Below are 230,686 nucleotides of genomic sequence, written 5' to 3'. Positions count from 1 at the left end.
CTATCCCATTTTACTATAAAGCTACTTTGGTTTGATATAATAGTCCGAGGGCTTAAATTCCCATACAACGCATGGTACATATTAGTAGTATCTTTTAAGTGATTAGCCTACTAATTCATATCTTGATAGATTGATACTTGCATTATAATCTCTATCTATAACACAACCACATTTCTCACATATATATGTCCTTTCAGATAGTAAAAGCTTTGATTTTATATGTCCACACTCACTGCAAGTCTTTGATGAAGGATACCATTTGTCTGCTTCTATAAATTCAATACCATTGAACTCACATTTATATTGCATTTGTCTTTTAAACTCATACAAACATTGTTTTGCTATTGCTTTTGCTAAATATCGGTTCTTCATCATTCCTTTAATATTAAGTGTTTCCATAACAACTCTCGATGGCTTGGTTTTCACTATCTTATTCGTTGCTTGGTGAATATGATTACTTCTTATATTTGCTAATTTTCTATGAAGTAATTTAATCTGCTTTTCGATTTTTATAATATTACCTGTTTTGACAAACTTACTCCCTTCTTTATTTTTTAGGTATTTGCGAGATACCCTACGTTGTAATCTACGTAGCCTTTTTTCAAGTTGCTTTACAACTTTTGTCTTATTGATATTTTTAAAAGTCATTCCGTTAGAACATATAGCTAAATCCTTTACCCCAACATCAATACCAATACTTTCATTTGTTAATTCTACTATTGGATTTTCTTTTTCTATACCTACTGATATGAACCAATACTTTCCGTCAAAACTTATTCTCGGATTAGTATATTTACAGTTCATAGGTATTGTATTTTTCTTTATATCTATCCAACCAACCTTTTCAATTAACACCGAATTTTCTTTAACTTTAAGCTTTGATGTATCATTATAAAAAGATGGCTTAGACTTTTTTCTACTTTTAAACCTTGGATTATCAGCTAACTTTTTGAAAAGCTTCTTATAAGCATCGCAACCATCTTTAACAGCTTGTTTAGCCACATTGTTAGATACTTCATTTAGCCAACTTAGACTATCTTGTTTGAGTATTGTTATTTCTTTTCTCAAATCATTATCTGATATAAATTTCCCACCATTTTTATAATTATCTTCTTGCCTTGCAAGTGTCCAATTATAAATAAATCTTGCAGTACCAACAGATTGCCATAATTTTTGTTCTTGCTCTTTAGTTGGAAATATTCTAACTTTCTTCCCTAGAATCATTCTCTAACAACTCCTTAATCATCTTACTTTTTTAGTTTTAGTTTCAATACCTTTTATACCTAAAAAATGATTAAGTTGTTCTTGTGAATAATATCTATACCCTGTTGGAGCAACATAATATGGTTTTAATATATCTTTTTTATCCCATTCTCTTAATGTTTGTGGGTTTTTACCTATTAATTTTGAAAACTTACCAATAGAATAATATTTCATATAATCACCTCTTGAATTTACTATAGTACAAACATTGTATAAATCCAAGAATATTATATAAACTTATATAAAGTTTTATTAACTGTTACATTCCTCCCCTTACGTAATTAAAAATTAATAATTAATAGTGAAGAGTGAATGATAATTTTTCTCCACTATGTTACGAAAAATCTTAAATTAGAGCTTATTGAAGCAAAGCTTCAATTGCGTTATGTTATGATCTAGATTTTCTGTAGTGTTAACGGAAGAAAATTATCCATAACTATTAATTCTTAATTATTAATTCTTAACTAAAATATAATTTCTACTTAAAGTATAGCTTTTCCTTAGCTGGCGAAACTATCCTATAGAGTTTACTGTTAGAGTCATCTACAAAGAATAATTTCACATACATATTTTTTCTTATATTTTCAGTAGGCAAATCAAAGTCTATGATTTCATCATTTTTTAAAGTTTCATAATCTACATTAAACAAAGTTTCTCCGTCAGATTTTTGAATAGGCATATTCCCTATCTTACTGACTAAAACAAGCTGTGGCAATTCTATTTCAGCCTTTGGAAAAGATTTAGGAGATGGAGCAGACAAGCTTATCTTAGCAGATTTTAATTTACCCAAGAGACTTCTTTTTAAGTCTATTTCATAAAATATTTCCTGAGGTACTTTATTTACTACAAGCCTTCTCTGACCTTCAGAATATAATGTCTTATTTTCATATTCCACCACAGCATAAATACAGAAATAATAATTTCCTTCTTCTATTTTACTTATGGTGTAATCTCCTGTTTCAAAATCTTCCTCTCTCTCTCTGATTACATGAGAAGCACTGGAATCTGAAGGTGACTCGGGAAATCTATCCATCCTGCAGCATAAAAGTACTTTGTCTATACCTTCTGGCCATCCCCATTCCAGAGACAGTTGTCCATATTTTATTTCTGCTTTTACAAAGGGTACATCTGGAATGTTTCCATCATCAAAAATGGATTTAACTTTATTATTCTCTGATTTCTCAGGTAACTCATCTATATGTAATTGTAAATCATCATTTACATTTTCAATTTTATCTTCATCCAGTTCTTCTGGAAAATCTTCAGCCTTTACTTCACTGCGGCTTTCAGAATCTATATTCTCTGTGGAGCTCTCATCTTTTTGACCTGAAGACGAATTTTCTATATAGGAATTATCTCCAGTAATTTCTGATATCTTTTTTCGTATATCATCTTCCGATAACTCAGTAAATTTATTTAGGAAGTTATTTATTTCACCCTGAGAAATATTATCTTTAACTGAAAATATTATGTCAATTTCCTCAGCTAATTCTTCCATTTCTCTCTCTTTTTTTTCGTCCATTTTACTCATACTCCCTTCAATATTAGTATATACCATTGTATTAGGAGTTCAAAATTAAAATTTTGTAAATATAAAAAACAAGTGAAGGTTAGTCCTGCACTTGTCCATCTTTTATCTGTATTATCCTATCAGTTTTATTAGCTATATTTACATCGTGAGTTACAATAATAAAGGTAGTACCAAACTTATCATTTATTTGTCGAAAAAGTTTATATATACTCTCTGCATTTGTAGAATCAAGATTTCCAGTAGGCTCATCTGCAAGAACTATGCTGGGATCATTCATAAGTGCCCTAGCTATAGCAATTCTTTGCTGCTGTCCCCCGGATAAATCATATACCTTCTTTTTCTCGCATCCAGAAAGTCCAACTAGTTCAAGAAGTTCTTGTGCCTTTCTCTTAGCATTTCTACCACAAAAAAAATGCTTTATTCTGTAAGGCATAAGTACATTTTGTATTGCATTAAACTCGGGGAGAAGATAATGAAATTGAAAAACAAAACCTATACTTTTATTTCTCACTGCAGCTCTTGAATTTCTCCCTATACTTTTTATACTTTTACCCTGTATGTACACTTCTCCTGTTGTTGGCTTATCCAGCATACCCATTATATTTAAAAGAGTGGTCTTCCCACTTCCCGATGCCCCTATAATGGAATTAAAAGATCCCTTTTCTACAGATATATTTACTTCTGACAAAACCTTATTTTTAACTCTTCTTCCATATATCTTATTTACATTTTCAAGTTGAATGATGTTATCCATTTTTTATTACCTCCACAGGATTAAGTCTAAATGACTTAAATGCCGGAAAGAGTGCCGCAAAAGTTGACGCAGCTATATCAATAATAGATGATGCCAAAATAAATTTATGGTTAACAACTATATTAACTAGAGGCAATCCTTCAGAATTAACTATGTACCTGTTAAACCCTTTTATATACAACCATGTAAAAAGTAGTCCCAAAGCTGTTCCTAATACTCCAAGTATAAAAGCTTGTACGAAAAATATAAAAGCTGCACTCCCATCTTTTATACCCATGGCCTTTAATATGCCTATCTGTTTATATTTTTGAACTACACTTATACCCAGTATACTTATAATACTGAGAACTGCTGCAAGAAGTACAAAGAATTGAATTATTATTGTACAAATTTTTTCTCCAACCATCCCGCTGGCTAAAAATTTATTCTGATCTTTCCAATTCTGCACATTAACGCTGTTATCAGAAAGTATTTTAATTATTTTCTTTCCTTCCAAGTCTGCATTATATATATCCTTAACTGCAATTTCTATAGAAGTAGCCTTATTTCCAAAATCAATTAAATTTTGAACATCACTTAAATCTGTAATAATCCAGGCTCCATTTATTTTAGCAGCTCCAAGATCAAAGAAACCAACTATGTTCAAAGTCAACTTTTTTCCACCCATGGTAAATAAATCTATATTATCTCCAAGCTTTAAGTCAAGCTTCTTCTTCAAGTCTTTTCCTATAATAACTTGTCCACTATTTTCATACATTTTTCCTTCATATATACTGCCTTTTATATTATAAAGTGAATTAACATCTTCAGGCATAAATCCTCTAATCTGAACAGGTTGGTTAGTATCTTTTAATTTAATAAAAACCTGGGAATCAACTACAGGTGCCGCAGCCTTCACATTTTTATCTTCTTTTACAATCTTATTTTTTATATCACTCCAATTTTCTATGCTTCCGTTATTAGAATAAACCGTAACTTGAGCTGAATTTCCTGCAATTTTATTTAGAATAGTATCTTCAAGTCCACTGCTTAAAAGCCCTATAAATATTTGCACAGAAACTCCTACTGCAATTCCCAGTATTATGACAAAGGTCTGCAATTTACTGTGTTTTAAAAACTGAAGAGCTACTTTTGATGATATAAACAATAAATATCTCCTCCTTAGAACATATTATCCACAAATTTTATATTATTACTAATTTTTATTAAAGACAAGATAATTATTGCTTCCTATACATAATTAATAAACATTAGTACAGATAGGTGCCTTTTTCAAATATTTATAAAGTCCATCCTCCATATTTAAATCCAGCATACCTTTTTCATTAAGATATCTCACATAGGATGCTAAAATTGTTTCTGTTAATCCATATTTTACTCTGTTATCCAGGCTAATATTAAAATCTTTAGTTACTGATCTAAAAATTTCTTCCATTGTCATGCTTCTATTTCTATCTATTACGTCATATATGCTATTTGCCGTATCTTTATAAAATTTTATATTATCCTTTATGAGCTTTGTAATATCATCATATATGTCTTTATGTGCCACAACATATTTACTACATTTTAAGTCATAAAGTTTCTCTTTGCTTTTCAAATCATCCGTCAGAGAATAGGAATAAGGCATTTTAGCTTGCTCCATTAATTCATATCCAACAAGGGCATCTCCTAAATATGCCACATCATCAGGAGTAATGACACATATATGGGCAGCACTATGTCCTGGTGTATGAATAATTCTAAATTTGACACCACAAACATATATATTTTCTTGATCAGGTGTAATCATAATATCTGTTTTACAAACCATCTGTCCAAAATTTTCTGCAATTTCAACCCTATTATAATTATTATGATAAAACTTCAAGTTAATAATTGAACTGCAAGTAACAGCTTCACATTCCGGCATAGCAATAATACAATTATACTTTTCTTTCAAATATTCAGCATTGCCTATATGATCCATATGAGCATGAGTACATATTATAGCAGCTACTTTTAAATTATTCGTTTTTAAAACTTCAGCTATACCTTCTCTTTCTCCTCCTTTTGGCCATCCAGAATCCATCATAATTATTTCTCTATAATTGATCTTATAAAAAGGTATGCATGCCATTTTAGTATCAATACAAAATGTATTTCCCTTTATATTTTTTATTTCCATATGCTATTTTAGCAGCAAAATTATTTAACATGAGACTGCTAAATGTTCGCTTCCCTTCTTTATGATATTTTTCACTCAAAATTTTATCCGATCGCTACCATTGCTAGCACCCCCTATATTCTGGCAAAGTGGGGGGATAAGCACTGCTACGCGCCTGGATAAGTTCTTCCCCTAAAGGATAACGTATTCTAAGTGCTAAAGACACTAAGAATACTGTTAATAAGGTTCAGCTGGAGAAAGTCATCCTTATAAGCAAACTCCATCTGAACCTAAGAATCACTTGATATAAAGAACCTTCCTAACATATAAAACCAATTTCATACATTAAGAAGGTTCTATTTGCAAATTAATAATTGCACATAGCCTTATTCTTCTTTTATCCGATGACTACCTGCTCTAATACTCCAACTTTTCCAAGTTGGAGTAAAGAGCAGCTACGTCCCTGGATAACGATTTCTAAGTATCAGGTGGAGTCAAAACTCCATCTGATGCCAAGAACTCTGTTTATGGTCTAAACTGCTGATCCATTTTCATTACTTTACCATCTTTAATGAATAAATTAAATACAGGCTTATCTTCATATTGACCATTGACCATATCAGTGAAATTAGGTTGGTTATAGGATATATTGCCATCACTATCAAAATGAATTAGTTTTATACTCACATCACTATCTACCTCTAATTTTACCTTATCACTTATGGTCATGTCAAAGCCGTCATCTAATATAAACCACTGTCCATTATCTTCTTCAACTACACTGCTATCTCCTGTTCTCTTTACATAATCTAAAGCTTCATTTATATCTGTAACGTATTTTAAATAATTACCTTCTATATAATACTTTCCATCTTCGCCTACATATTCATTGGTTACTTCAAACAGCTTCTTTTCTATTCCTTTTAATTCATTTTCCGCATCTTCGCTTACAGCACCACTTCCCCCAAGTATAATTTCATCTGTATACTTTGTGGTATCTATATACTCTTTTTGAGTTGATATATTCTTTCCATCAGTAAGTAAAATAGGTGCCTGAAGTTTTGCTGCTAAAGCACTTCCAGACAAAGCATCCGGGAAATTTTCTCCATTTGCAATAACTACAGTACTGGTGTCCAAATTAAAATATTTACATATGTTTAATGAAGTTTCATATCTATTCTTTCCCCATATTCTTATAATATTTCCATCCTCTATAGTTGTATCCAATTTCTTTATCTCAGAAATAATATTATCACTTAATGCACCTTGTCCTCCTATTATATAAACAGAAGAAGGACTTATCCCACTTATCTTTTCTTTTACTTCATCCGGCAGTGTATCTGTATTACTTAAAATTATTGGATAACCTTTCATACCTGCTATACTTGATATACTCAGTGCATCAGGAAAATTGCTGCCATTAACTACAACTAGAGGCGTTCCCTTACTTACATTCATATTTTCTACTATTACTTTATTAGTGTCAAATCTATTTTTTCCACCAAGCCTTTTAATATTATTAAATCCTAAAGATTTAATGTAATTTATATATTCATCACTTACAGAAGCATATCCACCTAGAACGTATACAGTTCCACTTGAATCCAAATGATCCTTTATATAATTAATAGAGTCCTGACTTTCACTTAAAGACTTGTCTACCAAAAGAATAGGGGCATTTAATTGTTTTGAAAGCACACTACCAGCTAAGGCGTCGGGAAAATTGTTTCCACTGGTTACAATAACATTTTGTACTTTCCCACTGCTAAAGTTGTTACAAATATTTATTGAGGTTTGGTATCTACTTGATCCGTAAATTCTGCTCACATTATAGCTAGCAGCAGCAGATACAGTTCCAGGAAAAGCAAGTCCTAAAATTATTGCTTGCCCTAAAGCTAATTTAAATATTTTTTTCATATGTTTTCCTCCAGTATTATAGTTTGTTAATTAAAAAAACAAATTATATCTCTTCTTGTCCCTAAAAAAATTTTATTCTATGTTTACGTCTCTTACGTAAGGAATCCTCAGAAGACTTACCATCATATCCTTCATTTCATTTTGATTTCTGCTATAAATTTTAAAGGTAATCCTTACTTCTAAATCCTTATTGGTTTTATTATGATGCCTATTAACCTGAATATTAGATATTTTCATTTTTGAATTTTTTAATATATCGAGTGTAGAATTAATACCTTCTTCTGATAAATTTGCTTTTCCTATAGAATATACCTCGTTTTTTTGAAATTTGTTGAATATTTCAAGTCCTATAACTATAAGCACTGTAGCTCCCACGCCAGGTATATACATACCTGCTCCGATTGCTATACCAATACCTGCTGTAGCCCACAGTCCAGCTGCAGTAGTTAGTCCTCTTACAAACTGGTGCTCCACAATAATAGTTCCTGCTCCCAAGAAACCAACACCGCTTACAACCTGAGCAGCTACCCTACTTGGATCTAATGACACCGAATTCATACCAACTAAATCCCAAAATCCATATTTAGACACAAGCATAATAAGGGCACTTCCAACTGCTACGACAAAATGAGTTCTAAGTCCTGCTTGCTTAGAGTGGCTTCTTCTTTCAAATCCTATTAAAGCCCCAAGTACTCCCGAGAGTACTAGCCTGAGTATCATTTCCCATTCTCCCATAGTATCCCTCCGATTTTAACATTATAGATCTAATTATAATATATATGGCAAATAAAATACATATCTTTATAAAACTTTTATAGAGCTTCTAAATAGAAAGTTAACTTATACCAATCATATACTAACAAATTTCATCACACTAAAAACTTTTTATAAGTTTAAAACTCGGTATTTTGAAAATCTAAAGAAGCTTATATAAACTCGTACCTCAGACATATATAAGCTTCTAAGATTTTCTAAAATACCTCACTAAGACTTATAGAAAAAGTTTTTAAGTGTGATTTCCATTTTGTTAGTATATTTTATGTATAAGTTAAAATTTCAATTAGAGCTTTCTAACTTAAAAATCAACTTATATGCAGGCATATTTTTACAATAATGAAGCTCTTTTAAATATTTTGTATATAAGTCTTCTACCTTTGTGGAATCTATTGTATAAGACGTATACTTGTTATAAATACCAATTTACAATATTTTGCCCACAAAATACTGTAATAATAGATGCCAGTACAATAAATGGTCCAAAAGGTATGTAATCTTTTCTTGATTTCTTTCCCGACAGAATAAGTATTAATCCTACAATTGCCCCTATAATAAAAGATAAAAACAGCATTACAAAAGTAAACTTAAGTCCAAGAAACAAGCCACATACAAGACAAATTTCTGCATCTCCCCAGCCCATGCCACCTTTTGTTATGAGAATAATAAGGACTAAAAGTCCACCGCCTGCTATACCTCCGTAAATATATGTCTTTACAGGCAGTCCATTATAATAATATATTCCTAAAAATACAAATGCTGAAATCACACCTATTATTGTAATCTTAAAATAAATGTCTGTTGTATTAAAATCTATTACCCCTATGACAATCAAAATACTTATAAATACAACATACTTCACAGTATCTATACTAATTCCAAACCTCATATAAAGCATAAGATACAATAAACCCGTAATAGATTCCACAATAGGATATTTTTTAGATATCTTTTCTCTACAATTCCTACATTTTCCCCTTAGAATAGCATAACTCACTATAGGAATTAAATCATACCATTTAATCCTATTACCACAATTTGTACAATGGGAAGGTGGATACACAATAGATTCCTGCATTGGGATTCTATATATGCATACATTTAAAAAACTTCCTATTATAGTTCCAAAAATAAAAATAATAATGTCATAATAAATATACATATAAACTCCATTTTTAGGGTAAAATTAAACCACTTCATTTTTAAGGTAAAGTTATTACTCTGCTTGTTTCAAACTTTGCTGTTTTCATAAAATTTATAAGTTCATTTGGATTAAGTGGCTTTCCAAAGAAGAATCCCTGTACATTGCTGCAATTAGCTTTCTCTAAGTATTTCAACTGTTCTACTGTTTCCATTCCTTCTGCCACTACCTCCAAATTTAAGTCATTATTTGTATTCCAATATATAATTGCATAAACCTAAATTAGATATATTAAGAAGACATATTAAAAAGCTATCTTTTTCCTGTACATATTTATGCATAAATTCATCAAAATTGTAGATAGAATAATTCAAGTCATAATTGTAAGGTAAGAAATCTTTTTTCATGGACAATATATCACCGCCCTTATATTTTGATAAATGCTACAAAATATAATTATTCCCATATTCTAATAATTCATTATATTATAAATTTAACTTAAATTCAAATTAATAGGATAAGTGCCTATAATTAGCTTGCAGTTTCAAACTGATTATTTATACTAATTTTCTAAATAAAACTAAAACCACCAATTAGCTATCATATAACTAACTGGTGGTTAAGCAAATCCTAACTCTTTTGAGTACTCTGATCTTACCTGAATATTCATCACCCTTTTTCAATTACCATTACAATGTATTAATACACTATAAAAATTTAATTTATTATTTTTCTTCAAACACACTTCTAAAAAACTTCAATTAACTTTCTAACAAAATACTTACCTTTAAAACTATACTTTTTTATTACATAACACTTTAATCTAAACTTACCAAATTTCATACATTCTTGTTGAACATTCTTACAAATTAAATATTCACAAGTATTTTTCAGATATTCCTTATAACTTACTCCAGTGAATATTTAATCATATTTACTTTCGTTCTAAATAAGTGTATTAATATCTGATTCTTTAAACTTCTTACTTCTTTAAAACAATTTCCTTAATACTCTTTTGGAGTTAGGATTGCTAGAAGAAGTTATATCTTTCTTCTTGATTTCATTATATAGTAAACGTTTAAATAAGTCAATATTTTTTTATTATATTGTTCAAGCAATTTTTATGATAAATTAAAACCACCAACTAGCTTTTACACTAATTGGTGGTTCATCTAAATACTCTGCATTAATTTACTTTTTTATATAGGAATTAGTCCCCGTTTATCAATGAATCTTACTTAGTGAGAAAAGCAGATATCCCAAATCTTTGATTTGGTGATAGTCGCTTTCGCTGTGTGCGTGGGAGTGTTACAGTAGGTAGCCATCAGATAAATTCTTATACTACTTCAAATATTTATATATATCTTCAAGTTTTTTTAAATCAAGTATTTCATCCACTATTATCTCAAGTACAGTAATGTCGGAATTTTCTATTTTAGCTTTCACGTTATCAGGTAAAATACCAAATTTTTTGGTTAACAACTTAATAGATGTTCTTATAAGTTCTTCTCTTTTGCCTTCTCTTTTACCTTCCTCTTTACCTTCTTCTTTACCTTCTTCTCTTAATAGTCTACCAAGTTCAGTCATTCCAAACACCTCCTTGATTTTATCTATATTTTCACTATCCACAAATTTTTCAGCAAAAGCATACAATAGAGCTAAAGAATTCATTTGACTCTTTTTGTTTTTTATTTCTTTAGCTAACTCTATAGATTTCATTATACTTTCATCTTTATCTTTAATGCTGTGCATTAAAGGCAGAAATACAAGGGATAATAAATCACTATTATTTAAAGTATCATTACTTTGTATTTTATTCTTCAAGTATTCATATTTTTTATCGCCATTTATACTATTCATGTAAAAAGCTTTAACTGAATATTTAATAGAGCCAATATTTAAATTCGTTTCAGCCTTTTTAATATTAGAAGAATACACTACAATTGTATTTACCTGTTTGTTTTCTTTGTAATGTAAAACCGCGTCATAAGCAAGGAATCTTGAAAGATCACTTTTTTTATTTGTAGTCTGGAATTCAAAATGTAATATAGAATTATCTTCTAATAAAAAAGTATAGTCCATAAAAGAAGTATCTATTTGTAAACTTTTTAGTTCGGTTCTGGCAGTAGTAACTATTTTAGATTTTATACCAAAGAATTGAAGTGCATCTTCTTTGAAAACATCCATTACACTTTTCATTATAGCATCTTCAATATTTTTAATTTTTTCAGCCATAGCCTAGACTCCTCTACAGTTTAATGAACATTTCTATAATTAATTATATTTTATCATATATTCCTTTAGTGTAGGCCATAATTTATCCTTTTCAGAAAAGATAATATTATCTATACCTTTAAGAGGCCACTTTATGTTTATGTCAGGATCATTCCATATAATACCACACTCATCTTCTGGATGATAAAATTCAGTGCATTTATAGCAAAATTCTGCTTCATCTGAAAGTACCAAAAATCCATGGGCAAATCCCTTTGGAATGTAAAATTGTTTCTTATTTTCCTCAGACAGCGTAACTCCTACCCACTTTCCATAGGTACTAGATCCATCTCTTAAATCCACAGCAGCATCAAATACCTTGCCTTTTATGACTCTCACCAATTTGCCCTGGGAATAATTCTTCTGGAAATGGAGACCTCTTAAGACTCCCCTTTTAGATTTAGACTGATTATCCTGGACAAAGACCATATCAAGGCCTGCTGACTCAAATTCATTATAATTATAAGTTTCCATAAAATAGCCTCTGTTATCTCCAAAAATACCTGTTTCTATTATGTATACTCCCTCTACTTCTGTTTTTACAAAATTAAATTTACCTATTTTAATCATGTCCCTTCTTATTCAATTCACAATTTTTGTATAAAGGATTTAAGTGCATCTTCCCACTGTCTCATGTTATCATCAATAGTACATCGGAGCATCATATTATCAAGGGAAGAAAATTTCGGTCTTTTAGCTGCTCTATTGAGCTTCTCTGAAGTCATAGGAGATACAGTGCAGTCTATGCCAGCATAATCCACAATTTTGCAAGCGAAGTCATACCAACTGCATTCACCCTTACCGCTGCAGTGATATATACCATATTCACAAGTAAGAGCAAGCTTTAAAATGTGGTAGGCTAAATCCTCTGCGTTAGTAGGATTACCCCTCTGGTCATTTACCACATCTAAATGACCTTTTTCTTTTGCAGCTTTCAGTATAGTGTATACAAAATTTTTACCATATAAACCATAAAGCCAGGATGTCCTTACTATGAAATACCTACTGCAATTTTCTCTAATATACTGCTCCCCCAAAAGTTTAGTTTTTCCGTAAACGCTAATGGGATCAGGTAAGTCGTATTCCCTAAAAGGTATCGTACCCCTGCCGTTAAAAACATAGTCAGTAGAAATATGTGCAAGTTTTATTTTTGTATCTTGTGAAGCTAATGCCAAATTTCTAGCTCCTAAGGAATTTACCTTAAAAGCATTTTCAAAATCAGTTTCACACTTATCCACATTGGTATAGGCAGCACAATTTATAATTATATCTGGAGCATAATCAGTTACAAAGTCTCTGACATCATTTAATCTTGTTATGTCAAGTTCCTCTCTACTTGGGAATCTCACTTCAGCATCAGAGTAAATTTTATCAATTACTCCTATTTCAGATTTTCCTCTGATTAAGATTTCTCGGAGCTGCCCAGCAAGCTGACCTTTTCCTCCTGTAATCAATACTTTCAATCATATTCACTCCTAAAATATCAGTAATATTTTTTATTCAGCAAACTTAAAATATATTTTCCATAAGCAACTTTTTTCAAGGGCTCTGCTAACTTTATCAGTTGGTTATCATCTATGTATCCTTGCCTATAGGCAATTTCCTCTATACAAGCTATGTAAAGTCCCTGCCTCGTCTGAACAGCTTCCACAAAATTAGCAGCATTTAAAAGCCCCTGTGGAGTTCCAGTATCAAGCCAGGCCATTCCCCTTCCGAAAAGTTCTACTTTAAGTTTGCCCATTCTCAAATACTCATTATTTACATCTGTAATTTCAAGCTCTCCTCTTGGAGAAGGCTTGATATGTTTTGCTATATTCACCACATCATTAGTGTAAAAATAAAGCCCTGGCACTGCATAATCGGATTTTAGCTTTGAAGGCTTTTCCTCTATGGAAATAACATTAAAGTCTTTATCAAATTCCACTACACCAAAATCTTTAGGATTGCTCACATGATATCCAAAAATTGTTGAACAATCATGTCTCTCTGAAGCAGCCTTTAATCTTTCGGTAAAACCATATCCATGAAATACATTATCCCCTAAAACAAGGACTACATCGTCATTTCCAATAAATCTTTCTCCAACTATAAATGCTTCCGCAAGCCCCTTTGGTTCATACTGTACTTCATAATGAAAAGAAAGCCCCAGCTGACTTCCATCACCAAAAAGTTCTTTAAAAGCACCTATATCCCTTGGTGTTGATATAATGAGAATATCGCGTATTCCAGCTAACATAAGTACAGAAAGTGGATAATAAATCATAGGTTTATCATATATTGGAACAATCTGTTTTGATATTGCCTTAGTCATAGGATAAAGCCTGGTTCCAGATCCTCCAGCCAGTATTATGCCCTTTCTCAAAATTTAACACCCCCTTTTTTAATTGAGAATTAATAATTAAGAATTAATAGTTATGCATGAGTTTCAAGTGACAATTGAAAGTTCAAAGTTCAGATAACAAATATCAAATTAGGAATATTTTCTTCCTGCGTCAGAAAATAATTATATTTATTTTATCTATGGCAAAATTTCATTATTTATTCTTTGCTATTTGAGCTTTGTTATTTACTTTTATACATTTTCTCATAGTATTTCTTATAATCCCCAGAAGTTACATTATTCATCCAATCTTTATTATCTAAGTACCACTTTATAGTTTTTATTATGCCATCTTCAAATTTCGTTTCAGGATACCAGCCAAGTTCATCTTTAATTTTTGAAGGATCAATTCCATATCTCCTGTCATGCCCTTTTCTATCTTCCACATATTTTATAAGACTTTCATCTACAGAAAAATCTACATTGTCATGTATATATGAAATTATTGTTTTAACTATATGAATGTTTGTCCTTTCATTGTGTCCACCTATATTGTAAACTTCACCACACTGGCCCCTATGTATAACTATATCTATAGCCTTACCGTGATCTTCTACATAAAGCCAATCTCTTACGTTAAGTCCATCACCGTATACGGGAATATCCCTTTTATTTAGACAATTGTTTATAACAAGTGGAATGAGCTTTTCAGGAAATTGATAGAGACCATAGTTATTGGAACACCTGGTTATATTTACAGGCATTTTATAGGTATCAAAATAAGCCTTTACCATCAAATCAGCAGAAGCTTTGCTTGAGGAGTAAGGGCTGTGAGAATCAAGGGGAGTTTTTTCCGTAAAATATCCTTCGCTTCCAAGAGAACCATAAACTTCATCTGTGGAAACTTGAAGATATTTTTTACCCTGTTTAAAGCCATCTTCTACAATCCACGCATTTTTAGCAGCATCTAAAAGTGCGACAGTTCCCAGAATATTCGTCTTTACAAATATTTCAGGATCTCTTATGCTCCTGTCTACATGAGATTCTGCTGCAAAATTTATTACATAGTCTATATCATATTTTTGAAACAACTGCTGAAGTTTTTCTCTGTCACATATGTCTCCTTGAATAAAGATGTAGTTAGGGTTTTTAGATATAGACCTTAAGTTTTCAAGGTTACCTGCATAGGTTAGCTTGTCATAGTTTATTATTTTTACATTTAAGTATTTTTTTAACATGTAGTGAATAAAGTTAGAGCCAATAAATCCTGCTCCACCTGTTACCAAATAAGTCTTCATAATAAAACTCCTTCCTGCATTGTGCTTATCTATAAGAAAATGCCCATTATATATCTTATTTCAAATTACAAAATCTAGCACAATGTGTTAAACTAAGAATTTGTTATTTTTTTAATATATTACAAATTTCTTTAGGATAAAAAATCATGTTAATAATAATACATTCAATCAAACATATAATTCCTACCTTCAAAGCCATAACAATCCATAACAGATAGTTTGTTTGTGCCATAATAATCCAATTGGTTGATACCATCATTACAATCATAGATACTAAATCTAATATTAAATTTTTAAAAAAATATTCTAATGGACGCATTAGAATATTATGTGACAAATACCAACTTAAATAAACTGTACGATATAGCATTGCAACTAATGTACCACATGCTACTCCTACAATTCCAAATTTAGATACTACTATAATAGAAACAACAATATTAATTACTGCTTCTATAATTGAACTTGCCTGAGTTTGTTTAAAATGTCCTGCAGCCATAATTAAAGACTGATAAGGTGTTCTTAAACAATTTACTGCATACGCCATGCATAATAAAACAGCAAATACAGGAACATAATAATTAGCATCGTTAACCCCTAATGTATATACTTTTATAAAAGGACAAATTAGTATGGCAGTAATTGTAAACAATAATGTTGTAATAGTATGAAATATCCATTCAATACTATTAAATTTTTTAGCAAGAAGATAAATTTCATTCTTTGCAAGCATATCACCCATTAATGAACGAATACCAATAGAAGCAGCCGAAATTACTTCCTTTATTCCATTTATCACAAGAAAATAAACTGAATAAATTGATACATTTTGCAATGTTGAAAACAATGTCAAAACCACAATATCCGTATTCGCAAGAATAAGTGCAGAAATATGCTGTGCTAGTCCATTCCATTTTTGTTTAATTGGTTCTTTACTATATTCTGTATGCCAATTAATGTTATATTTTCTTTTAACATACCATATCAATAAAATAGGTCTTAGAGTAAATACAAGAGAAGATGCCAGTTTTACAACTTGAATTGAACATCCAAATTTTATTAAAACTACAGCAACAATCGTGTTTAGTATTGTAGTTCCTATATACGAAAAATTATTAATATATGATCTTTGATCAGCAGAAAGTAACACAGATCGTGTGACTCCAAAACAATATTGTCCAAATGAACTAATTGAAATTGCTATAATCAATGTAAGTGTATAAACATATTCAAAACTATTAAGCACTTTAAATGGGTACAACACTGCTAAACCAACTACATATACAAATAAAATTTGAACAAAGTGATTATATAATTTTTGAGCTGAAGTTAGTATTTTATCTCTTTCTAATGTATCTGATTTAGCAAGCGGCTTGAACAAGGATGCTTCAATAACCACCCCTAATCCAGCATCGAATATAGCTGCAAGACTAAGAAATTGAGTAATAGATGATACTAGTCCATTTACGGTGGAACCATAATTTGTTAAAAAAAGTCTTGGTAATATAAAACCGCATATTAAAACTACAAACTGTTTAGTTAGCGAAGATATTGTATTGTATGTTAATTTCTTTTCTCTGTTCATTATTTTCTCCTAAGTTTTAAGCAAAACCCATTCATTTGAAATAAGAGGATGTGAATAATTTTTTATTTTCAACCAACAATTTGGTGACACAACAATTTTACTATCGTTCTTACATAAATATTGAGCCCACCAACAAAAAGTACTATTAGCTAATATAAAATGCTTACAAGAATACATTAATCGCAATTTTTCAGCCACATTATCTTGACCAGACTCAGATATAATAGTTTCATTTCCAGCTGCTTTTTTCACAATATTTTTTCCCCATTCAACATCATCAGAAAAAACAACAAATACCGGATTATCTACCTTAGACTTCATATAATTAATTGCTTGAGAATAATAATTTTCATCACAAATTTTCCTAGCCTTTAATCCTGTATTATTCTGCACATCCAGGTCCCATCTACGCAAAGAAATACAAATTGAATTAGAAGAAATAATTTTATTATATAGCTCAATATTTGTATCTAAAACAGGTGCTTTGGGGGTAAACTCTATCAACAACTTTTCTCTTATATCATCAAACCATCGAATATCTTCATATGTTCCATAAATAAATTTGTTTTTGGCTCCAGAAATCTGAAATTTTGAATAACCATTATTCAAATAATAGATGCCAAATTTAGATAAATAATAGTACAGTCTTTCTTGAAATTTTATTGATTTAGCGGACAAATTATTTTTCACAAATTTATTTGCAAATTTCCAAACTAAAAATGAAATGTTCTGTTTAAATGATCCATACTTAGAAATTATATTATCACCATATGTAATCGTCTCATACGGTATAGTATTAAAATACTTAAGAGAATCTTCCCAATATTGTCCACATGATTTTTCTGTAGATTTTAAAACCACATCACTAAAATCAAATACAACTTTTTCATTTGGATAATAGTTCTGCAATCTCCTCATAAAAGCATAATTAAACAACTGATTTCCACATCTTCCTCCTTGTGAAATAAAAATCACCAAACATCACCTTATTCTCTAATTTTTTTATACCTTCAATAAATACTATTGTTCTATATGTCCAAGCCATCCACTCGTAGGTATTACATGCCATTTAGGATTGAACTTAAATTCTGAAAACTTAAAAATTTTATTCTTATAATTAATTTTTATTTCTTCTTCAGTTAAATTTTGTTTATTTAATAGATAAGAAATATATGGAACTTTTTCACTGGAAAAACCAAATATCTCACATATAAATCGATCCACTACAGCACATTCATCACCCATAACAATAGCCCCTAATTTCATTGGAGACGGCTCCATTGGGCCTTCTTTTTCTCCAACAACAATCATGTCACATATATTAAATATTTTTCTTTGTTCAGTATTTTGAATAACTCCATTTTTATCTGCATATTTTACAATATAATTCAAATCCACAATCGTTCTCCAAATTGTGTCATTTCCCCACCAACTTCCTTCTGAGTATTTTTCATTACACAACTTATGCCCTAACATATTTAAAATAAAGGATTTATAGTGGTAATAAGATACCGATTTCTTTTGTGCATAAGCAGCATTATTATAATTATCCAATGCTTTTGAAGCTAACTTTAAAAATATATTTTTATTTAGATATTCATCTCCTCCTGAAGCTTTTTCACCTATCGTATGATGCGGCAAATATTCTTTATTTGTACAAATGCCCACAAAATTTTTGGCACAAGCTGTCATACCTGCTTTTCTATGAGACTTTGGTTTGGGCAAATTAATAATTGTATCGGCACTTAATACTTCCCCTGCTATCATATATTCATGTTTTCCAGCATTATGGTGACTTTGCAAAGCATCTGTAGGATAACAAGTAATTCTCATTTTTGAAATTTTATCATTATCAACATTTTCAAACTCCGATAACTCATTTAATTTAACAAGCATTCCTGGATTTTTATGATTTTCCAAAGAAACTGTACCATTCTTACTAAATGCAGCTACAATATCACGTAAATCTATAACTGAAATATCAATACCTTTTTCATGATAATATTCCCACAACTCGGCATAATGCATTTGCTGCTGCAATTCTTCAAAATGACATTTTTGAATAGGAGCATCAGCTACAATAATCTTGCCTGTACCTTTCAAGGCAATAAGTACATAATCAATTACACAACGTATAACCGATGGATGTGTTACCATACATTCCATATCATGAAATACAGGTTCATTGTTTACATGAAGTACCCAATTAGGCTTAATCAATACCGTATCTCCCTTTTTAATATAACTGCCTAATGGATTCCACTCTTTTGTTCCAATATTCTCCTTATCCAACCTCAATAAAATAAAACCTTTTCGTATCATTTTATATACATTATTAGATTCCTTTGAAATATCCATATATCTATATTCAGGATACTTTTCAGAAGGAGAACAATAGGACTTATAATCTGGATAGTTCACATTTTCTTCTATAACAAATGATACTTCATCTCTTAACACAACTACTAACCTTCTTTCTATGGTAGTGTTATCCAATTACCTAATTTATGGTCCCATTCTTCTGGTGTAAATTCTTCAAAACCACAACCAGGATAAAATGTTAATTCTCCAAAGTATATCTTTCCGTTAATATTATAAAAATCAACACGTACAAATGGAATATTATCTGCTAACTTCTCAGCCAAGCAAATCATTTCACCGTAACCAATTGGCTTTTGAATGTTTTTAGAGTCTACTGGGTAATGTCTTTCAAATGGCATTTTTTGCCACTGCCTATCAAAAAAAGTTACCCTTAAATCATTTAAATCACGATTAGTGCACACAAATGAACACTTAACTTTCCCTCCAAAACACATTAATTTGTAATCTTTTAAGTCTTTAGAGCTATCATCAACCATATATTTCTCAGCAATTATTCTTGGCTTTACATTTTTATATGGCCATTCCCTACCAGAATAATAATAATTTCGCTGCAAACTCTTGTTTAATCTTAATCTTGCTGCCCCCTTATTAAAATTCCGTTTATCTTTGCAAATAATTACTCCTCCACTATCATGCGTACATTTAAGTACAAATTGATCAGGCAAAGCATCAAAATCAATCTCATCAAAATTGTTCCAAGGTCCGCCCAATAAAGTAATTAAATACTGTTCACCAATATTATCTTTTACATATTGGCGTACTTCATGCTTATCCACCATAGTTGTATATTCCAACTTACGATTATTAATTTTTAACCATTGTAATTTTTCATTAAATGTTCTCGGATTTGACAAGTTCAATTTTTTACCCATGCGTGCCCAAAATAACATTTTTAAATAATTAGTGTCAGATATCCAATTTAAGTATCCTTTTGCCGCTAAACATGCTGTTGCTCGCTGTAATACATTTCTTTTTATCATCTTTTTGCATCACACTTTCTTTAAATTCTTATACTGTCTGAAATTCCATTGTTTCTGTGATAACCAAATAATACTAATTAAAAATTGAAAATATAAACTCTTATAAGAACACGCACCATAATCGCAAACAATTATGGATATAGTTATTCCAAAAAGCATAATCAAAGATGAATTAATTACTTTAAAGTTTTTAACAAATCGAATAATAATTATTAAAAATATAAAATAGTATAACACTACACCTGTCAGCCCTAAATCAACTAACAATTCAATATAATTATTATCAGCTATTGCCATTGATCCACCGACAGCTAAATGAAGTTGTGCAAAATTCTCTAGTCCATAGCCAAAAACTGGTTTATAATGAAACCAATCCAGTCCCCACTGGATTATTCTCATTCTCATTGCCGTGCTGCTATCTGTCTGCCCAATATTTAATATGCCTATTAACATAGATTCTAAACCTTGACCTACCATGGTATATAAAAACTCATTATGCCATACTATATATAACAAAATAAGTAGAAATATTATCCCAATTATAATGTTTCTTAATATACGAAATGGATTTTTTCTCTTTAGTACAAAATATACTACCAGGGATACTAAAATATATATAATTGCTTTGCGTGATCCTGACAAAACAATTATACACAAGTTTAAAGTAATAATTATCCAATAAATTCCTCTTAAAGTTCTTGATTTTTTCATACAAATAACTGCAAAACAAACTCCAAAAGCACAGTAAATACCCATTATATTATGCATAGATGATGCTGCCTCTGTAATATTTCGAGCTCCACTAAAAAAATTCAATGCTCCATATTGAAACATTATTTTGATAGAATAAATTATTGGAAATACAGATAATACAGGGAATATCAAATTTTCCCATTCTTTATCCCGATAAATTAATTGCAAAATTGAATATATGCAAAGGCTATTTATTGCTAAAGTAATGGCCCCTGAAATTGCTGCACTGCGAGAATAGGACCATAAAATAGAACATATAGAATAAGCACAAAAAATAGTCAACCATTTTATATGACCATTAATATAAATTTTTTTAGATACTGCTAGATAAAAAAAGACAAATATCACAAATACAAGCTTAATGGATTTCATCAACACAGTTCCACTATCTAAAACAATCATTCCAAATAAAAAAAGCAATACCATAATTTTATTTAATGATATATGCAAAGTATTAGGCATCTCCATTTTTTTAATGTCCTCCACGTTATATTAATTCCGTCCATTTTTTTACTATATTTTGCAAAGATAATTTTTTAGAAATTAAAACAGATTCTTTAGCAAGATCACATGCAAACCTATTATTTTCAATCACTTTATTTATAGCCTCTGCTAATTTTTCAACATTACCTACTGGTATCAACAGGCCATTTTTGCCATTATTAATTACCATTCTTGCTCCACCAATAGGACAATCTGTACAAATAACAGGCATACCAATAGCCATAGCTTCTAACATCGAATTAGAGAGACCTTCAAAATCCGAAGAAGAAACAAACATTGCACATTTTGCAGCTATTTCATGTATATTGGGACAAAATGGTAATAATTTTACACAATGCTCTAACCTTTTTTGTCTTACTATTTCTTTAATATATTCTTCTTCTCTGCCACTGCCATATATCTCTAATGTATAATCTGGATGTTTCTTATAAACAATCTCGAAAGCCGCTATTAACATAGGAATATTTTTCTGCTTTTCCAAACGACAAAAATTAATAATGGTACGATTAGCATTTTCATAATTCCATCTAGGAACATTATCTTTAATAGGATTTAATATTACAACTGACTTTTTTTGCACTCGCAGTGGAAAGGCTGCTTTAGCATCTTTGGTTTGACAAACAAGCGTATCTGCAAAACCGTATAAGTAATTTCTCAAAACATATTTTAACGGTTGACTGCGAAGTATATATGGATTATTTCGTTCTGATATGATTACTTTGACTCCCATTCCTACGGCTGCTAATATAGTTTTCATATTAACAAAATATTCAAAAGCAATAACGGCATCTGGTTTTTGAGCTCTTATAATTTTTCGAAGGCCTAAAATCTGACTTATATCATTCTTAAAAGAATAATATATCTCCGGGCAAGAATTTTCGTATTTTTCAGAACATTTGTGAAATACAACTATTGAAACATCATAACCCATAGTTTCCATTTCATTTGCAACCAATGTCAAAACACGTTCTGCACCTCCGCCGCCTAATTTATTTGCAACAAACAAAACTTTTTTCATCAATATAACCTCGTTTCCACTAATTTAAAATAAATTTGCTTCAAAAGTTTTGCATTATTTTCAATATCATAGCCTGCCTTTAAAAATATAGATTTTATATAATTTTGTTCTCCATTACGTTTTCGTATTGAAGTAGACAATATTTTATCAGTCCAAAATTTTTCTCCCTTATCCAAAGGTAAATACTCAGCATAATCCATTACTTTACATTCCCGAGTTATACAGTCAGATAAAAGGCTTGGAAGTCCCGACAATTGCCACTCTAAAACTACATTAGGTAATCCCTCATATATTGACGGGAACACCATAATATCCATTGCACATAAATATTTTTCAATATCTCTTTTAAATCCTATAAATTTCACTTTATCATTTAAATTATAATCATTAACTTTCTTTTTAATATCTGACTGCAGTCCACCATCTTCCCCAATTAAAACCAAAACATACCGATTGCTTCGAGTGCAAATCTCCCTAAAAATTTCTATTAAAAATGCATGATTTTTTTGTATATTAAACACCCCTACATGCCCAAGAACTATCTTATCATCTATCCCAAGTTCTCGCCGCATTGTATTTCTGATATCTGCATTAAATAAAAATCTATTAATATTTTTTCCATTCGGAATTACTGTAAATGGCCGATTTTTAAATAGCCATTTTCCAGCTTTCTCACCACAAGCAAAACCATCTGTATAGTTTGCATAAAATAATGGGCGTAATACTTTATCAATAATAGGATGAGTACAGGAAGTATTCCTACTATGTGCAATTCTAATATTACATCCGCCTCTTTTAGCTGCTAACATATCTAAAGCTAAAGTTGCACTATTTCCATGAACATGAACAATATCAAAATGTTGTGTACGCACAAATTCTTTTAATGCCTTAAAGTACAGAATAGGTTTGCTATTTCTTCCTGGCAAAATACTCAAATTAATTCCTATTGCTTGAGCTCTCTTTAAAGCACTCTTCTTTGCTGGCCCCGCCACTCCCAAATATATATCAATGTCTTTTTTATCCATTGTCTCCAGATATGTAAGGACAGAATTGCTAATTCCTTCGCCTCCTAGTCCACCCAAAATAATTAAAACTTTTACCATGCCATTTCTCCTTATAATCTCAAAGCCCCTGTGGGCTTAAACTCTTCTCCTAATTTTTCATGTTCAAAAATTTTTGCATCCACTAAAAAACGATACCAATATGCTGTAAGAAAAACAAATATCTTTCCTTCCTTTCCATCTAAAAAACCTAAGCGAAAATAATACCTATATATATAATATATCCAAGAACGAAAACCTATAGGAAGTTTATAATAAATATTCATTTTTACCCAAGTTTTTTTATCCATGTTAGTACCTTTCTTACTATCGAAAAAATCCATTGCCTCTCTAGTACTGTACCAATTTGACTTTGAAGTAAAAAATGTAAGACCTTTAAAAGGTAAATGTTTTGAATCCTCAGCAGCTTCTATAACCTTTCCATATTGTAAAATTATATGTTCATCCATATTTCGATTTTCAATATTTCCAACACCAGTTTTGTAAACACTAAGTTTTTTCCATGGATACATTCCACCATGTCTTATTTCTCTACCTAAAAAGTTTATACAAAATCTTAACATTATACCATTAACATCAGTCTCTAAGTTTTCTCTACACAGTTTCTCTAACTCTTGTGCAGACTCTAACGTTAATCTTTCATCTGCATCTATACGCAAAATCCACTTTGTACAAACATTTGCTATATCTACAGCATACATGTACTGCTTTGCATAATTATAAAATTCGTGTTGATAAACTTCAGCTCCTAATTTTTGAGCAATATCTACTGTATTATCCTCACTATAACTATCAACAACTACTATTCGTTTTACAATATGTCGAATAGAATCTATACACAATTTGATATTACTTTCTTCATTTCTGGTCAAAATAATTGCCGTTATATCACCCATAAAATCTCCTTAATTATAATGACTTTACCCATTTCTTTTTTTGGTAGTCATAATATTTTATAATTTTTCCTGGAGCTCCTACAATTACACTATGATCAGAGAATTTTCCTCTTACTACCGAATTAGTGCCAACAATACATTGTTCTCCCAATATAGTACCTGCTTGTATAGATGCACCATAACCTATAAAACTATTGTTGCCAATTTCTGTATAAGATAATATATGCTCTTGTTCCATAATGCTCTTATTTAGATTTCTATATTCATGATCCAAATTGGTAATAAAAACATTTCCAGAAATAGTTGTATTATTGCCAATTTTCAACTCTGATCCCATAGAAGTAATATGAACATTTTGCTCAATTGCTACATTATCTCCTATAATAATTTTTCCATCACCAATAGCTTCCATCCTAACTCCCGGAAAAATTCGCACTCGATTACCTATTTGAATATTTTTGCAGCCTTCGATAAATGTTGGTTTTCCTATATAAGATAAATTACCTACATGACCTAAAAAAGCCTTATAAATTAACGCTCTTACAGCCCATACATATTTTATTAGATGCATTTTTTCTCCTTTATACCAATATCATGACAAAATTATTTTCAACCAATTTTTTAATGAATATTTTTCATAGATTTCTTTTGCAATAGACTTGTAATCTTGTGAAAAAAACACAGAATTATAATCAAACTTTCCATCATAGACATATATGTTCTCTTCTTGATAAAAATCATAATTTTTTATATCTTCATTTGTGGTAATTAATTTTTTCTTTGCCCCCAATGCTTCTAATACACGAATTGTCAGTCCAACCTGACCAGCTTGTGCCGAATCAAGAATACAACGTGATTGAGAGATTAATTTATCCATCTCCTCACCATTCAATGGAGTATAATGGAACTCATTATACTGTGCTTTTCTTAATTCCATATTTCTCAGTTTGCGGAAAAGAAATACAAGCCTAGAAGGAAAGAAAAAATAGATAAATTGATTATTATATACTGTCATTAGCTGCTCTGACATCATATTAATATATTTATACTTTTTAGGATGTGCTGTCCCTACAAAACAAAAATCATATTTAATTTCTATATCTGCTTTTTGTGCAATCTCTTCATATCTTTTACTATAAAATAAAGGTAAAAATTTTAAATTAGAATTGTCATTAACATCTTCTTTATCAAAGGAATAACATTTATCAAAATATTCATGAACATTCTGAATTGAAGGAAAATTTCTTAATGAATCCCACTGATATAACACAAATTTTGCATTTGGCTGTGATTTCCTTACCTCTTTTATCATATCTGCACTAAAGGATAATGATTGACCAGAAATCAAAAGTACAATATCATACCTATTCTTCCTGACTGTTTCCATCATCTTATTAAAATATACTTTTATATAATGATTAATTAAATCTTTTTTTACTCGAATAATCGCTTTAATAAAGCCATTCGTACTTGGTCTATCATCAAAACAATCAACCTCATATCCTAAATTATTCAATTCTTCACTTATCACTTGAGGGTAATCAAAAAAGTTTGGCATAATTAAAAGCAGCTTCATATGTTTCACCTTCTACTGAATCTTAATTTTTTCTGATAAGCATTCCAGTTGCTTCCATCTCAACAAGTGACTTTTCATATCCACTAGTATCGGTATTTTGCTTTAAAACCCAATTGCAAAAATCATTTAACCCTTTATCTAAATTAACTGTTTGTTTGTAATCCAATATTGATACAGCTTTTTGAATATCCGCAAAGTTATGTGCTATATCTCCTATACGAAAATCACCAGTAATATTTATTTTACTATTGCTCTTGTAAAATTTTTTCAACTTGTTTGCAATATCAAGTACACTAATTGCCTTTCCACTGCCAATATTAATAATTTCATTGTTACTTTTTAAGTTATCTAATGATGAAATTACTGCACTAGCAACATCTATAACATTCACAAAATCTCTGCTCTCTTGTCCATCTTCAAAAATATTTATATTTTTATTTTCCAACAGCAAAGAAGAAAAAATAGATAAAATTCCAGTGTATGGATTCTTTAAGGATTGACCAACTCCATATACATTTTGGAATCTAAAAATAGTGTATTCTAGTCCCGCTGCCGGACACATGGTTTCAATCATTTTTTCCTGGGCATATTTAGTAAAGGCATATAGGGAATGAGGAATAACCTCACTATCCTCCGTTGTAGAAACAACTTTCAATTTTGAACCGCACTTAGGACAGTACATATTAAAGTCACCATTTTCCATTTTATCTTTTTTGCGACTTCTAGGATATACTATACCGCAGTTACAACATTCATATTTTCCCTCACCATATATTGACCTTGAGGAAGAAAGTACTATCTTCTTAACACTGCTTTTATTTCCTAAAGATAAAATTGCCTGAAGTAAGTTAGATGTTCCCATAACATTTACATCATTATATTGATTAACCATATACATTGACTGACCTGTTCCTGTTTCTGACGCCAAATGAATAATATATTCATTGTCTGCAATTGCATATTTTACAGAACTTAAATCTCTTATATCTGCCTTTATAAATCTGCACTTATTCTTAATCATTTTAAAGAGATATGATTCTTCAGCATATTCTCCATGAATTTGAGATGTTAATGCATCTAAAACAGTAATCTCGTATTCTCCGATTTTATCTAATTGTTTTACAATCTCTGTGCCAATAAAGCCAGCTCCACCTGTTACTAAAACTTTTTTCATTTAAATAAACACCTCGAAATTTAATGTTTTAATCAACTTGCCTTATATTTATTAGCGAATAAAATTCCCGATACCACTTAGCATACTGCCTCAAGCCTTTTTCCAAACTTGTACCAGGTTTAAAGCCAAAATCTCTAACCAATTCATCTACATCGGCATAAGTCTGATACACATCACCAGGCTGCATAGGCAAGAATTCTTTCTCTGCCTGTTTCTCAATAATGCCTTCTGATATCAAACACTTTTCCAAAGTCTCTACAAAATACATCAAACTCTCTGGCTTATTATTTCCAATGTTATATACATGATAAGGTACACCATCCTCAGTTAGTTCTGGTGTCTTCTGCATTACTTTAACTACACCTGTGATAATGTCATCAATATAAGTAAAGTCCCGATACATATCACCTTGATTGAAGATTTGGATCTTCTCCCCTTTGACCATCTTATTTGTAAAGCTAAAATATGCCATATCTGGTCTTCCTGCAGGCCCATAAACTGTAAAAAATCGAAGTCCTGTGGACGGAATACCATACAAATTACTGTAAGCATGTGCTATCAATTCATTGGACTTCTTAGTAGCTGCATAAAGAGATACTGGATTATCAACCTTATCCTCTGTAGAATACGGTACCTTCTTATTAGAACCATATACAGAAGAACTAGAAGCATAAACAAAATGCTGGACACCTTTCTTGCCTTCATCATAGGAATGGCGGCAGCATTCCAGAATGTTGAAGAATCCTACCAGATTGCTTTCCACATAAGCCTCCGGATTTTTGATAGAATAGCGGACACCTGCTTGTGCTGCTAAGTTTACTACAATATCTGGCTCATAATTATCAAAAATTGCTTTAACTTCCTCTTTGTCTGCAATGTTTCCTTTTATAAATCTAAAATTAGAATATGCATTAAGTTCCTTCAAACGGTATTCTTTTAAAGAAACATCATAATAGTCATTCATGTTATCGATCCCAACAACTTTAATATCATCTACAGTTATCAACAACTGCTTTGCAAGGTTAGAACCTATAAAACCAGCCGCACCTGTAATTAATATAGTTTTGCCTGTTAAATCTATATAACCTTTCATTGTCATAACTCCTACCCCAATAATTTTAATTTATCTTCTATTTTCATAGAATTTCATCAATCTCTTTTATATAAGTCTCTCGTATAAACTTTTTCTTCTACATCATCCAAACAACTATCATAGCGATTAGCAATAATTACATCTGAAATGCGCTTAAATTTATTTAAGTCATTCACAACCTTACTGCCAAAAAATGTAGTGCCATTCCTTAATGTTGGCTCAAATATAACAATTGCAGCCCCTTTAGCCTTAATGCGTTTTATAACACCTTGTATTGATGACTGACGAAAGTTATCCGAATTTGTTTTCATAGTCAAACGATAAACCCCAACAATAACTTCTTTTTCTTTACTACTTTCATAGCAGCTATTAGAGCTATAATAACCAACTTTTTTTAATACACGATCTGCAATAAAATCTTTTCTTGTTCTATTAGCTTTAACAATTGCTTCCATAATATTCTGAGGTACATCATTGTAATTTGCCAGTAATTGCTTAGTATCCTTTGGAAGACAATAACCGCCATACCCAAAGCTTGGATTATTATAATGGCTGCCAATTCGCGGATCCAATCCTATACCTTCTATAATCTGCTGTGTATCCAATTCTCTCATCTCAGCATAAGTATCAAGTTCATTAAAATAAGACACTCTTAATGCTAAATATGTATTTGCAAATAGTTTCACAGCTTCTGCCTCTGTCAAATCCGTGAACAAAATTGGTATCTCTTCTTTAATTGCTCCTTCTGTCAAAAGACTTGCAAAAATTTTTGCAGCCTCCACCAGTCTTTCATCATTTTGAGGTACCCCCACAATAATACGTGAAGGATAAAGATTGTCATATAATGCCCTACCTTCACGCAAAAACTCTGGACTAAATATGATATTTTTGCACTGATATTTTTCTCTTACATATTTTGTATACCCTACAGGAACTGTAGATTTGATAACCATTATTGCATTTGGATTTACTTTTTTCACCAAATCAATAACAGCTTCAACTGAACTTGTATCAAAATAATTTTTAACTGGGTCATAATTAGTTGGTGTTGAAATAATAACAAAATCGGCATCTTTATAAGCAGATACTCCATCTGTAGTAGCAGATAATTTCAGTTCTTTGTTTGCTAAGTATTCCTCAATCTCTTTGTCTACAATTGAGGACTTTTTCTCAGAAATCAATCTAACCTTTTCTTCAATAATATCCACAGCTATTACCTCATTGTGCTGGGCCAAAAGAATTGCATTTGATAATCCTACGTAACCAGTACCGGCTACTGCAATTTTGTACATCTCCATTTCCCCCTAAAATCATCAAATTTCACTTTGTACCTTCCTTACAATCTCTACACCAACACTAACTTCCATAGTTCTTCCAAAAAACTCCACTTGTATTATTGCTTTTCTCTTATGCCTATCAATCTTTTTTATAGTTCCTTCATAACCCTTCATCGGGCCATCTGTTATTACAATTTTGTCATTTTCTATATATCCATATGATATTTTAACAAGATGATCTTCTTTGCCAAATCTCATTAAAAATTCTATTTCCCTATCATATAGAGGTATTATCTCATTTTCATCCCCAAGAATTTTAATTAAATCAGGGATCTTTTTTACATCCAATATCAAATCATTTATACGATTACTAACCATAAAGATATATCCGGGAAATAATATTTCAGTTGTTATATGCCATTTTGTCATATATTTTATCTTCTTCTCATAATAAGGTATAAAACATTCTTGTAGAACATCATTGGATATCAACTTATTACAAATAAGCTTTATCTTTTCTTCATCTCCTGTTCTAACTTGAACTGCATACCACATAATTTTCCTCCTTTTGGACAGGCTTCGCCATTTCACAAGTAAAATACAATTTTTTAACTGTGAATTCTATATCTTTATGGCATTTAGATAGTCAAAACGCGGCAATGCGACGATTTTAATTCTCTAAAATTTGTATTGATTTATAACAAACTTACCTCTATTTTGCATTTTCATCTCCAAAGAATACACCTAAAGTTTTAAATATTAATTTTATATCTAGCAGCATGCTTCTGTCCTTTATGTACTTTAAATCAAGCCTCATCCATTCTTCAAAATCAACATTGCTTCTGCCCATAACCTGCCAGTAGCATGTAAGTCCTGGTTTTGCCAAAAGCTTAATTTTTTGCTGACAAGTAAATTTTTCAACTTCTCTTGGAAGATTAGGTCTCGGACCTACCAGTGACATTTCACCTTTAATCACGTTAAACAATTGAGGAAGTTCATCAAGACTAGTTTTTCTTATAAACCTTCCCACCCTTGTAATCCTTGGGTCTTCCCTTATCTTAAACATTGGCCCTGTCATTTCATTCTTATGTTGAAGGTTGTCCAAAAGCTGTTCTGCATCATGGGTCATAGACCTAAGCTTGTACATTTTGAAAATTTTACCGTTTTTTCCCACCCTAACCTGTGAAAATATAATAGGCCCTTTAGAATCAAGCTTAATTGCAACTGCCACTACAAACATAATAGGAAAAAAGGCAATAATTCCTATAAAAGAAAAAATCACATCTATAATTCTCTTAAGGAAATGATAACCAGAACTTTTTTCATATTTTTCCATACCTTTCACCACTATTTCAATAGATTCGATTTGCAGCCTATTCAATGGAAAATCCCCACCTTTTTTTCAATTAGGTCTACATAACCCCCTCATATCTAATAATAATGTGGTATTTGAGTATAAACAAGTTTAAAATATAAGCAGTTTTGTCAAGTTTAATGAAAAAATGCTAAACTATGATTTTTTGTCAAATTGGGGTAGATATATACTGCAATTTGTCTAGAAAAGTATGTAATTTTAGGCAAAAAAATAACCATCAACTTAGTAGTAGTTCTAAACGAAAAATCAACTTATATCAGCCATATACTAACAAATTTCATCACCTTAAAAACTTTAATAAGTCTAAAGCTCGGTATTTTGAAAATCTAAGAAGCTCAGCTAAACTCGTACCTCAAACATATCTAAGCTCCTAAGATTTTCTAAAATACCTCGCTAAGACTTATAGAAAAGTTTTTAAAAGTGTTTTCAATTTTGTTAGTATATTTTATATATAAGTTGATTTTTAAGTTAGAAAATGCACACTAACTGGTGGATATAACAAAAATTAAAACAGGGTAACTCTACCCTGCTATCCTTATCAAATACCTCTTTTTGTATTTCATTTAACTCTTTATCTAGATTCTCTATTATTTTACTGCTTTTAATTTTGATATATCATTCCAATTTTTTGATGTTATCATTTCTACTGTTGTGAGGTCTTCTCTAATTCCTTTAACTTCCCCTTCAATTTTTGCAGCAGTATAATTAACTTTATCTATTTCTGCTTTATGAATCTCACTCGCATGCTCTAAAGATCTTAATATTTGTGTATGTTCATCAAGTTTATTGTTGATAGTTTTTAATAGATCTAAAATTTCATTATCCATTTTTTCACCACCTATATTTTAGATTTTAACATCAGTTTAATTATATTTCAATATAAATGAATTTACTAATTCTTTTTATCCGATCGCTACCATGCTTACTACTATACACCAATTGCTACATTTCAATTGCCTTATCATATTCATAACTTTTAATATACAAAGTATCCCTGCTCAAATCAGCTCCACATTCCCAACATACTGTTCCAAACTCAATATTATCAATTCTACCTTCTAATATATTCCCTGTTGTTATTAAAATGGACGCTTCTTTTCCAGTGAAACAGAATTCATATATGCTGAATCTTTGCATATATCAATCCTATTATTCCATACGATATTGGAATCAATGTTTTTGTCTATATCCCAAGCAATGTTTCCAGATTCATCTATAAATACTTCTTTAAACTTATCTATATCCTTTAGCACTTCAAATACTCCGAATAAATTATTTGACATATCATATAATCTTATTTCTTCATTATCAAATACTATTGTTAATGTATAATCATCATTTGGAATAATCTTTTTAATTTTTCTAGGTCCTTTAGCAAAATATTCTGTAACTTTATCAGGAACCGAATTTGTTTTCAAGATGCTCACCTCCAAACTCCTATTTCAAAGGTTCTATTGAAAATAACTCTTTCTGTAACTTAGCAAGATACCAATCTTCTTTTAATTCTTCTTGGTGCAAAGCAGCCCATCCATATAACATTTTAAGTTGCTTATTTGGCATACATCCATTTAGTAATTCTATATCATCAATAGTAATACAACAACTATACTCACCATATTCAGCATGAAAATGTGGGGGAAGATGATCTCTATAATTAATGTAAACCTTTATTCCTCTAAACATACATATTGTAGGCATAACAAAAACCCTTTCTTGATATATCTATTTACTAAAACTGTATTCTCTATTAAATAAACTTTCTTTATACTATTATATCATATACACTTTTTTAATAAAATGCATAACATAACTAGTGGATGTATCAAAAATCAAAAACAGGGTAAATCACTCTACCCTGCTTACTACTTTCTTCACATATTCAATGTCAATGTCATTTATATCTGCTATATATTCTACTTTAAGTCCTTTTTTATATTGTCTTAATATTAGTTGCCTTATTCCTTCTTCTTTTCCTTCTTCTTTTCCTTTTTCTATCCCTTTTTCTATTCCTCTTTCTATTCCTTCTTCTATTCCCTCTTGCTTAAGTTTTTTATCTAATTCAAGCTTTTTCATCATATCAAGTAGAAATTCTCTATTATCTTCGCTTAATTTAACTCTTCCCATATTTTTATATCCCTCCAATATTTCATTTGGATACCAAAAGTTGTGTTTCTATGTCTGTATTCTTTATGTAATATATACCATTATTCACAGCTTTCACTATGGCTCCCTGTTCACTTTTCAAGTACTCTACCAATTTTCTGGGATATTTATTTGATGTTAATGTTATCGTCATTTCTTTTATATTTATCTTATTGGTTCCTTCCGATAATGCTTTGTACAGATATGCATAGGCCTTTACTTTGTAGTAGTCATCTATTGATATATAATCTGTGGGTGACTTATATTCAAATATATTGTATTTTCTAAATATTTTCCCCAGCAATTTAGTTATCCTTATATCTTTCAGTTTCTTTATCACTAACACATCTATTCTCAAAGGTTCATCTGTCAGCTGGTACTCTGTTACAAATTCCAAGTCTTCCTTATATTCTTTTAGTTCGAGCTGTATTGCTGCTGCAAAGGCTGGATGCCATTTTATTTTTTCATTTGCCAATCTTATCACTCTACCTTAGTTTCATTTATATCATTATATCATACTGTATTTATTTATAAAATGCTCATTTATTATAAATTAATTACATTTTCTATTTATATGTCATACAGTAACTGTCATCCATATAAAAAGCAGGGTAAATCACTCTACCCTGCTTACTACTTTCTTCACATATTTAATATCAATTGCTTTATCATATTCATAACTTTTGATATACAGAGTGTCCCTGCTCAAATCAGCTCCACATTTCCAACATACTGTTTCAAACTCAATATATACATTTTTAAATTCAGCTTATTGACTTTAAAAATACATACTGTATAATTAAGTTAAGAAATTGACATAATAAAAACAGGGTGTTGGGACACCCTGTAGTATACAATTCTAGTTGTTTAGGCAACTAGTTTAGCTAATTAATTATTTAAAAAAGCAGCCATACCAATTGCGTCGGTGGGCTACTTTTTTATTTTATCTATAAGTACGATAACTAAATTTATCAACGCTACCAAAAATGATAGAGCAGCAAAAACTACTATAAACATTTCGTACATATGTATCACCTCCCTCCTAAAAGGGATAGCAATACCAGTTGCCCACACGCAACTCTATTGAATTGTATGTAGATAGTTTATCATACCTCAATATTTACAGCAACCATAGAATATAATTTCTTACTTATACTCTTTCAATGTAGGCCATAACTTATCCTTTTCAGAGAAAATAATATTATTAATACCTTCAAGAGGCCATTTTATGTTTATATCAGGATCATTCCATATGATGCCACCCTCATCTTCAGGATGATAAAACTCAGTACATTTATAGCAAAACTCCGCTTCATCTGAAAGTACCAAAAATCCATGGGCAAATCCCTTTGGAATGTAAAATTGTTTCTTATTTTCCTCAGATAGTGTAACTCCTACCCACTTTCCATAGGTACTAGATCCATCTCTTAAATCAGCAGCAACATCAAACACTCTGCCTTTTACTACTCTCACCAGTTTTCCCTGAGAATAATTTTTTTGAAAGTGAAGTCCTCTGAGCACTCCCCTTTTAGATTTGGACTGATTGTCCTGGACAAAGACCATATCAAGGCCTGCTGACTTAAATTCATTATAATTATAAGTTTCCATAAAATAACCACGGTTATCTCCAAAAATACCTGTTTCTATTATGTATACTCCATCTATTTCTGTTTTTATAAAATTAAATTTACCTATTTTAATCATGTCCCTTCTTAGTCAATTCACAATTCACAATTCACAGCTCACAATTTTTGTATGAATGATTTAAGTGCATCTTCCCAGTTCCTCATGTTATCACCAACAGTACATCGGAGCATCATATTATCAAGAGAAGAAAATTCCGGTCTTTTAGCTGCTCTATTGAGCTTCTCTGAAGTCATAGGAGATACAGTGCACTCTATGCCAGCATAATCCACAATTTTGCAAGCAAAATCATACCAACTGCACTCACCCTTACCAGTACAATGGTATATACCATATTCACAAGTAAGAGCAAGCTTTAAAATGTGGTAAGCTAAATCTTCAGCATTAGTAGGATTACCTCTCTGGTCATTTACCACATCCAAATGTCCTTTTTCCTTTGCAGCTTTTAATATAGTGTATACAAAATTTTTACCATATAAGCCATAAAGCCAGGATGTCCTTACTATGAAATATCTGCTGCAATTTTCTCTAATATACTGCTCCCCTAAAAGTTTAGTTTTTCCGTAAACACTTACAGGATCAGGTAAATCGTATTCCCTAAAAGGAACAGTACCTCTGCCGTTAAAAACATAGTCAGTAGAAATATGTACAAGTTTTATTTTTATATCTTGCGAAGCTAATGCTAAATTTCTAGCTCCTAAAGAATTCACCTTAAAAGCACTTTCAAAATCAGTTTCACACTTATCCACATTAGTATAAGCAGCACAATTTATAATTACATCTGGAGCATAACCAGTTATAAAATTTCTAACATCATTTAATTTGGTTATATCAAGTTCCTCTCTACTTGGAAATCGCACTTCAGCATCAGAGTAAATTTTATCAAGTGCTCCTATTTCAGATTTTCCCATAAGCAAAATTTCTTCAAGCTGCCCAGCAAGCTGACCTTTTCCTCCTGTAATCAATACTTTCAATCATATTCACTCCTAAAATATTAATAATGTTTTCTATCAAGTAAACTTAAAATATATTTTCCATAAGCAACTTTTTTAAGGGGCTCTGCCAGCTTTATCAGTTGATTATCATCTATGTATCCTTGTCTATAGGCAATTTCCTCTATGCAAGCTATGTAAAGTCCCTGTCTTGTTTGCACAGCTTCCACAAAATTAGCGGCATTTAAAAGACCCTGGGGAGTTCCAGTATCAAGCCAGGCCATTCCTCTTCCAAAGAGCTCTACCTTAAGCTTGCCCGTTTTTAAATACTCATTATTTACATCTGTAATTTCAAGCTCTCCCCTTGAAGAAGGTTCTATATTCTTTGCTATATTCACCACATCATTAGTGTAAAAGTAAAGTCCTGGCACTGCATAATCGGATTTTGGCTTTGAGGGTTTTTCCTCTATGGAAATAACATTAAAATCATTATCAAATTCTACTACACCAAAATCTTTAGGATTGCTTACATGATATCCAAAAATAGTTGAAAAATTATGCCTCTCTGAGACAGCTTTCAACCTTTCAGTAAAACTATATCCATGAAATATATTATCCCCTAAAACAAGGACTACATCGTCATTTCCAATAAATTTTTCTCCAACTATAAATGCTTCCGCAAGCCCCTTTGGTTCATACTGTACTTCATACTTAAAATTAAGTCCAAGCTGACTTCCATCACCAAAAAGTTCCTTAAAAACACTTATATCTCTTGGTGTTGATATAATAAGAATATCGCGTATTCCAGCTAACATAAGCACAGAAAGTGGATAATAAATCATAGGTTTATCATATATGGGAACAATCTGCTTTGATATTGCCTTAGTCATTGGATAAAGCCTGGTTCCAGAACCTCCAGCTAGTATTATGCCCTTTCTCATAATTAACACTCCTTGCTATTTATCTTTGTACATTTTCTCATAGTACTTTTTATAATCCCCAGAAGTCACATTATTCATCCAATCTTTATTACCCAAATACCACTTTATAGTTTTCACTATACCATCTTCAAATTTAGTTTCAGGATACCATCCAAGTTTATCCTTAATCTTTGTAGGATCAATGCCGTATCTCCTGTCATGTCCTTTTCTATCTTCTACATACTTTATAAGTCTTTCACCTACAGAAGAATCTACATTGTCATGTATATATGAAATTATTGTTTTAACTATTTGAATGTTTGTCCTCTCATTGTGCCCACCTATATTATACACTTCGCCGCACGGGCCACTATGTATAACCATGTCTATAGCCTTACAGTGATCCTCTACATAAAGCCAATCTCTTATGTTAAGTCCATCACCGTATACGGGAATATGCATTTTATTTAAGCAGTTGTTTATAACAAGTGGAATGAGCTTTTCTAGAAATTGATAGGGCCCATAGTTATTGGAACATCTTGTTATATTTACAGGCATTTTATAGGTGTCGAAATATGCCTTTACCATCAAGTCAGCAGAAGCTTTGCTAGAAGAGTAAGGACTGTGAGAATCAAGAGGGGTTTTTTCCGTAAAGTATCCTTCACTTCCAAGAGAACCATAGACTTCATCTGTAGAAACCTGAAGATATTTTTTGCCCTGCTTAAATCCATTTTGTACAATCCATGCATTTTTTGCAGTGTCTAAAAGTGCCACAGTTCCCAATACATTTGTCTTTACAAATACCTCAGGATCTCTTATGCTCCTGTCTACGTGGGATTCTGCTGCAAAGTTTATCACATAGTCTATATCATACTTTTGAAACAGCTGTTGAAGTTTTTTCCTGTTGCATATGTCTCCCTGAATGAAGATATAGTTAGGATTTTTAGATATAGACTTTAAGTTTTCAAGGTTACCTGCATAGGTTAGCTTATCATAGTTTATTATTTTTATATCTGAATATTTTTTAAGCATATAGTGAATAAAATTAGAGCCAATAAAGCCTGCTCCTCCCGTTACTAAATATGTTTTCATATTGTCATTCCCCTTTTTTTTCATATAAGTTATATAATTAATTTATTCTTATTTTCTTCCATAATTATTTTCCTCTAAATAGTTGCCTATCTGAACTTCAATAATCTCAAGAGGTATCTTTCGTGGATTCTCTTGATTTTAAAGGAATTCTTCTCTTCCTCCAGAACCTTATAACTGCCTTAAGGTCTATAATCTTGAACCTGATATTCTACTCTACTATCATTTCTCTTTTTTAAGGTTTGTATAATTTTCTTTAACTTTTGTGACTGGTCTTTTTTGAAAATGAGCAGAGCGTCCCTATTTTCATAATGCTAAGCCTCCTATATAATTATTTGATAAATTTTGTTCACGACCCCCGGGAGGCGTTGCGAAGAAAAGCTTTGATTGACTGAGATTGCTAATTCCCCCAAAGCCTGTAATCTTGAACATGATGATCTTGCTACTTCAACGCTACTATTCTTTTAACTTAACTAAATGCACATTTATCAGCAAAAAAAGGAAAACAGAATATCCATCTACTCTGTTTTTCCTTTTATTTTACTTTCACTTTTTTACAAGGGTCTGACCCCTTACAGAGATTGGAAACTTTGTTGACAAGCTCTATTGCTAACCATTCCCATCACATGTCCCATCTTCGCAGCCTTTTAGGCTTCCGTTCACATTCTGTTCACATGCCCCAGAAGTTTTTGCGAAGTCCGAAGGACGAGCTTGCTAAAATCTCATTATTTCCATTTTGCAATTATCCTATGCCTTTACAATATAACAACCAGCTCTATCAGAACTATTTGTGGCTTTATCTAATAGTTTTTCGTCAAGATACACTTCTTTTAATAGGCGTTCTGGTTCTTCTTTCTTTATACGGTTATACTCATACAAATCTTTATAATTAAATATGAAATTAATTTTGACAGGTTGTGGAGTACATACCGGTGAAAGATCGGGCATTTCGCCACAAGCCACTTGTATTACTGCCCGTACGAAATCTACTCCTGTAGAGTAACGAACTAAATCGCTACCTATGCAATCTCCACCCATTCGGCCTCCAATTTCTATTATACGGATTGATCCATCATCTGCAATTTTTAATTCTGAGTGAGATGCACTATTTTTTATACCTAACGTATTTAATGCATGAACAACAACAGCTTTAACCTTCTCTAAAACATCATTGCTTACAGGCGCTGGTTCTAAATGACCCGTTTCAATAAAATGAGGTGCACCTGTTGTATACTTTTCTGTCATAGCTAAAAAATGATGTTCACCTTTAAATGAAATGTACTCAACACTGTATTCTTTTCCTTCAGCAAACTCTTCAATCAATGCCTTTTTTTCAAAACTATCAGTTATCGACTCGAATACTGCTTTTTTTAGTGAAGCAAAATCGGGCTGTTCCAGCTTGAAAATACCACGACTTCCGCTTCGATCTGTTGGTTTAATAATAATTGGATACGCAAGTGATACAGTAGATAAATCTGTTTTTTCATCTACCATCACACTCTTGGGACTAGGATCACCATTCTGTTTGAATGCAGTTCTCATCATATTCTTATTTGTACTAATTTTAGCAGCTTCCATAGTATTGCCTGTTAATCCCAATGATTCAGCCACATAGTTTACTGTGATTGCCGCCAAATCTGACGCTATACTACAAATACCACAAATCCCTATTTCTTTGCATTTATCAAGTATTTGTTCCTTTTCCACTATGCTAATAGGATAAAAGAAGTCTGCGACACTTTCGCCTACATCGTTAGCCGCCCATGCAAATACATGTGTAATATATCCCATTTTTTTTGCTTTTTCTATCAATGGTAATTGAAAGTAGCTAGCACCTATAATTGCAATATTTTTTCTTTGTTTATTCATCATATATCACTTCCTCTCTTCCTATTTATACATAGTTTTAATTGACGTAAGTGATTTGTAGCATTATGGGCATCACTATTCAGAACATTCAACAAGGATTGAGAGCAAACCACTCCAACACTAAATCCTATTTTTAAACTATTGAAAATCATTTCTGACAAAGGTATTAGCTATTCTATGGCACTTGCCCTTTTAGATAATTTGTATAAGTACTTATCTATTAACTCATTAAAGTTCAATATCCATACTATCTTTAAATAATTTAACGGATCTTTGCGGTACATATACACTATGTGGCTGTGTACTCTTGCTAATATACGCACCCGCTCCAATCAATGTATAGTCAGCAATTGAAATTTTATCTTTAATCGTTGCATTATTACCTATAAAACAATTATTACCTATTTGTACAAAACCACTAATAGATGACATTCCTGTTAAAGTATTAAAACTTCCAATCAAACAGTCGTGTGCTATAGCAGTTTTATACCATATTAAATTTCCAAATCCCAGTGATACAAATGGTTGAATAAGGCTATCTTCTAAGATAATGTTTCCTTCTCCCATCTGAACATTACTGGCAATATTAGCAGAACTATGAATATACTGTGCGATTTCAAAGCCTAATTTTTTGCATTGCCAAAATATGCTCTGACGTACTTCATTCATCTGATTGTATCCAATACATATCAATATTTCATAATCTTTACTTAAATAATGTCCTTCTCGAAAGTTCTCAAAAGGTATTACCTCAAGCCCTTCGAAGTCTTTCGATTTTATGAATTTACTTTCTACTGTAACGGCTGCGATTTCTCGTTTTAAGTCATTTTCAATATACCATTTCATTAAATGAGCGAAATCTCCATTTCCGTATAGTAGCAGTTTTTTTTCATTCATTTTTATATCCATTCCTTTCGCTTTGCTCAAGGCACAAAACGTGATGAAATATGTCACTTTGATCGAATTTTATTTTATAATCAATGCATAGAGATATCAATAAACTACAAATCACGGGAAGGTGAGTGGGCTGTCTGACTTGTCAGATAACCGTACTTTTATATGTGCATACATCCTTTTCAATCACAAATAAGTGTACCTTTGAGTACACAACCTTACCCTTATTTAAACTATCTTGTTTAAATGCTAGGCTGTCAGTCAATGCTGTTTCTCCCTATGATCTTTAAGAACTTCTATTCAATTTTTTGAAGTCATCAAAAGGTGGCTTGTTTGCTACGGCCGTTTATTCTAGTATCAGTTCATACTTTAAATTTCAACCTACACCTCAAAAAATTTATAAACCGATGATATAACCTTCCTACAATCGTCTTCTGTAAGTCCATAGTACATAGGAAGACGAACAAGCCTTTCACTTTCACTAGTAGTATACAAATCATCACCTGAAAAAATTCCATACTTCATCCCCGCTGGTGAAGAATGCAGTGGAATATAATGGAATACGCAACAAATCTGCTGTTCCATCATATATGAAATAAAGTCAGTTCTCTCCTTAATATTCTTGCATTTTATATAAAACATATGTGCATTATGTGTACAGCCATCAGGTATAATTGGAAGTAATAATTTTCCTTCATTTTCAAGTTTCTGTAAAGCATCATAATAATGATTCCAAGTATTCATTCTATTATCATTAATTTCTTCTGCTCTCAACAACTGTGCCCAGAGATAGGCGGCATTTAATTCACTCGGCAAATAGCTGTCCCCAAAATCTACCCATGTATACTTATCAACTTGTCCTCGAAAAAACTTAGATCGATTTGTACCTTTTTCTCTTAAAATCTCAGCACGATCGTTGTATTTAGAATCATTGATAACAAGTGCACCACCTTCACCCATTGAATAGTTTTTAGTTTCATGGAATGAATAGCATCCAAAATCTCCAATTGTTCCTAGATACCGCCCCTTATACATACTCATTACGCCTTGAGCTGCATCTTCTACAACTTTTAGATTATGTTTCTTTGATATACTCATTATAGCATCCATCTCACAAGCAACACCCGCATAATGCACAACAATAATAGCTTTGGTTTTATCAGTTATAGCCTCTTCAATTTTAGTTTCATCAATATTCATTGTATCAGGTCGAATATCTACAAAAACAAGTTTTGCGCCAACTAATACAGCAGCTGTTGCTGTACTAGAAAAAGTATAACTAGGTAGAATAACTTCATCTCCTGGTCTAATATCACAAAGAATCAATGCCATATCTAGTGCCGTTGTACCACTAGTAGTCAGAAGTACTTTTTGGGCATTAAATTTTTCCTCCATCCAAACATGACATTTCTTTGTAAAATTACCATCACCACAAATTTTATGTGATTCAATTGCGTTCCTCACATATGTCATCTCATCACCTGTATAAGGTGGCACATTAAAATTAATCATCTTTTATTTTCCTCTCTGTAAATTTAATTTTTAACTTAGATACAAACTTTTTCAAAAAAAACTTTGGAAAAGATATTATAAGCGATCGATTAATTGATTTTGCAATTGCATGTTCAAATCCATATTTGCAGTCATAACGCCGCCTATACTCGTCTCTAAAATCTGCAGTATCTACTTCTTGAATATGATAACAATATTCTGTTCTTTTTTCTTTAATTAATAAACCTATGTTTCTGACAAAACATTCTTCTGTCATAATAGCACCATTCAGTTTCTTTTCTCTTGTATTCAAATATTCTTTATCGTTTAATAAATGATCTAAATCTTTTACCAGTGTATCAAAATCATCATACTGTATTTCACGGTCATTCTGATCAAATAATAAACCATCTGCATCATTATTATGCCTCAAGGTAATTGGAATTTTTCCAGCATTTGCCGCATATCTCATCATCAACCCACCAAACATAGGATAGGTATTAAGATATATTATACATCTCTCCATGATTTGATAAAAATCAGTTCTTTCTGGAAGATGATAAACTCTTCCTTTAAACTTGTATTGTAAATTCTTTAGCTGGCTATCATCACCGAATCCAGCATACACGTAAAATATATCTGGATTGTTTACCAACACGTGCTCTACAATTGCATAAAATTTATTATCTGGGTCTCCTAATGTTTTATATAACGACCCTCCACTGAATATAAATTTATTTTTATCAACATCAAATGGCATCGGTCCTAATTTCATATTACAATTAACATATAGATTAACATCTAACATAGCCAATTTGTCTTTTTCTATGTTTCTGTGAAAAAATGATATGCTCGCTGCCAAATCTCGGCTACCGATAAATAAGTCTGCAGCATATTTACCCAACCAGAACGCATGATCTGTAAGGTCAATCAAATATCTATAAACATAATTCTCTAGTCTATCGAACACAACCGTACCCGCAACATCAAATGGAGTTGTATAAAAAAAAGCATTTTGTGGTTTATTTTTTTCGAAAATATAGAACAAACTAGTAATCCATTCTAAGTAACTTTTATTCATATTTATATAAATCCAGTCAACATCATATCCTTCAAGTTCTCGTTTAAGATTAGGCTGATTATCTCTGGCCTTTTCATTTGTGACATACACCAAATGATATCCATTTTTAACTATTGCTTTAGTGTAGACAATAACATGACCTCTTAAATCCATTCCAAATGAATCATAAAATAAAACTGTATTACTGTTTTTTAATTGATTATAGATTTGTGAATCACATTTTATAATCTGTTTTCCAATTTGCAACAGCATTTGCTCCAGTTCATCATCTTCGTATACCTGATTATACTCGTATAGAATATTGGCACATGCAGAAATAGCAGCAAGTGCTTTTTCATAATTATTTTTTTTAATTGCGGTAATACTAGTATTCTTTAATTTAGAAATTATGTCACCAACTTTTTTATCTTTCTCTTTTCTATACATCTATGTTTTATTTCCTTTCAATCTTACTTTAATAAGAATGTCTATTTATATTTTTATTAAAGCTTTTCAATCATGATCAGCATTAACAATCGTTAATTAGTATATTAAAGTGTAGATTTTCTTCTCCTTGTTTTACTCAATCGCTGAATAATTGGAATAAGCATACTCATTGCAAATTCATTTTTCATTCCTATAAGCACTGCTACATAAAAAGTGATGCTACATGCTACCACCACAAATATTTTAATCCAAAAATTGCTAATAAGACTTTTTGAAATAATAGCAATAACTATAATGCCTAAACTTCCCATAAGTGGAGCTTTAAACATTTCCATAATATTCCCAAATTTAATATCTTTCTCAATTCCAGATGTCACAATTATCGTAATAACCATGCTGGAAAGTACAGTCATAGCCGATGCTGCATTGATTCCAAAGTACGGAATAAAGATATAGTTTGTAACCATATTCACACCTGCACTCACTAAGCAAGCTATCATAAATCGTTTTTCTCGTTTAGAAGGAAGCAATATCATATTACCGTAAATACCATTCAAAAAACCTATTGCCATAGAAATCGTTAAAATATGAAGGCAAGGAACTGCACTAAGATATTCTTGTCCTCCAATAATCTCAATAATTTCAGGTGCAGAAACGTTTATTCCAACAATACATGGTAACCCCAATGCGACAGTAAATGCACTTGCATCATGTAGCAATTTATTAATTTTATTATAATTTTTTTGAGCAAATTGGTAACTCAATTGCGGCATGACAACCCATGCTATCGATGCCACGACTTGACTGACAATATTAATTATTTTCACCGCAGTAGTATATAACCCAACTTGATAATCACCTTTCATTATACCCAGCATCGTTGTATCAAGATTATTTAATAAATTTTGTGAAAGTAACATAGCAAACAACAATATGATTGGCGGAAAATGTCGCTTCCAATTCATATTCATAGTAAACCGAACTTTACAATACCTACGTCTATAAAAAATATTCGTAATATTTGCTCCACTTGATGAGAGTACACTAATAATAGCATATATTAAATAATGATCTGGTTTATGGACAAATAAAAACATTGAAATAAGTGCTAAAAATTGAAATATAAATGTTCTTAAAGTAATATATTTAAAATCTTCCATGGCTGTATTAAGCCAATCTGCTCCTAACGTAGTAAAAATAATTGAAACACTTTGAATCAGGATTAATAATTCATAATCTTTTATTACAGGTATAAACATCAAGCACAATATTAAAATGAAATAAGAAAAAGCCATCGTACATATATTAATAGAAATAATCTGACTGGCTATCTTGCCTAGGAGATTTTTATCATTTTTTACACGGCTGCATTCACGAACAGCATATGTTGTAACACCTAGTGTTGCAATAAGAGAAAAATAACTCACAATTGAATTTCCAAAATTTATTTTACCTACATTCTCAGCTCGCAACACACGGGATATGTAGGGGAAAGTAATTATAGGAAAAATGATAGAAGATATTGTCTTAATAACGTTAAATAATGTATTTTTCTTTATACTTGGACTATTTTCCCCCTGGTTGTTTTTCATATATAATCTCCTCTGTTAAATCCTATTGTATTATAATGTATCTTTTACTACTCGCTTTGAACACGATAAATTTAATTATTACCTATCCATGCTTTTTATACATAATTTCTAGCTGCTTTTTAATTGTTCTTTTTCAACATCCAAGTCAACTGTTCAGATTTTTTCAATGGTTCATATAAGTCCTCTATGTGCAATCTCAAATACTCCTTGTCCAATTTAGAATAATCAACTTTCAACAATTCTTTAATGATATCATCTGCAAAACGGTATTTTATTATTTTTGCCGGCACACCACCCACCACTGCATAAGGTGGAATACTATTTGTTACAACTGCACCGGCAGCTATAACTGCTCCTTGTCCGATTGTCACACCCGATAAAATAACTGCATTTTCGCCAAACCAAACATCATCACTTACAATTATCTTTCCTTTACATAATGTATCTCCTTTTTTTCCAAATAATTTTTCTTTAAATGGATAAGTAGACATAGTATTCAGATTATGCTCTCCTCCTAAAATAAATTTCACATTTTGTGCAATTGAACATAACCGACCAATAGTTAAATGAGCATTTTCACAACCATACGTCTGAACATTTATACATCCATATGTATAATCACCTATATCAATCTCATTAATATTACAATTGTGTCCTGGATAAGTAAAGTTATTTTTATTTCTTTTTCTCCAATGATATTTTAATATTAAAAAGCGAAAGAATTTCTTCACTCTAACTATTAACTTATTTATCATATATCTACCTACCTCACTTTCTTACACTCATCACGTTTTATTGTCACTTAGGCTTTTTCCGATAAGCAAATATTCACATAACTAATAAGAAGCCCAACTAAAACCCAAAATAACTTATCGACTCCCGTTACCGACAACATACTGATAAAATATGCCAAAAAGCAAAATTTGAACATCTCAGCTATACCATCATTATTCTTATACTTTTTCCCAATACAAAGCTTTAAAATCATTGAGTAAAGTACTAAAAAGCCAATACTACCCAAAATTCCATATTCGCAAAAAATCTTGACATAGCCTATATCATATGTGTTGGTAACTTGCCAATTGCCTAGCCAATAATAGCTTAATACCCCTCTCTTCATGGCGTCTGGTCCAAGGCCGACAATTGGACTCTGTTTAAAAGTCCAAGTAATACCTGACAGCTGTGCCATTCTAGATGTCAAACCATCAGCATTTGTTCCATAATTATCAATTGTTCCTGTTGATGGGGAAATGATATATACTAAAGATTTAAAAACATCAGAAATATAGTTCGATAATTCCGGTACAAATATTACAGCAATAGCAAATACCATAGCGGCAGAAATAATAAAAATCTGATATTTTTTCAACTGATTTCTTTTCTTTTGAAACAACATTATGCACACAACTAAAATAAACGCCACAAGTGTTCCTCGGGAGTTAGACAATACCAACGCAATTATGTTCAGTATTATACAAACCATGTATCTGAATCTATTTCGCCCACTATTTTCATAAAAATACATAGCAATTGGTATCATCACAGTGCAATATAAACCATAATATACTGCATGTCCAAATCCAGCTTCCAATCGCATCAATCCCATTCTGCTGAAATTGGCCATCAGCATTTCTCTGCTAACGGTATTCAAATAATAAAAAGGATTTTCGCCTACTAATAATCCTGTGATTGAAACGATAGCAACTACACCTGAAGCGTACACCATAACTTCCAAGCATCTAATCAATTTCTCCTTGGTAGTTACTGTACAAGATATAATCCAAATCACTAATACTTCTTCAATAAAAATACTCATCAGCTGATCTAACGCTGCGTTAAAAATTGTTGTCAAAAAGTATATACTGATTCCAATAACAATTGCAAAGTAAATAATCAGCTTTCTATTAATACCTGCATTCTTATTAGCAATAGACAGTTTTATTCTACCACGGCATTTATATATATAACTTAAACACAGTATCACTAAAAGAACTCTACTCATAGTAATTAACGGAAAACTAGCAGAAATTTCTATTGCAAAATAACTAGGCAAAACAATATAGCACACAAAAAACAAAAACAAAAATATTCCAATTTTCTTATTCTTTATCATAATTTCCTACTATGACTCACACGTTTATTTCGTGTATAACCATATGCTCCTTCCACAATAATCACATCTAGCATACAGCTTTAATTTGTAGCTTATAATATTCCCATATGCAAAATCAATTAAATATTGAAATGTGTCCTTCAAACCCTGACTTACGGACAGTTATTTGGGTAAATGATGGATATAAATGAAGTTTATATCCATTAGTATAAGTATACTTGTCCCGTATTTTTAAGTAAGTTTTTTACTTTTTTACCATGTTAAATATCGTAAAGTATAAAACTAAATTTTAATCTGCATTTTTTTCTATCAGAATCGTAACATCTATTAAACCATGCTAATCCACTTCTAAATAAACTGTATATTCTAACTGCCTTATTTTTTATTTTCTTAGTTACTCCTATTATTTTGCTCTTCTTATTTTTATAACAATCACCACCTCATACTATCATCCACGTATATGCTATACATAAGCATAGATACAGATTTTCAAAATATACAAAATTGTTTGTCCAGGTACCTTCCATATTAAATCCACTGGACTTTAGATCTCTAGACATTTCTTCTATATCAAACCTCTTTTTAATAACAAAGTTCCCCCATATCTATCAAAGTGGGTAAGGTCCAATACAGCTTGTTAGATCCTATCCTATTCCTTGTTGCTATAAATTTCATTTAATTACATGCCGTGGGTACGAATCACGGGAACAATTAAACATTCCCGCGAAAACGAATTTTGATTTCTGCCTTCCTCATAGAGAAAAAGTCGGCTATTCCACATATTTGGTTCAATATCGGGACTTAATTTTTCCTTTCACTTTATTCTGACCTACAATTTTCCTGTCTATGCTTCACAGCTTATATTACTATAAACAACACAAGACTCGGTACAACACTGTTGGCTAAGCTTTATGTTGACTGCTATTTCAAGCAGTAAGAATTTTATCGTCTTTCCAATGTGCAACCTTCATAGAACTGTACATCCTCAATTAAGGCAGAAGCTCTTTATATTATCATTTATAGAATATAGCTAATTGATGGTTTTAGTTCAAATATACTTACATATAATTTTGGTTTAGGAAGTCTATAAAAGTTTATCATTATTCTAAATGTATGACAGTGATAACTTTTCCTCTGATTCTTTAAGGGCCTAAATAATAAAATTTTATAATAACTGTTTCACATATTTGTGGTTACTGCTCAAAAATCACGTTGAGTATAACTACTTAACTATAACATCCAAATCATAACTGCTCTTTTAATCCAAATGCCAACAAAATATCTCCGACCAATTGCCTCTTTCTACGAAAAATCATAGAATACCTTGTAGCCAACGGCAAAATTGAAGATACTTTTTTCTTTTCCAAAAGCCCTAGTCTGTAACGATAAGCATTTATCACATTCTCAACTGTACCTTTTTTTACTGAATAATTCGGTACAGAATATGTCTGCATATAATTTATCATTTGGTTACCAGTGTCAATTTCATTTCGACAATTCTGTATTGATTTTTTAAGTGTCCTTCCCCTTTTCCTAGATTCATTATTGCCATGAATGCGATGAAGAATTGTAGACTCATGTAAAAAATAACATTTTCCATCTAAAGATCCAATTTTCCAGAATATGTCATCATGAGCACATCGATCGATATAGTATGGTAAAACTCTATTAATATATTCTCTACGAATTGCCATTGTACAACCAGAACATTGTATCATATAATTTTCAGCATTACATCCAAGTTCTATCTTTTCCAAAGTCGCATGGTCTGACAGCTTGGTAACTTCTGGTTTGTTTCCTCCATACCATACTGTTTCCTCTGATGCAAGTACCATTATTTCAGGATGTTGCTCCAAAATTTTCATTTGGCATTCTATTTTATCAGTAAGCCATATATCATCCTGATCACAAAAGAAAAGAACAGATCCTGTTATTAACGATATACCTTCATGGAAATTCTTTTTCCATCCCTTATTTTTTTCATTTTCATAAATAACCCAAGAATCATTCTTTTTGTGTTTATCAATAAAATCTCGAATAATACAAACCGTTGCATCTGTTGAATAGTCATCTACAATTACAAGTTCATCAATTTCACGGCTTTGTACTAATAATGAGTTAAGTTGTTCTTCGATATATTTTTCACCATTATATGTTGCCATTAAAACAGAAATTTTAGCTTTTCCCATTTGAAATTATCCTTTCTTATTTTGAAATTATCCTTTCTTATATAGATAACAAAAGAGAATGACACTTATTTATGCAGGACATATTTATTAAAGCGTCTGTTCCACTTTTTCCAATAATACAATCCCAGTGCATGCATCTCTTTTGAAAAATTATAGCTGTTATATCTTTGCATATCATTTAAAGTCACAGTCCCAGCGATTTTAGGATAAAGTCCTGTATTAGTAATAAAAAATATATTCGCATTTTTATCAATAAAAAGCCTTGGGGTTCTTCCTGAAAAATGAATATAAATGTATTCTTCTGTTTCTATATGAGAATCAACTGCATATGCACGATATATTTTATTATTTTCATAATAATAGATTTGGCCCTGAAATTTTTCTTGGTCTTTACTTTTCGGCAGATAAGCACATAACCGAAATTGATGATATTTTCTTGATATATCTGCACAATGGAAATCCTTATATGTTGATATATTGTTTGCATCAAATATTTTTTGGATGCCTTCACCTTCATCAAAGACACAATTTACTCTTGTTGTAAAAATGCGGTGATAATCTGGTCCGCCTTGCAAACAATATGCCCGATTTATTCGATCAACATTACGATATAAAGTCAAGTGTCCATTTTGATAGATTTTGTCATTCGTGTTGAGAATATTATAGTCAATATAGCCACGAATATCCCCAAAGATTTCATCAATGTCACAATGCCCCCAAAAATCGTATCTTTGAAGTAAATCACTAAAAATTACACCAAAAGCTGGCCTATAATCACATATTTTATATGCCTTATCCAGTGTAATTTCAAAATCAAAGCATTTTTGGACATTTTCTTTAAATTTTAAAAAAGGCATTGTGATAAAGTAAACATTCTTTACGTCCTTGACAAATTGATCGGTAATAATATAGAAATCAACTGTCGGGTTTGCATTGCAAGACAATATAAATAATGGAAAATGTTCAGGGAATTGACCAAAGTAGCATACGATAATTGCAATATTATATGTCATAACCATATTATTCCTTTACTCCTTTACTCCTTTATTCCTTATGATGATATTGTGCCAATATTGGCATACCTTATTGATTAGTCTGTGGCAACTACATTCACTACAATTGCTTCACCAGGTCGTGCCTTACCGTCACGGTGATCGTGCACAATCTTACTTTCGTACATACTATACTTTTTCTTGATCTGAAACTTCAACTTGTGATGAATGACCCACCATGTCAGTACCTAGATATACTTATACATAACCGGAGAAACCGAACCGATCTCCAATACTGACGGTTACAATGGCAGACCTTGTTGCAAATTTCTTCTTCCTACTGGCTGTTCTACAGATCGTCCAGATTGCCCATAACTTCTTTGAGTTCTTGGATTTCAGAAGCTCATTCCTGTGTTAACCTCATATACTTCCATTGCTTCTTCTCTTGTTAATTCTCTAATACAAGGAATATCACCATAAAAATAATCAGCATGAGTGGTACCCAGTGCAGAAATAGACATTCCTGCTTGTGCAAATGCCACAGCATTTACTGAATGAGCATGAACAACTCCACCAATAGTCGGATACTTCTTATATAATTCAATATGTGTAACCGTATCAGAGGAAAGCCTCCATTTACCTTCTACTACATTTCCATTTAAATCAACTACAACCATATTTTCAGGTGTCATACTATCATAATCTACTCCTGATGGCTTAATAACTAATAGACCACTTTCATAATTAATACCACTAACATTACTCCAAATACAAATCACTACACCTTTAGCAACTAAATCCATATTAGCCTTATAAACTTCTTCTTTTAGCTTTTCAAACATGATTGTCTTTCCTCTTTTTAAAGTACTTTTAAAATTCTGATTGTCTGTTCTAAACCATCACGTAAAGTATATCTTGGGACATAACCAAGTAATTTCAATTTACTTTCATCTAAAATTGCATCCATTGGCTTAGAAAATCCCTTCTTTTCAATTTCATTTGGTAAATCAAAAACTATTTTTGCTGATGCAATTTCGGCTACTACTCTTGCCATCTCTGCTATAGTTGTTGTAGATTCTGTGTTCGCCACGTTATACGCTTCACCATTTTTTCCGTGTAACAAAGTTATAAAGATTCCAGCTACAGTATCAGCCACATAGCAATAGGATCTACTTTGTTCACCGTTACTTTTTAATACGATATCTTGACCATTTAAACAATTTCTTATAAACTGTGCCACTACTTTATTATCTGTGTTTGTCATTGTTGGGCCATAAATATACCCTAATCGGGCAATTATTGCATATATGCCATACTCATCACAATAACTTCTGCATAATAATTCAGCAGTTCTTTTACTCTCAGGATAAGAAGAACGAACCTCATTAAAATCCACAATTCCTAAATTAGATTCAGCTAATGGACTTTCAGTGGTTTTGCCATAAACTTCCATAGTAGATGTTAATAAGACTTTTGTATGCTTATGTTTTTTTGCATAGTCCAATATATTTTTTGTACCTATGATATTGGTTACTATCGTTTCAGCAGGAAATTTTGCATAGGTACCTGGATCTGCACTGCTTGCTGCATTTATAATGTAATCAATATCATCATGCACAGCTAATGGTTCACAAACATCCTGCACCCATAAGGCAATACTCATAGACTTATAATATGGAAAACGCTTCTGCATTTTTTCAAGTGATCGACTTAGTGCTATAATTTTAAAACTTTTATTTAAATATTTATTTGCGTACACAAGAGTATCTATTATGAAAGAACCAATTAATCCTGTTGCTCCAGTGATTAAAATAGTTCCTCTATCTATAGACAATACGCCTGCCGCATACTTTAAATCTTTCTGATAATTATGATTTTCAAAAATATTCATCTTACTCATCACCAATTAATGCATCCATGAATCTTTTTTTGACTGTAATAATGCTTTAAAAATTTCTATATCTTCAGTTGTTGTCAGTTTCAAATTTTTTTCAGACCCAGCTGACATATACAACTTTCTGCCCAATTCAATATACATTGTGCAAGAAGCTACAGAATTAGTAATACCTTTATTCAAAGCTTCTTTATGTGCTGCAACAATATCATTAATAAAAAAGGACTGTGGTGTCTGTGTAATCTTCAAGTTATCTCTCGGTATTTGACTTTCCGATTCTATACCGTCCATTGTCTTAAGCATAGCAGCTGTACATGGAACCACTGTAATAGCGTTTCCATGCATACGACACACACGAATATTGTCAGAAATAATATCTGTTGAAACCATAGGTCGAATGGCATCGTGAATAAGAACAATATCATCTGCCTCACTATGCCTTTTCACTATATCATAGAGACCATTGCGAATAGAATCTTGTCCCTTCACACCTCCAGGTACTATGTTTTCAAGTTTAGTAATACCAAATTGTTTACTATAAGCTCTCAAAATATCATTCCATCCATCAAGACAAACTACTTCAATTGCATCAATATTAGGATGCTTCTGAAAAGCTTCTAAAGTATAAACAATTACTGGTTTATCATAAACGTTAATAAACTGCTTAGGGATATCCTGATTCATACGTGCACCGACTCCACCGGCAATAATTAAAGCAATGTTCATAATTTTGATTCCCCCAAAATAATTATTTTTTATTGTGTATAGAGTAATTTCCAAGATCTATAAATGAAATTCCGTGACGGCTTACTTGTTGTTCAACTGGCGGTAATTTCATATAGTCGCCATAAATTTCTCTCAATACCTGATCATAATTTTTAGGAATACACACATCTAAATTTTCGAATTTATGATATTTCATTTCTTGTAAAAATTTTCTATCTTTTAATTCTTTTTTATATGAATATGCCCCACACATATCTACGACGCATTTTGTTACTACATCATTATAAGCGGTCATAATTTTCATACAGCTATCTTTCCATGCATTGACTGTTCTAATTTTTGATATTAGAAGCAATATTCTATATAGCAATTTCTTTATTCTGCCAACATCACCAATTGAAAATCCGCAGCGTAATAATAAGATTTTTCTTATAACATAAATTCTAATTTCCTGTATTTTTCGTAAAATATTACTGTCTGGTGCATTATCAAAAGGGAAAACGTCAATAAATATGCTATCGTCCATCAATATATCTTTTGACAGTTCTTCTCTATAATGTGTTCCCTTGATTTTCAATTTTAGAAATGGAAGCGGTGATGCAGGATCTATTTTCCAATCATATATTTTATACTCTGAATCTAATTCAATATAACAAGCCTTTATAAACCGCTGATAATCTTTTCTAAACATTCCAACATCAATATCATCATCCCATGGAATAAAACCATTATGTCGAACAGCACCTATTAATGTACCACCAACAAGAAAATAGCTAATATTATACTTTTCACATATTCTCTTTAACTCACTCAGTAAATCAAGTTGTGCATATCGGACTTTCTCTATATCTGCCATATTATACTATCCATTTCTATATTTATTTCTTCATCTGTGCATCGATATCTGCATCAACTATTTCTTTACCAGTTTTTTCTTTAAGCATTTTTTTAGAAGCTACTGATAAACCATCATTAATAGTTGCGTACATATCACATGTTGAACAAGCATCTAATTCTTCATTTGTCACCTTACCGTTACGGTAATCGCAAACAACCTTATTTTCATACATACTGTACTTCTTAGAAGTCCAAAATTTTAATTTATGACATACTACCCACCATGCTGGTTTCCAAATATACTTATGCATTGCAGGAGATACCGAACCAATCATCCAACATTGACGGTCACAACAACGTACTTTCCTACGTACTTCATCAGCCTGTTTGCTCTTCCAAAGTTCTTCCCATGTAGTACATTCATTTAAATTTCCCATGACTTCTTTATCTTTAGTACCATTACATGGCATTACATCTCCATAAGGATCAATAAAGAAAGTATCAAATGCCATATCACAAGGAAGTAACCGTTTCTGTCCATATATATAATTTATAAGTCCATGATTAAAATACGCTCTAAACCACTTTTTCGGGCTATTTGATTTCAATAATTCATTAATGAGATTTTCAAATTCTTTAGCAACAATAGGTCGATCGTGAATAATATTTTTCGCTTCAACAAAATAGAAACTATTATGTAATGATGCCGTAGCAAATTCCATATTCATCTTATCAGAAAGCTTATACAACTCAACAAGGTCTTTTGCATTAGCATCCTGAACTGTCATACCAAATCCAACATCTTTCATTCCCATTTCAACTAACTTTTTGAGAGTTGTATAACCACGGTTAAATCCATCATCTAAACCACGGATTTTATTATTAGTTTCCTCTAATCCTTCTATAGAAATACGAATACCAATATTGGGAAATTCTTTGCATAGATCTACAATACGCTCTGTAAAAAAGCCATTAGTTGATATTACTATTCTATCAGATTTCTTATATAACTCTCTTACTATATCTTTCAAATCAGTTCGAATAAATGGTTCCCCACCTGTAATATTTGTAAAGTACATTTGTGGAAGTTTTCTTATTGTCTCTAATTTAATTTCTTCTTCCGGCTTAGACGGTTTTTTATATCGATTGCACATATTACACCGTGCATTACAACGATATGTAACTATGACTGTACCATTTAACTTTTTCATACAATTCTTCAGTCCTTTATCTTTGATAAATGTCTATTATTTTCTTGTAATATTTTTCAATTATATCAAATTTTATATTCTTACAATTGTTACTATACGTATTCATTAATTCATTATTGGACCAAAGCTTACTTACTTTTGTTTTTAACTCTATAATATTACCACTCTTAAATAACTCACCGGTTTGTCCAACTTGAATTAATTCTGGTATACCACCAATATTAGCCCCTAATACAGGAGTTCCATACATTTGACTTTCCATAACTGAAAACGGACAATTTTCATACCATTCAGATGGATAAATAGAAAACCTTGCTTCACGTATCAGTGTTTCTAATTCTTTTCCTTTTTTAAATCCTACATTTTCGATATTTTCAACTTTTTCAATTTCTTCTTTCAAAGGCCCCATTCCCGCAAATATGAAATGAATATCTGGCAACATCTTACATACTTGAATTAACGTTTTAATGCCTTTTTCCTCTGAAAAACGACCAAAATACAAAACGTAATCTTTCTTAGTAACATCTTTCCATTCAACTTTGTCTATAAAATTATGTAATGCTACAGTTTTTGGAACAAATAATGGATTTGTATCCATCTTTGATTTCATAAATTCACTACAACAAATAATTGTATCTATATATCGATATATTTTTCTATTATTCCAATATACGGCTTCCATCGTACCAATAGCACTCTTAGCAGTAGACCCATGAATGCATTTTCCTTTGGTACAATTCATAAATTTTCCTCCAATACACTTCTCACAATTTTCATGTGTATTTGGATTATTCATCATATGATTTGGACATAATAACTGGTAATCATGTGCGGTAAATACAATTTTTACTTTTCTATTTGATTCTTTCTCATATTTCTTTATTTCTAGTATAATGGAAGGGGTTAATTGATAATTGAAATTATTCAAATGTACTACATCTGGCTGAAAATCTTCTAATACCAATCTAATCTTCTTTCTTGACTCGGACGAATAAATTGTTTTAATTGGATAAAACAATTTAGAAAGTTTACTTCCTCCGTGAAAATCCATATTTGACGTATATGATTCAACATGATTACCGACGCAACGGCCCTCATGTTCCATACCGAAATATTGTACTTCATGACCTTGTGAAACAAGACATTCCCCTAATTTAAATATATATGTTTCTGACCCACCATTTCGATGCAGAAACTTATTTACCATTAATATCTTCATCAATTTTACCTCTATGATTTATATAAAAGCACAGTCTGGTTAACTACATCATCCCAACTATACTTATCACAAATATATGCACTTGCATTTTTTTTATAATACTGAACTAATTCCGGGTTATCACATAATTTTTGCAATTTATCTTTTAAATCTCCTACATTACTCTTTTGAAAACTTACTGCTTTATCTTGTATTACCTCAGTACATTCTGAAATATCAGAAACTAAACAGCAATTTCCATAGCTCATAGCTTCTAATAAACTGATTGGCATTCCTTCAAGGTCTGAAGGAAGTATGTACATATATGCATTTGAATATAATTCCTTCAACACTTGCCCTTGGACAAATCCAGTAAATAAAATTTGTTTGTCTTTTTTAGCAATCTCTTTTATATTGCTGATGAACTCATCTGTATCAGATGAACCACCTGCAATCACCAACTTTTTATCTGTCTTTACTTTCAGAAATGCCTCAACTAAATACTGTAATCCTTTCTCTGGTACAATTCTGCCAAGAAACAATAAATAACTATTTTTTTCCAAATTCCATTTTTGTCTTATTAATTCATCCGTATGAATTTCTGGCTTATTGATACCATTTGGAATATATACCGTTTCGCGGTTATATGTATCTTTAAAATATTGTTGAACATTTTTGCTTAAAACTATAATTTCATCAGCATATTTAGCAGCTATTTTCTCACCTAATTTTAAGTACCAAGTTGCAAATCTACCCCATTTATTTCTTGCCCAATCCAATCCATGAATTGTAGCAACTGTTCGAATTCTAAAAAGATGTGGTATAAATAACATAACACATGGGCCTTCCGCGTGGTAATGTATGCAATCGTAATGACCAAATATTGCTTTCATAGTCGCAAAAAATGATGAAGTAACAGCTGCTAATCCTTTACGTTCTATAGTAGGAACTGTAACAATGTGTATTCCCTCATATTCTTTGAAATCTACATTATTACTAACACCATCAAATTTTTTACCACTTACATGATGTCCTTTTCTACTATAAGCAGTTACAGAATATCCTTTTTTAACCATTCTTTTGGATAACTCTTCAACTACTATTTCTATACCACCTTCACGCGATGGTATTCGTTTATGCCCAATCATAGCTATGTTTAATTTTTTTTTAGATATTTTTTTCTTTTTCATAAACTTCTATTACTATACACTTTCTAAAAATTATCAGCTTTACTGCCCTTTGAAGAACATAAAACTTCATAGTATATCTATATCTTCCTTACAATTTCTACACCAACACTAACATCCATAACCCTTCCAAAAAACTCTATTTCTATTACTGCTTTTCTTTTATGCCTATCAATTCTTTTTATAGTTCCTTCATAATCCTTCATTGGGCCATCTGTTATTATAGTCTTGTCATTTTCTATATATCCATAGGACATTTTAATAAAATGCTCCTTTTTTCCAAACCTCGTTAAAAATTCTATTTCTCTATCGTATAGAGGTATTATCTCATTTCCATCTCCAAGAATTTTAATTAATTTAGGAATCCTTTTCACACTTAATAGCAAATCATCTATGTAGTCACTAATCATAAATATATATCCAGGGAACAATATTTCATTTGTTATATGCCATTTACCCATATATTTAATCTTCTTCTCATAATAAGGGATAAAACATTCCTCTAGAACACTCTTAGATATCAGCTTATTACAAATAAATTTTATCTTTTCTTCCTCTCCTGTTCTAACTTGAACTGCATACCACATAATTGTCCTCCTTTGGGGCAGGCTTCGCCCCTCCACAGCTAAAATACAATTTTTTAACTGTGAATTTCATATATTTATGGCATTTAGATAATCAAAACGCGGCAGCGAGACGATTTTAAGTATCTAAAATTTGTATTATAATGCAGGCTTCTTAGCTCGCATTTTTATCTCCAAAGAATACACCTAAAGTCCTAAATATAAGTTTTATATCTAGCATCGTACTTCTGTCCTTTATGTATTCTAAATCCAATCTCATCCAATCATCAAAATCAATACTGCTTCTACCCATTACCTGCCAGTAGCACGTAAGTCCAGGCTTTACAAGAAGCTTCTTCTTTTGATACTCGGTAAACTTTTCTACCTCATGTGGAAGATTAGGTCTTGGGCCAACCAGTGACATATCACCTTTAATTACATTAAACAATTGGGGAAGTTCATCAATGCTAGTTTTTCTTATAAATTTACCTACCCTTGTAATTCTCGGATCTTTTTTTATCTTAAACATAGGTCCTGTCATTTCATTTTTACTTTGAAGCTTGTCCAAAAGTTCTTCTGCATCATCCACCATAGAGCGAAATTTATACATTTTAAATAGTTTTCCGTTTTTTCCAACTCTCATTTGAAAAAATATAGCAGGTCCCTTAGAATCCAGCTTGATTGCAATAGACACCATCAGCATCATAGGAGAAAAGACAATAATGCCCATAAAAGACAAAATTAAATCTATACATCTTTTAATAAAATAATAAGCAGCACTTTTTTCATACTTCTCCACATTTTCTACTGTTACTTCTATAGATCTGCTTTGCAGTTCTGTCATATAATCCCCCCAATACATATGCTCTTTTAGACAAAATCTTTATATGCTGCTTCCTTCAAATCTAAAAATAGCTTTATTTATTATATTCAACCTATGAATTTTAGCCATCACATTAACATAACCAAAAGTAGGCCTGCCAATAAAAACCTTTACGAGAAATTTAATTCAATCCTTTTCCCCAGTTAAACTTCTCATAAAATTCTTCATCTCATCTGAGACCTATTGACTTTACACTGACATTTTCTTTTGCAATTTATTAAATTTAATTTCAAAAATCATATATCTTAACTAACTTATCCATGCTTTTCACTAATTACATTAATATAGCACCTTACTATTTAATTATAATACCCTGCTTAAATATAGACAACCTTTAAATATAACTTATTTGTAAATTTTAATAAAAAAATGAGGAAAATATCCATCTTTAATCTTAACTTTATTGCAATTAAAAATAGATAATTTTTAATACATTATTACCTTTTTTAATACAATTTTCATTTTAAAAAATAGCGTCTGGATTTGCCAGACGCTTCAACTTTTCATTTAGGCTTTCTAATTGAAATTTGAACTTATACATAAATATACTAACAAAATTAGAATCACACTTAAAAACTTTTTGTATAAGTCTTAGTGAGGTATTTTAGAAACTTCACGTAAAGCTTTCTAAACCTAAAAATAAGCTTATGCGCAGAAATATTTTACAATAAGCAAGTGCATTTAAATATTTTTGACATAAATCTAAGTAGAACATTTATTTAAAACTTAGGGCTTTTGAATTGTTTGAGGTACGAGTTTTCAAAAGCCCTTAGATTTTTATAAATTTTTTCATACTTACATATAAGCTTTCTAATTGAAATTTGAGCTTATACATAAATATACTAACAAAATTAAAATCACACTTAAAAACTTTTTGTATAAGTCTTAGTGAGGTATTTTGGAAAACCTTAGAAGCTTATATATGTCTGAGGTACGAGTTTATATAAGCTTCTTTAGATTTTCAAAATACCGAACTTTAGACTTATTAAAAGTTTTTAGTGTGATGAAATTTGTTAGTATATGGCTGGTATAAGTCAACTTTCAAACTAGAAAGCTCTTTAAACTCTCCAGGGCTTTCCTCTTTCTGTATACCGCCGTTCTATAAGAGATTCCCTCTTTTTCAGCATACTCATTTAAGCTTTTATTTTCAATATAGTACCAATATATTAAATTTCTTTTATCCTCAGGAAGCTTGTCCATAGAGTTCTTTAATTTAATCATTAGCTTTCTTTTTATCAAGTCCTCTTCAATATTTTCACTTGAAGCTATCATATTTATGAACTCGCACCCTTCATCATTTTTGCTGTAGAGGCTGCAGCAGCTTACTTTCCTTATATTGGTTCTTATCATGTTATAGAAGTTCTTTTTAACAGAACTTTTTACATAGGCAGCAAATGGATATTTGGAATTTATATCATACATTCCAATTGCCTTTATAACAGAATACCGCCCTTCCTGTATCAAATCATCCATATCATATCCCTTTATGTAGGTACACTTTGCCATATTAATTACCATACCATTGAATTTACTGCATATATTCTCTACTGCATTTTTGTCTCCACTTTGGGCTCTTTCAAGTAAAATTTCAAGCTGTAGATTTTCCATACTTTTCTCCCCCTATTTTCAGATTTCATCAAGTCCGATTTTTAAGTAATAGTTTCTTCTAAGCTTGTTCAACTTTTTCCTGAGCCTATACACTCTCTGCTTAAGTGCATTATAATTGCAATTGTTTTTTCTAGAATATTCCTTTAAATTGTCATAGTGAATAATTAAATGCATAGTTTTTCTTTCTTTTTCATTTAATTGTCCATTAAGATACTCAAGCATTTCCTTTAAAATAATTCTATTTAATATTTCATCTTCCATAGTCATACTGTTTTTATGCTTAATATAAATATAATCCATTGCATTTTCTTCATTGAAATCGTTTTCTAAATTTAGTGTAATATTTTTCACCTTACAATTACTATTTATAGCATTTACTATTACACTTCTTATTATCTTTATGTTGTAGCTTGTAAATTCACTCCAGGTACTTCCCCTGAATTTTTCACAGTATACAATCATTTTGTGAAGACATTTATTTGTTACATCTGATTCATAAATACTTCCATAATGTTTAAACATCTTTTCATCATAAAGTTCTTTTATAATTTTTATAAAGTGTGTTTCTAGTCTAGCTATCCAGTAAGGTTCTTCATTTTTAACTCCCTTTATAAGCTCCTTCAGGTGGATGTCATTTTCCATAGCCATTCCCCCAATACAGTATTTTTAAAGTAATCTTTACAACGTAACCTCTATACCATTTATAATTGAAATGCGTACTATGTAAATTAAGCTAAATATGATAATATATGCCTTATACTATATAAGACCATATTTTTCCTATAAAAGTAACACCTTTTATCTAATTTTTTCAAATAAAGTTTTAAGAATGCAATTAAGTAAGGGCTTTCAATATATGATTTTTTGCTTATAAAAACTAGCGGATTTAGACAATACTAGTCTAAATCCGCTGCTTTTTACTTACTTATGCCTATTTTACCTGAAGTTCCGTAGTTGAACTATCTAGAATATGTGCTGCATCTATGGATTTCAAATCTCCACTTTTTGAAGTAAATACGTTTTTTGCAATAATTGCAGTCATAGCATTTTTTACTTCCAGGTCTGTGATACCCTCTTTTACATTTTCAACTTTTATGGAAGTTTTTTTACCTCCTTCATTTAAGAAACTCATAACTAATGACTTACTCATATTTTTCCCACCCTTCTTTTCAATTCACAATTCACAGTTTACAATTTTAAGTTTAAGCAGTTACTGTTATGGAATTCTGATCTTGTTTTACAAGTTCATTTAATGTTTTTCCAAGAAGCTTTTCTATTTCCTTTGCGACATCGTAGATATCCTGGTCTGCAGCAGTTGTCTTGATGTTTGAAAACCTCTGTTGTTTAATTACCTCTTTGCCCTTGGCATCTAACCCATCCTTATACTTTAGTATTAATGAAGTTTGTAATATTGTTGACTTTACAGCCATGTTTATCAACCCCTTTCAAGTAATATATATGCACCTTTTAAAAAAGAGGCAAAATTTTTTCAAAAAAATAAAATGGTTAGAATATCTAACTTACAATTCCAACCACTTTTTAAATATATGTTATTTTTTTGTCTTCTTCTTTTTCCTTTTAATTTTAGTTCCATCACTGCCGTAATAGTAATGATAATAATAGCCGTAGTAACCTTTTTCCTTTATCTCCAGCTTATTTAAAACTACTCCTATTATATTGGCATTCACCTTTGTTAAAAGTTCCTTAGCCTTTACTGCTGCTTCCTTTTCTACCTGGGAAGATGCTATAACGAGCAGACACCCATCTGCATAACGGGACAAAAGCTGGGCATCTGTTACTGCAACTACAGGAGGCGTATCTATTATTATGTATTCATATTTTTCCTTTAAGTCCTGTAAAAAGTTCTCCATCTTCTTTGATCCCAAAAGTTCTGATGGGTTAGGCGGTCTGGTACCGGAAGTTAACAGGTTAAGGTTTTCTATACCTGTTTCCTTTACAGCCTCTTCAAATTTAACTTTACCAACCAAAACATCCGACAATCCAACTTCATTTGAAGTCAAGAATATCTTGTGAAGCCTTGGCTTCCTCTGGTTACAATCTATTATGATTGTCTTTGATCCTGACTCTGCCATGACAACTGCCAAATTTGAGCAGGTAGTTGACTTTCCTTCTCCAGGCCCAGAGCTTGTGAGCATTATAGTCTGTATCTTCTTATCAAAAGAAGAAAACTGAATATTGGTTCTAAGTGTCCTATAAGCTTCGGCAATAGGATCTTTAGGATTTTTTACAGTGATTATATCTGGTTTTTCCATTGTCTTCACTCCATTTATCTCTCAGATGATACTTTTATCTATCTTCTCAAAAAACTGAAAATACCCTTTCTCTCTTTTATTCTTTCCTGTGGGAGCTGTATTATTTCATTTTTCAGCATTTTTTTGCAATTGTCTAGTACTTGTTCTTCTATATCCTTGTTAAATCGTGAAGCTTCTTCTAGAGCTTTACTAATCCCTGGGCATCTTCCTCCTGTGGAATGGGCATCTGAAGCTATAAAGCTGCATGTCCCACTTTCTATGAGAAGTTCTGCAGTTTTTTTTACCTTTTTTCCAAACAAGCCCAAAACACTTCCCGTATTTACTTGAAGTAAACATTTTTCATTCATAAATTCATTTATTTTAGAAGGTGTGTCTATAATGTACTTATACCTTTCAGGATGAGCCAAAATTGGATGCACACCTCTTATTTCAAGTTCATATATAATATCCAGGGCATTTTTGGGTACATTCATCATTGGGAGCTCTACCAGCATGTAGTTAGTTCCTTCAATACATCCTATTTCCCCTGACTTAAAATTTTCAACGGTATGCCTGTCCAAAAACACTTCCTGAGCTGAAACAATATTTACACATATATTTTCCTGCTTAGCTTCATTCCTCACCTTGTCTACCAATTCAAGCACATCTTTATAGCTTTTCTCATAATAACCTTTATAAAAATGTGGGGTTGCGGCTATAGTTTCCACTCCATCTTCTTCTGTGAGCCTCAGCATATTCATTGTATCTTCCATGGATTTTGATCCATCATCTATACCAGGAAGTATATGACTGTGTATATCTATCATGCTATACCTCTTTTCAACTCTCAACTAACTATTAACTATTAATTCTTAACTATTAATTATTTACATGTTTCCTTTTGGTATTATTCCTATTACAGGTATTCCTAGAGCCTTGTTTACATCTTCTTCTGTCTTTATAGTATTGTCCATGTACTCCAGCATAAAGGAAAATCCAATAGATCCCATAAGTCCAACAAAGAATGCAATTGCCATATTAAGCATTTTTTTAGGCTTTACCGGTTTATCGGGAAATTGAGGCTTATCCATAATTTGTATATCTCCACCCGTTGGAAATACTCTTTTAGATTCAGTTATAAAAGAATTTGATACTGCATTTACCATGTTTACAGCCTGTGATGGATCTTTGCTCTGTCCTTTTATTTCTAAAATTTGTGTACCTTGCTGTGGTGTAACTGTAATAATCTTTTGAAGTTGTCCTGCACTTACAGAGCCATTCATCTTATTAGAAGCACTTTCCATAACAGCATTTGATCCTGCAATTTGTGCATAGGTCTTTACCAAATTCTGATACATCATAACATCATTATATTGAGTATTGGATTTTTGGCTGTTTTGAGGTTTCCCAACTATTATAGTAGTACCTGCCTCGTAAGTTGGCTTTATTACAAAAAAGCTTAAAATACCAGCTAGTAAAGTACAAGCTACTGTTACTATTACTATAAGTCTGAATCTCTTTTTCAATATATAATAAAAGTCTCTAAGATCTAGTGTTGTTTCTTCTTCCATTAAGATATTCCTCCTTGAATTTGGCGTAAATTAATTTCCTATCATACTGCTTAATATACTTACAGCAGATGAGTCTACATTGGAACCTACAGCAGCTTTTAGTTCAGCTTTTTCCTGAGGAGACAATTTACTATAGGCAGCCCTAACACTACTTTCTTCAGAATAGGGATTGTATGAAGAATCCTTCATATTATTTACGATAGATGCCATCTGTGATATAACCGCTTTTTGGCCTCCAGTACTTACAGCACCTGAAGCTGCATTAAGACCGCTCGATAACCTATTTAAGGCCTGTTGTCTTTCTTGTGATACGGCACTTTTACTGCCTGTATTACTACCGTTCGATTGATCACTGCTATCCTTTGTTTTCGTACCTGTACTTCCATTATTAGTTTTCGTAGAGGAATCTAAATTCTTTACATTAGAAAAATCTTTTATAAAGTTTTGTAATGAGCTACTTATTTTCCCTTTAAGCATATCTTCTATATTAAGCTGCTTTTTTTCAAGAGTAACTAAAAGCTTCTGATCCTTTACATTTATATTCTTAATGCTTATTGGAAGTCCACTAGTACTAATAGTTATAGAATCCCCTTCAAGAGCCATTCCACTTTTCAACTTAGGTTGCAATTTCTTTAATACATAAGACTTTGGTAAAGTAATCTTACCCAGCTTAAAGTATTCAGGATTATATATTATCTTCCCATTTTCAAAAGAAACATCACCCTGAGATGACAAAAACAGATTAAAGTTTTTATAGGTAACAGGTACTAAAAATACCATTTTATCATCTTTAAAATCTGCTTCCACTGACTTTATTACAAGGTCACTAGTTTTATACTGCTTAAAATATAGGGATATAACTCCATTCACCTCATCTTTTGAAAGTTCTGCAGTTCCACCACTTTCCTGAGCTTTTAACATTTTGTCCAAAAGTCCTGCTTGGAACTTGTATTTAGGTGAACTGTAGGATGAATTCCAAAAAACAAGTTTAGCAAAGACTGCTACTGACACAACCAATAAGGCAATTATAATTAAAATAACTGGTTTTTTTCTACTTTTCAATTTACCCATACTATTTTCTCCTAAAATTTAAAAATGATTTAATAAGTTATCCTTAAATACATCACTTATTATAACATATTTAAAGATAACTTATTTACAAAAAAATTTTATTTAATTGATGTAAATTAAAACTTTATAATCCAAATTTACTTCTAATATAATCCAAACTTACTGGCAAGTGTAATTCCTTCTGAAATACTAACTCCAGCATTTACCACAGTAGTCTTCAAGCTGCTCTTTTCATCATGTGTAAGGTTATTATAAAGCTGTTTTACATTCTGAGCATCTGCATTCAAATTATAATTTGAATCTGCCTCATATTTGTCTAAAGCAGTTATAATATCTGAAACTATGGTTTTTTGATTATTATCCAATTTAGAAGTATCCATAGATTTAAGTTTACTTAATACCGAACTCAAATTCGCATCATCTGAAGAAGATGACCCACCTGAAGATGATCCTCCCCCAGGTGTTGAAGGATTTTGTATGATGATTCCTGATACAGTCTGCTCCACAATACTTACCAAACTGTCAGGAACTGCCCCAGCTCCACCTATAGCCGTAATACTTGCAGTTTTAGGTACATTTGACTTTATAAAATCTTCCATTCCAGAATAAAGTGTATTGTAAGTCAAAATTATAGGTGAAGATTTTTTTGCCGCAGCTGCAGATCCAGAAAGGGCATCCGCAAATTCATTTCCAGTAGGACCATCTCCTTCTACTACATATAAATTATCAAAGTCAATACTCCCTTTAAAATAAGACAATACCTTTACATTTGTATCAAATCTATTTTGACCACTTATTCTAACAGCTGCAGGCAGTCCTGAAATAGCACTGTCACCTATAACTCCTTGTCCGCCTATCACATAGGAGTTCTTTATAGAGTCTTTATTCTGATTTATATAATTTTGTACAGCATCAGACAGTGAGTCCTTTCCCGTCAAAAGTATAGGCATACCTTGATTTGAAGCTATAGGAGCAATGGAGAGAGCATCTGCAAATCCATATCCTGAAGTTACAACTACTTTAGTAACATTTTCCAGAGAATTTGCCACAACTACAGAAGTTTCAAATCTATTTTGTCCTCCTAAACGCTGTACATTAAGTTTCATGGACTTCAACTCATTTTCTATATCACTTGAAATGGAGGCTTCTCCACCTATTTCTATTACATGAGTTGCCTTAAGCCTTGTTATTTCACTTTTAACACCTTCATTTAACTCTTTGCTTCCAGTCAAGAGTATAGGTGCATTGTATTTTTTTGCAACAGGTGCTGCACAGAGGGCATCTGCATAACCTTCACCGCTGGCAAGTACTACGTAGTCAGAAGATGCCCAACTATTTTCAGATACAGCAGTAGAAGTTGCATATCTATCCTGTCCCCATAATCTACCAGATGCTGCAAACACATTTTGCCCTGCAGCAAATACTGTAGAGGAGGCAATAAAAACGCTAAGTATTAGTTTTGAAATTATTTTATTTCTTCGTAACATAAGTATCCCCCTTATTCAATTTACAATTCAATAGTAAGTCTTAAACTCTATTTTGTCTACCACTATCGTCTTACATATTGTGGTAATTTTAAGAATTTCTATTATATTTATACTTATTAATAAAACTCAGGTTTTAGGCCTGAGTTTTATTGAACTTTTCAGTTTTAGTTAATATTAGATACGTCTATTATAAAATGTCCAGCACTATTAGCAAAATTAATAGTATATGTTCCACCAACTCTACTACTTGGGAAAATTATATCCACTAATTTATTTGCATTAGCTTCATGTGACCATCCAGAATCAAACATTTCCGTACTATCCTTATATATATTACCTATGGTATACCCGTGATATTTAATAATTGTATCTGTAGAAGAATCATTCTTAAAATAGCTACTTATTTTTGTAGTTAAATCATTTTTAAATGCTTCATATCCACTAATAGTACCATTAGTACCACTATATTTAGGTATCTTGTCCTCTATATTAGTCGCAATTAAATGTCCCGAACCATCAATATAGTTTGATCCTAGACTTGATAAAACTGTTTTTAAGTCCTTATTACTATTTCCTATAGTCAAACTTCCTAATAATTGTTTATTGTATATCAAATCTAATTTAGCATTAACTTTAGCTACATCATCTTCTATTGCCTGCTTGTCACTATCAGTAAGTTGTCCATTACTATCTAAATATTTCTTTTGTGCATCTGTAAATATATCTTCCACACTTCTATCATTTTTCTTTAATTGTACATTTATAGATGTATCGTTAGAACTTCCATTTGGTTTTATTTCAAAAAAATCATTACAATACTTACCTGTATTTATATCTTTTACAAATTGTTGATAATTTACATCATTAACTATTGCACCATTTAACAATTCACCACTAAGAGGTACACTTGATCCACCTCCACCTGGTGTTGGTGGTGTTGATGGGTTTCCAATACTACCTTTAATATCACTGGCAACTGAATCAGGTATACTAGCTGTTCCTCCTAATACCGTAAGAGTACTAGTTGTAAGTCCCTTTTCCTTAAGGAAACTTGAAGTAGCAGAACTTATTGTTTTTCCTGTTATTACAAGAGGATTCCCAAGTTTAGCAGCAAGTGCTCCACCTGTAAGTGCATCTGCAAATTCATTACCTAAAGGTCCATCTCCAAGAGCTGCATAGATACCGGTGAATTTAAAACTTGAAGCAAATTCTCTGAGTACAGCTACATTTGTGTCATATCTAGTTTGTCCACCCAATCTTTTTGCTGATGGAAGTGAATTTAAAATAGAATCAGCTATAGAAGCTGTACCACCTATTACATAAGTTTGAGTTATTTGTGAATGTGCTTTAAGATAGTTTGATATTACATCTGGTAAACTACCTGCTCTACTTAAAAGTATAGGCATTCCATTTATAGCTGCAGCAGGACCTGCTGAAAGGGCATCTGCATAGCCTTCACCGCTGGCAATAACTGCTTTCGTAGGTGTTCCAAGCTTTTCTGCTATCTTTTCAGAAGTTTCAAATCTGTCTTGTCCACCTATTCTTTCTACATCAGTTACCTGTGCTTTTATGCTATTTAAAACGCTGTCAGGTACTACTCCTGTTCCTCCAATTACAATTACATGTTTTACGTTTAATTTTTTAAGTTCATTTAATTCATTTTGCTCTAAACTGTTACTGCTGTCACCTGTAGTTAAAAGTATAGGTGCATTGTTGGCTTTTGCAAGAGGTGTAGCACAAAGTGCATCTGCATAACCTTCTCCATTTGCCACTATAGCATAATCTGATGAAGTCCAACCTGAATCAGCAACTTTTGCAGCTGTTTCATATCTGTTAGCCCCACCTACTCTGTTCACACCAGAATCTGCAGCCTTTACCCCTGTGGAAACTGCCGTAGTAGTCACAAGTAAAGATGCTATACTGCAGGCTGATAGAACTTTTTTGCTCTTTTTCTGCATAAATAATCCCTCCAATTATTATATAATTCTTCATAAATTATTTAACACAACATTGAGTAAATCATTACTTTACAATTTGTTACATATACATTATAGTTCAAATATATATTTTTTTAAATGTTATGCAAAAATTATACACATATTTATATTCGTACAATTTACAATTTTCTATAGGAAATTGTAAAAATTATTTTCTTTCTAAATTGACCTTACCGTTTATCTTAACTAGCTTATATGCCACAGACCATCCATCTAGAGCTTGATTTTGTTCTGGATGTACATCTGTAGGAAATGCAAAATTACATATCTTTGCTCTATAAGGACTTACTGTAAAATCTTTCAATTCAAAACTTTCAGATTTAACAGCTCTCTTTTTAGCATCCAATATAGTTATAGGAATTTTATCTATAGTAATAAACTGTTTTGCAGCATTTCTCATAACAGCAGTTACTAAAATATTACCACTTGTTTGAATTCCAATACTAAAAGTGGATATGCTAAATTGTCCTTCTTCCATTTCAGGAAGTTCAGCTAAAAATTTATTGAAAACCATCTTGTCTTCATCACTTATTCCTTCAGGAAGTCCTTCATATATAGGCCTTATAGTAGATGTAACATTAAATTGTCCACTTAAAGCAACTTGCCAATCATCCTGCGGTATCTTGTCCACATTAACATTCTTCTTATCAAAATAAAGCTTTATAGGTCTTGCAGAATGAGGTGGCATTTCTCCAAGACAGGATAAATTGAATTGCTGTGATGCCAAAATATCTCCCTTAGAATTCTTGATTGTAAAAGGTATCATCTTTAAATTCAATTTATCTGAAAGACCATTTCTTACATATATTTTAACTTCAAGCTTGTCTCCTACATCATAAGCATATATACCTGATACATTAAGTTGTCCCTCTTTTATAGGTGGCAATTCTTTTATTTCATCTTCAAAAATCTCTTTTTGCACATCTGAAACTACATTTTCTTCTTCATCTAAAAGCGAAAGAACTGTGGAAACATATTTTTCACCGTCCTGTGCCTTGTCTTTATGTGCTTTTTTAACCATATTATACCTCCAAATCCATATAATAAATCCTACATTAAATAGTTTTTACTCATTTTAATAATATCTTAGTTAAATATATCATTACCGTTTTCCATTGTCAATTTTCAATTACTAATAAAACTATGGATATGATTGATTTGTGATAATGTCTTAGTATAACGTGAGTTCGAAGAGCAAAATCGAAATATTTAAGGTATAAAAAAACCCATCAAAATGTTTTATTATTATAAGTGATGAAACAAACAAAATAAAACAAAAGGATGGGATTTTATGCAAGATTTATTAATAGAAATATTTTATGATGTAGATAATTATTGTATACATTTTGAAGAATATTGCAAAAATTATTTTTTAAGTAATGATGAAAGTAAGCCTTCATTTTTATCAAGTAGAACTCTTTGCTTAAGTGAGGTAATGTCAATAACTATATATTTTCATTTATCAGGTTATAGAACATTTAAAACTTATTACAAAGAACATGTGTCTAAAGTTCTAAAGCCTTATTTTCCTAAGCTTGTAAGCTATAATAGGTTTGTAGAATTGATGCAAGAAGCATTACTTCCATTACTATTATACATGAAAAGATTTAGGACTGGCAAGTGCACAGGAATTTCCTTTATTGATTCTACAAAATTAGTTGTATGTCATAACAAAAGAATATATTCACATAAAGTATTTAAGGAAATTGCTAAACGAGGCAAAAGTTCAAAAGGATGGTTCTATGGCTTTAAACTTCACCTTGTTGTTAGTGACATTGGCGAGGTGCTTTCATTCTATTTAACGCCAGGAAATGTAGATGATAGGAATGAAACTGTTCTTGAAAATTTAACAAAAGAATTATTTGGAAAACTGTTTGGAGATAGGGGTTATATCTCACAGAAACTTTATGATATTCTCTATTTTAAAGGTGTACAGCTAATAACTAAACTAAAGAAAAATATGAAAAACAAAATTATGGTAATGGAAGATAAAATTCTTCTTAGGAAGAGAGCAATAATTGAAACTATAAATGACCACTTAAAGAATGTATGTCAAATAGAGCACAGCAGGCATAGAAGCTTTACCAACTTTATGGTAAATATAGTTGCTGGATTAGTTGCTTATAGTTTTCTTCCTAAAAAGCCATCTTTAAAGCTGGATAAGTGTACTGCTGTAATATAATACTATTGGATAAAATGGAATACTATACTACAAACCTATAGGATCACTTTTTTGCACTTTTATATGGAAATCTTATCCTTAATTAGACAAACTAAAAATTTCGAACTCACGTTAGTATACCATTTGCGATTATGTCCCAAATAAATAAAAAATAATGTTAAAATAACCTCATGACAATAAGAAATGAGGTGGACATAATTAGAAGGGTAGAATTAAGTATGAAAGAAGATTTTAAATATCAAGTTATTAAAAAATTAGTAGAAACCAATGGCAATAAGAAAGCTGCTGCTATTCGTCTTGGTTGTTCTGTTAGACATGTGAATAGAATGGTAAATGGATATCGTGCTAAGGGCAAGGATTTCTTTGTTCATGGGAATAAAGGCCGCAAGCCTATCAATTGCTTTTCAGAAGAGACTAGACGTAAAATTGTTGACTTATATCAAACTAAATATCATGGAGCAAACTTTACACACTACTCTGAGCTTTTAGCTGCTTATGAGGGCATTTCTATTGCTCCCAGCACTATTAACACAATCCTTATGGCTGAACATATCCTATCTCCCAAAGCCTGTCGTGTTACGAAAATGAGAGTAAAAATGGAATTACTAGAGAAACAAAAAAGTCCCAATTTATCCACAGACGATAAGTTAGAAATTGATAGATCCATTATTGCTATTGAAGACGCTCATCCGCGCCGGCCACGTTGTGCTTACTTTGGTGAAATGATTCAGATGGATGCATCTTTACATCTTTGGTTTGGAAACACCAAATCCCAGCTCCACATAGCTATTGATGATTCAACTGGTTCTATTGTTGGCGGGTACTTTGATGAACAGGAAACTCTGAAAGGATATTACAATGTATTGAATCAGATTCTTGTACAATACGGTATCCCATATATGTTATTCACTGATCGAAGAACTGTATTTGAATACAAACAAAAGAAAGCTCCAACTACAGAGGATGATACCTTTACACAATTTGGATATGCCTGCAAACAATTAGGTATTGAAATTAAAACTAGTAGTGTCCCTCAAGCAAAGGGTCGTGTAGAGCGTCTATTCCAAACGTTACAGTCACGATTACCCTTAGAACTTGAGCTAGCAGGCGTAACAAGCCTGGAACAGGCAAATGAATTCTTAAACCACTACATAAAAGAATTCAATACCAAATTTGCTCTTGAAATCAATCATACCAAATCTGTGTTTGAAAAACAACCATCTGTTGATAAAATTAATTTAACACTTGCTGTTTTAGCAGATCGTAAGATTGATTGCGGTCATTGTGTAAAATTCAATAATAAGTATTATAAACTTGTTGATGCTAATAACAACCCTATTTACTTTAGGAAAGGCACTGATGCCTTAGTTATCAAAGCCTTTAATGATGCTTTATACGTCAGTGTAGGCAATAAAATATATGGTTTAGAAGAATTACAGGTTCATGAAACTAAGTCAAAGAATTTTGATTTTGTAGAAGATACACCTAAAAAACATAAGCGCTACCTGCCACCAATGAGCCACCCTTGGAAGCAAGCATCATTCCAAGCATATCTAGAAAAGCAAGCGCATAGGGCAAGTAAGACTTGCTAACGTTAATTTAAAATAAATAGATTCAAAAACGACCTCTGCATTTTCTTAAAAAAAGATATCAAGCAGTAGGTATGTTTAGTGTACCTAAAATTAGGACTTAAAATAAGTAGAGCACCAATTGATTATTGGTGCTAATGTTTCACTTATTTTGGGACATTTTCGAAAATGGTTGACAGCCCTACCATTAAATGAATATTTTCTTTCCAATTCCCTCCATTACAAATTTAGTCAAATTTTTCTTATAGGTTTTTTTGTAACTTTATGTTAGAATTAATGTATATATACTTTAAAGGGAGATGGAAGGATAGTGAAGAAAATACTAGGACTAGCTGCAGCAGCGGCTATAGTATTGGGTATGTCAAATACTACCTATGCTAAAACTACGTATAATGTAACACGACTTGCAGGGAACAACAGATATGAAACTTCTGAAAAAATTGCAAATAGTTTTGAAAACGAAACAGTTCAAAATGTAATAGTAGCCAGTGGAAAGGACTTTCCTGATGCTCTAGGTGGAAGCGTACTGTCAAAAATATACAACGCGCCAATACTTTTATTAAATGATGACTTTAAAAATTCTTCAAATGCAGTGGATTACATACAAAACCATTTAAATAAGCTCGGAAATATTTACATACTAGGAGGTACCTCTTCTGTAAGTGATGATTTTGTAAGCTATATAAAAGGACTTGGCTATGGAAATGTAACACGATTCGGCGGTGGCAACAGGTTTGAGACCAACAAATCAATAATCAATTCTATGAATGTTCAAAAGGTACTCCTATGGTAATTACAAATGGATGGGGGTTTGCGGATGCTCTCAGCGTGTCAAGTGCAGCTGCCTGCCGTAAATATCCTATATTTATGACAGACAATGGAAAGCTTTCTGAAAGCAATAAAGATATTATTTCCAGTATACAACCATCCAAAATATTTGTAATAGGTGGTGAAAATTCTGTAAGTGACAGTGTAGTAAATGAAGTAAAAAGTCTTCAGCCATCCTTAACGGATAGTAACATAGTAAGAATAGGTGGAGAAACTAGATACGATACATCATTAAATATATGCAAGTACTTTAATTTAAATTCAAATTCAACCGTATTAGCAAATGGTGCAAATTTCCCAGATGCACTGTCAGGAAGTGCACTAGCTTCTAAATTAGGCGCACCTATAATGCTGACAGATGGCAAAGATATATCAAATCAAAAAAGTTATATAGATGAAAAAGGATATAAGGGAATATTCCTTTTAGGTGGACTTAACTCTATAGATTTATCTGTAGAATATTTGTTAAAACCTACTTCATTAATACCTAAAACTGAAATAGACTATATAACTGCTTTAAAAGGCTACTGTGATTCCTATGAAGATAAGACAAGCACTGTTTCAACACAGATGGAAGATATATATAACAAGACAACTGATATAAGAACAGCTATTACTTCTGCATCAACAGCACAGGAGTTATCATCAGATATAGAACAATTAATTACTTTGTTCAACCAGGGTAATTCCTATTTATCCTCTTACAAAAGCGATCTTACAACACTCAAAAGTGAAGTTTCAAGCCTTTCAGTACCTAGCGGATTAGAAACTTACAATAACCAGTACCTAAGTAGTATAAATACACAAATTAATTATGTAGATACAACTATGAAATATACCACTAGTTGTCTAAATATATTTACTGAAATGAAGGATGCACTGGACAATATGGATATAGCCAAATTAGAAGAATCTACTAACGCACTTCAAAATATGGGTACTGATGGAAATAGTATCTCCAATATTGAAAATGGAAATAAGGGAATAGACGATTTAGATACAAGGCTTGGAAATGCTTTAACAAATTATCAACAGCAATAATAAAAAGAGGGGTTTCCCCTCTTTTTGTTATTTTACTGCAATTACATTATTTGGTGTCAGGCACCGAATGGGAGCAAAAATATCCCACTATGGTGACAGGCACCTAAGTATTTTTTCGCCTTCAAACATATCTAGAGTTTTGGCAAACTTGATAAAGTCACAGTTACCTGCCCTTTCTCCTATGCCTGAAATTGTACAGTTTGCAAACTTAGCTCCTGCTTCTACAGCTGCAAGGGAATTTGCTAGTGCCATTCCGAAATCATTATGAGCGTGAATTTCTATTTCTATAGGTACTTCCTGAAGTAATTTTTTTATACTATAAAAAATTTTTCTTGGATAAGATATTCCTACAGTATCAGAATATCTTATCCTTTTGATCCCAATTTCAGAAACAGCTGTGCAAAATTCAATTAAAAAACTTATATCAGACCTTGCCGCATCCTCCATACCTACGGTTACTTCATACCCTTTTTGTAAAGCATAGGTTGTACATTTTTTTATACGCTCTAAAACCCAGACTTTATCTTTTCCAAGTTTATATTTAATCTGTAAATCAGATGTGGGAATAGATATATGAACTATATCTACACCACAGTCTATAGAAGCGTCTATATCTTTAATATTTGCCCTGTTCCAGGATGATATTTTACTTTTCAAACCCAACGCTGCAATTTTTTCAATACTTGCTTTTTCCTCTCCACCCATAGCTGCCGAACCCACTTCTATCTGATAAATACCTATATCATTTAAAATTTGGGCAATTTTAACTTTTTCATTTATTCCAAGGGCTATGCCTGCTTTCTGTTCACCATCTCTTAAAGTAGTATCTACAATATTAACATCCATATGAAGCACCTCCTTTTTTAGTTAAGAATTAATAATTAATAGTGAATAGTTGCTAAAAACTTTTTCTCAGCTATCAATTTTTAATATTTTTAAAATCATTAAACATTGCAATCAGTTCCTTATCAAAAATATTTCTCTTAAGTTTAATGCTGTTTTTTCTTATTTTTTTCAAAAATTCTCCAATATCTACATCCTGATAGTTTATATTAAGTTCCTTCAGTTTTATCATCACTGATTTTTTCCCGGAATGTTTTCCTATATACATGATTCTCCTCTTTCCAATATCATAAGGATTATAAGGTTCATAAGTATCTGGATTTTTTTCTATACCATCTACATGAATACCGGATTCATATTTAAAAATATCTTCTCCTATTACAGCTTTCATAGGATGCACTTTTTCGCAAGTAAGTTTTGTATACACTTCTGCTAGCTGTCCCATAAATTCTAAATTTCCACATACTTTCCCATTCTTTATGACCTTTAAGCCTAAAATAACTTCTTCTAAAGATGCAAATCCATAAACCTGTCCATTAAAAGCTGCAGTTACAACATCGGCACCATCAACACAGGATTCAATGCTTACGGAAGTTGCCATATAAAATTTATCATCTGCACAAAAATCCACATATACTGAAAACCTATTTTTTATATTTTCTATAAGTCCGTTCCATCTAGCTATGTTATACTTTACAATGCCCTTTATTCTGATGCTTACTATATTTAGTTTGCTAAAAATTTTACAGTTATCTTCTACATTAAGCTGCTCTAAAACTTTAATATCTACTTCTAGTATTATCTTTTTATTTTTTAGATTATTCAAAAATTCCTCTGGTAATATTTCAGCTTTTTTGTAATCTATAATTAAATGTTCAAATTCATACGCATCTAATGGATACTCCATCCTGTATATGTAGTCTACATTTTCAGGAAGCTTTTTAATTTTTTGAAGTACTTCACCATTAATTTCTACAAAATCTACACCTATATTTTTAACGAGTGTTATAAATTCACCCACTAAATCCTGGTCAACTATCTCAGTCCTTTTTACAACTTCAGGTAAAGTTCTGTCTACAATAAATTTTTTTTCTTTCCCTAATATAATGGACATACATACACCCTCTCTTTCAATTGACAATGTGCAGTTCACAATTCACAATTTTTAATTATGCTATACTTTAGGTTTTTAAAAGTCCAAATATCAAAGTTCAAATAATGATGACTTCCTTCGTATCTCAGGAAATCTATAATTTTAATATTTTCTGATGCTAGGTAAAAAATTATCATTATCTGCTATTTGTTTTTTAACAAACTATATATTACGAATTACATTCATTTCCGAATGAATTTTATCCTCTTCCAATATTTTTGCAGCTTTTACTATACCTTTGTTTATAGAATCATACATTTCAATAACTTTAATTCCTCTTTTTTCTAACTTTTCTGTTGGATCAACACCTGCCCTAAGTGCAAGGACCGCATTACAGTCACCTATGGCTTTCATGGTTTTTTCCATTTTGTCTTCATGTTCATCACATTCATACACTCCTGTGCAGTATTTATCCACATTCCTCTTTTCCAAAAACTTTGTAGCTCCATCCTCATAGGTATAAATATAAAATTCAGTAGCGTGTCCAAAATGCTGATCTATATTAATACCGGATTTAGAGGATACTGCAAACTTATATTTTTCATTTTTAGCTGCATTTTCAAAGAACTTCTCTTCTATTTTTTTATCATCACAATATTTGCCCAAACAGCTTCCGCAGCCTACATTTCTAAAATCTATAGAACGATCTTCTGAGAGCGTTCCTATGGCATCTGCCCTGCACTGTCTGCAGTGGTACATTTGTTTCATATTCACTTCACATTCTTTTCTCATTTCATTTAATTCTATATTGGAAACAAGAGGCAGATCTTCAAATACACTTCCCGAAACTGGTATCATCTGCATTATATTTGTCATATATGCTCCGCATTCCTTAACTTTCTTCACTACTTCTTTTATATGATTATCATTTATACCCTTGAGCATAACTATATTCACCTTGCATATTATACCTTTGGAGCACAGGTATTTTAGTCCTGTAAGTTGGTTGTCTAAAAGTATTTTTGCTCCTTCTTCTCCAGTATATTTGTGTCCTAAATAATTTACCTCTTTATATATTCTTGATCCTATTTCGCTGTCTACTGTATTTATTGTAACTGTGACATGTGATACACCAAGCTGTACCAGTTCGTTTGCATAGAATGGGAGCATAAGTCCATTAGTAGATAAGCAAAAAGTAGTTTCAGGAGAATACTCTCTTATAAGCTTCAGCGACTCTCTAACCTGATCAAAATTTGCAAGGGCATCTCCAGGACCTGCTATACCTACTACAGTCAAATTTTTCATTTTACTCTTAACAATTTTGAACTTTTCAAGAGCTTCTTTTGGACTTAAAACCTCACTTGTTACTCCCGGCCTACTTTCATTTGCACAATCATATTTTCTGCTGCAGTAATTACAACTTACATTACATTTTGGAGCTATTGGTATATGCATTCTAGCGAATTTATGTGCATTATCCCCAAAACAAGGATGTGTACAGCTTTTATCGCCAGGAGATTGTATGATTTCTTTTTCTGTTATTTTTGCAAAAGGTGCATAAAAATCATTATAAGCTTTTTCCCTATAGGTATTTTGGGTATGAGAAAGCATAACATTTGCCACAGAATCTATTAAAAAGGCAGATCCACTATATGCTGTTATTACCTGCCTCTGTCCTCCAACTCTATCATGGATAGGAAACCCTATTCTTATTATTTCAAGCTTCAATTTTTGTGCCATTCTTCTACCATCTGAATTTCCTATAATCAAATTTATTTTAAGCTTTTCAGCATAATCTTCCATAGTTTTAAAATCAGTATCATCTAAAACGATGCTGTCCTCTTTTTGAACCTTTAATTCTTCCTTCAACTTTTCTCTAAGCATTTCATTTTTAGATCCCATACCTATCATTTTTATTAATATTCCATTTTCTTCGCAAAGCCTTGACACTGCATATACAAGTTCCGGCTCTCCGTATAAAAGTATCCTTGCCTCACCTGTATACTTATGGTTGTCAACCATGGCATCAAGATATCTTCCCCTTTGAACCAGATATTTATCAGGTATGGAAGTGCCCGTTATTTTAGATATGAGTTCAATAAATTTATTTGTATTTCTAAAACCTATTGGTATGGGACATTTGTAAAGAGGCACTTTGAATTTATCTTTTAAATATTTGCCAGGAGATTTATCATCTGAAATGGTCATGCCCATTTCAATAGTGCCTACTGCTCCAGACATCTTTTTAATATCTTCTATTTTAGTTCCTCCAGATGGAATTCTCTTATATTTTTCATTATGAGCAGAATCAAGAGTATTAGATACATCTGGTAAAATCGTATATTCTACTTTAAAATCATCTAGTATTTGTTTTATATTTCTCACATCACCCGGATTTAAATTAGCACATATTATATTTAATTTTCCTGTACTCTCAGATTTTTCACATGCTTGTTCAACAATACTTCTTAGAACTTGAAAGTAACCTTCTGCCTGGGCAGCACCATATCCCGGCGTGGATGCTGTTATTATTTTTATATTTTTAATTTTCTCATTATCCTTTTCTTCATTATAGAATTCTTCTACTATCCTCTTTGTATCCTCTCCTATGGTCTCTGCAAGACAGGTTGTCATTACACCAATAGTAGTAGGTTCATACATTTTAATCATATTTCTAAGGCCTTTTTTTAAATTTTCAGTTCCACCATATACAGTGCCCTGTTCTGTAAGAGCAGATGATGCTATATCCACAGGCTCATTATAGTGGGTGGCCATATGTCTTCTGATATAAGTGCTGCAGCCTTGAGAGCCATGTAAAATTACCATATTATTTTCTATTCCCTTAAAGGCCATTACTCCTCCCATAGGCATGCACATTTTACATGGATTTATATCTACATTTACCAATTTTTTATTGCTCATCTCCATCATCCCTCCATAAAATTCATATATATTGCCAAACAGGACTATTTACAGTCAAATCTATTTCCTTGGCAAAATTTATAGCTCCCTGAAATCCTCCAAGTATGTGTTTTCTCTCATGATTGTGATCACAAAAAGCAACTCCAAGTTTATATGCAAGAGGTCTTTCCTTAACTCCTCCCACAAGGACATCTGCTCCCTTTTCAACCATGAATCTTTCAAGTTCATAAGGATTTGCATCATCAAGTATTACAGTACCCTCATTTGTAATTTGCCTTATTATTTCATAATCTTCTGGTTTTCCAGTTTGAGTTCCAACCATTACAGTTTCAATTCCAAGGTCCCTAAATTGTTTTATAAGTGATATGGCTTTATAGCCGCCTCCTACATATATTGCAGCCTTTTTACCTTTAAGCCTTCCTCTATAATATTCAAGTTCAGATTGTATCTTTTCTTCCTCTTCTTTTATGAGCTTTTCTGCCTTTTTTACAGTTTCTTCATTTCCTACAAGATGTGCCACCTGCAAAAGTGAATTTTCAGTATCCTCAAGGCCTACAAAACTTGTCTTTATAAATGGAATATCATATAGTTCTTCCATTTTTTTAGCTAAATATCCCATAGAACCGGCACACTGAACTATGTTAAGTTTTGCCCCAGGTGCTTTTACTATTTCATCAACTTTTCCATCACCTGTAAGTTTTGAAACAATGTCAATTCCTACCCTCTTCAAGTAGTTTTCTACTACCCATACTTCTCCTGCCAGATTAAAGTCACCAAGATAGTTGATTCCACTTAGCTTTTTTTCACTTTTTTTATTTCCTATGAGTTTCAATATGGCATTACAAGCAGCTCTATAACCAGTAGATTTATTTCCTGAAAATCCAGGAGATTTTACAGGTATTACTCTTATTTTGTATTTTTCTTCGGCCATCTTGCAAACTGCATCTACATCATCTCCGATAACTCCTACAATACAAGTTGCATATATGAATATAACTTTTGAGTGAAATTTATTTACTATTTCATCTACAGCTGCTCTTAACTTTTTTTCGCCTCCAAATATAACGTCAGTTTCACTTAAATCCGTAGAAAAACTATTTCTAAATAATTCAGAACCACTTGACAAACTTCCACGAAGATCCCATGTATAAGCAGCACAACCTATTGGCCCATGTATTAAATGAAAAGCATCTGTTATAGGATTTAAAACTACCCTAGCTCCACAATACACGCATGCTCTCTGGCTCACAGCTCCAGAAACACTGTTTTCCTCACATCTGATTTTTGTATCTTTGTCCTTGGAGTTATAACAGACAAATTCTTTTCTATCTTCTAGGATTTCTGACTTTCTAGCTTCCAATTTTAAAAATCTATCTCTATTTTTTTCGTGAAGGTCATGATAAAAATCTTCTTTTATTTTTTCCATAAACAACCCACCTTTTTTTAATTGACAATTGACAGAGGACAGAGGACAATGAAGGTAAGTTTTCCTCCTTACGTCAGAAAACTAATTTATTTTTTAGCTTGTTTTGCTAATGCAAAACATCGCTTAAGCGGACCCTAAAATCTGTGATTTTCAGATAATTACTTGCTCAGAAAGTACTTCTTAGAAACAAAAAACGTGAGTTCCTTTTAAATTAAAGATTTTTCGTAGTGCAGCGGAGAAAAATCCTCCTTCACTGTCCTCTGTGAATTGTCCTCTGTCCTCTCAAAAATATTGTCTCGCAAAGTTTTTATATTAAATCAAAATTTTATATGTGCGAAAGTTGAGTTAAATAGTGGTGAAATTTGTCAGCATATCCTGCAGTATATTTCAACTCTTCACTTAGAAGCTTTATCTTACTGTTTCAAAATCTTCTTCCGCACATTCTCTCTCTTCTTTATCAAGCATGGCATTTAACATTGACTCAACTAATTTTATTGCGCCGTAATATCCAACCTTTGGAGTATATTGATGCCCATATCTGTCCATTACAGGGAATCCAAATCTAACAAACGGGATATCTTCTGCCCTAGCAATAAACTTACCATACGTATTTGAAATAAGAAGATCTACTCCTTCATTTTTTATAAGCTGGTGCATTTCAAAGAAATCGCTGTTGGCTTTCACAATTCCTTCTAAACCTGCTTCATCCATCATAGCTTTAATTTCCTTCTCAAATAATGATCCTGGAGTACCGGTTATTACATATCTAGGAATCATGCCCAAAGTTATGACAAATTGGGTAAAGGAAATGACAACATCTGGATCACCAACTATAGCTACTTTTTTACCATTAAAGTACTGGGCACTGTCAATCATCATGTCAAGAAGCTGTCCTCTTTCCTCCTCAAGTTCTGTTGATACTTCCTTACCTGTCATTCTAACTAAATTCATAAGTAAATCATCCATGGCATCTATTCCAATAGGCGTCCTTAAAGTTTTATATGGAACTTTACACTTATTTTCAAGAGACTTTGCAGCAAGTTCTGAAGCATAATTTCCAAAGGCTACAGTAAAATCTGAATTTCCAGCATCAACTATGTCTTCAATTTTTGTTCCACCTTTAGGATACATTTTATAATCTCCTGTATTTGGAGTATCAAACACTCCATTTGTATCTGGGAAAATTATATATGGAATGTCCATAAGTTTAAAAATCCTCTTCATCTCTTTCATATCTGCGGGACCTACAAATCCCGGTATTATATTAAATTTTCCATTTTTCTCTCCACTGCTTTTAGAAAGATATTGAACCATACCATTTACCATATTGGAAAATCCAGTAACATGGGAACCAACATAACTTGGTGTATTGGCATGAATAACAAGTTTACCTTCAGGTATCTCCATGTCTCTTATATAAGTAGGTAAATCATCTCCTATAGTTTCTGATAAACAGGTCGTATGAATAGCTATAATATCTGGATTATACATGGCAAATACATTTTTAACGGCTTTTTTTACATTAGCCCCTCCCCCAAATACACTGGCTCCTTCAGTGAATGAGCTTGTAGAAGCCGCAGCAGGTTCTTTGAAATGTCTTGAAAGTACAGTTCTGTGATAAGAACAACATCCTTGTGAACCATGGCTGTGTGGAAGACAATTATGAATTCCAAGAGCCGCATACATGGCGCCAACAGGCTGACAGGTTTTAGCCGGATTTATTCGCAGTTGTTTTCTTTCTACTAATTCTTTTGGTGTTGCATCTAACATTACTGTTCACCTCCTACAACTTTTCCCTCCAATAAAGATTCCTTTTTCCAAGGTGGAGTTAAATACTTCCATGCCGGAGTATATATACCCCCTGCAAGTTCCCTTGCAAATATTATTGCACCTTTAAATCCTGCATAAGGACCCGTATAATCATAAGAATGAAGCTGTCTTGACAAAACTCCCATTTTTTCAATAGCATATTTCTCTTTTATTCCTGTAAGGAACATATCAGGGTGCAGTTCCTTTATGAATTTTTCCATTTCATGTGCGTTCATGTCATCTATTATTACCGTATTTTCATCCATTTCTTTTTCCATTCCACCGTAGTAAGCAAGAGGTACACCTTCTGCCTTGAGAGCTTCCACCCTTTCTTTAGGCAAGACCACACGATATTTTTCTTTATCGGGATGCATAGTAAGCTCAGGAATATTTTTGCTATCGGCGTCAATCTTTATTGTTGGAATAACCTCCCTGCCTTCATAATCATCACGGTGGGCAAATTCATACCCTGCAAGAATGGTTTTTACACCAAAGTCTCTTAAAAGCATTTGATAAGTATGTGACCTTGATCCACCAACAAATAAGCAAGCAAGTCTGCCTTCAAGTTTTTCCCTATAATACTGCATATCTACCTGAATATCTGCAAGTTCTTCTTCAATGACTTCTTCAGTTTTTTTATACAAGTATGGATCATCAAAAACTTTAGCCAGATCTCTTAAAGTGTCAATAGTAGCCTGGAGTCCTATAAAGTTACACTTAACCCAGGGTATCCCATACTTGGTTTCCATCATCTCTGCTATATAGTTTATGGATCTATAACACTGCACTAAATTTACATCGGCAGTGTGGGCATTTTGAATACGTTCGTAACTCCCATCACCAGTAAGAGTTGCCACTACGTTATAACCTATTTTATTTAAAATTCTTTCAATCTCCCAGGCATCTCCGCCAATGTTGTATTCGCCTAATATATTTATGGAATACTTTTTATGCTCACCCTTTCCAGTGCCAATGATCTCACTCATAACGGTATTGTTTGCTATATGATGTCCTGCAGATTGGGTTACTCCCTTATATCCTTCACAGCTAAAGGCAAGAACATTGATTCCATAAAGTTTTTTAGCTTCCTGTGCCACTGCATTTATATCATCACCTATAAGTCCAACGGGACATGTAGCATATATACCTATAGCTTTAGGATGAAAAATTTCAACTGCTTCCTTTATTGCCTGCCTAAGTTTTCCAACTCCGCCAAAAACTATATCTTTTTCTTCCATATCTGTTCCAAAAACATATTCCATAAAATTTTGGCTACCTTCTTCATTCTTAGCTTTGTTTCTTCTTCCGCCCCAACTATAAAAAGAACATCCTACTGGTCCATGGGTTATATGAACCATATCTTTGATAGGTCCCATGACAACACCCTTGCAGCCTGCATAACAGCATCCTCTAGATGTAATTACTCCAGGCACTGTCCTTATATTTGCTTCAATGACGGGGCTTGGATCTTCCTTTGTCTTTACAACTATATGTTTTTTTCGATTCTTATAGGTTTTAGCTGGATACGGCTCCAAAACTTCATCTACTATTTTATTTAGTTCTTTTCTCATAAAAATCACATCCTTCCATAAAGATTAAACAGCTTCATCTCCAGTTTCTTCTGTCCTTATTCTCACAACATCAGTTACATTTATTACAAATATTTTCCCATCTCCAGGGTTTCCTGTCCTATTTGTCTCTATTAAAGTATCAACAACCTTTTTTACTTCTTCATCCTTAGCCAATACAATGATTAACCTCTTTGAAATTAACCTGTGTACTTCAGATATCTGCTCTGCAACTTTTTTATCTGAAAAATCCACTATATCGCTTCCAGATATATAATCTTCAATTATAGAAAAATCCACCTTTTTCTTACCACGCCCAACAACCTTTTTGCATGTAATAGATGGAAATCCAGCTGCAGCAAGGGCATCTTTTGTCTTGCCCACCATATCCATTCTAATAATAGCCATAACTTCTTTCATCTTACATGCCTCCTTATAATTCATTTGTGCCTGAACTTATTGTATATACTTCCTCCACAGGAGTTACAAATATTTTTCCGTCTCCAAAAGCTCCTTTATTACCGGTTTTTGCACTTTTAGTAATGATTTTTATAATGTCATCCTTATCTTCATCTTTTACTACTATGAGCAGCATTTGTTTTGGTATTTCATCATAAAATATTTCTCCTACTTTCACGCCTCTTTGTTTACCTCTACCTACTACATCAAATTTAGTAACTGCCGGAAACCCAGCATCGCATAATTCTGATAGAACTTCTGATGCTTTTTCAGGTCTAATAATAGCTTTTATCAATAACATATTGAATACCCTCCCCTTTTGTGTTACACTATAAAAAGTTAGAATTTGACCGATTCTGACTTATTTTTTGGGTATATCTCTTGGCGTTTCCATTCACAAACTAAGAGGTATACTCTAGTGTTTTTTGTTTTATTTTTGATATTCATTTTAATCCATCAACCCATGTTCCATAAGTATAGCTTCCAAATCGTCTTGTGCCATTGGCTTTGGTATTACAAACATATCATTTCCATCTATAGCTTTTGCAAGTGCCCTATATTCATCTGCTTGTTCAACTTCAGGACTAAACTCTATAACAGTCTTCTTATTTATTTCTGCTTTTTGAACATCGTGGCTTCTTGGTACAAAATAGATAAGTTGAGTTCCAAGTTTTTTTGCAAAAGCTTCAAGTAATTCCCTCTCATTTTCAACTTTTCTACTGTTGCATATAATGCCTCCTAATCTCACTCCACCGCTGTTTGCAAATTTACTTATACCTTTTGATATGTTATTTGCCGCATACATGGCCATCATTTCACCACTAGCTACTATATATATTTCCTGTGCCTTGCCTTCACGTATTGGCATTGCAAAACCACCACATACAACATCACCTAGTACATCATAAAAAACATAATCCAAATCATCATCATAAGCACCGAGTTGTTCAAGCATGTTAATTGAAGTTATAATACCTCTTCCAGCACATCCAACTCCAGGTTCAGGTCCACCTGATTCAACACATTTTATTCCACCATATCCTTTTTTTAATATTTCATCTAAGTCTACGTCTTCTCCTTCTTCTCTCAAAGTATCAAGAACTGTCTTTTGTGCAAGCCCTCCTAGAAGTAATCTGGTTGAATCTGCTTTAGGGTCACATCCTACTACCATTATTTTTTTCCCCATTTCTGCTAATCCTGCAGTTAAGTTTTGTGTAGTAGTAGATTTTCCAATACCACCTTTTCCATAAATAGCTACCTGTCTCATTTTACACTCACTCCTCACCTATAATTTTTTTATGACAATTATTGTTTAATAATTTATAAAAAATATATCATACCTTTTTAGAAAAATCAATACGTAAATTATTGATTTATTAATATACGTATGCTGAAATCGATAACATTTTTAAAATTCAAGTGTAAAAATTATCATTTTAATAATTATTCACTGACTATTGTTAATAACTTATCATTTATGCTATATTTGTTTATACTATCTTATATAACTCTTACCAATTAATTTTACTTCTTTAATATGTAGTTATATTATATAATGTTTGTATAAGGTGACAGGCACCGAATGGGTATAAAAGTATCCCAATATGGTGACAGGCACCATTGAAAGGAAGGATAATTTATGTTAGAAAATACAACATTAACCCCACAGGAAGTTGCCGATATGCTAAAAATAGCTAAAAATACAGTATATGAATTGATTAAAAGAGGAGAATTGAACGGCTATAAAGTTGGCAAAAAATTAGAGTTGATTTAAATGATGTAGAAAATTATAAAAATAAGACAAAGCACACTACACAAAATGAATCCAGTGATGTTAAAGAAAATGATCTATCTTCTCCTGATATTTTTTATCCTACAAGAGATAATACACATGGAGGCTTTATAATATGCGGACAGGATGTACTTCTCGATATTTTATCCAGATACATAGAAGTTCGCTGCCCTGGTACTAGAACTTTCCGCTCCTACGTGGGAAGTTACAGTGGACTTTTATCACTTTACATGGGGAAAATACAGGTAGCTACCGCTCATCTCTGGGATGGTGATTCAGATCAATATAATATACCATTTGTAAGAAGATTAATTCCCGGAATTCCAACTGTAATAATTCATCTTGCCTGTAGGATGCAAGGCTTTTATGTAGCCAAAGGTAATCCTAAAAAAATTAAAGGTTTTGAGGATTTAAAAAGACCTGATATTACCATGGTAAATAGGGAAAAAGGCTGTGGTACAAGAATCCTCTTAGATGAACATCTTAGATTATTAAACATAAATGGTAGTGATATCAAAGGTTATACAAAAGAACATTTTTCTCACCTAGAAATAGCTAGTACTGTGGCTAGAGGTGAGGCTGATGTAGGACTTGGAAATGAAAAAACAAGTCTTCAAGTTAATAATGTGGATTTTATACCTGTTCAAAAAGAAAGATATGAATTGGTAATGAAGAAGGAGGACATAAATAAAGCTCCCTTTAACTCAATACTTGAAATACTCCGTTCAAATCAATTTAAATCAGAACTCCTAGGAATAGGCGGATATGATCTTACTGAAATGGGAAATATAATAGCAGAACTTTAAGGTTTACCGGCTGCAAATTATGCTTGTTCCCCTTAATTTTAAAACGGCACTGCTTCATTTATTCATTATAATTGTGAACAAATTATAAATAATTTATCCGATGACTACCCGCTCTAATACCCCTACTTTGAGAAAAGCGACTATCACCAAATCAAAGATTTGGGATATCTGCTTTTCTCAAAGTGGTAGTAAAGAGCGGTTACGTCCCTGGATAACAATTTCTAAGCATCAGATTTCATCTGATGCCAAGAACTCTGTTTATAAAATTAATAAATTTTCTTTAAAAAAATATATAATAGCATTAACACTATAGGAAATAACTGGTTAAAAGTCTATAGTGTAGACATAAAAATATAATAATGGGGGGACATATATAATGAAAATATCTTTGAAAAAAGCAACGACTGTTATTGTAGCATTTTTCATGCTGTTTTCTTCTTGTAATATGGCATTTTCTAGTGAAACTGCCTATGCAGCAGATACAAATGTTACAAGCTGTAATGAGATTGGAAAGACCTATTATGGATTTCAACTTACTTCAGTGAAGGATATACCAAAAGTTAATTCTACTGTTATGCAGTTTACTCATGTAAAAACAGGTGCAAAACTAATGTATCTTAAAAACGATGATACCCAGAGAGTTTTTGATATCAGTTTTCGCACCCCTACTTCAGACAACAGTGGTGTAAATCATATTATTGAACACTCAGTTCTTGATGGCTCCAAAAATTATCCTGTAAAATCTCCATTTCAGCAAATGCTTAAGAGCTCCTTGGGTTCTTTCATCAATGCCATGACAGGTGCTGATTATACTACATTTCCTGCAGCAAGTACAAATGAGCAGGATCTTAAAAACCTTATGGGAGTATATTTGGATGCAGTATTTTTTCCAAATGTTACTACTGATCCTAATATATTTAAGCAGGAAGGTTGGAGATATGAACTTCCATCTAAGGATTCTGCTCTTTCAATTAATGGCGTTGTGTACAGTGAAATGAAGGGTGACTATTCGAATCCTCAGTGGCTTTTACGTAATGAAGTAAATCAATCACTGTTTCCTGATACTTCTTATAAGTGGGATTCAGGTGGAAATCCAGAGAATATTCCTTCTCTTACAAGAGATCAGTTAATTTCAACTTACAAGAAAAACTATACACCATCAAACAGCTACATATATTTATATGGTAAATTAGATATAGGACAATATCTTCAATATATTGATCAAAATTACTTAAGCAAATTTGACAAAGTTAATGTAGATACTTCCGTTAAGGCCGAAAAATCACTGTCTAATATACCTGATAAAATAGCTTCTTATCCTATTCCTAAAGATGGAGACACAAAAAAGAAGACTTATCTCTCTTTAAATTTTGTTACAGGCAATATAGGCGATAAGGAAACAAATACAGCATTAACATTTTTGAATTATTTACTTATGGGAACAGACAATGCTCCTCTTAAAAAAGCACTTACAGAAAAGGGTATTGCAGAAAATGTAAGTTCTTCATTTAGTATGAATGGTATTCAGCCAGTATTTTCAATTAATGCAACTAATTCTGATGAATCTTCAAAAGAAGTTTTTGAAAAAACTATTTTTGATACTCTAAAGAATATTTCGAAAAACGGATTTGATAAAGATTTTCTTAAATCTGCCCTGGAATCCTATGACATAAGCGATCGATCTGAAAAACTTGTAACACCTATGCTTGGTGGAAACGGCCTTGTATTATCCCAGACTGCATTGTCCACATGGGTATATGATAAAGATCCTACCATGTATTTTGATACAAGTGACATAATGGAAAAGATAAAGAAATCGGATTCCAATAAATATTTTACAAGTTTAATTGACAAATACCTGATTTCAAACAACTATCACTCAATGGTTGTATTAAAGCCTGAAGCCGGTCTTGAAAGTAAGAATACTGAAGCTACAGCTAAAAAACTTGCAGATTATAAAAATCAAATAGGAGAAGCAGGTGTTAATTCACTTTTAAAAGATACTGAGGATTTTAATGCATGGCAAAAAAGTGGAGATTCAAAGGAATCACTGGAAACTTTACCAAAGCTTTCACTTAAGGATATTAAACCTGAATTGCCAAATTTAAACTATAAGGTTGAAAGTCAATCAGGTATGAAAGTTCTTACCCATAATGCAGATTTAAATGGGCTTTCAAACATAAGTCTTTACTTTGATACGTCAAAGGTTCCACAGGATAAATTACATTATTTGAGCCTACTTTCATCTTTGCTTGGAAATGTAGATACTAAGGAACATAGTTATGATCAGCTTTCAAATGAAATGCTGCAGTATGTAGGAAGTACTATTGGTTTTACACCTTCAGCAGTATCAAGCAATAAAAATCCTAATAACTATAGTCCTAAACTAACAGTATCTCTATTAGCACCTGACGAGAATATTTCAAAGTCTCTTGATATAACTGAAGAAATTATAAATGACAGCCAGTTTACAAATAAGCAGAGAATAAAACAAATTATTGAGCAAAATAAGTCAGCCCTACAGGCAACTTTAACTTCAGGATCAGGCGCGGCTGCAATTATGCGAATGAGTTCCTACATGAGTGAAAGCGGGAGATACAGTGAAGAGCTTACTGGACTTTCCTATTATAAATTCTTACAGGACCTGGACAGCAACTTTGATTCAAAATGGGATGAGATTTCTAAAAACTTAAATGATATACGCAAACTTGCATTTAACAGAAATGACCTTATAGCAACTTACAGCGGAAATGAAAATACTTCTAAAACATTTAAAAATGAGTTAAACCGTATAAGTCCTAAAATTAACTCTCAGGTACTTCCAAAGCAAAAATATACTTTTGCACAACCTGATAAAAATACAGCTTTTTCTTCCACTGCAAAAGTTCAAACAATAATACAGGTTGGAGATTTTAAAAAAGCTGGCTATACCTATAGTGGAAAGATGATGGTACTGCAGAACGTATTAGACAACGGATATCTTTGGAATAAGGTAAGGACAACCGGCGGTGCCTATGGAGTCCAATCTGCATTATCACCTAATGGTGAAGTTATACTTGCATCAATGAGAGATCCAAACCTTAAAGAAACTTTAGATGCCTTTCAAGGTACGGTAAACTACCTTAAAAACTTTCAGGCAACAGACAGCGAAATGACAAATTACATCATAGGAGCCATTAAAAGTTTTGCAAATTTAAAATCTAGTGGACCTCTCGAGGAAAGTTCTCTTTGTGATTCAATGTATCTTACAAACTCTTCTGTAAATGATCTTTTGAACTATGAGAAAGAGGCACTTTCAACTACACCAGATGATATAAGAAGTTATGGAAATATGCTGGATCAAATTCTAAAACAAAATATATACTTTGCAGAAGGTTCCGCAGATAAGATTGAACAAAACAAACAATTATTTAATGAGATTATAGATATGCAGAAATAAACAAAGGTGCCTGGCACCGAATGGGGTTGTAAATGTCCCGCCCGGTGCCAGGCACCAATTTTATTCTATTCCAGTTTTTATATTTTCTATGCAGGCTTTGTGTATGCCTCTTTCCTCCATGGCCTTTACTGTTTTTTCATAGTCATAAGTAAATTCTACAATAGTACTTTTTACATCCTCGTCCGGTTCCATTATGAGATAAGTTCCATTAGGTCTGCCTATTTTAGGTTTTCCAATGCTTCCATCATTTAAGAGAATTTTATCACCATATTTCTTTCTATAAGGAATATGAGTGTGAGCACATATTAGAACATCTTCTTTTAGCACTCCCATTGCCTCTTCCGCTTCTTTGGAATTTTCCTTTAAATATTCATTTATGGATCTATTGCTTCCATGTACAAAATGGAATTTCTTATTTTTAAAATTAAGTACTATTTCTCCAGGAAGGGACTTTAAGTAATCCCTGTTTTCCTCTAATAGCTCTTCTGCTGCCCAGGGCATACAGAATTTATTGACTTCATTGTCTCTTATGTAATTAAATTTTTTTTCAAGCACTGCTGCATCGTAGTTGCCAAGTATATTCAATATATGCTTTTCTCTTACAAGCTGAATTACTTCATTAGGATAAGGTCCATATCCTACTAAGTCTCCAAGGCATATTATAGTATCAATATTTTTCTTTTCTATATCACAAAGTGCTGATTTAAGTGCTTCCAGGTTTCCGTGTATATCGGAAATAACTGCTATCTTCATAGTTTATCGTTCCTTTCTCTTTGGTGCCTGGCACCGAATGGGGTGATAAATGTCCCGCCCGGTGACAGGCACCTGGTGGGATAAATTTTTATATCTATCACAAAATATACTGAGGTGATTTCATTGAAAAAGAGTTTTTTATCAAGTTTAATATTATGTTTTGTGCTGTCTACAGGTGTGGTTCACGCACAATCGTCAACTTATACCGTAGTATCCGGAGATACCATGTGGAAAATTGCAGTAAAAAACCAAGTGGGAATAAGTGAACTCATATCTGCCAATCCACAGATTGCAAATCCTGCTATGATAATACCAGGACAGAAGATATCTATTCCAAATATAGATGTAAAAACAATGGAAAATCAAGTTGTACAGCTGGTAAACCAAGCAAGAGTAAATTCAGGATTGCAACCATTCACAGCAAATTGGGAATTATCAAGAGTGGCCAGATACAAATCTCAAGATATGGCTAACAAAGGATATTTTGATCATACATCTCCTACCTATGGTTCACCTTTTACTATGATGCAAAACTTCGGTATAAAATTTACTGCTGCTGGTGAAAATATTGCCATGGGGCAAAGAACCGCTCAGGATGTAATGAATTCCTGGATGAACTCTCCAGGACATAGAGCCAATATTCTAAATCCAAGTTTCAATCAAATAGGAGTTGGTCTCGCTAAAAGTTCTAACGGAACGTGCTATTGGACCCAGCAATTTATAAAGTCCTATTAAGCAACAAGGTGACTGTCACCGCATTGGAACATTTATATTCCACTCGGTGACAGGCACCAAAGCAAAAAAGGAGGTTACACCCTCCTAAATTCACATAATTATTTAATTGATCTTCTATTTTGGATTAGTTCTCCAACTCCATTAACTGTCCCTTCTATGTGTGCTACTTTATGAGTCAAATTATCTATCTCAGCTTTTCTTACATTATTGCTGTGTTCTATTGCTTTTACTACATTATATATCTCATCTTGTCTTTTTTCCATGTTGTCAAGTCTTTTTTCCACGTTGTCAAATCTTTTTTCAATGTTATCTAATTTTTGCAAAGCAAGTTGAAATATCTGATTTGTTTCCTTATCCAAATTTTTCACCACCAATAAAGATACTGTTTTTATATTATATCATCTATAATTTTATATTTCAATCTCTAAAATATGGCAGTCTATGCAGCTATCTGACTGGTGCCTGTCACCCTAACGGGATATTTATAGTCCACCGAAGTGCCTGTCACCTTATTGCACTTTCCACGTACATTCTATATAGTTCTCTCTTTCTGCTCTGAATGAAATAAGAAAGTATTCTATCCGAATTAATTAGTTTTTCTTTTCTTTTACCTATTAACATAGGATAACTGCTCCATTCATAATCTTCTGGTTTTTTAACTATGTTAGCCCTCACTGGATTTAAACTTATGTATCTACTTGCTTCTAAAATATAGCTGTCACTGTCTATTATCTGAGAACCATACCGTCCCTGAAAAAGGTGTCCATGATAATCATATTTATTATTAAAATACTTAGCGTAAAAAGTATTTATTTTGCCCATTAATTTTTTTATATGAACCTTTTTTGTTTCAATTTGAAGATGAATGTGATTAGTCATCAGACAGTAACTTAATATTTCAAATTCGTTGTTATAAAATTTTATAGAATGCTGTAAATTCCTAAGATAGACACAATAATCTTCTTGGCTTTTAAATATATCTTCCTTTCTGTTTCCTCTAACTGTAATATGCAAAATTGAACCTTCACGCCATAATCTATTTTTTCTTGGCATTTCTATACCTCACAGATAAATTATTTTTCTGTGATTATAACCAAATTATTGTGTTTTAAACATAGGTGCCTGTCACCAAGTGGGATATAAATATCCCACTTGGTGACAGGCACCGTATTGGAACATTTGTGTCCCGCTCAGTGACAGGCACCTATTATGCTATTCTTCCAGTAAATTTTTAAGGTTTTCCGAACTTACTGTACAATTATCTATAGCTCTTTTAAGTTTAGTTTTTTCTTGATTCAGTGCAATGCTAGAATCTACTTCAGTAGGCTTATCAATGACCCCTACACTATATTTAGCTTGAGCTGCTTTAAAATCATCTTCAGCATTTTGAAGATTTACTTGTTCCTGACTAACTAAATCATTGGCATTCTTTAAATCATAATAAGCTTGAACCAACTTTATTTGAGTTGCTAATTTTAATTGGTCTAACGCAGAAGACTGTTCTTCTATATTTATCTGAAATCCTCTAATTTGGTTTGCATATTTTCCACCATATGACATATATGTACCAGTTTTAGATTTTAACAAATCTAGACTGCTTTGCTGCTTTATTACATCTGGATTTTTATCTATTGCATTTTCAATTCTCGTATCTATACCAGTATCGTCAAACTTTACATACTTTTCTTCAATTGGTGTAAGTATAATTTCTTGAGACATATCCAAATTTAAATATTGTTTTATATTTAAAAGCTCAGACTGCAGTTGAACTTGTAAATTATTTAATGAGGTCTGCAAACTTGACTTTTGAGTTTTTAGAGTTTCAAGACTACTATCAGTTGCTTGTCCTAATTGTATTTTTAAATTCTGATTTTTTATTTTATCATCCAAATTTTCAATTAGCTTTTTTGTATTTTCAATATCTTCTTGATCACATAATGCATTGAGGTATTGCTTTTTTAAATCATTTTTTATGGATTTTAACTTTTCATCTCTATCCATTTTAGTATTGTTCAAGTTACTTAGACTTTCTTTATAGTTATAATCTTTTTGTAAATGATAGTCAACATCATCCATACTATCATCTGGTGCAATTGACTTTGATTTATCATTTTCATATTGCTTATTAAGTACTTCTATTTTTTTATCTAACAATTGTAAATCAGGATTTACCTGATCTATGTTATTTAATGCATCCTCCAAATTAATATTTCTTGAAACAGATATTGGATTTGGATCAGAAACTTCACTTTGTTGATTAGTTGTAGTGCCCGCATTTTCTGCAAATGTAACACTCGATGCAGATAGTATAACTGCTATACCTATTACAAATGAAACTAGTTTTTTCATAAACAAACTCTCCTTTATAAATTTTCTATTGTTGTGCATTAAACTAATAGGATGATAAACCTGTAGAAGTTGAAAATCCCTTATTTACTTCACAATTCATCTTAAACTGCTCAAGCCAATAATCTCTCTTAAGAGATGAAACATTATCTACTGCTTTCCTATAAGTTAATTCACTATCTTCAAAATCAATTCTACTAATAACACCAACTTCATATTTTTTACTTGCTATATCATAATTTTTCTTCGCCATATTATAATTTTGCATAGCACTATCTATCTTGCTTTTTTTGTTTATTAAAGTATTATATTCATTAGTTACATCTTTTTGTATAGTAATCTTTTCAATTTCAAGATTATTTTCAGCTGCATCCAAATCATATTTTGCTTGTTTATTGTTTATATTACTTTCATCTGGATATCTCTCACTTGCTATGTCATAAGATTTTTGTTTTAGTTTTACATATTCGCTGCAATTCAAGATTTCTGATCTATTCTTCAAAGCTAAATCCAAATAATCACTTACTGATCTATTATCAGTAGTATAATCAGGTAATTTAGTTGAAAAGCTTACATATTCTGCTTTTATATCTTGTCCCATAGTCTTATTTATATTCATCTCATCTATATTCATGGATCTCTGAATTTTTGAAAGTGTTAAATTTTCGTTGTTATATGATGCAGCATTTTTCTTACATTCTAATTGTGTTATCGTACCAAGATTCAATTTAAGTTTTGAAGTAGTATATACATCGTATAGTTTTTTAATATTTTTTTGCTCCGTATCTATGCTATCTTGATCGGATAACAGTTTTATATACTGTGTATACAAATTTAGTTTAACAGAATTTTCAATAGACTCCTTGTTATTTTGTGCTGTAGTTAGCTCATACTGAGCCTCTAAAGGTTGTACATCTCTTATCTTTATAAGTTGATATATCTGGTCATCTGTCAATGGCACAAAATTTGCAAGCATTGCTTCTTCTTCGGGGGTTTTATTTGGTTTTGATCTAAGGTCCAACATATTTTGATTCATTACTAATTTAGTATTAGCATCGTTTGCAGCATCCTTTGCTTGATCACATACATTTTGATCAGATTGTACTGAATAATCCTCCATTTTCAAATCATAAGAATTCTTAATAGTAGAATCTAATGCAGCATCAATGTCTAGAGAATTGTTTTTAGCAAATACTGCACCACTATTAAATACTACTGCTAAAAACAATATTATAATGGTACTACTTACCTTTTTCACTCCACCACATCCTTAAATATTTTATATTACCAATGAAAATATTATACCATTAGTATGGATAATTTTCTATATCAATCCATTTTTGCTATACGCATATTATACTTATTTTTTGTTAACAAAAAGGAGCCGTGCACTAATTTCTAGTGCAACAGCCCCTTTCTAAAATTAAATTAATTTATTAGTTTACTTTAACATCAACAGTAGTAAATGGAGTATCATCATGTGCTCTTTGTATACCAACTGTTACATATTTATCTCCGCTTCCACTAGTAGTTTTAGTTATAGTACCAGTAGATCCATTAGATATAGAATAAGTTGAAGCTGTTGTTCCATTCTTATTTACAATTACTATTTTACCTAAAGTAATATCATTAACAGCATCATAAGCTATATCATTATCATCTATATCCTTAATACTTCCGCCATTGTTAGCATTAGCATCGCTCTTAACAAATATAATACCATTTTGAGCTATTCTAATTTTTCCATCACCCTCTGATACATTAGCACTTATATCAGAAGCTTTGATCATATCTTTTATTGCTAAGCTACTTCCACTATCAATTTCTACTCCACTATTTAAAGCAGCACTTGAAATAGAAGGAGTTGAATCTTTGACAGTTAACGTTGTAGAAGCTGCATTGTCTCCATCTACTGCACTAACTGTTATTGTTCCTATATCAGGATCGGTATCATTACCAAGCAATGTAGCAACATTAGCTGATGCCAAAGCACTACCATAATCAGATGTTGTTGCTGAAGGAATTGCTACTACAAAATCGCCATCAGAATCTGGTGTAACAGTAGTAGTATATGCATTAGTACCAGGAACTAATATGTTTTTATTGCTAGATGTTGTAATAGTTATTGTAGCTGTTGTATCTTTTCCCAAATAAGTTCCATTTGAAGAATATTTATTTACGTTAAGTTTAACATATTTATCATTATTATTATCTGCTGATTTTGGATCTAAATCTAAAGTTAAATCCTTAGAATTTGAATCAGTAGCAGCTGCCTCAACTTTAATATTGTTAATGGATGTATCTCCTGTAGTTGTCAAAGAGAAAGTTGTTATTATACCATTTTTATTATAAATTTTAAGGCTTCCACTTCCTGCATTTGAAGCTCCTGTAATTGTTACATAAGCTTTTCCATCAGACTTATCGTCAGTTGTAGATGGTGCTGCAGTAGTTACATTAGCTATAATAGTATCTCCATCTTTAACTACATCTTTAGTTGATCCACTGTCATATGTTCCAACTTGAAGCTCATTATCATTTGAAGGAGTAGTAGCACCATTCATAGGAGTAATATCTATAGGATCACCCAATTGATCTTTTGTAGTTAAGTAAAAAGAAGTTGTTGCAGCTTTTCCCACTTTAATAGATGTGTTATCTGCACTAACAGTTGTAACTGTTCTCTTAGTATCACTAGTTACAGTATAACTATAATCCTTTGATGTACTTCCTGATTTAACTGTCAATGTAAATGTTCCTGCGTTATGTGTAGTAATTTCACCTTTAGTTTCATCAACAGAAGCTACAAATGGATTTGAAGAATAATATTTTAGGTTGTCTCCTGTAATTGTTACATCAGAAGCATCTGCTATATCACCTTTTACTTTAGTAACAGTTGCTGTTTCACCTTTAATAAATTTACCACTTGTTATTTTGCTTGTCGTGCTACCTGTCACACCTTCTTTAATAGTTATGTCAGTTAATGTATCTGCAGTCTGATCACCATTTATAATATTTATTGTTTCATTTCCACTTTGTGCTATTACTTGATCGTCCTTAGTAACTTTAACTGAATATTTGAAAGTATCTACACTAGGAGAAGCAGTTAACAAGCTATTTAGTTTACTCTTATTCAATACTCCGTCTTTACTTGAATAAGTAGTACCTGATTCTGTTGAATCAAATACATCTTTATTTGCTGTAAATTCCACTGAATATCCTGCATTAATTAAATCTGAAACTGATACTTTAGTTCCACCATTTACAGTAAACTGTAATTGTTCATCATCAGCTTTTGAGTTTACATACTGATCTTTAACTGTTTCAACTGAAGTAACTGTACCACTAAATACAGGCTGTATACCCTTAACAGCGTCATTGATTTGACTAACTATACTATCTGGAACAACTCCTGTTCCTCCTACTAGCTGTAAATCAGTAGTCTTTGTAGCTTCACCTTTAATATAAGCTACAGCATTATTAGTTGCATCTGTACCATCTTTGTCAACTAATACTAATGGTGCAGCGTTCTTTCCAGCTAATGCGGAAGCAACTAATGCATCTGCATAAAGATTATCTGGATCTGCTGCGCTTGCATTTGCTACATATAACTTGTCAGCCTTTAAGTCTTTGCTGAATGCCTTTAATACAGCTAAGTTAGTATCAAATCTGCTTGATCCACCATTTACTCTAGTAGCTGTTGATCCAAAAGCATCCTTTATTGCATCACTTATAACATTTGTAGTTCCAACAATTGTAACCTTGGATTTGTTGTCATTTACAAAATCAATTGCTCCTTGAGTTGAAGCTTTATCATTGTTTGCCAATAATAAGATTTGTCCTTTTGCTGCTGCTACTGGTGCTACGGAAAGTGCATCTGCAAATCCTTGTCCACCAACTACCATAACATCACTAGCACTAACTCCTAATTTAACTAATTGTTTAGCTACTGCTACGTTAGTTTCGTATCTGTTTGATCCACCTAACTCTGTTAAAGTGTACTTGGATTTAAGTCCAGCTCTTATGCTCTGTGAAATTGAAGCAGTTCCTCCAACAACATATACATTCTTTGGCTTTAATGTGTCTAATGCAGTTTGTGCATCTTGGCTAAGTGTATTTCCTGCAGTTAACAGTATAGGTGCTCCTAATTTTTTAGCTAATGCTGATGCACTTACTGCATCTGCATATCCTTCACCTGATACTAATACAACATTGTCTGAAGTTGTCCAGTTTGTTGTAGCAACCTTTGCAGCTGTTGCATATCTGTCACCGCCACTTACTCTTGTTACTTGTCCTTGTGCTGCTTTAACAGGACCTGCTGATAAAGCTGTAGTTAATACTAAGGACATAAGTGTAGCACTTGCAAGTGCCTTTGTACTTTTCTTACTCATATTGTAATACCCTCCTCGATTAAGTGAATTTTAATTAAAATTCTTTATATATATATATATATTTTAAATATATACTTTCTTAAAATGTCTTCCCATGCCATTAAGTGTTATTTAAGTAATTTTTACAATTATGTATGTATTCTTTTACAATCCCATTCCTTTACACTTATACTGCTTGGTCAACATTTATGAAACAGACCTTATTATACCACATATAAACTACACATTCTACTAATTTTGTGCAATCTTACGCGATTTTTCATAAAATTTTAATATTTATATAACAATAGTAACAAATTCATCCTCTATTATATCATAATAAATCCATAATTTCTACGGTTTACACCTTATGATAAAGGATTTATAAATTACTATTAATAAGATATGATTCAATTATACAACATCATTTCTAGTTTTTCCATACTTTATGCCGTAGTAATTTACGGTTATATGGGAAATATATACCTATTATATGTCTGGAAATTAATAATCTCGTTTAATTATACTTCTAGCACTTATATATTATTCTACACAATCTATAAAAATCCTTTTTTTCAATTCATAACTTACAATTCACAGTTCACAACTTTTTTGGGTAAAAATTTCTAAAAAGTTCAAACTTCAGATTATACTCAAATATAACTAAATATAGTCATTTACTATACAAATGACTATATTTATGAGAAAATGACTATATTAAAGATATGATTATTAATAGATTAAAAGGGAGAATATTATAATGAATTTTGATATATATATTGTAAGAGAACTTATAAAAAATTCTAAAATACAATGGCGTGGACATATACTTATGCGAATGCATCAAAGAAAAATAAAAATAAAGGATGTAATATATATGAATTGTGTTTTATGTAAGTCAAATTTAGTTCAAGGCAAAGTTAATCATATTGTAGACTTGGATGGACATATTATTATAATTAAAGGAGTCCCAGCAAACATTTGTAAACAATGTGGAGAATATTTTATTGAAAATGATATAGCATTGAAATTAGAAAAAATAGTTGAAGAAGTTATGAAAAATAAAGTTGAAATATTCGTTGTAAACTATTCTGAAGTAGCAGCTTAAAAAGTTTAAAGTGACCAAATAAAGAATTAACTATTAATTCTTAACTAAAAAAAGAGCCCAAAGGCTCTTTTTTACTCTATTCCTATGATTTGCAAATCATCAGTACTTTGAAGGGTATTTTGTATGTCCTGGGAAACAACATCTGTTCCACCAACTATTACTACATTTGAGTTATCCTTAGCATTTGCAAATATGTAACTGTTAGCATCTATTACCTGTGCCTGTCCTGCTCCTAAACCTGTTAAAACAACCGGTGAACCAGTTTTTGCTGCTGCAGCTGATGCTACAAGTGCATCTGCAAATTGATCTTCTGCCGCTCCACCTGCTGCTACATATATATTGCTAAAATCCAAACCACCATTGTTTTCAAAGTAATTTAAAACGGCTAAGTTTGTAGCAAATCTATTGGCACAATCTGCATCACTTGTAACTTTAGTTCCACTTACGGAAGCTACTACATCTTGTGGTAAAACTCCACTTCCGCCTACTGCTTGTATAGTTAATCCTTTGGAAGTTATTACATCTTTAACTACAGGTGCTACTTGAGTTTTAGATGCAAATAATACAGGATATCCCTTTTGAGCTGCAATTGAAGCTACTGAAAGTGAATCTGCATATCCATCCTGTCCATTTACGAGTACTGCATTTTTCTGATTGCTCATGCTAAGAACTTTTTTGGCAACTTCTGCATTAGTTCCCATTCTAGTACTGTCTGTAACACCAGCTATACGTTCTACATCATATTTATCTTTTAAAGTATTCTCTACATCTGTAGATACAACTCCCGTACCACCAACTATATATACTTTTGTTGCTCCCAAACTACTTATAGTTGAAGCAACTTCAGATTCCAAAGCATCTCCATGAGTTAAAAGTATTGGGGCATTAAGCTGTTTTGCCAAAGGCGTAGCACTTACTGCATCCGCATATCCGTATCCATTTACCAATATTACATTTTGAGATTTACTAAACAAATCTAAAGCTACTTGATTAGCTGTGCCTATTCTTCCTCCAGCCCCACCATCTGTTCTTTTTACTGTAGCAGCTTGTACATTTGCAGCGCCTAAAGTGACTGATAGTACAAGGGCAGTCAATATAGGGCTTAAAAACCTTCTCTTTTTCAACATTAGTTTACCTCTCCTTCAATTAATTATTAACATATATAAATTAATTATATAACAATAGCAGCTTTTTTTATAGACAATATAAAATTTTTTGGTAAATATATTACTATTCCGAAATACTGGTAACTTTTTAGTACCTTTTTAAATACACTAATATTGTAAGCAAAATATACGAGGTGAAATCATGGCATTTTCATATAGAGAACTGCTTGCTAGGATTATAAAATGTGAAGCAGGCGGTGAAGGAGAAAATGGTATGAAAGCAGTAGCAACTACCATTATGAATAGAGTTAGAGTTCCCTATGGGGAATATCAGAGAATGGGTCAAGGTGACCTTAGGAAGGTACTTTATCAAAAAGGACAATTTGACTGCATGCGTACTGAACTAGGGGGCGCTCCCAATCCTCAAAATATCTGGTCAACAGTGCCCGAAGAAATACACTATGACATAGCAGACTGGGCACTTGCAGGCAACAGATTATTTACTGCAGGCTACTCTCTCTGGTACTTCAATCCCTTTGCCCCATGTCCGTGGACTTTCCCTTACACTGGCACAGGAAGTTTTCAAGTAAAAGTAGGAAATCACTGCTTTTACGATCCAACGGAACTATATGCTAAAACTTGATTATTAATAAATATGGAGGTATTTTAATGATTTCAAATTATCCCAATTACTTTAGGACTATGCCCATGACTCCTGGACCTGAACCAGAAATGCCTGAATTTGACTCTAATGATGAAATCCGTCAAACGCCAATGCCATCTCCTACACCAATGCCATCCCCTAGTCCTTTTGAAATGGCTCCAGGTTCTCCAGTGCAGCAGGATATAAACTACACTCAAGGTTACTTAAGAACCCAAATAGGTAAAAGAGTTAGGGTAACTTACCTTTTAGGTACATCCACACTCCAGGATCGTACTGGTGTATTGGAAAATGTAGGAATTAGCTATATAATAATAAGAAATGAAGAGACAAATACAAAAGAGCTGTCAGATATATATTCTATAAAATTTGTTGTCATTTTCGACTAGCTTAATCAATACACAATTCACGATGCACAGTTCATAATTGGCAATTTTTAATGTAAAAAATAAAGAGTTCCTTTTCATAGGATCTCTTTATTTTTCATCGTCAATTTCTTCTATTTCAAATTTATCAAATTCAAATTCATCTATAAAATTATCGGAATTGAAAGATGTCTTACTTCTCCTATTATATTCTTCCAAGTTAGCAGGAAGCCAATAAGGCTTTTCAATGTCAAATTTCCTGCACAATTTCAGAATACAACTTTTTAAATTTTCCTGATAATTTTCTCCGCCCTCTAATACAACTACTCCATCTTTTACTATTTTATTGTGCTTAACTAACTTTCCCCATATTTTCAGCATTTGACACACCCTTTATCAATTCACAATTTACAATGCACAGTTCACAATTGACAATTTTTTTAATTTTCGTCTTTCAGTTATTAACTATTTCTTTCATAAGATTCTATAAATGAATGTTTTTCTCCATCTTTTTCCCAGCCTAATATAGAATCTATATTTACATTTTCAGTGGCATGGAAAATTAATTTATCTATGTCCTTATTAAAATCCTTTTTCAACTTCTTTATCATATCCTTAATTTCATAACGCTTATTTCCTATTCTTTTTGCTGCAACCATACAGGCACAATTGAGAGGCCATATACCACTTGATTGTATGAAACGTTCAATGTAAGATTCTTCTACATAATAAAGAGGTCTTATAAGTTCTATTCCTTCATAATTTTGAGATCTTAGCTTTGGCATCATGGTTTTAAAGCTTCCCGAATAGAATATATTTAAAAGAGTTGTTTCTATAACATCATTAAAGTGATGCCCAAGTGCAAGCTTATTGCAGCCAAGTTCTTTTGCTTTAGAATACAGTGCACCCCTGCGCATTTTTGCACACATATAACAAGGATAATCTTTTGCAATATTATCTACTACATTAAATATACCGGACTCAAAAATGTGCACTGGAATATTTAGATACTCACAATTACTGACTAAAAGCTTTTTTATATCTTTATGATATCCTGGGTCCATAGCAATAAATTCTAATTCAAAATTTACTTTCCAATGTTTTTGAAGCTCCTGAAACAATTTAGCCATAGTCAAGCTGTCTTTTCCACCAGACACTGCTACTGCAACTTTATCTCCTTCTTCTACCAGTTTAAACTCACTTATTGCCCTTACAAATTTAGACCATATATGCTTTCTATATCTTTTTGTAATACTATGTTCTATCTCTTTTAAGGGCTTTCTTTCATTAAAAGGAACTAATATGTCACATCCAGTTCCTGCAATTTCATCCATACTATCACCGCCTTTTTTACCACAACAATTATAACATTTATAATTTGTAAAATAAACATTTCTATAGTGTGGAATCAAAAGCTGCCTTGTTAAATTTTAGGACATATATCTGAAAACTCTATGCTGAGCTGTTCATCCATATTTTCGCTGTAAATCATCTTATTGAATTTTTCTTCTATGACTTTAACAGGAAGCTTTACAGTAAATGTACTTCCCTGTCCTACAGCACTCTTTACACTAACTTTACCTCCATGCATCTCAGCAAAACATTTTACAAGATAAAGTCCTATGCCGCTTCCCGCTTTGCCATTTATGGGTGATTTATCACACTGCTTGAATTTCTCAAATATAAATTTAAACTTGTCCTCAGGTATTCCTATACCCGTATCTTTGACACTTATATATACATTATCGTCTTTGTCTTCAACCCCTATACATATAGTACCTTTTTCAGGTGTAAATTTAATTGCATTTGAAAGTAAATTTAGAATAATTCTCTCTATTTTATTGTAATCTAAAGCCATAATCTTCTCTTCTTCATTGGTATCAAAAATCAAATTTATGCCTTTCCCTTTAGCATAAGGAATTAAAGATAAAGTAATATCTTCAACAAAACTTACAATATTTCTGTTGTGCAGCTCCAATTTGGCAAATCCTGAATCCAATTTGCTTAAATCCTGTAAGTTATTTATAAGACGCATAAGTCTATAACAATTTTGCTTGATTATTTTAAGATACTGACTCTGTTTCTCTAAAGTACCTCCGTTTTTATATTCCGTACACAATGACATTACCTGTGATGCAGAAAAAATAACATTCAAAGGTGTCTTAAGTTCATGAAATAAGCCATATATGAACTGCAAAATTTTTTTATTGAGTTCCTGACCTTCATTTAATTTCTCATTATTTTTTTTCGCATCATTTTTAAGTTTCTCTATTTCTCTTTCCAAGCTTAGAGTATAATTCATCATAATTAAATTTTTTAGCTCATTTTCATTAATTTCATCGTCTTCATTAAAATTCTTCATAAATCTCCACCCGTTTCCATATAATTAATAATTACATTTTATTACATTAACTTTGTTAAATGTATATATAAATTATATTAACAATTATTGTACTATATGAACTTTTATGAGAAACTATTCTTAATTATAGTAGAAAAAATACCATTTATGCTAATTATATCACCTATAAAATTAAAAAGAAACAGCCTAAGCAGAAAATTTATGTAATTTTTTAATTTTTATGTATTATTTTTACAAAGAATAATAATATCTTCCTACATACGAAATTAACTCACAATTAAAGAAGTCAGTTCCATCTTCCGCCAAGTGGAACTGACTTCCTTTTTCATTTAAATTTTAAATTTCTGAACTAATTCGTTTAGGCTCTGAGCTATTTCTGCTTGATTTTGTGCTGTAATAGCTATCTGGTTTACAGCTTTTACATTTTCCTCAATGCTCTGCTGTATTGAATTTGAACTTTCTGAAGATCTTTGTGCACTAGATGCTACACTTTGTGCTGTTTCATTTACCTGTCCTATAATAGCAGTAAGTTGCTCAGACATAGCAGCTATTTCTTCCGACATCTTACTTACAAATTCAGAATCATCATAATATTGCTTTCCCATATTACCAAATGCTTTAAATTCTGGATTTACCTTTTCATTGATAAATGCCAATACCTGCTGGCCACTTGCAGAAAGATTTTTAAATGCATCCTGTACTTTTACAATAGTCTCTTGAATGCCTGCAACTGATTCCGCAGATTGTTCCGCAAGTTCCCTTACTTCTTCTGCCACTACTGCAAAACCTTTTCCATGCTCACCTGCACTGGCTGCCTCTATGGCTGCATTAAGTGCAAGTAAATTGGTTTGATCCGCTATTCCTGCAATAGCATCTGCCATTTCTATTATTTGTTCTACTACTTTCCCATCTTCAATGGCTTTTATCATATTCTCTCTCTTTTGCTTATATAATTCCTGTGTTGTTTCTATAGCTGTTTTTCCTTTACTTTGTACAGCAACAGCATTTTTTTTGGATTCATTTGCTTTACCACTTCCATCTACAGCTTTTGCAGACAATTCATTTACACTTGAATCTACTTCTTCTACAGATGCAGTTATCTCCTCAAATGCCGCACTTGTTTCCTGTATATTTCCTACTACAACTTTTACTGAGTTATCCATATCTTCAGACTTTGCTGAAAGCTGCTCTGCAGTTGCAGACAATTCTTCACTAGAACTGCTCATTTCATCAGAACTTGACATAATTGTTCTAATTAAATCAGTTATATTCTTTTGACCTTTGTTAAGTTCCAAGGCAGCTTCTCCTAATTCATCTTTTCTGGACATTTCTATAGGTGAAGAAAAATCAAATTCAGCAAATTCATTTGCAAATTTCTTAATTTTTAAAATTGGTTTATTAATATCTTTTGCAACAATAAATCCAAGTAAAATAGAACAAATCATACTTATAATGATTCCAATAACCATCATACTAAAGGAAGACTTATACTGACTAATACTGTCTTCATAATCAGTTTCAGCGGTTTTCGTATTTAAATCCATATCTTTATTAAGTATTGTAATCATTTTCACTCTATAAGTTTCAGACTCAGTGAATTGCTCCTTTGCAGCTTCATAATTTCCTTCTTGAGCCAAATTAATAACATTTTCACGAGAAGTTCTCCAATCTACTAAGTATTGCTCAAATTGACTAAACAACTGTCTATCTTGTGCATTTACAATAGTAGCCTTATAACTTGATTCAAGCTGATTATTTTGATTTTTCAAACTACTAATTTCACTTGTTACGCTTTTTAAGTCATTCTTGCTTTTAGGGTCAATAATAATAAGCATATCTCCCCTAATGGCCATTAAATTTGTTTTTAATTCTTGAAGAATGTTTGTCCCCTTTAAATCTACATTATATATATTGTTTAAGTTTCCGTTTACTTTTCCCATCTTGACAATAGCGATCATTCCAACTATTCCTGTAAATACTGATACGATGATAAATGATGTCAGCAATTTTCTCAAAATTTTTATATTTGAAAACCATTTCATGTAATAATCCTCCCATTTATATGATGAATACTGATATTATTTATCTAATTATATCATAATATATCGAAATATATCGAAATTTTTGCATTAAGTTTATATTAATATAATGGAGTTGTAATTGTTTTGTTTCCTTTATTTCATGTTAATTGTACACTTCTTAATTTTAACCATTTAACTTACAAATAAAAGAGCCTACGGTACTTTTGACAGCAGCCGCAGGCTTTTCTAATTTGTTAATTACTTACTATTTAATTGACGAAAGACTTTTGGTTCCTCTTTTTGAACAACGCTGTGGAATCTTCCATAAGTAAAGTACACTACTATACCTATAACAAGCCATACGCAAAATCCTATCCAGGTTACTGCACGCATTGATACTAAAAGAGCCAGACAACACAATATAGTTACTATAGGCGTAAAGGGTACTCCCGGACATTTAAATCTTCTTTCAATTTCTGGCATAGCTTTTCTAAGATATATAACTCCAGCAGACACAAGCATAAAGCTTAATAAGGTACCTATACTTACAAATTCCATAATAATATCAAGAGGTAAAAAGCCTGCTATAGCAGCAGCTATACTACCTGCTATTATTGTAGCAATGTATGGAGTTTTATGGGTTCTATGTATCTTGCAAAAAGCCTCAGGAATTAATCCATCTCTAGACATAGCCATAAATACCCTAACTTGTCCATATAAAACAGCAATCATGGTGGAAATCATTCCAAGAATGGCCCCAACTCCTACAAGAGCTGATCCCCAGTTTATTCGGATTCTTTGAAGTGCAGCAGGCAGAGCATTTTCTGAAATTATATCTTTATAAGGTACAATTCCCGTAAGCACCGCTGCTACTGAAACGTAAAGGAAACAAACAACCATAAGACATAGTATAATTCCTCTTGATACACCTTTTTTAGGATCTTCTGCTTCTTCTGCAGATGTAGCAATTGCATCAAATCCTAAAAAAGAGAAAAACACTGTACTTGCTCCTGTAAAAACGCCTTTCCAACTATAAGGCATAAAAGGTTTATAATTAGCTATATGTATATGTGATACTCCTAAAATAATAAAAAGAAGTATTATAAATATTTTCACACCAACAATAATATCATTTACTTTTGCGCTTTCACTCATTCCATAACATAGAAGCGCTGTTAAAATTAATATTATAAGAACAGCCGGCAAATCTATTATCCCACCTTTAGATGGAGATGCACTAATTGCCTGGGGAAGTGTAATTCCCACAGATTGCAAAATACCCCTAAAAGTTCCAGACCATCCAGATGCAACTGCACTAGCTGCAACTGAATATTCAGCAGTTAAACACCATCCAATAATCATTGCAACAAATTCTCCGAATGCTATATAAGCATAAGAATAGGTACTTCCTGCTACTGGAAACATAGTTACAAGTTCACAGTAGCACAGACCGCATAGGCAAGCCACTATACCAGCTAAAATAAATGAGACTATAATCGCAGGTCCGGCTGCATGGGCTCCCTCTCCGGTTGCTACAAAAATTCCAACTCCTACAACAGCCCCAATTCCAAGTGCTGCTATATCTCTCGCCTTAAGATTTCTCTTTAAATCTGTTTTTTTTACACTATCCATCAATTGATCAATAGGTTTCTTTTTTAAGATATTCATAAATTTCCACATCCTTGTGCATTTAAAATGCAATGTAAATAGGTATTAATTTTTAATTATGCGCTGTGGGAACTCTCGTCCAAATTTTCATTTTGAACAACACTATGAGTTCTTCCATAAGTAAAGTAAAATACTATACCTATAGCAAGCCATACACAAAATCCTATCCAGGTTATTGCACGCATTGATGCCAAAAGTACAAGACAGCACAATACAGTTATTACAGGTGTAAAAGGCACTCCTGGACATTTAAACTTTCTTTCTATATCAGGCATTGCCTTTCTCAAATAAATAACGCCTATTGATACCACTACAAAACTCAGCAATGTACCTATACTCAAAAACTCTACAATAATATCAAGAGGTAATAGTCCAGCTATTATAGCAGCTATAATACCTGTCAATATGGTAGAAATATACGGAGTTTTATGTACGCTGTGAATTTTTGAAAATGCTTTAGGAAGTAATCCATCTCTAGACATAACCATAAATATTCTAATCTGACCATAAAGCATAGCTATCATAGTGGAAATCATTCCAAGAATAGCTCCAACGCCTACAAGTGCCGATCCCCAGTTAATGCCAACCCTTGCAAGTGCAGCAGGTACAGCATTTTCTGAAACTATTTTATTAAATGGAACCATTCCAGTAAGTACAACTGCAACGGAAATATAAAGTATACTAACTACTATAAGACACATTATAATTCCGCGTGATACATCTTTTTTAGGGTTTCTAGCTTCCTCTGCTGCAGTTGAAATAGAATCAAATCCTATATATGAGAAAAACACTGTACTTGCCCCCGTAAAAACCCCTTTCCATCCAAAAGGCATAAAAGGTACATAATTAGATGGCTTTATATGAGATACTCCAAGGAAAATAAATAAGAGTATTACAAATACTTTCACACCAACGATAATATTATTAACTTTTGCACTTTCCTGCATTCCATAGTACAAAAGACAAGCTAATACTAGTATTATAAAAACAGCTGGCAAATCTATTATTCCGCCCTTAGCTGGAGATGCACTAATGGCATGAGGCAGTGTAACCCCTGCATTTTGCAAAATACCTCTAAAAGTTCCAGACCACCCAGACGCAACTGCACTAACTGCAACTAAATATTCAGCAGTTAAACACCATCCAATAACCATTGCCACAAATTCTCCAAATGCTATATAAGCATAAGAATAGGTACTTCCTGCTACCGGAAACATGGTAGCAAGCTCACAATAACATAAGCCACAAAGACAAGCTACTATTCCACATAAGAAAAATGAAAGTATGATTCCTGGACCAGCTGCATGAGCTCCCTCACCAGTTGCTACAAAAATTCCTACTCCAACAACAGCCCCAATTCCCAAAGCCGCTATATCTGTTGCTTTAAGATTCTTCTTTAACCCTGTTTTTCTTACACTATCTTTAAGTTGTTCAAGCGACTTTTTCTTAAAAATGTTCATAAAATGCCCCCCTTATTAATGTTTAAAGTATAAATTTCATTTATTTTTATGAAATACATAAAAATATGCCATATTGCAAAAGGGCATGCAGTTGGTGTAATTACTCAAACCTACATGCCCTTGCATAATTTATACATTATTCATTATACCTTATAAAATTCCTACTTTCAATATAAAATGCATATTATTACAATAAATCATTCATTTTAAAAACAATTTATTTTAAATTAATACAAAATTTTATTCATATTTATTTAAAATACATTATAAAAAATCATTTTAAATATAAAGGATTGCAGTTAATCAATTTTAACTGCAATCTCTCTCATTTTCTACTTATCTTTAATATATTTTATCCATTTCAAACCTTTTCCTTCTTCTTCCAATATCTGTATAAACTTGCCTAGAAGTCCCATCTTTTTTAGTTTCCTAGAAAAGGACTTAGGATAGGGTATATATTCTTCATAACTTTTTCTCGGGTCTATCATCATGAGCGTACCATCTTCTTGAACAAATAGGTGTGGAAATCTAACTTCTAATTTTGTAAATCCTAGTTTTTTCATATGATCAACTAAATCTACTACCTTTAGTACAAAGGATCTGTTCAATCCATATTTCTTTATATAATCATACACATTTATTCCACCTACATATTCTCTTATCATATAATGATCTCCCAATTTATAAGCCTTGGGAAAATGTGGACTTCCTTCTACGGATTTTAATATATCAAATTCAGCTTTGCAGCTAGTTGAGCTTTTAAATATTTTAAGGACTTTTCCATTTGGCATAAGATAAACTCTGCCGCTGTGGCCTTGTCCTAAATATTTACAATCTTTTAATTCAATATCATGGAATTTAGAATGAGAATATTCTTTTTTCAAAATAACACCTCCTTTGTTTTTATGTAGCATAAAAACAAAGGGCTTCAACTACGAATTAAAAGTTTGTATACTATATAGTATTAAAAATATTCAATTCTGCTACATCATTTCTATCATGCTTTCTCAAGATTTTTTGGTGTCTCAGGTTCATAAGCTTCTGGAACTGCCTTTATCATAAAAATTGCAGTTACAAGAGAAAATGTTAGTACTATGGTAAAAAGTATATAATAGTAAGGAAATTTATCTAAAACAAAGCCATATATAATTGCCCCTAAAGGGATAGCCCCCTGACAGAATATACCTAATATTGCAAAAAACCTTGAACGCATTTCATTTGGAACCATCTTTTGTAAATTTACACTCATAGGAGTATTGATTCCTGAATTAGATAACCCTATTAAAAATGTTACAATGCCCAAAATTACAAATAATTTCAAGTCGTGTCCTCCAAAATATTTTACTGAAGCTGGATGTAAGGAATATACCCATCATAATTCCAGAATGAGTTATGTCCAATATATACAGCGGTATTGCTACTTGTTGTATTCCTGTACCAATATAAGACATAAACCTTCCTAACATATAAAATAGTAAATTTTTATTATTTTTCATTTCTATCGCCTACTTAATTAATATAATATTTAAAATATTATGAATTTTCTTTATACAATTATGGCAACATAGCTGCCATCTTTGGATTTTACCTCAACAAGTTTTAATCCTCTGTATTCTTTTAAAATATCCATACATTTTGAAAGTTTCTTAAAATCAATCATATTTACATATCTTTTATCTTTCTCAGGAATATACTTTTGTATAAAGGAAGATCCTGCAATAGAAAGTCCAAACTTTACAAGTGCTATAGGACATGGTATTACAAATCTAATTTTACCTGACTTGATGTGAACTCTCATAAGTTTTCTCCTTTACTCTATGCTAACTTCCACTATGTCACCATTTGCACTTTTTACATCTACTATCTTTCCTGAAAGTCCATTGTTTATTGCATCTGCAATAACACTCAAATCCAAATTTTCCATACATTTTGCACTTTCTGGTATAGGAATTTTTCCTATAGTTTTAAGCATGGTTTTTACAAATCTAATAGGTAAATTCACATTTACATTATCTCCATCATGAGAAATAACTTTTATTTTAAGCATTTTATTTATAATATCAGCATCACTTGAAGCATTGCTGCAAACGTCCAGAGAAGTATTTTTATCGTTTAGCGCTTCAATAAGTTCCTGAGCTTTGTCAGAGGTAATTTTTCCTTCTTCCACCATCTTCAAAATCTTTGATATTTCCTCATTCATTTTTTATTTCTCCTTTTCAATATATTTATTCATTCAACATTTTAATAGCCTGATCTGCAGTTATTTCACCTTTATCAAGCATATCTACTACTTTCTTTTTATCCACAGTGTTGGTTTTTGTAACATTATATCCAAGTGCTGTTATGACCTCATCTAGTTTTGCCCTCACAGTAGGGTAGGATATTCCAAGTTCTTTTTCCACATCCTTTATGTTCCCTCTGTTTTTTAAGAAAACTTCTATAAATTTCAGTTGGCTGTCTGTAAGATATTCAAACTTTGACATTTCAAAATCATTTTCAATTACGGTATTACATTTAGGACATTTTATCTTTGAAATTAAAAGTTTAGAAGAACAAACAGGACATTTGCTAATAATTTTATATGTCAAATTACCACTCTCCTTTTCCATGTCTATAATATACTACCATAGATTAAATAAATCAATATTAATATTAAATATATTAATATTGATTTATTTATATATTAATATTATTAAGTTTTATATTTGTAAAATTAAATTATAAGCTTTCTAACTTAGAAATTAACTTATTTGCTGCAGGCAATCCATCTGATGCAAGGAGTCAAGCTTTAAGTTTAGTATTCGGAGTAAAGCACGCTTTTACAATTGAAACTTTCGTTCTTGTTATTGCCCTAATTTTATCTTTATTTATAGCAAATAATGCTATTAATAAAAAATCTAAAAGCAGCAGAGCCTGATAGCTTTATATAAGGAACATCACATGTTTTCGGCAATTTGCAAAATTTCAAATAACTTTTTGCAGTTGACATCCGTCTGTATTCCATTGCTATCCCAATGACTTTTGCATCCGCAATAATCAAGGATAACACATTGTGGGACAAGGTTTAAGTTTCTAGCCTTTAGCCCACCTTCTATTAGGTTGAGTACGCAAGCCACGCCTACAACACCCACATCTCCATATTTAATATTTTTTGCATTTGAAAAGGCATCAGTTTCGTGGGGAACAATTAGAACCTGAAAGTTATGGGATTTGCCCAGTTTCGTAAACCCATTTACCCTGCAGCTTTTAGAACAATTTCCACACAAGAAACCATCTTTGGCCTTTTTTCTCTTGCATACCCCTTCCGGTTTTAAGCAAATGCAAGCAGGAAGAAGTACTTTTCTTTCCTTTGTCTTAACAAATAACTTTCTAAATGCCTTGCTTAATATCTCTGCTCCCACCATATTTAGATGGTACTCAACTTCCTTCCTACCACATAAAACATTATCCTCTCTTATTCCATAGTACCTATAGTTGGTGTTTAAAAATTTCTGTACATTTGGAGTATATACTCCAAGTACCTCCATAGATCTTTTTTCAAACCACAGTGATATTTTAAAGGCACACTTGTTTACTTTTATAATATATTCTTCACTGCTATTTTTTAAAAACAGCAGCCATGTGTTCATTCTCCTGCATTCATACTTGAATTCCCCTGAAGCAGTCAGCCAAAGTAGTAATTTTTCAAAGTTACTTTCATCATAAGACACAGAAGAAGGCTCTGCTTCTTTCTTTAAAAGATATTTACAGGCAAGCCTTCCCCTTAAATTGTCGGCACTTCTCCTTAAAAATTTTGATTTTGTTCTCAAATTAAATAGAAATTTTAAAACATTCAAGGACAGTCTATCAGCCTTTAAAGCTTGTGCTATATAGGTTCTCCATAAAACTCCAATGATTAAGAATTCAAGTTCATATTCTTCTCTACTCCTAAGTTCTTCTATGCTATTATTCTTAATAAAATTTATAAAATCTTCGATTATGTTATTTGCTTCGATTTCAATTTTTTCCATGACTTCATTTGAGAAATTTGATATACGCTTGTAGTATTCATTTGAATTTTTAGATTTATCTCTAAGAAAATAGGTTATACAATTTTCCATAATATTCTCCTATTTAATCATATTTGAATTTTTATTATATAACTATATTATCAATTTTATCAACGAGAAGTTATATTATCAACTTTGGCACATATAAAATTTTGACTTAATATAAAAATTTTGCGAAGCATTCTTTAGAGGACAGAGGACAGTGAAGGTAAGTTTTCTTCCTTATGTCAGAAAACTAATTTATTTTTTAGACTTGTTTTAATAATGCAAAAAAGCTTCAAATTTATATAAGCCAACAATATTTCGCTTTAGCGAAATAAGTCATTAAAAATTTAATTAAAGATTTTTCGTAGTGCAGCGGAGAAAAATCATCCTTCACTGTCCTCTGTCAATTGTCCTCTGTCCTCTCAAAAATATTGCGACGTAATATTTTTAAACTGCGAAAGTTGAGTTATGTTTCAAAGAAGTTGACAATTGATAGTGGAAAATTGAAAATTTATGTCAATATTCCCATCTATTTAATATGGATATACTCTGGAAATACTGTTAGAATAGCAAACATAGACAAGCCTAAATCTCAGGAATGAGATGTGGGGGATAATTATTTTTTTGGGGTGAATCTTTTTTACTAAAAAGTAGGGGTATCCCAATCCCGAACCCGTCAACTAACCTCGCAGGCAAAATTAAGGGGGATCTATATTTATGAATTTTAAAAAAATCAGGACAATGTTATTTGCCGCATTTCTGTGTGCATTATCTTTTACCCAAGTACATGCAGCTAGTTACACTGTAAAACCTGGTGACTCCCTATTTAAAATAGGGGTATTATTTAAAACAAATGCAACTACAATTACTAATGATAATGGTTTGAGTGGAAATAGCATATATCCAGGTCAGGCTCTATATGTTAATTCAAAGACCTATACTGTACAAGCCTCCGACACACTTTACTTGATAGCAAAAAAATTTGGCATATCTGTTAACACTTTAATTGCTGCCAATAGTAATGTAAGCAGTTATATCTACCCTGGACAAGTACTAAATATTCCTGCAGGTTATGTTTTTAATGGGACAACATCTCCAAAATATATAATTTCCTGTACAGATAGTGAGGTAGACTTGCTCGCAAGACTTGTAACTGCTGAAGCAGAAAGCGAACCTTATACAGCTAAAGTAGCCGTAGCTGCTTCAGTTATAAATAGAGTTCAAAGTCCTCAGTTTCCATCTACACTAAAAGGTGTAATATACCAAGTATCCAATGGATATTATCAATTTACTCCAGTATTAAATGGATGGATAAACAAACCTGCTTCTGATAGTTCTAGAAAGGCTACTTTAGAAGCATTATATGGTTCTGATCCAACAAAAGGGGCTATTTATTATTTTGATGATTCCACTACAAATAGTTGGCTCTGGTCAAAGCCTATTGCTTTAAGAGTTGGGAAACTGGTATTCACATATTAGAATTTCTAGATTGAAAGTTGACATATACCAGTTCATATGCTGACAAATTTCATCATACTAAAAACTTTTTATAAGTCTAAAGTTCGGTATTTTGAAAATCTAAAGAAGCTTATATAAACTCGTACCTCAGACATATATAAGCTTCTAAGATTTTCTAAAATACCTCACTAAGACTTATAAAAAAAGTTTTTAAGTGTGCTTCAATTTTGTCAGCATTATTTTCGGGTATAAGTTCAAATTTCAAACTAGGATACCTTATAGATAGTTAACTCTACAATTAAACTTATCCAAATTGCCAACTTGATTTAAATGCTAAAGTTATAAATCCATCCGAGATTTATAATAAGCAATTTTAAGTAATTATAGATTTAACTTTAAACTTTATGATCTATAATATAAATGGTAAAATTTAAAACCCAATTAGCAATTTAGAAGGACTAAGTTCTAGAATTAACGATTTACATATAGCTTTTAACTAAAAAATAAGCTTATGCGTAGGAGTATTATTCACAGCATAAGTTTATTTTTATTTAGGAGCTATATTTAAAGGTACTTCTTTGCAAGTTTATCAAAACTGTCTAAAGATTTCTCTATTTTATCATAAGAAATACAATAAGAAAGTCTAAAGTAACCAGGACATTTAAAGGATGAACCTGGAACTATTAGTAGGTTAAATTTCTTTGCTTCCTTTGCAAATTCAACGTCATCAGCAATTAATGACTTAGGGAATAAATAAAAGGCACCTTCAGGCTTAACACAAGAAAATCCTATTTTAACAAGATGATTGTATAGTAAATCCCTATTCTTCTTATATATATTCATATCTACGCTTGAATCCAAACATTTTGCAATTACTCTTTGAAATAATGACGGTGCATTTACAAAACCTAAAATTCTATTTGCCACATTAAGGGCAGGCATCACATCTTCAAAATCATCCATATCACTACTGCAAACTACATATCCTATTCTTTCACCCGGAAGCGAAAGGGATTTGCTATAAGAATAGCCTACAATAGAATTTCTATAATAATTCAATATGTATGGAACCTTTACTCCATCATAAGCTATTTCTCTGTAGGGTTCATCTGAAATTAAGTATATACTGGTACTAAGTTGTTCCTGTTTCTTGTCCAAAAGCTGTGATAAATCTTTAATAAGCTTTTCCGAATAAATTATTCCTGTAGGATTATTTGGTGAATTTATGATTATTGCCTTTGTTTTAGCATTTATAGATTGCTCCAATGCATTTAAATCTGGCTCAAAAGTTTCTGTATTTGAAGGTACTATTACAAGCTTCCCTCCAAAATTATCTACATAATTCTCATACTCCCCAAAGAAGGGTGAAAATGTAATAACTTCATCTCCTGGATTCAAAAGAGTTTTGAAAATTATATTAAGTCCCCCTGCTGCACCACAGGTCATTACCAAATTATTTTCAGTAAGCTTCAAATTGTATTTTTTATTTATGTTTTCTGCAATTTTAGCCCTTACATCCTCATAACCTGAATTGCTCATATAACCATGAACCATATTTGGAGATTCCTCAGACATTATTTCATTTACAGCCTTTTTTATAGCCTCAGGTGGTTCTACATTTGGATTTCCCAAACTAAAGTCAAATACATTTTCTTCCCCATAAATTGAAGCTAGTCTCTTTCCTTCTTCAAACATAGCTCTTATTATAGAACTTTTAGATACATGCTCTTTCATTTTATTGGATATCATAGAAATTGCCCCCTTTTCTTCAATTGGTAATTATAGATTCCCCAAATTGAAAGTTAACTTATACAAAGTATGTAGTGACAAATTTCAGTTTCACATTTAAAATGCTTGTATAGAGCTTCAATTAGCCTACCATACTGAAATTCATTTATAATACACTTATATAAAATATTTTAACACATCAACTTGTAAATGTGAAACTTTAAGTAATTTCTAGTTTTAAAGTCAACTTATTCCAAAGTATATAATAATAATTTTCAATTAAAATCTCTCCTCTATAGATTATCTAACTTAAAAAACAACTTATACGCAGGCATATTTTTACAATAAACAAGTACATTTAAAAACTTTGTATATAAGTCTTAGTGGAAAATCTATAAAAAACTTAGAACTTTTGAATTGTATGAGGTACGAGTTTTCAAAAGTTCTCAGTATTTTTTTTAAATTTTTTACTTAGACTTATCAAAATATTTAACCGAGCTTGTGGTTGTAAAAAATATCCGAAGTATAAGGCTTTTTACTTAGAATTCCTATAAAGCTAATTGTTACTTTCCACTAGATACGGCAAAAGCTATAGTTACAATTATAATCACAATAATTCCTATATACACGGCCATTCCAAGTGGTCTGCCTGCATTTATCGTCCAGCCTATGCCAAACCTTTTTTCCACAAATAAGGATGGATCATTCTTATTATAATATATAGTATTGCCCAGTACCCAGCATTTATCATCGTCTTTATCTCCAAAATCAGGTTTGCCTTTTTCTTCACCATCATTTTTAAACTTTATATTACTTCCTCCCTGTCCAATCTTAAAAGCTAAAACTATACTGCTTAAAATTGTAACTAATGCAAAAGCTAATATTATAATATTCGAAAAAGTATTACTCACATTAAATACTCTAAATCTCTGAACAGTAGCAACGGTTAGTAAAAGATTGGTCATTACAGCAAAGATAACCATATACATGGACCAACTTCTTCTAAATATACTATTTTTCTTTATGGATGCTTCTGGATCTATAGAACTAATCTGCTGTTTTGACCATCCTATTCCCTTGTAGATTATAAAAAACATAAAAGTAGTAAAAATCTGAGTAATTGGCATTTCCCAAATTAGAAACCTGGATTTAAATTGATATCCTGTTACATTACCGGAAAAATCCCAGTGTGTAGGGACTTTATAAGGTAGAGAGTCATAATTCATATAGCCTAAAATTATATTTACTATAATAATAGCTGCAGGTATTAAGAAAAACCAAGCTGACACAAGCATATTGCTTTTGCTTCTAGAAAAACTAGTGTCTACAGTTACAACCTGTTTTTTGCCTTGAAACCATGACTTTTGTAATTTAAGATTTTTCATAGCCCTGTTTGATATAAGATATATTAGAAAAATTATAAATGTAAATGCAAAAGTAGTAAACAAAATCATACCTACATTTAAAAAACTATAATTTAACACACTAAATAAAATAATAAAGGGAATTCCTATAATTAAATTATTCTTTACAAATTTTGCTTCTATATACTTAATTTCATCTGAATCAATCTTATCTTCAGGAATTCTCACCCCAAAGACAATCTCCTTTCTCGTAAATTTAGGAGTTAACATATTAATTACAAGTATTATTACAAAAATAAAAAATAAATATATACACATAAACAAATTATCTTTCATTTAACTTCACCCACCTTATAATAACTCATTCATCTATTTTAATACATTTTTTAAATATATCAGAACACAGATTCAAAATATCCTCTATTTTTTTTCCCCTTAAATGAGCTTCACATATCAAGTAAGTAAATTCTTCCTTGAGTTTTTTGTCGAACTCCTCCGTACTTTCAGGAAATGTTCCACTTACTACAGCCCCTGTCCTCCTATCTACATTCAAGTAACCATCTGCTTTTAACGCATTATATGCTTTGTTTACTGTATGAAGATTTATTCCAATATCTTCTGCCAGTTGTCTTACAGAAGGAAGGCTCTCTCCTAATTTCAGATTACCAGAAGCTATTCCTTCTATTATCTGCCTCCTAAGCTGTTCATATATAGGCATTTCCGATTCAAAATCTATTTGTACTAACATGGCGTCCCTCCTTTTCTATTTGTTATATATAATATATAACAAATAGAAAACATGTGCAATAGTTTTTTTACATTTTTTTGTGGAGAATTAAGAGTTGAAAGTTATAGATGATTTTCCTATGCTAACACTATAGAAAATCTAAAATGCAGCACCATTGAAGCAAAGCTCAACTAAACAAATCATATACAAAAAAATAAAAGCTATTGTATAATACATTCTTGTTCATTACACAATAACCTTTTTAATTTATTACTAAAGAACAAATAACAAAGAATAAATAACAGATAATGATACTTTTCCTCCTAACGTCGGAAATATTAAAATTATAGATTTTCTGAGGTACGAAAGAAATCATCATTATTTGAACTTTGATATTTAAACTTTGAACTTTTTAAAAACATTTTAGTCTACAATTACTCCTAGTCCGTTACAATAATTACTTTACCAAACAAATAATCATTTGTTAAGCTTTTTATATATAAGATTTCCTATAGTTTGAAGTGCCTGTACAAAAATTATTAGTATTATTACAGTGTATACCATTATGTCAGTCTGAAATCTGTAATATCCATACTTTACTGCCACATCTCCAAGTCCACCTCCGCCTACTGTACCTGCCATAGCTGAGCATCCAACTACACTTATTACAGTAAGTGTTATACCAAGCACTATAGATGGAAGTGCTTCTTTAATCATAACTTTAAATATTATCTGCATATTACTTGCGCCAAAAGATTTTGCAGCTTCTATTATTCCCGGATCTATCTCTTTAAGTGAAGATTCAATTACTCTCGATGCAAAAGGTGCAGCTGCTATTGTAATAGGAACTATTGCTGCTGTAGTACCTATGGTTTTTCCGACAATAAGCTTTGTAAAAGGAAAGATTGCTATCATAAGTATTATAAAAGGAAATGATCTCAATAAATTTACTACTGCATCCAATATCTTGTAGACTACTTTATTAGGCTTTAATCCACCAGGTTCAGTTACAACTAGCAAAATAGCAGGTATGAATCCTATAATTACTGCAAGTATTGTAGAAACTATAACCATATAAAACGTTTGTCCAATAGCAGGAAGTAGTATTTCCTGAAATGTTTCACTAAATCCCATGTTTACTCTACCTCCCAGTTAACATTTTTTGAAGAAAGATAATTGCATATACCTTCCTTGTCTTTATCATTTACATTTATAACCAAGCTTCCTAAAACATCACTGCGGAATCTTTCAAGTTTTCCCCATACTATAGAAAATTTTATATTCAAATCTATAGCCATAGAGGTTATTAAATTGTCCTGGCTTATTTCCTTAGGAAAGAATATTCTTATGTTTATACCTTCATCTGGAAGTAAACTATCATTTCCAAGCAGCTTCTTTAGATTTTTCCCTGGTTTTAAAAATATTTCTTCTACATTTCCAGAAGTTTTGATTTCACCTTCATCAATAATGGCGATTTTACTGCATATTTCTTTTATAACTTCCATTTGATGGGTTACCACTACTATTGTTATTTTAAATTCATTGTTTATTTTTCTCAAAAGCTCAAGTATTGACTTGGTAGTATTTGGGTCAAGGGCAGATGTAGCTTCGTCACAAAGGAGTATACTTGGATTTAGTGCCAAGGCTCTTGCAATAGCTACTCTTTGTTTTTGCCCACCACTTAATTCAGATGGCATGCTCTTTGCTTTATCGCTAAGGCCTACTAAATTTAACAATTCCTTTACCCTTGTTTTTATTTTACTTTTTTCTAATCCCCAGACTTCAAGTGGAAGTGAGATATTATCATATACATTTTTTCTGTTTAATAAATTAAAATTTTGAAATATCATTCCCAAGTTTTTTCTAAAAGTCCTTATTTCTTTACCTTTTAAGTCCTTTACTTCTTTACCCATTACCTTTATGCTTCCTGTGTCATAGCTTTCAAGACCATTCAAACATCTTAAAAGTGTAGATTTTCCAGCACCGCTGTGACCAACTATTCCAAATATTTCACCTTCTTGTATATGAAGATTTATACTTTTCAGCACACTTTTATTGTTAAAACTTTTGCCTACATTATTAATATCTATCAATATTCTTTAACCTCCCATATCAATTTTAAGAAAAAATAAAAGCCCGAGAAAAATCTCAGACTTGGTTAACTCAAAATTTCTCTCATCTTTCAGCTTTCGCTGCAGGATTTAGCACCATTATACACATAATGTACTGGTTGCTGGATTTCATAGGGCCCGTTCCCTCAATCACTCTTGATAAGTTCAAGATTTATATTTAATTTATGCTTTTAATTATAGCCGTGACCATTTATTATGTCAATACATCCTATCTAAAAATGTTATAATTGTCTTAACTCAAAAACTCTGGAGGAATAACTATGAACAAAAATATAGACATTTTAGTAGTAGAAGATGATACAGATATAAATAAGTTATTATGCAGAATACTAGAAAAAAACAATTATAATGTACGTGGGGCATTTTCAGGTACTGAAGCTGAAATGTGCATTGAAAAATATGACTTTCAGCTAGTTTTACTTGACTTGATGCTTCCTGGCATTACAGGCGAAAAGCTTATAGAAAAAATACGAAAGGTTAAAACTATGCCTGTCATTGTAATATCTGCAAAAACAGCTCAAGAAACAAAAATTGAAGTCTTAAAACTAGGCGCAGATGATTTCATATCAAAACCTTTCGATGTAGAAGAAGTGCTGGCAAGAGTTTGTTCCCAACTTAGAAGATATATGATATTTTCAAACTCAAATGAAAAACAAAACATATTAACCTATAAGAATATGACCTTAGATCGGGAAAATCACAAAGTTTTTATAAATTCTCAGGAGGTGATATTAACTATAAGGGAATTTTGTATATTAGAACTTCTAATGTCTTACCCTAAAAAAGTATTTACAAAAACTAATTTATTTGAACATGTATGGAAAGATAAATTTATAAGCGATGATAACACCATAAATGTGCATATGAGCAACCTTCGCTCTAAAATGGCCAATATTGATCCGGACACAGAATACATACATACCGTTTGGGGAATAGGTTTTAAGATGAAAGATTAAACTTAATGATTTCTTAAGTTTTTCTTTAGTGTATCTTGCTGATTTTGTTTTAATATAAAATCAACAAGAAAACGGAGGTTGATATCATGAATAATTTAGTGCTTCATACAAAAAATCTTACTAAAAAATACAAAAACCACAAGGCACTTGATAATGTAAATATTAAAATAAGTAAAGGTGACATATACGGTCTTGTAGGCAGAAATGGCGCTGGCAAGACAACCCTTATGAGAATAATAACAGGTCTTTCTTTGCAAGATAACGGTGAAATAGAATTATTTTCAAAAACCAGTAAAGACGAATTAAACAAAGAGCGAATGAGAACAGGGTGCATAATAGAAACACCCAGCTTTTTTCCTTATCTCTCAGGCAAAAAAAATCTTGAATACTATAGAATCCAAAAAGGAATTCCTGAAAAAGACTGTGTGGATAAAATGCTTAATACAGTAGGCCTTTCAGATGCAGGTAATAAAAAATTCAAACATTATTCTCTTGGCATGAAGCAGCGTCTTGGCCTGGCCCTAGCTTTAATTGCAAGTCCAGATTTTTTAATTTTAGACGAACCTATAAATGGTCTTGATCCTGTTGGTATAGTGATGTTCAGAGATATATTAAAAAAATTAAATAGAGAAAAAAATACAACTATATTAATTTCGAGCCACATTTTAGGGGAACTTTCTCAGCTTGCCACCACTTATGGCTTTATAGATAATGGGAAACTCATAGAACAAATTTCCGCAAATGACTTAGAGGAAAAATGCAGAGAATATTTGTCGGTAAAAGTAGACGATGCAGCTCATGCTTCTCTTATACTTGAAAAGAATTTAAACTGTACTTCCTATCAAGTGCTTCCTGAGAACGAAATTAAGATTTTTAAATACCTGGATAAGCCTGAAATGGTAAGTGAAGCTTTTATAAAAAATGGCATTAAAGTATATTCCATAAGTAAGACATCTGCAAATCTAGAAAATTATTTCATGGATTTAATTGGAGGTGGCATCAATGCTTAATTATATAAAAGCTGAACTTTACAAAGGTTTAAATAGACCTTTTTATAAAATTACCATATTAGTCTTAGCTTTACTATCAATGATCGCAAATGCACTATTTGCAGGCCCTAGGGTCACAGCTTTGGAATCTATGTATATGGCTATGAGCTGCCTTCCTGCAGTAGTTTTTCTAGTTATGATGTATATTGATGTCACAGAAGAATTAAAGGATAAAACCTTAAGAAATGTAATGGTTTCAGGCTTATCAAGAAAAAAACTATATATTTCAAAAGTAATTATTCCTATAATTATGTCTTTTATAACCTGCTTATTGGTATTAATTTTTTTTGTAGGAAGCACCTTTTTATTTCTTAAACCCGGAAATTTAAGCCCTGCAATTTTAATAAACTTATCATTAAGGATTTTATGCGCCATACCGCTTTATATAGCTGCAATTAGTTTTGGTGTATTCCTCAGCTTTATTTTAAAAAATCAATATGCATTTGCCTATACTTATGCAGCTATATTTGCTTTAATGGGCAATTTTATAAAATTGCTTTGTGCACTTGTATCCAATAAATTTTATGGAATTTACAACCTTTTAATTACTACTAACATAAGTGCACTAACTCCAATAAAAAATCCAAACTTAACTTCACTGCAAATGCTCCACTCTGCAGGACTGGGATTTGCATATACTATTATTTTTACTATAATAGGTATTATAATATTTAGAAAGATGGAAATAAAGTGATCCTTAGACTCAGGTGGAATTTGCTTAAGAGGATGAGAACTATCGTATAAAATAAGTTGAAAGGGTGATATTTATGTACTTGTTTATCATAATTTTATTAGGAATTTTAGCAGGTATAAGTATCACCCTGCTTTTTCTTACAAGAAGTGAAATCAAACATATAACTGGAAACTTGAAAAAAATAAACGACATAGATACAAATCAAAAAGTTACATTGTCCTTTCAAAACCGCAGTCTTCGAAATTTAGCCCGGGAAATAAATAGAAATATAGACAAAAAGCAGCAGACAGAAGTAAAGTACAAACATATGGATATGGAACTCAGGCAAGCTATAGCAAATATTTCCCATGACCTGCGTACTCCTCTTACCTCCATTATAGGATATATTCAACTTATAAAAAGTGATAACCTATCAAAGGATGAAAAAAATGAATATATGGACATCATACTAAACCGTGCAAAATCTTTAAAAATGCTTATAGCAGGTTTTTTTGACCTATCAAGACTTGAAGCTAATGAATATGCTTTTGAATTAGAATCTATCTCACTTTCAAATATACTCTGTGAACTAATAGCATCTTTTTACAACGATTTTACAAGCAAGGGAGTTGAACCTTTAATTGAAATTGATGAAAGCGCACCTGGAATTATAGGAGATGAAAATGCAATAAGACGTGTATTTTCAAATCTCATCCAAAATGCTTTAAAACACGGTGACAAGTTTATTTCCGTATCTCTAAAAAAAGATGGAAATTGCATTGTAACTACATTTGCAAATAACGCTAATAACTTAAAACCAGACGATATAGATCACCTATTTGAAAGATTTTTTACAGGAGATCGGACGAGAACAGGCAAAAACACTGGATTGGGTCTTGCCATAACAAAAGCTTTAGTTGAACAGATGGGACACAGCATTACTGCTAATTTTAAAGACAACAAACTAAGTATCATTATAAAGTGGAAAATTTCTTAATTTAAATCTGATGTAAGGGGACTCGCACCCTTCCAATAAATCCTTATATTCTACATTACTTTGAGAATTTTATTCACAAAATTTATATTTTTTTAAGCCTATTTTAAGTTTCATGAGCCAGAATATATTTAACTTCTAAGAGAGGGGAGTAAAATAATGGCAATGTTTCTAAAAAAGAATTTATTTAAGATAGGTCTTATTTTTCTAATATTACTATCCGTATTTCTTTGTATTTACAGTATAAAAAATTACAAATCAAATAATATTACATCCAAAACCAACGTACAGAAATTTAGTGATAATAAAACTTACAGAAATATGACTGGTCCAGAAAATGATGCTAAATTTTCAAATGGAAGCAGATACGGTCAAAAAAAGGACATTCAAAAACGTCCAAATAGTAATATGAATTTTGGCAGAGCTAGCAATAAGAGGTCTGAAAATGATACGCATCAAATGCCTGGTGGAGATATGAGAGGAGGCTTTTCATCTACAAAAAGCAAATATGCTCCTTTTTTAACCTTATATTTAATAGCATTTTTAATTTTATGTGCTGGAGCTTTCTACTTTATAACTCGTAAAAATTTAAAAATAAATAAAAACAATACAAAAATACTGATTTTTTCATTATTGTGTATAGGATTATTTTTAAGAATTTCATTATCTACAGTTATGGAAGGCTATGGCGGCGATATAAATTTATTTAGAGATTGGGCATCAACTGCAGCAAATAACTTTTCTCAATTTTATACAAATGCAAGATCTGGTGACTATCCACCTTTATATATGTATGTACTATTTTTAATTGGTAAGATTGCAAGTATAAGTTCAATTAATCCATATTACACCTTACTTTTAAAGCTTCCATCAATTATAGCTGATGTAGTTACAGCTTACTTTATATATAAAATAGCCAAAAAGTATTTATCACTAGAGTTTAGTATTCTCCTTAGTGCATTTTACATCTTTAACCCAGTTACTTTTATAGACTCTGCGCTTTGGGGACAAGTAGATTCTTTCTTTACACTAATAATAGTACTGTCACTGTTTTTGTTATCGGAAGGAAAGACAATCCTGTCATCTATAGCTTTTACCTGCGCAGTGCTTATGAAACCTCAGGGAATTATATTTTTGCCGGTACTATTATTTGAACTAGTACGGGAACGAAATCCAAAAACATTTGTAAAGTCAATAGTTTCTGGTATCATCACAGCTTTAGTTATAATACTACCTTTTTCCTACAACCAAAATGCCCTGTGGATATTTAAATTATATTCAAAAACCATATCAGAGTACCCTTATGCTTCTGTAAATGGATTTAACTTTTTTAATTTAATTGGAGCAAATTACAAAAAGAATTCAGAAGTGTTTTTTATATTTAACTATCAGATTTGGGGAATGATTGCAATTACTGCAATTACTTTATCTTGCTGGTACTTATATGCAAAGAATAAAAACAGGATGTTTGTCTTTGCTGCAGCACTCGTTCAAATTTCAGGTGTTTTCACATTTTCCACAGGAATGCATGAAAGATACTTGTTTCCAGCTGCTGCCTTATCAGTTATAAGCTTTATATACCTAAAAGATAAAAGACTATTAACCCTAGCAGTAGGATATACTATAACAGTTTACACTAATATTTATTATATTTTGTTTAGTGGTTCAAGAGGAATGAGTTCAGATTCTCACAGTTTAATAACAGGCGGTATTTCTTTTCTGAATATAATTTTGTTTATATATCTTATGAAAATATTAATAGATTTAATGTTGAAGATGGAAGGACGTGTAAATCATGAAAATTAAAAAAGCAATAATTCCTGCTGCAGGACTAGGTACAAGATTTCTTCCTGCTACAAAAGCTCAACCTAAAGAAATGCTGCCTATAGTAGATAAACCAACAATTCAATATATAGTTGAAGAAGCTGTATCTTCTGGAATTGAAGAAATATTAATAATAACTGGCAAAAACAAGAAATCTATTGAGGATCATTTTGACAGGTCCGTAGAGCTTGAAGATCAACTTAAAAAGGATAATAAAACCACTTTATTAAAGTTAGTTCAAAATATATCCAACATGGTAAATATATATTATACAAGACAAAAGGAACCTAAGGGATTAGGTCATGCTATAAGTCTTGCTAAAAATTTTGTAGAAGATGAACCTTTTGCAGTTATGTTAGGTGATGATATAGTTGACAGCAAAACACCCTGTCTCAAGCAACTTATAGATTGCTATAATAACTATAATACTTCTATTTTAGGTGTTCAACCTGTAAAGGAAGAAGCTATATCAAAATACGGTATTATAAGTGGCATTGAAGTTGAAAAGGGAATTTTTAAAGTCAAAGATATGGTAGAAAAACCAACAGCCCAGAAAACTCCTTCAAACATTGCTATTCTAGGAAGATATATTATAACCCCAAAAATATTTGAAATGCTTGAAAAGACCAAGCCAGATAAAAAAGGAGAAATACAGCTAACAGATGCCCTAAAAGAGCTTGTAAAAACTGAAGCAATATATGGATATTGTTTTGAAGGTCAAAGATATGATGCAGGAGATAAATTTGGTTTTCTTCAGGCAAATATACACTATGCACTGAAAAATAATGCCTTAAAAGGTGAGCTTTTAGAATACTTATCCACAATTAAAACTGCTCTGTAGGAAAGTTCTAAGTAGAAATTTCAAGTCATACCAAAATATGCTGACAAATTTCATGACACTAAAATTGATAAAAACATTATACCTAAGAATTGGTCCTTTCAAAAGTGGCAATGAGGTAAAAACAAAAATTGAGTTACTAATAATCTATTGATATGTGCAAATTTGTCTTAATTTTCAAGCTGTAAAGTTTAGTTTCTAACTTAAAAATAAACTTATGCGTAGAAATATTTTACAATAAACAAACACATTTAAATATTTCGCATATAAGTCTTAGTAAAAAATTTTAGAAAAACTTAGACCTTTTGAATTGTCTGAGGTACGAGTTTTCAAAAGGTTTTAGGTTTTCAAAATTTTTTGGTTAGACTTATCAAAATATTTAACGTATTTGTGTTTGTAAAAATATTCGGAGCATAAGTTTATTTTTTGCTTAGAAACTCTACACTCTAGGCTTCAAATGTGCTGAATGCCTCTAAGAATTTATCAATATCTTCTTCAGTATGCTTCACATTTAAAAATATAGCTTCAAATTGAGAAGGTGCAATATATATGCCTTTACTTATCATATGCTGAAAATATTTTGCAAAAAGAGCAGTATCACATTTTTTAGCATCTTCATAATTTCTAACTTTTGAATCTTTAGTAAAGAATATAGCAAACATTGCTCCGCACCTATTTACTACAACATTTATGCCTTTCTTTTTTGCTATGTCCTTTATACCCTGTTCCAATTTTGCACCCAATTTTTCAAGATGTGCATAGTATTCAGGATTGTCGTGCATTTTCTTTAAAGTTGCAATTCCTGCAGCCATTACAAGAGGATTTCCGGACATTGTTCCTGCCTGATAGACAGGTCCCATTGGTGAAAGTTTTTCCATTATTTCTTTTCTTCCCCCATAAGCCCCACAAGGAAGACCTCCACCTATAATTTTTGCAAAAGTAGTTATATCCGGTTTTATTCCATAAATGCTCTGGGCTCCTTTATAGGCTACCCTAAATCCACTCATTACTTCATCAAAAATAAGCAAGCTTCCATTTTTATCACAAATACTGCGAAGTCCTTTTAAGAAATTGGCATCTCCAGGAATTACGCCCATGTTTCCTGCTACTGGTTCTACTATAATTGCTGCAATGTCTTTACCATGCTTCTCAAAAATCTTCTCCACGTTAGAGAGATCATTATACCTAGCTATTAAAGTATTTTTTACACTGTCCCCAGGAACTCCAGCACTTCCTGGAATTCCTTCTGTCATGACTCCAGAACCTGCTTCTACTAAAAAATCATCAAAATGGCCATGATAGCAGCCTGCAAATTTTATTATTTTATTTCTTCCAGTATATCCTCTAGCAAGCTTTACTGCACTCATAGTTGCTTCTGTTCCTGAATTTACCATTCTAAGCATTTCTACATTATCTAAAGTGGTACATACATATTTTGCAAGCTCCAATTCAAGCTCTGTAGTAGCACCAAAAGATATAGCATTCTCGCTTGTATCCTTTATAGCCTTTACCACATCATCATCACAGTGTCCTAAAATCATAGGCCCCCAGGAGCATACAAAATCTATGTATTTGTTACCATCCTCATCATAGATATAAGCTCCTTTTCCCTTCTTTATAACAGGTGGATTCAAAGGCACATCTTTAAATGCTCTAACAGGACTATTTACTCCTCCTGGCATGTATGATTTGGATTCATTAAATATATCATCATTTCTCATTAAGTTTTACATCTCCATTTCTTCATCATTAACAGAATATTTTATTTATAAGCTTTAAATATTCATCTTCTTTTCCTTGAAGTTTTGCTTCTTTTAATACATCTATAGCCCTGTTTATATACACTTTGGCTGTACTCTGTATCATAGTTTGTACGAGTACTTCATTATCCTTGGTATACCTTTTATTTTTAAAAGTCTCTATCCTCTTTTCACATATTTCACTTCCGAAACTTTTCATCTTCTGTATTTCCGGTGAAAGCTCATCTAAAGACTGCCATTTTATAAATTCATCTATATACTCTTGGATAATATACCTGTACTTTTCCATCTTTTCTTTTCGCATAATCTTATTATTTTCATCAATACTGCTTATATTATCTATGTCATATACTTTTACACCCGGAAGAGTTAATACACCTGCATCTATATCTTTAGGTACTGCAAGATCAAATATGAGAAATTCCCTTTTAGGAAGTTCTTCTTTATAAATTACAGCATGAGGTGCAGAAGTACAACTTATAATACAATCCACATTACTATAATAAGCTTTTCTTTCTTTAAAAGTTATGAACTTAATCCAGTTACAATTTTCATATAAATCTTTAACTTTGTTCAAATCACGTACTACAATATATACTATTTCGGTATTCAAGGCAGCTAAATATTTGAGGACAAGTCTTCCTATTTCTCCAAATCCAATTATCATATACTTTTTTATTTTTCTCTTTTCTGCCTCTTTAACAGCTATTGATGGTACCGATACAGGTATTTTATATATTTCACAGTCATGCTTAAACTTCTTACCACAGGTTATTGCATTCTGAAATAGCCTCTGAAGCTGTCCTTTTATAGTTTTAACTTTCAATGCCATATTATATGCAGTCTTAATTTGTCCTAAAATTTGATCTTCTCCCAAAATTTTAGAATGGAAACCACAACTTACTTCCATTAAATGCTTGATAGCATCTTCATTCTTTGCATAGAAGGTATATGTAATAAGTTTCCTGCTCCAATCTAAAGCATCAAATACAGCATTTATTAGTTCTTCCCCTTGTGTATCAGAATCCACATATATTTCTGTTCTGTTACAAGTACTCAAAATTAAAACGTTTGCTGTAATTTTATAAACATTTTTCAATTTATTTTCTAATTTTGACGATACAATAGAGAACTTCTGCCTTACTTCAATATCACATTCACTTTTTACCCCTATAAGTTGTATCATTTTATCAACTCCAATATTACAACTATATTAATATAACTTCACTATATACCTAAAAAACCTTTTAACTAAGTGTTAAAAGGTCTTTACACATAAAACATAAGTAATAAATACTTTATTTATTACAATGCCCCCTATCACTTGTAGAGTTAATGGCCTATTATATAGGCAGGTCTTCTGACTTAAGCTTCATCATTTAAGTATGCCTTCCCTATTTACAAGTGGCTTGTCTTACTTAAATTCACCTAATACAGCTACAAGATAGTTCAGGATTTCCACCTGATTCCCTTTTAATTAAATGCAATTAAACCTATACTATTATTTATTAAATTTTATTTTACAACATTAATTTTCACCTTAATTATAACATTATCATAAAAAGAATCAACTATAGAGTTTCTAAGTAAAAAATTGCTTTATGCTTCGAATATTTTTACAACATTCAGCACGTTAGATATTTTGATAAGACTAAGCAAAAAAATTAAAAAAATACTGAGAACTTTTGAAAACTCGTGCCTCAAACAATTCAAAAGTTCTAGATTTTTTAAAATTTTTTTGCTAAGACTTATACACAAAATATCTAAAAGTGCTTCATTATTGTAAAAATATTTCTACGCATAAGATAATTTTTAAATTAGAAAACTTATGTATAATTTCCAATTGAAATTTAAACTTATACATAAAATGTAATGACAAAATTGAAAGCACTTTTAAAAACTTTTCCATAAGTCTTAGCGAGGTATTTTAGAAAATCTTAGGAGCTTAGATATTGTTTGAGGTACGAGTTTATCTAAGATTCTTAGATTTTCAAAATACCTCGCTTTAGACTTGTCAAAAGTTTTTATAGTGCTAAAATTTGTCATTACATGCTTTGTATAAGGTTACTTTCAATCAAGAAACTCTACATCTATTTTACAGTGCCTTTTAAATCATACAGCGTTTCATTGTTCATGCCACCCATTCCCTGATGCTGGAAACTACTATTGTCTTTTTTATTATTAGAATTTACACTTTTTTGAGCTTGAGAATTAGCAGTATCTTTCCATTCAGTAGTTGAAACAGCTTTTCCATTTTTCTGGATCCAATTCATTATATCCTGGGAATCTCTTGCTCCCATACCTCCCGTAAGTACATATCTTACCTCACCCTTTTTAACCATTTGTTTAAATTCACTTAAGGAAAGTATCTTATCAGATCCTGAGAAACCTCCAAGGGCCATTATGCTTTTGCCGCTTTCAATTATTATGTCTTCAGCAGAAGCAGAACTGGAAACTACAAGAGCATATTTTTCATTTGAAGTATGACTTTCAAGGAATTTTATAAGCTGTGAATTCTTACTGTTGTTTTGCCCACCCATCATCATGGAATTTCCTGATTTACTATTTGACAGGAGCTCCAATCCTGCAGCAGGCAAAGAACTTAAGCTGTGGGTTATAGCAGCAGCAGAACCGATAGCAGGTGTTACCAAAATTCCTACAAGGGCAAGTGTTGTAAATATCTTAGCAAACCTTTCATTATTACCCTGATCCAAATTTCCTTTCTTACATATTCTATATATTATAAGCAGTGCAGCAGATCCAAAACACAATATGATAGCTGCTATAATTATAGATTTTATAGTAGTGGATATAGTAGTAGTAAAATAAGATAACATCAAAAGATGTACTAATCCTTCTGCAATAAATGCTGCAGGCATTATCAATGATCTTATGCTGCCTTCCTTATATAGCTTCCACGCGGAAGTAAGTCCTATTCCACATAAAGCTGCAATGGGAGGTGCTAGCATTGTTAAATAATATGGATGGAACAATCCTTTTGTGTAGCTGAAATATATGAATTCAGGTACCAGTCATAATATCCATAATACCAAATCTAGCTTTTTCCTATTATTAAATGGGAATTTAAGTTTTTCTATTATTGCAGCTGCAATAAATCCAAATATAGCTAGAGGTAAAAACCAAACTATCTGATCTGACAGAACATTTTTAGAAAATAATCTGGTAATACCTGCTGTTGTTTGTCCTCCAAAGCTTCCTGAAAGTCCATTTCCACTAGGTCCTCCTACTTGATTTTTGGAATTGCCTTCGTTCTGACCTCCCGGACCTCCTTGTGGACCTTGAGTAGAACTTCCAAATCTCCAGCCATTGGAATTTCCTGAATTTTGTAGATGTGTCATTCCACTAGGAGCATTACTGTTTCCACTTTGTGAATTTGACTGGTTTTTGCCTAAACTATTTTTAAATTCTTTAGATTGAGATTTTCCTACCCTTCCTGATGGTCCTCCACCCATACCACCATTAGTACTACTTAGTCTTTCCAATCCATTATGTCCAAATATAAGTTCAGTAACGGTGTTATTTGTACTACTCCCTACAAAAGGTCTGTTTTGCGATGGAACCAAGTCCACTGCTGCTGCCCAGGATAAAGATATTACTCCAAGAATAAGTGTACTTATAATTAAATGTTTTATCCTCTGTTTTACAGGTACAGCTGAAGAAATCAAATAAGTTATATATAGAGCAGGAGCTATCATATATGCCTGAAGCATTTTTATATTAAACCCTAATCCTACAAGAGCCAAACTTATTATTAGATATTTAAGCTTGCCTTCTTCAGCAGCTCTGGATAAAAATAAGCAGGCAAAAAGTAATATCACAATTAATAGATTGTCTATAGTATTATTTCTGCTGGTTGCTACAAAAACTGGTGTTATTGCAAGGCATAGAGCTGATATAAGTCCTGCTATCTCTCCAAAAGATCTTTTTACTATATAATATAAAACTCCAACTGAAATTACTCCGGCAAGAGCCTCGGGAAATAATATACTCCATCCACTAAATCCAAATATTTTGGCTGATATAGTCTGTATCCAGAAACCTAAAGGTGGCTTATCAATAGATACAAATCCTGCTGGGTCAAATGATACGAAAAAGAAATTTTTAAAATTCATGAGCATACTCTTTACACCTGCAGCATAATATCCATTTCCGTATCCCTCTATAGTTAAATTTGCAAAATTCAATATTACAGATATGGCCAAAATTATACATAGTGCAAATCTTTCTTTTGTAAATTTGAATTTCCTCATAAATTTCCCCCTTAATTGAATACCCATATTTTATATAATAAAAAATTTATTACCTGAGCTATAAGTGTTACAATTATTTTTGATAAATATACGTTTAAATTAAAATCACTTACTAAAAATTTCATACATACAAGTGTTGCAACAAGTGAAATCAAATTTACCATTGCAAATTGAGATAACTCTCGAACCACCTTTTTCCCAGAACTTTTGTATTCAAAAGTCCACTTTTTATTAAATATGAAGCTATTTACAACTCCAAAACTATAACCTATAACCTGACTTATTGTATAATGCAGTCCAAATACACTTTGACAAAGAGTAAATACAGCAAAATCTATTATTGTATTTATGACACCAGTGGCAGAAAAACGACTTAGTAGTTTTAGTTTACCATTGAAAATAAAATTCATAGTTTTAATTAATTGATCCATATTTATATTCATTCCTTTCTATTAGGCATTTTCAAAGAAATATCCGCCGCATCCTTGACTTGTTATTTTCTTTCAAATGCCTTATTTACTATATTTTCAATAACATAATTAGGTCTTCCCTTACTTTCGTCGAAAATTCTCCCAATATACTGGCCTATTATACCCATGCAGCTTAATATTGTCCCAAACATTATCAAATTAATTGATATTACAAGCCCAAAATTTACCATACTTGTTTTCTGTAATATACATTTTGTAAACTCAACTATGATTGAAACAAATCCAATAAAAAGTGACAGTCCTCCTAAATACCCAGCAAGCATAAGCGGCTTATAAGAAAATGAAGTTATACCATCAAAGGCTAGTTTCAGCATTTTTTTAAGTGGATATTTACTATCCCCTGCAAATCTTTCATGCCTTACAAATTCCACAAAGGTCTGTTTGTACCCAACCCAACTTACAAGCCCTCTCACATATCTGTTTTTTTCCGGTAGTGAATTCAATGCATTGCACACTTTCCTATCTATAAGTCTAAAATCTCCAGTGTCTACAGGAATATCAATGCTAGTCATACTCTTTAATAGTCTATAAAATGACCTTGCTGTAAATCTCTTGAAAAATGATTCTCCTTCCCTCTTAGCTCTTTTTCCATAGACGACATCATAGCCTTCCTTCCACTTCTTAATCATATCTAAAATAACTTCTGGAGGGTCTTGAAGATCTGCATCTATTACAACTACAGCCTGCCCTATGGAGTTTTCCATTCCCGCAGTTATAGCACATTGATGACCAAAATTTCTCGAAAAATTAATAAGTCTTATGTTCTTATCCTCATTACATATCTTTTCCGTCTTTTCCCTAGTCTTATCACTACTTCCATCATTTATAAATATAATTTCATAACTCTCTAAAGTAGAGTCCATAACTTTTTTAAGTCTTCTATAGCTTTCATCTATCACTAGCTCCTCATTATACAGTGGTACTACTATAGAATACATTAGATTTTCATTCATGTTATTCACCTCAATTTAATGTTAGGCATTTTCAAAGAAATAACCAGTCAGTATGCTAGCCTATTTTTTATCATACTGCGTCGGTAGAACCCTTAAATAGGATTCACTATCTGCGGAACCTACCCCCTTGTCTGATAAAAAATATCCGCCGCATCTTTGACTTGTTATTTTCTTTCAAATACCTTAGAAACTTTATCGATCTAGCTTAGTTATTATTTTGAGGTTTCAACCTTAAAAGAAACTTAAAAGAATAATAATAAATGTAAATTAAATTTAAAATCATATAATTTATAGTATAATAATTAGATATAAGGAGGGAATTTTTATTATGAGATTACTTTTAGTGGAAGACGAAGTCATGCTTTCGGATGCCTTAGTCTATATCTTAAAGAAAAACAATTATGTTGTAGATGCAGCTTACGACGGAATCACCGGCGAAGAAATGGCAGAATCAGAAATATATGATTTGATAATACTTGACAGAATGCTTCCCGAAAAGAATGGACTTGATATTTTAAAATTTATAAGAAAAAAGGGTATTGAAACCCCTGTACTTATGCTTACAGCCATGGATTCCATTGAAAATAGAGTAGAAGGACTTGACAATGGAGCAGATGACTATCTTGTGAAGCCATTCTCTAAAGAGGAGCTGCTAGCTAGAATAAGGGCTCTCAGCAGAAGGCATACAGATTTTATCCAACATGGAAGCATCAAGCTGTCCTCTCTAATTTTCGATCCACTGAGGGGAGAAATTCAATGCAATGGTAACAAAACTAAACTTACTACAAAAGAGTCCCAACTTCTAGAACTTTTAGCGCGTAATAAAAATCAAGTTCTAACTAAAGATCAGATACTAGATAGAGTATGGGGACTTGATTCCGACATAGAGATGAATAACAATATTGAAGTTTATTTTTCCTATTTGAGGAAGAAATTAAGGGAATTAAAATGTAATGTAGTCATTGAAACTATAAGAGGCATAGGCTACTGCTTAAAAGAGGTTTAAATTATGTTTCGTAAATTAAAAATGCAACTTATTTTAATCAATTTAATACTTACAAGTTTGGTATTAATAACGATATTTTCAGGCATATATATACTTATGAGCACAAGTTTTAAACATTCTGCCTATATACGTATGAGTAAAACAGCTGAAATGGAAAATATCCCCCCCTCCAGGCCTCACGACAAAAACATGACTGCTTCTGAAAGTTTTTTTATAAAAATAAATTTTAAAAATCAAATTGAAGAGATATCTCCTAATTCCCCATTGTCTGAAAAAAACTATAAAGAACTACTAGAACAAATATTGAAAAAAAATAAGCCAAATGGTACTGCAACATATGAAAATTATATTTTAAGATATATTAAAGTTCCTAAAAGCTACGGATTTATTGTGGTTTTTCAAGATAAGTCCTTCGATGATGAAGTACTGCGTCGGTTAATTACTATATCTGTAACAATTTATATAATAAGCCTCGTTTTTGTATTTATAATAAGCTTATTCCTTGCCAATATATCTTTAAAACCTATTATAAATGCTTGGAAAAAACAAAAAGCTTTTACTGCAGATGCATCACATGAACTTCGAACTCCCCTTGCAGTTATAACCACTAATTTGGATATAGTACTAGACAATAAAGATGAAACTGTAGAAAGCCAGGATAAATGGCTTAAAAATATTAAGGTTGAAACTACACGAATGACTAAACTCATAGGAGACCTCTTATTTCTTGCTAGATCAGATTCTCATAAAAACGGATTTGATACTTCTTCTTTTGACATAAGCAGCGCTGTAACTAAATCCGTAGTTCCTCTTGAACCAGTTGCCACAAAACATAAAATATCCATTTTATCAGATATTCATCCGGATGTAATTTTTTTAGGGAATGAGGGAAGGATCAACCAACTTATAACTATCTTAATTGACAATGCAATAAAACATACCCCTGAAGGTGGCTCCATCAAAGTAACTTTAGAAAAGGTAAAAAATAAAGTTGAAATAATAGTGTCTGACACAGGGGAAGGCATAGCTCCAGAACATCTAAATAAAATCTTTGAGAGATTTTACAAAGTTGATAAATCTAGATCAAATAGGCAGGGTAATTTTGGGCTTGGACTTTCCATTGCAAAATGCATAGTGGAGGAACATAATGGAACTATAGATGTATCAAGTACTGTAGGTAAAGGATCTACTTTTAAAGTTATATTTCCGGTGAGTTAAAGATCCCTATAGGATTTATAAACGAAAAATCACTTATACTCCGGATATTTTTTACAACCTTCAGCTCGTTAAATATTTTGATAAGACTAAGAAAAAATTTCAAAAAAATACTGAGAACTTTTGAAAACTCGTACCTCAAACAATTCAAAAGTTCTAGATTTTTTAAAAATTTTTTTCTAAGACTTATATGCAAAATATTTAAAAGAGCTTCATTATTGTAAAAATATGCCTGCGTATAAGTTGATTTTTAAGTTATAGAATCTAGATAGGTTTTCTAAGTTAAATTTGTCAGTATATAAATTAGTATAAATGAACTTTTCATATATAAACTCCATAGAGATTTTACACATATGTTTATTTTTGCAAATAATATTATATAAGATATTCTAATTGAAATTTTACCTTATACATAAAATATACTAACAAAATTGAAATTACATTTAAAAACTTTTATAAATAAGTCTTAGCTTGGTATTTTAGAAAACCTTAGGTACTTTGATGTGTTTGAGGTACGAGTTTATCTAAGTACCTTTAGGTTTTCAAAATACCAAGCTTTAGACTTATTAAAAGTTTTTAGTGTAATAAAATTTGTTAGTATATGGCTGTTATAAGTAAACTTTCTACTTAGAAACTCTATAAATACTATAGGTGCCAGGCACCATAGTGGGACATTTATGTTCCATCATGGTGCCTGGCACCTAATTTAGTAATTTCAATGCAGCATTGCTCATGACTTCTACTCCATATGCCATGGCTCTCTCGTCTATATCATACTTAGGATGATGTTGAGGGTATATAATACCTTTTTCAGGATTACCTACACCTACAAAGATAAAGCATCCGGGAATCTTTTGCAAATAGTAAGAAAAATCTTCACTGCTCATAAAAGGCTTTATGGCATGAGCTCTATGTCCTACCATTTCCCTACCAGCTTCTAGAACAATACTAGTAACCTTAGGATCATTTGCCAGCACATAAGTACACCTATCTCTCTCAATTTCACATTTCGCACCTGCCATATCACACACATCTTCTACAATCTTTTTTATATGTCCAAATACTTTCTCTCGTACATTTTCATCAAGAGTCCTTATTGTTCCCTTTAGTTCAGCTCTTCCTGCTACAGAATTGTAAACATGTCCTGAATTAAACACTCCAACCGACACAACAGCTTGTTTCATTGGATCTACATCTCTTCCAACAATTGTGTTTAATGCTACTACTATTTGTGACGCAGTTAATATGGAATCTATAGTCTGATGAGGCATAGAAGCATGCCCTGCTTTTCCTTGAATGATTATTGAAAATTCATCGCTTGCTGCCATCATCGGACCAGCAGATATTCCTACTGTTCCAAAGCTGACAGGCTGCCATAAATGTGCTCCTATAATGGCATCTACACCTTTTAGTCCGCCATCTGCTATAATCGCCGCTGCCCCTGATCCATCAGCTACTTCTTCTTCACTAGGTTGAAATATAAATCTTACAGTTCCCTTTATCTTATGACGAAGATTACTAAGTACTTTTATAACTCCCAAAAGCATAGCAATATGTCCATCATGGCCACAAGCATGACATGCACCCTTATTTTGTGATTGATAAGGCTTTCCACATTCGTCTTCTATAGCGAGTGCATCCATATCTGCTCGAATTGCTATAATTTTACCTGGTTTTTCACCTTTTAATTCAGCAATAACTCCTGTACCAGCAGCTTTTCTAATATCCAAGTCCAATTTACTAAGCACTTCAATGATTTTCTTTTGAGTTTCAAATTCTTTTTTGCTTAATTCTGGATATTTATGAAAATGTCTTCTCAGTTCAACTATTTCAGGGTAATACTTTTCTGTAAGTTCCTTTATATCATTCATAATTACAAACCTTTCATTACTATATTTTTACTTATATTCTGAAAATACATCTAATTCATCGCTATCTACATCTTCTGATTTAACATAGGCCATAGCCCTAAATGTATCTAAAGAGGTTATTACTTGAATGTTTCTCTCTACAGCTGTCCTTCTTATATGAAATCCATCTCTTCTAGAATCATTTCCTTTAGTTGGTGTATTTATGACTAAATCCACCTCTTCATTTTTTATAACATCTATTATATTAGGATTTTCTTCGTTCATTTTTCTAACTTCTTTAACATCAATTCCGTTATCTCTTAAAAGTTTTGCCGTATTTCGAGTAGCCATAAATTTTATTCCCATCTTGTAAATCTCTTTAGCTATAGGTAAAAATTCTTGTTTGTCATGATCTCCTATAGTAGCAAGCATTACTCCATTTTTCATATTAGAAAACATTCCTGCAGCTAAAAATCCTTTATAAAGTGCTCCCGTAAGAGTATTTGAAACACCCAGCACTTCTCCAGTTGACCTCATTTCAGGTCCAAGTGACACTTCCACATTTGGAAGCTTCTGTGTAGAAAATACAGGTACCTTAACTGCCACTATATTTGGCTCTTTTGAAATTCCAACTCCATACCCAATATCCTTTAGCTTTTCACCTAGAGTTACCCTAGTTGCAATATCAACTATAGGTACACCGCTCACTTTGCTTATATAAGGGACTGTCCTTGAAGCCCTTGGGTTTACTTCTATTACATACAGATTTCCCTTATACTCTATAAACTGAATGTTAATCATACCTTTTATTCCTATTCCAGTTGCAAGCTTTACTGTATAATCTAATATTTTTTTCTTCATTTCATCGCTTATATTCTGGCTTGGATACATAGTTATACTGTCACCAGAGTGTATACCAGCCCTTTCGAGATGCTCCATAATTCCAGGTATGAGTACATCCTGTCCATCACAAATTGCGTCTACTTCTATTTCTCTTCCCATCAAATATTTATCTATTAATATAGGATTTTTCCTATCTTTCTTAAAAGCCATGGATAAATAGTAAGTAAGTTCTTTTTCATCATAAGTTATTTCCATGCCTTGACCACCAAGTACATAGGATGGTCTTACAAGTACAGGGAATTCTAATCTTCTCGCTTCTTCCAATCCTTCTTCTACAGACCAAACACCTTTTCCCTTAGGCCTACTTATATTTAGTCTTTCCAAAAGGTCATCAAATTTTTCTCTGTCTTCTGCCTCATCTATCTGATCTGCCGTTGTGCCTAAAGTAACTATATTTTTTTCCTTTAAAAATTCTGCTAACTTTATGGCAGTTTCTCCACCAAATTGAAGTATTACTCCATAAGGTTTTTCCTTGTCTATTATGCTTAGCACATCTTCTTCCGTTATAGGTTCAAAATACAATTTGTCTGAAATATCAAAATCTGTACTTACAGTTTCAGGGTTGTTGTTTACTATAATAGTTTCTATATTCAACTTTCTAAGAGTCTTTATACAATGAACAGAAGCATAGTCAAATTCTATTCCCTGACCTATCCTAATAGGTCCCGAGCCTATTACAATAACTTTCTTATTATCTGAAACCTCAACTTCATCATACTGCTCATAGGTAGAATAATAATAAGGTGATAAGGCTTCAAATTCTCCCCCACAAGTATCTACCATTTTATAAGCCGGGGTTATACTCCATATATTTCTAAGCTTATATACTTCTTCCGGAGATACTCGAAGCATATCTGCTATGCCCTTATCTGAAAATCCCTTTTTCTTAAGCAGGGTTAGCCACTCTTTATCCATATTGGAAATGTCACTGGACTTTAGTTTTTCTTCTTCATCTATTATCCACTGAAATTTCTTTATAAAGAATATATCTATTCCTGTAATTTCTGCTAATTTTTCAATTCTATATTTTCTTCTAATCATTTCTGACATTGCAAATATTCTTTCATCATCAGGATATGCTATTCTTTCTTTAAGTTCTTTCATGTTGAAGTCTTTAAATTTTTTATATTCTAAAGAATAGGTCCCTATCTCAAGAGATCTCACACCTTTTAAAAATGCAGCTTCAAAGTTACTGCCTATTGCCATTATTTCACCTGTAGCCATCATTTTTGTACCAAGTTCCCTATCCGCATTGTGAAATTTGTCAAAAGGCCACTTAGGTATTTTTACTACTACATAGTCAAGAGATGGTTCAAAACAAGCATAAGTTTTTTTAGTAACTGCATTTTTTATTTCATCTAGTCTATATCCTAGAGCTATTTTAGCTGCAACCTTTGCAATAGGGTATCCTGTAGCCTTTGATGCCAAAGCCGAAGAACGGCTTACCCTTGGGTTTATTTCTATAACTGCATATTCAAAGGATTTTGGATTAAGTGCCAGCTGAACATTACATCCGCCTTCTATTCCAACTTCATTTATTATATCGATAGAAGCAGTTCTAAGCATTTGATATTCCTTATCAGATAATGTCTGGCTAGGAGCTACTACTATACTGTCTCCTGTATGAATTCCAACAGGATCTACATTTTCCATATTGCATACAGTTATACAGTTTCCAAAGCTGTCTCTCATAACCTCATATTCGATTTCCTTCCAACCTTTTATACTTCTTTCAAGAAGTACTTGACCTATGGAACTAAGTTCTAGTCCTGATTCCAGTATGGTTTCCAGCTGTTCTTCATTTTCAGCTATTCCGCCGCCTGTTCCCCCTAATGTATAAGCAGGCCTTACTATAACAGGATAGCCTATTCTGTTTGCAAACTTTTTGCCACTTTCCATATCCGTTATTATTTCACTTTCTACAACAGGCTGATTTATTTTATTCATAGTATCTCTAAAAAGTTCTCTATCTTCACCTTTTTTTATAGCTTCTATAGAGGTACCTATTATATTCACATTATATTTTTCAAGTATTTTCTTTTCATACAGTTCCACTGTCAAATTTAATGCAGTCTGTCCACCCATACCTGCTAAAAGACTGTCAGGTCTTTCTTTTTTTATAACTTTTTCTACAAATTCGACTGTAAGAGGTTCAATATAAACTTTATCAGCAACTTCCCTATCCGTCATTATGGTTGCTGGATTACTATTTATAAGTACAACTTCTAACCCTTCTTCTCTAAGAGATTCACAAGCTTGAGTTCCAGAATAATCAAACTCTGCTGCCTGACCTATAATTATAGGGCCAGATCCTATTACCAATACTTTTTTAATATTTTTATTTAAAGGCATAAAAACCTATCTCCTTTCTATTCAATTCACAATTCTCAACTATTTTAAAGTGCGTATTTCATAAATTCATCAAATATATAGTTGTTGTCTTCCGGTCCCGGACATGCTTCTGGATGAAATTGTATTGAGAATATAGGAAGACTTTTATGCTTCATTCCTTCTATAGTTCCATCGTTTAAACTTACATGAGTTATTTCCATATCTTCAGGCAGTCTATTCACATAATAGCCATGATTTTGAGAAGTTATATGCACTTTACCGCTTACAAGATCTTTTACAGGATGGTTGCATCCTCTGTGACCAAATTTGAGTTTAGCTGTGCTCCCCCCGAGGGCTAATGCCAAAAGCTGATGTCCAAGACATATTCCTGTAATAGGTTTTTTGCCTATAAGCTTTTTTATATTTTCAATTTCACAGGTAAGATCATCTGGATCTCCCGGTCCATTTGATAAGAATATCAAATCTGGATCAATTTGAAGTACCTCTTCTGCTTTAGTATTTGAAGGAAATACAGTTACCTTGCATCCTCTATCTACAAATGCTTTTACCATAGTTTTTTTTATTCCGAAATCCATAATAGCGATATTTCTTTTGCCTTCACCTATAGCATATTTTTCCTTTGTACTTACCTCAGGTACTGCATTTTTATTGGAAAAAGACTTAATTTTATCTTTTACAGCTGCAAAATCCAAGTTTTCTATAGTTATAATTCCCTTCATAGTACCACTTGTTCTAAGCATTTTTGTAAGTGCTCTAGTATCAATCCCTGAAAGTCCCAAAATTTTATTTGTTCTAAGATAATCAGACAGTTCTAATTCAGACCTAAAATTGCTTGAATAACCACATACTTCTCTTACAATAAACCCTTTTACTTTTGGACTGGATGATTCCATATCTTCTAAGTTAATTCCATAATTTCCTATAAGGGGATAAGTCATAGTCACTATCTGTCCATAATAAGAAGGATCTGTGAGTATCTCCTGGTACCCTGTCATCCCAGTATTAAATACCACTTCGCCCATAGTATCTTTTAGATACCCAAAGGCTTCCCCTTCAAAGATACTTCCATTTTCCAATATAAGTTTTGCTTTCATAATATACCTCCTGCATTTTTACAAGTAAAAATACACTTATCCATCTTAAAAAACAAAAAAGCAATAGAAAAATAATTTTAAAAAATAATTTTTCCATTGCCAAAGTTTCTATATTCAAATACAAAACTATTCATTTTTTTTAGGATATAAAAAAGCTTACCCATAACATACCTCTTTCTGGCCTCACAGGACCAATTTAAAGTGTATTTTTCACTTAAATTCTAAGCTTTATTTTAATTAAAATATGACCTTATGTCAAGTATCAAAAAATGTATTTTTTGATACTTGGTATTGATATTCATTCAATAAAGTTGTACTTAATACATGGAATAATATTCTTGAAAATGAAAATAAACAGGTATATAATAAAAACTGTTAATATACGAACAGTTTTTATACAAATAATACTTAGTTAAATCATTAAAGGAGGTTGTACATGAAAAAAGCTATTTTATTTAGCCTGGCTGCAGCAATATTTTTGACAGGCTGCGGTTCTACAAACACTACGAGTAAAAATATTAAAAACATCAATCAAAATACCAGTGATCAATTTTTAATGGGAGGAAAAATTTCAACAAATGAACAAGCAAATATAACTTCAAAAGTCTCAGCAAAAGTTTCTGAGATATCAGTTGACTTGGGCTCAAAAACAAATGAAGGCGACGTACTTATTAAACTAGATACAAAAGATCTTCAAGGACAAGTTGATCAAGCCCAGGCAGCTTTAAATACAGCAAATGCAAATTTAACTAATGCCCAAAACAGTACTCGTCCTGAACAAGTCGCTGAAGCTCAGTCCTCTGTAAGCAGCGCTTCTCAAAGTTATGAAACAGTAAAAAAGAACTATGACCGTGTACAGGCTTTAGTAAGTGCAGGAGCAGCAACTCAACAGGAACTGGATTCAGCCAATCAGCAGCTTGCTATGGCAGATTCACAGTATAAAACTGCCCAAGAGCAACTCGCTATGCTACAAAACGGCCCCACAAAATCATCTATAGATGTTTTCAAAGCACAGGTAAGCCAAGCTCAAGCAGCTTTAAAAACTGCACAGACATCCCTAAGCAATGCCACTATTACCGCACCTATTTCTGGAATAGTAAATACCAGAAGTGTCAATGTAGGAGATACAGTATCACCTGGTACAACACTTCTCTCTATAATAAATTCCAACAACCTTTATGTAAATGCCTATGCACCTTTAGATATCGTAAGTCAAATTAAAGAGGGACAAGAAGTAGCTGTAAAAGTATCTGAAATACCAGACAAACAATTTAAGGGTAGAATAGCCGTTATAAATTCTAATTTAAATTCTGAAAGCAGAGATATTTTAGTTAAGGTAAGCCTAACAGATAAAGATTCACAGCTAAAACCCGGTATGTTTGCTGAGATTGGACTTGAAAAATAGAGAAAGAAGGTATTTCAAATATGAAACAAAAACGAAAAATATTGATTATAGGAATATTAGTAGTAATTGCAGCCGCACTCAGTAGTATAGGATTTTATTATTGGTATGAAAACACCTACTATGTTTCAACAGACGATGCAAAAGTAGATGCAGACCTGGTCAATGTAACTCCACAAATCAGTGGTAAATTGCTAGAACTCAATGTAGATGAAGGAGATTCTGTTATTAAAAATCAAATATTAGCCCGTCAAGAAATGTCAGACCTACCTGATTCAAAAGTAGATCAATCTTTAATAAGATCGCCTATAAATGGCATAATTATTAAAAAACAGGGAACCATCGGTGAAATTTGGTCTCCTGGTCAAACTTTAGCTACTTTAATAGATCCAAATAAACTTTATATAACTGCTGACATAGAAGAAACAAAACTTGGGAAAATAAGAGTTGGACAGCCAGTTAACATTACTATAGATGAGTACGGGTCTCAAAAGTTTACAGGTAAAGTAAAATCTGTAGGAGAAGCAGCCCAATCTGCACTATCTATTATACCAACTACTACCAGTGGTACATTTACAAAAGTAGTTCAGAGAATACCTATAAAAATTTCTCTAGACAAATTTAACAGCAAAATACTTCCAGGTACCAATGCCGTTGTTAAAATTCACATAAAGTAGTGGGGTGATATAATGGAAGAAAACAACAATGAATCTATATACAGCTGGCTAGCATTAATTGTTGTAGTAATAGGAACTTTTATGTCCATACTTGACAGTAGTATAGTTAATATCGCTATTCCAAAAATGATGGCAGTCTTTGGGGTATCAATGGATGATTCAAAATGGATACTGACATCATATACCCTAGCTCTTGGTGCAATTATACCTCTTACGGGATATCTTCAGGAAGTTTTCGGATCTAAAAAAATATATATGTTTGCACTTACCATGTTCACCTTGGGTTCCATGCTGTGTGGATTTGCCTGGAACAATACATCTATGATAGTATTTCGTATTATACAAGCTTTAGGCGGTGGCATGATAATGCCCGTAGGTATGTCCATAATATATGAAATATTTCCTAGAGATAAAATAGGCCTAGCCCTTGGAATTTGGGGTATAGCTTCAATGGCAGCACCTTCCATAGGACCTACTTTAGGTGGATATATTATTGAAAATATGAACTGGAGACTTATTTTCAATATCAATGTTCCCATAGGTATACTAGGTGTAATTTTAGCTGGAATTTTACTAAAGGATTCTAAAAAAATTACACTTAAGTCCTTTGATGTAATAGGGTTTTTATCCTCTACAATTGGAGTAGTAAGCATTTTATATGTACTTGGAGAATGGACTTCAATTGACTGGAGTAAAGTACAATACCCGCTGCTTTTGACTTTAGGATGCCTAAGTCTTATACTATTTGTAGTAAATGAACTTACCCACCCGGAGCCACTTTTAGACCTCACTGTATTTAAATTATTTGATTTTAGTGTATGTCAAATAATAATTTGCGTCTTAACCATGGCACTTATGGGTGGAGTATACGTGCTACCCTTATTCCTTCAAAATATAAGAGGATATACAGCAATGGAAACAGGTTTAATCATGCTGCCTGCTGCACTTGTAGTTGGAATACTAATGCCTGTAAGCGGTAACTTGTTTGATAAAGTTGGTGCCAAGCCCTTAGTTATACCCGGACTTATAATACTAGCCTTAAGTTCCTATCATCTTTCAGTTTTAATAAATATGAATTCCAGTAGAGAAATGATAACTTTTATTCTATGTATAAGGTCAATTGGGCTAGGATTTACCATGATGCCAATTAATACTGCAGGAATGAATGTAGTACCACAAAACTTAATTGGAAAAGCATCTGCTCTCTCCAGTACTATACGACAAATAGCAAGTTCCCTCAGCGTAACAATAATGTCCGCTATAATACAAAGCAAAACTAACTACAATTATTTAAAACTATCTGAACAAATAAATGTTTACAATAAACCCGCTAACGACACAATAAATATACTTACGAAATCATATATGCAAGAAGGCCTACCCAAGGGCACAGCTAAAGCCTCTGCATTATCTACGTTAAGTAAATTGCTTCAAGGACAGGCTACCATAGATGCTATGGCTTATGCAGTTGCTATTACTTCTATTATAGTAATTGTCACTATAGTCCTAACTTTAATGATGAAAAGTAAAAAAACAGAGAAAGGAGATGAGCACAATACCAACACAAAAGAACTTGCCGCCACAAAATGATGACTTAATATTAGAGCAATCTGATAAAATAATTAATCTTTTTAAAAGTATCCATAAAATTATTGGTCATAAATTCAGAAAGATTGCAGCACAATACGGGTTTACGGCACCTCAACTGGCAGTTGTAGTTCATCTGTATAAAAGACCTGGCATGACATTAAATGAATTAAGCCATCATTTAATGCTTGCAAAGAGCACTGTATCTGGTATAATAGACCGTCTGGTAAATCAAGGCGTTGTAACCCGAGAGATACCTGAAAACAACAGGAGAATTGTAAAACTATCTATATCTGAAGAATTTAAGAAAAGCAATAATATATTAGACATACGGCAAACTTTAATTTCCAACTGTATATCCGATACTATAAGAAATATGGATAGCAAATCAGTAGATCAATTTATTCATGCATTAGAACATTATAAATCACTATTAGAAGATATTAAATAATAGGGAAAATACTTCAGCAGAACCTGTTACTGCTGTCGTGTTTTCCCTTTACCTTTCTCTTAATCCTTAGAAACAGGCTTCTATCCTCTTAGACAAATTCCACCTGAGTCCAAGAATCACTTGATTGAAATCACAAGTGCTATCAATTATTATACATAATAAATACCCATGCTGCGTAGTATTTAATAGATATAATAAAAAGGAGAGGAGAATATGAACTTTAAGGATATAATTGAAAAAGACAGGGAAATAAGAAAAAAGCATGAATTTAAAGGGACTTTTCTAGAGTACTTAGAAATTGTAAAAAAGAACCCTAAAATCGTAAAATTATCTCATAGAAGAATGTATGATATTATAATGAATAAAGGTTATGAAGTGTTAAAACCTGAAGAAAATCCAAGAATAAAAAAATTATATGGAAATGAACCAATTAGAAGATATAACTTTTTCAAAGATGACTTTTTTGGAATTGACAAAGTCATAATGAAATTAGTAAACTATTTCCACTCTGCAGCAATGATGGGAGAAGAATCAAGACAGGTACTTTATCTAGTAGGTCCTGTAGGAGCTGGTAAATCATCTCTAGTAGAATCAATTAAAAAAGCCCTTGAAACCTCAGAACCTATTTATGCTCTTGAAGGATGCCCTATGAGAGAAGAGCCTCTGCACCTTATACCAAAACATTTAAAAGGAAGTTTTGAAAAGGCACTCGGTGTAGAAATTGAAGGCGATTTATGCCCTGTTTGTAAATATAGGTTAAAACATGATTACGGCGGCGAATATGAAAAATTTCCTGTAACTACTACTGACTTTTCCATACGATCAAGAAAAGGCATTGGAGTAGTACCTCCAGTTGATCCTAATAACCAAGATACATCCGTACTCACAGGTTCTATCGATATATCAAAGATGGATATGTACCCTGAAGATGATCCTAGAATATTCTCGCTAAATGGTGCTTTCAATGTAGGTAATAGAGGGCTTGTAGAATTTATTGAAGTTTTTAAAAATGATGTGGAATATCTTCACACAATAATTACAGCTACCCAGGAAAAATCAGTTCCGTCTCCAGGTAAGGGTTCAATGATCTATTTTGATGGAATTATTCTAGCACATTCCAATGAATCTGAATGGAACAAGTTTAAATCTGACCATACTAACGAAGCAATACTAGATAGAATAGTAAAAATTGAAGTTCCTTACTGCATGGAATTAAATGAGGAAATTAAGATATATAAAAAAATACTTGGCAAGAGCCAATTTAATGCACATATAGCACCCCACACCATAGAAATAGCAGCAATGTTCGCAATTCTATCCAGACTTTCACCTTCCAACAAGGTAGACCCTATGACAAAATTAAAAATTTATAATGGAGAAGATATAGTTGAAAAAGGCACAACTAAAAAAATTGACTTTTCAGAATTAAAAGAGGAAGCAGGTTCTAGAGAAGGAATGACAGGCATTTCCACTAGGTTTATAGTAAAAGCCTTAGATAGTGCTCTTTCAAACTCAGAGTACAACTGTATAAATCCTCTTAGCGTAATAGAAAGTTTAACAAAAGCAGTTAAAGATTTGGATATAGCTGAAGATGATAAACAAAGATATTTAACTTTTATAAAAGATACCATTAGAAAAGAATACAACAAAGTATTGGAAAAAGAAATAACCAGAGCTTTTATTCACAGTTTTAAAGAACAGGCCGAAAGTCTTTTTGACAATTACCTAGATCATGCAGAAGCTTATGTAAATAAAAATAAAATTAAAGATCAATCTACTGGAGAAGAATTAGAACCAGATGAGACTTTCATGAGATCTATAGAAGAACATATTGGCATCTCTGAAAATTCTGCAAAAGGATTTAGAACAGATGTAACTTCATATATGTTCTACGTTATAAGAAATGGAGGAAAAATCAGCTATACTTCCTACGAACCTCTTAAAGAAGCTATTGAGAAAAAACTCACTGCATCTGTAAAAGAACTATCCAGAGTTATAACTAAATCAAAAGTAAGGGGCAAGGAACAAAACGAAAAATATAATTCCATGGTTGAGGAAATGAAGGCAGATGGATATTGTGACCACTGCTGTGACGTTATTTTAAAATATGCTGCCAACAACCTATGGAAGGATTGATATTATGGCTATTTTTAGAGAATTTGATCCAAGGGATCACCATGATAGATCCTTAGAAGATAGAAGTCGCCACAAACAATTAGTAGAGAAATCCATAAAGGATAATCTTGCAGATATAATATCAGAAGAAAGTATTATAGGTCAGAGTAAAGATAAGAAAATTAAAATTCCCATAAAGGGCATTAAAGAATACCACTTTATATATGGAGACAACAGTCCCCAAGTTGGAAGTGGAGATGGATCTCAAAAAAGAGGAGATAAAATTGGAAGAGTCCTAGAGAAAAATGGAGGCAAAGGCAAAGGTGGTGCAGGTAACGAAGAAGGGGAAGATATGTACGAAACGGAAATTACCCTAGAGGAACTTATGAATTACCTTCTTGAAGATATGGAGCTACCTTTGATGGACAAAAAAAAATTTTCAGAACTACTGTCTAAAAAATTCTTAAAAAAAGCAGGATATCAAAGAAATGGAATAAACCCAAGGCTTGCTAAGAAAAGAACTGTTATAGAAAAGCTAAAAAGACAGCAAAACTCTAAAAGAGCCCTTAGGGAAGCCAGCCAAGACCCACTATTTCAAAATAAAATTATTTCTAAAGATATAGACTCAAGATTTCCTTTCAGACAGGAAGATTTAAGATACTTCAGGATAAAAGAGAAAAAAAAGCGTGAATTAAATGCTGCTGTCATATGCGTAATGGATACATCAGGTTCCATGGATAGCACTAGAAAATTCTTAGCTAGATCCTTCTTCTTTATTTTGTATCAATTTGTAAAGGCTAAATACAATAATGTTGAAATTAAGTTTATTTCTCACTCCACTAAAGCAAAAGTTGTTACTGAAAATGAATTTTTCCATAAGGTAGAATCTGGTGGAACCTATATATCCAGCGGATTAAATAAAGCTCTTGAGGTAATTGAAGAAAATTATAATCCTGCTTACTGGAATGTATATACATTTTATGTAAGTGACGGTGACAATTGGGATGAAGATAACGAGCGTGCTTTAAAAGCTGCCAAAGATTTATGTGAAGTCTGCAATCTTTTTAGCTATGCAGAAATCATACCCAGTTATTTTGGAAGTAATATAAAAAATATTTTCCGTCGAGGAATAGATAAAAATAACTTTTCCACTGTAACTATTAATGAGAAGCAAGACTTATGGATATCCCTTAAAAAAATATTGAAAAAAGAACTAGAAGGAAGGTGATTTTTCTGGAATATACAGGTACAGATTTAGAAAAATGGTGTGACATTATAGAAGATACATCTAAAAAATCAGGACTTGATTTTTATCCTCAAGAATTTGAAATTGTAAGTTATACAGACATGATAGGATACGAAGCCTATCTGGGAATGCCTGCTAGATACCCTCACTGGAGTTTTGGCAAATCCTATGACAGGACAAAATCACTTTACAAATATAATCTTACAGGACTTCCTTATGAAATGGTAATAAACTCAAATCCCTGTCTTGCTTATTTGATGAAGGACAATACACTGCTACTGCAAATTCTAACAATGGCTCATGTATACGGGCATAATGATTTCTTTAAAAATAACAGGTTGTTTAAAGAGGGTACTAAAGCATCCTATACTCTTGAAATGTTTAAAAATGACGCAGATATGATAAGAGAATATATAAATGACCCAAGCATCGGGTATGAAGGAGTAGAAAAAATTTTAAATGCCGCTCATTCCATAAGATTTCAAACAACCAGAACCATAGGTGCAAAAAAACAGAGGAAGAATCAAAAGAAGACTTAATAGGTTTTATTATAAATCACAGTCAACTAGAAGAATGGCAAAAGAATGTTTTATATGTAGTAAAAAAAGAAACTGCATATTTTATACCTCAGGTTGAAACAAAGATTATGAATGAAGGTTGGGCAAGTTACTGGCACTATAAAACCTTAAATAGGCTCGACCTTTCGCCTTCACTTCACATTGAATTCATTAAAAGACATAATGATATAATTACACCTATTATGGGAGGAATTAACCCCTATTATATGGGTTTTAAAATATTTGAAAACTTAGATAAAATGTACGGACAAAATAAAATATTTGAAGTAAGAGCACTGGAAAGAGATGCATCTTTTATTCGAAGATATTTAACAAAAGAGCTGTGTTATGAACTAAATTTATTTGAATATGCAAAACGACGCAGTGACTATGTAATAAAAGAAATTCCTGATGAAAAGGGCTGGATTGAAATCAGAAATACCATATGCAATAATTGTGGTATGGGTTCCATTCCCAATATTGTTGTTGATGATATTTTAAAAAAAGACAATACCCTCGTATTAAAACATATTTACGATGGGAGAGAATTAAATTCAAATTATATGGAAGCTACTTTAAAATGCATTTATGAATTATGGGGATATCCCGTGAAATTAAACACCAAAATAAGCAAAGAAGATATAGAAGTATGCTGCAGTGAGCCTACTACTATTACTTATAAAACTTTAAGATGTGATTAATATAGGGTTTCTAAGTAGAAAGTTTACTTATACAGTATCATGTAATGACAAATTTCATCACCATAAAACTTTTGACAAGCCTAAAGTTTTTAAAAGTGCTTTCAATTTTGTCATTACATTTTATGTATAATTTAAAATTTCAATATAGAAAGTCCGAAAACTTAGAGTTTATAACTAAAAAATAAACTTAGGCGTAGGAATATTTTACAATAATTACTGATAGAATTGGTTAAAGGCTCGACTTTCTTTTCTCAGTATGAGATATTCCTTTACTTAAGATATCTTAAACTTTTGAATTACTTCATTAAGTTTCTGTGATGAGTGTGCTTGATTTTGTGTTATTTTTGTTATTTCATCTACAGCTTTTGTAGAATCCTCTACACTAATTTGAATTTCGCTAGAATATTTATTAGATTTTTGTGATAACACTGCCATATTTTGTGTTGCTTTATTTACTTCATTAGCAGCAGTATTAATTGGTCCTGCCATAGCTGCAATATCATTAGACATAACATTAATATACTCGGAATCATTCCTAAATTGGCCCAATATTTTAGAAAAAGTATTTAACTGCCCATTTACATTATCATTTATAAAGTTTAATATTTCTTTACCACTGCTTGATATATTTATAAAAGCTTCCTGTACTTTTGTAACACTGCTATGTATACTTTTAACTGTTTCAGATGATTGGCTAGCAAGCTTTCTAACTTCCTCAGCCACAACTGCAAACCCCTTACCATTTTCGCCTGCTCTAGCTGCTTCTATGGCAGCATTTAAAGCCAATAAATTTGTTTGATCTGCTATACTTGCTATAACATTTGTCATTTGATTAATTTCTTCTACTACTTTTCCATTTTCAATAGCTATCAATATTTTTTCTGTTTTTCCATAAATAATTTTTGTATTGTTTCTATAGAATCTTCAACTTTCACCTGTGCCTCAACAGCCCTATTTCTAATTTTTGAAGAATTTTCATTTTCTTCATATGTTTTTTTCGTAAGCTCCTTTATACCTACATCAATTTCTTCTTCTGAAGAATATATTTGCTGACTTATAGAACTTGTCTCTTCTATTCCACTAGAAATTTCATCAACTGAAGCATTTATATTTTGCATTTTAGCGTCTATTTCTTCAACTGAAGAATAAACTTCCTCACTTAAACTGCTTACATCTGAACAATTTTCCATAATAGCCTGTATAACCTGCTTCATATGAAATTGGGCTTTATTTAAAGATGCTAGAGTTTGTCCAAATTCATCCTTACTGTTACTGTCAATATTGCTAGTAAAATCACAATTTGATAATCTTTTAGCAAAATTATTTATTTCTGTTAAAGAACTCTCTATTTGTCTTGTAATTATACTACTTAAAATACCTGCAAATATTAATGCTACTATACTTAAACCCATAATTAAAGCAAAGTTTTTTCTATAAATTTGCTGATTTATTATATTATCCTGTTTTGCACCATTTGAGTTAAGCTGTATAATTTTATTTAAAGATACAAACACCGAATTCAATTCTTCTAAAGTGTTTGAGTATAGTGACAATGCCTCTTCTTTTCTTCCATCTTGGATTAAACTTATTACTTTTTCCCTACTTTTTCTATATCCATTTAATTGATTTATAAATTTGTTATATACTTGCTCTTCTCCCTCAAGCCAGTCATCTGAACCGCCGTCCGTATTGTTATATTCATATAGTAACTTATTGTCATTTTCTTGATATTTATGAATACTATCTATAAGACGAGATGCTTTACCTTTATCTTTTTCATTTATTAATTCAGACATATCCAAACCTATATTTAATAAATTTTCTTTTACACTATGTATTAGATCAACAGATATCAAATTACTATTATACATATTATCACAGCTTAAAGTCGTATTGCTTAAATTTTTTAGTCCTACGCCTGCTATTATGCCTATTAATATAATAATACATAAAAATGTACCCACTAACTTAGTTTTTACTTTCATATCTTTAAAAATATTCATTGTCATCTGTCCCCTTTTTAACATAGTTAATTATTGAATTTTTTCTGTGTATTTATATAAAGCAATTTTTATTCCATACTTTTTTAAATATTTCCTTGAAATAAATATCAAATTGATACAAATTTTATTTCATTTTGATACTTTTTTCTACGTTTATGAGATAAAATCCTATCTAATATAATAAAAATGGCCTTCTTTCAAAGGCCTCCTATATAGCATAATTTATATATGACTAATAAACTAAAAAAGAACCGCTAGGGTTCTCTCATATCAATATAACCGTTTACTTTTAATTATAAACAGCTTAAAATATCAATATCTTCCCCTCCGAAAGAATTAACATCATATCAGAAAGGCTTCCTGGCTCAGATTCATTTTACTCCCCTGTCTTGCCAGATATAATTCCAGTGACATAGCTAGGGTTTTATCCTCCATACAGTAACGGTGGGCTGCAGCGCTTCTTACACTTTTCCTTTTAACTACCATTTTTGTTACTTTTATGTTAAGTATAAGTTATATATTTACCAAAGTCAACATGATTTTACACTAGCTTCTACAAAAAAACTACTTCAACATTCTATTTTGAAGTAGTTTTTTATTTCTCACAATTAAAGCCCTTCCATTATCTGTTTTGCTATATAATCCCCATCTATTTGATCATCCACTTGAATATTTATAATCTGACTTTTTCCAGAAGCCTCCCCTGTCATATACAGTATTTCTCCTGAATTATCATCTATTTTTTTAACTACTACAGCTTTATCTCCTTTTAATACCTTCAGCTTTTTACCACCTTCTACTGGCAGCCAAAAGCTCTGAGTAAATTGAATTTCGTGTCCAATTTTATACTTCATAAAATGCCTCCCCCTTATTATCTCTATAATTAAGTCAACTTTCATAGTTTAAAAACTTTGCGAAACATTTTTTAGAGGACAATTGACATAGGACATAGGACAGTGAAGGTAAGTTTTCTTCCTTATGTCAGAAAACTTATTTATTTTTTTAGGCTTGTTTTGCTAATGCAAAACAAGCTTCAAATTTATATAAGTCAGCAATATTTCACTTTAGCGAAATGAGTCATTAAAAATTTAATTAAAGATTTTTCGTAGTGCAGCGGAGAAAAATCCTCCTTCACTGTCCTCTGTCAATTGTCCTCTGTCCTCTCAAAAATATTGTGATGCAATATTTTTATATTAAGTCAAAATTTCTTATGTGCAAAAGATAAGTTATACCATCTTACTTATCTTCCATTATGCCATACTTTTTTTCAAATGTTAACTTTCCCTCTACAAGCCTGGATATTACCATACTAGCTACTGTATTTCCTGTAGAGTTAAGCACAGTAGCCGGTGCATCTATTATTACACTTATAACGGCAATTATAGGAAGCAGCTCCGTTGGAAGTCCGTACACGCTTAATATAAGCATCTCACCAATCATACCTCCACTAGGTATAGCTGCCATTACAGCTCCAACTAAAAAGGATACAAAAATTATGGAAAGTATGGCTGAAGCACTGGTCATATTTCTTCCAAATAGCCCAAACAAGAAGGTAATTTTCATAACACCACCAATTACAGAACCATCTTTATGAACATTTGCCCCTAATGGGATTACCGTTTCAACTATATCCTCTGGTACCCCCATTTTTTTTGTACATTCTAAATTAACAGGAATACTTGCTGCACTTGAGCAAGTTGCCAGTGCTGTTATTGTTGGAGCTACAGCATTTCTCCAGAATGTTTTAATTCCAATCTTGCCACCAGCTAAAAATGCATAGAAAGTAAAGAACCCAAAATAGTAAATAACTGATATAACTATATATAGAAGAAATACCCTTAAATATCCCTGAAGTATTTGTGGTCCAAGAGATCCTATTACTGCAGCGAAATAACATCCAAGCCCTATTGGCGCATAGTACATTATTATTTTAACCATTTTCATCATTACATTAGATGCCGCCTCTAAAAATTTTGCAACAGGTTCAGCCTTTTCCCCAAGAGCTGAAGTCGAAATACCAAAAAGCACTGAAAATACAATGAGCTGCAGCATATTACTTTTAGAAAACAGAGAAACAAAATCTGAAACAGTAAGAGTATTTACAATCTGCTGTAAAAATCCTACTTGCTTCACTTTATCAGCAGCACCTCCTCCAGCTGTTACAATCTTTTTAAGAGCTGAATAATCTATGCCTCTTGCAGGATTTACTATTAAAGCACCTATAAAACCAATTACAGAAGCTGCAAGCGCAGTACATAGAAATACTACAAAAGTACTTGCCATAATTTTACCTAATCTTTTCATACCTTTCATGTTTGCTATAGCAGAAGTAACACTAAAAAATACCAAAGGTATTATTACCATAAACATTAAATTTAAAAATAAATCTCCAAAAGGCTTTAATACTAATGCCTTAGATCCTAACAATACGCCTATAATTGCCCCTAAAATTATTGATCCTAATAATATAATGGAAAATTTGTAGTTTTTAAAAAAGCTTTTCACTTTCTATCACCCCTTTCTACAAACTGTCAATTTCTATCTTAAAAGTCCATAATTTTTTAATTCATTTTTTAATATTTTTAAGTTTTCATCCGTCATAGTAGTAAGAGGAAGTCTCAAGTTTCCAACATTTTTGCCTAAAATATTCATAGCAGTTTTTACTGGAATAGGATTCGTCTCTATAAACATCGCCTTTATAAGCGAATATAAATTCAACTGTAATTTAAGTGCAGCCTTTATATCACCTTTAAAGAATAATTCACACATTTTTTCCATATCACAGGGTACTATATTGGCCATTACAGATATTACCCCGCGTCCCCCTAAAGACAATATCGGAATTACCTGGTCATCATTTCCAGAATATATGTCAATTTTGTCACCACAAAGTGCTTTCATTTCAGCAATTTGACTTATATTGCCGCTGGCTTCTTTTATACCACTTATATTTTCAAATTGACATAATTTTTTCAGAGTTTTTGGAAGTATATTTAACCCCGTTCTTCCTGGAACATTATAAACTATTATAGGAGTTTTTACTCTATCGTTTATTACTTTAAAATGTTCTACAATTCCTTTTTGTGTAGTTTTATTGTAATAAGGAGTAATTACGAGGAGCCCATCTACCCCTATGCTTTCAGCCCATACGCTCATATCTACAGCCTGAGCAGTACAATTACTACCTGTACCAGCTATTACAGGTATTCTTCCATTTACCGTATCTACAGTAACCTTTATAGTATCTTTCTTCTCTTTTTCCGTCATTGTAGTGGCTTCACCTGAAGTTCCACAAATAACTATAGCTTTTGTACCTGATTTTATATGCCATTCTAAAAGTTCCTTTAATTTATCAAAGTTTACAGCACCATCTTTAAATGGGGTTACAATTGCAACCGCAGAACCAGTAAATAAACTCATAAAAACACCTCATTTTTTCATTTAATCTTTAGGCATTTTCAAAGAGATAACTAGTCAGTATGCTAGTTTATTTTCTTTCAAATGCCTTATACTTATTATATACTGATTTTTTACTTGTTTTATTGCTAAAAGTGCTTGAAATATTGCGAAAAATGCTTTAGGATATGAGTATAGTATAATTGAGGGATGGTTAAATGATTGAAAATACAACTCAAAAAATAAAGAGGGGTTATTTGAAAAGTGACTTTCAAATATTCCACTTAAAAGATAAAAAAGATATTAAGTTCCAATTCCACTATCATAATTTTAATAAAATAGTGATATTTATATCAGGCAATGTAACCTATCTAATAGAGGGTAAATCCTACAAATTGAAGCCCTGGGATATACTTCTTGTAAACAGCAATGATATACACAAAGCTGTAATAGACTCAAACGAAACTTATGAACGTATAATTATGTGGCTAAATTCGGATTTCCTAGTAAGATATAATCATAACTGTAATTTATTAAGCTGCTTTGAACTGGCATCGAAACAAAGATTTAATTTATTGAGACTTGAAGGTACATGGCTTGCAGATGTAAAAAAAATACTTTTTCAAATTGAAGATACCTTTAAGAACAAAGAATTAGGTTACAGCGTACTGAGAATTTCCTATTTTTTACAGTTTATAGTCTATATAAATAGATTGTTTTTAAAACAAAAAAATATTCCAGAGTCCAATGACATAAAATATGACAAGAGCATGGATAATATTCTAGATTATATAAATAAGAATTTAAACAAGAGTCTTTCTGTAGATGCTCTATCTTCTAAATTTTATGTAAGTAAATACTATTTAATGCATAAATTTAAAGAACAAACAGGGTATACACTCCATAATTATATACTTCAAAAAAGATTGATTATGGCTAATTTGTTGATAACGAATGGTGAAAATGCATCAGATGCGTGTATAAAATCTGGCTTTGGAGATTACTCCAACTTTGTACGAGCCTTTAAAAAGATGTTTGGACTTTCTCCTAAAAAGTATTATACGGAATATGCTGATAAATCCCACCACATTAAAAACTTTTAATAACACATTCTTTTATATATTGTATAGTTTTACTTACTGGCATATGTGGCAGAACTAATACAAGTAAGCATACACGATCATTTGATATATAGTCTACTATCATTTCTATCTCACTATTTTTACATATCTGTCTTATCAAATTCCGTGTTCTTTCCCCTATTTTATCATGCATACTAAATGATATTTCAAATCCAAAATAGGGTAAGTTGACTGCTTATAATTTTACACTTTCATCCCTAGCATTATTTTTTCATTACTAGTCCTTATAAATCTATGTCCCTGATTGACCTAATGATTTCGGCTGAAAGCCGAGGGACTCCTCCCTTTATACAGACATTAATTAATGATAATTTTAAGCCATGAGTAGGTTTCAATATTAATAAATCAACATACTATGTATTAAGGATGAAGTCCTTAAGTTAAGTAAGCCTTATTTCTATTGGTTTTTAATTTGACACAACTTTAGATATGTTATCTAAATCATTATAAAAAGGAGGAAATAAATATATGGCAAAGCATAGAAAATCGGGCCACTCAAAAAGTAGCCATGAATTTGTTGATAAAAATGAAAGTGAAAATATTGAGACACAGGAAATGGAACTTGATGAGACAAGTAAGCACAATATGGATGGTTCTGAATATCATGATGAATCGAAAGATGATTGTTATCATAAGTGTATAACAGTTTGCGGTAAGAAAGGTCCAAAAGGAGACCCTGGCGATCCTGGTCCTAAAGGTGATAGAGGTGATCCCGGTTGCACTGGATCTAAAGGCGATAAAGGTGATCCCGGTTGTCCTGGTCCTAAAGGACATAAAGGCGAGCCTGGATGTCCTGGTCCTAAAGGCGATAAAGGCGATCCCGGTTGCTCTGGATCTAAAGGTGATAAAGGCGATCCCGGTTGTCCTGGTCCTAAAGGTGATAAAGGCGATCCTGGTCGTCCTGGATCTAAAGGCGATAAGGGCGATCCTGGCGATCCTGGATCTAAAGGCGATAAGGGAGATCCTGGTCGTCCTGGATCTAAAGGTGATAAAGGTGATCCTGGCGATCCTGGATCTAAAGGTGATAAGGGCGATCCTGGTTGTTCTGGTCCTAAAGGCGATAAAGGTGATCCCGGTTGCCCTGGTCCTAAAGGCGACAAAGGAAATCCTGGCTGCCCTGGTCCTAAAGGTGATAAAGGTGAGCCTGGCTGCCCTGGAGATAGAGGTCCAAAAGGAGACCCTGGTTGTCCTGGTCCTAGAGGACATGATGGAGATCCTGGCTGTCCCGGCCCTAGAGGTCCAAAAGGAGACCGCGGCTGTCCTGGCCCTAGAGGTCCAAAAGGAGATCCATGCTGCCCTGGATTAGATGAAATAGAGATAAAGAAGCTAAAGGAAATTCTGGCTATTCTGGACCTAAAAAAGATAAAGCAGCTCCAGGATGAAATAGAGTAGACAATCTAATGAAAAATCCAGATGTCATAAGTCAGTAGTACCTAAAGAAGATCCTGTTGTCCTAGAGATAGAAGCCTAGTTACATGTAATTTAAAGAGAGCTTAAGTCTCAAGGACAAACAGGCTATATTGTTTTCTAGGATTATTTAATGTCTAAATGATATTAATATCTTATATCACATTTTGGTAAACACTTTTTTAGTGTTTCTTTACAATTACGTAGATATATTTTTGCTTAGAACCTTTCTTTATTACTGTGTAATTTTATCCAATATATCCATTACACTATCTGCAATATAGGTCGGTTTTTCATTTTTTAATTCTTCTAGAGACCCATATCCATAGGTTACTCCTATAGAATCCATATTGTTTTGTCTAGCCCCTATCATGTCATATTTCCTGTCTCCTACCATTACAGCTTCATTAGGATTAATCCTATACTTTTCTACTACATGCTTTATTACTTCTCCTTTTGTACATCTTGTCCCATTCATATTGCTGCCAACAATGGCATCAAAATAGGAGGCTAGATTAAAGTTATTTAATATTATATCTGAAAATTTAGTAGGCTTTGATGTCGCTATAATTAATTTTAATTTGAGCTCTTTCAATTGTTTTAGTAAATCTTCAATATGGTCATACACTTTGTTTTCCATTATTCCTTTTTTCTCAAAATATTCTCTGTAATACTTCACTGCTTCAAGAGACTTATTTTCATCAAAACCATAATACTCACTAAATGAATATTTTAATGGTGGTCCTATAAATTTTTCAAGCAAATCAAGACTTTCCACTATAATACCAAATTTCTTCAATGCATACTGTACTGATTTAGTTATTCCTGCCTTAGATTCTGTAATTGTTCCATCCAAATCAAATAATATATATTTATATTTCATTTTATATTCCCCCAAACACCTTAATATAGTTAAAAATTAATAATGACGAATTAATAGTGAATGTATATTCTCTATTGATTTAGATTATATCAGTTTGGGGAGTTCATCATCAAGGGTTTGCAAAAAACTCTGGATCTTCTGTCTATCTTTCTGTGTACCATAAAAATTCACACTAAAGGTAAATTCATCATCAAAGGTAGTAAGTGCAACTTGAAAATAAGGATTATATTTAATAGATCCATTCATATAAGCATCTTTAATTACAGTTCCATAAAACGAGAGCTTCTTTTTATCTATAATTCCAATATTAGTCATAGCTATAGGAGGGTTATGGAATAACTTGGCTACAAGTGATTTTGCAAATTTATAAGGTAATAGAGAAAATATAATTTCAAGCATCATTGGACCATTAAGACATGAAAAACTTTTCTTTTCATGTTCCATGGTCTTTTTTACCCTTAAAAGAGTTTCTTTATAACTTTCACCTATATCTTTTCCTATATCACATACCATATTTGATGTTAAGTTACATGTTCCCTGTGCCTTCTTTTCTGGAATATACCTTCTAAGATCCACAGGACAAGGAAGCACTATATGACTGCAATGTAATTCCTTGCTAAGAGCCCTTATATATGATGCAAGAACAATATCATTTATAGTTGTTTTACTTTCCTTAGCATATTCTTTTATAAATTTAACTCTATCCTTGGTAATCTTATGAACAACAACAAAAGGACTATTATTATCTCCTTCCAAAGGGAAATAGACACCCTCATTGTATTTGGATACCTGTGATGAAGAAAAAAATATTTTAACCTTATCCAAATCACTAAAGTTGTCCAGTACCTGTTTTGCACTTCTAGAACTCATCTGAAAATTAGGAGTATAGCCCGGATTATCTTTTAGATTGGAATATATAGAGCTTAACATATAAAGATAATCCTTAAAGCCTGCAGCATCACAAAGCATATGGTTAATTATTATACAAAGACAATCACAAGTACTACTTCTTATAATATTTATTTTAAGCTGTGGTCCTTTAAATGTATCTGTTTTTAGTACAATACATTTTTCTATCTCCTCATGAACCTTTTCAGTTTCAATTATTCTTACAATATCATCTGTTGTAAATTTACAACTTTGCCAATAAGGTGAGGATTTCTTTTCTACAAACTTACATATTATTAACGGAAATTCCCAAGTTGACATATACACTGCTTTTTTTAAACAATTTTCATCAATATGGCTATCCAATTCAATTACACAATGAAGTTGATGATCATTGAACTTTTCAAACATAAATTGCATTATATCAAAAGTTTCAGCTTTATACCTTTTAACATCAGTCATTAACATATATCTCACTCCAATCTATATTTCTATTAAAATATACACAAAAATTTCAGGTTTAATGCTAAACATCAAACCTGCTTCTGTCAATTACTATTTAAAATTAATTTAATAGGATCTTCCCTATTTAAAAAATGATTTTACATTGGGGAAAATGAAGAATTATAAACTGGGCACCTGCCATACCCATTGAAAAAATGGATAACAATATTACTAAAATAATGGCACCTGCATCATATTTCATCTTTTCCTCATTGTTTACTATATATCCTGCAATAATTTCGATGCCTAAAAGTACTAGAATAATAGGCCACAATGACACTATTAGATAATAATTTATATTTGGAAGCATCATATTTAGCAAAAACATTGTTCCAAACATAACCAGCACTATCCCTGCCGTAAGGGTGCCAACTCTACGACCCTTAAACATCTTTATCCATCTCCCTTTTTTTACCTTTGATCAGTTTTATACCTGCAACAATTATTGCAATACCTATAATTATTCTAGGTGCAGTTCTCGTTACATCAGATAGCATCTCATACACCTCATTTGGAATATGCCCCCATAAAGTATTCATTACATTATTCCATATTAAATATAATCCAAGGAATAAACATACTATACCTACAAATAATCTCTGCTTTGTAAATACTTTTTGATCAACTTTCAATAGCTTATCAAGTGAAAACAAATAATTATCTTCTAAATTTAAAAATTCTTCATCTGAAGAATACCGTTTGTTTATACAATCAAAAAAGGAATAAAACCAAATAAGAGGTAAAACAAATAAGAGAGGACCTATATCAAGCCAGCCAGCTATAAATATGACAAAAAAGAAAGCTGACATAAAAGATATTCCCATTTTCATAAATCCCATATACATATGTCCTGCGCCAGGTAAAAGTGAAAAAATAAATGTTGAAATCTTACCTTTTTTCATTCTCATTATTAAAACCCTCCATGTTAATTATCTTCTGAGAAAAATTACTTATATTTGTATTTATTGAGTTTACAATACTTAAATTTGGCGGTGCAATACCTACTACTTTTTTTGTATTTACTATAAAATTTAATGTATTTGAGAAAACAATCATAAGTGCCATACAGGCTGCAATTGAAACTCTAACCGAGTAAAAAATAAATTCATTGCTTTTTCTGCTTTTTATTTTATTCTCTACCTCATCACAAAATCCAAAAGGAGCTTTTACAAGTTCAGTATCATCAAAACCATCAGCAAGATAGGCACTACACCTTTCACATTCAGAAACATGATCTAAAATCATAATGGTATCCTCACTTTTTAAGGAACCATCCTTAAGGCACTTTATGGATTTTTCAGTTAAATGTCCATTTTCATCAAACAGAACTTCACTCACATAAACTCCTCCTTCCATAAAACTTTCAATAATTTTTTTGATCTATACAAATGTGTCTGCAGAGTTTTTAGTTTTTGACCCGTAGATTCAGCCATATGGGAAAGTTTAATATCTTTACAAAAATAATTTATGGCTACAGTCCTGTAAGGCTCCTTTAATTTATTACACAAATCATGTATTTTCTGCAAAGTATCATTTTCTATCACAGTATCTTCAATACAGCTTTTCTTGTCTTCCAGACATTCATATTCTTCATCAGTTAAACTATTTATTTTTCGTGCAGGACTTTTCATATAGTCTTTACACTTGTTTACAGCAATTTTAGTGAGCCAGGCTTTAAAATTTTCTCCTTGAAATTTCTCATAATCTTTATAAGCAACCAGAAAAGTTTGTTGTGCCAAATCCTCTGCATCAAAATAATTTTTTGTAAAAGATAAACATATAGTAATGATTAAACGCTCATATTGTTTTATATAGTTTGCAAACTCATCTCTTTGAATAATCATCACCGCCCTTTTTATCCGATGGCTACCAGCCGTAATACCTCCATCTCACTCTGTGAAAGCGACTATCACCAAATCAAAGATTTGGGATATCTGCTTTTCTTATAAAGTGGGGGGATAACGGCTGCTACGCCCCTGGATAACGATTTCTAAGTTTCAGATGGAAAAAAACCTCCACCTGAAACCAAGAACTCTGTTTATCCTTACACTTAATATAACGATTCAAAAACAAAAAACACTTCATTAAATTTAAAAATTTTTTAAAATGTGCTTTCCATTTTGTCAGCATATCTCTATTTGTAAATTCAAATTTTACTTAGAATAACCAACCATACGAGGATAATTATCGAATAAATCTCTAACTTAAAAATCAACTTATACGCAGGTATATTTTTACAACAATGAAGCTCTTTTAAATATTTTGTATATAAGTCTTAGGAAAAAATTCTTAAAAAATCTAGAACTTTTGAATTGTTTGAGGTACGAGTTTTCAAAAGTTCTCAGTATTTTTTTAAATTTTTTCCTTAGCCTTATCAAAATATTTAAGGAGCTGAAAGTTGTAAAAAATATCCAGAGTATAAGTTGATTTTTCGTTTAGAGACTCTATATGATTAAAGTTTAAGTGCAATCTCACTCAATTTTTCTGACATAGTAGTTATCTCTTCTATACTTGCTGTAATTTCTTCAGTTGCAGCAGCCTGTTCCTGACTTGAAGCTAGAGATCCCTTGCTTTTCTTGCTAGATCCATCTACTTTTTCTTCAATATTATCTGTTAATTTTTTAATCTTAGGCACCGTACTCTTAGCTTGTTCAGAAAGTTTTCTTATCTGATTTGCCACTACACCAAAACCACTACCAGCTTGTCCTGCTCTGGCAGCTTCAATAGCAGCATTTAGCCCCAACATCTTTGTTTCATTTGCAATATCCTCTATAAAAGAAGATATCTTATTTATTTCTTCTGATAATTCTGTTATCTGACTTATATCATTATTAAGTTCCTGTTCATTGGTATGTATTTGTGATGCTGATGCTGCCAATTCTTCAATAGCAGAAGATATTCCTGTTATACTTTCTGTAAGATTACCCGACATATTACGCAGTTCTGCTTCAGTCTCCTTTGGCATAGCTATAACAAAACTACCAACAACTTCATTTGAATCTTCATCAATTAGTGGATATCCTAGCATTTTAACAGGAGTTCCATACTTTGAAGCATTTATTTTTTCAACTTTGGCTTTTCCTGTACCTATCACTTCTTTACTGATAAAATCTGATCCAAACTCATCTCCAACTTTTATAGAATTAATATCAAATTGTTTTGAAGATTGTACACATATAAACTTCTGAAGATCAGTTAAACACAAAAAAACACCTTCTGAAAACATTTCAGCTAACATCGGTGCAAAATTTTCAAAAGCTTTTGCTACAGGATGTAATCTTGGAAAAGCCATAGAAAAAGCACCAACAGCCTTATCCTGTTCATCCACTATAGGAATTGAAGTTATCAAAAGTCTCGTTCCATAAACAGAACGAGGAACTTTCTTAGACAATACTCTTTTTTCATGAATTGCAGTAAGAGATGTACTATTACTATCAAATTTTTTACCAACGTGAAATACATCCATACTAAATGAATCTGAAGACTGTACCCATTTCATGGTATCACCTTCTATAATTCCGTATACAACTCCACCAGATACTAAATTTGCTTGAACTTTAGCAAATTCTTTCACACTGTCTATTTGATTTACCTTGATCATATCCTCACTATTCCTTTCTACTCTATATTAAACACTTTAATTAAAACTTAGTATTATGAGAAATAAACTATATTATTAGTACATAATAAATATTTTGTCATATTATTGTGAAATTAAATAAATTTTTTTATTATTAATAACAAATTTTATTTATAAATTTACATAAAATTACACTATAAGTAAATAAATGTTATCATTTATGGTATTTTTATGTATTTATTTTAATAAAAATTGGATTTAACACTATATTATGTTATAATAAATTAAACAAAATATTTATTATGTCCTATTTTTAATTTAAAAATATTCATGAGGAATCAAGATAATAAAAAATAGAATATTTTACTCAACGAGGGATTCCCCTACTACAGGATTTCAATTTGAAATCATTTTTTATCTTTCCCATGATCAGTAATTTCCTCAGAAAACTCTGTAAGTAGATCAATTATTTGCTTTTTTACACTTAACCTATTATCTACACTAATATTTTCTCTAGTTCTTTTATAGACTTCTACACTTAAATATATAAATAAGTATACAGCTATAATTATAATTCCAGTTATAAGACCTGGTGTTTGCCCTGAAATAAAAGGCATACTTGCAATAATAACAACAAGACTTATTAAAGTAATCAATGAACCATAGGGATATCCTTTTTTCTTTAACTCTTGTAAGTTTTTCTTGCGATAACGAATATGGGAAGCTACAATAATTGCATAGGTAAAAAGTATCGCAAAACCTCCTGAACTTACTAAAAACAAATAAACCTTTGGAAATAAAAGTCCAATTATAAGCCCTAAAAGCATAGAAAATCCCGAAAACATCATTCCTTTATAAGGAACATCTCTCCTATCTCTTAATAATTCAGGTGCATGACCTCCATCTGCAAGAGAGCGAATCATCCTTCCAAGTCCAAACATGGCTGCTAACATTGTAGAAAGTATAGCCGTAATCATTATTATATTCATAACATTACCTGCCCAACCCATTCCCCAATTATTAAGGGCCGCTACCATAGGACTCACATTTTCACTAATGCCAGCTGTAGGAATTAAAAATATAATTACAGCTGCAGAAACTATATAAAGGCCAACAAGGCTTAACACAGTATATCTAATGGCTTTTGGAATTACTTTTTCAGGATATTTAGTCTCTGAAGCAGCTAAACCAATTATCTCAAAACCAGCATAAGCAAACATAACTGTAAGCATACTTCCTGCAATGCTTTTTATTCCCCCAGCAAAAAAAGGTTCTCTACCTAATTGACCTAATTTAACTTGTGAGATTCCACCTATTAACCCTGTAATTAGGAGTATGCCAATAATAACAAAGCATAGTATGGCAGCTATCTTAAAAGAAGCAAGAGCACTCTCAAGCTTACTTAATTTACTTGCACCTAATAAATTGAGCAGTGTAATACAAATAATAATACTAATTCCAATTAAAGATATGGATACTTTAGGAAACCACCTGCGAATTAAAATTGATATTGCTACTGCTTCACTGGACATAGCTAGAACCATTCCTGTCCAATAAACCCATCCCACCACAAATTCAGTTCCACGTCCAAAAGCTTTACCTGCATAGGTAGCAAAAGATCCTGGAGCTGGGTCAGATACAGTCATCTCAGAAAGTGCAGAAAGAATAAAATATACTAAAATTCCTCCTAGTACATAAGCAATAATAATAGAAGGCCCTGCTGCATGAATAGCCACAGCAGAACCTAGGAAAAATGAACCACCTATTACAGTTCCTAAAGCCATCATTGTAAGCTGACCTGCTGAAAGTCCTTTATGATTACTTTTCATTAATATACCACCTCAAGCCTATATAATCTTAAGGATAGTATTTGTTAAATTTCAAAAAACATTCAATACAAATATTTAAACTCTGACATAAATATTATCAATAATCCTCGTACCAGAAAAATACTTTCAGTTAATAGTGTCTCAAAAAATTTCCACTAAAATTAATACATTTATATTTATATTCAGGTCTTCCAACCAAACCATATTCTATATTCATAGTTAATACTCCTATTCTATGCAAAAACTCCAAGTATTTTCTCATAGAAACTCTTGACATTCCCATCATTTCAGCCAATTCTACTGTTGAAAAATCATCTATACCTATCTTCAAAATGCTTGTCCAAACATTTTGTAATGTATTTTTATCTAATCCTTTTGGAAGGTTATTTATCGTTTGTTGATCTTTATTAAAAATATAATTGTCTAAGTCTTTTTGATTTATAACATTACTCCCCTTTATGAAATTTTGAGCATCCCTATAACTTGAAAGTGCAGAATTAAATCTTTCAAATTGAAATGGTTTAATTAAATAATCAACCACACCTAAGTGAAGTGACTTTTTTATCACATTTATATCGCAAGCTGCTGAAACAATTATAACATCAACTTCCCCATTTAATTTTCTAATATATTTAAATAAATCAAGTCCATTTTTCCCTGGCATAAAAATATCAAGTAGTATTAAATCAATTTGATTTTTTTTCAGTACTTTAACTGCCTCTTCAAATGAAGAAGCAGTATCTACTAATTTAAATTCATTTACCTGGCTTAGGTATCTTTTATTTAATTCACACACCATGGGATCATCTTCGACAATTAGGACTTTTATCAAATTATATCACCTTTTCTTTCATAGTTTAGTTCAACATCAAAAGTAGTACCTTCATTTATTTTAGAGTATACATCTATACGCCCAGCTAACTTTTCTATACTTCTCTTAACTAAGTAAAGTCCAAAACCTCTACTACCTTTTTTTGTCGAAAAACCTTTTTTAAATATTTCATTTTTATTTTTATCATCAAACCCATTTCCAGTATCTGAAACAGTAATATGCAAGCGATCATCATCCGGAACCAAGCTTACATAAATTATCTTATCTTCACTTATAGAAACTGCATCTATTGCATTATCTATCAAATTACCTACAACTGTTATCAACTCATGAGTAATTCCTTTATTAGAAGGCTCTGGAACATATGAATCTTCTGACAATACTAAGCTAACATTTTTTTCTCTTGCGTAACTCATTTTCCCAAGTATAAATCCTGATAGTACAGGATCTTTAAAATGCCTTATAACAAAACCAATTTCTTTTTGATATTTATTAGCAATAGTTTGTATATATTCGGATAATTCATCATAAGATTTCATGCTCAGCATACCTAGTATTACATGGAGTTTATTCATAAATTCATGGGTTTGTGCCCTAAGTGAACTAGCATATGACTTTACCCCTGTAAGTTGTTCTGCCAGTATCTTCACCTCTGTCTTATCACGAAAGGTGGCAATAGCACCATCAATTTTATTATTTACAACAATGGGAATACGATTTGTAATCAAAGTTATACCTTTAAGTTCTTGTTCCCTATCAAGTTCTGATTGCCCCGATTTTAATACTTGAATAAGTCTAGTATTATCAACACAATCATCAACTTTTTTACCCACAACCTTACGTATATCAGCTTTATCAAATATCCTTGCAGCCTCATCATTGACAAGTGTTATTATTCCATGCTTGTCTACAGCAAGTATTCCTTCTCTTACAGACTTAAGCATGGCACTCCTTTCCCTCAACAATTTAGCTATATCAGATGGCTCCATTCCAAACATAGTTTTCTTTATATTATTAGCAAGTAAAACAGCTCCAACTACACCTGTCAAGAACCCAAAAACTATGCCAAAATATATTGTATGTCTACTTTGTATAACTGACTGCTGTACTTTATCCATTGCAATTCCAACCACAACCACCCCAATTTGATGGCTATTATTGTCCCTAATAGGAACAAAAATTCTAAGAGATTTTCCCAAAGTTCCTTGGGCTTCGGAAACGTATTCATTCCCTTGGAATGCTTTTCCAAAATCTCCACCTATAGCTTTTTTACCTAACTCTATTTTATCAGGATGGGATTTTCTAATTCCTTTCATATCCGTAACAACAATAAATTGAACACTTGTTGAGTCTTTCATCTTATTAGCCAAGTATTGAATCTTACTCTCATGCTGTGGATTATTAAGTCCGTCAATTATTGTAGGTGATTGAGAAACAATATGTGCAATATCAAAAGCTTTTTCCTCAAGATGTTCTCTAGTCATATCCGTTATTTTTTTGCTAATAAAAATATTAGTTACTATTAATACAAGTGCTACAACACCACATACTAATAAGGCAATTCTCGTATGCAATTTAAAATGAACTTCCTTTATCTTCATTATAATCCCTCCCTATATAAATTAATACAAAATAACAAATATATCGAGCTATTTTTTATTAATCATAGAAAAACATCAAATAGGATCAAAACCCCATCTGATGTTTAGAACTCTGCTTATTTTGTATAACTTCATACTAAAACTATCCTAATACTTTTTTAACCACATCAATAACTGTTCCATCTCTATATTCAACTACTGCAACTATGTCATTGGAAAATTTTACTGCCTTTGGTTTTCCAGTCATCTTCTCAGCTTTATCTTTAAGTTCTTCTATTGTAATTATAGGGAGATTGCTCTTTTCAAGTTTTTCAATTAGATCCTTTCTTCTTGGATTTATAGCTATTCCTCTTTCTGTAATAACTACATCTATACTTTCTCCTGGTGTAGTTATCGTAGTTACCTTATCTTTTATTATAGGGAGTCTGCCCTTTATAAGATTTGTAACAACAATTGCAAGCTTTGCACCGGCTGCCGTATCACTGTGTCCTCCAGATCCTCCCATTATTATTCCATTAGAACCTGTGGTTACATTTACATTAAAATCAGTATCTATTTCAGTGGCACCAAGAATCATGACATCTAGATTGTTGACTACAGCTCCCTTATTTGATGGACTGCCATACATAGATCCTCCCATTCCCTGATGCTTAGGATTGTCCCTATATGATTCTACAGCTTTTAAGTCAAAGCACTGTACATCAAATAAATTTCTAAATAATCCTTCATCTAACATATCTACAATATAACCAGTTATACCACCTGCCGCAAAACTTCCAACTATACCTCTCTCCTTCATTATTTTTCCCAACTCCGCTGCTACTGCCAGTGATGTACCACCCGCACCAGTTTGAAATGACATGTCATTTTTTATATAACCAGATACGTCCATAACTCTAGCAGCCATTTGTGCAATTTTAAGACCCACTGGATCCTTAGTAATTTTTGTTGTTCCTGATACTATTCCCTCCGGATTGCCTATTGAGTCCACTTTTACTACATAATCAACGTATTCCTGACTTATTTCTATAGGACAAGCAGGATAAGGAACCAAATTGTCTGTAATTGCTACAACTTTATCTGCATATTGCACATCAGGTACAGCATATCCAAGTGATCCACAAGCCGCATTACCATAAACACCATTTATATTACCATAACTATCTGCTGTAGGTGATGCTATAAAAGCTACATCTATGTGAAGCTCTCCACTCTCTATTGACCTTGGCCTCCCACCATGTGTCATCATAACAACAGGTGTTTTTAAATATCCCCTTGATACTGCCTCTGCTACAGGACCTGATATATAATTTGTCACTATTCCCGTTACAACTCCATTTTTTATATGTTCAACTAATGGTTCATGAATAGGAAATATTGAACTTGCGGCTATCTTTATATCTTTTATACCTCTTTTAGCTATTTCATATACTATATTGTTTAAAATAAAATCACCATTTCTTAAGTGATGATGAAAAGAAATAGTCATTCCATCTTTTATTTTTACTTTATCTAAAGCTTCATTTATGCTTGAAAGTAATTTTTTATCTCCAGGTTTTACCGAAGTAATCTTTACTTTTGATTTTGTCTTTATACCATAACTTGCAGACGCACCATTGAAAGGCTTTACTTTTCCGTAACCTTCAATATAATCTGGAATTTCTCTTCCCAGTATATTTTTCATGTTATCCCTCATTTCTCAACATAATTATCTCTAAATTTTCATATAAACAAAGTTCTTTATTATATCAATCCTAAAACCTTAGCTAATTTTGACGTAGTAACTGCCCTATTAATAACTGGAGCGTCTACCATCTTACCATCCAGTGAAAATACTCCAAGTCCTTTTTCTTTTGCTTCATCTCTTGCTTTTAATACTCTAAGAGCATGCTTCACTTCTGCTTCTGTTGGAGAAAAAACATCATGTATAGTATCTATTTGCCTAGGGTTAATAGATGCTTTGCCTGTAAAGCCTAGACTCTTTGCTTTACTTGTATCTTTCTTTAGCCCCTCATAATCATTTGTATCTGTGAACGGTGTGTCAATTGCGTCAACTCTTGCTGCCCTACAAGCAGTAGAAACTCTATTCCTAGCATAAAAAATTTCTTCTCCTTCCTTAGTTCTTTTTATACCGAAATCTGAAGTTAAATCTTCTGCTCCCAAAAGAACTCCTGCAACCCTTTTCGAAGAATTTATTATTCTATATACATTTTCCAGGGCATATGCAGTTTCAATTATTGGAAATAACTTTATATTTCCTTTTTCAAAATTACTATGTTCTTCTATTTCACAAAGCATATTATCTATATCTTCAAGTTGTTTTTCTGTGGCTTTAGGTATCATAAGTACATCTGGTTTTACACTTGCAATAGCTTTTATATCCTTTAGACCATATTCTGTATCCAGTGGATTTACTCTAACTACCAATTCTACTTTAGAATAGTCCAATGAACTAATTGCATTTTTTACTAGTGCTCTGGCACTATCCTTTTCGGTAAGACTAACTGCATCTTCTAAATCAAGTATTACAGAATCAGCTCCAAGTATTGGTGCATTCTGGAGCATTCCCGGATTGTTACCGGGCATAAAAAGCATTGTTCTCCTTAATCCCTTCATTTATATTACCTCTTTTCAATTGTTATAATGCCCTTTCTATAGCTGTTTGAACTCTAGCTCTTATAGTATAATCTAATGCTCCCTTATCCTGAGCTTTAATTTCTATATCCTCAATATTCATTTTTTTAATTTGATCTATAATGACACTTTCTATTTGTTTACCAAACTGCTTCATTACAACACTATCAATTTCAATTTTTATTCCACATGATTCATTTGGCACAACCATTATTAAAATATCATTAGATTCAAGTGTACCTGCTTTAGCTATTTTATTGATCTTCATATATATGCCTCCCTATTTCATTTAAAATTTCTAAGATAACATTTTCAAAAGCATAGTAGCTATAACTACCATTGTTGCTCCACCAAGTCTAGTAGATATTTGTGAAAAAGGCATTAATTCTATTCTGTTTGCAGAGGAAAGTATAGCTACATCACCAGTTCCTCCCAATCCACTATGACAAGCAGTTACTAAAGCTGATTCAATAGGATACATGTTTAATATTTTACCTATGAAGAATCCTGAAGTAACCATTGCTATAACTGCTGCTGCACAAATTAGAATATATATAGGTGAAACTACAGCTATTACATCTTTCCACGGTGTATAAACTACTCCAACTCCAACAAGCAGCGGCCACGTAAGGCTTTTACTTGTAAAACTATACATATGATAAGCTCCTGTTTCAATTTCTTTTGGAAGAAGCTTTAAGTATTTAACAATTGCCGCCATAAAAATCATGATTACAGGTCCTGGAATACCAATGAATTTGCTTGCTAATGCTCCAAATACAAAGAAAGTACAAGCAACTAACAATCCTCCACCCATTAAATTAAAATCTACAGTTTTTTCAGTATTCATAGCTTCTAATATTTCTTTATCATCACCTGTTTTTACTAAAAGTCCGTTACCTGTAAGATGTGGTTTCTTTTCAGCCAAATGTTTCAATATACCGGATATTATTATTGCAACTACATTTCCTATCATAGCTGCTGGTACAAGTTGTGCAATAAATGCACTCTGGGACTCATGAAGAACATCTGCATATCCCATTGAAAGAGGAAGTACCCCTTCTCCAAGTCCTCCTGATAATATTGGGCAAATTACATAAAAGAATGCTTTTTGTGCTTTAAATCCGAATATAACTGCAATAAGTAATCCAAATAATATAGAACCTATTGTTCCTACTATGAGCGGAACAAACATTCTTACAAATCCTTTTATCATTACTTTTCTATTCATTCCAAGGATACTTCCTGTAATTAGGCATGATATATACAGGTACAAAAAATTTGAACTTTTCATAAGAGTAGTCATTGCTTTAATTGCTGATGGATTTATCAATTTATAATAAACCATTGCAGAAGGAATAAATATTGTAAAAATTGCCGGACCTCCTATGTTTTTCAGTACAGGGAGCTTTGACCCTATAGCTCCAAGAAATATTCCCATTGTCATTAATACTGCAAAACCACCTATCATATCATTAGGTAATTTATTATATACACATGCTAAATAAACTATAATTGCAATTACAATGTATAATGGTATAGAAAAAACACCTAATTTTGATTTTAATAGTTTTGAAAAAACGTTTTCATCATTTTTAGAATTAACTATATTTTGCAAATCAATCACTCCTTAAATTTTGTTTTCTACAAGTATAATTATAAAAACGATTTCACGACTTAAATAGTTTATTAAAGTTTTATAATAATTAAGTAATTAAAGTTATTAGACTATTTACCCACCTTAATTTTTTAAGTTGCCCCTATGTTTTTCTAATTTTTATAAACTAAATATAGTGATTTATTTTCATTATTACGGAGTTTTCTTGATTTTGTTTACTGTTTTAAATTAACAGGTTATTATTAAATTAAAGTAAAAAGCATTTACAATTTATAAATTTAAAAATAAAGGTGGGGAATATTTATGGATTTTAGAATTGAAAGTGATTCCATCGGTTCAAAGGAAGTACCTACAAAGGCTTATTATGGAGTTCAAACATTGAGAGCAGCTGAAAATTTTAATATAACAGGATATAAATTAAATACAGAGCTTGTAAAAAGCCTTGTTCAAATAAAAAAAGCAGCAGCTATAGCTAATTATAAAGCAGGACTTTTAAATGAAAACATTGAAAAAGCAATAATTGAGGCTAGTGATAAAATACTCGGAGGTAATTTGCAAGATCAATTCATACTAGACCCTATCCAAGGTGGAGCTGGTACCTCTGCAAACATGAATGCAAATGAAGTAATTGCAAATGAAGCTATTCAGATTTTAGGCGGGAAAAAAGGAGACTACTCAATTGTACATCCTAATGATCACGTTAATATGGGACAATCTACAAATGATGTCTTCCCAACTGCAGGAAAAATAACTGCTTTAAAACTTCTTTTAAAAGCTATAGAACAACTAAATAATTTAGATATAAAATTAGAAATAAAAGCAAAAGAATTTAATAATATTATAAAAATGGGAAGAACTCAGCTTCAAGATGCTGTTCCCATTAGATTAGGACAAGAATTTAAGGCTTATAGTTCTGTTATAAAACGAGATATTTCAAGACTTGAAGCCGCAAAAAAAGAATTGGAAGTATTAAATTTAGGTGGTACTGCAATAGGTACTGGAATAAACGCAGATAATAGATATATGAATACAGTAGTACCTGTACTCAGTGATATTATTGGTATACAATTAGAACAAGCTGATGATTTGATAGATGCTACACAAAATTTAGATGGCTTTGTGTCAGTATCTGGCGCTATAAAAACCTGTGCCGTTAATTTATCCAAAATGGCAAATGATTTAAGACTTATGTCATCAGGTCCAAGAACAGGTTTAGAAGAAATAAATCTTCCACCAAAGCAAAACGGATCCTCCATAATGCCGGGAAAAGTTAATCCTGTAATTCCAGAAGTAATGACTCAAGTGGCCTTTAATATTATAGGAAATGATGTTACAATAACAATGGCTGCTGAAGCTGGTCAGCTGGAATTAAATGCCTTTGAACCAGTTATATTCTTCAACCTATTTGAATCCATAGAAACCCTTACTAACGGTGTAAAAACTTTTACAGAAAATTGTATTTCAGGTATAACAGCAAATACAAATAGATGTAAGAAGTTAGTGGATAATAGCGTTGGCATAGTTACTGCCATTACACCTTATGTTGGATACGAAAAGGCTGCCTCAATTGCAAAAAGTGCTATAAAAACAGGAAAACCAGTAAAAGAGATCATACTTCAAAATGGTATTTTAAAAGAATCTGAATTAGATCGTATACTAGATCCTATAAGTATGACTGAACCTAGGGAATTAAAAAAATATGAATTTGCTTAATATAGGTTTAGAAAACCTATAACGTAATATAATTTCCAGTAACCTGTTCTTCATTAGTTATTTTGGTTACTGGAAATATTTTTATCATACAAGGAGGTTTACATATGAACAATTTAAAGGAAGAAGCATTAAAATTTCATAAAGAACATGAAGGTAAAATAGCACTTAAAAGTAAAGTATCTGTTAAAACAAGAGAAGATCTAGGCCTAGCATATACTCCGGGTGTTGCTGAACCATGTCTTGAAATCAACAAGGACTATAATGCCTTATACGATTACACTTCTAAGGGAAATTATGTAGCAGTAGTAACTAATGGCAGTGCAGTTTTGGGACTTGGAGATATAGGTGCTGCAGCTGGTTTACCTGTAATGGAAGGTAAATCTATTCTATTTAAAACTTTTGCAGGAGTAGATGCTTTTCCTATTTGTGTTGACAGCAAAGATCCTGACAAGATTGTAGAAACAGTAAAATTAATAGAATCCACATTTGGAGGAATAAACCTAGAAGATATAAAAGCACCTGAGTGCTTTGAAATAGAAGATAAATTAAAAAAGGTCTGCAATATACCAGTTTTTCATGATGACCAGCATGGAACAGCAGTAGTAACTTTAGCTGCTATGATAAATGCGCTTAAAATAGTAAACAAAAAATTTGAAGACCTAAAAGTAATAATAAATGGTGCAGGAGCTGCAGGTACAGCAATTGCAAAACTACTTGTAAGTAGAGGAGTTAAAAACATTATTGTATGCGATAGAAAAGGTGCCATATCAAAAGATAGAGAAAATTTAAGTGCTGCAAAAAAAGACTTAGCAGAAGTTACAAATCCTAGTATGATAAAAGGTGCACTTAAAGATGTACTAAAAGAAGCTGATGTATTCATAGGTGTATCTGCTCCTGGAGTAATTACTCCTGAAATGATAAAAACAATGGCTAAAGATTCTCTCATTTTCGCTATGGCCAATCCTAAGCCTGAAATCTACCCTGATGAAGCAAAAGCTGCAGGTGCTAGAGTAGTTGGTACAGGGAGATCAGATTTTCCAAATCAAATAAATAATGTTCTTGCATTCCCTGGAATATTTAGAGGCGCACTTGATGTAAGGGCATCAAAAATAAATGAGGAAATGAAAATAGCTGCTGCATGTGCTATAGCAGACATAATAACTGAAAAAGAACTTAATGAGGATTATGTTATACCAGATGCCTTCGACTCAAGGATAGCACCAAAAGTAGCTTACTATGTAGCAAAGGCTGCCATAGAAAGTGGAGTTGCAAGAAGAACTGACATCACTCCTGAAATGGTAGAAGAACATACTAAAAAGCTTGTACAAGCACAATAAACACGAAAATTTAAAGTCTGGTTTTTTTCCAGACTTTAAAAATATTATCTATACAATTCCTTTATATTCAATAATGGTAGAAAGAATAATAAGAGTTTGTGTATTACCATACTGCTGAATTTTACCTACTAATGTTTCTAACTCGGACGTCTCTTTCACTATTACTTTAACAGTCATGGAAAAACCTCCTGTAACATGGTAACACTTCACTATACACTTACTTTTTCTTACAAAATCAATAAATTCTTTTCGTTTACCTGCTTTTAATGTAATATTTATAAGAGCTTCTATATTCATTCCAATCTTCTGTGGATTAATAACAGCTCTATATCCCATAATAACATCTGCTTCTTCAAGCTTTCTTATACGTTCTGCAACCGCAGGAGGAGTTAGACAAACTATTTCCGACAATTTTTTTATTGAAATCCTACCATTTTTCTGCAGGCACTTTACAATTTGGCGATCAATCATGTCCATTTTCTATTCCTCCATAATGTAAAAAATGAGACGAAAACAATTTCATTCTAAATATCTTTCATGGATAAATGTAAACATTTATATGTAAATTTATTCCATAAAAATGTTACCACTTATCCAAGTGTAGTACATTTTTATTATAGTTTAAATATACTATATGTCAATAAATTATCCTCAATAACTTTTAAAATAAACTTTTTAATTCTCCCAATTAATTTTTTTAACTTAATGTTTAATTTGCCAATTTTAAAAAACGAAATAGTCTATATTCAACCTTTGATAAATAATATTCCAACTATGAAAACAACATATAGTAAAGCATTAAACGATAACCTCCAAGCTGATAAATGATTTTTTCTTAAAGTTATCCATAAAAATAAAATTGCTATAAAAGTTATAAAAGCTGAAAGAGCCAGACTTTTATCAAACATCCATGGTGTAAAAATAATTCCAAGTGCACTTGGCACAGTAGCTTGAATCATCATAGATCCACTGATGTTCGCAAGTGCTAAATTTTCCTTTCCCTGCCTTACCCATATAACTGCATTTAGTGTCTCCGGGAGTTCTGTTGCCACAGGACTGAGTATCAATGCTATTATATGCGGTGGTACTCCAAGGAAGCTGCTTAGTGAGCCTAAATTGTGTACGAATATCTGAGAACCTGCAAAAATAAATACTAGAGATACTATGGTTTGACCTAAAATCATAATTTTTGTAGGATGCGTATTTTTAGGACTAATCTTTAAAGGTTCAAGTTTTTCTTCAGTTTCTTCCGCATCTGCCTTTAATTCCCCATAAGAATAAAGTACATAAACAGCCAAGAATAAGAAACCCAACCAGTGCTTTATAGAAAAAGCTACAAATCCCAATGCCACTTTAAACGCAAAAATACACATAAACCAAATTTGGTCTCTTCCCAACTTTCTTGCATTAATTTTAATATGCTTTCCTATTTTTCTCTTGCTACTAAACATAATTATGCTTATCCCAACCACTGCATAAGCAATAGTACTCAGTACAAGAGGGCCTCCCAAAGCTGAGCCAACTCCTATATCCTTTTGGCTTGAATTTGCTCCAAATACTACTGCAATTAAGGTCACAATACTTTCAGGTAAAGCAGTACCAAAGGCTGCAAGTACAGTTCCTACTGCATTTTTGGATATATTAAAAGCCTTGCCCACCCATTCAATACTATTAACAAAAAATTCGCAGCTAAAATAAATTAAAAGAGCTGACAAAACCATGGTAATACCAGATAAAATCATTTTAAACGCCTCCTCTTAAAGTAAAAAATAAAAAAAGACTCCTGGTGTATTAAACTAAATACACCAAAAGTCTCGTTACACATACTTGTGGATAATGCCAGGTTTTTTAAACCAATATGTTGACATTATCTTTCAAACTACTCCCTCTTGACAATATATCAATTTATTATATTTTACTCACATAACTTTATATTGTCAATTAAAATCTCAACATTTCATTAAAAACTCTTATGGCAAAGTTGTCCGTCATACCGGATGTATAATCTATGATAGCCTGGATATAATCACGATAATTCTTTAAATCATAAATTTTTTCATTATCTCTCCATCTTCCTTTAAATTGAATACAATATTTTTTTAACCATCCAGAAAACCCCTCATGCAGCAAAGGATATATCCTTTTAAAGTCTTTAATTTTGTCTAAAGTTTTTTCACCATCATAACAATCCATTAAAGTATTCAATATCGTATCTAAAACTAATTTTACATAACTTTTAAAATTATTAAGCCTTTCATGATTATAAATATTTTCATAATTAAATTCTTTTACCAGATCAATAAAATTCAAATATTTGCTTGACAATACAATGCCATTATCTGGGCTGCTATTTTGACATAGATCTACAATAAAATTATGCATAAGCACCGTATTATTTATTTCTCTTACACTGTGTATACCAACAGTATCTTTTGTTATATTATATAGTTCTTTTAATTGACTTCTCTTCAATATTCCAAGTTTAAAAGCATCTTCTATATCCCGTCCCAGATAGGATATTTTATCTGCTATTTTGACAACACAACCTTCCCAAGTATATGAGGATATTTGTGATGTTTTTTGTATGTCGTTTAAATCTAAAATCTTATCTCTTGGAAAAATTGCCTCTGCCCTTACTTCTCCACAGTGACATACAATTCCATCTCTTACAGCGTAGGTTAAATCAAGATTGCTTTGTTTTCCCGCAGGATTTGGCAAAGTTTCTATTTTATCTACAAACCTTAAACTATTTTTTTCGTGCCAGAATTCATTGTCTAATTGTACTTTAGAAAAGTCTCCTAATATTTTTTCACCTTCATGTCCAAAAGGAGTATGTCCTAAATCATGTCCAATAGCAATGGCTGTAGTAAGCTGTGTATTTAACCCCAAATAATTGGCAATAGTATAGCTCACAGCAGAGACATGGTTTACATGTTCGATTCTTGTGCATATATGGTCATTATCTGTTGCAAAAAATACTTGAGTTTTATGTTTTAGTCTCCTGTATGAAGTAGAATGCAATATTCTATTATAGTCTCTTGAAAATTCGCTTCGGAGCTCATGGTTTCTTTCATACAATTTGTTTTCTCTAGAAATACTTTGTTTCCATTTTTCGCTATTCTCTGTAGTAGCAACATCTAAAAATTTTTTTTCTCCACTTTTCGACCTTCCTTTTTGCAACTTGTATCGTGTAAATATTATATCATAATTTAAAATATACAATGAATGAATTTAATTAACTCAACTTTCACAGTTTAAGTAAATTGTGAAGTAATTTAGTTGACAATTGACAGAGGACAGAGGACAATGAAAGTGAGTTTTCCTCCTTACGTCAGAAAACTAATTTATTTTTAAGCTTGTTTTGCTAAAGCAAAACAAGCTTAAGTAGGTATCTAAAATCTATAATTTTTCAGATAATTACTTATTAAAAGAGTACCCATGAAAAACAAAAGAACATGAATTTCTCTTAAATTCAAGATTTTTCGTAGCATAGCGGAGAAAAATCCTCCTTCACTGTCCTCTGTCAATTGTCCTCTGTCCTCTCAAAAATATTGCTTCGCACTATTTTTAAACTGTAAATTGAAATTTCATTAAGTCCCCTATACATTACAAGTACATAATAGTATGATAAGTGTTGTTAATATAAAAGTATACGAGGTAAAAAGATTATGGATAAACTAAAGTTTAAAGATTTCTCATTAAGCGAGGATATATTAGAATCAATCGAAAAATTGGGATATAAAAATCCATCCCAGGTTCAAGAAAAAGTAATACCACTTATTTTTAAAAATAAAGATATTATAGTAAAGTCACAAACTGGCAGCGGAAAAACAGCCGCTTTCGCCATACCAATCTGTGAAAAAATAGAACTTGAAGAAAAAAATCCCCAGGTATTAGTGCTTGCTCCTACAAGAGAACTTGCACTACAAATAAAAGAAGATTTCTACGATATAGGAAGATTTAAGAGAATAAATTGTACTGCAATCTTTGGAAAAGAGCCTATAACAACTCAGATAAAAGAACTTAAACAAAGAACTCACGTAATAGTTGGAACACCAGGAAGAACACTAGATCATATAGAAAAAGGTACTCTTTCCCTGAAGAAAATACAATATTTGATCATAGATGAAGCAGATGAAATGCTAAATATGGGATTTATAGACCAAGTTAAGGCTGTTCTAGACAAACTGCCTAAAAATAGAGTAACTCTCCTTTTTTCTGCAACCATTCCCCAGGAAATACTTAAATTATGTGCTGCATATATGAATAATCCTATTAATATAGAAATAGACGCCGAAAATCCTGTAATAAATAGAATCAATCAAATATATTATCAGATAGAGGCATATAAAAAATTCGATTTGTTAAATAATCTAATATATACTCAAAGACCAGAAAGCTCTATGATATTTTGCAGAACAAAGAAGAATGTAGAAGACCTTGTGCTTCAAATGAAAGGTAAAGGTCATTCCTGCAGTGGCCTTCACGGAGGAATGCTTCAATCTGAAAGAATTGATGTTATGAAAAGATTTAAGCGAGGAGAATTTATTTTTCTTGTATGCACGGATGTTGCAGCCCGTGGAATAGATGTAGAAAATATAACCCATATCATAAACTATGATATTCCTATGGAAAAAGAAAGTTATATTCATAGAATCGGAAGAACCGGCCGTGCCGGAAAAAGTGGAACTGCCATAACTTTTGTTACACCTAAAGAATATAGATTCCTAGAAGAAATAGAAAAATTCTTCAATCTTACTATTGAAAAAGGTACAATTCCATCAAAAGAAGAAGTGGAAAAAGGCAAGGATGTATACAAGGAAAAATTAGAAGCTGCTCCTAAGATAAAAAAAGATAAATCCACTAAACTAAATAAAAATATCACAAAAATATATATAAGTGCAGGTAAAAAGAAAAAAATAAGGCCAGGGGATATTGCTGGGACTATATCTAGCATTGAAGGTATTAATCCTGAGGACGTTGGCATAATAGAAATTCAGGATAACTTTTCTTACGTGGATATACTAGCTGGGAAAGGCCACATAGTTCTGGATGGACTTAAACACAAAACCATCAAGGGTAAATCTGTACGAGTAGAAATAGCACAAAAATAATGCTTCTAAGCAAAGACAACACCCCTTATGCTTTTTAACATAGGGGGTAAAGTGAAGCTTTTTTACTGTTATTCTAATCAGTAACGGCTTCTTTGCTCTTAATTCTTTTTTCTAGTTTAGTATTTACCATAGAGTAAACTACAGGTACTACTACGAAAGTAAGGAATGTAGCTGTCAAAAGTCCACACATCATAGCAACGGACATAGGTCCAAAAAGTGCACTCCCTGAAAAGGCCAACGGAATAAGTGCTGTAACAGTTGCCGTAGAACTTAATATTATAGGTCTAAATCTTTGGCTTACAGCAAACATACAAGCGTCATCTATAGAAAGTCCATCTTCTCTACCATTGTTTATATACTCAATGAGAAGTATAGCATTTCTTATAACAACTCCAATTAAGCTTATTATGCCCATAAAAGCTGTAAGTGACAGATTCATTCCAAAAGCATGGAGTCCTATTGAAACTCCTATGAGTGACAGCGGCAGGGAACACATTATTATAAGTGGTTGTACAAATGATTTAAATTGAATAAACAAAAGTACATATATTATTACTAAAATGAGTACACCTGCTACACCAAGACTTGTAAAGTACTTACTTATCTGAGCCTTTTCACCATCATATATAACTTTTACTGGATCTAAATTCATTGCATCTATTTTTTGCTTTAATTCTTTTTCTATATTAACTGAATTATATCCACTTTTAACATCACTATAAATAGTTACAGTTCTATCTTCTTTATAATGAGTTATCTTATCTATCTCTGAATTAAGTTTAACAGATGCAACTTCATATAAAGGTATTTTATTCTTTGTAAGACTTGATTCAATATATAAGTTTTTCAAGTCTCCTACAGATGAAATATTTGTTTTCACCATAATATCATATTCATTACCATTTTTTCTATAAGTAGAAGCCTTATATCCTTTAAGTGCAATATTAATCTGCTGCAGTATATCTGATTTTAATAAACCAAGCTGTGATGCCCTATTTTCATCTATATCTACTTCATATTCATAAGTTTTTTTAGCAGCATCATCTCTTACATTCATAGTCCCAGGTATATTTCTTAGCTGCTGCTGTATTTTTTGAGAAGCACTCTGAATCTGATCTAGATCATCTCCATCGATTCTCAGACGTATTGGTGCACCTATAGGCATTGCTTCCTCAAGTTGCTTTACTGTAGCCGTACCTCCTGAAATGTTACTATCTATTTGATTCTGTACATATTCTACTAACTCCTGCCTGGTTTTAAACCTATTCGTCTTCTTTAAATTTACTTTTACCATAATTTGAGCTGTATCATCAGCAGGTGCAACTGTAGGAAGTGTTACATAAAACTTAGGCATACCACCACCTATAGCTGAAGTATAAGCTGTAACTTCTTTTTGCTGTTTTAGTATACCTTCTATTTGATTCACCAACTTGCTGGTACTTTTTATATCCGCAACTTTTTCATTCGAAACATCTACATATATCATATTTTTATCAACATAAGGGAAAAGCTGCATTCCGAGAGTCTTAATTAGTATCAATGCTACTGCAAAAACAGCTAAAGCTGCTGTAACAATAGTTTTTTTATGCTTAAGTCCATATTTTAAAAGATTCTCAAACATCATACGAATTGGACTTTCCCGTTTGTCTTCTTTACTTTTCCTGAAAAACAAGGATGACATAGCTGGAGTTACAAGCAATGCGCATAAGTAAGAACATATTACGCATATTACAACAACCTGCGGCAAGCTCTTCAAAAATTTGCCAACTACTCCAGATATGGAAAGCAGAGGCAAAAAGGCTCCTACAATAATTAATGTAGAGGTAAACACTGGAACAAACAGCTTCTTTATGCCATTGAAGGCCGCTTCATTCCTTCCCATACCGTCGTCTATTCCAACCTGTATAACATCTCCTATTACTATAGCATCATCAACAAGTATTCCAAGGGCTATAATAAGTGCTGTAGTTGACATCTGTTCAACTTTTATTCCAAGTGCATACATAATAACAAAAGTCATGCATATTGATATAGGTATAACTGCAGATACTACCATTGCATTTCTAAAACCCATACCTATAAGAACAGTTATGATTACAAGTATTATTCCATCTCTGAGATTTTTCATAAAAAATGAGACAGAATCACTTACATCTTTAGGTTGAAAAGTAACTTCATCTATTTTAAGATCACTTGGAGCTCCTTTTTTTATTGTATCTAACTTTTTCTTTATGTCATTTCCTATTGGAATTATATTTTTATTTTTTTGAAAATACACTGCAAGTAATACTGCATTTTGTCCATTGTCAGTAAATTTATAGGTTGAATCATTATCATAGTCCATATAAACTTTGGCTATATCCTTAATTCTTATGGTTTCACCTGTACTACTTGAAACCCCTATAACAGTATTTTCTATATCATGCAGCGAGCTAAACATACCTGGCGTATTTACTTTTATTTTACCGGTAGCCAAGTTTAAAGATCCTGATGGTATATCTATGTTTTGTGCACTTAATACAGTACATATATCTTTTACGGATACTTCGTATTTATTTACCTTATTCCAATCTACCTGTACATTTACCTGCCTATCCTGTTTACCTTTTACATCTATCCTTGAAACACCTTCAGTATCACGAAGCTCCTTCTTTATATCATCAGCATAATCTCCCAACTGTTGATATGAATAATTATTACCTGATATACTTATTATAGCACCGGCTGTCTCTGTAAGATTGGTGTTAATGTCACTATCGTTACATCCACTAGGGAGATCTGATTTTAAATCCTTTATCTTATCTCTTAAATCCCTCCAGGATTTATCTTCATCAGCATCATTGTTTAAATAAAGTATAACTATTGACGCATTGCTTTCTGAATAAGATTGTACATAGTCACATCCATCAACTTCCTCGGCTTTCTGTTCAACCTTTTTAGTAACCAACTTTTCTATATCGCTAGGTGAAGCACCTGGATAAACTGTAGTAATCATAGCTGCTGGAGATTCAACATCTGGGGTTTCCTGCTTTGAAATACCGCTGTAACAGTAAAAGCCACTAACTATAATTATGCACACTAGAAATAATACAATTTTTTTATTTTTTATAGCTGCTTTAATTAATCCCATATTATATTCTCCTTTATCTAACTGTAACTTTATACCCAGATTTTAGATTTTTCATTCCTTGAACTACAAGCTTATCTCCATCTTTTAGACCTTCTATTGAAACTTTATCTTCATCAGTATCACCTAAAGTTACATTTTTCTTCACAGCATGTCCATTTTCAACTACATAAACATAATCTTCTCCATCATTTAGAACTGAACTAATTGGAATAGATATAGAATCCGTTTGACCCATGTCTATATAAACTGTTGAAGTTTCACCTACATAATATTTACTGGCATCTACAGGATTAGAAAGTTTAATTTCAGCACTATATGTTCCAGACTTACTGTCTGCTAATTGGACTATATTTGTAATTTCTCCCTGTGATTTATCATCTCCAATACTTACCTGCGCCTTTGTACCAACTTTTACTTTCTTTACGTCATCATCTGACAGACCTACTGTAATAACCTGATTTTCACTTCTAAACAATATTACAGGGCTGCCTGCCTGCTGCATTTCTCCTTCTTTACCCAACACATCAACAACATAACCATCCATATCTGCAGTCATAGTAGCATCGTTGATTAAACTTTGTTTTGAATCATAGTCAGCTTTTGCTGTATTTAATTGATCTAAGGCTGCCTGTTTGTCTTCTGGTCTAGACCCATTTTGGAGCTGCCGCAGACTTTGCTCGGCACTATCTAATGCATTTTGAGTACTGTCTACCTGAAGTTTTGTATCATTTAACTGTTGATTTGAAATAGCTCCCGATTGATTTAATTTAAGATATTTATCATATAAATCTTTATAATAATTATTGTTATCCTGTGCATTTTGTACAGCTATTTGAGCTTTATTTATATCTTCCTGTTGTGCTCCATTTACTGCTTTGCTATATTGTGCCGAAGCTGTATCCATTTGAGATTTGGCGGCTTGTACTGCAAAATTTAAATCAGTTTTATCAAGATCTGCCAACTTTTCGCCTTTTTTTACATGCTGACCTTTTGATACATATATCTTTGAAATTTTAGCTGAACTCTTAAAAGACAATTTTCTAACTTCACTGCCTCCTGTTAATCCTTCATATTGGAGTGTCATAGGAAAACTTCCGCTTTTAATTTCCGCAGTTTTTACCGGATAACTTCTAGCAGTAGGCTCTTTTTCTTTATTCTTTGAAAAAGCTGTAAAATACGTTGTTAATGCAATAATAATCACAACAACTAAACAAATAATAGGTACTTTTTTTCTTACAACAACATTAGGTACCTTTTCTCTTATAACATTAAGAACTTTGCTTGACATAATACACCTCCTAATACAAGAATGATAAGTCGCGACCATATGGTCAATCAATAAATTATACCATCTTAGCTTAATTATTGTCAACGCTAGAAAACTTTCTTATAAATGTTATAATTATTATTGAGGTAATTACACAATTAGAAACCGACTACTTAAATTACATCAACTATAAAATTAGGGGTGATAACCTTGCCTAATAAAACTTTTTTTAATTTACCCAAAGAGCGGCAGGAAGAAATTATAAAAATATCCATCGAGGAATTTGCAAATCACGACTTTGATTCATCTTCCTTAAATAGAATTATAACTAATTTAAAAGTTGCTAAGGGAAGCTTCTACAGATATTTTAATAATAAAACAGACCTATACATTTTTCTTATTGACTATACTTTAAGCAAGCAATTAGCTTATGTAACTAATTTTAAACCAGAAGAAGAGCATTTAGATGATATAACTTTGTCAAAAAAACTTGTACTACATGTATTGGAATTTGATTTTATGTATTATAACTATGCCAGTTTTCTTTTTCATGCCTGTAAAAGCAAACAATTTAAGTCATACTTACCAATGAATAGGAAAGAATTTATAGATATAGTAGATATATTTCAGGATAAAAAATTGATACGTAAAGATTTAGATAAAAATATTATGATATTTTATATATTTAGAAATATGGTACTTCTCAGAGATTTCATTATGGAAAAACTCAATATACCAGAAGTGGAATTTTCCAAGGGATATGCCACATATAAAAAACATGAAAAATCTATAAATGAAATCACAGAGAAATACTGCGATTTACTACTAAATGGCATAAAGCAAAAATGACTTATATAATAAAATATGTAAGTCATTTTATATACATTAGGCAGTTAATTACATTTTGGCTTCTCTCCAAAATATTGATAATAGTAGCATTTCAATTTGCCGTTATATAGTTTTCTATTTTTGTCTGATTTCTTTCCAAATTGTTTTTCAAATCCTTCATGAGCTGTTATTATAAAATAAGACCAATTTTCAAGCTTTGAAAATACGCTGCCCATATCACTATAAAGTTTCTCCACTTCTTTTGCCTCTCCAAGTCTTTCCCCATAGGGTGGATTACTTATTATAAAACCATATTTCTTTTTTGAACTGAAATTTTGCACAGGAATTTTTTGAAATTCAATTTGTTCTGCCACCCCTGCTTTTTTAGCATTATCCTTTGCAGTTTTAATTACCCAGCCATCTATATCCGAAGCTAAAATTTTAAACTCTTTATTATTTATAGAGTTTGCAGCATGCTTTCTCAAATCCTCCCATAAATTGTGAGGAATTATATCCCACTTTTCTGACACAAAGCTCCTATTTAAACCTGGTGCTATATTTTTTCCTATCATAGCAGCTTCAATGGCAATAGTTCCAGAACCACACATAGGATCCACAAGTACTCTAGAAGGCTCCCATTTGCTCAAGAGAACTAAAGCTGCTGCTAAAGTTTCCTTCATAGGTGCTCCACCTGAGTTTTTCCTATATCCCCTCTTGTGAAGTCCTTCGCCGGAAGTATCTACAGTTAAAGTTACTATATCCTTTAATATTGCTACTTCTATTTTATATTCCACTCCATCTTCACTAAATTTCTCTCTGTTATACTTTTTTTTCATAGATTCAACAACAGCTTTTTTAACTATTGACTGGCAATCCGGCACGCTATGTAGTTTCGATTTTATAGATTTTCCAGTTACATGCATAAACGCATTTTCAGGCATTATGCTTCCCCAATCTACAGCAAGTGTTCCTTGAAAAAGTTCTTCGAAAGTTTCAGCTTTAAATTCTGACATTTTTATAAGTACCCTGTCTGCAGTTCTAAGCCACAAGTTACAGGTAACTATATCCATCTCATCTCCAGGAAAAGTAACTTTACCATTTTCCAATTTTAAGTCATCATATCCTAAGTTTTTAAGCTCCTTAGCCACTACGGACTCAAGTCCAAAAGTTGATGTGGCAATTAAAGTATAGTCCATATTATCCTCCTAAAGTTATATGTATAAATCTAGCTTTTCTTTACAAGTTCTATAGTTATTATATCAAATGTAGTTTTAATTTATATAGAAACTCAGCTTTGGCACATATAAAATTTTGACTTAATATAAAAAACTTGCGAAGCAAAGCTTAGAAAGTTAAGAATTAATAATGAAAAATTAATAGTGAAAGATGATTTTTAGCTGTCGCAAAAAATCTTTAAATTTATATAAATCAGCAATGTTTCGCTTTAGCAAAACGAGTGGTGTAAAGCTTAATCAAAGATTTTTTGTAGTGTAACGGAAAAAATCCACATTAACTATTAATTCTTCATTCTTAACCATTAATTCCTAACTTAAATGCTAATCTTACACAATATATTTACTGCAAAAACAATTATCATTTCCATCTACGTTTTTTGCAATATACATTGCCTCATCAGCCTTTATTATAAGCTCATCAATACTTTTGCCATCCTGAGGATAAAAACTAACCCCAGTACTAAGAGATATGTTTATTTTATTACCACATAAATTTATAATTCTCTTTTTAGTATTTATAATCCTAGAATGTATTATTTTATAATTATTAAAATTTTTTATATCTGGCAGTAATACTAAAAATTCATCTCCACCAAATCTAGCAATTACATCATTTTTTCTCGTAGCTTTCTTCAATATATCTGCCACCTTGACGAGGACGTTGTCACCAGTCGTATGTCCATAAGTATCATTAATACTTTTAAAATTGTCTACATCTATGAACATTAGCCCTAACATATTGTTATTTCTACGGCAACTGTCAAGTATTTTCTCTGCAATTTCATAAAATAACACCCTGTTTCCCAACCCTGTTAGTTTATCATAATAAGCCAAATTTCTAATAACTTTTTCTTTATCCTTTAGTTTTTTATTTAAAAGAAATAATTTATTGATATATAATTTTAATTGATTAACTCTCTCAAATTCATTGGTAACGTTAATAAATTCCAAAAATAAAAATCTCGATTTGCCTTCTTCTAATTTACTTATCTTTAAATTAAATTTTCCATTATCATTAACTAGATCTTTATGCATAGTTGCTGAAAAAAACAGTTTATATTCATTATTCATTAAAGATTTTATAGATTCATTAAAATAATTTCTATTAAAATTCGGTAGTGCTTCATAAATACTTTTACCTATAATATACTTTGTTCCAATTCCAGTTATATGTTTCATATAACTATTCCAAAATAAAATTTTAAATTGCTCATTTAAAATTACTACTCCTTCATTAACATTATCCAGAGCATCAAATAAAATTCTATTCATAAAGTTCATCCCTTACTTTATCAATTTTTTTCATCAATTCATTTAAGGATTTTAATGTTAAATCTATTATTATAGCACCCTCTATTTTCACATCATCTATGAGAAAAGTTATGTATAAAATCAATGTATACGTATAACTTTCATTTTTAATGTCTTTGCTAAAATCTATTACATTAAATACTTTTACTTCCGGCAAAGTATATGTTAAGTTGATATTTAGATAATTTCCAACCTCTCCTAAGATACAGTTTAAAATTATATTTCCTATTTCTTTAACAGTATCAAAATCTATGTCTGTAAAATTCATATCATAATATTCACTATTTTCTTGTTCCTCATTTAAGCAAAGATTTATAAAAGTTTTCATTTTTTTAGCAGGAAAGATTAAATTTGCTTTTCCTTTTAACTTTTTTTCAAAAGAAATAGAAGATACCATTAGTGTTCCATCTATTTTATTAGGTAAATATCCATTTATTTTAAATTTTTCATCCTGAGAATTTAATATTTCTATATTAGGAACATCTAACAAAATCTTTTTATTTGTTATTTCTGAAAGAATACTTGCAGCCTTGCCAATACTAATATTAAATAATTCCCTTAATATATCATATCTAAAAGCATTACTATTCATTTTTATCATTCCTTATTTTATCACATATGAACTTTGCTTTTTCCTGATTAAACGGTTTATTTATAAAATACATTATGTTATATGATTCCATATCTTCTTTTACGTTTTTTTGTACATCTGCAGAAATAACAATTATTTTACAACTAGCATCATATTCTTTTATTAATTTTATCAATTCTTTACCATTTATATTTGGCATCAACAAATCTACAAATACATAATCCGGTTTAATTTCTTTGTATTTGCTAAAGCCTTCTCTTCCATCACTTGCAAAAAAGAACTCAACATTATCCAAAAAACTTTTTAATAAATTAGATATTATCTTTTGAGAAAAGTTAGAATCATCGACAATTAGAATTTTTAACATAATAACTTTTATTCCCCCCCAGTAACCTTAAAATAAAATAAAGCCAACAATTAATAAACATTATTAATTGTTGGCCGGGTGCACTACTAGCTTTAAAATTTCCAAGTGCCCAAATAGCGGAAATTTTTCATTGCTTCCAACTATTATTAAATTATATTCATTTTACTATCAAATATAAATAAAGTCAAATAACACCATATCTTAATTAGACTCTAATATATTCCTAAATTCCCCTATATCTCTACTTAGTTTATCCGATGACTACCTGCTCTAATACTCCCACGCACTCTGTGAAAGCGACTGTCACCAAATCTAAGAATTTGGGATATCTGCTTGCACACAGCGAAAGCGACTATCACCAAATCAAAGATTTGGGATATCTGCTTTTCTCCAAGTTTACGTTGCGAGCAGCTACGTCCCTGGATAACGATTTTCCCTAAAGGATAACGCCTTCTAAGTGATGAAGCACTAAGAAGCCTGTTAATAAGCATCAGGTGGAGTCAAAACTCCACCTGATGCCAAGAACTCTGTTTATATTTACCTTTTATCATCTTTGTTATATTGAAGGGCGGCTTTGCCTTCGTCGCCAGTACTTATTCGTATAACATTTTCTACATTATATACAAATATTTTTCCATCGCCCATTTCTCCAGTGTGGAGAACTTTTTTAGCAGTTTCAACAACTTTCTCTACAGGTACCTCACAAACTATTATCTCTACTTTAACTTTAGGCAATAAATTAATATCCATAGTTAACCCACGATAATATTCTTTATGGCCTTTTTGCATTCCACACCCTAAAACATTTGTAACAGTCATACCTGAAATGCCTATATCTCCTAATGCCTTTTTCAGCTCTTCAAATCTTCCGCCAGAAGTAATAATATCAACCTTAGTAAGTTTGTCTCCCATTATTTTACCTCCTTTAAACATATATTTGCTTTCATAATACAGCTTATGATATTTTATGAAAATTAACTCTCTAATTCAATTCTTATTTTAAACTAGAGTTCCCTTTCTTACAATAAAATAGTCAATTGTTAAATATTCATTCCTCCATAAGCTTCTTCACCGTGTTCTGTAACATCAAGTCCAATTTGTTCATCTTTATCAGTTACTCTTATACCACTTACAGCTTTAATTACTTTAATTATTATAAATGTAACTATTGCAGAATATACAACACTTGCCACAACAGCTGTAAGTTGAATTAAAACCAATTTAGGATTTCCATGTATAAGTCCGTTCGCACCACCAGAGTTTATTGCTTTCCATGCAAATATTCCTGTAGCAATTCCTCCCCAGATTCCTCCTATACCATGACATCCAAAAGCATCAAGTGCATCATCATATCCAAACTTAGATTTTACAAAAGTAACAGTAGTGTAGCAAATAGCTCCTCCTATTAATCCAATAAGTATTGAAGCTAAAGGACTTACAAAACCTGCAGCTGGAGTTATAGCTACAAGACCTGCAACTATTCCACTAGCAACTCCAAGAGAAGTAACTTTCTTTCTATAGAGAAGTTCACAAATACTCCAACTTATTGCTGAAGCTGCTGCAGAAGTATTGGTAGTTATAAAAGCATTTACTGCTACATCATTTATAGCAAGTGCACTTCCAGCATTAAATCCATACCAACCAAACCAAAGTATGGCAGCTCCTAAGCATGTCATCGGCAGGTTACTAGGTTTGCCTACATTCTTCCTTTTCCCAAGCATGAGTGCTGCTACAAGTCCGGAAATACCTGAACTAATATGAACTACATTACCACCTGCAAAATCCAAAGCTCCGAGATTTTTAAGCCATCCACCTGTTCCCCATACCCAGTGAGCAATAGGATCGTAAACTAACGTTGTCCAAAGTAAAACAAATACTACCCAAGGTATAAATTTCATTCTTTCTGCAATAGACCCTGATATAAGTGCTGGAGTTATTATAGCAAACATAAGCTGAAATAGCATATATACCTGCTGTGGAATAGTAGCTGCGTAAGCTGCATTTGGTGCAAATCCAACTCCTTTTAAACCTGCAAAATTAAAACCACCTATAATTCCACCTATGTCTGTACCAAAACACAGTGTATACCCTATAAGTATCCATTGAATAGATATAACTGCTAAAGCTGAAAAACTATGAAGAGTGCTGTTTAAAGTGTTTTTTCCTCTAACCATACCTGCATAAAATAAGGCCAGTGCTGGAGTCATTATCATTACTAGTGCCGCACTTATAAGTACGAAAACCGTATCTGCTCCATTTACTCCGTACATAAAAATACCTCCTTTTAAAAAATAATTATAGATTTTGCAAAACTTATATATATAATACTAATTTTTAGGCACATTATCAATAGTAATATTAAAATTTTAATAATTTATTATGAATGGTATGTTTTTATTAACAATTGCAGAATTTAATTCATTAATATGCATATAAGAATTTATTCCTATATGTTTCAGTATTGTATATAAGATTAAGAAATATACTAATTACTATTAATGAATATTATAAGTTTAAATTATTCATTTCAACTGTTAGAAGAGTAAATGCAAATATCATTATTAAAAACAAATTTCAATTTCAATTTTTTTATTTAATGAATAATTACTAAATTTTATTATAAAATTTACAGGAATTATTAAAATTATGTAGAATATATTATACAATAATAATTTAGAGTACTTATTAATATATAAATAAATTTTATCTATGCTAAAAATCTGAACTGTATTATTTAGCAAAAGGGGGCAGCTTATGATAAAATTAAGATTAATGTATTCATTAAATAAAAAAATCAAAAGTCAATCTAGACAGGTATTTGAAGGTATATCAAAAGGAAGAAAAAAAGCACTCGACAATTGGTTTAAAGACAAATGGATGCAGCTTGAGAACACAGAAAATATCATAAAAAACTTTGATGAAGATGGCAGTAATTTACTACAGGAACTTAATAAAAAATTAAATCAATATGAGGATTTCTGTGAGCTATTCATATTAGATGAAAGTGGTAAAATATTAAATTCTACTTGTAAAAACCATATAGGTATTGATATGAGTACTTTCCCTAGTTATAAAAGTGGCATAAAAAATGAAAAACTCATGTATGGTCCTTATGAGGATGCGCATACTTTAGACATAGATTTATCCAAAAAGAAATTTGCAGATGAAGTAACTTTACTATTTTCTACACCTTATATTAATTCTTCTGGTAATAAAAGAATACTTATAGGAAGAATACTCAACGATGATATGAGCAATGTAATCCAGGATGAAGATACACATATATACAAGGATTCCGGTGATAATTATTTATTTATGGTAAAAACAGACAGAGATATATTACCTGGAACTGCTATATCCAGAAGTAGATTTGAAGATAATACTTTTACTAAAGGAGAAAATCTTAAAGATGGTGTAAGGACTTCTAAAGGAAGTATTGTTAAAATTAAAAAACATACAGAATTTGAAATAAGATTTACAGATCCCGAAACAGGAGATCTACACCGGGGAGTTAAAAATACCATTAAAAATGGTGAAAACCTAGACACCTGGCCAGGCTATCCTGATTACAGACATATACTTGTAGGTGGTAAAGGTACCCTTATAACTCCTCCTTACAGCAATGAAACTTGGGGCATGATGTGTGAAGGGGACATATCTGAAATATATAACTTTAAAAGTATAAATCTAAGAATACCTATTATAATATCAATTGCTTCAGCTTTGGTTATAGCTGTAAATAGTACAATTTGTTCTTTAAAACCTGGTGCTGGAATCATATCCTCCATACTAGCATGGTGTATACTTACTTTAGTAAGTTATGCAGTGTCACAAAAATTAGTGGTAAAACCGTTAAACAGAACTGTAGATATACTTCATATGATAGCTGAAGGTAAAGGAGATTTAACAAAAAGAGTAGACAAACTTTCTTACGATGAAATAGGTGAGCTTTCAAGATGGTTCAACAAATTTATAAATAATCAAATGTCTATGATAAAGAGAGTTGGTATTTCTTCCAAAACATCAAAAGACTCTGTTGAAGTAGTTTCCAATTTAACTAATGTAGTAAAGAATAATATGAATACAATAGCTAAAACCGTTAATGGTCTGGTGGATGTTTCTAAAAAGCAAAATAATGTGTTTCAAAGTACTAAAGAACACTTTAATAATCTGTCTGCATCAATACAGGAAATGGATACCCTTATAAACGAGGTTACAGACAAGATTGTAAATACTAGTGATCGTGCAGTAAAAGCCAATGATTATTTTAACAATATACTTAACTCTATAAATGATCTAGAAAAAGCTATGGAAAAAACCCTTACTAGAATAACAGTACTTCGAGATCATTCAAATGCTATAACCAACGCAGTTACTACAATAAACAGCATCAGCAATCAAACTCAACTCCTAGCATTAAATGCCACTATAGAAGCAGCAAGAGCTGGTGAAGCAGGAAAGGGATTTGGAGTAGTCGCTGAAGAAATATCAAAGTTAGCTGTTGAAACAGAGGACGCAACAAAATCCATAGGTACCTTAGTTATCAATATTCAAAATGAAATTAGAAATACTTTCCATCAAATTAATGAAATTGACTCTAAAGTTGAAGGTTCTACAAGCAGTGTAAAGGATAGTATAGGTTCTTTCAAATATATTATAGGAAACATAGAAGATATAAACAAAAAAATGGACAATATATCCCAAATAACTAATAAAGAAAGCGAAGATGTAGACAACATGGTTGTAAATATAAATCAAGCTGCAGATGAAATAAATAGAAGAACAGTTAAAGGTACTAGCAGTAGTGAGGAATCCCTGAATTTACTTGAAGAAATACTGAGCAAAACAACAAGGTTAAAAGAAATAAGTGATACTTTAGAATATTCATCTGACAACCTTCAAGAAATGGTAGGAGCATTTAAGATAAGCTAAAGAAAATAGATTCATGAATATTTTACTTTCATGAATCTATTTTTATGACTTATTTTTATCAATAACTAATTTTGTGATCCGATCAATCTCCTGATTTACAATGGAAATACCCTTATTCCAATTATATTTTTCTTTGTCTTTAATATGTGAAATATTATTGTAGTTAATTTCATCAGAAACATCAATAATATATGATCGTGTTGGAGTTTCACTTATTTCTATAGATAGCAGCAGCCACTTATTTTCTATTAGCAAGCTTTCAAAACATTCTTTAAAATATGCACATATGTTTTCAAGTGTTGGATTCAACGTATTAAATGGAGTAATGTTATTAATATATTTATCTTGAAACTTTTGCAAGTATTCTTCAATATTCTTTTCTATATCATTAAAAATAATAAAGTTATCTTCTAACTTAACTGTATCTAAGGTAATCTCCCAAGTATGCGGGTGTTCTTCACCCAAAATACCTTTTAGATATATAGAGTGTGATGCATTGAGGTAAAATTTAAATCTATATTGGTTATATTTCAAAAGTTTATTCCTCCATTTCCTCATAGTAGTTATACTTCAAGTATTTCAAATTACAGTTGCCTAATATTTTTTTCTGTATACTTTAAAATTCTAAATAAATTTTGCGTTTCAGATGTTTTTACTGCAACTCCAAAAAATATACTACATATAGGAACGATAAAACTACTTCTTATTTTTTCTCCTATTTCATCTACTTTTCTGAAAGCAGCTTCTCTATCTGTGTTAATCATAATCAGTACAAATTTATTATCACTTATTCTTGAAACAATATCAGATTCATTACAACTTTCTAAAAGTATTTCTGCTAGTTCTACTAATACCTCATCACCCTTTCCACGACCTAAAACATTATTTACATTTTTTATACCTTCTATACTTACTCTAATTACTGTAATAGGAAAAAATAACTTCTCATTCATTTTAGGAAGGATGGTATAAAAAAACTTTCTATTATACACTCCTGTAAGTAGATCACATATGGTAGCCTTACGTGCAGCTTTCTCCACCTGACTTATTGCAGAAACAAAGTTTTGTACTTGAATGTTCTTGTTTTTAAGTTGGTTTGTGAGGCTCTTTACTTTTTTAAACATGAAATACAGGTATAGTGAAAAAGCTGCTGAAAGTATTATAATTGCCATAGTAGCTATTCCACCAAGAATATATAACCTTACAACGTGCTGATTGAATAAAGTCTCTCTAAATAGATAATCTTCTGAAGTTGACATTCCTATAACATATTTATCGTTTAATACTTTAAAAAAGCACCAGGAAACAATTTCTTTTCCCTTTTTACTGTCCTTTACAATTTCACCTTTACCACTTATCCCAGAGTTCATGAGATTTTTTACTTCATCCAAGTTACTGCCGCCATTATATTCCCATAAATTAAAACTATCTTTTAATCCTTTACCTTTATACTCTGCAGTGGTTAAATAATTTCTTTCAAATAAAATATGCTTGCTATTATAAAAAAACACATATTTATTTTGAGAATTTATCTCCTTTTTAATAATCTCGCTTATAGCCTTTTCTTCTGCCAAATGTAATGTAAGTCCCTTATTTTGTACATAATCATTTAAACTTTCCTGTAGCCTGTCTGATAATTGATTAGTTGTTGAATATTGCTCTCTTGAAAAAGCATCTATTATATTCTTTTTATGATTGCCTATTTCATAAAATATGTCAAGCCACAATGCTGAAATAAAAGCTACAGTTATTATAAAGATTAGAAGTATTTTTATCAAATAATTTTCTGATGCTCTTTTCTTCATCATCAATGCAGTTTCCTCTCTTCAAATTATGATCTTAGTTTTATTTCTCCAATGCAATATCATGGATTATTGACTATCCTTCTTACTTTGTCTATTATTTTAAATACTCTTTGAAAATCCGACTTACTTACATTGCAAAAGGCTATATACTCCTCTTTTAAATTCAGTGTCTTCCACTTACTCTCAAGCTTTATACTGTTAATAATTCCTGCAAACCTTATCCAAAATATCATAAAGTTAAATAGGGGCATTAAAACAATCAAATAAACTTTTGCAGAATAATATTTCCTTATATCCTTATACTCTGCAAGATATACCCTTACATTTAGATAAAATAAAAATGCAGATAGAACATATAATAAATATATTACAAATACAGATCCTAAGATAAGATAAAGGGGATAATCCATAAATAGAAGAAATATAAGGGCAAAATACCATATCATCCTAGGAAACGCAAATGTATGATCATACATCAATATTCTTATCATAAAATTGCTAAAAAATCCTCCAGCTGAATAGATCTTGTCCTTTAAAAACATATGTGAAACTTCCATTTCGCCACGCTGCCAACGCTGACGCTGGGTATATAGTTTATTAAAATTATCGATAGGTTCAACAAAAAAAAGTGCATTTTCACACAAGTATACTTTTTTCTTTAATAAATGTCTGACTTGAAAAGTTATCTGGGTATCTTCACATACAGTTTCACTATTATAGAGCTGAGTTTTTAAAATTGTGGATTTTCTAAATGCTGAGAAGGCCCCAGATAAAGTATATATACTATTGAGCTCCGATTCAAAATTTCTTCCTGCTAAAAATGCTTGAGCATATTCAAAAAATTCACACCTTCTTACTAACTTTAAAAATGAAGTTTTAGTGTTTTCTATATATTTGGCATCAGTTAAAATTGCACCAGTCATACAGTGGATATGTGGATTTTGTTCAAAACGTACAACCATATTCCTTATTGCGTTAGTTTCAAGTATGCCATCGCTGTCAATGTGAATTATATATTTTCCTCCGCTATTAAAAAGTGCCATATTAAGTGCTTTTGATTTACCTTGTTTTGCATTTAAGTACCTCATAGACAGCCCTTCAAATTCTTTCTGGCTTTTTGTAAAAATTTCGAAGCTATTATCACTACTCATATTATTTACAAGCATCACATCTATAAGTCCAGTAGGATAATTAGATTCATATATGGATTTAATGCAAGATTCCAGGGTTTGTGCAGAATTATATACAGGAACAATAACTGTTATTTCCGGAAGTTTTCCTGAAAAGCATTCCTTTTTTAGGGACATTTTCTTTTTAATTAGAATAAAAAATCCTACAATGGAAGGCACGATTTCCATTATAAAAGGTATTATAATCCACGCCATCCAAAAAATCATTTCCTTAAAGGTTTTACTTAATATCATCTCCATATAAAACATTACCTACCTTTTGCCTTTTAATTTGAGACCTGGTAAATACGTAAAAGTACAAAATTATTGACAAGGCATAAAAAACTATTCTTCCAAATATAGTATGAGCAAAGTAAAAAATATTGTTACCATAATAATATACAAGTATGCAAATAATAAAAATTCTAATTATATTTGCCACGAATATCCAAACCACTCCTATTATATTGTACATTATTTTTTCCAGTGTATTATATAGAGGAAAGAACCATAAAAGTGCAGTAAAAGCAAGTATCTCTATTACTCCTGAACACTCATAGTCTATATACATGGATATAGCTGACCCTCCACTTTGTATAAGTATAAGCGAATACTGGTAAAAAGCCTGGTAACATCCTGTGACATCTCCCATAATACCCGAAGCTGCTGCAACTGAACGACTTAATATATTTACTAAATAAGGCTGTAAAATCACCATCATGAAAAAAAACAAACCAACAGATCCAACCACAAATTTAAAGAAATGCAATTTAGCCCTCGTAAAAACTGTTATTAAATATATCCATACAATTAGTAAAAAACATATTAATATCTTCATTCTATTTTTCTCTTTCTACGATAGATAAAAAATCCAGAAGCAACAATCAAGACACCTATAGAAACTCCCATGTAAGGATAAGTACTACCTACTTGAAATGCTATACCCTGGTTACCTAAATTAGGAAACCGAAGATTTAAGGTAGTCATTTGGTCTTTGACGTCCTTTTGAAAAATAGTTAAAGGTATTCTAAACTCACCCTGATCACTTGTTTTTCCGTCGATGTTGCTTCCACGTACTACGTATCCGTCTGTAGAAAACGGCCTGTAATCCATGCTATAATTATAAATAGATATACGTCCTTTGGACGGTCTATCAACCTGTATAGTCAAGTTTCCTTGAATGCCATTATTATCAGAATACATTATTATATAGTTATTCAACTGTTGCCCACCTACAGTTGCCATTTTTATATATAAATATAAGTCTTTATCATCTGAATACCACTTCACAGTGTGAACTGCTCCCTGCCAATAATATAATTTTTGGCTTGGTTTATCAATCCAGTCATCAAAATATCCATCTAGTGTCACCCCACTGTCAGCAGCATATACTTTTAGAGGATATAAAAACATTACAGATATAAGGAGTACAGATATAATTGTAATTATCTTTTTCATTTTAGACCACCCTTTTATATATATAAATAATGAAAAATGCAAACCCCAGTAGTCCTATTACAGATACAGCTATTCCTTGAAATAAATAGGGATAAGTAACTCTAATTTTAGTTTCACCTTTATTTACATTCAAAAGATTTTGTTTTGCATAGATTTGGCCACTATTACTTTTATAGGCATCCAAGAATGCAACTGTTGTATTGACATTGTTTTTAGGAGAATCTATAGTAATTGAATTTTGTCCATATTTTAAATTTATAGGCACAAGAGTTCGTTCAGGCAATATGGAAGATTTTGTTCCCATCACTGTATTCATTATAGCTAATACCCTGCTATCATCATTTTCCATTCCATGAAACATTAAATTAAAGCCTAAAAAAGTTATATTTTTATTTTTTCCTTTTCCACTTCCGAGAAAAGGAACTTTTTTGCCGTTGACCCAGGAGAATCCTGTAACCTGAGGAACATTATCCAAATAAACTGTATTCCATATTTTATATTCATCTTTAAAATTTACACTTTCATACTTTTTATCGTTAAAAAACATGTCAGGCATCTTTGTATTAAACGTAATAGGCTGGGCCGTGACCCCTAGAAAAACCATACGATTTGTAATTGTATCTGCCGGAATTCTATTCATATCTATAATAATCTTTATTCCCATACTACTTAGTTTAGAAACCATATTTTCTGCTTTAGATCTACTATTATAACGGAAATCTGAAAGATAAATCACTTTATATTTACTAAGTTCATCTAATGTATAATCTTCAATATTCCAGGAAGATCCTATTTCAAAAGAAGGATATTCAAGAGGTATATCCGATGCAGAACGCCCTATACACAAACCGGAATATTTTGTTACTACCCCAAAGTTTTCCGAAGCTTTTCTATGAAATACATAACCTTCACTTGTCTCTTTGTATAAGGTGTATTGAGAGAACTTTGCTGCATTATTTATAATGTTAAAATCTCTTTTATCCTTTTTCATAGGTGCTTTGGCTACAACAACAGTATCGCATCCCATTTCAAGGGATCTGTCAAACATATAATTGTAATAGCCTTTTTCAAGTGCAGTATTTAAAAGCACAATATTTTGAGCCGTTGCCGCACCCTGCCATGCCCAACCATAGGAATATGAAATTTTCTTATCTTCACTGCAAATATAGAAAGATGGATATGCCCCAAATGTACTGTCGTCGAGCAGTGCAATTCTCTGTTTTGTAATATTTTTAGCTGAACTTAAAATATTGTCTACTTCAGCGGATTTAATTTGTGGGTATAATGAAAGATTAAATGATAAAGAACTGTCAGCAGCTATTAAAACCACCATTATAATCATAAAATATTTTTTACATTTTGTCCAATTCAATAAACTGATAATAAATAATGCATAGGCTATAGGAGTAAATCTAACCATCCACAATAGCTGACTAAAGGGCATCTTTTCAAGCATAGGTACAAAAGCTGTAGTTGTTCCCAGAAATATCACTATAGAGGTAACAAATCCGGGTGCACTTTTTTTATTTGAAACAAATATTCCTAAAATCGATATAATCAAAATTGACAGCCCATAGTAAAAATATTCTCTATCTACTATACCAAATAATCTTAAAAATGGATTCAATGAGATAGTAAATGGGGTAGCCAAAAGCTCCATCATCTGAGAGGAAGTAGCCCCGCTATCCATAGAAACCAGTCCGCCCTTTAAAGCAGGATAAATCCAAATTCCACAAATTGCAAAGGATAAAAGCATTGTTAATATAACATGAACGCTTTTTTCAATTTTCTTGTTCATTATAGAATAAAGGGATAAAAATATAAATGAAGCGATTCCTACCATAGCCCCTATCATTAAATGGCACATTATTATAGCACACATAAACAGTGCAATAGGTATAATAGAAGATCTATCATCATCCTTTACAAATTTCCATACAAAATAGAACAAGTAAGGTATAAGTGCTGCAATAATAACCCTAGGTATATTTCCAGCAACAAAAAGCACTCTTATATTTTCCGGAAGAAAAAACCATAGAATTCCAAAAACTAAGGAAAGTAATATTCTTCTCTGGTGTATACCCCACAGCAGCCACCCTAAACCTCCTATAAAAAATGAATACCCAATAAAAATTACATACCCATTAATGGGATTGCCACCGGAAATAAATTCACATCCAGCAAGTACATAATAGGAAAGTGGTCCCCAATACCTAAATGGTTGTACACCATTGTACCAAAACTGAGTAAAAAGTGGATATATATTGCCTTCTTTTATGCTTTTGTATAACAAGTCTCCTTTAAATATATGGCCATAAGTATCCGCACCCCAAGGGTATCCTCCTGTTTTTATTATGCAAAGTAAAAGTACTATTGTTCCAATTAGCAAAACAGATATTGGTCCCAATATCTCTAAAAACACATAATTGTTTTTTCTCACTTTTCCACTATGTCTTATATCGTCAGGAGCCTTTTTACTTTCTTTTATTTTTATAGTATTTTTCTTTTCTATAACTTTTTCCTTTTTATCATCCTCTTGTATCCATGTTCCTTCAACAATAGTATTACTTGAATTTTTTAAATCATCTGTTAATTGTTTAGCTGTAGTATTTAAAATATTATTAATAATTATTCTTGTCATTCTTTTTTTATAGCTTTTAAACTCTTTCTCGTAACCTGGTTCTTTTATATGATTTTCATCATAATTTACAACATAAATCCTTGCAGGAGTTTCACTAATTTCTAACCTTATAAGTATCATATTATTATTCTTCAATATTCCTTTAAGCCGAACGTATAATAAATCTCCTACATTTTCAATTGTCGGTTCTATCTTATCAAAAGGTTTAATCAAGTTTAACTCTTTTTCATCATAAATATTCAAGAATTCTTGTACTATTTTTTCCACATCATCATACAAGGCAAAATCATCGTTGATAATTTTTATGAAAAGTGAAATTTCAAACGTATGTGAATGTAAGTTTCCACGTCTATTATTTATTAAAACACTGTGAGAAATATTTATTTTAAATTTATACTTATATCCTTGAAACTTCACTAAAAATCACCACCTAATGATTCCTATTGATTTTTGTAATAGAATTCTTTTCCTTGTTTTTTTGCAATCAAATACCTAGGTCTTCTCTTTACTTCGCCATATATTTTAGATATATATATGCCAATAATTCCTAAACTTATCATTATACAACTTCCAATTCCTAGTATCAGAATTATCACTGTAGTAAATCCTGTAAAAGCCTTACCATTAAATTTCATATACAATGTTTGTACAAATAAAATGCAGTCAACAATCATCATTATAATACCTAACCAAGCAACTATATACAGCGGCAGTGATGTATAAGAAGTAACAGAGTATATTCCAAGCTTTACTAGCTTACCAAGTGACCATTTAGACTTACCGCTAGTTCTAGCTTGGACCTCAAAGGGGATTTGAATCCTATTATATCCCACCCAGGCTGACATACCTCGAAAGAAAGTAATTGATTCATGCATTGATTTCCACGCCTCTATTACTTTTCTATCCAATAATTTAAAATCAGATGCACTGCTTAAGTTTATGCCTGACACTTTATTGAACAAATCATAAAACGTTGACGCAGCAAATTTCCTAAATAAAGGTTCCTTTCCTCTCTCCAATTTAATTCCTTCTACCACATCATAGCCTTGTTCCTTCCAAAGACGCACCATCTCAGGTATTAATTCTGGGGGATGCTGCAAGTCACAATCAAGTATGACACAAGCATCTCCCGATACATGCTCTAAGGCTGCACATAAAGCAGCTTCTTTTCCAAAATTACGGCTTAATTCAATAATGAATATGTTATCGTAATCCTTGCACAATCTATTCATCTCTTTAGAAGAGTTATCTGTAGATCCATCATTGACTAATACAAATTGATGTTCTATATTATTCTCTAATAAAATTGACATTATTTTAACTACATTAGAATATACTTGCAGTTCTTCATTATATATTGGTATAATTATGGAAACCATAATCTCAACCCCTTATATCAATTTGTAGTTATAATATTAGGTATAAATAATTTTATGCACACACTTCTTACTTTAATATTCGAATTTTTATATTTTAAATTGACTTACTATATCTGTCAGTTTTTCTGCAAGTTCTGCCTGACTTTGAGAAGAACCAGATATATCAGAAATAGCCTTAGTAACCTCATTTACACTACTGGAAATTTCCTCAGATCCAGCTGCAGACTCCTGTGCAGTAGCTGCTGCACTTTGAATACCACCATTCACCTCAGATACCATCTCGCTCATCTGTTTTGAAGCTACAGCAATTTCCTCTGATATTTTATTCATAAATTCTGCATCCTTTTCATACTGCAGTCCTGTATCCATTAGAATTTGATAATTTGGTTTAACACTATTTGACATATAATTCAAAATTTCTTTGCCACTGTCAGACAAATTATTAAAAGCATCTTCCACCGCAAGTACCATTCTATTTATATTTTCAACTGCTTGTGAAGATTCTTCTGCCAGTTTTCTAACTTCATCTGCAACTACCGCAAATCCCTTACCATGCTCACCTGCACTTGCAGCTTCAATAGCTGCATTTAACGCTAGGAGATTTGTCTGCTCTGCTATATCACCAATAGAAGCTGCCATAATTTTAACTTCTGAAACTACTTTGCCCTTTTCAATAGCATTTATAATATCCTCTCTTCTTTTATTATATATATCATTCCCTTCTTCTATACTTTGAGCTGCCTTTTCCTTTATGTCCACAGCACGTTTTTTTATTTCTGTTGAAGATTTTGTAGCTTCACTTGCTTTTTGGGTAAGCTTATTTGTATTTTGTTCCATTTTTTCACAAGAAACACTTATTTCTTCTGTAATCCTACTTAAATCTTCAGATCCACCTGCTATTTGTGACGTAGACTCATTTACAGACGACATCATAGAAGAGATTTCCTCTGTAGTAGCAGATAACTCCTCACTAGAAGCACTTATACTTTCAGTACTCTGCATTATCTCAAGTATCAAATTTCTAATATTTTTATTAGCCTTACCCAACTCACTAGCTATAATCCCCATTTCATCTTTACTTAATAACTGAATGGATTTACTTAAATCACCCTGACTTATAGCATCTGTAAATTTCAAAATATTATTTGCTTCTTTTGAAATTGATGAAGCAATCTTATTTCCTAAAAAGAAAGCCACAACTATTCCAATTAGAGTAATTATCATTATCATATATAATGACTCATTATATATAGACATATTGCTACTATTCTTATCATTGGCTTTTTGAACTGCACTTTGAGTCAACTGCTCAATAGTAGAAGTTAATTTATCTCTATAAGTAGCTGCTTCTTTATTTGCATTCATGGCATCATCATATTTTCCTTGACCCATAAGTTCTATAATTTTATTACATATATTTCTCCAGTCAATCAATTGACTTTCCAACTTAAATACTAAATTTTTTTCCTGCAAAGTCAAATCAGAGTTTTTATAATCATTTAATATACTGTTATCTTTATTTTGATAAGGAGCTATATTTTTTACAGTATCCTGAACCTTATCTTTATCTTTGCTTTCAACAAGATTTATTAGTTCTAAGCGTTGATGCATTATATCAGCATCAAACTTGTCAAGATTTTTAACATTTTCTAAATCCACACTGTACATCTGATTGGAACCTTTATTTATGTTATACATGTTCACCAAACCTACTGTTCCTACAATTACAACGAATAAAGTTACCATAAAAAAGCCTATAATCTGTTTTTGTTTAATTTTTAAATCATTAAACCATCTCATATTATTTCCCCCTCGTAAGATATTAAATAACTTATCCTAAATAACATAAAACTTAAATATATTACTAAATTTCCACCTCAATAAATAATATAAATCAATACTACATTATTTACAAATATGGAAATTATTAAATTGTAAAAGTAAAACCTCACACCTATAGATTATAGATGTAAGGTCGGTTGTATCATTAACTCCATATATGTCTGATACCCAAATTACGGCATATATATCATAGTTTCCTTTACATTATCAATAATATTAACACAAATATATGCCTTATTCAACAAAATTCTTATGCTGTAAAGTTAACTTATGACTATACAATTCTTATTTAACCTTCTATTTCTCCAACTTTAGCTCTACTCTTAGCTGTGAAGGAAAAATAGGATCCTATTAGTATGAAGCATATTCCTATGACAGTATTCATAGGTATTTTTTCACTTAAAGCAATTAATGCAAAAATAGGTGCAAGTGCTGGTTTAATAAAGAAAACTATAGATGCTGTGGTTGCTGAAGTCTCATCCATAGCCATAAAATAAAACATATATCCCAACCCCGTTACTACAATTCCTAAAAATATTACTGGAATTATATTAGCAGCATTTATTCCATAAATAATTGGTATATGAGACATAAAACTTAAACCACCCTTAGGATTTATTATGCTGCTAACTACTGGAAGATTTGATAATAATATAATCAGAAGCATGATAACATCTCCAACTAAAAAACTAACACAATTTAAAGTAATACTTCCATACTTTTCAGATCTCAACTTTCCAACTACACTATAGAGTGAAAAAGTAACAGCTGCTAAAATAGATAATACTATTCCTTTTACATCACTAACTGTACCAAAAGGATTTAGTATGCACACTATACCAATCAGACTAAATATAATTGATATAATAGTACCTCTATTTAAATCTTCTTTTAAGAACAAATATGCAAACATTACTGTAAATACAGGGTTTGTACTAAAAATTATGGCAACTGTAGATGCCTTTGTAAATGTAATTGCCAATTGAAACAGGGACATACTGAGTACAACACATAAAAATCCTGTACCTAAAAAATAATATAAATCATCCTTTTTAAACTTCATTTTTTTATTTCTCACAGCTTTAATAGTTGGTGGTAATAAAATTAATCCTCCTATTAGAAATCTAAGAAAATTTAATTGCAATGGGTTTAAACCCACAGCTAGCTTGCCTACGATTTCCATCGTACTAAAAATTACAGCAGCTAAAATAATAAATACATAACCCACAATTACAAACATCCTTTCCTAAAATATTATTTAAATATATTAATTGAAACCTTTTTTAATTTTACTTATACCTCCTTTTATTCAACTTATATACTTTTAATTAAAAAACAACATCAAAAAACAGCATTAATATACTTTAGAATATATTAATGCCGTGTTCCTGTCACTTTCATGCAAAGGGATAACTTTGCACCATAACAAAATGGCACTCTCATTAAATTTACATTTATTTGTCTTCATTACCGCTTTTGGTAATAAGTATATATCTTTCATAACAGTTTGTCAACGACGCTATTATAGCTTTTTTAGCAATTCCAAAATAATTATCAGAAATATCTTTTACCATATCATCTATATCTTTTATGTTTCTACCAATAAGCAATTTTTTTATGTATTCTCTTGCTGTATTAGTTACAAGTGTACACTCTATTTCATATATTTTTCCCGTAATCCTATCTAAAACAGCTGTCATTGCAATTTCAGTATAAACTTCAGTTGCAGTTATTCCACCTGGAAGTTTTGCATAACCACTAACAAATATCTTATTTCTTTTCAACTCGCTTATCTCCTAAATTTTAATATTGATGAACCTTTATGGCAAAATTCTAAACAACACCATTATATCATATTTATCGTAAAAAAACTTTAGCTATGAACTCTTCTAAATCTTAAACTTTTGTACCATCTCACTGAGTTTTTGTGAAAATTCAGCCTGACTTTGTGCACTCAAAGCCACCTGATTTATTGCCTTAGTTGTTTCACTAACACCTATTTTTATATTTTGTACACTTTGACTCGATTTCTGTGAAGTTGATGCCACATTTTGAATTGCATCACTTACTTGACCAACTGTGGCAGTAAGTTCTTCCGACATAGATGCTATTTCTTCCGACATCTTACTTACAAAATCTGAATCCTCACTATAGTAGCCTATTATACCTCTAAGCTGCTCAATTTTTCCGTATATCTCTTCATTTATAAATTTTAACAAATCACTACCATTTTCAGATAACTTTTTAGATGCATCCTGAACCTTTAAAATAGTATTCTGTATACTTGATACAGCATTTTGGGATTCTTCTGCAAGTTTCCCTACCTCCTGTGCAACTACTTCAAAGCCTTTTCCCTGTTCTCCTGCCCTAGCTGCCTCTATAGATGCATTTAGTGCAAGCAAATTTGTCTGTTCTGCAATACCTGAAATAGTGTCTGCCATAACCCTTATATTCTTAACAACCTTTCCATCTTCAATTGCCTGCAGCATATTGCTTCTCTTTTCCTTATACAAATTTTGTACCTGATCCATGATCTCTTTTCCATCTTCCTTGCCTTTGGTGGACTTTTCTTTTGCATTGCTTGCATTATTGCTTCCCTCTATTGCTTTGCCAGATAACTCATTGATGCTTGAATCTACTTCTTGTATAGATGCAGATATTTGTTCTGATGATGCACTTGCATCTTCAATTTGAGATGTTATATTTGTTACTGCATTATCTATTTCTTGAACTTTCGATGATAATTCTTCTGACGTAGAAGAAAGCTCTTCACTAGATGCACTCATATCCTGTGAATTATCCATTATTACTTTTATAAGTTCTTTGATATTATTCTGGGCTTTTATAAGTGCCTCACTGGTTTTACCAAATTCATCTTTTCTAGTAACTTGATACTCATGGGTTAAATCAAATTTTGATAAATTTTCTGCAAAATCTAATGTTTCCATTAATGGATTACTTATATCTCTTGATATAAGTAATCCAAGGCCTATTGCAATTAGTAATCCTATTATCATTAATATTGTCATAGATCTATTTGAATTTATGTATACTAAATGGTTATCTACATCAGATGCCTTGGCACTATCATTATTTATACTTATAAGTTTTTCAAGGTTGCTAAACATTTCCGTTTTATACCCTATTAATTGTTCATACTGTGTTACTACCTTATCATTATTTGCCGTATCTACAAATTTGACAACGTCTTCCCTCAAAGTTCTATATTGACTGAGTTGATTTTTAAATGTAGACCATATTTGCTTTTCTTCGTCGTTCATGGATAGCTTTTCATAATTTGAGATATATTTATCACTTTCAGCCTTATTTTGCTGAATGTCTTTTTCTAAATCATCCTTCTTAGAATTATCCTTTACATAAACCAATTGGAGTACATCTGCCTCAGCCTGTGTCAAATTTTGTTTCATATCTGTAAGCATGTACACACTTTGTAGGCTATTGCTGTACATTTCATGAGAATTTGTATCCGCAATTCTCAATGAATTTATACCTATAATTCCAACAATAACAATTAATATAGATATAATGAGAAAACATAAAATCAATTTTATCCTTACTCGCATGTTTTTAAAAAAAGCCATATATTACCTCCCCTTTCATTTCCCTATATACTATATATTACAACAAAATCTAATAAAATCCAAATTGCGATATTAGTAAACCCTCCAGCATATAGACATTTTTATTTATTTTAAAAGATATTGCTTTAAAAATAAATTGATGCTATACTTAAGTAAAATTTGCAGGGGAACTAATATAGATCAACATTTAACTTTTATGTAAATCTAATAAAGCATAAAAAGGCTTAGCTAAATTTTTACAAACTAAAATTTAACTAAGCTTTTAATATTTTAATCTCTTTATATACAACAATATCATCTTTCTTTAATACTATGTAAAACTTGACATTTATAGTAATGGGTATAGCTCCTTTTCTTCTCTATCTATTCTATCTGATACGACCTTAAAAATTTGTATTGTATCTTGCTTAAACCCTTCAATATTATTTCTTATCTTATTAGATGTATTATATTTTGATTTATAATTTTCATATGCTTCAGTAACTTTCTTCATTTCTTCACTATACTTTTTACCAAACGTATTCAATGCTTTATCTGGACTGTTTAAAAGATAAGGATACAAGTACTTATCTTCATTTAATAAATGTATCTTAAGTTTGCCAGTAATAGTATTTATACCTTGAACAATTTCATGTATGTTTTCATCTACAGTACAATTTTTAATATTATTCAATATATAATTAGCTAAATTCATTACTTCGGTATGCTGCCTTTTTAAACTTATTATATCCATATTCTTTCCTCCTTAGAATTGATTTATTATTAGTTTATCACTGAAAAATTATAAGTTCAGTATCATTTGTTACCACTTTTTTTAACTTATTTCAATACTTATTTACTAAGTTTTACAAATATGATTGATTTAAGTATACATTAAAAATATACTTAAAGTATACTTCTCTTAACAGAGTATATATTAAATATATAGAACTTCTAAAGGTGGTATTTATATGACATTACCAATAAACATAATGATGTGGACATTAGCACTATTTCCTATATTAATTCTTCTTGTTTTGATGATTAAATTTCAACTAGGAGCATCTAAAGCTGCTCCAATTGGACTTATCATTGCTATAATAAACAGTGTTATATTTTTTAAAGCAGGAATAGGTGTTATAGGTACTGAATTATTAAAATCTATATGGAATGCATTTACAATTATAATTATTATTTTTACCGCTATTTTAATATATGAAGTTACTAATGAAGCAAAAGCCTTTAAAGTTTTAAAGAATAGTATAAAAAAAATTGTACCAAATGAACTTCTCCGAATTATAGGAATTGGAGTTGTTTTTGCAAGTTTTCTTCAAGGAGTAACAGGCTTCGGAGTACCAGTTGCTGTTACATCACCTATTTTAATTGCTATAGGAGTAAAGCCTATATGGGCAGTAATAATACCATTGATAGGCCATTGTTGGGCTGGTACTTTTGGCACACTTGCAGTTGCCTGGCAATCTCTTATTATGCAAACAGGAATAAAAGATACAGTATTATTAAATAAAACTGCTATTTTTGCTACTAGTTTTATATGGCTTCTAAATTTCACTGCTATTACAGTAATTTGCTGGTTTTACGGTAGAAAAAAAGCTGTAAAAAAAGGCTTTTTGGCAATAGTAGTTATTTCTATTATCCAAAGTGGTGGACAACTTCTGTTTTGTCAGATAAACCAAATTCTTGCCTGCTTTATTCCTAGTTGTATTGCACTTGTTGTCTTCTTCCTATTAAGCAGAAGCAAATACTATAGAAGTGATTGGGAGATTGCAAACAGTCAAATAATGAACAGAACTTCAAACAAAAAAGAAATAACTTTAAAAGCTAAAGGAAACATGAATATTCACCAAGCTTTTATACCCTATTATATTATGACATTTATAACTTTATCAGTGCTTTTAATTCCTATAATAAATAATTTTCTAGGACAGTGGAGTATAGCACCAACCTTTAGTGAAACTAGTACTGGTTATGGTATTGTAAATCCGGCAGTGAAGTTCTATTCTCCTATAAAGCCATTTACAAATGCAGGAACATTTTTATTTATTTCAGCTGTATGTGGATTTATATATTATTTAAGAAAAGGTTATCTTCCAAACAATTCTGCTAAGACTATTTTGACAAGATCCCTAAAAAAGACACTACCTTCAAGCATAGCTGTTATGTCACTAATAATGATGTCTAGAGTTATGGAAGGTACAGGACAAACAACAGTACTTGCATTAGGTACTGCCAAAATTCTTGGTCCATATTATTCTCTAATAGGCCCTTTTATAGGACTTTTAGGCTCTTTTATGACAAGCAGTAACATGTCTTCCAATATAATTTTTGGGAATTTTCAGTTAACAACTGCAAAACTTCTAGGACTAAACACTTCGGCAATTTTAGGCGCTCATACTGCTGGTGGTGCTATAGGGACTTCAATTTCTCCTGGAAATATCGTACTAGGAACAACTACTGCAGGAATTCCTGGGAAAGAAGGAAATGTGTTAAAAAAAATACTGCCTACTGCTCTAGTATTAACATTAATTTTTGGAGTAATTCTTTATATTTCTCAAATTATATTCTAAGCATTTTTCTACTAAAAATGCTATTAATTTTGAAAAAATGTTACAAACTGTATTCGTAATTAAACTATAGACTATCATACAATGCCCATCCACACATAAAAGATAGGACTAAGGTATTTCAACTCCTTAATCCTATTATGTTTCTATGTTAGTTCCTCATATCCTACCTTCTACGAACAGAAATGCTGATATTTATTGTCTAGTAGTTTTCTGCTGAATCATATTTTTTACTTCTTCTTCTGTTAAACCGTCAGCATTAATGACAGGAACTTTTGTAGAAGTATCACTAAAACCCATCATATCTGTATTATATCCTGCTGTAACAATTGCATCTAAATTTTTGCACTTTGAAACATTATTCTCAAGATCTTCCCCTAAAATTTGCACTGAATATCCTTGAGCATTTAGATAATCTGCCATTCTGGACAATCCTTTTTCCACACCAATGTTTTTCATATGTTATCACCTCGGGTTTATTTTTCCCATTCATAGGTATCCATATACATGCTTATCATGGCTACTTTAATAGTTTTTTGCTTGATTACAACTCCCTTTTGTAACATTATCAATTGTAATAGCAATATCCTCTGTCTAAAATCGTTTTGTTTACATGATTCTCAAAATTATTTATATTCATCTTCTATTCCTCACTCTTAAATAATTGCTATTTGTCAGCTGATTTAAAATTTTTGAGGTAGCTACATATTAATTCTTCAGCTTTCCTTATGCCTTCATCTGTAAAATACACTGATTTAGATTTGTAGCCACCATCAATAAATCCTTGATCTTTTAATTCATTAAGTGTTTCAAAATCGTATCCTTTCCAACTTCTTCTACATCTATATGATTCAGAACCTTCCTCCCACGAAGTTAAATATAACAATAATAATGTAAGTTCCTTAATTTCCTCATCCATCATTAACACATCCTATTCTTTTATTTACTTTATATTTATCATCAATTCTTGTTAAAATGGTATATCATCAGTTGAATTAGTATTTTCTACTAATTCGTTTACAGCATTATATCGCTATTTGCCACCGTTGAATATTTTGTATAATTATATCATAAGGAGGTATCCATTGTAATATACGTTTACAAAAAGTATTATTTAATTTATTAAGGAGGACTTATTATGGATTATTTAACTTCTGTAGCTATTACAATTGCTATACTTGCAGGACTTTGGGCAGGTATAGGTCTTAATTTTGGTTTAATTATTTGGATTGGTTTTATTTCTTGGGCATGCTATTTTGCTTCAGGTGCAAAGGTTGAAGGATTAACTAAAACTTTAGTTGCTAACTTAGTTGGTGCATTATGGGCTTTTATCGCAATCCAAGGCTTTACTTTACTTAATAAGCAAGGATTATCACTTCCTGTAGCAGTAGGTATTGCAGTTGGAATTGTTTGTTTCATAATGGTTTTAGAGGCTCGTATCGACATACTTTCCTTCATACCGGGTGCATTCGCTGGTGCTGGATCACAGCTTTTTATTGTAAGAATACAAATCCACGGTACAAAAGCACCGTGGAATAAATCCGTTGGAATATTAGGTAGGTGGTAATCTACATCTCCTATCGCATTTCTGCATGGTGGCGGCTACCTGTTCCGCCCTCTGATATTCCTATGTAATATTATTCTATGTAATTATATGTTTATTGTAGAGTAAAATTTATATTTTTACAACATCTTTTTTAACTTTCATATTTAATAAGGCTATGATTTATTTGTGATTATGTTCCAAATAAATAAAAAATAATGTTCTAGCAAATAACATACAAAATCCAGAAGCTCTAACAGCTACAAGTCATGATCATTATTTTCAGTAACAAATACTTTTTATAATCTGTAAAAAACAAACCTGATTAATCATTACCATTTAAATTTATATATCAAAGCTTAACTTTTTTTCGTAACAACACCAATACTGCCGTTAACAATTACAAAATCGCCTGTTTTAAGTTCCGTAGTTGCAATTCCACATCCTACAACTGCTGGAATGCCCAGTTCACGTGCCACAATAGCGGCATGGGATAGTGGTGCACCAAGATCGGTAATAATCGCAGTCGCTTTTGGAAACAAAGGTGTCCAGCCAATGTTTGTCATAGTTGTTACGAGTATTTCTCCATTTTGAAAATCTTCTGCTTCCTCAAAGCTGTGCAAAATACGAACTCTCCCTTCAACTATGCCTGAGGCACCTGCAAAACCTTTAATTGTATTTTCGTCCTTTACCGGTGTCCTAGCATTAGGATCATAATAGTCCTGCCTTCTATCCTTAGAATTGATCCATTCCTTTGGATTAAACCTTCCCCTAATTAACTGTGGAAAAACTGGCATCTTTTGGTATTCTTCAAAATTTTTACGCCTCATGGGTAGCTTAACAAGCATCTCAGTGTTCCCCTGCAGGAATTTTGGAACTTCAAAGCAGTACATCATAAATATGTCATTGCCAATCCCTGTAACTGATCCGATTTTCAGAAGCAAATGCCTCATGACTCTAAAAACTTTCACAAACTCATTTCTCAGTGATTCACGGGTATGTGCATCATTAGAAACCTTTTTAAGCTTTTTCTCAAGCCATTCCTGTTTACCAGGAAATTTTTGTATAAAAAGCTTTTTTCCCCTAATAAATTCACTTTGTTGCTTTTTCATTAGCTCTGTGGCACTTATGTTTACGTTCTTAAATTCTTTAATTTGCTTTTCAATAAAGGATGGATCATCTGCAGGATATCCATAATAAACCTCAAACTCATGGGGGCTTCTGTGGCCGTAAAGTTCCAGATATTTTTCAGGAGTTAAGCTGCCACACATCACTTGCTCTATTGCCAGAAGCGGCTTCATGCTTACAAGACTTTGTTCACCACTGAAATTAGAACATAACAGATTGGCTAATTCTTCCCCTGTCATCTTAACAAGCTTTCTTCTGAGGGTTGTTAGTGTTGCACTTCCTGCTCCACCAAACCATATATACCATAATGCAGACAAAAAGGGCCTTACATCAGATATCCAGAGCCTTAATAATTCCTCCTTGGTGTTTGCAGCTTCTATCCTTTCAAGAGTTTCCACATACCACACAGGTGTATGCTCCAAGTAGTAAGCCTTTTGTTTTTTTGAATCCCACATCCTTTTTATGCTCTTTTTGGATCTCTGGAACATCTCCTTGATTAATTGAGCCGTTCCAAAGGGATAAACAGGTACTTCGATGTTCTCAGGGATGTGACCAAACACATCACCTATAAACTCTTTTGACTTTTCAACATTAAATCCAAGTACCCTTAAGGCAGAAATCATAACACTGATATTTGAATAGGTTCTCCCACAAATATTGCCAAACATGAAATACCCGGGCACTTTCTGGCACTCCAAATCCATCTCATGCAGCAAGCTCCAGGTAAACGGACTCATTACATCAGGTACAGCCTCTCCTACATTATTACTGCTCCATAATGCATCTGTGTCAAGGCTTTGATTTATCTCATAGGTATCATAATCAATGGTTTGAAGAGTTGTAATTGGACGCGCCTGCACAATGTAAAGCCTTCCGTCATCCACAACCCATTCAATATCAAGCATGCATCCAAAAATCTCCTCTGCCTTCAATATTGCTTTATACAAGGCCTTAGCATGGGCTACCAAGGATTTATCACCATTATATTTTCCACCAATTCTTGAAATACTAAAAGGATAAGCGTTTTTCTCCCCTGAAACAAGCTGCTCCCCTGCACCAAAAACAAAGTTTCCTGCCATATTTGCATGGCTTCCGGTAATTGGGTTCGCAGAAAAAACCACCCCTGCCGTCTTTGCATTTATCATACTTTGAACTACAACTGCAATTTTGTGAGCATCATCAATTCCATGAATCTTGCTATATTCGCTCACACGTTCAGACTTTGCCGAAGCTGCAACCGTTCTTATTGCAGAAAATACATCAACCCTTGCAACATCCAATACCGATTCAAACTCCCCTGCAAATGAGGTTTTTGCGCTGTCCTCTGAAAGAGCGGATGATCGAACTGCAAAAGTGCTGTCAGAAAGCATTTCAAGACACTTTCCAATATCTGAGTGTGCTTCTACCTTCAACTCATTATTCTCAAAAGCTGTAGATAAAATGACAAATCCGTTTGGAACATTAATTCTTGCATTGTACATCTTGCAAAGTGAACTACCCTTTCCCCCTGCAAACCCAATAGCTTCATTTGTAATGTCACTAAAACTATAAGCGAATTTCATACTATTCGCCCTCCTTATAAAATGCTGCACGCAGCATCGTTATATACTCATTAATGTCCTTTATATATCTCTTATATTCCTTACGGTAATCTTCAGTGCGTTTTTCAGGTGAAGCCTGAGCTTCGCTATAGCCTCTAAAGGTGTATATAATAATGTTAACTGCTTTATGTGTATCAATGTTCTCCTTAAAAAGAGATAGATCAATGTCTTTAAATATCTCCTTCTGAGCATCAGAATACAATTGATTTGTGTACTTACTAATTTTTGTAGCCACTGTAGGATCTTTTTCATAAAATGCTGATGCCACAAAATCAAAGATAGCAGGATATTTATTGGTCAGCTCTATCTTCAATAGAAACATTTTCCGAAGTCTTTCTAAAATATCCTTTTCCTTTATATTAATTTGTCCATAGAAATCCTGCATTATTGTTGTGTTAGCATATTCAAATAAAAATATATACAAATCCTTTTTCGTTCCAAAATAATGAAAAAGCAGACCTTTTGATATTTCTGCCTCTGAGATTATCTCATCAGTAGTGGTTTTCTTGTAGCCGCTCTTAGCAAACTTGCTCATGGCCACAGTAAACAATGTATCACGCTTCATAGCGTCCATTGTAAATATCTTGTGTTTTGTCAATTCTTCCACTTAAAAATCCTCCTTTCAACCGTATTGACTAATTTAGTCAATTATATTGTAGTCTTATTGACTAGATTAGTCAATAAACTCTATGAAATATTTTTAAGCCGTCAGCAATATACACTATTCATGCTGAACTAACACGTGTATTCACATGTCCTTTTATATAGTTTCTAATGGCTTGTAATCTTTTTCACTTAATTTGAAACCCAGTCATTCCAATGTCCTCAAGGCATTATTTTGTAGAAAAAAGTTGAGTTTCCTCTATAATAAAAAAACAGTCATAGTGAATTTTATAGTTCACTCCTTCTGGCTCTCCTTAAATCCTTTATTCAATTACAACTTCAACCTCAGTAACATCAAGCAAGGTTACAATAATCTTGTTTCCTTCAAATATAGTCATCTTTTCAATTATTTTAAAGAATAAATCCATATTTTGCATCCCCACCATTGATACTCTTTGCTTCCCATACATTTGCATAACTAAATCTTCCTACACCGGTTATTACCTTTGCTAAATTCGACATCATAGGGTCTTCTAATATTTTTGAATCAAAGTCCCCTAAATATGCTTCCATAATTTCTTCAATATCACCTTTAGAAAGAACTGGCAGACCATTACTTTTTCTCTTAACTTCAATGTGCACTTGTCCACAATAATATCCATAATCATAATATTTTCTTGGAACAAATTCATAATTTATCATTTTTGTATTTGTTAACTTTATTACTTCAGGTATACGTTTCTTCAATAATCAATTATCTTGATAAATATAATAACCGTATTGAGAATTTCCAACTATATTACCTTTTCTATCAATAAAAATCCCTAAGTTATAATGAATGTTCCAATCTTGCATAAATCTAAAACGTAGTTTACGTTTAAAAATATAATCTTGTAAATAATCACAATTTAAAATCGTTTTCTCAGCTTTAGCATATTTATCTTCAAATAATTTTGTTTTAAGACGAACATTCTCCATTGAAAAATTTTTATTCTCAGTAATATTTAGTGGAATTTTATATTTTTTAAAATATTTTAAAGCTTCCCAACAGAATAGTGATAAAAAAGCATTAAATTCCATAGCAATAATTGGATTTTCATATGATATAGTTTTCAAACTCAATAATGTTTGGCAATCATAATTAAGTAATAATGAATACTTGTGTTTTTTCATAACAATTATTTTTAACCTTTCGTAATAATTTATTATAGTTACCTGCTGTGTTAGTTAAATTTTGAAACCATTGAAAAGAACTACTTAAATTTAAAAAATCAGAAAATTCTGCTCTAGGAAAACAACTATTTTCAATACAATGAATCAATTAGAGCAACACGTTAGATTATTTTTTATAAAGTGCTATAACAGTATTTAATTTATCTTTCTGATTTAAGGGCTGCATATTTACATAAAAATATTTGTATAATATAAATAATAGTACATATTACGTTCTACTTTTTAAAATTTTTAATGTTTCTTTTCATACATTTTTTGATAGTAAATTCTTTTAAAAGTAAATTTTTTTTAATACTAAAACAAAAAGAAGCTAATTTTTAACTTCTTTTCATTCTTAACTTACTGTTTCCTACCTCAGTATCACCAAGCATATACAGTTTTTACCATTCGATAGCCCCAGCTATACCAGTACCTCTAACTGTCTTTCCTTTTAAGCTTAGCCACAGTCTCCACGTGGGCAGTTTGTGCAAACATATCCACAGGCTGCACTTCCTTAGTCATGTATCCAAGCTCCCTCAAGACTGCTAAATCCCTAGCAAGAGTTGCAGGATCACAGGACACATAAACCACAGTCCTTGGTGCCATATCTGAAATTGCCTTAAGAAGCCCCATATCACATCCCTTTCTTGGTGGATCAACCACTACCACATCAGCCTTTATTCCTTTGCTTATGAGTTCTGGTATCACTATCTCAGACTTTCCCATTATAAACTCTACATTATTTACCCCATTCTCTTCAGCATTTATTCTTGCATTTTTTATGGCTTCATCTATTATTTCCACACCATATACCTTTTTTGCCTTTTGAGATAAAAATAAAGATATAGTTCCTGTACCACAATAAGCATCAAACACAACTTCATTCCCGCTTAAACCTGCATATTCCAATGCTTTACTGTAAAGCACTTCCGTTTGAATAGGATTTACCTGAAAAAACGAAAGAGGGGATATGTTAAATTTAAAATTACCTATAGCATCCCTTATAGTATCCTGTCCCCATAGATTTACACATTTTTTGCCTAATATAACATTCGTTTTATTATTATTTATATTATGTACTATGCTCTTTATTCCAGGTACGTTCTTACACATAAGTTCTACAAGTTCTTTTTTATGAGGCAAGTTTTCAGTAAAGGTTACAATTACCAGCATAACTTCACCTGTAGCAAATCCTTTTCTAGTTATTATATGTTTTATAGTACCCCTGCCTATTTTTTCATCATAAGGCTCTACATTATACTTTTCAATCCAATCTCTAATGAGTTTCACTATTTTATCCGAAGTTTCGTTCTGAATAAGACAGCTTTCCATATCTATTATTTCATGACTTGCCTTTGCATAAAATCCTATATTTATTTTTTTATTACATTTACCTACTGGCAATTGTACTTTATTTCTATATCTATAGGGATTTGTCATACCTAGAGTGTTATACAATTTTACTGAAGTATCTTCGCTGTTTTTCTCTAAAACATTATCTCTAAATATTTTATCCTCTTCCTCTACTTCAAATTTTCCTATTCTCTCTAAACAATCTTTTACTCTCTTTTTTTTGAAATCAAGTTGCCCTTCATAGGACATATGCTGAAGCTGGCATCCACCGCATCTTTTATATATACTGCAGAGAGGATTTACTCTATAAGGAGATGGTTCAAGTACCTCTACCAATTTTCCAAAAGCAAAATTTTTATTTACCTTTATGACTTTTACCTTTACCTTCTCTCCCTGAATAGCTCCCTGTATAAAAATTGTAAACCCATCTACCTTTCCAACTCCTTCTCCCTGGTATCCCATGCCATCTATTTCAATTATATATTCCTTATTTTTTTCTATTTTTTCACTCATACATTCACCTACTTAAACAAAATCTAGAACTAATCCAATTTGTCATTCAAAATTTCCATAAGTACAGTATACAATTAAAAAAGCACTTTGTACAAAAAAAATTGCACCCGCAAAGGTGCAAAAAATAGAATCAGTTGTCTTACTTTCTCTGTTATATAATTTTAGCCACATATTGTTATATTATACATTAAAGTTATGTTAAATTTCAATAAATATTTGATATATTCAAAAATATAACTACATTATATTTACTCTGCCATTATATACTATTCCTCTTATAACGTCCATAGTAATAAATGTACCTGTCTTTAATATTTCAGTAGCACCTCCTGCATTGCAAATAATAGGTATTTCTCTTGTAAGGCATTCAATAGCAAGGTGAGAAGTTAATCCACCTTTTTCTGCTATGATTCCTGCCACTCTATCCAAAATATTAATATATCCTTTATCCAAATCTTTAACTACTAGAATATCGTCCTTTTCAACTACTTCATCTGCTTCTTTCGGACTACTTACTATCTTTGCAGTTCCATAACCTGGTCTAGTCCCTGAACCTCTTCCCTGAGCTAGTATATCTCCTACTATATGAACTTTAAGCATATTGGTAGTTCCAGAATAGCTTACAGGTATGCCTGCTGCTATGATTACCAGGTCTCCTTTTTTTACATATCCACTTTTCAAAGCTATTTCAACAGAATTGTCTATCATTTCATCTGTAGATTCTACCTTTTTAGCAAGTATTGGAAAAACGCCCCAATTTAAAGCAAGCCCCCTGGCTACTTTACCACTTGGAGTTACAGCTATAACATGACATCCTGGTCTGTATTTTGAAACCATTCTAGCAGTATTACCACTTTGAGTAGCCGTTATTATAGCAGAAGCTTTTAATTCTGAAGCTGTAGAACATGCAGCAAGACTTATAGCATTTGGTACATTCTGTATATGCGCTTCTCTCTTTTTCTCAAGCAAAGAATCATAATTAATTTGCTCCTCTGCTCTCTTAGCTATCCTTGCCATAGTTTTAGCAGCTTCCACAGGATATTTTCCATTAGCAGATTCTCCACTTAGCATTATAGCATCTGTACCATCAAATATAGCATTAGCTATATCAGAAGCTTCTGCTCTTGTTGGTCTAGGATTTCTTATCATAGAATCAAGCATCTGTGTAGCAGTTATAACAGGTTTTCCTGCCTTATTACATTTTTCTATTATAAATTTCTGAATCATTGGTACTTTTTCTATAGGAATTTCTACTCCCATATCTCCCCTTGCTACCATTACCCCATCAGAAAACTTTATTATTTCATCTATGTTGTCAACACCTTCTTGACTCTCTATTTTAGAAAATATCTGTATATCTTGTCCTCCATTTGCTTCAAGTACTTTCCTTATAGCCATAACATCAGCTGCTTTTCTTATAAAGGATGCTGCTACCATATCTATTTCCATATAACATCCAAATTTCAAATCATCTTTATCTTTTTCAGTTATGGCAGGTATGGATATAGAAACCCCAGGTACATTCACACCCTTATGATTGGCAACTGCCCCACTATTTTTAACTGTACAATTTATTTTATTTGCTTCAACACTTTCAACTTCAAGGCCAACTAGACCATCATCGATAAGTATGCTGTCGCCCTTTTTTACATCATTACTCAATTCAGCATAAGTTATGGAACATTTAGTCTCATCACCTAAAATATCTTCTCCACAATAAACAACGAACTGCTGCCCTTCTTGCAATTCCACCTTATCTTCCTTAAAATTACCTGTTCTTATTTCAGGTCCCTTTGTATCAAGCATTATTGCTATTGGCTTATTGTATTTTTCTCTAAGTTTTTTTACCATATTTATTCTCTTCTCATGTTCTTCATGATCTCCGTGAGAAAAATTATGTCTTGATACGTTCATTCCAGCCTCAATAAGTTCTGACAAAACTTCTTCTGAACCACTTGCGGGGCCAATGGTGAAAATCATCTTTGTTTTTTGCACAGTAACACACTCCTTAATAGAAAATATTATTTACGCTAGCGCATAAGCTATCTCATACAGCTTTTCATCAAACCTTCTTGGCTCACTTAGTGCCTCATCTATATCCAAATCAACAACCTTTCCATTTTTAATTCCAACAACTCTAGAAGATTTTCCTTGTTCTAACAATTCGACAGCTCTATATCCAAATCTTGAAGCTAAAATTCTATCTGAACAAGTAGGACTTCCTCCTCTTTGAATATGTCCAAGTTTTGTAGCTCGAGTTTCTATACCGGTAATATTCTCAACCTTCTCAGCTAAAGCTTCAGCTCCACCAATACCTTCTGCAAGTAATATTAAATTGTGCATTTTTCCTTTCATCTTTGCTTCTAATATACTTCTGCACAATTCTTGTTCATCATATCCTTTTTCAGGTAAAATTATATTTTCAGCTCCACCTGCAAGTCCAGAATAAAGAGCTATATCTCCACAATTTCTTCCCATAACCTCTACAATACTTACTCTTTCATGGGAAGTAGAAGTATCTCTTAACTTATTTATAGCATCTAAAACGGTATTTACTGCTGTATCAAATCCTATAGTAAAATCTGTATATGCCAGATCATTATCTATAGTTCCTGGTAATCCTATCGTAGCTATTCCTAATTTAGATAATTCATGTGCTCCCCTAAAAGATCCATCTCCACCTATAACTACTAATCCATCTATTCTAAATGTTTTTAATATATTTACTGCTCTTTCTCTTCCCTCTTCTGTTTTAAATTCCTTAGATCTAGCGGTCTTTAATATAGTTCCTCCTCTTTGTATAATGTCTGCAACACTACTCCTCTGCATGGGTACTATTTCGCCATTCATTAATCCACTATACCCTCTTTTAATTCCCATTACGTTTAAATTTTTATCTAGAGCTGTCCTTACTACTGCCCTTATAGCAGCATTCATTCCAGGAGCATCTCCTCCACTTGTTAACACAGCTATTGTTTTCATACGCACACCCCCTATGACCGCAGGGACTATTTATGTCCCTCTTTAGTTAAAACCAATTTAATTTACTACAATTACAATCATAATTATAACATACAATTATGTACTTTTCACCACATTATGAACTTTATTCAAATAAAATTCTAACAACCAAAATATTATAAGAATCTCTTTCTTCTAGTATTTTGGTTGTTTTCTCACAAAAATATACTTCTTATCTATATAATTTTTACATTATTATCTCCAAAGCTTTTTCTTAGAAAAGACATAAGTTCCAAATCAGATTTTATCCATAATTCCCTATCCAACCTAAACTTTTTTCTTTCTTTTTTTGTACACAAATATACGGGAATATTTCCTTTAAAGTTTACAAATACCGGTCTAATTCTCTCTAAAGCTTCCTTTAAAATATCTTGATCCTCAATCAAAATATAAAGTTTTTCCGTATCTATTCTCACCAGAGGCTCTATAACTTCACAGAGAAGCTTAGGCTGTTCATCTTCCCTTACACTTACTCTGCCCTTTACTATAATCATATAATCATCTTCAATTAGGCTCTTAACTCTCTGAAACACTTTGGGAAATACTATTATCTCCATAAGTCCATAGAGATCTTCTAACTTTGCAAAAGCCATCATATCATTATTTTTAGTAATCTTTTTAGATACTTCGGAAAGTATACCACCAACTATAACTCTATCTCCGTCTTTTACTTTAGCTTCCTCTACAAAATTATCTTCCAAAGTCTTCCTACCTACTATGTCAGATATTTTAGTATCTGTTTGTAATTCTAATGTTCTTACATATTCATCCAGTGGATGTCCTGAAAGGTATAATCCTGTCATCTCCTTTTCCATAGCCAGCATATCTAGCTTTTTAAATTCTTCTATAGAAGGATACTTTATTCTTACACTGCTATCTTCAATTTGAGAGAATAAACTCACCTGTCCTTCTATATTCTTTTTTCTAGAATTTGTAACGCTGTCAATTACTTTTTCATGTACTGCTATAAGTTGAGACCTCAGCACGCCAAAACAGTCAAAGGCACCTGCTTTAATTAAGCTCTCTACTACTCTTTTATTTATGGAATTTAAATCTATACTATTACAAAAATCCACCAGGTCTTTAAACTTACCATGTTTTAACCTTGATCTGACTATGCTATCTATTACATTTTCACCTACATTTTTTATAGCAGATAATCCAAATCTTATATTTCCATCTTCTACTGTAAACTTTGTGCAGCTTTCATTAATACTTGGAGGCATTATTTCTATTCCAATACTTTTGGCAAACCTTATATAATAGGCTACTTTTTCACTGTCTCCTTTTACACTATTTAACATAGCTGCTGTAAACTCAGTAGGATAATAATACATTAAATACGCCGTTCTAAATGCCACTACAGCATATGCTGCAGCATGGGATTTGTTAAATGCGTAGGATGCAAAATCCATCATAGAATCAAATATGTCATTGGCTATTTTTTCAGATATACCATTTCGCACGCAGCCTGGTACCTGGATTTCTCCATTTTCATCTACAATTCCATATACAAAATTATGGCGCTCTTCTTCCATAACATGATGCTTCTTTTTTGACATAGCACGTCTTACCAAATCACTTCGACCCATGGAATATCCTGCTAAATCCCTTACAATTTGCATTACTTGTTCCTGGTATACCATACACCCATAAGTAACAGAAAGAATGTGCTCAAGCTGAGGGGTTACATATTCTATCCCCTCAGGATTATTTTTGTTTTTAATATATTTAGGTATTTCTGACATAGGCCCTGGTCTATACAGACTGATACCTGCTATTATATCCTCCAAAGAATCTGGTTTTAGTTCCTTCATAAAAGAACTAAAACCAGGTGACTCAAGCTGAAATACCCCTACAGTTTTTCCTTCACCTATCATATTGTAAACAGCTTTATCATCATAATCTATAGTATCTAAGTCAATTTCTATACCCTTATCCTCTTTAATCATTTCAACAGCATCTCTTAAAACAGTCAACGTACGCAATCCTAAAAAGTCCATTTTGAGAAGCCCTAGTTCCTCCAGAGTGTTCATAGTAAATTGTGTAACTATATTATCTTCATTTTTTTGAAGTGGCACATAATTTACAAGAGGTTCTGAAGCTATAACAACTCCTGCCGCATGGGTGGAGGTATGCCTTGGAAGTCCTTCAAGTGCTCTAGCAATATCTAGAAGTTCCTTAGTTCTTGACTCACTGTCATAAGCTTCTTTAAACTCAGGATTCATATCAAGTGCTTTATCTATAGTTATATTTGGAATTGAAGGTATCATTTTGGCTATTCTATCTACTTCCCCATAACTGTAATTCATCGCTCTACCTACATCTCTTATACACATCTTGGCTGCCATGGTTCCAAAAGTTATAATTTGAGATACACTGTTTTTACCATATTTTTCTACAACATAATCTATTACTTCTCCACGTCTTTCATAGCAAAAATCACTGTCAATATCCGGCATAGAAACTCTTTCAGGATTTAAGAAACGTTCAAATATAAGCTTATATTTTATAGGATCTATTTTAGTTATTTCAAGTGTATAGGCAACTATAGAACCTGCCCCACTTCCTCGTCCAGGTCCTGTCATTATCCCATTTTTTCTCGCAAATCTTATAAAATCCCATACTATAAGAAAATAGTCAACATAACCCATTTTCTTTATTATGCCTAGCTCATATTCCAGCCTACTTTTCAATTCATCTGTTACATCACTATATCTTTTATAAAGTCCTTTATAGCATAAATCCTTCATGTACTCATAAGGATCTGTATCTTCCGGTAGGGGAAATTTAGGAAGCTTTGATTTATGAAACTCATAATCGAAATTACACTGATCTGCTATTTTAATCGTATTCTCTAGAGACTCTGGAACATTGGAAAACATGTCATACATTTCATCTGGTGATTTTAGATAAAATTCATCCGAAGGATATCTCATTCTATTTTCTTCATCTACAGTTTTGCCAGTTTGTATGCAAAGCAAAATATCATGAGCCCTGTAATCTTCTTTTTTTATATAATGTACATCATTTGTAGCAACCAGAGGTATATTTAATTTTTTAGACATAGAAATCAACTGTTCATTTATCTTGAGCTGATCTGCTATTCCATGATATTGAATTTCCAAATAAAAACCATCTTTAAAAGTATTTTTATAAAACAAAGCTGTCTCTTCAGCTTTATCTATATTTCCTTTTAATATATTGGATTGAACTTCACCACTCATACAGGCACTTAGTGCTATTAACCCTTCACTGTGATTTTTCAAATAATCATGGTCTACTCTTGGCTTATAGTAAAATCCTTTTATAGAAGCTGTGGATACTATTTTCATTAAATTATGATATCCTTCTTCATTTTTCACTAAAAGTACCAGATGATAGTTTTCATTTTTTCCGTTATTTTGCTTTATAGTCATATCTCCCTGAGATACATATATCTCACAACCTATTATAGGCTTGATTCCCTGTGCCCTTGCTTCTTTATAAAATTCTACACATCCGTACATAACACCATGGTCTGTTATTGCCATGCTATCCATTCCCAGTTCTTTTGCCCTGGCTATAAGTTCTGGAATTTTAGCTGAAGAATCCAGGAGGGAATATTCCGTATGTTGATGTAAGCTAACCCATCTATGTTTTCCTTTGTCCATTAAACATTACCTTCTTATCATTTTTGCAGATAAAATGCTTTTCCCAACTATATCCTTTTTATCATTAAGCATACTAACTTCTACTTTGCAATAATTTATACCTTTGCCTATTACATCTACATATATTGTAATTTCATTATCAATTTGTACGGGCTTCATAAAATATGTATTTATATTATCTACAAGTATATTTGCATTGTTTTTCTGTCTCAAGATTACAATTGCCATAGTGGACAAGAGCATATTTAAGGTACCCCAGGAACCTGTCCCCATAGAATCTAACATTTCTGCAGTTATTCTTCCTGTAAAGCAATTTCTACCATCCTTAACCTGAAATTCAAATTTCTTTAGTATGGAGTCTTCAAGAGTTTCTGCTAGTTGAGGTTGCCTTGCCATGTATTGAAGTGCCTTTATCACATCTTTCCTAGTTATAACTCCTATTAATTTTTTACCTTTTACTACAGGAAATAATTCTATACCATCCCACCCCATTATATGAGCTGCATAAGCTACTGTAGTTTTAGGTGTTACTGTAATTGGTTCCTTGGACATCACCCTGCCTATAACTTCATCATCAGAACCATGACTTGGTAAATCCTTTGGTGCAACAATTCCTACTAGTTTATTTTCATCATCTACTACAGGATATCTGTCATGCTTAAATTCTTTCATCATTTGCTTCCACTTAAGTACCGTATCCTTAACGTTAAGATACGACGGGTTAATTTGCATTATATCTTCTACAAGCACTATTTCTTTTTTTATTAAATTTTCTGAAATAGCTTTATTTATCATACTAGCTACAGTAAAAGTATCATAGCTGGTAGATATTATAGGAAGACCCTTTTCGTTAGCCAGGTTCTTTATCTGATTGCTGCATCCAAAGCCACCAGTTATAAGGACTCCTGCATCGTTTAAAAGGGCAAGTCTTTGGGCTTCTTCTCTGTTTCCTATTATGACTAAACAATCTTTTTTATATACTGTTTCATGGCTTCTATGGTCATAGCTCCTATTATAAATCGATGTAGTACTTTATGTACTCCATTTTTTCCCCCAAGCAAACTTCCATCTACTATGTTTATTACCTCACCATAAGTTAGAGACTCCATATTTTTCTTTTCAACTTTTTCAATCCTCACAGTTCCCACTCTTGGAATTGTAGTAACTATTCCAAGGCTATCTGAATCTTTTATAGCCCTATATGCCGTTCCATCACTAACCCCTAACTCACTTGCTATACTTCTCACTGAAATTTTAGTACCAGTTTCTAGTGAAAGTATGTACTTGATTATATCCTCGTGTTTTGACATATAATCTGTGCCTACCTTTCTTTTCTCAGTTCATCTGCTATTTTCTCAATTCTTCTAAGTCTGTGATTTACTCCAGATTTACCTACTTTAGGATTCAACATTTCACCTAATTCCTTTAAAGATTCATCTGGGTAATTTAACCGAAGTTCCGCAATATCCCTTAAATTTTCAGGCAGTCTATTTAACCCTATTTCTTTTTGTATAAGCTTTATACTTTCCATTTGTCTTACTGCTGCATTAACAGTTTTACTCAAATTTGCAGTCTCACAATTCACCAACCTATTTACGTTATTCCTCATTTCCTTCATTATCCTTATGTTCTCTAATTCCAAAAGAGAAGAGTGTGCTCCTATTATATTCAAAAGATCCACTATCTGCTCTCCTTCTTTAATATACACTATAAAACTACTCTTTCTCTGTATTACTTTAGAGCTTAATCCATATCCATTTATAAGTTTACTCAAATCCAATGCATAATCACTGTCATGGGTTACAAATTCAAGGTGATATGTCTTTTCTGGATTACTTATACTCCCACCACCTAAAAAAGCTCCCCTTATATAGGCCTTTTTTAGTTTTTCATTTTCCTTAATATTTTTTGTTATACTATAATCCAGTGAAAAAACATCTTCTTCTTCCTTTAAAAGTCCTACTTTTTTAAGTATGGATCTTACATCAGCATCTTCTGTTATCATTATTACGTACACATTATTTTTTTTTAAAGAATTACTCCTTTTAACCAGTATTCTAGTATGTATATGAAAAATATCCTTCAATATCTTAAATATGAATCTGGCAATTGCCGCATTTTCAGTAATTATCTTAAAGCTAAACTGCCTATTCCCTCCAAGCATCAAAGTTCCACTAACCTTCATTATGGCAGACAATTCTGCTATAGCTTCTTCCTCATCTATATCTGAATACCTACAAACTTCATTTTTTACTTTCAATGAAAATGACATATATATCTCCCACTTATCTCCTATTTTCCTTTAATCTTTCTGATAAATAGAAATATTCTATTATCTTCTTTCTATCAAATAACAGTTTTTTATCCATAATAGTTTCTATAAGTATGGAAGCTAATTTTTCAGAATTATGCCTTATAAGTCCATTCTTAATACTTATAAAATCCCCTTCAATTACTTTTACCCCCATAGAAGCTACTAAATCTTCATTTATTTTAACTAAATGAGATTCTTCTTCTTTATATTTCCCTTCTAGCTCCGTATTTATTTTACCTACATTTATAATTACATAATCTATTATAGGAGCACCGACATGGTTAAATATAGCCCTAATATGGTCTTCTACAGAAAATCCATCCGTTTCTCCCGGCTGGGTCATTATATTCGAAACATAAAGTTTTACAGCATTTGTATTTTGCAGCGCACTAGCTATATCACCAACTAAAAGATTTGGTATTACGCTAGTATACAAGCTACCCGGTCCAAGTATTACTGCATCGGCTTCTTTTATGGCTTCTACAGCTTCTTTTAATGCCCTGGCATCTCTAGGCTCTATAAAGACTTTATCTATTGGACTATTTCTTTCTATTGCTTTTTGGGGAATATTTGATTCTCCCTCTACAATAGATCCATCTTTCAATTTGGCCTTTAAAGTTAAATTGTCAAGGGTAACAGGCATTACCTTACCTGTTACCGCAAGTACAGAACTCATTTTATGGACAGCTTCTTCAAAATTTCCAGATATTCCATCCATAGCTGCTAAAAATAAATTTCCAAAGCTCTGATTTTTCAATCTTCCATCCTTAAACCTATACTGAAGTAAATCTTCCATAAGTGGCTCAGTATCAGCAAGTGCCATTATACAGTTTCTTATGTCTCCTGGTGGGAGCATTCCAAGATCTTCCCTTAGATCTCCGGAGCCTCCTCCATCATCTGCTACAGTTACTATAGCAGTTATATTAGACGTATAGTATTTAAGTCCTCTTAGCATAGTGGAAAGGCCAGTTCCTCCTCCAATAGCAACTATTTTAGGGCCTTTTACCAAAAGACGTTTTTCATATATTAAATTTTCTAACTTT

At 31.8% G+C, this 230,686-nt stretch carries 192 protein-coding genes, 9 pseudogenes and 6 riboswitches (1 of these 207 only partly in view); of the genes and pseudogenes, 35 read left to right on the top strand and 166 right to left on the bottom strand.

Annotation, left to right across the window (positions count from 1 at the left end; all coding sequences use genetic code 11):
• Positions 1 to 102: 102 nt before the first annotated feature.
• The 69 genes and pseudogenes from WY13_RS11530 to WY13_RS11200 form a co-directional block, all read right to left on the bottom strand.
• Positions 103 to 1,224 carry an RNA-guided endonuclease InsQ/TnpB family protein gene (locus tag WY13_RS11530; protein WP_063555793.1) on the bottom strand — a complete coding sequence of 374 codons (1,122 nt, stop codon included), beginning with the start codon at positions 1,222 to 1,224 and terminating at the stop codon, positions 103 to 105.
• 27 nt (positions 1,225 to 1,251) lie between these two features.
• Positions 1,252 to 1,437, bottom strand: a pseudogene (locus WY13_RS11525) (MerR family transcriptional regulator); the annotation flags it as partial.
• A 304-nt stretch (positions 1,438 to 1,741) separates the two neighbouring features.
• Positions 1,742 to 2,785 carry a hypothetical protein gene (locus tag WY13_RS11520; protein WP_063555791.1) on the bottom strand — a complete coding sequence of 348 codons (1,044 nt, stop codon included), beginning with the start codon at positions 2,783 to 2,785 and terminating at the stop codon, positions 1,742 to 1,744.
• A gap of 88 nt (positions 2,786 to 2,873) precedes the next feature.
• Positions 2,874 to 3,548: an ABC transporter ATP-binding protein gene (locus WY13_RS11515; protein ID WP_063555790.1), complete on the bottom strand. Its 675-nt coding sequence runs from the start codon at positions 3,546 to 3,548 to the stop codon at positions 2,874 to 2,876.
• Positions 3,541 to 4,695: an ABC transporter permease gene (locus WY13_RS11510; protein ID WP_063555789.1), complete on the bottom strand. Its 1,155-nt coding sequence runs from the start codon at positions 4,693 to 4,695 to the stop codon at positions 3,541 to 3,543. Before WY13_RS11510 ends, WY13_RS11515 begins: the two co-directional genes overlap by 8 nt.
• 93 nt (positions 4,696 to 4,788) lie before the next feature.
• Positions 4,789 to 5,715, bottom strand: a complete 927-nt coding sequence (locus WY13_RS11505) for an MBL fold metallo-hydrolase (protein ID WP_063555788.1) — start codon at positions 5,713 to 5,715, stop codon at positions 4,789 to 4,791.
• Between the two features lie 504 nt (positions 5,716 to 6,219).
• Positions 6,220 to 7,611 (bottom strand): cell wall-binding repeat-containing protein, encoded by a 1,392-nt coding sequence (locus WY13_RS11500; protein WP_063555787.1) that lies wholly within the window; start codon positions 7,609 to 7,611, stop codon positions 6,220 to 6,222.
• A gap of 72 nt (positions 7,612 to 7,683) precedes the next feature.
• The gene (locus WY13_RS11495; protein ID WP_063555786.1) at positions 7,684 to 8,346 is read right to left on the bottom strand and encodes an MgtC/SapB family protein; all 663 of its coding nucleotides are present in this window, start codon (positions 8,344 to 8,346) and stop codon (positions 7,684 to 7,686) included.
• A 451-nt stretch (positions 8,347 to 8,797) separates the two neighbouring features.
• On the bottom strand, positions 8,798 to 9,547 hold the full coding sequence (locus WY13_RS11490; protein ID WP_063555785.1) for a prepilin peptidase: 750 nt from the start codon (positions 9,545 to 9,547) through the stop codon (positions 8,798 to 8,800).
• 40 nt (positions 9,548 to 9,587) lie between these two features.
• Positions 9,588 to 9,761, bottom strand: a complete 174-nt coding sequence (locus tag WY13_RS20560; protein ID WP_278321785.1) for an EAL domain-containing protein — start codon at positions 9,759 to 9,761, stop codon at positions 9,588 to 9,590.
• A gap of 1,106 nt (positions 9,762 to 10,867) precedes the next feature.
• Positions 10,868 to 11,761, bottom strand: coding sequence for a DUF4351 domain-containing protein (locus tag WY13_RS11485; protein ID WP_063555784.1), 894 nt, complete (start codon positions 11,759 to 11,761; stop codon positions 10,868 to 10,870).
• A gap of 39 nt (positions 11,762 to 11,800) precedes the next feature.
• Entirely contained in the window at positions 11,801 to 12,361 is a 561-nt protein-coding gene (gene rfbC, locus WY13_RS11480) for a dTDP-4-dehydrorhamnose 3,5-epimerase (RefSeq protein ID WP_063555828.1), read from the bottom strand.
• 26 nt (positions 12,362 to 12,387) lie between these two features.
• A complete protein-coding gene (gene rfbD / locus WY13_RS11475) occupies positions 12,388 to 13,263 on the bottom strand; it encodes a dTDP-4-dehydrorhamnose reductase (RefSeq protein WP_063555783.1) in 876 nt (291 codons plus the stop codon).
• A 20-nt stretch (positions 13,264 to 13,283) separates the two neighbouring features.
• Complete coding sequence (gene rfbA, locus WY13_RS11470; RefSeq protein ID WP_082848474.1) at positions 13,284 to 14,162, bottom strand: glucose-1-phosphate thymidylyltransferase RfbA; 879 nt, start codon at positions 14,160 to 14,162, stop codon at positions 13,284 to 13,286.
• 200 nt (positions 14,163 to 14,362) lie between these two features.
• Positions 14,363 to 15,418, bottom strand: coding sequence for a dTDP-glucose 4,6-dehydratase (gene rfbB, locus WY13_RS11465; RefSeq protein WP_063555782.1), 1,056 nt, complete (start codon positions 15,416 to 15,418; stop codon positions 14,363 to 14,365).
• Positions 15,419 to 15,521: 103 nt separating this feature from the next.
• Positions 15,522 to 17,003: a lipopolysaccharide biosynthesis protein gene (locus WY13_RS11460; RefSeq protein ID WP_063555781.1), complete on the bottom strand. Its 1,482-nt coding sequence runs from the start codon at positions 17,001 to 17,003 to the stop codon at positions 15,522 to 15,524.
• 9 nt (positions 17,004 to 17,012) lie between these two features.
• Positions 17,013 to 17,921 carry an alpha-1,2-fucosyltransferase gene (locus WY13_RS11455; protein WP_156499023.1) on the bottom strand — a complete coding sequence of 303 codons (909 nt, stop codon included), beginning with the start codon at positions 17,919 to 17,921 and terminating at the stop codon, positions 17,013 to 17,015.
• 102 nt (positions 17,922 to 18,023) lie between these two features.
• Complete coding sequence (locus WY13_RS11450; RefSeq protein WP_063555779.1) at positions 18,024 to 19,463, bottom strand: DUF362 domain-containing protein; 1,440 nt, start codon at positions 19,461 to 19,463, stop codon at positions 18,024 to 18,026.
• Between the two features lie 17 nt (positions 19,464 to 19,480).
• Positions 19,481 to 20,365 carry an ATP-grasp fold amidoligase family protein gene (locus WY13_RS11445; protein ID WP_063555778.1) on the bottom strand — a complete coding sequence of 295 codons (885 nt, stop codon included), beginning with the start codon at positions 20,363 to 20,365 and terminating at the stop codon, positions 19,481 to 19,483.
• A gap of 9 nt (positions 20,366 to 20,374) precedes the next feature.
• A complete protein-coding gene (locus WY13_RS11440) occupies positions 20,375 to 21,586 on the bottom strand; it encodes an O-antigen ligase family protein (RefSeq protein ID WP_063555777.1) in 1,212 nt (403 codons plus the stop codon).
• Positions 21,587 to 21,605: 19 nt separating this feature from the next.
• Positions 21,606 to 22,640, bottom strand: a complete 1,035-nt coding sequence (locus tag WY13_RS11435; RefSeq protein WP_082848473.1) for a glycosyltransferase — start codon at positions 22,638 to 22,640, stop codon at positions 21,606 to 21,608.
• A complete protein-coding gene (locus WY13_RS11430; RefSeq protein ID WP_063555776.1) occupies positions 22,640 to 23,743 on the bottom strand; it encodes a glycosyltransferase in 1,104 nt (367 codons plus the stop codon). Before WY13_RS11430 ends, WY13_RS11435 begins: the two co-directional genes overlap by 1 nt.
• 11 nt (positions 23,744 to 23,754) lie before the next feature.
• Complete coding sequence (locus WY13_RS11425; protein ID WP_063555775.1) at positions 23,755 to 24,597, bottom strand: glycosyltransferase family 2 protein; 843 nt, start codon at positions 24,595 to 24,597, stop codon at positions 23,755 to 23,757.
• A gap of 13 nt (positions 24,598 to 24,610) precedes the next feature.
• A complete protein-coding gene (locus WY13_RS11420; protein WP_063555774.1) occupies positions 24,611 to 25,168 on the bottom strand; it encodes an acyltransferase in 558 nt (185 codons plus the stop codon).
• 21 nt (positions 25,169 to 25,189) lie between these two features.
• The gene (locus WY13_RS11415; RefSeq protein WP_063555773.1) at positions 25,190 to 26,173 is read right to left on the bottom strand and encodes a hypothetical protein; all 984 of its coding nucleotides are present in this window, start codon (positions 26,171 to 26,173) and stop codon (positions 25,190 to 25,192) included.
• A gap of 22 nt (positions 26,174 to 26,195) precedes the next feature.
• Entirely contained in the window at positions 26,196 to 27,347 is a 1,152-nt protein-coding gene (locus tag WY13_RS11410; RefSeq protein WP_063555772.1) for an NAD-dependent epimerase/dehydratase family protein, read from the bottom strand.
• A gap of 28 nt (positions 27,348 to 27,375) precedes the next feature.
• Entirely contained in the window at positions 27,376 to 28,446 is a 1,071-nt protein-coding gene (locus WY13_RS11405) for an SDR family NAD(P)-dependent oxidoreductase (protein ID WP_431602459.1), read from the bottom strand.
• 50 nt (positions 28,447 to 28,496) lie between these two features.
• Complete coding sequence (locus WY13_RS11400; RefSeq protein ID WP_347459287.1) at positions 28,497 to 29,732, bottom strand: nucleotide sugar dehydrogenase; 1,236 nt, start codon at positions 29,730 to 29,732, stop codon at positions 28,497 to 28,499.
• Between the two features lie 21 nt (positions 29,733 to 29,753).
• The gene (gene loaP / locus WY13_RS11395) at positions 29,754 to 30,272 is read right to left on the bottom strand and encodes an antiterminator LoaP (RefSeq protein WP_082848472.1); all 519 of its coding nucleotides are present in this window, start codon (positions 30,270 to 30,272) and stop codon (positions 29,754 to 29,756) included.
• Positions 30,273 to 30,429: 157 nt separating this feature from the next.
• The gene (locus tag WY13_RS11390; RefSeq protein ID WP_082848480.1) at positions 30,430 to 31,089 is read right to left on the bottom strand and encodes an exopolysaccharide biosynthesis polyprenyl glycosylphosphotransferase; all 660 of its coding nucleotides are present in this window, start codon (positions 31,087 to 31,089) and stop codon (positions 30,430 to 30,432) included.
• Between the two features lie 590 nt (positions 31,090 to 31,679).
• Positions 31,680 to 31,919: a hypothetical protein gene (locus WY13_RS11385; protein WP_063555769.1), complete on the bottom strand. Its 240-nt coding sequence runs from the start codon at positions 31,917 to 31,919 to the stop codon at positions 31,680 to 31,682.
• Positions 31,920 to 32,171: 252 nt separating this feature from the next.
• The gene (locus tag WY13_RS11380; RefSeq protein ID WP_063555768.1) at positions 32,172 to 32,510 is read right to left on the bottom strand and encodes a DUF2442 domain-containing protein; all 339 of its coding nucleotides are present in this window, start codon (positions 32,508 to 32,510) and stop codon (positions 32,172 to 32,174) included.
• A 19-nt stretch (positions 32,511 to 32,529) separates the two neighbouring features.
• Entirely contained in the window at positions 32,530 to 32,775 is a 246-nt protein-coding gene (locus WY13_RS11375; protein WP_242866454.1) for a DUF4160 domain-containing protein, read from the bottom strand.
• 162 nt (positions 32,776 to 32,937) lie between these two features.
• Positions 32,938 to 33,216 carry a hypothetical protein gene (locus tag WY13_RS11370; protein ID WP_063555766.1) on the bottom strand — a complete coding sequence of 93 codons (279 nt, stop codon included), beginning with the start codon at positions 33,214 to 33,216 and terminating at the stop codon, positions 32,938 to 32,940.
• A 22-nt stretch (positions 33,217 to 33,238) separates the two neighbouring features.
• A complete protein-coding gene (locus WY13_RS11365; RefSeq protein WP_063555765.1) occupies positions 33,239 to 33,709 on the bottom strand; it encodes a hypothetical protein in 471 nt (156 codons plus the stop codon).
• A gap of 671 nt (positions 33,710 to 34,380) precedes the next feature.
• Positions 34,381 to 34,929, bottom strand: coding sequence for a dTDP-4-dehydrorhamnose 3,5-epimerase (gene rfbC, locus WY13_RS11360; RefSeq protein ID WP_063555823.1), 549 nt, complete (start codon positions 34,927 to 34,929; stop codon positions 34,381 to 34,383).
• 47 nt (positions 34,930 to 34,976) lie between these two features.
• Entirely contained in the window at positions 34,977 to 35,852 is an 876-nt protein-coding gene (rfbD, locus tag WY13_RS11355) for a dTDP-4-dehydrorhamnose reductase (RefSeq protein ID WP_063555764.1), read from the bottom strand.
• Between the two features lie 20 nt (positions 35,853 to 35,872).
• Entirely contained in the window at positions 35,873 to 36,751 is an 879-nt protein-coding gene (gene rfbA / locus WY13_RS11350) for a glucose-1-phosphate thymidylyltransferase RfbA (protein ID WP_063555763.1), read from the bottom strand.
• Positions 36,752 to 36,766: 15 nt separating this feature from the next.
• Positions 36,767 to 37,822: a dTDP-glucose 4,6-dehydratase gene (gene rfbB / locus WY13_RS11345; RefSeq protein WP_063555762.1), complete on the bottom strand. Its 1,056-nt coding sequence runs from the start codon at positions 37,820 to 37,822 to the stop codon at positions 36,767 to 36,769.
• Between the two features lie 48 nt (positions 37,823 to 37,870).
• Positions 37,871 to 37,945 (bottom strand): annotated as a pseudogene (locus WY13_RS21820) (hypothetical protein); the annotation flags it as partial.
• 621 nt (positions 37,946 to 38,566) lie between these two features.
• Positions 38,567 to 39,691, bottom strand: coding sequence for an ATP-grasp domain-containing protein (locus tag WY13_RS11340; protein ID WP_242866452.1), 1,125 nt, complete (start codon positions 39,689 to 39,691; stop codon positions 38,567 to 38,569).
• Between the two features lie 225 nt (positions 39,692 to 39,916).
• Positions 39,917 to 40,615 (bottom strand): acetyltransferase, encoded by a 699-nt coding sequence (locus WY13_RS11335; RefSeq protein ID WP_156499021.1) that lies wholly within the window; start codon positions 40,613 to 40,615, stop codon positions 39,917 to 39,919.
• Positions 40,616 to 40,963: 348 nt separating this feature from the next.
• Positions 40,964 to 42,094, bottom strand: a complete 1,131-nt coding sequence (rffA, locus tag WY13_RS11330; RefSeq protein WP_063555760.1) for a dTDP-4-amino-4,6-dideoxygalactose transaminase — start codon at positions 42,092 to 42,094, stop codon at positions 40,964 to 40,966.
• Complete coding sequence (locus WY13_RS11325; RefSeq protein ID WP_063555759.1) at positions 42,087 to 43,580, bottom strand: hypothetical protein; 1,494 nt, start codon at positions 43,578 to 43,580, stop codon at positions 42,087 to 42,089. Before WY13_RS11325 ends, rffA begins: the two co-directional genes overlap by 8 nt.
• A 104-nt stretch (positions 43,581 to 43,684) precedes the next feature.
• The gene (locus WY13_RS11320; protein ID WP_063555758.1) at positions 43,685 to 45,172 is read right to left on the bottom strand and encodes a flippase; all 1,488 of its coding nucleotides are present in this window, start codon (positions 45,170 to 45,172) and stop codon (positions 43,685 to 43,687) included.
• A gap of 119 nt (positions 45,173 to 45,291) precedes the next feature.
• Complete coding sequence (locus WY13_RS11315; protein ID WP_063555757.1) at positions 45,292 to 45,927, bottom strand: CatB-related O-acetyltransferase; 636 nt, start codon at positions 45,925 to 45,927, stop codon at positions 45,292 to 45,294.
• A gap of 47 nt (positions 45,928 to 45,974) precedes the next feature.
• The gene (locus WY13_RS11310; RefSeq protein ID WP_063555756.1) at positions 45,975 to 47,285 is read right to left on the bottom strand and encodes an O-antigen ligase family protein; all 1,311 of its coding nucleotides are present in this window, start codon (positions 47,283 to 47,285) and stop codon (positions 45,975 to 45,977) included.
• Between the two features lie 1,244 nt (positions 47,286 to 48,529).
• The gene (locus WY13_RS11305; protein ID WP_063555755.1) at positions 48,530 to 49,474 is read right to left on the bottom strand and encodes a glycosyltransferase family 2 protein; all 945 of its coding nucleotides are present in this window, start codon (positions 49,472 to 49,474) and stop codon (positions 48,530 to 48,532) included.
• A 65-nt stretch (positions 49,475 to 49,539) separates the two neighbouring features.
• Positions 49,540 to 50,493: a DUF6625 family protein gene (locus tag WY13_RS11300; RefSeq protein WP_063555754.1), complete on the bottom strand. Its 954-nt coding sequence runs from the start codon at positions 50,491 to 50,493 to the stop codon at positions 49,540 to 49,542.
• 380 nt (positions 50,494 to 50,873) lie between these two features.
• A pseudogene (locus WY13_RS11295) lies at positions 50,874 to 51,308 on the bottom strand (class II aldolase/adducin family protein); the annotation flags it as partial.
• A 17-nt stretch (positions 51,309 to 51,325) separates the two neighbouring features.
• Positions 51,326 to 52,357, bottom strand: a complete 1,032-nt coding sequence (locus WY13_RS11290; protein WP_063555753.1) for an NAD-dependent epimerase/dehydratase family protein — start codon at positions 52,355 to 52,357, stop codon at positions 51,326 to 51,328.
• Between the two features lie 15 nt (positions 52,358 to 52,372).
• Complete coding sequence (locus WY13_RS11285) at positions 52,373 to 53,086, bottom strand: IspD/TarI family cytidylyltransferase (RefSeq protein WP_063555752.1); 714 nt, start codon at positions 53,084 to 53,086, stop codon at positions 52,373 to 52,375.
• Between the two features lie 22 nt (positions 53,087 to 53,108).
• On the bottom strand, positions 53,109 to 53,942 hold the full coding sequence (locus WY13_RS11280) for a LicD family protein (RefSeq protein ID WP_063555751.1): 834 nt from the start codon (positions 53,940 to 53,942) through the stop codon (positions 53,109 to 53,111).
• Positions 53,943 to 53,964: 22 nt separating this feature from the next.
• Positions 53,965 to 55,134 carry a radical SAM protein gene (locus tag WY13_RS11275; protein ID WP_063555750.1) on the bottom strand — a complete coding sequence of 390 codons (1,170 nt, stop codon included), beginning with the start codon at positions 55,132 to 55,134 and terminating at the stop codon, positions 53,965 to 53,967.
• Between the two features lie 16 nt (positions 55,135 to 55,150).
• Positions 55,151 to 56,353: a glycosyltransferase family 4 protein gene (locus WY13_RS11270; RefSeq protein WP_063555749.1), complete on the bottom strand. Its 1,203-nt coding sequence runs from the start codon at positions 56,351 to 56,353 to the stop codon at positions 55,151 to 55,153.
• An 11-nt stretch (positions 56,354 to 56,364) separates the two neighbouring features.
• On the bottom strand, positions 56,365 to 57,522 hold the full coding sequence (locus tag WY13_RS11265) for a glycosyltransferase family 4 protein (protein WP_063555748.1): 1,158 nt from the start codon (positions 57,520 to 57,522) through the stop codon (positions 56,365 to 56,367).
• A 77-nt stretch (positions 57,523 to 57,599) separates the two neighbouring features.
• Positions 57,600 to 58,106, bottom strand: coding sequence for an antiterminator LoaP (loaP, locus tag WY13_RS11260; protein ID WP_063555747.1), 507 nt, complete (start codon positions 58,104 to 58,106; stop codon positions 57,600 to 57,602).
• Between the two features lie 151 nt (positions 58,107 to 58,257).
• Positions 58,258 to 58,926 (bottom strand): sugar transferase, encoded by a 669-nt coding sequence (locus WY13_RS11255; protein ID WP_063555746.1) that lies wholly within the window; start codon positions 58,924 to 58,926, stop codon positions 58,258 to 58,260.
• A gap of 1,080 nt (positions 58,927 to 60,006) precedes the next feature.
• The gene (locus tag WY13_RS11250) at positions 60,007 to 60,573 is read right to left on the bottom strand and encodes a sigma-70 family RNA polymerase sigma factor (RefSeq protein ID WP_063555745.1); all 567 of its coding nucleotides are present in this window, start codon (positions 60,571 to 60,573) and stop codon (positions 60,007 to 60,009) included.
• Positions 60,574 to 60,591: 18 nt separating this feature from the next.
• Positions 60,592 to 61,215 carry a sigma-70 family RNA polymerase sigma factor gene (locus tag WY13_RS11245; protein WP_063555744.1) on the bottom strand — a complete coding sequence of 208 codons (624 nt, stop codon included), beginning with the start codon at positions 61,213 to 61,215 and terminating at the stop codon, positions 60,592 to 60,594.
• Between the two features lie 289 nt (positions 61,216 to 61,504).
• Positions 61,505 to 61,723, bottom strand: coding sequence for a DUF2922 domain-containing protein (locus WY13_RS11240; protein ID WP_063555743.1), 219 nt, complete (start codon positions 61,721 to 61,723; stop codon positions 61,505 to 61,507).
• 52 nt (positions 61,724 to 61,775) lie between these two features.
• Entirely contained in the window at positions 61,776 to 62,003 is a 228-nt protein-coding gene (locus WY13_RS11235) for a DUF1659 domain-containing protein (RefSeq protein ID WP_063555742.1), read from the bottom strand.
• A 120-nt stretch (positions 62,004 to 62,123) separates the two neighbouring features.
• Positions 62,124 to 62,846 (bottom strand): CpsD/CapB family tyrosine-protein kinase, encoded by a 723-nt coding sequence (locus WY13_RS11230; protein ID WP_063555741.1) that lies wholly within the window; start codon positions 62,844 to 62,846, stop codon positions 62,124 to 62,126.
• Between the two features lie 38 nt (positions 62,847 to 62,884).
• The gene (locus WY13_RS11225) at positions 62,885 to 63,652 is read right to left on the bottom strand and encodes a tyrosine-protein phosphatase (protein WP_063555740.1); all 768 of its coding nucleotides are present in this window, start codon (positions 63,650 to 63,652) and stop codon (positions 62,885 to 62,887) included.
• 60 nt (positions 63,653 to 63,712) lie between these two features.
• Positions 63,713 to 64,396, bottom strand: coding sequence for a YveK family protein (locus WY13_RS11220; RefSeq protein ID WP_063555739.1), 684 nt, complete (start codon positions 64,394 to 64,396; stop codon positions 63,713 to 63,715).
• A 30-nt stretch (positions 64,397 to 64,426) separates the two neighbouring features.
• The gene (locus WY13_RS11215) at positions 64,427 to 65,467 is read right to left on the bottom strand and encodes a hypothetical protein (RefSeq protein ID WP_063555738.1); all 1,041 of its coding nucleotides are present in this window, start codon (positions 65,465 to 65,467) and stop codon (positions 64,427 to 64,429) included.
• 143 nt (positions 65,468 to 65,610) lie between these two features.
• Positions 65,611 to 66,954: a cell wall-binding repeat-containing protein gene (locus WY13_RS11210; RefSeq protein WP_063555737.1), complete on the bottom strand. Its 1,344-nt coding sequence runs from the start codon at positions 66,952 to 66,954 to the stop codon at positions 65,611 to 65,613.
• Positions 66,955 to 67,118: 164 nt separating this feature from the next.
• Complete coding sequence (locus WY13_RS11205; protein ID WP_063555736.1) at positions 67,119 to 68,912, bottom strand: cell wall-binding repeat-containing protein; 1,794 nt, start codon at positions 68,910 to 68,912, stop codon at positions 67,119 to 67,121.
• A 187-nt stretch (positions 68,913 to 69,099) separates the two neighbouring features.
• A complete protein-coding gene (locus tag WY13_RS11200; RefSeq protein ID WP_063555735.1) occupies positions 69,100 to 69,972 on the bottom strand; it encodes an SLAP domain-containing protein in 873 nt (290 codons plus the stop codon).
• A 270-nt stretch (positions 69,973 to 70,242) separates the two neighbouring features.
• Between WY13_RS11200 and WY13_RS11195 the strand changes: the two genes are divergently transcribed.
• From WY13_RS11195 to WY13_RS11185, 4 genes are all read left to right on the top strand, one after another.
• Positions 70,243 to 71,133, top strand: a complete 891-nt coding sequence (locus WY13_RS11195) for an IS982 family transposase (protein ID WP_082848469.1) — start codon at positions 70,243 to 70,245, stop codon at positions 71,131 to 71,133.
• 218 nt (positions 71,134 to 71,351) lie between these two features.
• Complete coding sequence (locus WY13_RS11190) at positions 71,352 to 72,725, top strand: ISNCY family transposase (protein ID WP_063555734.1); 1,374 nt, start codon at positions 71,352 to 71,354, stop codon at positions 72,723 to 72,725.
• A gap of 307 nt (positions 72,726 to 73,032) precedes the next feature.
• Positions 73,033 to 73,515, top strand: coding sequence for a cell wall-binding repeat-containing protein (locus WY13_RS21810; RefSeq protein ID WP_242866450.1), 483 nt, complete (start codon positions 73,033 to 73,035; stop codon positions 73,513 to 73,515).
• Positions 73,509 to 74,591, top strand: coding sequence for a cell wall-binding repeat-containing protein (locus WY13_RS11185; protein ID WP_242866449.1), 1,083 nt, complete (start codon positions 73,509 to 73,511; stop codon positions 74,589 to 74,591). The genes WY13_RS21810 and WY13_RS11185 overlap by 7 nt, the downstream gene beginning before the upstream one ends.
• 87 nt (positions 74,592 to 74,678) lie before the next feature.
• Here WY13_RS11185 and WY13_RS11180 read toward each other — a convergent pair whose 3' ends face one another.
• The 9 genes from WY13_RS11180 to nifH form a co-directional block, all read right to left on the bottom strand.
• A complete protein-coding gene (locus WY13_RS11180) occupies positions 74,679 to 75,437 on the bottom strand; it encodes a homocitrate synthase (protein WP_063555733.1) in 759 nt (252 codons plus the stop codon).
• A 73-nt stretch (positions 75,438 to 75,510) separates the two neighbouring features.
• Positions 75,511 to 76,548, bottom strand: coding sequence for a homocitrate synthase/isopropylmalate synthase family protein (locus tag WY13_RS11175; protein WP_063555732.1), 1,038 nt, complete (start codon positions 76,546 to 76,548; stop codon positions 75,511 to 75,513).
• Between the two features lie 201 nt (positions 76,549 to 76,749).
• Complete coding sequence (nifB, locus tag WY13_RS11170; protein WP_063555820.1) at positions 76,750 to 79,449, bottom strand: nitrogenase cofactor biosynthesis protein NifB; 2,700 nt, start codon at positions 79,447 to 79,449, stop codon at positions 76,750 to 76,752.
• A 22-nt stretch (positions 79,450 to 79,471) separates the two neighbouring features.
• Positions 79,472 to 80,875, bottom strand: coding sequence for a nitrogenase iron-molybdenum cofactor biosynthesis protein NifE (gene nifE / locus WY13_RS11165; RefSeq protein WP_242866447.1), 1,404 nt, complete (start codon positions 80,873 to 80,875; stop codon positions 79,472 to 79,474).
• A gap of 408 nt (positions 80,876 to 81,283) precedes the next feature.
• Positions 81,284 to 82,645, bottom strand: coding sequence for a nitrogenase molybdenum-iron protein subunit beta (gene nifK, locus WY13_RS11160; RefSeq protein ID WP_063555731.1), 1,362 nt, complete (start codon positions 82,643 to 82,645; stop codon positions 81,284 to 81,286).
• Positions 82,645 to 84,255, bottom strand: coding sequence for a nitrogenase molybdenum-iron protein alpha chain (gene nifD, locus WY13_RS11155; protein WP_063555730.1), 1,611 nt, complete (start codon positions 84,253 to 84,255; stop codon positions 82,645 to 82,647). Before nifD ends, nifK begins: the two co-directional genes overlap by 1 nt.
• Before the next feature lie 24 nt (positions 84,256 to 84,279).
• Positions 84,280 to 84,672 carry a P-II family nitrogen regulator gene (locus tag WY13_RS11150; RefSeq protein WP_063555729.1) on the bottom strand — a complete coding sequence of 131 codons (393 nt, stop codon included), beginning with the start codon at positions 84,670 to 84,672 and terminating at the stop codon, positions 84,280 to 84,282.
• A gap of 13 nt (positions 84,673 to 84,685) precedes the next feature.
• Positions 84,686 to 85,012 carry a P-II family nitrogen regulator gene (locus WY13_RS11145; protein WP_063555728.1) on the bottom strand — a complete coding sequence of 109 codons (327 nt, stop codon included), beginning with the start codon at positions 85,010 to 85,012 and terminating at the stop codon, positions 84,686 to 84,688.
• Between the two features lie 147 nt (positions 85,013 to 85,159).
• Positions 85,160 to 85,978, bottom strand: coding sequence for a nitrogenase iron protein (gene nifH / locus WY13_RS11140; RefSeq protein WP_063555727.1), 819 nt, complete (start codon positions 85,976 to 85,978; stop codon positions 85,160 to 85,162).
• A 372-nt stretch (positions 85,979 to 86,350) separates the two neighbouring features.
• On the opposite strand from nifH, the pseudogene WY13_RS11135 reads away from it, so the two are divergent.
• Together WY13_RS11135 and WY13_RS11130 are read left to right on the top strand one after the other, a co-directional pair.
• A pseudogene (locus WY13_RS11135) lies at positions 86,351 to 87,309 on the top strand (substrate-binding domain-containing protein).
• 376 nt (positions 87,310 to 87,685) lie between these two features.
• Positions 87,686 to 90,748: an insulinase family protein gene (locus WY13_RS11130; protein ID WP_063555726.1), complete on the top strand. Its 3,063-nt coding sequence runs from the start codon at positions 87,686 to 87,688 to the stop codon at positions 90,746 to 90,748.
• Positions 90,749 to 90,808: 60 nt separating this feature from the next.
• Here the strand turns inward: WY13_RS11130 and WY13_RS11125 are convergent, their stop codons facing one another.
• Positions 90,809 to 91,501, bottom strand: a complete 693-nt coding sequence (locus WY13_RS11125) for a metallophosphoesterase family protein (protein WP_063555725.1) — start codon at positions 91,499 to 91,501, stop codon at positions 90,809 to 90,811.
• Positions 91,502 to 91,624: 123 nt separating this feature from the next.
• On the opposite strand from WY13_RS11125, the gene safA reads away from it, so the two are divergent.
• The gene (gene safA / locus WY13_RS11120) at positions 91,625 to 92,236 is read left to right on the top strand and encodes a SafA/ExsA family spore coat assembly protein (protein WP_063555724.1); all 612 of its coding nucleotides are present in this window, start codon (positions 91,625 to 91,627) and stop codon (positions 92,234 to 92,236) included.
• A 98-nt stretch (positions 92,237 to 92,334) separates the two neighbouring features.
• Here the strand turns inward: safA and WY13_RS11115 are convergent, their stop codons facing one another.
• From WY13_RS11115 to WY13_RS11095, 5 genes are all read right to left on the bottom strand, one after another.
• The gene (locus WY13_RS11115) at positions 92,335 to 92,595 is read right to left on the bottom strand and encodes a hypothetical protein (protein ID WP_063555723.1); all 261 of its coding nucleotides are present in this window, start codon (positions 92,593 to 92,595) and stop codon (positions 92,335 to 92,337) included.
• 145 nt (positions 92,596 to 92,740) lie between these two features.
• Entirely contained in the window at positions 92,741 to 93,289 is a 549-nt protein-coding gene (locus WY13_RS11110; protein ID WP_063555722.1) for a transposase, read from the bottom strand.
• A 159-nt stretch (positions 93,290 to 93,448) separates the two neighbouring features.
• Positions 93,449 to 94,585 carry a TolC family protein gene (locus tag WY13_RS11105; RefSeq protein ID WP_063555721.1) on the bottom strand — a complete coding sequence of 379 codons (1,137 nt, stop codon included), beginning with the start codon at positions 94,583 to 94,585 and terminating at the stop codon, positions 93,449 to 93,451.
• A 43-nt stretch (positions 94,586 to 94,628) separates the two neighbouring features.
• Positions 94,629 to 95,840, bottom strand: a complete 1,212-nt coding sequence (locus WY13_RS11100) for a TolC family protein (RefSeq protein ID WP_063555720.1) — start codon at positions 95,838 to 95,840, stop codon at positions 94,629 to 94,631.
• A gap of 178 nt (positions 95,841 to 96,018) precedes the next feature.
• Positions 96,019 to 98,967 (bottom strand): cell wall-binding repeat-containing protein, encoded by a 2,949-nt coding sequence (locus WY13_RS11095; protein WP_063555719.1) that lies wholly within the window; start codon positions 98,965 to 98,967, stop codon positions 96,019 to 96,021.
• A gap of 739 nt (positions 98,968 to 99,706) precedes the next feature.
• Between WY13_RS11095 and WY13_RS11090 the strand changes: the two genes are divergently transcribed.
• Positions 99,707 to 100,054, top strand: coding sequence for a type II toxin-antitoxin system MqsA family antitoxin (locus tag WY13_RS11090; protein ID WP_242866445.1), 348 nt, complete (start codon positions 99,707 to 99,709; stop codon positions 100,052 to 100,054).
• Positions 100,055 to 100,125: 71 nt separating this feature from the next.
• On the opposite strand, the gene WY13_RS11085 is transcribed toward WY13_RS11090, so the two are convergent.
• On the bottom strand, positions 100,126 to 101,181 hold the full coding sequence (locus WY13_RS11085; RefSeq protein ID WP_063555718.1) for a cell wall-binding repeat-containing protein: 1,056 nt from the start codon (positions 101,179 to 101,181) through the stop codon (positions 100,126 to 100,128).
• A 181-nt stretch (positions 101,182 to 101,362) separates the two neighbouring features.
• On the opposite strand from WY13_RS11085, the gene WY13_RS11080 reads away from it, so the two are divergent.
• Positions 101,363 to 101,803 (top strand): cell wall hydrolase, encoded by a 441-nt coding sequence (locus WY13_RS11080; protein ID WP_063555717.1) that lies wholly within the window; start codon positions 101,363 to 101,365, stop codon positions 101,801 to 101,803.
• A gap of 26 nt (positions 101,804 to 101,829) precedes the next feature.
• The gene (locus tag WY13_RS11075) at positions 101,830 to 102,210 is read left to right on the top strand and encodes a hypothetical protein (protein WP_063555716.1); all 381 of its coding nucleotides are present in this window, start codon (positions 101,830 to 101,832) and stop codon (positions 102,208 to 102,210) included.
• A gap of 87 nt (positions 102,211 to 102,297) precedes the next feature.
• On the opposite strand, the gene WY13_RS11070 is transcribed toward WY13_RS11075, so the two are convergent.
• The 12 genes from WY13_RS11070 to WY13_RS11015 all read right to left on the bottom strand — a co-directional run bounded on the left by WY13_RS11070 (position 102,298) and on the right by WY13_RS11015 (position 113,797).
• The gene (locus tag WY13_RS11070; protein ID WP_063555715.1) at positions 102,298 to 102,567 is read right to left on the bottom strand and encodes a hypothetical protein; all 270 of its coding nucleotides are present in this window, start codon (positions 102,565 to 102,567) and stop codon (positions 102,298 to 102,300) included.
• An 80-nt stretch (positions 102,568 to 102,647) separates the two neighbouring features.
• The gene (locus tag WY13_RS11065; protein WP_063555714.1) at positions 102,648 to 103,520 is read right to left on the bottom strand and encodes a tRNA 2-thiocytidine biosynthesis TtcA family protein; all 873 of its coding nucleotides are present in this window, start codon (positions 103,518 to 103,520) and stop codon (positions 102,648 to 102,650) included.
• An 89-nt stretch (positions 103,521 to 103,609) separates the two neighbouring features.
• A complete protein-coding gene (locus WY13_RS11060; protein WP_063555713.1) occupies positions 103,610 to 104,548 on the bottom strand; it encodes a sensor histidine kinase in 939 nt (312 codons plus the stop codon).
• Between the two features lie 329 nt (positions 104,549 to 104,877).
• Positions 104,878 to 106,590: a methyl-accepting chemotaxis protein gene (locus WY13_RS11055; protein WP_063555712.1), complete on the bottom strand. Its 1,713-nt coding sequence runs from the start codon at positions 106,588 to 106,590 to the stop codon at positions 104,878 to 104,880.
• 237 nt (positions 106,591 to 106,827) lie between these two features.
• Positions 106,828 to 108,237 carry an amino acid permease gene (locus WY13_RS11050; RefSeq protein WP_063555711.1) on the bottom strand — a complete coding sequence of 470 codons (1,410 nt, stop codon included), beginning with the start codon at positions 108,235 to 108,237 and terminating at the stop codon, positions 106,828 to 106,830.
• Positions 108,238 to 108,293: 56 nt separating this feature from the next.
• Entirely contained in the window at positions 108,294 to 109,697 is a 1,404-nt protein-coding gene (locus tag WY13_RS11045) for an amino acid permease (RefSeq protein WP_063555710.1), read from the bottom strand.
• A gap of 332 nt (positions 109,698 to 110,029) precedes the next feature.
• Complete coding sequence (locus WY13_RS11040) at positions 110,030 to 110,581, bottom strand: hypothetical protein (RefSeq protein ID WP_063555709.1); 552 nt, start codon at positions 110,579 to 110,581, stop codon at positions 110,030 to 110,032.
• A gap of 113 nt (positions 110,582 to 110,694) precedes the next feature.
• Positions 110,695 to 111,018: an MFS transporter gene (locus tag WY13_RS11035; protein WP_063555708.1), complete on the bottom strand. Its 324-nt coding sequence runs from the start codon at positions 111,016 to 111,018 to the stop codon at positions 110,695 to 110,697.
• A 225-nt stretch (positions 111,019 to 111,243) separates the two neighbouring features.
• A complete protein-coding gene (locus WY13_RS11030; protein WP_063555707.1) occupies positions 111,244 to 111,495 on the bottom strand; it encodes a hypothetical protein in 252 nt (83 codons plus the stop codon).
• Positions 111,496 to 111,507: 12 nt separating this feature from the next.
• The gene (locus WY13_RS11025; RefSeq protein ID WP_063555706.1) at positions 111,508 to 111,897 is read right to left on the bottom strand and encodes an SHOCT-like domain-containing protein; all 390 of its coding nucleotides are present in this window, start codon (positions 111,895 to 111,897) and stop codon (positions 111,508 to 111,510) included.
• Positions 111,898 to 111,922: 25 nt separating this feature from the next.
• Positions 111,923 to 112,285, bottom strand: a complete 363-nt coding sequence (locus WY13_RS11020; RefSeq protein WP_063555705.1) for a DUF2089 domain-containing protein — start codon at positions 112,283 to 112,285, stop codon at positions 111,923 to 111,925.
• A 348-nt stretch (positions 112,286 to 112,633) separates the two neighbouring features.
• Entirely contained in the window at positions 112,634 to 113,797 is a 1,164-nt protein-coding gene (locus WY13_RS11015) for a DUF116 domain-containing protein (RefSeq protein ID WP_063555704.1), read from the bottom strand.
• A gap of 506 nt (positions 113,798 to 114,303) precedes the next feature.
• Positions 114,304 to 114,441, top strand: a riboswitch (cyclic di-AMP (ydaO/yuaA leader).
• A 7-nt stretch (positions 114,442 to 114,448) separates the two neighbouring features.
• Here WY13_RS11015 and WY13_RS11010 point away from each other — a divergent pair.
• Entirely contained in the window at positions 114,449 to 115,210 is a 762-nt protein-coding gene (locus WY13_RS11010; RefSeq protein ID WP_063555703.1) for a LysM peptidoglycan-binding domain-containing protein, read from the top strand.
• Between the two features lie 543 nt (positions 115,211 to 115,753).
• Here WY13_RS11010 and WY13_RS11005 read toward each other — a convergent pair.
• The 5 genes from WY13_RS11005 to WY13_RS10985 form a co-directional block, all read right to left on the bottom strand.
• A complete protein-coding gene (locus WY13_RS11005; protein ID WP_063555702.1) occupies positions 115,754 to 116,938 on the bottom strand; it encodes a pyridoxal phosphate-dependent aminotransferase in 1,185 nt (394 codons plus the stop codon).
• 542 nt (positions 116,939 to 117,480) lie between these two features.
• On the bottom strand, positions 117,481 to 118,617 hold the full coding sequence (locus WY13_RS11000; RefSeq protein WP_063555701.1) for a DUF1648 domain-containing protein: 1,137 nt from the start codon (positions 118,615 to 118,617) through the stop codon (positions 117,481 to 117,483).
• A 25-nt stretch (positions 118,618 to 118,642) separates the two neighbouring features.
• Entirely contained in the window at positions 118,643 to 119,029 is a 387-nt protein-coding gene (locus tag WY13_RS10995; RefSeq protein WP_063555700.1) for a GntR family transcriptional regulator, read from the bottom strand.
• 456 nt (positions 119,030 to 119,485) lie between these two features.
• Positions 119,486 to 120,142, bottom strand: a complete 657-nt coding sequence (locus tag WY13_RS10990; protein ID WP_063555699.1) for a methionine ABC transporter permease — start codon at positions 120,140 to 120,142, stop codon at positions 119,486 to 119,488.
• A 2-nt stretch (positions 120,143 to 120,144) separates the two neighbouring features.
• Positions 120,145 to 121,101 carry a methionine ABC transporter ATP-binding protein gene (locus WY13_RS10985; RefSeq protein ID WP_063555698.1) on the bottom strand — a complete coding sequence of 319 codons (957 nt, stop codon included), beginning with the start codon at positions 121,099 to 121,101 and terminating at the stop codon, positions 120,145 to 120,147.
• Positions 121,102 to 121,180: 79 nt separating this feature from the next.
• Positions 121,181 to 121,285, bottom strand: a riboswitch (SAM riboswitch).
• Between the two features lie 115 nt (positions 121,286 to 121,400).
• Between WY13_RS10985 and WY13_RS10980 the strand changes: the two genes are divergently transcribed.
• The 6 genes from WY13_RS10980 (at position 121,401) to galU (ending at position 127,477) form a co-directional block, all read left to right on the top strand.
• On the top strand, positions 121,401 to 122,096 hold the full coding sequence (locus WY13_RS10980; protein ID WP_063555697.1) for a response regulator transcription factor: 696 nt from the start codon (positions 121,401 to 121,403) through the stop codon (positions 122,094 to 122,096).
• Between the two features lie 86 nt (positions 122,097 to 122,182).
• Positions 122,183 to 123,106, top strand: a complete 924-nt coding sequence (locus WY13_RS10975; RefSeq protein ID WP_063555696.1) for an ATP-binding cassette domain-containing protein — start codon at positions 122,183 to 122,185, stop codon at positions 123,104 to 123,106.
• Positions 123,099 to 123,839: an ABC transporter permease subunit gene (locus WY13_RS10970; protein ID WP_063555695.1), complete on the top strand. Its 741-nt coding sequence runs from the start codon at positions 123,099 to 123,101 to the stop codon at positions 123,837 to 123,839. The genes WY13_RS10975 and WY13_RS10970 overlap by 8 nt, the downstream gene beginning before the upstream one ends.
• A gap of 73 nt (positions 123,840 to 123,912) precedes the next feature.
• On the top strand, positions 123,913 to 124,815 hold the full coding sequence (locus WY13_RS10965) for a sensor histidine kinase (protein WP_063555694.1): 903 nt from the start codon (positions 123,913 to 123,915) through the stop codon (positions 124,813 to 124,815).
• A 153-nt stretch (positions 124,816 to 124,968) separates the two neighbouring features.
• Positions 124,969 to 126,618, top strand: a complete 1,650-nt coding sequence (locus tag WY13_RS10960) for a glycosyltransferase 87 family protein (RefSeq protein ID WP_063555693.1) — start codon at positions 124,969 to 124,971, stop codon at positions 126,616 to 126,618.
• Entirely contained in the window at positions 126,608 to 127,477 is an 870-nt protein-coding gene (gene galU, locus WY13_RS10955) for a UTP--glucose-1-phosphate uridylyltransferase GalU (RefSeq protein WP_063555692.1), read from the top strand. The genes WY13_RS10960 and galU overlap by 11 nt, the downstream gene beginning before the upstream one ends.
• A 443-nt stretch (positions 127,478 to 127,920) precedes the next feature.
• Here galU and hemL read toward each other — a convergent pair whose 3' ends face one another.
• The 5 genes and pseudogenes from hemL to WY13_RS10930 form a co-directional block, all read right to left on the bottom strand.
• Positions 127,921 to 129,195 (bottom strand): glutamate-1-semialdehyde 2,1-aminomutase, encoded by a 1,275-nt coding sequence (gene hemL / locus WY13_RS10950; RefSeq protein ID WP_063555691.1) that lies wholly within the window; start codon positions 129,193 to 129,195, stop codon positions 127,921 to 127,923.
• A 28-nt stretch (positions 129,196 to 129,223) separates the two neighbouring features.
• The gene (hemA, locus tag WY13_RS10945) at positions 129,224 to 130,420 is read right to left on the bottom strand and encodes a glutamyl-tRNA reductase (RefSeq protein WP_063555690.1); all 1,197 of its coding nucleotides are present in this window, start codon (positions 130,418 to 130,420) and stop codon (positions 129,224 to 129,226) included.
• Between the two features lie 147 nt (positions 130,421 to 130,567).
• Positions 130,568 to 130,746, bottom strand: a riboswitch (cobalamin riboswitch).
• A 578-nt stretch (positions 130,747 to 131,324) separates the two neighbouring features.
• Positions 131,325 to 133,505: pseudogene (locus tag WY13_RS10940) on the bottom strand (glycosyltransferase family 39 protein).
• An 11-nt stretch (positions 133,506 to 133,516) separates the two neighbouring features.
• A complete protein-coding gene (locus tag WY13_RS10935) occupies positions 133,517 to 133,936 on the bottom strand; it encodes a GtrA family protein (RefSeq protein ID WP_063555689.1) in 420 nt (139 codons plus the stop codon).
• A 62-nt stretch (positions 133,937 to 133,998) separates the two neighbouring features.
• Positions 133,999 to 134,949, bottom strand: a complete 951-nt coding sequence (locus tag WY13_RS10930; protein ID WP_063555688.1) for a glycosyltransferase family 2 protein — start codon at positions 134,947 to 134,949, stop codon at positions 133,999 to 134,001.
• A gap of 328 nt (positions 134,950 to 135,277) precedes the next feature.
• Here WY13_RS10930 and WY13_RS10925 point away from each other — a divergent pair, with 328 nt between their 5' ends.
• Both WY13_RS10925 and WY13_RS10920 read left to right on the top strand, forming a co-directional pair.
• Positions 135,278 to 135,955 carry a response regulator transcription factor gene (locus WY13_RS10925; RefSeq protein ID WP_063555687.1) on the top strand — a complete coding sequence of 226 codons (678 nt, stop codon included), beginning with the start codon at positions 135,278 to 135,280 and terminating at the stop codon, positions 135,953 to 135,955.
• A gap of 3 nt (positions 135,956 to 135,958) precedes the next feature.
• Positions 135,959 to 137,173, top strand: a complete 1,215-nt coding sequence (locus WY13_RS10920) for a sensor histidine kinase (RefSeq protein ID WP_063555686.1) — start codon at positions 135,959 to 135,961, stop codon at positions 137,171 to 137,173.
• A 698-nt stretch (positions 137,174 to 137,871) separates the two neighbouring features.
• Here WY13_RS10920 and WY13_RS10915 read toward each other — a convergent pair.
• From WY13_RS10915 to WY13_RS10905, 3 genes are read right to left on the bottom strand one after another with little or no spacing between them, the layout of a single operon-like run.
• Complete coding sequence (locus WY13_RS10915; protein WP_063555685.1) at positions 137,872 to 139,041, bottom strand: M20 metallopeptidase family protein; 1,170 nt, start codon at positions 139,039 to 139,041, stop codon at positions 137,872 to 137,874.
• Positions 139,042 to 139,068: 27 nt separating this feature from the next.
• Entirely contained in the window at positions 139,069 to 142,275 is a 3,207-nt protein-coding gene (gene carB, locus WY13_RS10910) for a carbamoyl-phosphate synthase large subunit (protein WP_063555684.1), read from the bottom strand.
• 44 nt (positions 142,276 to 142,319) lie between these two features.
• On the bottom strand, positions 142,320 to 143,369 hold the full coding sequence (locus tag WY13_RS10905) for a carbamoyl phosphate synthase small subunit (RefSeq protein WP_063555683.1): 1,050 nt from the start codon (positions 143,367 to 143,369) through the stop codon (positions 142,320 to 142,322).
• A 436-nt stretch (positions 143,370 to 143,805) separates the two neighbouring features.
• On the opposite strand from WY13_RS10905, the gene WY13_RS10900 reads away from it, so the two are divergent.
• From WY13_RS10900 to WY13_RS10870, 7 genes and pseudogenes are all read left to right on the top strand, one after another.
• Positions 143,806 to 144,774 (top strand): HlyD family secretion protein, encoded by a 969-nt coding sequence (locus tag WY13_RS10900; protein WP_063555682.1) that lies wholly within the window; start codon positions 143,806 to 143,808, stop codon positions 144,772 to 144,774.
• Between the two features lie 20 nt (positions 144,775 to 144,794).
• Positions 144,795 to 145,448, top strand: a complete 654-nt coding sequence (locus WY13_RS10895) for an HlyD family secretion protein (protein WP_063555681.1) — start codon at positions 144,795 to 144,797, stop codon at positions 145,446 to 145,448.
• A 12-nt stretch (positions 145,449 to 145,460) separates the two neighbouring features.
• Entirely contained in the window at positions 145,461 to 147,038 is a 1,578-nt protein-coding gene (locus WY13_RS10890; protein ID WP_063555680.1) for a DHA2 family efflux MFS transporter permease subunit, read from the top strand.
• Entirely contained in the window at positions 146,995 to 147,486 is a 492-nt protein-coding gene (locus WY13_RS10885) for a MarR family winged helix-turn-helix transcriptional regulator (protein ID WP_063555679.1), read from the top strand. Before WY13_RS10890 ends, WY13_RS10885 begins: the two co-directional genes overlap by 44 nt.
• Positions 147,487 to 147,699: 213 nt before the next feature.
• The gene (locus tag WY13_RS10880) at positions 147,700 to 149,622 is read left to right on the top strand and encodes a PrkA family serine protein kinase (protein ID WP_063555678.1); all 1,923 of its coding nucleotides are present in this window, start codon (positions 147,700 to 147,702) and stop codon (positions 149,620 to 149,622) included.
• A 4-nt stretch (positions 149,623 to 149,626) separates the two neighbouring features.
• A complete protein-coding gene (gene yhbH / locus WY13_RS10875) occupies positions 149,627 to 150,829 on the top strand; it encodes a sporulation protein YhbH (RefSeq protein WP_063555677.1) in 1,203 nt (400 codons plus the stop codon).
• 5 nt (positions 150,830 to 150,834) lie between these two features.
• A pseudogene (locus WY13_RS10870) lies at positions 150,835 to 152,105 on the top strand (SpoVR family protein).
• 273 nt (positions 152,106 to 152,378) lie between these two features.
• Here WY13_RS10870 and WY13_RS20545 read toward each other — a convergent pair.
• The 5 genes and pseudogenes from WY13_RS20545 to dapA form a co-directional block, all read right to left on the bottom strand.
• Positions 152,379 to 152,924: pseudogene (locus tag WY13_RS20545) on the bottom strand (methyl-accepting chemotaxis protein); the annotation flags it as partial.
• Between the two features lie 50 nt (positions 152,925 to 152,974).
• Positions 152,975 to 154,108 carry a HAMP domain-containing methyl-accepting chemotaxis protein gene (locus tag WY13_RS20540; protein ID WP_192845021.1) on the bottom strand — a complete coding sequence of 378 codons (1,134 nt, stop codon included), beginning with the start codon at positions 154,106 to 154,108 and terminating at the stop codon, positions 152,975 to 152,977.
• Between the two features lie 333 nt (positions 154,109 to 154,441).
• Positions 154,442 to 154,621, bottom strand: a riboswitch (cobalamin riboswitch).
• A 95-nt stretch (positions 154,622 to 154,716) separates the two neighbouring features.
• Entirely contained in the window at positions 154,717 to 154,962 is a 246-nt protein-coding gene (locus WY13_RS10860) for a hypothetical protein (protein ID WP_063555676.1), read from the bottom strand.
• A 382-nt stretch (positions 154,963 to 155,344) separates the two neighbouring features.
• Complete coding sequence (locus WY13_RS10855; protein ID WP_063555675.1) at positions 155,345 to 156,613, bottom strand: dicarboxylate/amino acid:cation symporter; 1,269 nt, start codon at positions 156,611 to 156,613, stop codon at positions 155,345 to 155,347.
• A gap of 33 nt (positions 156,614 to 156,646) precedes the next feature.
• A complete protein-coding gene (gene dapA, locus WY13_RS10850; RefSeq protein ID WP_063555674.1) occupies positions 156,647 to 157,528 on the bottom strand; it encodes a 4-hydroxy-tetrahydrodipicolinate synthase in 882 nt (293 codons plus the stop codon).
• Between the two features lie 194 nt (positions 157,529 to 157,722).
• Between dapA and WY13_RS10845 the strand changes: the two genes are divergently transcribed.
• Positions 157,723 to 158,607 (top strand): AraC family transcriptional regulator, encoded by an 885-nt coding sequence (locus WY13_RS10845; protein ID WP_063555673.1) that lies wholly within the window; start codon positions 157,723 to 157,725, stop codon positions 158,605 to 158,607.
• Here WY13_RS10845 and WY13_RS20535 read toward each other — a convergent pair.
• Complete coding sequence (locus WY13_RS20535) at positions 158,594 to 158,779, bottom strand: transposase (protein ID WP_082848465.1); 186 nt, start codon at positions 158,777 to 158,779, stop codon at positions 158,594 to 158,596. The two genes, WY13_RS10845 and WY13_RS20535, sit on opposite strands and share 14 nt — an antisense overlap.
• Before the next feature lie 335 nt (positions 158,780 to 159,114).
• On the opposite strand from WY13_RS20535, the gene WY13_RS10840 reads away from it, so the two are divergent.
• Positions 159,115 to 160,038 (top strand): collagen-like protein, encoded by a 924-nt coding sequence (locus tag WY13_RS10840; protein WP_063555672.1) that lies wholly within the window; start codon positions 159,115 to 159,117, stop codon positions 160,036 to 160,038.
• A 250-nt stretch (positions 160,039 to 160,288) separates the two neighbouring features.
• Here the strand turns inward: WY13_RS10840 and WY13_RS10835 are convergent, their stop codons facing one another.
• From WY13_RS10835 to WY13_RS10770, 14 genes are all read right to left on the bottom strand, one after another.
• Positions 160,289 to 160,936, bottom strand: a complete 648-nt coding sequence (locus WY13_RS10835) for an HAD-IA family hydrolase (RefSeq protein ID WP_063555671.1) — start codon at positions 160,934 to 160,936, stop codon at positions 160,289 to 160,291.
• An 84-nt stretch (positions 160,937 to 161,020) separates the two neighbouring features.
• Complete coding sequence (locus WY13_RS10830) at positions 161,021 to 162,292, bottom strand: WS/DGAT domain-containing protein (RefSeq protein WP_063555670.1); 1,272 nt, start codon at positions 162,290 to 162,292, stop codon at positions 161,021 to 161,023.
• A 121-nt stretch (positions 162,293 to 162,413) separates the two neighbouring features.
• Entirely contained in the window at positions 162,414 to 162,719 is a 306-nt protein-coding gene (locus WY13_RS10825; RefSeq protein WP_063555669.1) for a LiaI-LiaF-like domain-containing protein, read from the bottom strand.
• On the bottom strand, positions 162,712 to 163,236 hold the full coding sequence (locus tag WY13_RS10820) for a hypothetical protein (protein WP_063555668.1): 525 nt from the start codon (positions 163,234 to 163,236) through the stop codon (positions 162,712 to 162,714). Before WY13_RS10820 ends, WY13_RS10825 begins: the two co-directional genes overlap by 8 nt.
• Complete coding sequence (locus WY13_RS10815) at positions 163,217 to 163,666, bottom strand: hypothetical protein (protein WP_156499019.1); 450 nt, start codon at positions 163,664 to 163,666, stop codon at positions 163,217 to 163,219. The genes WY13_RS10820 and WY13_RS10815 overlap by 20 nt, the downstream gene beginning before the upstream one ends.
• Positions 163,663 to 164,175 (bottom strand): RNA polymerase sigma factor, encoded by a 513-nt coding sequence (locus WY13_RS10810; RefSeq protein WP_192845019.1) that lies wholly within the window; start codon positions 164,173 to 164,175, stop codon positions 163,663 to 163,665. The genes WY13_RS10815 and WY13_RS10810 overlap by 4 nt, the downstream gene beginning before the upstream one ends.
• Positions 164,176 to 164,780: 605 nt before the next feature.
• Positions 164,781 to 165,929: a methyl-accepting chemotaxis protein gene (locus tag WY13_RS10805; RefSeq protein ID WP_063555666.1), complete on the bottom strand. Its 1,149-nt coding sequence runs from the start codon at positions 165,927 to 165,929 to the stop codon at positions 164,781 to 164,783.
• 386 nt (positions 165,930 to 166,315) lie between these two features.
• On the bottom strand, positions 166,316 to 167,737 hold the full coding sequence (locus WY13_RS10800) for an amino acid permease (protein WP_063555665.1): 1,422 nt from the start codon (positions 167,735 to 167,737) through the stop codon (positions 166,316 to 166,318).
• Positions 167,738 to 167,867: 130 nt separating this feature from the next.
• On the bottom strand, positions 167,868 to 168,569 hold the full coding sequence (locus tag WY13_RS10795; protein ID WP_063555664.1) for a response regulator: 702 nt from the start codon (positions 168,567 to 168,569) through the stop codon (positions 167,868 to 167,870).
• Entirely contained in the window at positions 168,566 to 170,170 is a 1,605-nt protein-coding gene (gene dcuS / locus WY13_RS10790) for a DcuS/MalK family sensor histidine kinase (protein ID WP_063555663.1), read from the bottom strand. Before dcuS ends, WY13_RS10795 begins: the two co-directional genes overlap by 4 nt.
• Before the next feature lie 142 nt (positions 170,171 to 170,312).
• Positions 170,313 to 171,854: a citrate lyase subunit alpha gene (gene citF / locus WY13_RS10785; protein WP_063555662.1), complete on the bottom strand. Its 1,542-nt coding sequence runs from the start codon at positions 171,852 to 171,854 to the stop codon at positions 170,313 to 170,315.
• A gap of 59 nt (positions 171,855 to 171,913) precedes the next feature.
• Positions 171,914 to 172,786 carry an HpcH/HpaI aldolase/citrate lyase family protein gene (locus WY13_RS10780; protein WP_063555661.1) on the bottom strand — a complete coding sequence of 291 codons (873 nt, stop codon included), beginning with the start codon at positions 172,784 to 172,786 and terminating at the stop codon, positions 171,914 to 171,916.
• A gap of 22 nt (positions 172,787 to 172,808) precedes the next feature.
• Positions 172,809 to 173,072 carry a citrate lyase acyl carrier protein gene (gene citD / locus WY13_RS10775; RefSeq protein ID WP_063555660.1) on the bottom strand — a complete coding sequence of 88 codons (264 nt, stop codon included), beginning with the start codon at positions 173,070 to 173,072 and terminating at the stop codon, positions 172,809 to 172,811.
• A 30-nt stretch (positions 173,073 to 173,102) separates the two neighbouring features.
• On the bottom strand, positions 173,103 to 174,428 hold the full coding sequence (locus WY13_RS10770; protein ID WP_192845018.1) for a 2-hydroxycarboxylate transporter family protein: 1,326 nt from the start codon (positions 174,426 to 174,428) through the stop codon (positions 173,103 to 173,105).
• 294 nt (positions 174,429 to 174,722) lie between these two features.
• Here WY13_RS10770 and WY13_RS10765 point away from each other — a divergent pair, with 294 nt between their 5' ends.
• Together WY13_RS10765 and WY13_RS10760 are read left to right on the top strand one after the other, a co-directional pair.
• The gene (locus WY13_RS10765; protein WP_063555658.1) at positions 174,723 to 176,132 is read left to right on the top strand and encodes an aspartate ammonia-lyase; all 1,410 of its coding nucleotides are present in this window, start codon (positions 174,723 to 174,725) and stop codon (positions 176,130 to 176,132) included.
• A 104-nt stretch (positions 176,133 to 176,236) separates the two neighbouring features.
• Positions 176,237 to 177,469, top strand: coding sequence for an NAD(P)-dependent malic enzyme (locus WY13_RS10760; protein WP_063555657.1), 1,233 nt, complete (start codon positions 176,237 to 176,239; stop codon positions 177,467 to 177,469).
• Positions 177,470 to 177,517: 48 nt separating this feature from the next.
• On the opposite strand, the gene WY13_RS10755 is transcribed toward WY13_RS10760, so the two are convergent.
• From WY13_RS10755 to WY13_RS10745, 3 genes are all read right to left on the bottom strand, one after another.
• Entirely contained in the window at positions 177,518 to 177,946 is a 429-nt protein-coding gene (locus tag WY13_RS10755) for an Lrp/AsnC family transcriptional regulator (protein WP_063555656.1), read from the bottom strand.
• 269 nt (positions 177,947 to 178,215) lie between these two features.
• Complete coding sequence (locus tag WY13_RS10750) at positions 178,216 to 179,211, bottom strand: sodium:calcium antiporter (RefSeq protein WP_063555655.1); 996 nt, start codon at positions 179,209 to 179,211, stop codon at positions 178,216 to 178,218.
• Positions 179,212 to 179,410: 199 nt separating this feature from the next.
• Positions 179,411 to 180,691 (bottom strand): deoxyguanosinetriphosphate triphosphohydrolase family protein, encoded by a 1,281-nt coding sequence (locus WY13_RS10745; protein ID WP_204377961.1) that lies wholly within the window; start codon positions 180,689 to 180,691, stop codon positions 179,411 to 179,413.
• A gap of 446 nt (positions 180,692 to 181,137) precedes the next feature.
• On the opposite strand from WY13_RS10745, the gene WY13_RS10740 reads away from it, so the two are divergent.
• On the top strand, positions 181,138 to 182,583 hold the full coding sequence (locus WY13_RS10740; RefSeq protein WP_063555654.1) for a DEAD/DEAH box helicase: 1,446 nt from the start codon (positions 181,138 to 181,140) through the stop codon (positions 182,581 to 182,583).
• A gap of 73 nt (positions 182,584 to 182,656) precedes the next feature.
• Here WY13_RS10740 and WY13_RS10735 read toward each other — a convergent pair whose 3' ends face one another.
• Positions 182,657 to 185,713 carry an efflux RND transporter permease subunit gene (locus WY13_RS10735; protein ID WP_063555653.1) on the bottom strand — a complete coding sequence of 1,019 codons (3,057 nt, stop codon included), beginning with the start codon at positions 185,711 to 185,713 and terminating at the stop codon, positions 182,657 to 182,659.
• A 13-nt stretch (positions 185,714 to 185,726) separates the two neighbouring features.
• The gene (locus tag WY13_RS10730) at positions 185,727 to 187,001 is read right to left on the bottom strand and encodes an efflux RND transporter periplasmic adaptor subunit (protein WP_063555652.1); all 1,275 of its coding nucleotides are present in this window, start codon (positions 186,999 to 187,001) and stop codon (positions 185,727 to 185,729) included.
• Between the two features lie 180 nt (positions 187,002 to 187,181).
• Here WY13_RS10730 and WY13_RS10725 point away from each other — a divergent pair, with 180 nt between their 5' ends.
• A complete protein-coding gene (locus WY13_RS10725) occupies positions 187,182 to 187,829 on the top strand; it encodes a TetR/AcrR family transcriptional regulator (RefSeq protein WP_431602456.1) in 648 nt (215 codons plus the stop codon).
• Between the two features lie 44 nt (positions 187,830 to 187,873).
• Here WY13_RS10725 and WY13_RS10720 read toward each other — a convergent pair whose 3' ends face one another.
• From WY13_RS10720 to WY13_RS10695, 6 genes are all read right to left on the bottom strand, one after another.
• Positions 187,874 to 189,004, bottom strand: a complete 1,131-nt coding sequence (locus WY13_RS10720; protein WP_063555650.1) for a THUMP domain-containing class I SAM-dependent RNA methyltransferase — start codon at positions 189,002 to 189,004, stop codon at positions 187,874 to 187,876.
• A gap of 366 nt (positions 189,005 to 189,370) precedes the next feature.
• A complete protein-coding gene (locus tag WY13_RS10715; RefSeq protein WP_063555649.1) occupies positions 189,371 to 190,315 on the bottom strand; it encodes a sensor domain-containing diguanylate cyclase in 945 nt (314 codons plus the stop codon).
• Positions 190,308 to 190,946, bottom strand: coding sequence for a chemotaxis protein CheC (locus WY13_RS10710; RefSeq protein WP_063555648.1), 639 nt, complete (start codon positions 190,944 to 190,946; stop codon positions 190,308 to 190,310). Before WY13_RS10710 ends, WY13_RS10715 begins: the two co-directional genes overlap by 8 nt.
• Positions 190,939 to 191,313: a response regulator gene (locus WY13_RS10705; protein ID WP_063555647.1), complete on the bottom strand. Its 375-nt coding sequence runs from the start codon at positions 191,311 to 191,313 to the stop codon at positions 190,939 to 190,941. Before WY13_RS10705 ends, WY13_RS10710 begins: the two co-directional genes overlap by 8 nt.
• A 63-nt stretch (positions 191,314 to 191,376) precedes the next feature.
• A riboswitch (cyclic di-GMP riboswitch) is annotated at positions 191,377 to 191,460 on the bottom strand.
• Between the two features lie 390 nt (positions 191,461 to 191,850).
• Positions 191,851 to 192,225, bottom strand: a complete 375-nt coding sequence (locus WY13_RS10700; protein ID WP_013237087.1) for a P-II family nitrogen regulator — start codon at positions 192,223 to 192,225, stop codon at positions 191,851 to 191,853.
• A 128-nt stretch (positions 192,226 to 192,353) separates the two neighbouring features.
• Entirely contained in the window at positions 192,354 to 193,583 is a 1,230-nt protein-coding gene (locus WY13_RS10695) for an ammonium transporter (protein WP_063555646.1), read from the bottom strand.
• Between the two features lie 484 nt (positions 193,584 to 194,067).
• On the opposite strand from WY13_RS10695, the gene WY13_RS10690 reads away from it, so the two are divergent.
• Positions 194,068 to 196,245, top strand: coding sequence for a methyl-accepting chemotaxis protein (locus tag WY13_RS10690; protein WP_063555645.1), 2,178 nt, complete (start codon positions 194,068 to 194,070; stop codon positions 196,243 to 196,245).
• Between the two features lie 42 nt (positions 196,246 to 196,287).
• On the opposite strand, the gene WY13_RS10685 is transcribed toward WY13_RS10690, so the two are convergent.
• From WY13_RS10685 to WY13_RS10630, 12 genes are all read right to left on the bottom strand, one after another.
• A complete protein-coding gene (locus WY13_RS10685) occupies positions 196,288 to 196,779 on the bottom strand; it encodes a 6-carboxytetrahydropterin synthase (protein WP_063555644.1) in 492 nt (163 codons plus the stop codon).
• Between the two features lie 50 nt (positions 196,780 to 196,829).
• Positions 196,830 to 198,053 (bottom strand): GGDEF domain-containing protein, encoded by a 1,224-nt coding sequence (locus WY13_RS10680; protein ID WP_063555643.1) that lies wholly within the window; start codon positions 198,051 to 198,053, stop codon positions 196,830 to 196,832.
• Positions 198,054 to 198,109: 56 nt separating this feature from the next.
• Positions 198,110 to 199,474: a TIGR03111 family XrtG-associated glycosyltransferase gene (locus tag WY13_RS10675; RefSeq protein ID WP_347459267.1), complete on the bottom strand. Its 1,365-nt coding sequence runs from the start codon at positions 199,472 to 199,474 to the stop codon at positions 198,110 to 198,112.
• Entirely contained in the window at positions 199,461 to 200,057 is a 597-nt protein-coding gene (xrtG, locus tag WY13_RS10670; RefSeq protein WP_063555642.1) for an exosortase family protein XrtG, read from the bottom strand. Before xrtG ends, WY13_RS10675 begins: the two co-directional genes overlap by 14 nt.
• Entirely contained in the window at positions 200,054 to 200,677 is a 624-nt protein-coding gene (locus WY13_RS10665) for a Firmicu-CTERM sorting domain-containing protein (protein ID WP_063555641.1), read from the bottom strand. The genes xrtG and WY13_RS10665 overlap by 4 nt, the downstream gene beginning before the upstream one ends.
• 1 nt (position 200,678) lies before the next feature.
• Positions 200,679 to 203,735 carry a 6-pyruvoyl-tetrahydropterin synthase-related protein gene (locus tag WY13_RS10660; RefSeq protein ID WP_063555640.1) on the bottom strand — a complete coding sequence of 1,019 codons (3,057 nt, stop codon included), beginning with the start codon at positions 203,733 to 203,735 and terminating at the stop codon, positions 200,679 to 200,681.
• Positions 203,736 to 203,758: 23 nt separating this feature from the next.
• Complete coding sequence (locus WY13_RS10655) at positions 203,759 to 204,697, bottom strand: glycosyltransferase family 2 protein (protein ID WP_063555639.1); 939 nt, start codon at positions 204,695 to 204,697, stop codon at positions 203,759 to 203,761.
• Between the two features lie 87 nt (positions 204,698 to 204,784).
• Positions 204,785 to 206,497, bottom strand: coding sequence for a methyl-accepting chemotaxis protein (locus WY13_RS10650; RefSeq protein ID WP_063555638.1), 1,713 nt, complete (start codon positions 206,495 to 206,497; stop codon positions 204,785 to 204,787).
• Between the two features lie 165 nt (positions 206,498 to 206,662).
• Positions 206,663 to 206,746, bottom strand: a riboswitch (cyclic di-GMP riboswitch).
• 82 nt (positions 206,747 to 206,828) lie between these two features.
• Positions 206,829 to 207,767 (bottom strand): DMT family transporter, encoded by a 939-nt coding sequence (locus tag WY13_RS10645; protein ID WP_029170137.1) that lies wholly within the window; start codon positions 207,765 to 207,767, stop codon positions 206,829 to 206,831.
• Positions 207,768 to 207,993: 226 nt separating this feature from the next.
• Positions 207,994 to 208,323, bottom strand: coding sequence for a DUF3870 domain-containing protein (locus WY13_RS10640; protein WP_023162616.1), 330 nt, complete (start codon positions 208,321 to 208,323; stop codon positions 207,994 to 207,996).
• 105 nt (positions 208,324 to 208,428) lie between these two features.
• Complete coding sequence (locus tag WY13_RS10635) at positions 208,429 to 210,141, bottom strand: methyl-accepting chemotaxis protein (RefSeq protein WP_063555637.1); 1,713 nt, start codon at positions 210,139 to 210,141, stop codon at positions 208,429 to 208,431.
• A 328-nt stretch (positions 210,142 to 210,469) separates the two neighbouring features.
• Positions 210,470 to 210,874: a hemerythrin domain-containing protein gene (locus WY13_RS10630; protein ID WP_063555636.1), complete on the bottom strand. Its 405-nt coding sequence runs from the start codon at positions 210,872 to 210,874 to the stop codon at positions 210,470 to 210,472.
• A 217-nt stretch (positions 210,875 to 211,091) separates the two neighbouring features.
• On the opposite strand from WY13_RS10630, the gene WY13_RS10625 reads away from it, so the two are divergent.
• Entirely contained in the window at positions 211,092 to 212,705 is a 1,614-nt protein-coding gene (locus WY13_RS10625; RefSeq protein WP_063555635.1) for an L-lactate permease, read from the top strand.
• Between the two features lie 192 nt (positions 212,706 to 212,897).
• Here WY13_RS10625 and WY13_RS10620 read toward each other — a convergent pair whose 3' ends face one another.
• Positions 212,898 to 213,161 (bottom strand): YkuS family protein, encoded by a 264-nt coding sequence (locus tag WY13_RS10620; protein WP_063555634.1) that lies wholly within the window; start codon positions 213,159 to 213,161, stop codon positions 212,898 to 212,900.
• 208 nt (positions 213,162 to 213,369) lie between these two features.
• Positions 213,370 to 213,621 (bottom strand): DUF6429 family protein, encoded by a 252-nt coding sequence (locus tag WY13_RS10615; RefSeq protein ID WP_192845025.1) that lies wholly within the window; start codon positions 213,619 to 213,621, stop codon positions 213,370 to 213,372.
• Positions 213,622 to 213,840: 219 nt separating this feature from the next.
• Here WY13_RS10615 and WY13_RS10610 point away from each other — a divergent pair, with 219 nt between their 5' ends.
• A complete protein-coding gene (locus tag WY13_RS10610) occupies positions 213,841 to 214,269 on the top strand; it encodes a DUF1097 domain-containing protein (protein WP_063555632.1) in 429 nt (142 codons plus the stop codon).
• A gap of 335 nt (positions 214,270 to 214,604) precedes the next feature.
• Here the strand turns inward: WY13_RS10610 and WY13_RS10605 are convergent, their stop codons facing one another.
• The 11 genes and pseudogenes from WY13_RS10605 to WY13_RS10555 all read right to left on the bottom strand — a co-directional run.
• Positions 214,605 to 216,935, bottom strand: a complete 2,331-nt coding sequence (locus WY13_RS10605) for a PEP/pyruvate-binding domain-containing protein (protein WP_063555631.1) — start codon at positions 216,933 to 216,935, stop codon at positions 214,605 to 214,607.
• A gap of 1 nt (position 216,936) precedes the next feature.
• Complete coding sequence (locus tag WY13_RS10600; RefSeq protein ID WP_063555630.1) at positions 216,937 to 217,581, bottom strand: TetR/AcrR family transcriptional regulator; 645 nt, start codon at positions 217,579 to 217,581, stop codon at positions 216,937 to 216,939.
• 410 nt (positions 217,582 to 217,991) lie between these two features.
• A pseudogene (locus tag WY13_RS20995) lies at positions 217,992 to 218,099 on the bottom strand (ssDNA-binding protein); the annotation flags it as partial.
• A 228-nt stretch (positions 218,100 to 218,327) separates the two neighbouring features.
• A complete protein-coding gene (locus WY13_RS10590) occupies positions 218,328 to 218,750 on the bottom strand; it encodes a hypothetical protein (RefSeq protein WP_063555628.1) in 423 nt (140 codons plus the stop codon).
• Positions 218,751 to 219,224: 474 nt separating this feature from the next.
• Entirely contained in the window at positions 219,225 to 220,655 is a 1,431-nt protein-coding gene (gene rlmD, locus WY13_RS10585; protein ID WP_063555627.1) for a 23S rRNA (uracil(1939)-C(5))-methyltransferase RlmD, read from the bottom strand.
• Between the two features lie 237 nt (positions 220,656 to 220,892).
• Positions 220,893 to 222,650, bottom strand: a complete 1,758-nt coding sequence (gene pyk, locus WY13_RS10580) for a pyruvate kinase (protein WP_063555626.1) — start codon at positions 222,648 to 222,650, stop codon at positions 220,893 to 220,895.
• A 30-nt stretch (positions 222,651 to 222,680) separates the two neighbouring features.
• Positions 222,681 to 223,637 (bottom strand): 6-phosphofructokinase, encoded by a 957-nt coding sequence (gene pfkA / locus WY13_RS10575; protein ID WP_063555625.1) that lies wholly within the window; start codon positions 223,635 to 223,637, stop codon positions 222,681 to 222,683.
• Positions 223,638 to 223,852: 215 nt separating this feature from the next.
• The gene (locus tag WY13_RS10570; RefSeq protein WP_063555624.1) at positions 223,853 to 227,329 is read right to left on the bottom strand and encodes a DNA polymerase III subunit alpha; all 3,477 of its coding nucleotides are present in this window, start codon (positions 227,327 to 227,329) and stop codon (positions 223,853 to 223,855) included.
• Between the two features lie 6 nt (positions 227,330 to 227,335).
• A pseudogene (locus WY13_RS10565) lies at positions 227,336 to 228,639 on the bottom strand (DRTGG domain-containing protein).
• A gap of 11 nt (positions 228,640 to 228,650) precedes the next feature.
• On the bottom strand, positions 228,651 to 229,601 hold the full coding sequence (gene whiA / locus WY13_RS10560; protein WP_063555623.1) for a DNA-binding protein WhiA: 951 nt from the start codon (positions 229,599 to 229,601) through the stop codon (positions 228,651 to 228,653).
• Positions 229,602 to 229,614: 13 nt separating this feature from the next.
• A protein-coding gene (locus WY13_RS10555) for a gluconeogenesis factor YvcK family protein (RefSeq protein ID WP_063555622.1) crosses the window boundary here: on the bottom strand, positions 229,615 to 230,686 show its 3' portion. 257 nt of this gene lie beyond the right edge of the window; 1,072 of the gene's 1,329 nt are visible here — the last part of the coding sequence; the start codon falls outside the window, past its right edge; it ends in the stop codon at positions 229,615 to 229,617.

Origin of the sequence: Clostridium ljungdahlii (assembly GCF_001636845.1) — a bacterium.
In the GTDB taxonomy this organism is placed as follows: domain Bacteria; phylum Bacillota; class Clostridia; order Clostridiales; family Clostridiaceae; genus Clostridium_B; species Clostridium_B ljungdahlii_A.
Note: the sequence above shows the minus strand (reverse complement) of the source record. Positions and strands in the feature narration are given on the sequence as shown.

Bases quoted from the DNA above. Each gene is read 5' to 3' on its own strand.
- WY13_RS11530 (WP_063555793.1), bottom strand. From the start codon at position 1,224: ATGATTCTAGGGAAGAAAGTTAGAATATTTCCAACTAAAGAGCAAGAA.
- WY13_RS11520 (WP_063555791.1), bottom strand. From the start codon at position 2,785: ATGGACGAAAAAAAAGAGAGAGAAATGGAAGAATTAGCTGAGGAAATT.
- WY13_RS11515 (WP_063555790.1), bottom strand. From the start codon at position 3,548: ATGGATAACATCATTCAACTTGAAAATGTAAATAAGATATATGGAAGA.
- WY13_RS11505 (WP_063555788.1), bottom strand. From the start codon at position 5,715: ATGGAAATAAAAAATATAAAGGGAAATACATTTTGTATTGATACTAAA.
- WY13_RS11500 (WP_063555787.1), bottom strand. From the start codon at position 7,611: ATGAAAAAAATATTTAAATTAGCTTTAGGGCAAGCAATAATTTTAGGA.
- WY13_RS11495 (WP_063555786.1), bottom strand. From the start codon at position 8,346: ATGGGAGAATGGGAAATGATACTCAGGCTAGTACTCTCGGGAGTACTT.
- WY13_RS11490 (WP_063555785.1), bottom strand. From the start codon at position 9,547: ATGTATATTTATTATGACATTATTATTTTTATTTTTGGAACTATAATA.
- WY13_RS11485 (WP_063555784.1), bottom strand. From the start codon at position 11,761: ATGGCTGAAAAAATTAAAAATATTGAAGATGCTATAATGAAAAGTGTA.
- rfbB (WP_063555782.1), bottom strand. From the start codon at position 15,418: ATGAAGACTTATTTGGTAACAGGTGGAGCAGGATTTATTGGCTCTAAC.
- WY13_RS11460 (WP_063555781.1), bottom strand. From the start codon at position 17,003: ATGAACAGAGAAAAGAAATTAACATACAATACAATATCTTCGCTAACT.
- WY13_RS11455 (WP_156499023.1), bottom strand. From the start codon at position 17,921: ATGAGGAGATTGCAGAACTATTATCCAAATGAAAAAGTTGTATTTGAT.
- WY13_RS11445 (WP_063555778.1), bottom strand. From the start codon at position 20,365: ATGATAAAAAGAAATGTATTACAGCGAGCAACAGCATGTTTAGCGGCA.
- WY13_RS11440 (WP_063555777.1), bottom strand. From the start codon at position 21,586: ATGGAGATGCCTAATACTTTGCATATATCATTAAATAAAATTATGGTA.
- WY13_RS11435 (WP_082848473.1), bottom strand. From the start codon at position 22,640: ATGAAAAAAGTTTTGTTTGTTGCAAATAAATTAGGCGGCGGAGGTGCA.
- WY13_RS11430 (WP_063555776.1), bottom strand. From the start codon at position 23,743: ATGGTAAAAGTTTTAATTATTTTGGGTGGACTAGGAGGCGAAGGAATT.
- WY13_RS11425 (WP_063555775.1), bottom strand. From the start codon at position 24,597: ATGGGTGATATAACGGCAATTATTTTGACCAGAAATGAAGAAAGTAAT.
- WY13_RS11420 (WP_063555774.1), bottom strand. From the start codon at position 25,168: ATGCATCTAATAAAATATGTATGGGCTGTAAGAGCGTTAATTTATAAG.
- WY13_RS11415 (WP_063555773.1), bottom strand. From the start codon at position 26,173: ATGAAGCTGCTTTTAATTATGCCAAACTTTTTTGATTACCCTCAAGTG.
- WY13_RS11410 (WP_063555772.1), bottom strand. From the start codon at position 27,347: ATGAAAAAAGTTTTAGTAACAGGTGGAGCTGGCTTTATTGGCACAGAG.
- WY13_RS11405 (WP_431602459.1), bottom strand. From the start codon at position 28,446: ATGACAATGAAAGGTTATATAGATTTAACAGGCAAAACTATATTAATT.
- WY13_RS11400 (WP_347459287.1), bottom strand. From the start codon at position 29,732: ATGTACAAAATTGCAGTAGCCGGTACTGGTTACGTAGGATTATCAAAT.
- loaP (WP_082848472.1), bottom strand. From the start codon at position 30,272: ATGTGGTATGCAGTTCAAGTTAGAACAGGAGATGAAGAAAAGATAAAG.
- WY13_RS11385 (WP_063555769.1), bottom strand. From the start codon at position 31,919: ATGGATAATGAAATTTTAGATCTATTAAAAACTATCAACAATAAACTT.
- WY13_RS11375 (WP_242866454.1), bottom strand. From the start codon at position 32,775: ATGTTTAGAGGAATAAAGGTTTACATTAATTATAGAGATCATCTTCCC.
- WY13_RS11370 (WP_063555766.1), bottom strand. From the start codon at position 33,216: ATGGGAAGAGTTAAATTAAGCGAAGATAATAGAGAATTTCTACTTGAT.
- rfbA (WP_063555763.1), bottom strand. From the start codon at position 36,751: ATGAGAAAGGGCATAATACTAGCTGGAGGTTCTGGAACCAGGCTTTAT.
- rfbB (WP_063555762.1), bottom strand. From the start codon at position 37,822: ATGAAAACATATTTAGTAACGGGAGGAGCAGGCTTTATTGGCTCTAAT.
- WY13_RS11340 (WP_242866452.1), bottom strand. From the start codon at position 39,691: ATGATGAATAAACAAAGAAAAAATATTGCAATTATAGGTGCTAGCTAC.
- rffA (WP_063555760.1), bottom strand. From the start codon at position 42,094: ATGATTAATTTTAATGTGCCACCTTATACAGGTGATGAGATGACATAT.
- WY13_RS11325 (WP_063555759.1), bottom strand. From the start codon at position 43,580: ATGTATAGAAAAGAGAAAGATAAAAAAGTTGGTGACATAATTTCTAAA.
- WY13_RS11320 (WP_063555758.1), bottom strand. From the start codon at position 45,172: ATGAAAAACAACCAGGGGGAAAATAGTCCAAGTATAAAGAAAAATACA.
- WY13_RS11315 (WP_063555757.1), bottom strand. From the start codon at position 45,927: ATGATAAATAAGTTAATAGTTAGAGTGAAGAAATTCTTTCGCTTTTTA.
- WY13_RS11310 (WP_063555756.1), bottom strand. From the start codon at position 47,285: ATGATAAAGAATAAGAAAATTGGAATATTTTTGTTTTTGTTTTTTGTG.
- WY13_RS11305 (WP_063555755.1), bottom strand. From the start codon at position 49,474: ATGGGAAAAGCTAAAATTTCTGTTTTAATGGCAACATATAATGGTGAA.
- WY13_RS11300 (WP_063555754.1), bottom strand. From the start codon at position 50,493: ATGGTTATGACATATAATATTGCAATTATCGTATGCTACTTTGGTCAA.
- WY13_RS11290 (WP_063555753.1), bottom strand. From the start codon at position 52,357: ATGAATATTTTTGAAAATCATAATTATCAGAAAGATTTAAAGTATGCG.
- WY13_RS11285 (WP_063555752.1), bottom strand. From the start codon at position 53,086: ATGAACATTGCTTTAATTATTGCCGGTGGAGTCGGTGCACGTATGAAT.
- WY13_RS11280 (WP_063555751.1), bottom strand. From the start codon at position 53,942: ATGGCAGATATAGAGAAAGTCCGATATGCACAACTTGATTTACTGAGT.
- WY13_RS11275 (WP_063555750.1), bottom strand. From the start codon at position 55,134: ATGAAAAAGTTAAATGGTACAGTCATAGTTACATATCGTTGTAATGCA.
- WY13_RS11270 (WP_063555749.1), bottom strand. From the start codon at position 56,353: ATGAAGATATTAATGGTAAATAAGTTTCTGCATCGAAATGGTGGGTCA.
- WY13_RS11265 (WP_063555748.1), bottom strand. From the start codon at position 57,522: ATGAAAAAGAAAAAAATATCTAAAAAAAAATTAAACATAGCTATGATT.
- loaP (WP_063555747.1), bottom strand. From the start codon at position 58,106: ATGTGGTATGCAGTTCAAGTTAGAACAGGAGAGGAAGAAAAGATAAAA.
- WY13_RS11255 (WP_063555746.1), bottom strand. From the start codon at position 58,926: ATGACAGAACTGCAAAGCAGATCTATAGAAGTAACAGTAGAAAATGTG.
- WY13_RS11250 (WP_063555745.1), bottom strand. From the start codon at position 60,573: ATGGAAAATCTACAGCTTGAAATTTTACTTGAAAGAGCCCAAAGTGGA.
- WY13_RS11245 (WP_063555744.1), bottom strand. From the start codon at position 61,215: ATGGAAAATGACATCCACCTGAAGGAGCTTATAAAGGGAGTTAAAAAT.
- WY13_RS11240 (WP_063555743.1), bottom strand. From the start codon at position 61,723: ATGAGTAAGTCATTAGTTATGAGTTTCTTAAATGAAGGAGGTAAAAAA.
- WY13_RS11235 (WP_063555742.1), bottom strand. From the start codon at position 62,003: ATGGCTGTAAAGTCAACAATATTACAAACTTCATTAATACTAAAGTAT.
- WY13_RS11230 (WP_063555741.1), bottom strand. From the start codon at position 62,846: ATGGAAAAACCAGATATAATCACTGTAAAAAATCCTAAAGATCCTATT.
- WY13_RS11225 (WP_063555740.1), bottom strand. From the start codon at position 63,652: ATGATAGATATACACAGTCATATACTTCCTGGTATAGATGATGGATCA.
- WY13_RS11220 (WP_063555739.1), bottom strand. From the start codon at position 64,396: ATGGAAGAAGAAACAACACTAGATCTTAGAGACTTTTATTATATATTG.
- WY13_RS11215 (WP_063555738.1), bottom strand. From the start codon at position 65,467: ATGGGTAAATTGAAAAGTAGAAAAAAACCAGTTATTTTAATTATAATT.
- WY13_RS11210 (WP_063555737.1), bottom strand. From the start codon at position 66,954: ATGTTACGAAGAAATAAAATAATTTCAAAACTAATACTTAGCGTTTTT.
- WY13_RS11205 (WP_063555736.1), bottom strand. From the start codon at position 68,912: ATGCAGAAAAAGAGCAAAAAAGTTCTATCAGCCTGCAGTATAGCATCT.
- WY13_RS11200 (WP_063555735.1), bottom strand. From the start codon at position 69,972: ATGGTTAAAAAAGCACATAAAGACAAGGCACAGGACGGTGAAAAATAT.
- WY13_RS11195 (WP_082848469.1), top strand. From the start codon at position 70,243: ATGCAAGATTTATTAATAGAAATATTTTATGATGTAGATAATTATTGT.
- WY13_RS11190 (WP_063555734.1), top strand. From the start codon at position 71,352: ATGAAAGAAGATTTTAAATATCAAGTTATTAAAAAATTAGTAGAAACC.
- WY13_RS11185 (WP_242866449.1), top strand. From the start codon at position 73,509: ATGGTAATTACAAATGGATGGGGGTTTGCGGATGCTCTCAGCGTGTCA.
- WY13_RS11180 (WP_063555733.1), bottom strand. From the start codon at position 75,437: ATGGATGTTAATATTGTAGATACTACTTTAAGAGATGGTGAACAGAAA.
- WY13_RS11175 (WP_063555732.1), bottom strand. From the start codon at position 76,548: ATGTCCATTATATTAGGGAAAGAAAAAAAATTTATTGTAGACAGAACT.
- nifB (WP_063555820.1), bottom strand. From the start codon at position 79,449: ATGAGCAATAAAAAATTGGTAAATGTAGATATAAATCCATGTAAAATG.
- nifE (WP_242866447.1), bottom strand. From the start codon at position 80,875: ATGGAAAAAATAAAAGAAGATTTTTATCATGACCTTCACGAAAAAAAT.
- nifK (WP_063555731.1), bottom strand. From the start codon at position 82,645: ATGTTAGATGCAACACCAAAAGAATTAGTAGAAAGAAAACAACTGCGA.
- nifD (WP_063555730.1), bottom strand. From the start codon at position 84,255: ATGAGAAAAGAACTAAATAAAATAGTAGATGAAGTTTTGGAGCCGTAT.
- WY13_RS11150 (WP_063555729.1), bottom strand. From the start codon at position 84,672: ATGAAAGAAGTTATGGCTATTATTAGAATGGATATGGTGGGCAAGACA.
- WY13_RS11145 (WP_063555728.1), bottom strand. From the start codon at position 85,012: ATGTTATTGATAAAAGCTATTATTAGACCTGAAAAAGCATCAGAAGTT.
- nifH (WP_063555727.1), bottom strand. From the start codon at position 85,978: ATGAGACAGGTAGCTATTTATGGAAAAGGTGGTATTGGAAAATCTACT.
- WY13_RS11130 (WP_063555726.1), top strand. From the start codon at position 87,686: ATGAAAATATCTTTGAAAAAAGCAACGACTGTTATTGTAGCATTTTTC.
- WY13_RS11125 (WP_063555725.1), bottom strand. From the start codon at position 91,501: ATGAAGATAGCAGTTATTTCCGATATACACGGAAACCTGGAAGCACTT.
- WY13_RS11110 (WP_063555722.1), bottom strand. From the start codon at position 93,289: ATGCCAAGAAAAAATAGATTATGGCGTGAAGGTTCAATTTTGCATATT.
- WY13_RS11105 (WP_063555721.1), bottom strand. From the start codon at position 94,585: ATGAAAAAACTAGTTTCATTTGTAATAGGTATAGCAGTTATACTATCT.
- WY13_RS11095 (WP_063555719.1), bottom strand. From the start codon at position 98,967: ATGAGTAAGAAAAGTACAAAGGCACTTGCAAGTGCTACACTTATGTCC.
- WY13_RS11090 (WP_242866445.1), top strand. From the start codon at position 99,707: ATGAATTTTGATATATATATTGTAAGAGAACTTATAAAAAATTCTAAA.
- WY13_RS11085 (WP_063555718.1), bottom strand. From the start codon at position 101,181: ATGTTGAAAAAGAGAAGGTTTTTAAGCCCTATATTGACTGCCCTTGTA.
- WY13_RS11080 (WP_063555717.1), top strand. From the start codon at position 101,363: ATGGCATTTTCATATAGAGAACTGCTTGCTAGGATTATAAAATGTGAA.
- WY13_RS11075 (WP_063555716.1), top strand. From the start codon at position 101,830: ATGATTTCAAATTATCCCAATTACTTTAGGACTATGCCCATGACTCCT.
- WY13_RS11070 (WP_063555715.1), bottom strand. From the start codon at position 102,567: ATGCTGAAAATATGGGGAAAGTTAGTTAAGCACAATAAAATAGTAAAA.
- WY13_RS11065 (WP_063555714.1), bottom strand. From the start codon at position 103,520: ATGGATGAAATTGCAGGAACTGGATGTGACATATTAGTTCCTTTTAAT.
- WY13_RS11060 (WP_063555713.1), bottom strand. From the start codon at position 104,548: ATGAAGAATTTTAATGAAGACGATGAAATTAATGAAAATGAGCTAAAA.
- WY13_RS11055 (WP_063555712.1), bottom strand. From the start codon at position 106,590: ATGAAATGGTTTTCAAATATAAAAATTTTGAGAAAATTGCTGACATCA.
- WY13_RS11050 (WP_063555711.1), bottom strand. From the start codon at position 108,237: ATGAATATCTTAAAAAAGAAACCTATTGATCAATTGATGGATAGTGTA.
- WY13_RS11045 (WP_063555710.1), bottom strand. From the start codon at position 109,697: ATGAACATTTTTAAGAAAAAGTCGCTTGAACAACTTAAAGATAGTGTA.
- WY13_RS11030 (WP_063555707.1), bottom strand. From the start codon at position 111,495: ATGAGAGTTCACATCAAGTCAGGTAAAATTAGATTTGTAATACCATGT.
- WY13_RS11025 (WP_063555706.1), bottom strand. From the start codon at position 111,897: ATGAATGAGGAAATATCAAAGATTTTGAAGATGGTGGAAGAAGGAAAA.
- WY13_RS11015 (WP_063555704.1), bottom strand. From the start codon at position 113,797: ATGGAAAATTGTATAACCTATTTTCTTAGAGATAAATCTAAAAATTCA.
- WY13_RS11010 (WP_063555703.1), top strand. From the start codon at position 114,449: ATGAATTTTAAAAAAATCAGGACAATGTTATTTGCCGCATTTCTGTGT.
- WY13_RS11005 (WP_063555702.1), bottom strand. From the start codon at position 116,938: ATGATATCCAATAAAATGAAAGAGCATGTATCTAAAAGTTCTATAATA.
- WY13_RS11000 (WP_063555701.1), bottom strand. From the start codon at position 118,617: ATGAAAGATAATTTGTTTATGTGTATATATTTATTTTTTATTTTTGTA.
- WY13_RS10995 (WP_063555700.1), bottom strand. From the start codon at position 119,029: ATGTTAGTACAAATAGATTTTGAATCGGAAATGCCTATATATGAACAG.
- WY13_RS10990 (WP_063555699.1), bottom strand. From the start codon at position 120,142: ATGGGATTTAGTGAAACATTTCAGGAAATACTACTTCCTGCTATTGGA.
- WY13_RS10980 (WP_063555697.1), top strand. From the start codon at position 121,401: ATGAACAAAAATATAGACATTTTAGTAGTAGAAGATGATACAGATATA.
- WY13_RS10975 (WP_063555696.1), top strand. From the start codon at position 122,183: ATGAATAATTTAGTGCTTCATACAAAAAATCTTACTAAAAAATACAAA.
- WY13_RS10970 (WP_063555695.1), top strand. From the start codon at position 123,099: ATGCTTAATTATATAAAAGCTGAACTTTACAAAGGTTTAAATAGACCT.
- WY13_RS10965 (WP_063555694.1), top strand. From the start codon at position 123,913: ATGTACTTGTTTATCATAATTTTATTAGGAATTTTAGCAGGTATAAGT.
- galU (WP_063555692.1), top strand. From the start codon at position 126,608: ATGAAAATTAAAAAAGCAATAATTCCTGCTGCAGGACTAGGTACAAGA.
- hemL (WP_063555691.1), bottom strand. From the start codon at position 129,195: ATGAGAAATGATGATATATTTAATGAATCCAAATCATACATGCCAGGA.
- hemA (WP_063555690.1), bottom strand. From the start codon at position 130,420: ATGATACAACTTATAGGGGTAAAAAGTGAATGTGATATTGAAGTAAGG.
- WY13_RS10935 (WP_063555689.1), bottom strand. From the start codon at position 133,936: ATGGATCAATTAATTAAAACTATGAATTTTATTTTCAATGGTAAACTA.
- WY13_RS10930 (WP_063555688.1), bottom strand. From the start codon at position 134,949: ATGAATGAAAATCTAATGTATTCTATAGTAGTACCACTGTATAATGAG.
- WY13_RS10925 (WP_063555687.1), top strand. From the start codon at position 135,278: ATGAGATTACTTTTAGTGGAAGACGAAGTCATGCTTTCGGATGCCTTA.
- WY13_RS10920 (WP_063555686.1), top strand. From the start codon at position 135,959: ATGTTTCGTAAATTAAAAATGCAACTTATTTTAATCAATTTAATACTT.
- WY13_RS10915 (WP_063555685.1), bottom strand. From the start codon at position 139,041: ATGAATGATATAAAGGAACTTACAGAAAAGTATTACCCTGAAATAGTT.
- carB (WP_063555684.1), bottom strand. From the start codon at position 142,275: ATGCCTTTAAATAAAAATATTAAAAAAGTATTGGTAATAGGATCTGGC.
- WY13_RS10905 (WP_063555683.1), bottom strand. From the start codon at position 143,369: ATGAAAGCAAAACTTATATTGGAAAATGGAAGTATCTTTGAAGGGGAA.
- WY13_RS10900 (WP_063555682.1), top strand. From the start codon at position 143,806: ATGAAAAAAGCTATTTTATTTAGCCTGGCTGCAGCAATATTTTTGACA.
- WY13_RS10895 (WP_063555681.1), top strand. From the start codon at position 144,795: ATGAAACAAAAACGAAAAATATTGATTATAGGAATATTAGTAGTAATT.
- WY13_RS10890 (WP_063555680.1), top strand. From the start codon at position 145,461: ATGGAAGAAAACAACAATGAATCTATATACAGCTGGCTAGCATTAATT.
- WY13_RS10885 (WP_063555679.1), top strand. From the start codon at position 146,995: ATGAGCACAATACCAACACAAAAGAACTTGCCGCCACAAAATGATGAC.
- WY13_RS10880 (WP_063555678.1), top strand. From the start codon at position 147,700: ATGAACTTTAAGGATATAATTGAAAAAGACAGGGAAATAAGAAAAAAG.
- yhbH (WP_063555677.1), top strand. From the start codon at position 149,627: ATGGCTATTTTTAGAGAATTTGATCCAAGGGATCACCATGATAGATCC.
- WY13_RS20540 (WP_192845021.1), bottom strand. From the start codon at position 154,108: ATGAATATTTTTAAAGATATGAAAGTAAAAACTAAGTTAGTGGGTACA.
- WY13_RS10860 (WP_063555676.1), bottom strand. From the start codon at position 154,962: ATGAAGTATAAAATTGGACACGAAATTCAATTTACTCAGAGCTTTTGG.
- dapA (WP_063555674.1), bottom strand. From the start codon at position 157,528: ATGAGTTTATTTACTGGTTCTGCGGTTGCAATTGTAACCCCATTTAAA.
- WY13_RS10845 (WP_063555673.1), top strand. From the start codon at position 157,723: ATGATTGAAAATACAACTCAAAAAATAAAGAGGGGTTATTTGAAAAGT.
- WY13_RS20535 (WP_082848465.1), bottom strand. From the start codon at position 158,779: ATGCATGATAAAATAGGGGAAAGAACACGGAATTTGATAAGACAGATA.
- WY13_RS10840 (WP_063555672.1), top strand. From the start codon at position 159,115: ATGGCAAAGCATAGAAAATCGGGCCACTCAAAAAGTAGCCATGAATTT.
- WY13_RS10835 (WP_063555671.1), bottom strand. From the start codon at position 160,936: ATGAAATATAAATATATATTATTTGATTTGGATGGAACAATTACAGAA.
- WY13_RS10830 (WP_063555670.1), bottom strand. From the start codon at position 162,292: ATGTTAATGACTGATGTTAAAAGGTATAAAGCTGAAACTTTTGATATA.
- WY13_RS10825 (WP_063555669.1), bottom strand. From the start codon at position 162,719: ATGTTTAAGGGTCGTAGAGTTGGCACCCTTACGGCAGGGATAGTGCTG.
- WY13_RS10820 (WP_063555668.1), bottom strand. From the start codon at position 163,236: ATGAGAATGAAAAAAGGTAAGATTTCAACATTTATTTTTTCACTTTTA.
- WY13_RS10805 (WP_063555666.1), bottom strand. From the start codon at position 165,929: ATGATCAAGGTAAATCAAATAGACAGTGTGAAAGAATTTGCTAAAGTT.
- WY13_RS10800 (WP_063555665.1), bottom strand. From the start codon at position 167,737: ATGAAAAGTAATCATAAAGGACTTTCAGCAGGTCAGCTTACAATGATG.
- dcuS (WP_063555663.1), bottom strand. From the start codon at position 170,170: ATGAAGATAAAGGAAGTTCATTTTAAATTGCATACGAGAATTGCCTTA.
- citF (WP_063555662.1), bottom strand. From the start codon at position 171,854: ATGAAAAATATACTGGGAAGAGAAATTCCAGATTATATTGAAGGTTAC.
- WY13_RS10780 (WP_063555661.1), bottom strand. From the start codon at position 172,786: ATGAAGGGATTAAGGAGAACAATGCTTTTTATGCCCGGTAACAATCCG.
- citD (WP_063555660.1), bottom strand. From the start codon at position 173,072: ATGAAGATCAATAAAATAGCTAAAGCAGGTACACTTGAATCTAATGAT.
- WY13_RS10765 (WP_063555658.1), top strand. From the start codon at position 174,723: ATGGATTTTAGAATTGAAAGTGATTCCATCGGTTCAAAGGAAGTACCT.
- WY13_RS10760 (WP_063555657.1), top strand. From the start codon at position 176,237: ATGAACAATTTAAAGGAAGAAGCATTAAAATTTCATAAAGAACATGAA.
- WY13_RS10755 (WP_063555656.1), bottom strand. From the start codon at position 177,946: ATGGACATGATTGATCGCCAAATTGTAAAGTGCCTGCAGAAAAATGGT.
- WY13_RS10750 (WP_063555655.1), bottom strand. From the start codon at position 179,211: ATGATTTTATCTGGTATTACCATGGTTTTGTCAGCTCTTTTAATTTAT.
- WY13_RS10740 (WP_063555654.1), top strand. From the start codon at position 181,138: ATGGATAAACTAAAGTTTAAAGATTTCTCATTAAGCGAGGATATATTA.
- WY13_RS10735 (WP_063555653.1), bottom strand. From the start codon at position 185,713: ATGGGATTAATTAAAGCAGCTATAAAAAATAAAAAAATTGTATTATTT.
- WY13_RS10730 (WP_063555652.1), bottom strand. From the start codon at position 187,001: ATGTCAAGCAAAGTTCTTAATGTTATAAGAGAAAAGGTACCTAATGTT.
- WY13_RS10720 (WP_063555650.1), bottom strand. From the start codon at position 189,004: ATGGACTATACTTTAATTGCCACATCAACTTTTGGACTTGAGTCCGTA.
- WY13_RS10715 (WP_063555649.1), bottom strand. From the start codon at position 190,315: ATGAATAGAATTTTATTTGATGCTCTGGATAATGTTAATGAAGGAGTA.
- WY13_RS10710 (WP_063555648.1), bottom strand. From the start codon at position 190,946: ATGAATAGTAATGCTTTTAGATATGATATATTAAGGGAATTATTTAAT.
- WY13_RS10705 (WP_063555647.1), bottom strand. From the start codon at position 191,313: ATGTTAAAAATTCTAATTGTCGATGATTCTAACTTTTCTCAAAAGATA.
- WY13_RS10700 (WP_013237087.1), bottom strand. From the start codon at position 192,225: ATGGGAGACAAACTTACTAAGGTTGATATTATTACTTCTGGCGGAAGA.
- WY13_RS10695 (WP_063555646.1), bottom strand. From the start codon at position 193,583: ATGTACGGAGTAAATGGAGCAGATACGGTTTTCGTACTTATAAGTGCG.
- WY13_RS10690 (WP_063555645.1), top strand. From the start codon at position 194,068: ATGATAAAATTAAGATTAATGTATTCATTAAATAAAAAAATCAAAAGT.
- WY13_RS10680 (WP_063555643.1), bottom strand. From the start codon at position 198,053: ATGATGAAGAAAAGAGCATCAGAAAATTATTTGATAAAAATACTTCTA.
- WY13_RS10675 (WP_347459267.1), bottom strand. From the start codon at position 199,474: ATGATATTAAGTAAAACCTTTAAGGAAATGATTTTTTGGATGGCGTGG.
- xrtG (WP_063555642.1), bottom strand. From the start codon at position 200,057: ATGAAGATATTAATATGTTTTTTACTAATTGTATGGATATATTTAATA.
- WY13_RS10665 (WP_063555641.1), bottom strand. From the start codon at position 200,677: ATGAAAAAGATAATTACAATTATATCTGTACTCCTTATATCTGTAATG.
- WY13_RS10655 (WP_063555639.1), bottom strand. From the start codon at position 204,697: ATGGTTTCCATAATTATACCAATATATAATGAAGAACTGCAAGTATAT.
- WY13_RS10650 (WP_063555638.1), bottom strand. From the start codon at position 206,497: ATGAGATGGTTTAATGATTTAAAAATTAAACAAAAACAGATTATAGGC.
- WY13_RS10635 (WP_063555637.1), bottom strand. From the start codon at position 210,141: ATGGCTTTTTTTAAAAACATGCGAGTAAGGATAAAATTGATTTTATGT.
- WY13_RS10630 (WP_063555636.1), bottom strand. From the start codon at position 210,874: ATGGATATAATAAGTTTAAAAAGGCAGCATACCGAAGTAATGAATTTA.
- WY13_RS10625 (WP_063555635.1), top strand. From the start codon at position 211,092: ATGACATTACCAATAAACATAATGATGTGGACATTAGCACTATTTCCT.
- WY13_RS10620 (WP_063555634.1), bottom strand. From the start codon at position 213,161: ATGAAAAACATTGGTGTGGAAAAAGGATTGTCCAGAATGGCAGATTAT.
- WY13_RS10615 (WP_192845025.1), bottom strand. From the start codon at position 213,621: ATGGATGAGGAAATTAAGGAACTTACATTATTATTGTTATATTTAACT.
- WY13_RS10610 (WP_063555632.1), top strand. From the start codon at position 213,841: ATGGATTATTTAACTTCTGTAGCTATTACAATTGCTATACTTGCAGGA.
- WY13_RS10605 (WP_063555631.1), bottom strand. From the start codon at position 216,935: ATGAAATTCGCTTATAGTTTTAGTGACATTACAAATGAAGCTATTGGG.
- WY13_RS10590 (WP_063555628.1), bottom strand. From the start codon at position 218,750: ATGAAAAAACACAAGTATTCATTATTACTTAATTATGATTGCCAAACA.
- rlmD (WP_063555627.1), bottom strand. From the start codon at position 220,655: ATGAGTGAAAAAATAGAAAAAAATAAGGAATATATAATTGAAATAGAT.
- pfkA (WP_063555625.1), bottom strand. From the start codon at position 223,637: ATGAAAACAATAGCTGTGTTAACAAGTGGAGGAGATGCTCCTGGAATG.
- WY13_RS10570 (WP_063555624.1), bottom strand. From the start codon at position 227,329: ATGGACAAAGGAAAACATAGATGGGTTAGCTTACATCAACATACGGAA.
- whiA (WP_063555623.1), bottom strand. From the start codon at position 229,601: ATGTCATTTTCATTGAAAGTAAAAAATGAAGTTTGTAGGTATTCAGAT.